Source organism: Sulfitobacter sp. SH22 (assembly GCF_965641905.1).
Lineage (GTDB): Bacteria > Pseudomonadota > Alphaproteobacteria > Rhodobacterales > Rhodobacteraceae > Sulfitobacter.
Map to the genome: position 1 here is coordinate 2,618,873 of NZ_OZ282573.1, position 227,118 is coordinate 2,845,990.

General features: G+C 58.3%; 224 protein-coding genes, 4 tRNA genes and 2 riboswitches (2 of these 230 only partly in view). Of the genes, 96 read left to right on the forward strand and 132 right to left on the reverse strand.

Annotated elements, in window-relative coordinates:
• The 3 genes in view from gshB to rsmI are tightly spaced (at most 58 nt apart) and all read right to left on the reverse strand, a layout consistent with a single transcriptional unit that may run on beyond the window.
• Positions 1–155 carry the beginning of a glutathione synthase gene (gshB, locus tag ACSQ13_RS14860; protein WP_295512467.1) on the reverse strand. 781 nt of this gene lie to the left of the window's left edge, so only the first 155 of its 936 coding nucleotides appear in the window; the start codon lies at positions 153–155; its stop codon lies off the left edge, out of view.
• Between the two features lie 58 nt (positions 156–213).
• Positions 214–570 carry a YraN family protein gene (locus ACSQ13_RS14865; protein ID WP_176248316.1) on the reverse strand — a complete coding sequence of 119 codons (357 nt, stop codon included), beginning with the start codon at positions 568–570 and terminating at the stop codon, positions 214–216.
• A 20-nt stretch (positions 571–590) separates the two neighbouring features.
• On the reverse strand, positions 591–1,454 hold the full coding sequence (gene rsmI / locus ACSQ13_RS14870) for a 16S rRNA (cytidine(1402)-2'-O)-methyltransferase (protein WP_176247972.1): 864 nt from the start codon (positions 1,452–1,454) through the stop codon (positions 591–593).
• Between the two features lie 88 nt (positions 1,455–1,542).
• Between rsmI and ACSQ13_RS14875 the strand changes: the two genes are divergently transcribed.
• From ACSQ13_RS14875 to murJ, 3 genes are all read left to right on the forward strand, one after another.
• Positions 1,543–2,727, forward strand: coding sequence for a penicillin-binding protein activator (locus ACSQ13_RS14875; RefSeq protein WP_295512468.1), 1,185 nt, complete (start codon positions 1,543–1,545; stop codon positions 2,725–2,727).
• Positions 2,728–2,737: 10 nt separating this feature from the next.
• Entirely contained in the window at positions 2,738–5,524 is a 2,787-nt protein-coding gene (locus ACSQ13_RS14880; RefSeq protein WP_435988120.1) for a [protein-PII] uridylyltransferase, read from the forward strand.
• Positions 5,525–5,675: 151 nt separating this feature from the next.
• Positions 5,676–7,268, forward strand: coding sequence for a murein biosynthesis integral membrane protein MurJ (gene murJ / locus ACSQ13_RS14885; RefSeq protein WP_295512469.1), 1,593 nt, complete (start codon positions 5,676–5,678; stop codon positions 7,266–7,268).
• A 68-nt stretch (positions 7,269–7,336) separates the two neighbouring features.
• Here murJ and ACSQ13_RS14890 read toward each other — a convergent pair whose 3' ends face one another.
• Positions 7,337–8,023 (reverse strand): rhomboid family intramembrane serine protease, encoded by a 687-nt coding sequence (locus tag ACSQ13_RS14890; protein WP_176247968.1) that lies wholly within the window; start codon positions 8,021–8,023, stop codon positions 7,337–7,339.
• 76 nt (positions 8,024–8,099) lie between these two features.
• On the opposite strand from ACSQ13_RS14890, the gene trpS reads away from it, so the two are divergent.
• The 5 genes from trpS to ACSQ13_RS14915 all read left to right on the forward strand — a co-directional run bounded on the left by trpS (position 8,100) and on the right by ACSQ13_RS14915 (position 12,208).
• Positions 8,100–9,122 (forward strand): tryptophan--tRNA ligase, encoded by a 1,023-nt coding sequence (gene trpS, locus ACSQ13_RS14895; protein ID WP_176247967.1) that lies wholly within the window; start codon positions 8,100–8,102, stop codon positions 9,120–9,122.
• A 134-nt stretch (positions 9,123–9,256) separates the two neighbouring features.
• The gene (locus ACSQ13_RS14900; protein ID WP_176247966.1) at positions 9,257–9,730 is read left to right on the forward strand and encodes a VOC family protein; all 474 of its coding nucleotides are present in this window, start codon (positions 9,257–9,259) and stop codon (positions 9,728–9,730) included.
• A 63-nt stretch (positions 9,731–9,793) separates the two neighbouring features.
• Positions 9,794–10,900, forward strand: a complete 1,107-nt coding sequence (locus ACSQ13_RS14905) for a class II histone deacetylase (RefSeq protein ID WP_295512473.1) — start codon at positions 9,794–9,796, stop codon at positions 10,898–10,900.
• 10 nt (positions 10,901–10,910) lie between these two features.
• Positions 10,911–11,483 carry a nitroreductase family protein gene (locus tag ACSQ13_RS14910; RefSeq protein ID WP_295512474.1) on the forward strand — a complete coding sequence of 191 codons (573 nt, stop codon included), beginning with the start codon at positions 10,911–10,913 and terminating at the stop codon, positions 11,481–11,483.
• Entirely contained in the window at positions 11,474–12,208 is a 735-nt protein-coding gene (locus ACSQ13_RS14915) for an EI24 domain-containing protein (protein WP_295512476.1), read from the forward strand. The genes ACSQ13_RS14910 and ACSQ13_RS14915 overlap by 10 nt, the downstream gene beginning before the upstream one ends.
• Here the strand turns inward: ACSQ13_RS14915 and ACSQ13_RS14920 are convergent.
• Both ACSQ13_RS14920 and mce read right to left on the reverse strand, forming a co-directional pair.
• Entirely contained in the window at positions 12,141–12,434 is a 294-nt protein-coding gene (locus tag ACSQ13_RS14920) for a DUF1467 family protein (protein WP_176247962.1), read from the reverse strand. The two genes, ACSQ13_RS14915 and ACSQ13_RS14920, sit on opposite strands and share 68 nt — an antisense overlap.
• A gap of 2 nt (positions 12,435–12,436) precedes the next feature.
• The gene (gene mce, locus ACSQ13_RS14925; protein ID WP_176247961.1) at positions 12,437–12,841 is read right to left on the reverse strand and encodes a methylmalonyl-CoA epimerase; all 405 of its coding nucleotides are present in this window, start codon (positions 12,839–12,841) and stop codon (positions 12,437–12,439) included.
• Positions 12,842–12,977: 136 nt separating this feature from the next.
• Here mce and ACSQ13_RS14930 point away from each other — a divergent pair, with 136 nt between their 5' ends.
• The gene (locus ACSQ13_RS14930; RefSeq protein ID WP_176247960.1) at positions 12,978–13,697 is read left to right on the forward strand and encodes a response regulator; all 720 of its coding nucleotides are present in this window, start codon (positions 12,978–12,980) and stop codon (positions 13,695–13,697) included.
• A gap of 11 nt (positions 13,698–13,708) precedes the next feature.
• Here the strand turns inward: ACSQ13_RS14930 and ACSQ13_RS14935 are convergent, their stop codons facing one another.
• The gene (locus ACSQ13_RS14935; RefSeq protein ID WP_176248315.1) at positions 13,709–14,434 is read right to left on the reverse strand and encodes a GNAT family N-acetyltransferase; all 726 of its coding nucleotides are present in this window, start codon (positions 14,432–14,434) and stop codon (positions 13,709–13,711) included.
• 153 nt (positions 14,435–14,587) lie between these two features.
• On the opposite strand from ACSQ13_RS14935, the gene ACSQ13_RS14940 reads away from it, so the two are divergent.
• On the forward strand, positions 14,588–14,764 hold the full coding sequence (locus tag ACSQ13_RS14940) for a hypothetical protein (RefSeq protein WP_295512478.1): 177 nt from the start codon (positions 14,588–14,590) through the stop codon (positions 14,762–14,764).
• 176 nt (positions 14,765–14,940) lie between these two features.
• On the opposite strand, the gene aspS is transcribed toward ACSQ13_RS14940, so the two are convergent.
• The 4 genes from aspS to ACSQ13_RS14960 form a co-directional block, all read right to left on the reverse strand.
• Positions 14,941–16,791: an aspartate--tRNA ligase gene (gene aspS, locus ACSQ13_RS14945; protein WP_295512480.1), complete on the reverse strand. Its 1,851-nt coding sequence runs from the start codon at positions 16,789–16,791 to the stop codon at positions 14,941–14,943.
• A gap of 177 nt (positions 16,792–16,968) precedes the next feature.
• Positions 16,969–18,141 (reverse strand): type III PLP-dependent enzyme, encoded by a 1,173-nt coding sequence (locus ACSQ13_RS14950; RefSeq protein ID WP_295512482.1) that lies wholly within the window; start codon positions 18,139–18,141, stop codon positions 16,969–16,971.
• Between the two features lie 238 nt (positions 18,142–18,379).
• Positions 18,380–19,480, reverse strand: coding sequence for an endonuclease/exonuclease/phosphatase family protein (locus ACSQ13_RS14955; RefSeq protein WP_176247956.1), 1,101 nt, complete (start codon positions 19,478–19,480; stop codon positions 18,380–18,382).
• A 124-nt stretch (positions 19,481–19,604) separates the two neighbouring features.
• Positions 19,605–20,369: a DUF1013 domain-containing protein gene (locus ACSQ13_RS14960; RefSeq protein WP_176247955.1), complete on the reverse strand. Its 765-nt coding sequence runs from the start codon at positions 20,367–20,369 to the stop codon at positions 19,605–19,607.
• A gap of 129 nt (positions 20,370–20,498) precedes the next feature.
• On the opposite strand from ACSQ13_RS14960, the gene ACSQ13_RS14965 reads away from it, so the two are divergent.
• On the forward strand, positions 20,499–21,143 hold the full coding sequence (locus ACSQ13_RS14965; protein ID WP_176247954.1) for a ribonuclease T2 family protein: 645 nt from the start codon (positions 20,499–20,501) through the stop codon (positions 21,141–21,143).
• Positions 21,144–21,274: 131 nt separating this feature from the next.
• Here ACSQ13_RS14965 and ACSQ13_RS14970 read toward each other — a convergent pair whose 3' ends face one another.
• The 5 genes from ACSQ13_RS14970 to ACSQ13_RS14990 form a co-directional block, all read right to left on the reverse strand.
• Positions 21,275–22,249 carry a quinone oxidoreductase family protein gene (locus ACSQ13_RS14970; RefSeq protein ID WP_295512485.1) on the reverse strand — a complete coding sequence of 325 codons (975 nt, stop codon included), beginning with the start codon at positions 22,247–22,249 and terminating at the stop codon, positions 21,275–21,277.
• Between the two features lie 9 nt (positions 22,250–22,258).
• Positions 22,259–23,245, reverse strand: coding sequence for an NAD(P)H-quinone oxidoreductase (locus ACSQ13_RS14975; protein ID WP_176247952.1), 987 nt, complete (start codon positions 23,243–23,245; stop codon positions 22,259–22,261).
• A gap of 91 nt (positions 23,246–23,336) precedes the next feature.
• A complete protein-coding gene (locus tag ACSQ13_RS14980; RefSeq protein ID WP_295512486.1) occupies positions 23,337–23,933 on the reverse strand; it encodes an energy-coupling factor transporter transmembrane component T family protein in 597 nt (198 codons plus the stop codon).
• Positions 23,908–24,633 carry an energy-coupling factor ABC transporter ATP-binding protein gene (locus tag ACSQ13_RS14985; protein ID WP_176247950.1) on the reverse strand — a complete coding sequence of 242 codons (726 nt, stop codon included), beginning with the start codon at positions 24,631–24,633 and terminating at the stop codon, positions 23,908–23,910. Before ACSQ13_RS14985 ends, ACSQ13_RS14980 begins: the two co-directional genes overlap by 26 nt.
• An 85-nt stretch (positions 24,634–24,718) precedes the next feature.
• Entirely contained in the window at positions 24,719–25,417 is a 699-nt protein-coding gene (locus ACSQ13_RS14990; RefSeq protein ID WP_295512488.1) for a COQ9 family protein, read from the reverse strand.
• 115 nt (positions 25,418–25,532) lie between these two features.
• Between ACSQ13_RS14990 and rpsU the strand changes: the two genes are divergently transcribed.
• On the forward strand, positions 25,533–25,739 hold the full coding sequence (gene rpsU / locus ACSQ13_RS14995; protein ID WP_176247948.1) for a 30S ribosomal protein S21: 207 nt from the start codon (positions 25,533–25,535) through the stop codon (positions 25,737–25,739).
• 92 nt (positions 25,740–25,831) lie between these two features.
• Here the strand turns inward: rpsU and ACSQ13_RS15000 are convergent, their stop codons facing one another.
• Together ACSQ13_RS15000 and ACSQ13_RS15005 are read right to left on the reverse strand one after the other, a co-directional pair.
• Positions 25,832–26,560 (reverse strand): STAS/SEC14 domain-containing protein, encoded by a 729-nt coding sequence (locus tag ACSQ13_RS15000; RefSeq protein WP_176247947.1) that lies wholly within the window; start codon positions 26,558–26,560, stop codon positions 25,832–25,834.
• A gap of 81 nt (positions 26,561–26,641) precedes the next feature.
• The gene (locus ACSQ13_RS15005; protein WP_295512491.1) at positions 26,642–27,100 is read right to left on the reverse strand and encodes an Lrp/AsnC family transcriptional regulator; all 459 of its coding nucleotides are present in this window, start codon (positions 27,098–27,100) and stop codon (positions 26,642–26,644) included.
• A gap of 142 nt (positions 27,101–27,242) precedes the next feature.
• Here ACSQ13_RS15005 and ald point away from each other — a divergent pair, with 142 nt between their 5' ends.
• Positions 27,243–28,361 (forward strand): alanine dehydrogenase, encoded by a 1,119-nt coding sequence (ald, locus tag ACSQ13_RS15010; protein ID WP_295512492.1) that lies wholly within the window; start codon positions 27,243–27,245, stop codon positions 28,359–28,361.
• Positions 28,362–28,435: 74 nt separating this feature from the next.
• Here the strand turns inward: ald and mscL are convergent, their stop codons facing one another.
• The 6 genes from mscL to pheS form a co-directional block, all read right to left on the reverse strand.
• Positions 28,436–28,867, reverse strand: coding sequence for a large conductance mechanosensitive channel protein MscL (gene mscL, locus ACSQ13_RS15015; protein ID WP_176247944.1), 432 nt, complete (start codon positions 28,865–28,867; stop codon positions 28,436–28,438).
• Between the two features lie 156 nt (positions 28,868–29,023).
• The gene (locus ACSQ13_RS15020; protein ID WP_176247943.1) at positions 29,024–29,473 is read right to left on the reverse strand and encodes a YtoQ family protein; all 450 of its coding nucleotides are present in this window, start codon (positions 29,471–29,473) and stop codon (positions 29,024–29,026) included.
• A 15-nt stretch (positions 29,474–29,488) separates the two neighbouring features.
• Positions 29,489–31,888: a phenylalanine--tRNA ligase subunit beta gene (gene pheT, locus ACSQ13_RS15025; protein WP_176247942.1), complete on the reverse strand. Its 2,400-nt coding sequence runs from the start codon at positions 31,886–31,888 to the stop codon at positions 29,489–29,491.
• 74 nt (positions 31,889–31,962) lie between these two features.
• A complete protein-coding gene (locus ACSQ13_RS15030) occupies positions 31,963–32,751 on the reverse strand; it encodes an alpha/beta hydrolase family esterase (protein WP_295512495.1) in 789 nt (262 codons plus the stop codon).
• A gap of 49 nt (positions 32,752–32,800) precedes the next feature.
• Positions 32,801–33,367, reverse strand: coding sequence for a hypothetical protein (locus ACSQ13_RS15035; protein ID WP_295512497.1), 567 nt, complete (start codon positions 33,365–33,367; stop codon positions 32,801–32,803).
• Positions 33,364–34,437, reverse strand: coding sequence for a phenylalanine--tRNA ligase subunit alpha (gene pheS, locus ACSQ13_RS15040; RefSeq protein WP_295512498.1), 1,074 nt, complete (start codon positions 34,435–34,437; stop codon positions 33,364–33,366). Before pheS ends, ACSQ13_RS15035 begins: the two co-directional genes overlap by 4 nt.
• A gap of 135 nt (positions 34,438–34,572) precedes the next feature.
• Between pheS and ACSQ13_RS15045 the strand changes: the two genes are divergently transcribed.
• A complete protein-coding gene (locus tag ACSQ13_RS15045) occupies positions 34,573–35,775 on the forward strand; it encodes a YbfB/YjiJ family MFS transporter (protein ID WP_176247939.1) in 1,203 nt (400 codons plus the stop codon).
• 60 nt (positions 35,776–35,835) lie between these two features.
• Here ACSQ13_RS15045 and rplT read toward each other — a convergent pair whose 3' ends face one another.
• From rplT to pyk, 4 genes are all read right to left on the reverse strand, one after another.
• Positions 35,836–36,201, reverse strand: coding sequence for a 50S ribosomal protein L20 (gene rplT / locus ACSQ13_RS15050; protein ID WP_176247938.1), 366 nt, complete (start codon positions 36,199–36,201; stop codon positions 35,836–35,838).
• A gap of 15 nt (positions 36,202–36,216) precedes the next feature.
• A complete protein-coding gene (gene rpmI / locus ACSQ13_RS15055; RefSeq protein ID WP_008228149.1) occupies positions 36,217–36,417 on the reverse strand; it encodes a 50S ribosomal protein L35 in 201 nt (66 codons plus the stop codon).
• Positions 36,418–36,534: 117 nt separating this feature from the next.
• A complete protein-coding gene (locus tag ACSQ13_RS15060) occupies positions 36,535–36,762 on the reverse strand; it encodes a hypothetical protein (protein WP_176247937.1) in 228 nt (75 codons plus the stop codon).
• Between the two features lie 43 nt (positions 36,763–36,805).
• Positions 36,806–38,251, reverse strand: a complete 1,446-nt coding sequence (gene pyk, locus ACSQ13_RS15065) for a pyruvate kinase (RefSeq protein ID WP_295512500.1) — start codon at positions 38,249–38,251, stop codon at positions 36,806–36,808.
• Between the two features lie 191 nt (positions 38,252–38,442).
• Here pyk and ACSQ13_RS15070 point away from each other — a divergent pair, with 191 nt between their 5' ends.
• Together ACSQ13_RS15070 and ACSQ13_RS15075 are read left to right on the forward strand one after the other, a co-directional pair.
• Positions 38,443–39,180 (forward strand): N-formylglutamate amidohydrolase, encoded by a 738-nt coding sequence (locus ACSQ13_RS15070; RefSeq protein ID WP_176247935.1) that lies wholly within the window; start codon positions 38,443–38,445, stop codon positions 39,178–39,180.
• Between the two features lie 20 nt (positions 39,181–39,200).
• Positions 39,201–39,512 (forward strand): DUF1244 domain-containing protein, encoded by a 312-nt coding sequence (locus ACSQ13_RS15075; RefSeq protein WP_176247934.1) that lies wholly within the window; start codon positions 39,201–39,203, stop codon positions 39,510–39,512.
• Positions 39,513–39,630: 118 nt separating this feature from the next.
• On the opposite strand, the gene ACSQ13_RS15080 is transcribed toward ACSQ13_RS15075, so the two are convergent.
• The 5 genes from ACSQ13_RS15080 to ACSQ13_RS15100 all read right to left on the reverse strand — a co-directional run bounded on the left by ACSQ13_RS15080 (position 39,631) and on the right by ACSQ13_RS15100 (position 46,453).
• A complete protein-coding gene (locus tag ACSQ13_RS15080) occupies positions 39,631–41,133 on the reverse strand; it encodes a sugar ABC transporter ATP-binding protein (protein WP_176247933.1) in 1,503 nt (500 codons plus the stop codon).
• Positions 41,130–42,209, reverse strand: coding sequence for a hypothetical protein (locus ACSQ13_RS15085; RefSeq protein WP_435988121.1), 1,080 nt, complete (start codon positions 42,207–42,209; stop codon positions 41,130–41,132). The genes ACSQ13_RS15080 and ACSQ13_RS15085 overlap by 4 nt, the downstream gene beginning before the upstream one ends.
• Positions 42,206–44,335: an ABC transporter permease gene (locus tag ACSQ13_RS15090; protein WP_176247931.1), complete on the reverse strand. Its 2,130-nt coding sequence runs from the start codon at positions 44,333–44,335 to the stop codon at positions 42,206–42,208. Before ACSQ13_RS15090 ends, ACSQ13_RS15085 begins: the two co-directional genes overlap by 4 nt.
• A gap of 104 nt (positions 44,336–44,439) precedes the next feature.
• Entirely contained in the window at positions 44,440–45,459 is a 1,020-nt protein-coding gene (locus tag ACSQ13_RS15095) for a sugar ABC transporter substrate-binding protein (protein ID WP_176247930.1), read from the reverse strand.
• Between the two features lie 52 nt (positions 45,460–45,511).
• Complete coding sequence (locus ACSQ13_RS15100) at positions 45,512–46,453, reverse strand: ABC transporter permease (protein WP_295512506.1); 942 nt, start codon at positions 46,451–46,453, stop codon at positions 45,512–45,514.
• Positions 46,454–46,883: 430 nt separating this feature from the next.
• On the opposite strand from ACSQ13_RS15100, the gene ACSQ13_RS15105 reads away from it, so the two are divergent.
• Positions 46,884–47,816 carry an IS5 family transposase gene (locus ACSQ13_RS15105; RefSeq protein WP_435988122.1) on the forward strand — a complete coding sequence of 311 codons (933 nt, stop codon included), beginning with the start codon at positions 46,884–46,886 and terminating at the stop codon, positions 47,814–47,816.
• A 275-nt stretch (positions 47,817–48,091) separates the two neighbouring features.
• Positions 48,092–48,361: a hypothetical protein gene (locus tag ACSQ13_RS15110; RefSeq protein WP_176251357.1), complete on the forward strand. Its 270-nt coding sequence runs from the start codon at positions 48,092–48,094 to the stop codon at positions 48,359–48,361.
• 450 nt (positions 48,362–48,811) lie between these two features.
• On the opposite strand, the gene ACSQ13_RS15115 is transcribed toward ACSQ13_RS15110, so the two are convergent.
• Both ACSQ13_RS15115 and ACSQ13_RS15120 read right to left on the reverse strand, forming a co-directional pair.
• A complete protein-coding gene (locus tag ACSQ13_RS15115) occupies positions 48,812–49,513 on the reverse strand; it encodes a tyrosine-type recombinase/integrase (protein WP_295510405.1) in 702 nt (233 codons plus the stop codon).
• A 266-nt stretch (positions 49,514–49,779) separates the two neighbouring features.
• On the reverse strand, positions 49,780–50,613 hold the full coding sequence (locus tag ACSQ13_RS15120; protein ID WP_176251355.1) for an FAS1-like dehydratase domain-containing protein: 834 nt from the start codon (positions 50,611–50,613) through the stop codon (positions 49,780–49,782).
• 251 nt (positions 50,614–50,864) lie between these two features.
• On the opposite strand from ACSQ13_RS15120, the gene ACSQ13_RS15125 reads away from it, so the two are divergent.
• Positions 50,865–52,046 (forward strand): zinc-dependent alcohol dehydrogenase family protein, encoded by a 1,182-nt coding sequence (locus tag ACSQ13_RS15125; protein ID WP_176251354.1) that lies wholly within the window; start codon positions 50,865–50,867, stop codon positions 52,044–52,046.
• A 3-nt stretch (positions 52,047–52,049) separates the two neighbouring features.
• Positions 52,050–53,531, forward strand: a complete 1,482-nt coding sequence (locus ACSQ13_RS15130; protein WP_295510410.1) for an aldehyde dehydrogenase — start codon at positions 52,050–52,052, stop codon at positions 53,529–53,531.
• 74 nt (positions 53,532–53,605) lie between these two features.
• On the opposite strand, the gene ACSQ13_RS15135 is transcribed toward ACSQ13_RS15130, so the two are convergent.
• The 3 genes from ACSQ13_RS15135 to ACSQ13_RS15145 form a co-directional block, all read right to left on the reverse strand.
• Positions 53,606–54,907, reverse strand: coding sequence for an MmgE/PrpD family protein (locus ACSQ13_RS15135; protein ID WP_295510412.1), 1,302 nt, complete (start codon positions 54,905–54,907; stop codon positions 53,606–53,608).
• A 1-nt stretch (position 54,908) separates the two neighbouring features.
• Positions 54,909–56,090: an acyl-CoA dehydrogenase family protein gene (locus ACSQ13_RS15140; RefSeq protein ID WP_176251351.1), complete on the reverse strand. Its 1,182-nt coding sequence runs from the start codon at positions 56,088–56,090 to the stop codon at positions 54,909–54,911.
• A 91-nt stretch (positions 56,091–56,181) separates the two neighbouring features.
• Complete coding sequence (locus ACSQ13_RS15145; RefSeq protein ID WP_295510415.1) at positions 56,182–56,985, reverse strand: HpcH/HpaI aldolase/citrate lyase family protein; 804 nt, start codon at positions 56,983–56,985, stop codon at positions 56,182–56,184.
• 232 nt (positions 56,986–57,217) lie between these two features.
• On the opposite strand from ACSQ13_RS15145, the gene ACSQ13_RS15150 reads away from it, so the two are divergent.
• Positions 57,218–58,360, forward strand: a complete 1,143-nt coding sequence (locus ACSQ13_RS15150; RefSeq protein WP_295510418.1) for a CaiB/BaiF CoA transferase family protein — start codon at positions 57,218–57,220, stop codon at positions 58,358–58,360.
• Between the two features lie 20 nt (positions 58,361–58,380).
• On the opposite strand, the gene ACSQ13_RS15155 is transcribed toward ACSQ13_RS15150, so the two are convergent.
• The 4 genes from ACSQ13_RS15155 to dgcN form a co-directional block, all read right to left on the reverse strand.
• Positions 58,381–59,355: a LysR family transcriptional regulator gene (locus ACSQ13_RS15155; RefSeq protein WP_255200266.1), complete on the reverse strand. Its 975-nt coding sequence runs from the start codon at positions 59,353–59,355 to the stop codon at positions 58,381–58,383.
• A gap of 223 nt (positions 59,356–59,578) precedes the next feature.
• Positions 59,579–60,439, reverse strand: a complete 861-nt coding sequence (locus tag ACSQ13_RS15160) for a D-amino-acid transaminase (protein ID WP_176251348.1) — start codon at positions 60,437–60,439, stop codon at positions 59,579–59,581.
• Positions 60,440–60,442: 3 nt separating this feature from the next.
• Positions 60,443–61,408, reverse strand: a complete 966-nt coding sequence (dgcA, locus tag ACSQ13_RS15165) for an N-acetyl-D-Glu racemase DgcA (RefSeq protein ID WP_295510426.1) — start codon at positions 61,406–61,408, stop codon at positions 60,443–60,445.
• 45 nt (positions 61,409–61,453) lie between these two features.
• The gene (dgcN, locus tag ACSQ13_RS15170) at positions 61,454–62,455 is read right to left on the reverse strand and encodes an N-acetyltransferase DgcN (protein ID WP_295510428.1); all 1,002 of its coding nucleotides are present in this window, start codon (positions 62,453–62,455) and stop codon (positions 61,454–61,456) included.
• Positions 62,456–62,703: 248 nt separating this feature from the next.
• Between dgcN and ACSQ13_RS15175 the strand changes: the two genes are divergently transcribed.
• From ACSQ13_RS15175 to ACSQ13_RS15185, 3 genes are all read left to right on the forward strand, one after another.
• Positions 62,704–63,663, forward strand: a complete 960-nt coding sequence (locus ACSQ13_RS15175) for an L-malyl-CoA/beta-methylmalyl-CoA lyase (RefSeq protein WP_176251345.1) — start codon at positions 62,704–62,706, stop codon at positions 63,661–63,663.
• Positions 63,664–63,768: 105 nt separating this feature from the next.
• On the forward strand, positions 63,769–64,368 hold the full coding sequence (locus tag ACSQ13_RS15180; protein ID WP_176251344.1) for a LysE family translocator: 600 nt from the start codon (positions 63,769–63,771) through the stop codon (positions 64,366–64,368).
• 65 nt (positions 64,369–64,433) lie between these two features.
• Positions 64,434–65,396 (forward strand): acetyl-CoA carboxylase carboxyltransferase subunit alpha, encoded by a 963-nt coding sequence (locus ACSQ13_RS15185; protein WP_295510433.1) that lies wholly within the window; start codon positions 64,434–64,436, stop codon positions 65,394–65,396.
• Positions 65,397–65,467: 71 nt separating this feature from the next.
• On the opposite strand, the gene ACSQ13_RS15190 is transcribed toward ACSQ13_RS15185, so the two are convergent.
• Positions 65,468–66,118 carry a GntR family transcriptional regulator gene (locus tag ACSQ13_RS15190; RefSeq protein ID WP_176251342.1) on the reverse strand — a complete coding sequence of 217 codons (651 nt, stop codon included), beginning with the start codon at positions 66,116–66,118 and terminating at the stop codon, positions 65,468–65,470.
• Between the two features lie 162 nt (positions 66,119–66,280).
• Positions 66,281–66,970 (reverse strand): M48 family metallopeptidase, encoded by a 690-nt coding sequence (locus ACSQ13_RS15195; RefSeq protein ID WP_176251341.1) that lies wholly within the window; start codon positions 66,968–66,970, stop codon positions 66,281–66,283.
• 112 nt (positions 66,971–67,082) lie between these two features.
• Between ACSQ13_RS15195 and ACSQ13_RS15200 the strand changes: the two genes are divergently transcribed.
• The 4 genes from ACSQ13_RS15200 (at position 67,083) to ACSQ13_RS15215 (ending at position 69,346) form a co-directional block, all read left to right on the forward strand.
• On the forward strand, positions 67,083–67,409 hold the full coding sequence (locus ACSQ13_RS15200) for a TIGR02300 family protein (RefSeq protein ID WP_176251340.1): 327 nt from the start codon (positions 67,083–67,085) through the stop codon (positions 67,407–67,409).
• 117 nt (positions 67,410–67,526) lie between these two features.
• Positions 67,527–67,602: transfer RNA gene (locus tag ACSQ13_RS15205), tRNA-Ala, on the forward strand.
• An 87-nt stretch (positions 67,603–67,689) separates the two neighbouring features.
• Positions 67,690–68,343: a TetR/AcrR family transcriptional regulator gene (locus tag ACSQ13_RS15210; RefSeq protein ID WP_308791278.1), complete on the forward strand. Its 654-nt coding sequence runs from the start codon at positions 67,690–67,692 to the stop codon at positions 68,341–68,343.
• A 22-nt stretch (positions 68,344–68,365) separates the two neighbouring features.
• A complete protein-coding gene (locus ACSQ13_RS15215) occupies positions 68,366–69,346 on the forward strand; it encodes a zinc-binding dehydrogenase (RefSeq protein ID WP_295510439.1) in 981 nt (326 codons plus the stop codon).
• A gap of 83 nt (positions 69,347–69,429) precedes the next feature.
• Here ACSQ13_RS15215 and pobA read toward each other — a convergent pair whose 3' ends face one another.
• On the reverse strand, positions 69,430–70,599 hold the full coding sequence (gene pobA / locus ACSQ13_RS15220) for a 4-hydroxybenzoate 3-monooxygenase (RefSeq protein ID WP_176251000.1): 1,170 nt from the start codon (positions 70,597–70,599) through the stop codon (positions 69,430–69,432).
• 102 nt (positions 70,600–70,701) lie between these two features.
• Between pobA and ACSQ13_RS15225 the strand changes: the two genes are divergently transcribed.
• From ACSQ13_RS15225 to ACSQ13_RS15270, 10 genes are all read left to right on the forward strand, one after another.
• The gene (locus ACSQ13_RS15225) at positions 70,702–71,550 is read left to right on the forward strand and encodes a helix-turn-helix domain-containing protein (protein ID WP_255200245.1); all 849 of its coding nucleotides are present in this window, start codon (positions 70,702–70,704) and stop codon (positions 71,548–71,550) included.
• A 197-nt stretch (positions 71,551–71,747) separates the two neighbouring features.
• Positions 71,748–72,530 carry an urease accessory protein UreD gene (locus ACSQ13_RS15230; protein ID WP_295510444.1) on the forward strand — a complete coding sequence of 261 codons (783 nt, stop codon included), beginning with the start codon at positions 71,748–71,750 and terminating at the stop codon, positions 72,528–72,530.
• Between the two features lies 1 nt (position 72,531).
• On the forward strand, positions 72,532–72,834 hold the full coding sequence (locus ACSQ13_RS15235) for an urease subunit gamma (RefSeq protein ID WP_008227618.1): 303 nt from the start codon (positions 72,532–72,534) through the stop codon (positions 72,832–72,834).
• 12 nt (positions 72,835–72,846) lie between these two features.
• Positions 72,847–73,032 (forward strand): hypothetical protein, encoded by a 186-nt coding sequence (locus ACSQ13_RS15240; protein ID WP_295510448.1) that lies wholly within the window; start codon positions 72,847–72,849, stop codon positions 73,030–73,032.
• Positions 73,029–73,334, forward strand: a complete 306-nt coding sequence (locus ACSQ13_RS15245; protein WP_176251003.1) for an urease subunit beta — start codon at positions 73,029–73,031, stop codon at positions 73,332–73,334. Before ACSQ13_RS15240 ends, ACSQ13_RS15245 begins: the two co-directional genes overlap by 4 nt.
• A 25-nt stretch (positions 73,335–73,359) precedes the next feature.
• Complete coding sequence (ureC, locus tag ACSQ13_RS15250; protein ID WP_295510451.1) at positions 73,360–75,069, forward strand: urease subunit alpha; 1,710 nt, start codon at positions 73,360–73,362, stop codon at positions 75,067–75,069.
• Positions 75,070–75,077: 8 nt separating this feature from the next.
• A complete protein-coding gene (locus ACSQ13_RS15255) occupies positions 75,078–75,530 on the forward strand; it encodes an urease accessory protein UreE (protein WP_176251005.1) in 453 nt (150 codons plus the stop codon).
• Positions 75,530–76,165 (forward strand): urease accessory protein UreF, encoded by a 636-nt coding sequence (locus tag ACSQ13_RS15260; protein ID WP_176251108.1) that lies wholly within the window; start codon positions 75,530–75,532, stop codon positions 76,163–76,165. Before ACSQ13_RS15255 ends, ACSQ13_RS15260 begins: the two co-directional genes overlap by 1 nt.
• Entirely contained in the window at positions 76,162–76,791 is a 630-nt protein-coding gene (gene ureG / locus ACSQ13_RS15265) for an urease accessory protein UreG (RefSeq protein WP_176251006.1), read from the forward strand. The genes ACSQ13_RS15260 and ureG overlap by 4 nt, the downstream gene beginning before the upstream one ends.
• 133 nt (positions 76,792–76,924) lie before the next feature.
• Positions 76,925–77,542: a CHAP domain-containing protein gene (locus tag ACSQ13_RS15270; RefSeq protein ID WP_176251007.1), complete on the forward strand. Its 618-nt coding sequence runs from the start codon at positions 76,925–76,927 to the stop codon at positions 77,540–77,542.
• On the opposite strand, the gene ACSQ13_RS15275 is transcribed toward ACSQ13_RS15270, so the two are convergent.
• From ACSQ13_RS15275 to ACSQ13_RS15290, 4 genes are all read right to left on the reverse strand, one after another.
• Entirely contained in the window at positions 77,539–80,850 is a 3,312-nt protein-coding gene (locus tag ACSQ13_RS15275; protein WP_295510457.1) for an error-prone DNA polymerase, read from the reverse strand. The genes ACSQ13_RS15270 and ACSQ13_RS15275 overlap by 4 nt on opposite strands.
• Positions 80,851–80,910: 60 nt before the next feature.
• A complete protein-coding gene (locus ACSQ13_RS15280; protein ID WP_295510460.1) occupies positions 80,911–82,455 on the reverse strand; it encodes a Y-family DNA polymerase in 1,545 nt (514 codons plus the stop codon).
• Positions 82,346–83,080: an ImuA family protein gene (locus tag ACSQ13_RS15285; protein WP_176251009.1), complete on the reverse strand. Its 735-nt coding sequence runs from the start codon at positions 83,078–83,080 to the stop codon at positions 82,346–82,348. The genes ACSQ13_RS15280 and ACSQ13_RS15285 overlap by 110 nt, the downstream gene beginning before the upstream one ends.
• Positions 83,081–83,227: 147 nt before the next feature.
• A complete protein-coding gene (locus ACSQ13_RS15290) occupies positions 83,228–83,761 on the reverse strand; it encodes a MarR family winged helix-turn-helix transcriptional regulator (RefSeq protein WP_176251010.1) in 534 nt (177 codons plus the stop codon).
• Positions 83,762–83,946: 185 nt separating this feature from the next.
• On the opposite strand from ACSQ13_RS15290, the gene ACSQ13_RS15295 reads away from it, so the two are divergent.
• The 9 genes from ACSQ13_RS15295 (at position 83,947) to ACSQ13_RS15335 (ending at position 97,292) form a co-directional block, all read left to right on the forward strand.
• Positions 83,947–86,121, forward strand: coding sequence for a DEAD/DEAH box helicase (locus ACSQ13_RS15295; protein ID WP_295510466.1), 2,175 nt, complete (start codon positions 83,947–83,949; stop codon positions 86,119–86,121).
• Positions 86,122–86,424: 303 nt separating this feature from the next.
• On the forward strand, positions 86,425–87,816 hold the full coding sequence (locus ACSQ13_RS15300; protein WP_176251012.1) for an aminotransferase family protein: 1,392 nt from the start codon (positions 86,425–86,427) through the stop codon (positions 87,814–87,816).
• 126 nt (positions 87,817–87,942) lie between these two features.
• The gene (locus ACSQ13_RS15305; RefSeq protein WP_176251013.1) at positions 87,943–88,200 is read left to right on the forward strand and encodes a glycine zipper 2TM domain-containing protein; all 258 of its coding nucleotides are present in this window, start codon (positions 87,943–87,945) and stop codon (positions 88,198–88,200) included.
• 120 nt (positions 88,201–88,320) lie between these two features.
• Positions 88,321–89,784: a PLP-dependent aminotransferase family protein gene (locus ACSQ13_RS15310; RefSeq protein WP_176251014.1), complete on the forward strand. Its 1,464-nt coding sequence runs from the start codon at positions 88,321–88,323 to the stop codon at positions 89,782–89,784.
• A 98-nt stretch (positions 89,785–89,882) separates the two neighbouring features.
• Positions 89,883–91,661, forward strand: coding sequence for a sulfoacetaldehyde acetyltransferase (gene xsc / locus ACSQ13_RS15315; RefSeq protein ID WP_295510470.1), 1,779 nt, complete (start codon positions 89,883–89,885; stop codon positions 91,659–91,661).
• Positions 91,662–91,664: 3 nt separating this feature from the next.
• Positions 91,665–92,747 carry an acetate/propionate family kinase gene (locus ACSQ13_RS15320; protein ID WP_176251016.1) on the forward strand — a complete coding sequence of 361 codons (1,083 nt, stop codon included), beginning with the start codon at positions 91,665–91,667 and terminating at the stop codon, positions 92,745–92,747.
• A gap of 15 nt (positions 92,748–92,762) precedes the next feature.
• Positions 92,763–95,594 carry a molybdopterin oxidoreductase family protein gene (locus ACSQ13_RS15325; RefSeq protein ID WP_295510474.1) on the forward strand — a complete coding sequence of 944 codons (2,832 nt, stop codon included), beginning with the start codon at positions 92,763–92,765 and terminating at the stop codon, positions 95,592–95,594.
• Between the two features lie 79 nt (positions 95,595–95,673).
• Positions 95,674–96,420 carry a 4Fe-4S dicluster domain-containing protein gene (locus ACSQ13_RS15330; RefSeq protein ID WP_295510476.1) on the forward strand — a complete coding sequence of 249 codons (747 nt, stop codon included), beginning with the start codon at positions 95,674–95,676 and terminating at the stop codon, positions 96,418–96,420.
• Complete coding sequence (locus ACSQ13_RS15335; protein ID WP_176251019.1) at positions 96,420–97,292, forward strand: dimethyl sulfoxide reductase anchor subunit family protein; 873 nt, start codon at positions 96,420–96,422, stop codon at positions 97,290–97,292. Before ACSQ13_RS15330 ends, ACSQ13_RS15335 begins: the two co-directional genes overlap by 1 nt.
• A gap of 59 nt (positions 97,293–97,351) precedes the next feature.
• Here ACSQ13_RS15335 and dapA read toward each other — a convergent pair whose 3' ends face one another.
• Positions 97,352–98,227, reverse strand: coding sequence for a 4-hydroxy-tetrahydrodipicolinate synthase (dapA, locus tag ACSQ13_RS15340; protein ID WP_176251020.1), 876 nt, complete (start codon positions 98,225–98,227; stop codon positions 97,352–97,354).
• Between the two features lie 121 nt (positions 98,228–98,348).
• Between dapA and ACSQ13_RS15345 the strand changes: the two genes are divergently transcribed.
• Complete coding sequence (locus ACSQ13_RS15345; RefSeq protein ID WP_295510481.1) at positions 98,349–100,322, forward strand: lytic transglycosylase domain-containing protein; 1,974 nt, start codon at positions 98,349–98,351, stop codon at positions 100,320–100,322.
• Here the strand turns inward: ACSQ13_RS15345 and ACSQ13_RS15350 are convergent.
• Complete coding sequence (locus ACSQ13_RS15350) at positions 100,287–101,186, reverse strand: DMT family transporter (RefSeq protein ID WP_176251022.1); 900 nt, start codon at positions 101,184–101,186, stop codon at positions 100,287–100,289. The genes ACSQ13_RS15345 and ACSQ13_RS15350 overlap by 36 nt on opposite strands.
• Complete coding sequence (gene mnmD, locus ACSQ13_RS15355; RefSeq protein ID WP_295510485.1) at positions 101,183–101,854, reverse strand: tRNA (5-methylaminomethyl-2-thiouridine)(34)-methyltransferase MnmD; 672 nt, start codon at positions 101,852–101,854, stop codon at positions 101,183–101,185. The genes ACSQ13_RS15350 and mnmD overlap by 4 nt, the downstream gene beginning before the upstream one ends.
• Before the next feature lie 61 nt (positions 101,855–101,915).
• Between mnmD and ACSQ13_RS15360 the strand changes: the two genes are divergently transcribed.
• Complete coding sequence (locus tag ACSQ13_RS15360; RefSeq protein WP_295510488.1) at positions 101,916–102,947, forward strand: NAD(P)/FAD-dependent oxidoreductase; 1,032 nt, start codon at positions 101,916–101,918, stop codon at positions 102,945–102,947.
• Here ACSQ13_RS15360 and ACSQ13_RS15365 read toward each other — a convergent pair.
• Positions 102,944–103,726 (reverse strand): acyl dehydratase, encoded by a 783-nt coding sequence (locus tag ACSQ13_RS15365; RefSeq protein WP_176251025.1) that lies wholly within the window; start codon positions 103,724–103,726, stop codon positions 102,944–102,946. The genes ACSQ13_RS15360 and ACSQ13_RS15365 overlap by 4 nt on opposite strands.
• Before the next feature lie 41 nt (positions 103,727–103,767).
• Between ACSQ13_RS15365 and ACSQ13_RS15370 the strand changes: the two genes are divergently transcribed.
• The gene (locus ACSQ13_RS15370) at positions 103,768–104,184 is read left to right on the forward strand and encodes a VOC family protein (RefSeq protein ID WP_176251026.1); all 417 of its coding nucleotides are present in this window, start codon (positions 103,768–103,770) and stop codon (positions 104,182–104,184) included.
• On the opposite strand, the gene ACSQ13_RS15375 is transcribed toward ACSQ13_RS15370, so the two are convergent.
• From ACSQ13_RS15375 to ACSQ13_RS15390, 4 genes are all read right to left on the reverse strand, one after another.
• Complete coding sequence (locus ACSQ13_RS15375; RefSeq protein WP_176251027.1) at positions 104,181–104,723, reverse strand: NADPH-dependent FMN reductase; 543 nt, start codon at positions 104,721–104,723, stop codon at positions 104,181–104,183. The two genes, ACSQ13_RS15370 and ACSQ13_RS15375, sit on opposite strands and share 4 nt — an antisense overlap.
• A 127-nt stretch (positions 104,724–104,850) precedes the next feature.
• Positions 104,851–105,519, reverse strand: coding sequence for an OmpA family protein (locus tag ACSQ13_RS15380; RefSeq protein WP_176251028.1), 669 nt, complete (start codon positions 105,517–105,519; stop codon positions 104,851–104,853).
• A gap of 120 nt (positions 105,520–105,639) precedes the next feature.
• Complete coding sequence (locus ACSQ13_RS15385) at positions 105,640–106,512, reverse strand: methylated-DNA--[protein]-cysteine S-methyltransferase (RefSeq protein WP_176251029.1); 873 nt, start codon at positions 106,510–106,512, stop codon at positions 105,640–105,642.
• A gap of 60 nt (positions 106,513–106,572) precedes the next feature.
• Positions 106,573–107,202, reverse strand: a complete 630-nt coding sequence (locus ACSQ13_RS15390; RefSeq protein WP_295510497.1) for a Hint domain-containing protein — start codon at positions 107,200–107,202, stop codon at positions 106,573–106,575.
• 157 nt (positions 107,203–107,359) lie between these two features.
• Between ACSQ13_RS15390 and nth the strand changes: the two genes are divergently transcribed.
• Genes nth through ACSQ13_RS15405 form a run of 3 tightly spaced genes read left to right on the forward strand, consistent with a single transcriptional unit; the run spans position 107,360 to position 109,587 of the window.
• A complete protein-coding gene (gene nth, locus ACSQ13_RS15395; protein WP_176251031.1) occupies positions 107,360–108,004 on the forward strand; it encodes an endonuclease III in 645 nt (214 codons plus the stop codon).
• Entirely contained in the window at positions 108,001–108,990 is a 990-nt protein-coding gene (locus ACSQ13_RS15400; protein ID WP_176251032.1) for an adenosine kinase, read from the forward strand. The genes nth and ACSQ13_RS15400 overlap by 4 nt, the downstream gene beginning before the upstream one ends.
• A gap of 3 nt (positions 108,991–108,993) precedes the next feature.
• Positions 108,994–109,587, forward strand: a complete 594-nt coding sequence (locus ACSQ13_RS15405; RefSeq protein ID WP_176251033.1) for a GNAT family N-acetyltransferase — start codon at positions 108,994–108,996, stop codon at positions 109,585–109,587.
• A 9-nt stretch (positions 109,588–109,596) separates the two neighbouring features.
• On the opposite strand, the gene purU is transcribed toward ACSQ13_RS15405, so the two are convergent.
• Together purU and ACSQ13_RS15415 are read right to left on the reverse strand one after the other, a co-directional pair.
• Positions 109,597–110,481, reverse strand: a complete 885-nt coding sequence (gene purU, locus ACSQ13_RS15410; protein WP_295510502.1) for a formyltetrahydrofolate deformylase — start codon at positions 110,479–110,481, stop codon at positions 109,597–109,599.
• Between the two features lie 208 nt (positions 110,482–110,689).
• Complete coding sequence (locus ACSQ13_RS15415) at positions 110,690–111,181, reverse strand: RNA pyrophosphohydrolase (protein ID WP_176251035.1); 492 nt, start codon at positions 111,179–111,181, stop codon at positions 110,690–110,692.
• Positions 111,182–111,332: 151 nt separating this feature from the next.
• On the opposite strand from ACSQ13_RS15415, the gene ACSQ13_RS15420 reads away from it, so the two are divergent.
• From ACSQ13_RS15420 to ACSQ13_RS15430, 3 genes are all read left to right on the forward strand, one after another.
• A complete protein-coding gene (locus tag ACSQ13_RS15420) occupies positions 111,333–113,360 on the forward strand; it encodes an NADPH-dependent 2,4-dienoyl-CoA reductase (protein WP_295510506.1) in 2,028 nt (675 codons plus the stop codon).
• Between the two features lie 59 nt (positions 113,361–113,419).
• Complete coding sequence (locus tag ACSQ13_RS15425) at positions 113,420–114,361, forward strand: zinc transporter ZntB (RefSeq protein WP_176251037.1); 942 nt, start codon at positions 113,420–113,422, stop codon at positions 114,359–114,361.
• A 147-nt stretch (positions 114,362–114,508) separates the two neighbouring features.
• Positions 114,509–115,414: a LysR family transcriptional regulator gene (locus ACSQ13_RS15430; RefSeq protein WP_176251038.1), complete on the forward strand. Its 906-nt coding sequence runs from the start codon at positions 114,509–114,511 to the stop codon at positions 115,412–115,414.
• 161 nt (positions 115,415–115,575) lie between these two features.
• On the opposite strand, the gene ACSQ13_RS15435 is transcribed toward ACSQ13_RS15430, so the two are convergent.
• Genes ACSQ13_RS15435 through ACSQ13_RS15450 form a run of 4 tightly spaced genes read right to left on the reverse strand, consistent with a single transcriptional unit; the run spans position 115,576 to position 118,516 of the window.
• Complete coding sequence (locus ACSQ13_RS15435; RefSeq protein WP_176251039.1) at positions 115,576–116,508, reverse strand: OmpA family protein; 933 nt, start codon at positions 116,506–116,508, stop codon at positions 115,576–115,578.
• Positions 116,505–117,074, reverse strand: a complete 570-nt coding sequence (locus ACSQ13_RS15440) for a peroxidase-related enzyme (protein WP_176251040.1) — start codon at positions 117,072–117,074, stop codon at positions 116,505–116,507. Before ACSQ13_RS15440 ends, ACSQ13_RS15435 begins: the two co-directional genes overlap by 4 nt.
• Before the next feature lie 12 nt (positions 117,075–117,086).
• Complete coding sequence (locus tag ACSQ13_RS15445) at positions 117,087–117,800, reverse strand: GNAT family N-acetyltransferase (RefSeq protein ID WP_176251041.1); 714 nt, start codon at positions 117,798–117,800, stop codon at positions 117,087–117,089.
• Positions 117,797–118,516: a competence/damage-inducible protein A gene (locus ACSQ13_RS15450; protein WP_176251042.1), complete on the reverse strand. Its 720-nt coding sequence runs from the start codon at positions 118,514–118,516 to the stop codon at positions 117,797–117,799. The genes ACSQ13_RS15445 and ACSQ13_RS15450 overlap by 4 nt, the downstream gene beginning before the upstream one ends.
• A gap of 48 nt (positions 118,517–118,564) precedes the next feature.
• Between ACSQ13_RS15450 and sfsA the strand changes: the two genes are divergently transcribed.
• Complete coding sequence (gene sfsA, locus ACSQ13_RS15455) at positions 118,565–119,269, forward strand: DNA/RNA nuclease SfsA (RefSeq protein ID WP_295510516.1); 705 nt, start codon at positions 118,565–118,567, stop codon at positions 119,267–119,269.
• 60 nt (positions 119,270–119,329) lie between these two features.
• Positions 119,330–120,145, forward strand: a complete 816-nt coding sequence (gene map / locus ACSQ13_RS15460) for a type I methionyl aminopeptidase (RefSeq protein WP_176251044.1) — start codon at positions 119,330–119,332, stop codon at positions 120,143–120,145.
• Here the strand turns inward: map and pssA are convergent.
• The 4 genes from pssA to ACSQ13_RS15480 all read right to left on the reverse strand — a co-directional run bounded on the left by pssA (position 120,142) and on the right by ACSQ13_RS15480 (position 123,406).
• Positions 120,142–120,903: a CDP-diacylglycerol--serine O-phosphatidyltransferase gene (gene pssA, locus ACSQ13_RS15465; protein WP_176251045.1), complete on the reverse strand. Its 762-nt coding sequence runs from the start codon at positions 120,901–120,903 to the stop codon at positions 120,142–120,144. The genes map and pssA overlap by 4 nt on opposite strands.
• A complete protein-coding gene (locus ACSQ13_RS15470; protein ID WP_176251046.1) occupies positions 120,904–121,569 on the reverse strand; it encodes a phosphatidylserine decarboxylase in 666 nt (221 codons plus the stop codon).
• Positions 121,570–121,649: 80 nt separating this feature from the next.
• A complete protein-coding gene (rsmD, locus tag ACSQ13_RS15475) occupies positions 121,650–122,201 on the reverse strand; it encodes a 16S rRNA (guanine(966)-N(2))-methyltransferase RsmD (RefSeq protein WP_295510521.1) in 552 nt (183 codons plus the stop codon).
• Entirely contained in the window at positions 122,198–123,406 is a 1,209-nt protein-coding gene (locus ACSQ13_RS15480) for an NAD(P)/FAD-dependent oxidoreductase (RefSeq protein WP_295510523.1), read from the reverse strand. The genes rsmD and ACSQ13_RS15480 overlap by 4 nt, the downstream gene beginning before the upstream one ends.
• 95 nt (positions 123,407–123,501) lie before the next feature.
• Here ACSQ13_RS15480 and ACSQ13_RS15485 point away from each other — a divergent pair, with 95 nt between their 5' ends.
• On the forward strand, positions 123,502–123,990 hold the full coding sequence (locus ACSQ13_RS15485; RefSeq protein WP_176251049.1) for a peroxiredoxin: 489 nt from the start codon (positions 123,502–123,504) through the stop codon (positions 123,988–123,990).
• Positions 123,991–124,067: 77 nt separating this feature from the next.
• Here the strand turns inward: ACSQ13_RS15485 and ACSQ13_RS15490 are convergent, their stop codons facing one another.
• Genes ACSQ13_RS15490 through ACSQ13_RS15505 form a run of 4 tightly spaced genes read right to left on the reverse strand, consistent with a single transcriptional unit; the run spans position 124,068 to position 126,824 of the window.
• On the reverse strand, positions 124,068–124,373 hold the full coding sequence (locus ACSQ13_RS15490) for a 4a-hydroxytetrahydrobiopterin dehydratase (RefSeq protein WP_295510526.1): 306 nt from the start codon (positions 124,371–124,373) through the stop codon (positions 124,068–124,070).
• A complete protein-coding gene (locus ACSQ13_RS15495; RefSeq protein ID WP_295510528.1) occupies positions 124,370–125,557 on the reverse strand; it encodes a GNAT family N-acetyltransferase in 1,188 nt (395 codons plus the stop codon). The genes ACSQ13_RS15490 and ACSQ13_RS15495 overlap by 4 nt, the downstream gene beginning before the upstream one ends.
• A 50-nt stretch (positions 125,558–125,607) precedes the next feature.
• Entirely contained in the window at positions 125,608–126,369 is a 762-nt protein-coding gene (locus ACSQ13_RS15500; protein WP_295510531.1) for a glycerophosphodiester phosphodiesterase family protein, read from the reverse strand.
• Positions 126,366–126,824: a RidA family protein gene (locus tag ACSQ13_RS15505; protein ID WP_176251053.1), complete on the reverse strand. Its 459-nt coding sequence runs from the start codon at positions 126,822–126,824 to the stop codon at positions 126,366–126,368. Before ACSQ13_RS15505 ends, ACSQ13_RS15500 begins: the two co-directional genes overlap by 4 nt.
• A gap of 191 nt (positions 126,825–127,015) precedes the next feature.
• Between ACSQ13_RS15505 and ACSQ13_RS15510 the strand changes: the two genes are divergently transcribed.
• Positions 127,016–127,750: an MlaA family lipoprotein gene (locus tag ACSQ13_RS15510; RefSeq protein ID WP_295510534.1), complete on the forward strand. Its 735-nt coding sequence runs from the start codon at positions 127,016–127,018 to the stop codon at positions 127,748–127,750.
• 39 nt (positions 127,751–127,789) lie between these two features.
• On the opposite strand, the gene ACSQ13_RS15515 is transcribed toward ACSQ13_RS15510, so the two are convergent.
• Positions 127,790–130,000: a transglycosylase domain-containing protein gene (locus ACSQ13_RS15515; RefSeq protein ID WP_176251055.1), complete on the reverse strand. Its 2,211-nt coding sequence runs from the start codon at positions 129,998–130,000 to the stop codon at positions 127,790–127,792.
• Between the two features lie 255 nt (positions 130,001–130,255).
• Between ACSQ13_RS15515 and ACSQ13_RS15520 the strand changes: the two genes are divergently transcribed.
• A complete protein-coding gene (locus tag ACSQ13_RS15520; RefSeq protein WP_005851080.1) occupies positions 130,256–130,594 on the forward strand; it encodes a P-II family nitrogen regulator in 339 nt (112 codons plus the stop codon).
• 26 nt (positions 130,595–130,620) lie between these two features.
• On the forward strand, positions 130,621–131,922 hold the full coding sequence (locus ACSQ13_RS15525) for an ammonium transporter (protein WP_176251056.1): 1,302 nt from the start codon (positions 130,621–130,623) through the stop codon (positions 131,920–131,922).
• A 151-nt stretch (positions 131,923–132,073) separates the two neighbouring features.
• On the opposite strand, the gene ACSQ13_RS15530 is transcribed toward ACSQ13_RS15525, so the two are convergent.
• From ACSQ13_RS15530 to smpB, 3 genes are all read right to left on the reverse strand, one after another.
• Positions 132,074–133,258, reverse strand: coding sequence for an aromatic amino acid transaminase (locus ACSQ13_RS15530; protein ID WP_295510546.1), 1,185 nt, complete (start codon positions 133,256–133,258; stop codon positions 132,074–132,076).
• Positions 133,258–134,112, reverse strand: coding sequence for a 3-mercaptopyruvate sulfurtransferase (sseA, locus tag ACSQ13_RS15535; RefSeq protein WP_176251058.1), 855 nt, complete (start codon positions 134,110–134,112; stop codon positions 133,258–133,260). The genes ACSQ13_RS15530 and sseA overlap by 1 nt, the downstream gene beginning before the upstream one ends.
• 133 nt (positions 134,113–134,245) lie before the next feature.
• Complete coding sequence (smpB, locus tag ACSQ13_RS15540; protein WP_176251110.1) at positions 134,246–134,734, reverse strand: SsrA-binding protein SmpB; 489 nt, start codon at positions 134,732–134,734, stop codon at positions 134,246–134,248.
• 169 nt (positions 134,735–134,903) lie between these two features.
• Between smpB and ACSQ13_RS15545 the strand changes: the two genes are divergently transcribed.
• Positions 134,904–135,587: an SGNH/GDSL hydrolase family protein gene (locus ACSQ13_RS15545; RefSeq protein WP_295510548.1), complete on the forward strand. Its 684-nt coding sequence runs from the start codon at positions 134,904–134,906 to the stop codon at positions 135,585–135,587.
• A 178-nt stretch (positions 135,588–135,765) separates the two neighbouring features.
• Here the strand turns inward: ACSQ13_RS15545 and ACSQ13_RS15550 are convergent, their stop codons facing one another.
• On the reverse strand, positions 135,766–136,584 hold the full coding sequence (locus tag ACSQ13_RS15550; RefSeq protein ID WP_176251060.1) for a sulfotransferase family protein: 819 nt from the start codon (positions 136,582–136,584) through the stop codon (positions 135,766–135,768).
• Between the two features lie 156 nt (positions 136,585–136,740).
• Here ACSQ13_RS15550 and ACSQ13_RS15555 point away from each other — a divergent pair, with 156 nt between their 5' ends.
• On the forward strand, positions 136,741–138,318 hold the full coding sequence (locus ACSQ13_RS15555) for a DUF5928 domain-containing protein (RefSeq protein ID WP_176251061.1): 1,578 nt from the start codon (positions 136,741–136,743) through the stop codon (positions 138,316–138,318).
• A 9-nt stretch (positions 138,319–138,327) separates the two neighbouring features.
• The gene (locus ACSQ13_RS15560; RefSeq protein WP_295510551.1) at positions 138,328–138,708 is read left to right on the forward strand and encodes a histidine triad nucleotide-binding protein; all 381 of its coding nucleotides are present in this window, start codon (positions 138,328–138,330) and stop codon (positions 138,706–138,708) included.
• 86 nt (positions 138,709–138,794) lie between these two features.
• Here the strand turns inward: ACSQ13_RS15560 and ACSQ13_RS15565 are convergent, their stop codons facing one another.
• The 5 genes from ACSQ13_RS15565 to ACSQ13_RS15585 form a co-directional block, all read right to left on the reverse strand.
• The gene (locus ACSQ13_RS15565) at positions 138,795–139,418 is read right to left on the reverse strand and encodes a DUF1523 family protein (protein WP_176251063.1); all 624 of its coding nucleotides are present in this window, start codon (positions 139,416–139,418) and stop codon (positions 138,795–138,797) included.
• 14 nt (positions 139,419–139,432) lie between these two features.
• A complete protein-coding gene (locus tag ACSQ13_RS15570; protein ID WP_176251064.1) occupies positions 139,433–139,699 on the reverse strand; it encodes a hypothetical protein in 267 nt (88 codons plus the stop codon).
• Between the two features lie 86 nt (positions 139,700–139,785).
• Positions 139,786–140,871, reverse strand: a complete 1,086-nt coding sequence (locus ACSQ13_RS15575; RefSeq protein ID WP_176251065.1) for a sensor histidine kinase — start codon at positions 140,869–140,871, stop codon at positions 139,786–139,788.
• A gap of 244 nt (positions 140,872–141,115) precedes the next feature.
• Positions 141,116–142,339: an aminopeptidase P family protein gene (locus ACSQ13_RS15580; RefSeq protein WP_295510554.1), complete on the reverse strand. Its 1,224-nt coding sequence runs from the start codon at positions 142,337–142,339 to the stop codon at positions 141,116–141,118.
• A 119-nt stretch (positions 142,340–142,458) separates the two neighbouring features.
• Positions 142,459–143,250: an alpha/beta hydrolase gene (locus ACSQ13_RS15585; RefSeq protein WP_176251067.1), complete on the reverse strand. Its 792-nt coding sequence runs from the start codon at positions 143,248–143,250 to the stop codon at positions 142,459–142,461.
• A gap of 93 nt (positions 143,251–143,343) precedes the next feature.
• Between ACSQ13_RS15585 and ACSQ13_RS15590 the strand changes: the two genes are divergently transcribed.
• A complete protein-coding gene (locus ACSQ13_RS15590; RefSeq protein ID WP_176251068.1) occupies positions 143,344–144,816 on the forward strand; it encodes an NAD-dependent succinate-semialdehyde dehydrogenase in 1,473 nt (490 codons plus the stop codon).
• A 44-nt stretch (positions 144,817–144,860) separates the two neighbouring features.
• Here ACSQ13_RS15590 and ACSQ13_RS15595 read toward each other — a convergent pair whose 3' ends face one another.
• The 7 genes from ACSQ13_RS15595 to ACSQ13_RS15625 form a co-directional block, all read right to left on the reverse strand.
• Positions 144,861–146,081 (reverse strand): PLP-dependent aminotransferase family protein, encoded by a 1,221-nt coding sequence (locus ACSQ13_RS15595; protein ID WP_176251069.1) that lies wholly within the window; start codon positions 146,079–146,081, stop codon positions 144,861–144,863.
• A 152-nt stretch (positions 146,082–146,233) separates the two neighbouring features.
• Entirely contained in the window at positions 146,234–146,704 is a 471-nt protein-coding gene (locus ACSQ13_RS15600) for an Hsp20 family protein (RefSeq protein WP_176251070.1), read from the reverse strand.
• A gap of 167 nt (positions 146,705–146,871) precedes the next feature.
• On the reverse strand, positions 146,872–147,660 hold the full coding sequence (locus ACSQ13_RS15605) for a trypsin-like serine peptidase (protein ID WP_176251111.1): 789 nt from the start codon (positions 147,658–147,660) through the stop codon (positions 146,872–146,874).
• Positions 147,661–147,767: 107 nt separating this feature from the next.
• Entirely contained in the window at positions 147,768–149,117 is a 1,350-nt protein-coding gene (gene glcF / locus ACSQ13_RS15610; protein WP_295510559.1) for a glycolate oxidase subunit GlcF, read from the reverse strand.
• A 46-nt stretch (positions 149,118–149,163) separates the two neighbouring features.
• Positions 149,164–149,529 carry a hypothetical protein gene (locus ACSQ13_RS15615; protein WP_176251072.1) on the reverse strand — a complete coding sequence of 122 codons (366 nt, stop codon included), beginning with the start codon at positions 149,527–149,529 and terminating at the stop codon, positions 149,164–149,166.
• Positions 149,526–150,644 carry an FAD-binding protein gene (locus ACSQ13_RS15620; RefSeq protein ID WP_295510562.1) on the reverse strand — a complete coding sequence of 373 codons (1,119 nt, stop codon included), beginning with the start codon at positions 150,642–150,644 and terminating at the stop codon, positions 149,526–149,528. The genes ACSQ13_RS15615 and ACSQ13_RS15620 overlap by 4 nt, the downstream gene beginning before the upstream one ends.
• A 65-nt stretch (positions 150,645–150,709) precedes the next feature.
• Positions 150,710–152,158: an FAD-linked oxidase C-terminal domain-containing protein gene (locus ACSQ13_RS15625; RefSeq protein ID WP_176251074.1), complete on the reverse strand. Its 1,449-nt coding sequence runs from the start codon at positions 152,156–152,158 to the stop codon at positions 150,710–150,712.
• Positions 152,159–152,239: 81 nt separating this feature from the next.
• Here ACSQ13_RS15625 and ACSQ13_RS15630 point away from each other — a divergent pair, with 81 nt between their 5' ends.
• Positions 152,240–152,932, forward strand: a complete 693-nt coding sequence (locus tag ACSQ13_RS15630; protein ID WP_176251075.1) for a DUF599 domain-containing protein — start codon at positions 152,240–152,242, stop codon at positions 152,930–152,932.
• 42 nt (positions 152,933–152,974) lie between these two features.
• Positions 152,975–153,331 (forward strand): hypothetical protein, encoded by a 357-nt coding sequence (locus tag ACSQ13_RS15635; protein WP_295510567.1) that lies wholly within the window; start codon positions 152,975–152,977, stop codon positions 153,329–153,331.
• A gap of 2 nt (positions 153,332–153,333) precedes the next feature.
• Here ACSQ13_RS15635 and rlmH read toward each other — a convergent pair whose 3' ends face one another.
• From rlmH to ACSQ13_RS15650, 3 genes are all read right to left on the reverse strand, one after another.
• Positions 153,334–153,804 (reverse strand): 23S rRNA (pseudouridine(1915)-N(3))-methyltransferase RlmH, encoded by a 471-nt coding sequence (gene rlmH / locus ACSQ13_RS15640; protein ID WP_176251077.1) that lies wholly within the window; start codon positions 153,802–153,804, stop codon positions 153,334–153,336.
• A 19-nt stretch (positions 153,805–153,823) separates the two neighbouring features.
• Positions 153,824–154,201 carry a ribosome silencing factor gene (gene rsfS, locus ACSQ13_RS15645; RefSeq protein ID WP_176251078.1) on the reverse strand — a complete coding sequence of 126 codons (378 nt, stop codon included), beginning with the start codon at positions 154,199–154,201 and terminating at the stop codon, positions 153,824–153,826.
• A gap of 156 nt (positions 154,202–154,357) precedes the next feature.
• Positions 154,358–154,948: an FAD-binding oxidoreductase gene (locus ACSQ13_RS15650; RefSeq protein ID WP_295510571.1), complete on the reverse strand. Its 591-nt coding sequence runs from the start codon at positions 154,946–154,948 to the stop codon at positions 154,358–154,360.
• A gap of 452 nt (positions 154,949–155,400) precedes the next feature.
• Between ACSQ13_RS15650 and ACSQ13_RS15655 the strand changes: the two genes are divergently transcribed.
• Positions 155,401–155,862, forward strand: coding sequence for a hypothetical protein (locus tag ACSQ13_RS15655; RefSeq protein WP_295510574.1), 462 nt, complete (start codon positions 155,401–155,403; stop codon positions 155,860–155,862).
• An 18-nt stretch (positions 155,863–155,880) separates the two neighbouring features.
• Here ACSQ13_RS15655 and ACSQ13_RS15660 read toward each other — a convergent pair whose 3' ends face one another.
• Positions 155,881–157,182 (reverse strand): mechanosensitive ion channel family protein, encoded by a 1,302-nt coding sequence (locus ACSQ13_RS15660; protein ID WP_435988123.1) that lies wholly within the window; start codon positions 157,180–157,182, stop codon positions 155,881–155,883.
• Positions 157,183–157,361: 179 nt separating this feature from the next.
• Between ACSQ13_RS15660 and ACSQ13_RS15665 the strand changes: the two genes are divergently transcribed.
• The 9 genes from ACSQ13_RS15665 to ACSQ13_RS15705 all read left to right on the forward strand — a co-directional run bounded on the left by ACSQ13_RS15665 (position 157,362) and on the right by ACSQ13_RS15705 (position 165,491).
• Entirely contained in the window at positions 157,362–157,460 is a 99-nt protein-coding gene (locus ACSQ13_RS15665) for a hypothetical protein (RefSeq protein WP_037954076.1), read from the forward strand.
• Between the two features lie 73 nt (positions 157,461–157,533).
• A complete protein-coding gene (gene leuC / locus ACSQ13_RS15670; RefSeq protein WP_176251082.1) occupies positions 157,534–158,940 on the forward strand; it encodes a 3-isopropylmalate dehydratase large subunit in 1,407 nt (468 codons plus the stop codon).
• A gap of 46 nt (positions 158,941–158,986) precedes the next feature.
• Positions 158,987–159,400: a hypothetical protein gene (locus ACSQ13_RS15675; protein WP_295510583.1), complete on the forward strand. Its 414-nt coding sequence runs from the start codon at positions 158,987–158,989 to the stop codon at positions 159,398–159,400.
• Positions 159,397–160,002, forward strand: a complete 606-nt coding sequence (leuD, locus tag ACSQ13_RS15680; protein ID WP_176251084.1) for a 3-isopropylmalate dehydratase small subunit — start codon at positions 159,397–159,399, stop codon at positions 160,000–160,002. The genes ACSQ13_RS15675 and leuD overlap by 4 nt, the downstream gene beginning before the upstream one ends.
• A gap of 293 nt (positions 160,003–160,295) precedes the next feature.
• Positions 160,296–161,138, forward strand: a complete 843-nt coding sequence (locus ACSQ13_RS15685; protein WP_295510587.1) for a hypothetical protein — start codon at positions 160,296–160,298, stop codon at positions 161,136–161,138.
• A 44-nt stretch (positions 161,139–161,182) separates the two neighbouring features.
• Positions 161,183–162,115: an endonuclease/exonuclease/phosphatase family protein gene (locus ACSQ13_RS15690; RefSeq protein ID WP_435988254.1), complete on the forward strand. Its 933-nt coding sequence runs from the start codon at positions 161,183–161,185 to the stop codon at positions 162,113–162,115.
• Between the two features lie 65 nt (positions 162,116–162,180).
• Positions 162,181–163,287: a 3-isopropylmalate dehydrogenase gene (gene leuB / locus ACSQ13_RS15695; protein WP_176251086.1), complete on the forward strand. Its 1,107-nt coding sequence runs from the start codon at positions 162,181–162,183 to the stop codon at positions 163,285–163,287.
• Between the two features lie 65 nt (positions 163,288–163,352).
• Positions 163,353–164,363 carry a DMT family transporter gene (locus ACSQ13_RS15700; RefSeq protein ID WP_176251087.1) on the forward strand — a complete coding sequence of 337 codons (1,011 nt, stop codon included), beginning with the start codon at positions 163,353–163,355 and terminating at the stop codon, positions 164,361–164,363.
• Positions 164,364–164,399: 36 nt separating this feature from the next.
• The gene (locus ACSQ13_RS15705; protein WP_176251088.1) at positions 164,400–165,491 is read left to right on the forward strand and encodes a cupin domain-containing protein; all 1,092 of its coding nucleotides are present in this window, start codon (positions 164,400–164,402) and stop codon (positions 165,489–165,491) included.
• Between the two features lie 10 nt (positions 165,492–165,501).
• On the opposite strand, the gene ACSQ13_RS15710 is transcribed toward ACSQ13_RS15705, so the two are convergent.
• Positions 165,502–166,698, reverse strand: coding sequence for a glycosyltransferase family 61 protein (locus ACSQ13_RS15710; RefSeq protein WP_295510594.1), 1,197 nt, complete (start codon positions 166,696–166,698; stop codon positions 165,502–165,504).
• 207 nt (positions 166,699–166,905) lie between these two features.
• Between ACSQ13_RS15710 and ACSQ13_RS15715 the strand changes: the two genes are divergently transcribed.
• Positions 166,906–167,631 carry an FkbM family methyltransferase gene (locus ACSQ13_RS15715; protein ID WP_176251090.1) on the forward strand — a complete coding sequence of 242 codons (726 nt, stop codon included), beginning with the start codon at positions 166,906–166,908 and terminating at the stop codon, positions 167,629–167,631.
• Positions 167,632–167,658: 27 nt separating this feature from the next.
• Here ACSQ13_RS15715 and ACSQ13_RS15720 read toward each other — a convergent pair whose 3' ends face one another.
• From ACSQ13_RS15720 to ACSQ13_RS15760, 9 genes are all read right to left on the reverse strand, one after another.
• Positions 167,659–168,432, reverse strand: coding sequence for a LamB/YcsF family protein (locus ACSQ13_RS15720; RefSeq protein ID WP_176251091.1), 774 nt, complete (start codon positions 168,430–168,432; stop codon positions 167,659–167,661).
• 1 nt (position 168,433) lies between these two features.
• The gene (locus ACSQ13_RS15725) at positions 168,434–169,462 is read right to left on the reverse strand and encodes a biotin-dependent carboxyltransferase family protein (protein WP_295510598.1); all 1,029 of its coding nucleotides are present in this window, start codon (positions 169,460–169,462) and stop codon (positions 168,434–168,436) included.
• Positions 169,459–170,196: a 5-oxoprolinase subunit B family protein gene (locus ACSQ13_RS15730; protein WP_176251093.1), complete on the reverse strand. Its 738-nt coding sequence runs from the start codon at positions 170,194–170,196 to the stop codon at positions 169,459–169,461. Before ACSQ13_RS15730 ends, ACSQ13_RS15725 begins: the two co-directional genes overlap by 4 nt.
• A complete protein-coding gene (locus tag ACSQ13_RS15735) occupies positions 170,193–171,503 on the reverse strand; it encodes a TRAP transporter large permease (RefSeq protein ID WP_295510606.1) in 1,311 nt (436 codons plus the stop codon). Before ACSQ13_RS15735 ends, ACSQ13_RS15730 begins: the two co-directional genes overlap by 4 nt.
• A gap of 4 nt (positions 171,504–171,507) precedes the next feature.
• Positions 171,508–172,032: a TRAP transporter small permease gene (locus ACSQ13_RS15740; protein ID WP_176251095.1), complete on the reverse strand. Its 525-nt coding sequence runs from the start codon at positions 172,030–172,032 to the stop codon at positions 171,508–171,510.
• A 62-nt stretch (positions 172,033–172,094) separates the two neighbouring features.
• Positions 172,095–173,084, reverse strand: coding sequence for a TRAP transporter substrate-binding protein (locus ACSQ13_RS15745; RefSeq protein WP_176251096.1), 990 nt, complete (start codon positions 173,082–173,084; stop codon positions 172,095–172,097).
• Between the two features lie 30 nt (positions 173,085–173,114).
• A complete protein-coding gene (locus tag ACSQ13_RS15750; protein WP_295510609.1) occupies positions 173,115–174,359 on the reverse strand; it encodes an NAD(P)/FAD-dependent oxidoreductase in 1,245 nt (414 codons plus the stop codon).
• A gap of 156 nt (positions 174,360–174,515) precedes the next feature.
• Complete coding sequence (locus ACSQ13_RS15755) at positions 174,516–175,733, reverse strand: winged helix-turn-helix domain-containing protein (RefSeq protein ID WP_295510610.1); 1,218 nt, start codon at positions 175,731–175,733, stop codon at positions 174,516–174,518.
• Positions 175,733–176,767, reverse strand: a complete 1,035-nt coding sequence (locus ACSQ13_RS15760; RefSeq protein WP_176251099.1) for a LacI family DNA-binding transcriptional regulator — start codon at positions 176,765–176,767, stop codon at positions 175,733–175,735. Before ACSQ13_RS15760 ends, ACSQ13_RS15755 begins: the two co-directional genes overlap by 1 nt.
• Positions 176,768–176,913: 146 nt before the next feature.
• Here ACSQ13_RS15760 and ACSQ13_RS15765 point away from each other — a divergent pair.
• Positions 176,914–176,990: transfer RNA gene (locus ACSQ13_RS15765), tRNA-Arg, on the forward strand.
• 162 nt (positions 176,991–177,152) lie between these two features.
• On the opposite strand, the gene ACSQ13_RS15770 is transcribed toward ACSQ13_RS15765, so the two are convergent.
• Positions 177,153–177,228: transfer RNA gene (locus ACSQ13_RS15770), tRNA-Lys, on the reverse strand.
• A 117-nt stretch (positions 177,229–177,345) separates the two neighbouring features.
• On the opposite strand from ACSQ13_RS15770, the gene dapF reads away from it, so the two are divergent.
• The 3 genes from dapF to ACSQ13_RS15785 all read left to right on the forward strand — a co-directional run bounded on the left by dapF (position 177,346) and on the right by ACSQ13_RS15785 (position 180,313).
• Positions 177,346–178,263, forward strand: a complete 918-nt coding sequence (gene dapF, locus ACSQ13_RS15775; RefSeq protein WP_435988124.1) for a diaminopimelate epimerase — start codon at positions 177,346–177,348, stop codon at positions 178,261–178,263.
• Positions 178,260–179,516: a tRNA (N(6)-L-threonylcarbamoyladenosine(37)-C(2))-methylthiotransferase MtaB gene (gene mtaB / locus ACSQ13_RS15780; RefSeq protein WP_176249799.1), complete on the forward strand. Its 1,257-nt coding sequence runs from the start codon at positions 178,260–178,262 to the stop codon at positions 179,514–179,516. The genes dapF and mtaB overlap by 4 nt, the downstream gene beginning before the upstream one ends.
• Before the next feature lie 188 nt (positions 179,517–179,704).
• Positions 179,705–180,313, forward strand: a complete 609-nt coding sequence (locus ACSQ13_RS15785) for a Crp/Fnr family transcriptional regulator (RefSeq protein ID WP_295510676.1) — start codon at positions 179,705–179,707, stop codon at positions 180,311–180,313.
• Positions 180,314–180,638: 325 nt separating this feature from the next.
• Here the strand turns inward: ACSQ13_RS15785 and ACSQ13_RS15790 are convergent, their stop codons facing one another.
• The 5 genes from ACSQ13_RS15790 to ACSQ13_RS15810 form a co-directional block, all read right to left on the reverse strand.
• Positions 180,639–181,487, reverse strand: a complete 849-nt coding sequence (locus tag ACSQ13_RS15790; RefSeq protein WP_295510615.1) for a cytochrome c1 — start codon at positions 181,485–181,487, stop codon at positions 180,639–180,641.
• A gap of 5 nt (positions 181,488–181,492) precedes the next feature.
• Positions 181,493–182,836, reverse strand: a complete 1,344-nt coding sequence (petB, locus tag ACSQ13_RS15795) for a cytochrome b (RefSeq protein ID WP_176249797.1) — start codon at positions 182,834–182,836, stop codon at positions 181,493–181,495.
• A 12-nt stretch (positions 182,837–182,848) separates the two neighbouring features.
• Positions 182,849–183,409: a ubiquinol-cytochrome c reductase iron-sulfur subunit gene (petA, locus tag ACSQ13_RS15800; RefSeq protein WP_176249796.1), complete on the reverse strand. Its 561-nt coding sequence runs from the start codon at positions 183,407–183,409 to the stop codon at positions 182,849–182,851.
• A gap of 176 nt (positions 183,410–183,585) precedes the next feature.
• Positions 183,586–184,197, reverse strand: coding sequence for a glutathione S-transferase (locus ACSQ13_RS15805; protein WP_295510616.1), 612 nt, complete (start codon positions 184,195–184,197; stop codon positions 183,586–183,588).
• Positions 184,198–184,263: 66 nt separating this feature from the next.
• On the reverse strand, positions 184,264–184,887 hold the full coding sequence (locus ACSQ13_RS15810) for an FMN-binding negative transcriptional regulator (RefSeq protein ID WP_176249807.1): 624 nt from the start codon (positions 184,885–184,887) through the stop codon (positions 184,264–184,266).
• A gap of 66 nt (positions 184,888–184,953) precedes the next feature.
• A riboswitch (FMN riboswitch) is annotated at positions 184,954–185,107 on the forward strand.
• An 82-nt stretch (positions 185,108–185,189) separates the two neighbouring features.
• Between ACSQ13_RS15810 and ACSQ13_RS15815 the strand changes: the two genes are divergently transcribed.
• Positions 185,190–185,624: a 6,7-dimethyl-8-ribityllumazine synthase gene (locus tag ACSQ13_RS15815; protein ID WP_176249794.1), complete on the forward strand. Its 435-nt coding sequence runs from the start codon at positions 185,190–185,192 to the stop codon at positions 185,622–185,624.
• Between the two features lie 19 nt (positions 185,625–185,643).
• Here the strand turns inward: ACSQ13_RS15815 and dxs are convergent, their stop codons facing one another.
• The 5 genes from dxs to ACSQ13_RS15840 all read right to left on the reverse strand — a co-directional run bounded on the left by dxs (position 185,644) and on the right by ACSQ13_RS15840 (position 190,077).
• Positions 185,644–187,572, reverse strand: a complete 1,929-nt coding sequence (dxs, locus tag ACSQ13_RS15820; protein WP_176249793.1) for a 1-deoxy-D-xylulose-5-phosphate synthase — start codon at positions 187,570–187,572, stop codon at positions 185,644–185,646.
• A gap of 16 nt (positions 187,573–187,588) precedes the next feature.
• Positions 187,589–188,494, reverse strand: coding sequence for a polyprenyl synthetase family protein (locus ACSQ13_RS15825; protein WP_176249792.1), 906 nt, complete (start codon positions 188,492–188,494; stop codon positions 187,589–187,591).
• Complete coding sequence (locus tag ACSQ13_RS15830; RefSeq protein ID WP_176249791.1) at positions 188,481–188,723, reverse strand: exodeoxyribonuclease VII small subunit; 243 nt, start codon at positions 188,721–188,723, stop codon at positions 188,481–188,483. The genes ACSQ13_RS15825 and ACSQ13_RS15830 overlap by 14 nt, the downstream gene beginning before the upstream one ends.
• Positions 188,724–188,866: 143 nt before the next feature.
• Complete coding sequence (locus ACSQ13_RS15835) at positions 188,867–189,568, reverse strand: response regulator (protein ID WP_295510620.1); 702 nt, start codon at positions 189,566–189,568, stop codon at positions 188,867–188,869.
• Complete coding sequence (locus ACSQ13_RS15840) at positions 189,565–190,077, reverse strand: MarR family winged helix-turn-helix transcriptional regulator (protein ID WP_176249789.1); 513 nt, start codon at positions 190,075–190,077, stop codon at positions 189,565–189,567. The genes ACSQ13_RS15835 and ACSQ13_RS15840 overlap by 4 nt, the downstream gene beginning before the upstream one ends.
• A 162-nt stretch (positions 190,078–190,239) precedes the next feature.
• Between ACSQ13_RS15840 and ACSQ13_RS15845 the strand changes: the two genes are divergently transcribed.
• Positions 190,240–191,109, forward strand: a complete 870-nt coding sequence (locus ACSQ13_RS15845) for a branched-chain amino acid aminotransferase (RefSeq protein WP_176249788.1) — start codon at positions 190,240–190,242, stop codon at positions 191,107–191,109.
• A gap of 75 nt (positions 191,110–191,184) precedes the next feature.
• On the opposite strand, the gene ACSQ13_RS15850 is transcribed toward ACSQ13_RS15845, so the two are convergent.
• The 3 genes from ACSQ13_RS15850 to aroC all read right to left on the reverse strand — a co-directional run bounded on the left by ACSQ13_RS15850 (position 191,185) and on the right by aroC (position 194,446).
• Positions 191,185–192,132, reverse strand: coding sequence for a cyclase family protein (locus ACSQ13_RS15850; RefSeq protein ID WP_295510625.1), 948 nt, complete (start codon positions 192,130–192,132; stop codon positions 191,185–191,187).
• Positions 192,133–192,262: 130 nt separating this feature from the next.
• Positions 192,263–193,240: a DMT family transporter gene (locus tag ACSQ13_RS15855; RefSeq protein WP_295510628.1), complete on the reverse strand. Its 978-nt coding sequence runs from the start codon at positions 193,238–193,240 to the stop codon at positions 192,263–192,265.
• A gap of 105 nt (positions 193,241–193,345) precedes the next feature.
• Positions 193,346–194,446 (reverse strand): chorismate synthase, encoded by a 1,101-nt coding sequence (gene aroC / locus ACSQ13_RS15860; RefSeq protein WP_176249785.1) that lies wholly within the window; start codon positions 194,444–194,446, stop codon positions 193,346–193,348.
• A 92-nt stretch (positions 194,447–194,538) separates the two neighbouring features.
• Positions 194,539–194,637, forward strand: a riboswitch (TPP riboswitch).
• A gap of 34 nt (positions 194,638–194,671) precedes the next feature.
• On the opposite strand from aroC, the gene thiB reads away from it, so the two are divergent.
• From thiB to ACSQ13_RS15875, 3 genes are read left to right on the forward strand one after another with little or no spacing between them, the layout of a single operon-like run.
• Positions 194,672–195,649 (forward strand): thiamine ABC transporter substrate binding subunit, encoded by a 978-nt coding sequence (gene thiB / locus ACSQ13_RS15865; protein WP_295510631.1) that lies wholly within the window; start codon positions 194,672–194,674, stop codon positions 195,647–195,649.
• Entirely contained in the window at positions 195,625–197,181 is a 1,557-nt protein-coding gene (locus tag ACSQ13_RS15870; protein WP_295510634.1) for a thiamine/thiamine pyrophosphate ABC transporter permease ThiP, read from the forward strand. The genes thiB and ACSQ13_RS15870 overlap by 25 nt, the downstream gene beginning before the upstream one ends.
• Complete coding sequence (locus ACSQ13_RS15875; RefSeq protein WP_295510637.1) at positions 197,168–197,860, forward strand: thiamine ABC transporter ATP-binding protein; 693 nt, start codon at positions 197,168–197,170, stop codon at positions 197,858–197,860. The genes ACSQ13_RS15870 and ACSQ13_RS15875 overlap by 14 nt, the downstream gene beginning before the upstream one ends.
• Positions 197,861–197,876: 16 nt before the next feature.
• On the opposite strand, the gene ACSQ13_RS15880 is transcribed toward ACSQ13_RS15875, so the two are convergent.
• From ACSQ13_RS15880 to ACSQ13_RS15905, 6 genes are all read right to left on the reverse strand, one after another.
• Positions 197,877–198,731 carry an SDR family oxidoreductase gene (locus ACSQ13_RS15880; protein ID WP_295510639.1) on the reverse strand — a complete coding sequence of 285 codons (855 nt, stop codon included), beginning with the start codon at positions 198,729–198,731 and terminating at the stop codon, positions 197,877–197,879.
• A gap of 4 nt (positions 198,732–198,735) precedes the next feature.
• A complete protein-coding gene (locus ACSQ13_RS15885; protein WP_295510641.1) occupies positions 198,736–199,998 on the reverse strand; it encodes a glycosyltransferase family 4 protein in 1,263 nt (420 codons plus the stop codon).
• Between the two features lie 70 nt (positions 199,999–200,068).
• Entirely contained in the window at positions 200,069–200,848 is a 780-nt protein-coding gene (locus ACSQ13_RS15890; protein ID WP_176249779.1) for a carnitinyl-CoA dehydratase, read from the reverse strand.
• Between the two features lie 18 nt (positions 200,849–200,866).
• Complete coding sequence (locus ACSQ13_RS15895; protein WP_295510644.1) at positions 200,867–202,876, reverse strand: acetate--CoA ligase family protein; 2,010 nt, start codon at positions 202,874–202,876, stop codon at positions 200,867–200,869.
• A 287-nt stretch (positions 202,877–203,163) separates the two neighbouring features.
• Complete coding sequence (locus ACSQ13_RS15900) at positions 203,164–204,324, reverse strand: acyl-CoA dehydrogenase family protein (RefSeq protein ID WP_176249777.1); 1,161 nt, start codon at positions 204,322–204,324, stop codon at positions 203,164–203,166.
• A gap of 24 nt (positions 204,325–204,348) precedes the next feature.
• The gene (locus tag ACSQ13_RS15905) at positions 204,349–205,104 is read right to left on the reverse strand and encodes a class II aldolase and adducin N-terminal domain-containing protein (protein ID WP_176249776.1); all 756 of its coding nucleotides are present in this window, start codon (positions 205,102–205,104) and stop codon (positions 204,349–204,351) included.
• Positions 205,105–205,191: 87 nt separating this feature from the next.
• On the opposite strand from ACSQ13_RS15905, the gene ade reads away from it, so the two are divergent.
• The 6 genes from ade to msrA all read left to right on the forward strand — a co-directional run bounded on the left by ade (position 205,192) and on the right by msrA (position 211,016).
• Positions 205,192–206,994, forward strand: coding sequence for an adenine deaminase (ade, locus tag ACSQ13_RS15910; protein ID WP_176249775.1), 1,803 nt, complete (start codon positions 205,192–205,194; stop codon positions 206,992–206,994).
• Positions 206,991–208,454, forward strand: coding sequence for an AMP nucleosidase (locus ACSQ13_RS15915; protein ID WP_176249774.1), 1,464 nt, complete (start codon positions 206,991–206,993; stop codon positions 208,452–208,454). Before ade ends, ACSQ13_RS15915 begins: the two co-directional genes overlap by 4 nt.
• A gap of 127 nt (positions 208,455–208,581) precedes the next feature.
• A complete protein-coding gene (locus ACSQ13_RS15920) occupies positions 208,582–208,872 on the forward strand; it encodes an HU family DNA-binding protein (RefSeq protein WP_176249773.1) in 291 nt (96 codons plus the stop codon).
• A gap of 131 nt (positions 208,873–209,003) precedes the next feature.
• Positions 209,004–209,873: a DMT family transporter gene (locus tag ACSQ13_RS15925; RefSeq protein ID WP_176249772.1), complete on the forward strand. Its 870-nt coding sequence runs from the start codon at positions 209,004–209,006 to the stop codon at positions 209,871–209,873.
• Positions 209,874–210,060: 187 nt separating this feature from the next.
• Positions 210,061–210,510, forward strand: a complete 450-nt coding sequence (msrB, locus tag ACSQ13_RS15930; RefSeq protein ID WP_176249771.1) for a peptide-methionine (R)-S-oxide reductase MsrB — start codon at positions 210,061–210,063, stop codon at positions 210,508–210,510.
• Positions 210,507–211,016 carry a peptide-methionine (S)-S-oxide reductase MsrA gene (msrA, locus tag ACSQ13_RS15935; RefSeq protein ID WP_295510654.1) on the forward strand — a complete coding sequence of 170 codons (510 nt, stop codon included), beginning with the start codon at positions 210,507–210,509 and terminating at the stop codon, positions 211,014–211,016. Before msrB ends, msrA begins: the two co-directional genes overlap by 4 nt.
• A 273-nt stretch (positions 211,017–211,289) precedes the next feature.
• Here the strand turns inward: msrA and ACSQ13_RS15940 are convergent, their stop codons facing one another.
• From ACSQ13_RS15940 to ACSQ13_RS15975, 8 genes are all read right to left on the reverse strand, one after another.
• On the reverse strand, positions 211,290–213,296 hold the full coding sequence (locus ACSQ13_RS15940; RefSeq protein WP_295510656.1) for a hydantoinase/oxoprolinase family protein: 2,007 nt from the start codon (positions 213,294–213,296) through the stop codon (positions 211,290–211,292).
• A 65-nt stretch (positions 213,297–213,361) separates the two neighbouring features.
• On the reverse strand, positions 213,362–214,390 hold the full coding sequence (gene queG / locus ACSQ13_RS15945; RefSeq protein WP_176249768.1) for a tRNA epoxyqueuosine(34) reductase QueG: 1,029 nt from the start codon (positions 214,388–214,390) through the stop codon (positions 213,362–213,364).
• 63 nt (positions 214,391–214,453) lie between these two features.
• Positions 214,454–215,119, reverse strand: a complete 666-nt coding sequence (gene fzlA / locus ACSQ13_RS15950; protein ID WP_176249767.1) for an FtsZ-binding protein FzlA — start codon at positions 215,117–215,119, stop codon at positions 214,454–214,456.
• Between the two features lie 60 nt (positions 215,120–215,179).
• Complete coding sequence (mtgA, locus tag ACSQ13_RS15955) at positions 215,180–215,905, reverse strand: monofunctional biosynthetic peptidoglycan transglycosylase (RefSeq protein WP_295510659.1); 726 nt, start codon at positions 215,903–215,905, stop codon at positions 215,180–215,182.
• Positions 215,906–215,932: 27 nt separating this feature from the next.
• On the reverse strand, positions 215,933–216,646 hold the full coding sequence (locus ACSQ13_RS15960) for an SGNH/GDSL hydrolase family protein (RefSeq protein ID WP_176249765.1): 714 nt from the start codon (positions 216,644–216,646) through the stop codon (positions 215,933–215,935).
• Positions 216,647–216,685: 39 nt separating this feature from the next.
• On the reverse strand, positions 216,686–217,264 hold the full coding sequence (locus tag ACSQ13_RS15965; protein ID WP_295510663.1) for a Hint domain-containing protein: 579 nt from the start codon (positions 217,262–217,264) through the stop codon (positions 216,686–216,688).
• 139 nt (positions 217,265–217,403) lie between these two features.
• Entirely contained in the window at positions 217,404–221,936 is a 4,533-nt protein-coding gene (gltB, locus tag ACSQ13_RS15970) for a glutamate synthase large subunit (RefSeq protein WP_373027885.1), read from the reverse strand.
• A 65-nt stretch (positions 221,937–222,001) separates the two neighbouring features.
• Positions 222,002–223,435 (reverse strand): NAD(P)-dependent oxidoreductase, encoded by a 1,434-nt coding sequence (locus tag ACSQ13_RS15975; RefSeq protein ID WP_176249762.1) that lies wholly within the window; start codon positions 223,433–223,435, stop codon positions 222,002–222,004.
• A gap of 226 nt (positions 223,436–223,661) precedes the next feature.
• On the opposite strand from ACSQ13_RS15975, the gene ACSQ13_RS15980 reads away from it, so the two are divergent.
• Complete coding sequence (locus ACSQ13_RS15980) at positions 223,662–224,465, forward strand: undecaprenyl-diphosphate phosphatase (RefSeq protein ID WP_295512520.1); 804 nt, start codon at positions 223,662–223,664, stop codon at positions 224,463–224,465.
• Between the two features lie 53 nt (positions 224,466–224,518).
• Here the strand turns inward: ACSQ13_RS15980 and ACSQ13_RS15985 are convergent, their stop codons facing one another.
• A complete protein-coding gene (locus tag ACSQ13_RS15985) occupies positions 224,519–225,502 on the reverse strand; it encodes a complex I NDUFA9 subunit family protein (protein WP_295512518.1) in 984 nt (327 codons plus the stop codon).
• A gap of 204 nt (positions 225,503–225,706) precedes the next feature.
• Between ACSQ13_RS15985 and ACSQ13_RS15990 the strand changes: the two genes are divergently transcribed.
• A tRNA-Leu gene (locus ACSQ13_RS15990) sits at positions 225,707–225,792 on the forward strand.
• A 351-nt stretch (positions 225,793–226,143) separates the two neighbouring features.
• Here the strand turns inward: ACSQ13_RS15990 and ACSQ13_RS15995 are convergent.
• On the reverse strand, positions 226,144–227,118 hold the 3' portion of the coding sequence (locus ACSQ13_RS15995; RefSeq protein ID WP_295512516.1) for a saccharopine dehydrogenase family protein. Its footprint extends 267 nt past the window's final position; the window shows 975 of its 1,242 coding nt (coding positions 268–1,242); the start codon falls outside the window, past its right edge; its stop codon occupies positions 226,144–226,146.

Genomic DNA, 227,118 nt, shown 5'->3' on the forward strand with positions numbered 1-227,118 from the left:
CGCGCGGTAATCCGGCCCTCTTGATAGGCCAGATGGTCAGGCGTGTAGTAGAAAAGCGTGTGACCGCGGGCTTGCGCCTCTTCGGCGATGCGAAAGGTGCTGTCGGCGTTGATATTGACGGCCCTGATCGGGTCCATTTGAAAGGCGATTTTCATACCAGATCTCCGTGCTGTTGCTCATTAGATGACGCAGCACGGCGCGGGGTGCAATGGGTCAGTCGTGGCCAAACGCGTTTTCGACGATGCGTAACTGGCCTGTTTCATCAACCAAAGCCACGTCAAAACGCAGGTTGGTAAGGCTGCCATTTGGTTCATTGGCGATGAATTCTTCGGCTGATCCCAAGATCCTGTCGATCTGGCGGCGGGTGATCCGCAAGGCGGCCTGCTCAAAGCTTGTGCTTTTCTTGACCTCGACAAATACCAGATCAGGGCCGTCGCGCATGATCAGGTCGATTTCGCCGCGTTTGCCCCGCCATCTTTCGCGGGCCAGGGTGAACCCGCGGCGGATATAATCCCGGGCCACAGCATTTTCAGCGGCCTGACCGGCGTGATAGCTGACCGAGCCCTGAATTTGCTTTGCCACAGACATGATTACCCGTTCCCTTTGCCCTGCTCCAATGCGGCCTGATACACCTGCCTGCGCGGCAGGTTATGCGCCTGCGCCACCATATCGACGGCATCGCGCATCGACATGGTTTCCAGCGCCGATGCCAGATCAGAGGTTAGGTCACTTTCGCTAACCGACTGTAAACGGCCACGGTCAATCAGCACGACGATCTCGCCCTTGGGGGATTTGTCGGCATAATATTCTTGCAGCTCTGCCAAGGTCCCCCGGCGGATTTCCTCGAATTTCTTCGTCAGCTCGCGGCAGACAGCGGCGGGGCGTTCTTCGCCCAACGCTTTGGCCGCATCGCGCAACATCGCCGCCACACGCTTGGGCGATTCGTAAAAAACCAGCGTGCCTTGGATGTCTTTGAGCTTTTGCAGGGCCGTCAGACGCGCCGATGTCGCATTTGGCAGGAACCCGGCAAAGAAAAATGCGTCTGTCGGCAACCCGCCCAAAGCAAGCGCCGTCAGCACCGCCGATGGCCCCGGTGCGCAGGTCAGCATCAGGCCCGCCTGCGATACCGCACGGGACAATTCGAAACCCGGATCGGCAATCAGCGGCATCCCCGCTTCGGAGGCATAGGCGACCGATCGCCCATCGCGAATGGCCGCCAACAGCTTGTCCTGCACGCCCGCGCCCGAATGGTCATGCAGCGCAAGCACCCTGCGACCGTCCAGCGGCACGCCGTGAATTTCCATTAATCTACGTAAGCTTCGCGTATCTTCGGCCGCCAAAACATCAGCCGAAGCCAAGACGTCAAGCGCACGCAAGGTAATGTCACGGGCGGTTCCAATCGGGACGCCGACAAAGTAAAGCCCCGCAGAGAGCGGTACCTTTTGATAATTCAAGCTGGACCCGCCTTTCGCACCCTCTATGATCGGTGCATCTGTTCATGGGCTATTGCCGCCGACCTGCCACTTATGGAGTGACACTGCTATGTTCGCCGTTTTCGACACCCTTCGCAAGCCACTGCGGCTTTTGATTCTGCCCTTTGTGGCGTTTGCACTGGCCGCCTGCGAGCCGGGATTGATGACCAATACAGGGTCTAGCAAAGGCCCCAAGGTGGATACCAGCAAGCCCATTCCCGTGGCTCTTTTGGTGCCACGCGGCGGTTCTGCCAGTGACAACCTGCTTGCGCAAGAGCTCGAGAACGCGGCCCGTCTGGCGATCCGTGACCTTGCAGGCGTGCAAATCGACCTGCGGGTCTATGGCACAGGCGGCAGTGCTGCCCTGGCCGCCACAGCTGCATCCCAAGCCGTGAACGAAGGCGCGCAGATCATCGTCGGCCCGCTTTATGGCGAGGCTGCAAATGCCGCAGGCAATGCCGTGGCCGCGCAAGGCGTCAATGTGCTGTCCTTCTCGAATAATGCCAGCATTGCCGGCGGCAACGTCTTTGTCATGGGCCAAGGCTTTGACGACACGTCAAGCCGTCTGGTGCGCTATGCAAAAGCCACGGGTAAAGACAAAATTCTGGTCCTGCACAGCAATGATGTTGCAGGCCAGTTGGGCCGCAATGCCATCATGAACGCGATTGCGCAAAATGGTGCGACCTCTGCTGGTGCCGTCGACTATTCCCTGAGCCAGGAATCGGTCATCGCCGCCGTTCCGCGCGTGAAAGCGGCCGTAGAAGCCAATGGTGCCAACGCGATCTTTTTGACAACATCATCGGCCAGCGCCCTGCCCCTGTTTGCGCAACTATTGCCAGAAGCAGGCGTGCTTACCACATCAACGCAATATATCGGCCTGACCCGCTGGGACATTCCAGCCCAGACACTGGCACTGCCCGGCGTTCAAGGCGGCTGGTTTGCGATGCCTGACCCCTCCGCAACCGCCGCGTTCTCGCAACGCTATTCAGCGGCTTATGGCAAGACACCTGGTCCTATTGCCGGCCTTGCGTTTGATGGCATTGCCGCTGTGGGCGCATTGGCGCGATCGGGTAAATCGAATGCACTGTCGACTGCGAATCTGACACAAGGCGCAGGTTTCCGCGGGGCCAACGGTGTGTTCCGTTTAAAAACGGATGGCACAACCGAGCACGGCCTGGCCATCGCAACCGTGCGCAACAACTCCGTTGTGATTATTGATCCCGCCCCCCAAGGTTTCGGCGGCGCTGGTTTCTAAAGGACACTAAGTGGTAAAACCATTAGCTGCACAAGCAGAGACAGGTGAAGCTACAGCGCTTCACCTGATCAGCGCCCCCGAGTTGATCTTTGACGAAGACGCCATCGCCGACGCCCTGACTGTGGCATTCGAAGAAGCATCGGATAGCAGCCAGGTCCGTGCAGCGGCTGTGCGTATTCTTGGGAACGCCCAGAAAGCAGGCCGCGCTGAAATCGCCCGCGCCTTTGCCGCGACACCGTTTGACGCGCGCGCAATGACCTCCGCCTATTGTTTTTTGACAGATCAGCTGGTCCGCAGCACGTTGCAGATTGCGGTGCAGAAATTGCATCCCAAGCCCAACCCGACGTCGGGCGAACGCTTGGCGGTGATCGGCGTCGGCGGGTATGGCAGGGGCGAAATGGCCCCGTTCTCGGACGTTGATCTGCTGTTTTTGATCCCCTACAAAGCGACCGCCTGGACCGAAAGCGTGATCGAATCCATGCTGTATATGCTGTGGGATTTGAAGCTGAAGGTTGGCCATTCCACCCGCACGATCCGTGATTGCGTGCGCCTTGGGGCCGAGGATTTCACCATCCAGACCGCCTTGCTCGAACACCGGTTTATCGCGGGCGACCTTGAACTGACCGCCGAGCTGGACAAGACGCTGAAGACCGATCTTTTTTCCGGTTCGGGCCGTAGTTTCATCGAGGCCAAGCTGGAAGAGCGCGCCCTGCGCCACCGCAAACAGGGTCTGCGCTATCAGGTTGAACCGAACGTCAAGGAAGCCAAGGGGGGCCTACGCGATTTGCAGTCCCTGTTCTGGATTGCCAAGCATATTTACAACGTCGAAAACGCTGCCGATCTGGTGGAGCGCGGCATCTTTCTGGAAGAAGAATTCAAAACCTTCGTCGCCGCCGAGGATTTTCTTTGGGCGGTACGCGGGCACCTGCATTTGTTGTCTGGGCGCGCAACCGAACAGCTGACCTTTGACATGCAGGTCGCCGTCGCCGAGGCGATGGGCTATACGGATACGGGCGGCAGACGCGGTGTCGAAGTGTTCATGCAGGCCTATTTCCGCCACGCCACCCAAGTGGGCGAGCTGACCCGCATCTTCCTGACCAAGCTGGAAAGCATCCACATCAAGGCAGAACCCCTGCTGGAACGCATATTCCGCCGCCGCCCCAAGATGCGCGACGGCTACGAAGTCGTCGTGGGCCGGCTTGCGATTGTCGATGATGCTGCGTTCGTTTCGGACAAGCTGAACCTGTTGCGCATCTTCGAGGAAGCGTTGCGGACCGGCATGTTGATCCACCCGGACGCCATGCGGCTGGTGAAACGCAACCTGAACCTGATCGACGACGACATGCGCAACAATGCCGAAGCGCAGCGCATTTTCCTTGATCTGATGCTCAAACACGGCAACCCCGAACGCGGCCTGCGCCGGATGAACGAACTGGGCGTTCTGTCTGCCTTTATTCCCGAATTCGAAAACATCGTCGCGATGATGCAGTTCAATATGTATCACAGCTACACCGTCGACGAACATACGATCCAGTGCATCACCAACCTTGCCCTCATTGAAAAGGGCGAGCTTGAGGAAGACCTGCCGGTCGCGTCGAATATCCTGAAACGCGGCGTGAACCGCAAAGTCATTTATGTGGCCCTGCTTTTGCACGATATCGCCAAGGGGCGCCCCGAAGACCATTCGATCCTTGGGGCCCAAATGGCCCGCAAGATCGCGCCACGGCTGGGGCTGAACAAGACCGAAGTCGATACTGTCGAATGGCTGGTGCGCTATCACCTGCTGATGTCGGACATGGCCCAGAAACGCGATATTGCCGACCCGCGCACCGTGCGTGACTTCGCCAAAGCGGTACAGACGGTCAAGCGGCTTGATCTGCTGTGTGTGTTGACCGTTTGCGATATTCGCGGCGTCGGGCCGAACACCTGGAACAACTGGAAGGCCGTGCTAATCCGTGGCCTGTACCGCCAAACCAAGAAAGCCCTTGAAACAGGGCTTGAGGATCTGAACCGTGCGAACCGCGGCGACGAGGCGAAAAAGACCTTGCGTGCAGCCCTTGCCGATTGGCCGCGCAAGGATTTGCAGACCGAAACCGCACGCCACTATCCGCCCTATTGGCAAGGGCTGCACATCACGGCCCATGTCGTGTTTGCCCAGTTGCTGCGTGATATCAAGGATGGCGAAATTCGCATCGACCTGCACCCAGACGAGGACCGCGATGCCACCCGTGCGTGTTTTGTCATGGCAGATCACCCCGGTATCTTTGCACGTCTTGCAGGGGCGCTGGCGCTGGTGGGTGCCAATGTGGTCGACGCCCGCAGCTACACGACCAAAGACGGCTATGTGACCGATGCGTTCTGGATACAGGATGCCGAAGGCAACCCCTATGACGCTGCCCGCCTGCCCCGCCTCAGGCAGATGATCTCGAAAACCCTCAAGGGAGAGATCCTGGCCCGCGAGGCCCTGAAATCCCGCGACAAGGTCAAAAAACGCGAAAGGGCATTCAAGGTCCCGACCCACATCACCTTTGATAATGATGGCTCTGAAATCTATACCATCATCGAAGTCGACACCCGCGATCGCCCCGGTTTGCTATACGATCTGGCGCGCAGCCTGGCCGAATCGAACGTCTATATCGCCAATGCAGTCATCGCGACCTATGGCGAACAGGTGGTCGATACCTTCTATGTCAAAGATATGTTCGGGCTGAAATATTACACCGAAAGCAAGCAGCGGACCCTTGAAAAACGTCTCCGCCTTGCGATTGCCGAAGGGGTCGAGCGGGCCGCCGATTAACGCCGGACCACGCGCGCCCGCCTCAGCCAGCAGGCGAAAACAGGGCCGGCGGCTTCCCGTTGCCGGCCATTGCCCGCCGCACATCAACAATTGCGCTATGGCACGCCAAACGGTAGGCCATTTGCATCGCACTCACAGGGCAAGCATTCCAATGAAACCAATCCGCCTGATGTCCGGCTTTTTCACCGTCGGAATATGGACCCTTCTCAGCCGCGTCATGGGGTTCATTCGCGATGTGATGGTTGCTGGATATCTCGGCTCCGGCCCCGCAGCCGAAGCCTTCTTGGTGGCGTTTTCCCTGCCCAACATGTTTCGCCGCTTCTTTGCCGAAGGCGCGTTCAACATGGCCTTTGTGCCGATGTTCTCGAAAAAGCTCGAAAGCGGCGACGGCCCCGAGGAGTTCGCCCAGGATGCCTTTGTCGGTATGGCGTTTATCCTGACCCTGTTCACCCTCATCGGCATCATCGCCATGCCCGGTCTGGTGTTGCTGATGGCGTCGGGGTTCAAAGGGGACGAACGCTTTGATCTGGCCGTTGAATACGGGCGGCTTGCCTTTCCCTATATCCTTTTCATCTCGCTCGCGGCACTGGTATCGGGGGTATTGAATGCCACGGGGCGCTTTATGGCTGCTGCGGCTGCGCCTGTCGTGCTGAACATCATCTTTATCATTGCCGTGCTCGTTGGGGCCGCCCTTGGCCGCGACGGATCAGAGGCGTTGGGCCTCGGCATCGACAAGGCCCTCGGCCTGCATATCGGCAACACACTGGCCCTGTCCGTGCCGATTGCGGGCATTGCGCAACTGGCGCTGGTGTGGTGGGCCGCCAAACGCGCGGGCTTCACCTTGGGCTTCAACCGCAGACCCCGCATGACGCCGGAATTGAAACGCCTGGCCATCATCGCAGCCCCGGCCGCACTGGCGGGCGGTGTGATGCAGATCAACCTGCTGGTCGGTCGTCAGGTGGCCAGCTTTTACGAAGGGGCCGTGGCCTGGCTCAACTACGCCGATCGCTTGTACCAACTGCCGCTTGGCGTGGTGGGCATTGCCATCGGCGTGGTCCTGCTTCCCGATCTGTCGCGCCGCCTCAAGGCCGGGGATGAACAGGGATCGCGCACCCAGATCAGCCGCGCCGCCGAAGTCTCCCTTGCCCTGACAATCCCCTCTGCCGTGGCCTTGATGGTAATCCCCTTCACTCTGGCATCGGTCCTGTTTCAACGTGGTGCCACAACCGTCGACGATGCGGCGGCGATTGCCATTGCGGTGGCGATCTACGGCCTCGGCCTGCCCGCCTTTGTCCTGCAAAAAATCCTGCAACCGCTGTATTATGCCCGCGAAGACACCAAACGCCCGTTCTATTTTGCCGTTGTGGCAATGATCGTGAATGTGGTGCTGGCCGTGGGCCTCAGCCCCTTTATCGGCTGGTTCGCCCCGGCGATCGCGACGACCCTCGCCGGTTGGGCCATGTTCGGGCTGCTGGCCTATGGCGCACGCGGCTTTGGCCTGGCCGCGAAATTCGATGCCCGCTTTCACAAACGCATTTGGCGTATCCTTGCGGCCTCCGCAATCATGGGGGTTGCCTTGTGGATCGGCAATGTCGCGATGCAACCGCTGCTGGGTCAGTCCTGGTGGCGCGGCATCGGGCTTCTGCTGCTAATCCTGATCGCGGCCATCAGCTACTTCGGCTCTGGCCAGATCATCGGAGCCTTCAAACTGGGCGAATTCAAACGCGCATTGAAACGCGGCTGACCTGATTTCCAAATGGTTCAAAATCCCGGGGGGTCAGGGGGGCTGGCCCCCCTGCCTTGCGCATGAAATCAACGATGCCGGACACGGTTGCGCAATTTCAACCATTCACCGGGAGCCAGGACAAAGCACAATCCAAAGCCCACGAAGAACCCGAAAAGGTCCGCCAGCCATTGGGTGCCCGCCTCAAAGAACACGCCCCACAAAAGCTGTATCCCCATCAACACCGCAATCAGCGAAAACGCACGCAATTGCTGCGCGCCCAGCCCTGACAATCTGCGCCACATGACAAAGGAATAGGCCCCAATCAGCCCGTAAACATTCGGATAGGCCCCGACCAGCCAAACCGGATCATTCAGGGCCAGCGCATAGAGAACCGCCCCGATGATCCCCGAGACAAAGAATATCGCCAGAAACGCCAGCTGCCCCAAGGCCTCGGCCACCATTTTGCCAAGGGCCAACAATAGCACCATGGCAAAAAGCGCATGGGTGAACCCCAGATGCACAAATGAATAGCTCACGGCGCGCAATGTCTCCGACACAGGGAAGCGCCAGTTGGCGATCATCCAGTCAAAGATGTCGTTCGAAAATCCGTAATCGCGGATCAATGCCAGTCGCCAGCCGATGGCACCGGGGCCGCCGATAATACCCGCCTCGGCCAGGGACAGCCCTGCCTCGATACCGGCGATGGCCAGAAACACCACTGTAACCACGGCAGGCATCGGGTTTACGGGTGGTTGAAAATCAGGGTCTTCCATAGCGGCTCCTTGACGGGGTTGGTGCGCATGGGTAAGCCCATCGTGCCGTCTTTTCCAGCCTTATCGGAGCGTTGCCATGACCGACACCCAATTCACCCCGCGCGTGTTCTCGGGCATTCAGCCGTCCGGCGGCCTGACCCTTGGCAATTATCTGGGCGCGATGAAGCGTTTCGTCGACATGCAGGATGAAGGGTCATATCAGACCATCTATTGCATGGTGGACCTGCACGCGATCACGGCCAAGCTTCAAGACCCGGCCACCTTGCGCCATAACACACGCGAACTGGCCGCCGGATTTATTGCAGCTGGCGTTGATCCGCAGAAATCCATCCTGATCAATCAATCCCAGGTTCCCGAGCATGCACAGCTTGCGTGGATCTTTAACTGTGTTGCCCGCATGGGCTGGATGGGCCGCATGACCCAGTGGAAAGACAAGGCTGGCAAAAACGCCGAGACCGCTTCCTTGGGCCTGTTTGCCTATCCCGCGCTGATGGCCGCCGACATTCTGATTTACCACGCCACCCATGTGCCCGTGGGCGAAGACCAAAAGCAGCATCTGGAACTGACCCGCGACATCGCGGCCAAGTTCAACCATGACTACGGCGTTGATTTCTTTCCGCTGACCGAACCGGTGATCGAAGGTGCCGCAACCCGCGTGATGTCCTTGCGCGACGGGTCGAAAAAGATGTCGAAGTCCGATCCATCGGATGCCAGCCGGATCAACCTGACCGACGATGCCGACACAATCGCCAAAAAGATCCGCAAGGCCAAGACCGATCCCGACGCCTTGCCCTCCGAGATCGAAGGCCTGAAGGACCGCCCCGAGGCGCGCAATCTGGTGAACATCTATGCCGCGCTCAACGACCAGACCGTTGAACAGGTGCTGGCCGAAGTCGGTGGTCAGCAATTCGGCACCTTCAAGCCGCTGTTGGCCGATCTGGCCGTCGCCAAAATGTCGCCGATCAGCACGCGCATGGCCGAACTGATGGCCGACACAGCCGAGATTGACCGCATCCTTGCAAACGGTGCCACCCAGGCCCGCGAGATCACTGCGCCGATCCTGAGAAAAACCTATGATATTGTCGGGATGGTTGGCTAAGGCAGCACGCCACCCGATCATACCCGCGCCGATGGGGCTGCGCATTTTTGCACAGGCGGCGCGCGCCAGCCGCTCTGGCTTTGCGGGCGCGATGTCGCCATCTTGCAGTCATCGCAAGAAGAAAGGCGCATCTCATGGCTCATGCCTCAGTCGGTCACGTTCACCTCAAGGTCGCGGATCTTGAGCGGGCGATCACGTTTTACCGCGACATTCTCGGGTTCGATCTGAACCAGAAATTCGGCACGCAGGCCGCCTTTCTTGGTGCGGGCGGGTATCACCACCACATCGGTCTGAATACATGGGAAAGCGCCGGCGCGACGCCCCCGCCCGAAGGTCACACCGGGCTGTATCATTCGGCGTTTCTGTACCCCGACCGCCCCGCCTTGGCCGCCGTTCTGAAACGCATTGTTGCTGCGGGCATTCCGCTGGACGGGGCTGCCGATCATGGCGTGAGCGAGGCGATATACCTGCGTGATCCTGACAATAACGGGGTCGAGATATACCGCGACCGCGCCGAGCAGGATTGGCCCCGTGACGCGCATGGCGGGCTCAAGATGGTAAATGCCCCGCTTGATCTGAACGCCCTGCTGGCCGAGGCCCCCGCCTAAGGATCATGGACAATCCCGCCGTGTCGCGTCAGTTTCCAGACAGACAACAAGGGGAATGACAGGATGACCACCGGCTTTTTCATGGATGAACGCTGTTTCTGGCATGCGGGGGGCAACTATGCCTTTACCATGCCCATCGGCGGGCTGGTGCAGCCCTTGGCGTCAGGCGGGTTGCCCGAAAACCCCGAAACCAAGCGGCGGCTGCGCAATTTGATGGAAGTTACCGGCCTGATGGCCGAGTTGGACGTGCGCAGCGCGCAGCAAGCCACACGCGACGATCTGTTGCGTGTTCACCCTGCTGCCTATCTGGACGACTTCAAACGTCTCTCTGACACGGGCGGTGGTGAACTGGGCCTGCGCACCCCCTTTGCTGCTGGCGGGTTCGAGATCGCTGCCCTGTCTGCCGGATTGTCCATCGCCGCTGTCGAAGCGGTTGCATCGGGTGATCTGCAAAACGCCTATGCGCTTTCCCGCCCCCCCGGTCACCACGCCCTGCCTGATTTCCCCAACGGGTTCTGCCTGCTGGCAAACATCGCCATCGCGATCGAAGCCGCCAAGGCCAAGGGGCTGGTAAACCGCGTTGCTGTGCTGGACTGGGATGTGCACCATGGCAACGGCACCGAGGCGATATTCTACGACCGCGACGACGTGCTGACCATTTCCCTGCATCAGGAAGGCAACTATCCGCTGGATACAGGCGCGCTGGCGGATCGGGGCAAGGGTGCGGGCGAAGGGTATAACATCAACCTGCCGCTCCATGCCGGATCGGGGCATACGGCCTATCTGCACGCGCTGGACCGCATCGTGATCCCCGCGCTTGAGGCGTTCCAGCCCGATATGATCATTGTCGCCTGTGGCTTTGACGCCGCAATCGTGGACCCGCTGGCGCGGATGCAGGCCACGGCCAAAACCTTTGCCGCCATGACCCGCAAAATCAAAGCGACTGCGCAAAAACTTTGCGATGGCAAGCTGGTGCTTGTCCACGAAGGCGGCTATTCAGAGGCCTATGTCCCGTTCTGTGGCCACGCCACCATCGCAGCCCTCGCAGACAGTGATATCATCGCGCCAGATCCGCACGCGGAGAACTATCACATCCGCCAGCCCAGCCCCAAATTTGACGCCTTCCTGCGCTGCTCCATTGATGAGATGGCGCAAGAGCTGAACCTGTAAGAGAGACCCAATGCCGACACCAAACCCAGACGCACTGCATTTCCTGCAAACACGCCGGTCCCGGCCTGCCAAGACGCTGACCACCCCCGTGCCGGACCGCGACACGCTGCTGCCCCTGCTTACGGCCGCTGCGCGCACGCCGGATCATGGCAAGCTGGAACCGTGGCGTTTTATCGTGATCGACAAGCCCGCGATGGGTCGTTTGGCGGACATTGCGCAGGCCCGTGGCGAAGCCTTGGGCCTTGACGACGAACAGGTCCAGAAAGGCCGCGGCCAGTTTGATCAGGGCCATCTGGCCGTGGTCGTGGTCGAGGTGCAAAAACCGTCGCCCAAGATCCCCGCGATTGAACAGACCTACTCTGCCGGGGCCGTGTGCCTTGCGCTGACCAATGCCGCCCTTGCTGCGGGTTGGGGGGCAAACTGGCTGAGCGGCTGGGTCAGCCACGACCGCGAATTTATGAAAAAAGGGTTCGGATTGGCCGACAACGAACGGATCGCGGGCATCATCCACATCGGCACTGAAACCTCTGCCCCGCCAGAACGTCCTCGTCCTGACATCGCGGCACTGACCACATGGCTGTGACCGAGATTTTCAAGGCGATCGGCCTTGCCGTTGGACAGCTCAGCGACCCGCGGTTTCGCAAGGTGTTCTTTATGGGCATCGGGCTGGCGCTGGTTCTGCTGATCGGCATTGCGGCGGCCTTTGTCTGGCTTGTTGGCTGGTTGGCGGGTGACGCCACATCGATCCCCTGGGTGGGCGAGGTGACGTGGGTCGACGACCTGTTCAGCTGGGGGGCGGGGCTGTTGCTGATGGTGCTGTCGGTCTTTTTGATGATCCCGGTCGCGTCCGCGATCACGTCGATGTTTCTGGATGACGTGGCCGATGCGGTCGAGGCGGAGCATTACCCCCATCTGCCCGCAGCAAACCGCGTGCCTTTTGGCGATGCGGTGCGCGATACGGTGAATTTCATGGGGGTGCTGATTGGCGTCAACCTGTTGGCACTGATCCTGTACATCCTGTTCGCGCCGCTTGCGCCGCTGATCTTTTGGACGGTGAACGGGTTCTTACTGGGCCGTGAATATTTCACACTGGCAGCGATCAGGCGTGTCGGCAGGGTCGAGGCGAAAAAGCTTAGACGCCGTCACATGGGCACAATCTGGGTCGCAGGGGTGCTGATGGCGATGCCATTGTCGATCCCCCTGCTAAACCTTGTTATTCCGATTTTAGGGGCGGCGACCTTTACCCACCTGTTCCACCAATTGGTGTCAGATCCCCGTGCAGCCAATATTCAATATCCGCCACGGTGACCAACCCCGACAGGATGAACCAGACAGTAAACGCCCAAAGCACGATCGTAATGCCCGTTGTCCACCACGCCTTTGTCTTGAGGTGATGATGCTCTGGTGCGCCGGCATGTGTGCCTTCAACGATCTCTCCCAGATCCCCTTGGGTTTTCACCCGGATAGGCAGCGCGATCAGAAAGGTCATTGACCAGATCACGGCAAACAGAACCAGGGCTGATGTAACGCCCATGATTACACCTGCTCCAGTTCGACCAGCGCACCGTTAAAGTCTTTGGGGTGCAGGAAGATTACCGGTTTGCCGTGGGCCCCTATCTTGGGCTCTCCGTTGCCCAGAACGCGGGCACCGGTGGATTTAAGGTGATCCCGCGCCGCGATGATGTCGTCGACCTCGTAGCAGATATGGTGGATACCACCCGCGGGGTTCTTTTCCAGAAAGCCGTTGATCGGGCTGTCATCGCCCAGCGGATACAGCAGTTCGATCTTTGTGTTCGGCAGTTCGATAAAGATCACCGTCACACCGTGATCGGGTTCATCCTGCGCCGGGCCGACATTGGCACCAAGGGCGTTGCGGTACTGGTTCGCGGCGGCTTCCAAATCTGGCACAGCAATGGCTACGTGGTTAAGACGACCGATCATCATATTTCTCCTGCGTTTCTTAAACTTTGTCAGGTTATGGGCCGGGTTTGACGCAAGAGCAATGCGTCACGTTAACGTCCTATTAGCCAAGCACGCCTAACCATTGAGTCATCGGAATCTTTTGGAGAAGGCTAAAATGGACAAGCTGGGCGTACAGACAGATACCCTTCCAAGCCCCACGGCCGACCGGCCTTTGCTGGGCCTGACGGTTTTGGTGATCGAAGACAGCCGTTACGCCTGCGAGGCGATGCGCCTGTTGTGCCTGCGGTCAGGTGCGCGGATCAGACGGGCCGATTGCATGCGCGCGGCGCGACGGCATTTGCAGGTTTACCGCCCCTCGGTGGTGATTGCCGATCTGGGGCTGCCGGACGGCAACGGCATCGACCTGATACAGGAACTGGCGCGCGCGCAGCCGCGTGTTGACGCCCTGCTGGCGATTTCGGGCGATACCCATCTTGCCGGCGATGCCTTGGCGGCAGGTGCCGACGGGTTTATTGAAAAACCGCTGAACTCGCTCTGCCACTTTCAACAGGCCGTGCTGGCCGCTTTGCCCGCCGACCGACAACCCCAGGGGGTGCGGGTCTTGACCGATGAAACGGTGCAGCCCGATGAAATCGCCTTTCAGGACGACATGGCACATATCGCGGATATTCTGGACGATACCGCAGACACGGTTACGCTGGATTATATCGCACAGTTTCTAGGGGGCGTTGCGCGTGGCGTCTGTGATACCGCGCTGGAAAAAGCCGCGCTGGCACTGGCGCATAAACGCGCATTGGGCCAACCGACAGAAACGGAAAAAGCCGCAATCGCGGGGTTGGTGCAAACCCGGCTGGCGCAACGCATCGCGATTTAGATCAACCGCCCCTAGACCAGCGGGTCGCTGGCCACGCGCACCAGTCTTGTCAGATCGGAAAGGCTCTCTCGCTGCTGGCCTTGGTCGTCAAAATTACTGGGGGCAAGCCACGCTTCAAACGCCTCTTTCAAGCTGGACCATTCGGAATCGATGGCCGCAAACCATGCCGTGTCGCGGTTGCGCCCTTTCACAACCGCTGCCTGACGAAAAACACCCTCGTAGCTGAACCCAAGCCGCTGTGCCGCCCGGCGCGATGGCATGTTCAGCGCATTGCATTTCCATTCATAGCGCCGGTACCCCGCCTCAAACGCCCAAGCCATCATCAGATACATCGCCTCTGTCGCGGCGCGCGTGCGTTGCAATGCGGGGCTGAAAGCAATCGACCCCACCTCGATTGAACCGGCAGCGGGGGCAATGCGCATATAGCTTGCGACGCCTTCCCAATGCCCTGTCTCAAGGTTCTTGATCGCATAGAACAGCGGATCATCGCGGGTTTCCGTTTCGCGCACCCAACGATGGAACTGCGAGGACGAGGAGAATGGCCCGTCATACATATAGTGCCACAGATCGTCCTGCCCTTCGAACGCGCCGAACAGCAATGCCGCATGGGCCTGTGCCGTTAACGGTTCCAATTTGGCATATGTCCCCGACAAGCCGTCGCGCGGGGGCAAGGGGGGCTGGACAAAATCCGGAACAGCAAAGCCAAGGGGCGGTGATGAGGGCGCATTTTCTTTCATAAGCATTACGTTACGACCAACCGGCACCAACGCCAAGCCTGTAAAACGCGTCTGGCGTGTCTAAGACAGCTCTTAGTTTGACCAAACTTTGGACACAAACCCTTGGCAATCTGATCGATATGAAACCCCTCATGCGTCAAAGGATCCCGACATATGCTGGCCAAGCTTAAAGCAGCGCGCCTGATATATCGCGACGAGGCCCGGATCGACTGGGTCATTTTGGCCGCCGATGCTGTGGGCGTGGCGATTGTCGCCTTGGCATTCGCAAACGCACGGATCGCGGATCAGGCACCCGGGGTCGGGATTCAGATTGCCACGGCACTGTTTTAACGCGCCCCGTCCGACCCGGCCCGCCCCCTGACGGGGAACCAGGTTTGATGTCCGGCGTTTTCCTTTCGAAACGTGAAGGGGGAACACAATGACGCCTCAGACAATCGCTTTGAAGACAGCAAAAAGCCCGCCCCCGGATCATCGGTGGCGGGCTTTTTCAATTCCATTCGGGCGGCTTAGTCTTGCGGGATCACCCGCAGGCCAAGTTCCATCAACTGGTCCGGCATCGGATCATTCGGCGCGTTCATCATCAGGTCTTCGGCGCGCTGGTTCATCGGGAACAGGATGACTTCGCGAATGTTCGCCTCTTCGGCCAACAGCATCACGATGCGGTCGATACCGGCGGCACAACCACCGTGGGGCGGGGCACCGTATTGGAAGGCATTAACCATACCGCCGAAACGCTTCTCGACTTCTTCCTTGCCGTATCCCGCGATTTCAAACGCCTTGAACATGATCTCTGGCTTGTGGTTCCGGATCGCACCGGACACCAATTCATAGCCGTTGCAGGCAAGGTCGTACTGATAGCCCAGCACCTCGAGCGGGTCGCCCATCAGCGCGTCCATCCCGCCCTGAGGCATGGAGAACGGGTTGTGTTCAAAGTCGATCTTGCCGGATTCCGCGTCTTTTTCGTAGATCGGGAAATCGACGATCCATGCAAAGGCAAAGCGGTTTTCATCCGTCAGGCCCAGTTCGGAACCGATCACATTGCGGGCACGTCCTGCGACGCCTTCAAACGCCTTGGGCTTGCCACCAAGGAAGAACGCCGCATCGCCGACCGTCAGGCCAAGCTGCTGGCGGATCGCTTCGGTACGCTCTGGTCCGATGTTCTTGGCCAATGGGCCTGCCGCTTCCATGCCGCCTTCGACTTCGCCGGATTTCAACTTTGACTGGGCTTCCTTCACCGGAATACCCAGTTCTTGCGCGACGCTGTCGGCAGTCTTTTCGCGCCAGAAGATATACCCCATGCCGGGCAGGCCTTCTTTTTGCGCAAAGGCGTTCATGCGGTCACAGAACTTGCGCGAGCCACCGGTCGGGGCCGGGATGGCGCGGATTTGCGTGCCTTCCTGCTCCAGCAGCTTGGCGAAGATCGCAAAGCCGGAGCCCGCGAAATGTTCGGAGACAACCTGCATCTTGATCGGGTTGCGCAGGTCGGGCTTGTCCGAACCATACCACAGCGCCGCGTCCTTGTAGGAAATCTGCGGCCATTCCTGATCGACGGCTTTACCGCCACCGAATTCTTCGAAGATACCGGTCAGAACGGGCTGGATCGTGTCGAACACGTCTTGCTGCTCAACAAAGGACATCTCGAGGTCGAGCTGGTAGAAATCCGTGGGCGACCGGTCGGCGCGCGGGTCTTCGTCACGGAAACACGGGGCAATCTGGAAATACTTGTCAAAGCCGGACACCATCAACAGTTGTTTGAACTGCTGCGGTGCCTGGGGCAGCGCGTAGAATTTGCCGGGGTGCAATCGCGATGGCACCAAGAAATCGCGCGCGCCTTCGGGGGAAGATGCGGTGATGATCGGCGTCTGGAATTCTTTGAACTTGCGGTCCCACATGCGGCGGCGGATCGACGACACCACATCAGAGCGCAGGATCATGTTCGCCTGCATCTTTTCGCGACGCAGATCAAGGTAGCGATAGCGCAGGCGCGTTTCTTCGGGGTATTCCTGATCGCCGAACACTTGTAAAGGCAGCTCTTTGGAGGCTCCCAAAACTTCGATATCGCGCACGAAGACTTCGATTTCGCCGGTCGGGATTTTTGCGTTCACCAGATCATCGGCACGGGCTTTGACCTCGCCGTCGATGCGAATGCACCATTCCGAACGGACCTTTTCAACATCGGCAAAAGCTGCTGAATCAGGGTCGCACAGCACTTGGGTCATGCCGTAGTGATCGCGCAAGTCGATGAACAGGATACCGCCGTGATCGCGCACGCGGTGTACCCAACCGGACAGGCGGACCTTGTCGCCTACGTTTGATTTGCTCAGATCGGCGCATGTGTGGCTGCGATATGCGTGCATGACGGGTCCCTTCCTAGGGCTGAATTTGCTCGTCGCAGGTACACCGTTTGGGGCCGGGGAAGTCAAGACTTTCCCGTAAAATAGCGCCATTCTTGGCCGTTTTGGCTGGTTGGAAAAAATTAGACCGCCTGCTCCTCCCAAAGCAGGCGGTCCTTCCCGCGCGACGTTTTCGGTTCTTTACAGAACCAACACATCAAGCGGCGGAAATCCGTTGAACCCAACCGAGCTGTAAGAGCTGGTATAGGCACCACAATTCTTGATCATGATCTTGTCACCATCGCGAAGGTCAAGCGGCAGATCAACTGGGTTCTTCTCATACAGGATATCTGCGGAATCGCAAGACGGGCCTGCCAGAACGCAAGGGCCTGTGGGGCTACCGTCACGCGCAGTCACAAACTCGTAGCGGATCGCCTCGCCTTCGGTTTCGGCCAGACCGGAAAAACGGCCAATGTCCAAATAAACCCAGCGGCGCAGCGCCTCGGTTGATTTGCGCGACACCAGCAGGACTTCGGCGGCGATATGACCAGCCTCAGCCACCATACCGCGCCCCGGTTCTGCCATCACATAGGGGATGTGCCCGAAGCGGTCTTTGACGGCAGCCATAACGGCGGCGGCATAGCCCCGTGGCGCATCAACCGGATCGCCGTGATAGGCGGGGAAACCGCCCCCGATGTTGAGCAATTGCAGGTCGTGACCCGCAGCATTGGCGGCGTGCCACAGGGGGGCCACCTGATCCAGAACAGGGTTCCAGTATTCCGCCTTGCGGGTTTGCGACCCGACATGGAACGACAGACCATAAGGCACAAGACCAAGCGATTTGGCGTAATCTAGCAAGGACGGCAGCAACGTATCTGCGCAGCCGAATTTTCGGGTCAACGGCCAGTCGGCCAGCGAATTTTCAACGATCAGGCGGATATAGACGCGCGCGCCGGGGGCATGGGCGGCAATCTTGTCCAGCTCGGCCTCGCAATCGGCAGCAAAAAGGGTCACGCCGATGGAATGGGCAAATGCAATGTCAACGCCGCGCTTGATGGTGTTGCCGAACGAGATCTTTGCAGGATCAGCCCCCTGGGACAGACACAGTTCGATTTCCTGACGCGATGCCGCATCAAAGCCCGAGCCACGCTCAACCAGCAGACGGATAATTTCCGGCGCAGGGTTTGCTTTGACAGCATAGTGGATATTCGCATCCCCCAGACCCGCGCTCAGCGCATCGTATTGGATGCCGACACGCTCGCGACTGATCACAAGGGTCGGTTTATCAAAGCTGTTGTTCCAGATATAGTCTGCAGCCTCGTCAAAATTGGATTTGGCGGACGTATTAAGGCCGGTGGTTTTCGTGGCGTTCATGGGTCATCTCCAAAGAGCAGGGCGGGGCGGGAGCACCCCAACGTGTCGTTTTAAGAGACGTTACCGTCGCTGCATAAACGCGGGTCAATCAGCAAGAAATCTGACCGGCCAGAGGCGCGTGCGTTGGCGTCTGTGAAGGCGCATTTAGCGTGTTTTGAGATTCGTACAAGAGCCAATTATGACATTGCACAGAATAGTTTATCACGTGGTCTGGCCGTCTCTATCGAAAGGGCGCGCATCAGTCCTTTTCCCAGTCAGTCCCGATCGCTTGTCTTTCATTTTGCAGTTCTTCTTGTACGATTTCCCTGACCTCATCACGCTCTGCGGCGTCACTCGGGCCGGGTGTCGAATTGGCAAGCTTGGTGCGTGTTAGCGCCAAAGTAAACAGGATAGGAAAATGGTCGGACCCGATATGGCGCAAGCGATCCATACGGATCAGGCGGAAATCGGCACTGTGAAAGAGATGATCCAAGGGCCAGCGCAAAAACGGAATGCCGGCATGAAACGTATTGTACAAACCCCGACCAACGCGCGGATCAAGCAGACCGGACAACCGCTGAAATCGCCGGGTCGGCGCAGACCAGGCGACATCATTCAAATCTCCGGTGACGACAACGGGCAGCTCGTCTTGACCTGCCTCGATCCCGGTCAATGCAATTTCGCCATCGCGCCCTTTGGTATCATGGTTTGGCACGGGCGGTTCGGGATGGATGATGTACAACCGCCAGTCGCGGCCTGATCTGGTTTGCACCCGCGTCCGTATTGACGGCACATCCTCGACCAGCAACTCGCGCACTTGCGTCTCTGACAGGGGCAGGTTCGACATCAGCACAATGCCGTAGGAATTGCTTTTGGGTACTTTGACCCAATGGGCGTAATGGTCTTTCAATCCGGCATAAATGGCGTCCATCCACGCCTGGTCTACCTCAAGGGCCGTGGCGATATCCGGCTTTTCGCTGATAATCAGATCAATCAGTTTCTGATAATCACGGTTTGATTGCTTCACATTTGCAGCGATCAAGGTGATGTGGGTGTCAGTATCCCCAAGCTCGGCCAAGTTGGCAGCCATCGATTGCTGCGACCAGACAGGTGTGAATTTCACGATATATCCGACGTGCACCGCCGCAGAGATAACCAATACGGCAATGGCAAATACCCCCGTCTGCGGTGCCGTACCAACAAGCGCCACGGGGATCATGGCTAGGGTCAGGACAAAAAACTGCTGGCGCGGAAAGGCAAGGCCACGAATGGCCCCATGTGCAATCCGGCTAAAAGGCAGCACACTTGCCAGAAACAAAAACGCGACACCGAACCAGAATAAATAGTGTAGCAACGGCATCCGGAATTGATCCTTTTCGATCCGTCAAAACAACAACGGGTGAAGGGCATGACCCCTCCACCCGATGACCAACGATCCGCTGGCCGCTTTGGTTCCGCTTTGGCCTGATGAAAGGCCAAGCAGTTTATTTGTTATCGTCTTCGTCGTCATCATCCGCGCCATTCTCGGGCAGCTTAAAGAAGCTGTCCGCATCGGAATAGTCGCCGCGATCACGATCATCATCATCCGCAGGGTTGCCAGACAATGTGAATGTCTCAAGGCCCTCAATGGCCGATGGCATTCTGGATTCCGTATCCATGCCCAGCGATTGCTCGGTGCTGACCAGACGGCGACGTTCGTCGTCAGTCATCAAGCCCCCTTCAGCGGCTTTCTTGGCTGCGGCTTTCTGAACGGCGGCATCCAGTTCGGACTGCTTGCACAGACCCAAAGCAACCGGATCAATCGGCTGGATGTTAGAGATGTTCCAATGCGTCCGCTCGCGGATCGCCTGAATGGTCGGCTTGGTTGTGCCAACCAGCTTGCTGATCTGACCATCGGACAATTCGGGGTGGAACTTGACCAGCCAATAGATCGACGCGGGCCGGTCCTGACGCTTGGACAATGGCGTATAGCGCGGACCACGGCGTTTCTCTTCGCCTTCGGCAGCGGCGTTGTACTTCAGCGCCAGCTTGTGCAGTGGATTTGCCTGCGCCTTTTCGATCTCTTCTTCGGTCAATTGGTTGTTGGCAATCGGATCAAACCCCTTGACCCCCTGCGCCACATCGCCGTCAGCGATGCCTTGAACTTCCAACTCGTGCATCCCGACGAAATCCGCGATCTGCTTAAAGCTAAGGGTCGTGTTGTCCACCAGCCAAACGGCAGTCGCACGGGCCATAATTGGTTTTGCCATATCGGTCTCTCCTTAAAACACACCTTCCCCGTCGCCTGAAATTGGCTGTCCTGCCGGGGCAGAACGGTTTCCATTGTGGGGGAACTTACAGCTTATATAGTGATCCAAGCTGAATAAGGAAAGACCCCAATGCGTTTGCTGATCCTGTGCCTTGTGACACTTCTTGCGGTTTCCCCCCGCGGGGCCGCCGCCGAAGGCGAAATAGCCGGAGAGTTCGACTATTATGTTCTGTCCCTCAGCTGGTCGCCGAACTGGTGCGCCCTTGAAGGGGATGCGCGCCGCTCGCCCCAATGCGACGCGTCCCAAGACCACGGCTGGATCATGCATGGGCTGTGGCCGCAGTTCCATCGCGGCTACCCATCGTTTTGCCACACCGTTGAACGGCCCCCGTCCCGCGGAATGACCGCTACGATGGCCGATATTATGGGCACCCCGGGCCTCGCATGGCATCAATGGAAAAAGCACGGCAGTTGCACAGGGCTTTCTGCCGCAACCTACTTCGAAACCTCGCGAGAGGCCTATGCCACAGTCCAACGCCCGGCCGTCTTCCGGAAACTTACCAAAGGCATCACACTCCCCGCCTCGGTGGTTGAGGCGGCATTTCTAAAATCAAATCCTGAAATGTCGGCAGACGGCGTCACAGTCACATGCAAAAACGGCTACATTCAAGAGGTCCGCATCTGCCTCTCCAAAACCCTTGCGCCCGTACCGTGCGGGCGTGATGTGATCAAGGACTGCACACTTAACAACGCGCTTTTCGCGCCGATAAAATAGCACGATCGCTCAATGAGCGATGGCCTTCGGCGAGGATATTTAAGAGCCAGAGAAGACAGGGGCGTCCTTCCCCTTCTCTGGCTTTCTAAATATCCCCGCCGGAGGCAGCGACGCGATAGCGGCGCTTTGTCTTAGATCTCGAGGATCGTGCTGCCAGTCGTCTCGCGCGCTTCAAGTGCGACATGGGCCTTGGCGACATCTTGCAACGCAAAACGCTGGCCGATGTTTATTTTCACGTCACCGGACATCACCTTGTCTGCCAAATGCTTGGCCATTGCCTGACAGGTTGCGTGATCGCCAATATGCGTAAAGATCGTAGGGCGCGTGATTTTCAGCGACCCTTTCGCCCCCAGAATGCCAACGCTGAAGGGGGGTACCGGGCCGGATGCGTTTCCGAATGAGATCATCATTCCCAATGGTTTCAGGCTGTCAAGCGACCCTTCGAATGTGTCAGCGCCCACTGCATCCATCACCGCATCAACGCCCACGCCACCTGTCAGTTCAGCCACGCGCGCGACCCAGTCCGTCGTCCGGTAATTGATGCAATGGGCGGCCCCGTGATCCAGGGCCAGTTGGCATTTCTCGTCTGTTCCTGCTGTGCCGATCAGGGTGATCCCTTCGGACTTTGCCCATTGGCAGGCAATCAGGCCGACGCCACCGGCCGCGGCATGAAACAGAACCGTATCGCCCCGCTTGAGCGGCGTGGTGCGGTGGAAAAGATATTCTACCGTCATGCCCTTGAGCATCATTGCGGCACCTTCTTCGAACGATATGCCGTCGGGCAGCGGGCATACTTGAGCTGCGGGCATCACGCGCGCTTCGGTATAGGCACCGGGGGGTTGCGAGGCATAGGCCGCGCGGTCGCCGACCTTGAGGTGGGTCACCCCTTCGCCAACCGCTTCGATGATGCCTGCGGCTTCCATCCCCATCGCATGGGGCAGTTTCATCGGGTACAGGCCGGTGCGCTGGTAGACGTCGATAAAGTTAAGTCCAATGGCCTTATGGGCGATACGGACTTCATTGGGGCCGGGTTCGCCGACCTCGATATCCACAAGCTTGAATTGCTCGGGGCCGCCGTGGGCCTCGATTATTGCTGTTAGTGCCATGACGGTTTCCTATCCATTTACCTTGAGTACAATTTTTCCGATATGGCCACTGGTCTCCATGCGGGCATGGGCATCGCTGGCCTGTTCGAATTCATATTCGCTGTCCATCACGGGTGCGATTTTGCCAGCGTCCAGCAGCGGCCAGACATGTTCACGCAACTGGTCTGCGATCCGGGCTTTGGCCAGATCGCTTTGCGGGCGCAGGGTGCTGCCTGTCATGGTCAACCGGCGGGTCATCAACGTGGCAAAATTCACCTCGACCTTGGGGCCGCTGAGGAAGGCGATTTGCACAAGACGGCCATCTTCGGCCAGCGCTTGCAGGTTGCGCGGGATGTAATCGCCGCCCACCATATCGAGGATCAGGTCAGCGCCGCCTTCGGCTTTCAGCACATCCACAAAATCCGTGTCACGATAGTTGATCGCGGCTTCGGCCCCCAATTTGGCACAGGCTGCGCATTTGCTGTCGGTCCCTGCTGTTGCAAAGACACGTGCGCCAAATTCGCGGGCAAGCTGGATGGCTGTCGTCCCGATGCCCGACGACCCGCCGTGGACCAGAAACCGTTCGCCGGCCTTCAGGCCACCGCGCATGAAAACGTTGGACCAGACCGTAAAGAATGTTTCGGGCAGGCAGGCCGCTTCCTTCATGCCCATTCCGTTGGGCACCGGCAGGCAATGCGCCGCAGGTGTGGCCACATATTCGGCATAGCCGCCACCGGGCAGCAAGGCGCAGACTTTGTCGCCGATGGACATGCCCGAAACGCCTTCGCCGATCGCGAAGATTTCGCCTGACGCCTCGAGGCCCGGCAGATCGCTGGCTGTCGGGGGTGGGGCGTACATGCCGGCGCGTTGCAAGGCGTCGGGGCGGTTCACACCGGCATAGGCAACCTTGATCACGACCTGACCGTGGGCAGGTTGTGGAATCGGGCGTTCAACCGGTTGCAGGACTTCGGGCCCGCCGGGTTTGGTGATTTCAATCGCGCGCATGACGTCTGACATGATGTGGTGCCTCCTCGGGTGTCTGTGTTGCGTTCAACATAGGCCAACCAAAGGGGACGTACAGAGCGAACTGATAAACGTCAGGAGCTTGCTAAAGACCGCCACGGGCGCGCAGGGCCTCGGCCACATGTTCCGCATCATCAAGGGCAAGCACGGCAAAGGGAATAATCGTCCGCCAGCCCAGCCGTTTGGCCGATCTTGCCCGCCATGACTGTGCCAGCATCTGGCCCTTTTCCACCAGCACCGGAATAAAGCGGATGACCAGGGCGATCCCCAGTTCAAGGTTACGGGTCTTGAGGCCGATCTTGCGCAGCGGTGTGGTCAGCCATGTCACCACATCGACCATCTGCGACAGCTTGGTCGTCATTGTCACCAGATTGGCAATTCCAACAGCGCTGACCATGCGCAAAGCGATCACCGCACCGTTTCCAAGGTCATCGGTCGCCACATGCCATATCAGGATCAGCGCCATAAAGGGCCAAAGGATTCGCAGCCGTGCCATGCCTGTCTTGAGAAACGCCCATCCCGGCAGCGCATAGAGTGTCAGTGTCGCCGTGAGCGTCGCGATCTGAAACCAAAGCGCGGTGAAGCTGAACAAGATCAGCGTTGCCGTGCAAAGTGCCGCCAGCTTGGCCCCGGCCGGCCAACCATGGGCGCGGGTTTTAACCGGAGAGGTGAGTGAAATCATCCTGCTCTCCCAACTGCTGCATCCGGGTCATAAAGGCTGGTATCACTGTTTGGCCGGCACCGTCCCGGGCGACGCGCCCTTCGTCGATCCAGATGACGCGGTCGTAGCCAGCCAGATGTTGCGGGTCATGGGTGATGTGCACCAGATGCGCATCAAGCTGTGACAACACGCGGGTCAGGTGCAGCGTTGTCGGAATATCGAGGCCCGCAAAGGGTTCGTCCAGAATGATCAGTTTGGGTCGCATCGCCAAGATTGACATCAGACACACCAGTTGGCGTTGGCCCTGCGACAATTGGTGGATCGCCGCTTTGGCCCAATGGGTCCGGTCAAATTGGGCCAGCATCGCAGTCGTGTTTTGCGCGGCGTCAGTGCCGGATTGGCCAAGCTGGGTCAGGCCAAAGCTGATTTCTTCTTCGACCGTGGGAAAGATGATCTGATGATCGGGGTTTTGAAACAGAATGCCGACGGTGCGCAAAGCGGCCTTGCGGTCTTTTGCGACATCCACGCCTGCAATGCGCACCTGCCCTGCTGCGGGGGAAACCAACCCGGCCAAAACCCGCGCCAGCGAGGTCTTGCCTGATCCGTTTCGACCAACGACACCGATCCGCCGCTCGTTCGCCTGCAAGGTTACATCATGCAACACCGCAACGCCGCCGGGGGCAAAGGACACAGCATTCAGATCAATCAAAGGAATGGACATTATACCCAGACACCAACATTTCAGGTAAGCGGAAAATGCGAACCCGTCGGGGGCTATCAGGTCTGAAAGTCAGTGTGAAGCCAGCCTAGCGCCGCGGGCTGGTCCAACTGCCCGGCAGATTCATTTTGGGCAACCGGTTCGGCGCTTTTACATGGGACAGCAGCCAGTTCGGGCCCGCCATAAGCCTGCTCAATGTCGGGCTGTTGTTCACCTGCGCCTTTAGCTTTTCGATCTGCATCACGTTTTCAATGCGACGGTCGAGGAATTCCCATGTTGCTTGATGGCCGTCGCTGGTGTCGCCCAACCAGAACAACACGCTAGCGGAATAGACCGCACTAAGCGTTGCCCGTTTCGTATACCAGTTTACATCATCTGACGTATCGCCCAAGGCATCCCATATGGCATCGCATGTGCCCCAAACCAGCTTGGCACCATCGGGGGCATGTTGGGGCAAGGCAAACAGGGTCGTCCCACGCCGCACGACTTCCTTGTCCGTCACCACCTCAAGGCGGAACCTGACCATTGCAGCGATCTTGTCGCGGAATTTCATCTCGCTCAGATCTTCGGATTTCATCCGCTCAAGCATCTTGGCATCGCCCTGCTTGTGAAAGGCGACAGCCAGATCAACCGACCCACGGGGGCAAACGGCGCGGGCAATGGTCGAATCAACACCTGTATCCGCGATGGCGGCCTGAAATGTCGCCTCTGACCAACCATCAAAAGGAACATGCATTAATGCGGCTTCCAGCAGTTGATCCTTGGGGTTTTGGGTGGTTTCGGTCATGGCGGGCCTCCTTAGCGGTCAATGGCTTTGCACTAGACAATATAGGTCTTCGTTGCTATATGGCCAGTTCCTGCAAATCCTTGCAACTTCAAACTAGAAAGGTGGTGAAAACCACATGCAGGTTAGTGTTCGCGATAACAACGTCGATCAAGCGCTGCGCGCCCTGAAGAAAAAACTTCAGCGCGAAGGTGTGTTTCGTGAAATGAAGCTTAAGCAGCATTTCGAGAAACCTTCCGTCAAAAAAGCACGCGAGAAAGCCGAAGCGATCCGCCGTTCCCGGAAACTGGCGCGGAAAAAATTGCAGCGCGAAGGTATGATGTAAATCATTCCAAGCGACGCATAAGAATACGAACCCCCGATACCATCAGGTGCCGGGGGTTTTATTTTGTCTGACGGATTTTCTATCTACCGGTTTCAGTCGGCGGTGATCCAGGCCTTGGCCGCCTCAAAGTCGTTCTTGTCGAAATACCGCGCCTCTTTGCCGACCAGACGTTTGACCACCTGAACAACCATCGCCTCCCACTTCGATTCTCCGACGATTGCGGCGCGGTCCAACTGGCCTACGTGGTCGCGCACAAGCTTGAAATGCGACGCCATTGCGCCCAAACCCTGCCAGCCGTCAAAGCGTCTGATGTCCAACAGCAGGCGAAAGCGGTCGTTCTTGCGCACAAACGCGTTCAGATCTTCGGTCTCCGATGCGTAAACATCGGCGTCGATCTTGCCCAACATTTCAAGATGCAGCGCACCGGCACCCAAATCGGTCTGGTGAATCGCCCCAAGTGACTCGAAAAGCCACAGTCGGGCCTCGTCTTCGTGCCATTTTCCGAACACCGACACCGGACAAGGCATCAAAATAGAGAAGGCGCGCACCAGTCGGGTCATCGCTTTGTTGGCTGTCACGATGGCGATTCGCTCGAATCCACGCCAGTTACCGATTCCCAGCTTTGCGTCGTCCCACAACGCCCCCATGGTAAAGTCGGTCAGGTCCGCATTCATGACCACCAACATGCGCAATTTTTCCCCTTTGGCGAGGGCCGCATCAATGGCTGGCATCAGCACATCGGCATAGTCTTTGTCGGTGATGGGTGCTGACATATGCACCTCTAGCAGGCCTTCCTGCGTTCCAGATTTGACGTCGATCATTGTCGATTCTCCTTTAGGATTATACAATCATGTTAAGCCTTTAGAGATTCCACGCATTGACGCAGATCAACACGCCGCCGGTCAGACCGGCAAGGCGGTGGTGTTGCGGACCGTGCGCAAGGCAAAGCTGGATTGCATCTGCCCCACACCTGGCAGACGGGCCAGAAATTGACGGTGTATACGCGCGAAATCTTCGGTGTCTTCGGCGACCACTTTCAACAAATAATCCGCAGAACCAGCCATCAAATGGCACTCAAGCACGGCTGGTATCAGCGACACCGCTTTTTCGAACGAATCGAGGACTTCATCGGCTTGCCCCTGCAACGTGATCTCGACGAAAACTGTGGTCGGAACCCCCATCTTTCGGGCGTTCAGCAGGGCGACATACCCCTGAATATATCCTTCTGTTTCAAGCTGTTGCACGCGCCTGTGGCATGCGGAAGGCGACAAATGCACCTGCTCTGAAAGATCTGAATTCGACATCCGCCCTTTGCGTTGAAGGGCAGTCAGAATGCGGCGGTCAATGTCATCAAGGGCCATCTGCGCAATACTCTCTCGCTATTTGTCTGATTTACCGCGTTTTATTCTAACTTATCATCAAAATGCGACCCATATTCGGTGCCAAATTTCATTTTTTTCGGATTATATTATTTGCAAGAGCCCATAACCTAGGAAATACCCCATGAAAATCGGTTGCCCAAAAGAGATCAAGCCACAGGAATTTCGCGTCGGTATGACGCCGAATGCCGCCTTCGAGGCCGCAAACCACGGCCACGAAGTTATCATTGAAACAGGTGCCGGTGTTGGTGCCGGTTTTGACGATGCCGCCTATATCGACGCAGGTGCCACGATCATCGCCACCGCCGCTGAAGTATTCGAAACCGCCGACATGATCGTTAAGGTCAAGGAACCCCAAGCCGTCGAGCGGAAGATGCTGCGCAAAGGGCAAATCCTGTTCACCTACCTGCACCTTGCCCCCGACCCTGAGCAGACCAAAGACCTGCTGGCTTCCGGTGCGACCTGCATTGCTTATGAAACCGTCACAGACCGCAGTGGTGGCCTGCCCTTGCTGGCCCCGATGTCCGAAGTTGCGGGCCGCTTGGCCCCACAGGTTGGCGCATGGACCCTGCAAAAGGCGAATGGCGGACGCGGCGTATTGATGGGCGGAGTTCCTGGCGTTGGTCCTGCGCGGGTTGTTGTGATTGGCGGCGGCGTTGTTGGTACACATGCCGCGCGGATTGCCGCGGGCATGGGTGCGGATGTTACCGTGCTTGACCGTTCCCTGCCGCGTTTGCGCTATCTGGACGATGTCTTTGGCGGCGTGTTCAAAACGTCTTATGCGTCTGCGGGCAACACAATCGAACTGGCCCGCGAAGCCGACATGATCGTCGGTGCCGTGCTGATCCCGGGTGCAGCTGCCCCGAAACTGATCAGCCGCGCACAACTGTCCGAGCTCAAGCCCGGCGCGGTGCTGGTCGATGTGGCCATTGACCAGGGTGGCTGCTTTGAAACATCCAAAGCCACCACACACCATGACCCGATTTACGACGTCGACGGCATTATGCACTATTGCGTTGCCAACATGCCGGGTGCGGTTGCACGCACGTCAACGATTGCCCTTGGCAATGCGACGATGCCCTTCATGCTGTCGCTGGCCAATAAGGGCTGGAAGAAAGCCTGTTCAGACGATGCGCATCTCAAGGCGGGCCTGAACGTGCATGAGGGCCAGCTGACCTATGCGGCCGTCGGCGAAGCGCTTGGCATGAGCTACATCACGGCCGACGAGGCGATTGCCGGTTAATCCATCGGCACTGGAACGCAAAAGGCCCGCAGGTGACTGCGAGCCTTTTTTGTTTCCGTCCGAAGTTGACGAAATTACTTCTTGGCGAGCGAGTCGCGGATTTGCAGAAGAACGTCCAGCTCGGATGGGCCGGTATCGACTTCTGGCGCGACTTCCTGTGGGCTCTCTGCTGCGGATTTCAGTTTGTTCACGGCCTTAACCAGCATGAACACAACAAATGCGATGATCAGGAAGTTGATGCAGGCAGTGATGAACGCGCCGTAAGCAAAGATCGCTGCACCTGTTTCGCGTGCGGCATCAAGGCCAACGCCAGCCGGCACATCACCGGACAGAGCAACATAGAGGCTGGTAAAGTCAGCGCCGCCCAAGACCAGGCCGATGATTGGGTTGATCAGGTCGCTTACCAGCGAGCTTACGATCGCAGTGAACGCGGCACCGATGATGATACCAACGGCCAGATCCATAACATTGCCCTTGGCAATGAAGTCCTTAAATTCTTGAAGCATAGCGTGTCCCTCGTTGTTTTATTTGCGCCCTTACATTGTGAGCGCTTCATTGCAGCCCGTTAGCACAGGTTGTGCTAATAGCGAGCATAATATTCACCAAACGTGCAAAATCGAGGGTAAAATTGCCCATTCTCCCGTTTCAACCCCTAATAGGGGCTATTCGGGCAGCTTTCCGGTCAAGACATAGCGCAAGATCTGAACAACCTGAGCGGGTTCTTGGGCAACAGCCAGCGCTGCGGCATCCACTTCCTTGAGGGCGTGAGCATGATCGGGGCCATGCAGAATAACCAGCGATTTGCCCAGTGCAGCCGCATAGCCCGCATCAAAAGCGGCGTTCCACTGTTTGTACTGATCCCCGAACCGGACAACGACCACGTCGGCCATTTCGATGCCCTTGCGCGTGCGGATCGCGTTCAGCTGCGCGCCTTTGCGGTCATGCCAAAACTTGTCCGCTTCGGCCCCCATGATGGCAACGCCGCAATCATCACTGGCAGCGTGATCGGTAACAGGCCCGTCAAAGCTGACATCCAGACCGGACGCGCCGTCGATGATCTGTTCGCGCCAATCCGTGTGGATTTCACCGGACAGATATACATTCAACGTCATATCGAATTACTCCCTTTAGCCGCGCAGAACACCGCCTGTGGCTTTGGTGACTTTCTCGATGACCTTGGCCCCGACCGCTTCGATATCGGCATCTTTCAGCGTTTTATCGGTTGGCTGCATCCGCACGGTCAGGCCCAGGGATTTCTTGCCCTCGCCTAACGCGCCGCCGATGAATTCATCGAACACGCGGACATCGTCGATCAACGCCTTATCCGCACCCATCGCCGCGTTCACCAAGGTGATCGCGTCAATGTCGGCATCCACGACGAATGCGAAATCGCGCTCAACCGCCTGCAAGCTGCTGGTTTTCAACGCAGGACGCGTCGCACCGGACTTGCGCGGCAAAGGCACCTCGGCGGGCCAGATGGTAAAGCCCATGGCAGGGCCTTTGACATCCAGTGCGGCCAATACGCGAGGGTGAATTTCACCAAACACACCCAGCACCTTTTTCGGGCCGAGACAGATCTGACCATGACGACCCGGATGCCACCATTCGGCACCGTTGCGGTTGATCTGCACCTTGGCGGGTGCGCCGATGGCAGAAAGCACCGCTTCGATATCGGCTTTGATGTCGAACACATCGACAGGGCGGGACGCGCCATGCACATCCTTCGGACCGGTACGCCCGACCAATACGCCACTGATCTGCATGTGCTGCTCGCCGGGTTCGCCACCGGTGAACACCGGACCGACCTCGAACAGGGCCATGTCAGGGAAACCGCGTGCCTGATTGCGTGCAGCCGCCTGCAACAACGCGGGCAGCAAGGCCGGGCGCATGTGGCTCATGTCATTGCTGATCGGGTTTTCCAGACGGGTTTCATCGGTGCCGCCACCGAACAACGCAGCAGAAGGCTGATCGATAAAGCTATAGGAAACGCATTCATTATACCCCAAGGCGGCACAAGCCCTGCGGGCTGCGGCCTCGCGGCGCTGCATCGGTGACAGAACCGGCTTGGGAATACCCGCCGTCAGACGCGGCAAGGGACGCCCTTCCAGCTTGGTCAGGGATGCAATGCGCGCGACTTCTTCGACCAGATCGGCCTCGCCCTGCACATCGGGGCGCCAGCTGGGCACATGCGCCATATTGCCTTCAAGGCGGAAGCCAAGCGATGTCAATGTCTTGCGCTGGTCGGCTTCGGAAATGGTCATGCCAACAAGCGACTGCACCCGCGCTGCATCCAGCTTATATGCCCGCGAGAAATCAGGCACCTTGCCAGCGACCACAACTTCGGACGCTTCGCCGCCTGCATTATCAAGGATCATCCGCGTGGCATGTTCAATCGCGTAAGGCGTCCATTCAGGGTCGATACCGCGCTCGAAACGATACCGTGCATCCGAATTGATCTTGAGCGCGCGACCGGTATAGGCGGTGCGCACCGGATCGAAATACGCCGCTTCGACAAAGACATTCACGGTATCCATGGAACAGCCGGTCTCGGCTCCGCCCATGACACCCGCGATGCTTTCGACCTTTTCAGCGTCCGAGATCAACGTCATGCCTTCGGTAAATGTGTATTCCTTGTCGTCCAGACCCATCAGGGTCTCGCCGCCTTTGGCACGATGAACGCGCAGCATGTTTCCGGCAACCTTGTCTGCATCAAAGACGTGCAAAGGACGGTTGCGGTCATAGGTAAAGAAGTTGGTCACATCGACGAGGAACGAAATCGGGCGCAACCCGATGGCCCGCAATGCATCTTGCAACCAGACGGGCGACGGGCCGTTTTTCACGCCACGGATCACGCGACCGTAAAACACCGGGCATTGATCCAGCGTGTCTTCGTCGATGGAAACGCTGATCGGGCAAGGGAACATGCCCTCGACCGCAGGCGTGTCGCGTTTTTTCAATGTGCCCAGACCACGGGCCGCCAGATCACGCGCAATACCGCGCACGCCCAACGCATCGGGGCGGTTGGGGGTAATCGCGATCTCGATCACCGGATCGACCTTGGCAGGATCATTTTCGGCAAGCCAGTCGATGAAGCGATCACCGACATTGCCCGATGGCAGCTCGATGATGCCGTCATGCTCTTCGGACAGTTCCAGCTCGCGCTCGGAGGCCATCATGCCAAAGCTTTCGATGCCACGGATTTTGCCGACACCAATCGTCGTGTCGATGCCCGGCACATAGACGCCCGGCTTGGCAACAACCACCGTGATCCCTTCGCGGGCATTGGGGGCACCGCAAATAATCTGCTGAACGCCCTCGTCCGTGTCCACCTGACAGACGCGCAGACGGTCGGCATCCGGGTGCTTCTCGGCTGATTTGACATAGCCTAGGGTGAAATCCGCCAGCTTGGCACCGCGATCTTCAACGCCTTCAACCTCAAGACCCAGATCGGTCAACGCATAGGTGATTTCATCAATCGACGCCGTGGTGTCGAGATGATCCTTTAGCCAAGAGAGTGTGAATTTCATCGGGTCAATCCTCGTGCAAATGCTTGGGCTAGGGCGTAGCGCTTAATCTGCGCGGGTTCAATGCGGTTAGCGCGTCATTCACGCCCCATCAGATCATCCAGCTGGATACCCAGCCAGCGTTTCGGAATAAAATGCCCGCCTGAATGCACATCCAGCGTCACTTTGCGACCGGCAGTGCAATTATCCCAAACGATGTTGGTGGCGGGGGTATTCGCGCGGATCAGCCAATGTTCGGAAATGCGCCCTTGGCCACAGCGAAACGCCTTGCGCCACAGGGCAACGGCATTGGTCGCGTCATGGCCCTGGCCGCGCGGCAGGCTCATCCAGATGTCTTGCAGGCCGTGCACATGGCGCACCTGCTTTGGCGGATTGGGGCAGGTTGTTGCCTGCGGGATCGTACCTGACATGGTCATCAGCCCCGCAACCTTGTCGCCGCGCGCACAGGCATAGCGCCACGCCATCGCCGCCCCGAACGAAAACCCCGAGATGTAAATCTGGCTTTGATCCACCGGATAGCGTTTCGCCACATCGGCCAGCACCGCATCGGCAAAATCAATATCCGCCGGATCGTCCTGCCAGAACCGCCACGCCCTGTTCTGCGCTGAAGGGCCGATCAACATGACCCCACGGGGTTTCGTCTCAACCCCGATACGCGGATGGTTCACCACCGTCTTCCCGCGCCGCAGGAAGGCGTGAAAATGCATCATCACTGGCAGAGGAGTTACCCCGTCCCAGTCATCGGGCAGCAGGATGTTGTACTCGCGGTCGCCGAGTTCGCAAGGGATGTCTCCGCCGCAGGCTGCTTCAACTGTACCTGCTGCGAAAAAATGCAATGCAATGACAAGGAAGTGCAGTTGTTTCATTAATCTAAACCCATCGCCTGAAAAACAAGGCTAACTACTTGATGGCGAGTTACCTAAAGAACAAAGCAATAGCAAAATAGAGAGTTCCTACTAGGCCTGCAAACATCAGGTAAAAAACAATTGCATTCATTACAGCCCCAAATTGCCTCTGAGCAAGAAAACTAACTTCCTCTGCGATTGTATCAGGGCAGTTTACGCCGATTAACTTTGGCTGAAGGAGGTCGATGTCAATCATGTCGATGATCAACAACTCCTTGGGTGCCAATGATGGAACAAGAATAGAAAATGCGCCGTTGCTTAAAGACTTAGCTTGGTGATCTCTCGGTTGCCAAAGCGTGTAACTGGTTGGCTTTGCGGAAAGTATTAACTCAACGTCATAAGCAGCTCTTCTACCGATATTTTGAACATATAGTTTTTCGGTTGATACGCTTATTGGTTCACCGTCTTCACGCACCTTAAAACTGTGGTGACTTAGACTCGTAGAGCCCCAAGTGAGTTTAACACGGGGTCTGAATGCAGCTAATACAGCAGCGGTCAAAAGTGACAGGATCAATGCAGAAAGAAAATCTTGGAAAGGCTCCAAGACTTCCCAAAGCCCTGAAATAATCTCCCTCACCGACTCAAACCGCTATGCAAATTCGGCTGATCCAGGCTGGCAAACCCATAGTGGCGCAGCCAGCGCAGGTCTGAATCAAAGAAGGCGCGCAGATCGGGGATGCCGTATTTCAGCATCGCGATCCGGTCGATCCCCATGCCAAAGGCAAAGCCCTGCCATTCGTTCGGGTCGATCCCGCCCGCTTGCAGTACCTTGGGGTGAACCATGCCGGACCCAAGGACTTCCATCCAACCGTCGCCTTCGCCGATGCGCAACTGGCCGTCGACCCAAGAACACTGGATGTCGACCTCGGCCGATGGTTCGGTGAACGGGAAATGCGAGGCGCGGAAACGGGTTTTGATGCCGTCGACCTCAAAGAACGCGGCAAAGAATTCTTCCAGCGTCCATTTCAGGTTCGCCATCGAGATGTCTTTGTCGATCGCCAGACCTTCGACCTGATGGAACATCGGCGTGTGGGTCTGGTCGTAATCGGCGCGGTACACACCGCCGGGACAAATGATGCGCAGCGGCGCGCCTTGTGCTTCCATCGTGCGGATTTGCACGGGCGAGGTATGGGTGCGCAAGACATGCGGCGGGCGGTCGTCGCCTTCGGCGCGGGCCATGTAAAACGTGTCCATCTCGGCGCGGGCGGGGTGGTGGCCGGGGATGTTCAGCGCGTCAAAGTTATACCAGTCGGTGTCGATACGCGGCCCTTCGGCAACGGAAAACCCAAGCTCGGCAAAGATCGCGGTAACCTCTTCGGTCACCTGGCTGACCGGGTGGATCGTGCCCTGACGGGTCGGGCGGGTCGGCAGGGTAACGTCCAGCCATTCACTGCGCAGGCGTTCATCCAGCGCGGCATCGCCCAACGCGGCCTTCTTGGCGGCAAGCGCCGAATTGATCTCGTCCTTGAGCGCGTTCAGCGCGGGGCCGGCGGTCTGGCGTTCTTCGGGGGTCATCTTGCCCAGCTCGCGCATTTTCAGCGCGACTTCGCCTTTTTTACCCACGGCGGTCAAACGGATGTCTTCCAACGCGGCTTCGTCGGCGGCACCAGCGATCTGGCCCAGATATTTCGCTTTCAGGTCGTCCATATCTGCCTCATGTCTTTTGTTCTGGCTGGTGCTAGCAGAATTATGCCCGAATACAAGTCGCAGCGCCACCCGATGCCGTGCTTGTGCAGCCCGATCCCTGCGCACATAGTGACCCCGACAGGTCGGAGGACACAGATGACGGACACCCCAAACAGCCCCGGCTTGCCCCGACCCGTTGATCGCCCGTGGCTGGCATTGGCCGGTCTGACCCTGGGTGTGATGATCACCAACGGCTTTGCGCGGTTTGCCTACGGTCTGATCCTGCCCGCGATGAAATCCGAATTGGGCTGGACCTATGCGCAGGCCGGATGGCTGAACACGGCCAATGCGTTGGGATATGTTGTGGGGGCGGTGCTGACGCTGCTGTTGATCGGGCGGGTCGCCCCGTCGCGGCTGTTCAGTTTCGGGCTGGTGGCCACCACGCTAAGCCTGCTGGCAACAGGTTACGAGGCGACGATGGGCTGGCAGACGTTCTGGCGTATTGCGGCGGGGGTATTCGGGGCGATGTCCTTTTCCACCGCCAGCGTTTTGACCGCACGGCTGTTTCCGGGTGACGCCAAGCGCAACGCCCTTGCGATTGCGATCCTGTTTGGCACCGGTGGCGGGCTTGGCATCATGCTGGCTGGCGCATCCCTGCCCCTGATGCTCGAGACTTGGGGGCCGTCCTCCTGGCGCTTTGGCTGGTACATCATTGGCATTCTCAGCGTGATTGCAGCACCGCTTGGCTTGTGGTCGGCCCGCGCGTTGCATGTGCCTGCATCGCGCAACACTGCGGCGGGTGGGCTGGCGCTGCGCCGTATCTGGCGCGAATTGGCCGGCTATGCGGGATTTGCCATGGGCTACATCGTGTATCTGACGTTTCTGGGGGCCTGGATGACGGATCAACAGGCCTCGGCTGGTTTGATCGCCGGGGTTTGGATCATCCTGGGCGTGGCCCTTATCCTATCGCCCTTTGTCTGGCGCGGTGTCTTTGCGCGGCATAAATCAGGGCGACCACTGGCGATGATCCTGACGGGTATCGCCATCGGGTCCGCCCTGCCCGTCGTGCTGCCTGCTGGGGGTGCCGTCGTGATCTCGGCCGTTGTCTTTGGGTTGTGCGTGTTCATGGCACCCGGCGCGATCACCAATTTCATTCGCCAGAACCTGCCCCCTGAAAGCTGGGCCGCCACGATGAGCCTGTTCACTGTGGTGTTTGCGGTTGCGCAGACGGTTGGCCCCTTTGCCGCCGGAGCCATCGGGGATGCGACCGGCGATATCGGGTCAGGCCTGCTGGTGGCTGCGGCGATCCTGCTGACCGGTGCATTTCTGGCTGCATTCCAAAAGCCGCTGGACCCTTAAACGCAAAACGCCGCCCTGATATCAGAGCGGCGTTTCGAACTTCTAAGAAGCCTAGGGCGCTTATGCGGCCAGTGCGTCTTGTGCTTGCTTAACAATCGCACCGAACGACGCAGGTTCGTTCACGGCCAGATCGGCCAGAACTTTGCGGTCTACTTCGATGCCTGCAAGGGACAGACCATTGATGAAACGGCTGTATGTCAGCGCTTCGTCATGGCTGCGCACGGCAGCGTTGATCCGCTGGATCCACAATGCGCGGAAGTTGCGCTTGCGATTCTTGCGGTCACGGGTTGCATATTGGTTTGCTTTGTCGACGGCTTGACGCGCGACTTTAAAGGTATTCTTGCGGCGGCCATAGTAACCTTTGGCTGCTTTAATTACCTTTTTGTGACGGGCGTGGGTGACGACACCACCTTTTGTACGGGACATATCGGCTCTCCTATCTTAGCGGTCGTAGGGCATGAAGCCCTTGATGATCTTTGCATCTGGCGCAGACAATGCTGTCGTGCCGCGTGCGTTGCGCAGGAACTTGTTGCTCCGCTTGATCATGCCGTGCTGCTTGCCGGCCTGACTGCCGATGACCTTACCGGTCGCCGATACTTTAAAGCGCTTTTTAGCGCTCGACTTGGTCTTCATCTTGGGCATTTCCGTCTCCTTGACTTGAGTTCGGTAGATGCGCGACTCGGCATGCCACGTGGGCCGGACGCGCGGAACGAAGCTGGCGTATAGGTCGGACAGAAAAATATCGCAAGCGTAAAAGCGCTACCAGAACCTGTAGCGCGCGATCACATGCAAGATGGCATCTGGAATATCCTCCAGCGCATAGCCGCCGGGATGGCTGCGGATCGCGTACACAATCAACCCCCCGGCAATCAGCACGGTCAAGACAGACGCACGCGGTGCGCGGCTGTCGGAAAACGCCGAAACGATGGATGGAACAGACAACGCAGCGAGGGCAAGACCGAGAACCAGAGCAAGATCAGAGTCCATATTCCACACATCCCTAAGAAGAATTCATTTCCGTTAGGTAACGCTACTCCGGATCGGCACTAAAAATCAAACGTTCGTCGCAAGGGGCCACGCGCAAGATATTCGTGCTGCCTTCCACGTTGAACGGCACACCGGCCACGACCACCACCATATCTTCGGGTTCGGCATAGCCTTCCTCGCGGGCGGCACGTGCCGCACTGACCACGGCCATCTTGAACCGCTCCAGCCGTTCGGTCAGAACGCAATTGGTGCCCCAGCTTAGTGTCAGACGCCCTGCGGTCTTGGCCAGCGGGGTCAGCGCGATGATCGGCACCCGTGGCCGTTCGCGGGCAATCAGCAGGGCCGTGGTGCCGCTTTGGGTGAAACAACAGATCGCTTTGATGTTTGTGGTTTCGGCAATTTCCCGTGCGGCGGCAACGATACCATCAGCCACGGTCATCCGGTCAGCGGTACGCGACGCTTCGATGATCTGGGTATAGGTCGGGTCCATCTCGACTTCGGTGGCGACATTGTTCATCGTCCGTACCGCTTCGATCGGATAGGCTCCGGCGGCGGATTCAGCGGACAACATGACCGCATCGGCCCCCTCGTAAATCGCTGTCGCAACATCAGAGACCTCTGCGCGGGTTGGCATCGGGCTTTCGATCATCGATTCCAGCATCTGCGTGGCAACGATCACCGGCTTGGCTGCCGCACGACATTTACGCACCAGCCGTTTCTGGATCGGCGGAACATTCTGGATGGGCAGTTCAACCCCCAGATCGCCACGCGCGACCATAATGCCATCGCTGACCGCAAGGATATCATCGAACCGCGCAACGGCGGACGGTTTTTCGATCTTGGACAACAACGCGGCGCGCCCTTTTGACAGCTCGCGCGCCTCAAGCACATCTTCGGGACGCTGCACAAAGCTGAGCGCCAGCCAGTCGACACCCAAGTCGCAGACAAATTCCAGATCCGCCCGGTCCTTGTCTGACAGCGCGGCAAGCGGCAGCACCACATCAGGCACGTTCACGCCTTTGCGGTTGGAAATCACACCACCGATAACCACCTCGCAATCGGCAAAGTCGGAACCGCAGTCCTTGACCTTGAGACGGATTTTACCGTCATTGACCAAAAGACTTGCGCCGGGCTCCAACGCCTGGAAAATCTCGGGGTGGGGCAGACAAACGCGGCTGGCGTTGCCTTCGGCTTCGTCCAAATCCAAGCGGAAGGAGGCACCTTCGACCAACTGCTCACTGTCGCCCGAAAACACACCAACGCGCAGCTTTGGCCCCTGAAGGTCGGCAAGAATCCCGATTGTCGATCCGGTTTCTTTTTCGATCTGGCGGATGATCTTGTGCTTGATCCGGATTTCGTTATGGCTGCCGTGGCTCATGTTCAGGCGAAACACATCCGCACCCGCCGCATGCAAAGCCGATATCATCTCGTGTGTGTCCGAGGCTGGCCCCAAAGTGGCGACTACTTTTACATTGCGTGTGCGTCTCATCTTGTGCGTCATCCTTCGTCAGATTGGGCCGGTTCTTGGCCGCAGTTTATCCCTGTTATTTCCTGTCTAGCATGGGTGTAGCCCAGAGTGGATAGCAAATGTGTTAGCGATAACATCGAATTTCTGCGTTCTGCCGGATTTTCATTCACATGTCCCTCGCCTACAGATATCTCGCAAGAGGTTTCAGCAATATGACTTATACCCCATTTTCGATTGATGGCGCGGATCGCCCCGGCCGCTGGTTGGTGATCTGCGACCATGCCGCCAATACGGTTCCGGACTGCATTGCGGGCGGGACGCTGGGGCTGGACGGCGCAGACATGGAGCGCCACATCGCCTATGATATCGGGGCGGCAGGTGTGTCACATGCCTTGGCCGAACGGCTGAACGGGCCCGCGATATTCAGCAATTTCTCGCGTCTGGTCATTGACCCCAACCGCGGCGAAGACGACCCGACGCTTTTGATGAAGCTCTATGATGGGACCATCATTCCAGCCAACCGGAACGCTGACCATGGCGAACGCGAACACCGGCTGAACACCTGCTACCGCCCCTATCACGATGCGCTGGCCAAACTGGCCGCACGCCCTGCGACCGTCATCGTTTCAATCCACAGCTTTACCCCGCAACTGCGCGGCAAGCCAAAGCGCCCGTGGGAAATCGGTGTGCTATACGCCCGTGACGCGCGCCTTGCCGTCCCGCTGATGGACCGGCTGCGGCAGGAAGCCGGCCTGACAGTGGGCGACAATGAACCCTATAGCGGCCATTTGCCCGGCGACACGATCGACCGGCACGCGCTTCAACAGGGGCGGCCCAATGTGCTGATTGAACTGCGCAGTGATCTGATTGCCGATGCCAAAGGCCAGCAGGCCTGGGCCGAGCTTTTGGCGCCCATCCTTGAAACCACGCTCGCCCAGACCCAACTTTGATCTCGAACAGGAGAGACACCATGCCCACACAAACCGAGATCGAACTGCAAGCCGCCGCCTTTCGCCGCCTGCAACAACACCTGATGCAAGACCGCACCGATGTGCAGAACATCGACATGATGAACCTCACAGGATTTTGCCGCAACTGCCTGTCGCGCTGGTACCAAGAAGCCGCGAACGAGCGCGGCATCGAGATGGGCAAAGAAGAGGCCCGCGAGCTGTATTACGGCATGACGATGGATGAATGGAAAGCCAACTATCAGACGGATGCCACTCCCGAAAAGCAAGAAGCGTTCAAGGTCGCCTTTGAAGAAAACGTAGGCAAGAAATAAGGTCTTTGCGCTTTGTAAAAGCTGACTGCATTTCAAGGCGGGCATCCGGACGCAGAAGGTATCATGCCTGCTGCGTCCGTTGATCCATCACTTGCCGGGTCACATCGACACGGCGGCCCTAATGGACAGCAGCATACATGATCCGCTCTTCAGTCGCGTCGTCAATCGAGAATTCCTCGACGATGCGGCCTTGGCGGGAAACCAGAATCCGGTCGGAAAGGCTCAGGATTTCCGGCAAATAGGATGAGATCACCACCACGGGCAAACCGGATGTGGCCAGTTCATGGATCAGCTCGTGAATTTCGGCGATTGCGCCAACGTCGACGCCGCGCGTGGGTTCATCCAGAATAATCAACTTGGGTTTTTGAACCAAGGCCTTGGCCAAAACGACCTTTTGCTGGTTCCCGCCCGAAAGCTCGATCACTTTCGATTTGTTGTCGATCGCTTTGACGTTCAGGCGATCCGTCCAGGTTTTGGCAAGCGCAGCCATTTCCGAATAGCTGACCACAGATTTCTGGTTCAGATCAGCCCCGATCAGCCCCGAATAGATGTTTTCGGCAATCGACTTGGTTTCAAAGAAGCCTTCGATCTTGCGGTCTTCGGTAACGTAGACGATCCCGTCAAGGATCGCCTGCCTCGGGACGCGGTAGCGCACGGGCTTGCCATCAAGGCGCACTTCTCCGCCATGGAACAAATTGCGTTTGTTCACGCCTGCGACGATCTTGAATGTTTCGGTTCGTCCGGACCCGATCAACCCAAAGACCCCAGTAACCTGCCCCTCAAAAACCGAAAACGACGTATTCCTGACCATAGAACCCATCGACAGGTTTTGGACCGAAAGCACACGTTTTCCCAAGGGGCGCGTCTGCCTTTTGACCTTGTCCTTGCCATAAAGCTCGTCCGTAAGGTTTCGCCCGACCATGTGCTGAATGATCGTGTCGCGATCGAAATTTGACGCATCATCCGTGATCACATGCATCCCGTCGCGCAGAATCGTAATCCGGTCGGAAATATTCAACGCCTCTTCAAGGGCGTGGCTGATGAAGATGATGGATACGCCATCGTTTTTAAGACGCTCGACCAAATTGAAAAAGTGGTGCTTTTCTTCGGGGGTAAGCGTCGCGGTGGGTTCGTCGAAAATGATAACGCGTGCGTTGTGGCGCACGGCGCGTGCGATTTCGACCATTTGTTTTTGTGCCGCCCCAAGCTGGGACACAAGCGCCGTTGGGTCGACTTCGAAGCTGAGGGATTGCAGGAATTGTTGGGCCGATATGTAAAGCCCGCGCAACCGGTTCAGCAGCTTTTCATTGCCCAGTTCTAGGTTCTGCGCCACGGTCAAAGACGGCACCAGATTGGTTTCCTGAAACACCATCGCGATGCCATTCTCCAGCGCCTCTTGGGGACTGCTGAAAGAGACCGGCTTGCCAAGGTATTGCACCTGCCCTTTGGTTGGCTCGTGTACGCCTGCAATCATTTTTGTCAGCGTCGACTTGCCTGCACCGTTTTCCCCCAAAAGAGAGTGGATTTCACCGGGGCGCAAATCAAAAGAGACATTTCGGATCGCCGGATTTCCGTGGAATTCTTTTGTTACGTCCAACATTTCTACAACAGGGACGGTCATAGCGCTTTTCCTTTTTCCACCAGTTGCATCTCCAGAATCTCGCCGTTCCCGCGGCAGGCCATCCAAAGTGTGTTCCCCGATTGCAATGCGGATGTAATTCCGTGGCGGGACCCGCCTGTTCGGCTGTGAAAGCTGCGCAAAGGAATGAAGGTGCTGCTCAACTCTATGACCAAGCCATATGAACGGGTCGGTGCCCATGGCTTGAGGATCCCCATTTGTTTGAGCGCCCCGCCCTGCATGGGTTCGTTGAAATATCTCCCGCTATAGAAATGCGGTGCGATCCAGAACTCGGGCGCGACTTCTTGCAACATTGCCTTGCGGTAGGCCGGTTCGCGCAAGACGAATTCGATCAGGGGGTTTCGTGGTGCAAAAACACTTAGCCAGAAGGTGCCATTTTCCTGCCGGCAAAGGCGGCCGGGATAGCCTGGGATTTCGTCAAAAATGATCTGCGCGTTTGATCCGTCTGCCGACATTTCAACGATGTGAGATGCCCATGCTTCGCTGTAAACAATTGACCCACTGGCAGTGGTTGCGATCCCGGACGGGTACCGAAGGTTTTTCGCCAAGATGCGCACCTCGCCGGTCTTGGGATTGGCCCGACCGATCATGCCCGATTGGTTTGTCTCCATCAGATCGCGCCGCCATTCGTTGGGCGCATTTGTCTGTGAACCGGTGCAAAATAGAATAACGCCGCTTTGGTCCACCGATATTGCCGTCACATTTGTGATCGGAGTGGCCCACGCGATTTCGGCCCTCTGGTAATCACCGCCAAGCAAAATGAGGCCATCGTCAAGGGTTGCCACAACCAATGTATCATCCAGCGCGGCAAGGGCGGTGATCACCGACGGCAGCTCTGCCTGAACACCCGAGCGTGAAACCAGCGTGGCACCGTCTGACCAAAGAGGCTCCCCTTTCCACTCAACGATATCATCCACCTGAGCGGCCGGGATTCCGGGTTGGAGATTCTCTAGCTGGTTGTTCGGCTTGAGCGCGCCATCCATCGGCGGGACGGTGACCGCAGCGGATCCACGCCCAAGGAGGTTGTCAAAGATACGGGAAATCATAGAGTGTTTCACGCGTTTTCCCCCGATTTCTTGCCCCAATAGCTTGACCATCCGGTCCAGCGATTATTCTGCCCCTCAAGGCGAATACGGCCGATACGGTTGTTGGTGATGCCCCCCAGATACAGCCAGCCTTTGTGCTCGCGCATGGATGTAATCATCGGGTGATTGGCAGCTTTGCGATCCCATAGGGATTCAATGATCTCTCCGTCGTCATCAAAGCGCGCAACGCAACCGATATTGAGGTTGGGGAACAGCCATTGATCAGCGGCCATGCGGCGCGCCATCCGACGTCTGAAATCGGGCATCCGAAGCGCCAGATCCAGCGCGGGCGAACGCATCCCCATGATCGCGACCCAATAGGTGCCGTCAGACGCGCGGTTGATGTTATCGGGATACCCGGGAAGTTTGTCGGCAAGCACCTCAACCGTGCCTTTCTTGGGCCCCTCAAGCCAGTAGCGGTTGATCCGGCAGCCCCAGCTTTCCGCAAACAAGATCGATTTACCGTCATGGGATGTGCAAACCCCGTTGGGAAATACCAAGTTGCGCACGACAGTCCGTGTCTTTTTGGTTTTGGGATCATAGCAAACGATACGACCATTGCCGCGGCTTTCCAAAGCATCGACAGGCCAGTCGTGCATCTCGTAGCGCACCGTCGCCTCAGAGAAATAGATCTTGCCGTCTGGGGCAACATCCAGATCATCCGCAAGACGCAGGCGGCTGTCGTCGATGATGGAAAAGAAAGACCGGTTGGTTTCGTCTGTCACCAAGGTGACCGCTCTGTCTTTCTTTGCGACCATATAAAGCCCCATGCCACCGACGCAGACCAACAGGTTCCCGTCTTTATCAAAGCTCATACCCAAGGGGGCACCGCCGATATGGGCGTAGATTTCGTAGGTCTTGTATTCAGGCGGTGTAAACCGGACGATATCCCCGTGGCGGTTGCCGCAATACAGGTAATCCTCGTCATCAAGGATAACGTCCTCGGGGCTTTCCACGTCTCCCAGACCGATCACGTCGACTTTGGACAAGCGGTCATTCACCTTGAACGGACCCTCATCGGTTGTGCGTGGCTCTGGCATCTCCATCAAAGTGGGCGACACATAGACCGTGTTCAAAAGCTTGTGACGGTTTTTCATCCAGCGCACGTCGACGAACACGGCGAAAAGCAATGCCAGCCCCAGCACCATTGGCCCCGAACCACTGTTAAGGCCAAGACGCAGAACACCGTTGGTTAGCACCAGCACCGTGACCGCCCCCATCATGGCCTTGGTCACCGAACCGCGACCGCCGCCAAGGGAATTGCCCCCAAGTATCGCTGCCGTCAGCACGAGGACCTCGAGACCAAGACCGGTGTCTGTGCCGGCACCGCTCAGGCGGGCGGCGTATAGAATGCCGGCCATACCGACCAACATCCCCGAAACGACATAAGCCAGACAAACGATCCGTTTCACAGGCAGGCCCATATTATAGGCCGACCGGCGTGATCCACCAATCGCCAGAAGACGCCAGCCCGGCCCCGACCGGCTAAAGATGACATGTGCGATGACCGCGACGATCACCAGGATCACAAAGCTGAACGGAAAGATTGAAACGTTGCCCAGCCCCATCAGATCCCAAAGAGGAGACGAGTAAAAAGACATCGACATGTCTTGGGCGTATTCAAGCAGCAAAAGGTCTACGATGGCGCGCACAATGATCAGCGTCACAAGCGTTGTAAGAAATGCCCGCAACCTCAGATAGCCGATCAATACGCCATTCACCAATCCCACCGATCCGCAGATGAGCACAACAAGGCCAGCAGCCAGCCCGACCGGAAGATCCGCAAGGTTGAGAAAGTACAGCATCAAGAAGTTGCCGAGCGCAAAGTTCGACCCGACCGAAAGGTCGATCCCCCCGACCAGTATCACAGTGGTCATCGCCAGAACGACAAGGGCAAGTTCCCCATATTGGCGGGCCAGAATGCCGATATTACTTCCAGTAAAGAAATTGGGCAGCAAAGACCCGACAACCCCGACCACAATAATCATAATTGTGAATGGGATGGCGTTGTCGATCCAGCTCTTCGAGAGCAATTCGCCAAAAACGTGATCGGGAAGCCAGCGGTACCGGGCTTTTTTAATACTGCTTGCCAATGACATAGCGCGTCACTTTCTTATGAAACTTCTGGGAGTTGAGGCGTGTTCGGGTTTGACCGGAAAGCAGCGGCATCCTGTGCCGCTGCTTTGGTCTTTATGCGAGCGGCTTAACGCAGACGCGCGGCGTATTGCTCGGGGTCCCAGCAGGACGCGGATTCGACATTGTCCTTCGACATGACATAGGTAGGCGAGAAGACCTGCGTCTTCATCTTGCCACCGCCACCGTTCTGCATTGCGATCATGATCGCAGTCCAGGCGTCGCGGCCCATGCCCGGTGCGTCGTAGTTCACGACCACATCAAACGTGTCGTCCCGGATCAAATCACATGTGCTGGCGGCACCACCACCCGAGGTGATAACGGAAACCGTATCGGCAAGGCCTGCTTGCTTGACCGCGGCACCCGTGCCGATGGCCTGACCATCCCACATGTCCAGGATCGCGCAGAGATCGGGGTGCTGCTGAAGCACGGTTTCTGTGATCGCACGCGCCTTGGACGCGTCCCAGTCGGCGGCCTGGCTAGATACGATTTCGATGTCATCCCGTTCGCTCAGCACTTCCATAATGCCCTGAACCTGGAAATAGCTTACGCCGCCCGTGATCACGCCTTGCACGATCGATACCTTGTGCGACGTATCGGTTTCGCCGCCGCATTTCTCGATGGCCATATTTGCCAACTGGCGCCCCATCGCAATATAGTCAGGCCCGACAAAGGCATCCGTTTGAACGGCACCCTGCATATTCATCTGAACCACAGCGATGCCTGCACGGTTCGCCTGCACCATCAGTCGCGCCAGCGATTGTGTGTCAGGGTTCTGCGTCACGATCACATCAGGCCCTTCGGCAATCAGTGACGTCATCCCCTGAGCCATCGCATCCGTCGACCAGTTCGGGTCCTGGATGGTAAACTTCATCCCGTAACGCTCGGCTTCCTCCTTGACGACACCGCCCCATGCTTGGGCAAGGTCGAAACCGGCTGAGATGGGCAGATACGCAACCCACTTGCCTTCGAGAGCATCAAGCGCCGGGCCACGGAAAGGATCGTTGGTTTCCTGCGCATACAGAGCGCCTGAAAATCCGATCGCCAATGTGGCCAATTTCATTGAATGTTTAAGAACTTTCCATTCCATAGTATTTTCCTCCTGGTTGGTTTGATTGGGTTAGTGACGTTGCCGCGGGTCTTTAGATGTCGCCCTGTTGACCGGTCTGTTCATCACGCGGGTTGATTATGCTGTCTGAAATAATGGCAAGCAGAAGGATCAAGCTCTTGATCACGTTCTGAATCGTGTACTGGATGTCCATGATGGTCATCCCGTTGACGAGAACGCCGATAAGCAGCGTCCCGACGATCACATTGCGCACGTTGCCGCGCCCCCCCGACAGGCTCACACCGCCAAGGACAACGATCAGGATGACGTCATAGATCATGTTGGAATTCACGATCCGCGTATTCATCGACTGAACGGCGGTTGCGGTGATCAAGCCTGCCAGATAGGCGGCTGTTCCGCTCATCATGTATTGCATCACCATCGTCGGGCGGACCGGAATACCGGTAACGCGGGCAGCGGGCGTGTTGTCGCCAATGTTGTAGGTATTCCATCCGTGCTTTGAAAAGCGCAGGAACAGGAACACGACAAAGGCCAGACAGACCGCCAAGATGATTGGAATTGGAATGCCCCAAAGCTGCCCCTGGCCGATTTGACTGGCCCAGCCAAAGCTGGCGGGCAGATAGACAACATCCGTCCCGGTGATCAGATGCGCCCGGCCGAAACCATAGACAAAGGTCCCCATCGCGAGCGTTGCGAAAATTGCGGGAATTTCGGCATAGGCGACAAGGGTGCCAGATATGCAGCTCATCGCCAGCGCAAATCCATAGCCCATGGCAAGGGCCAGACCCAACGGCGTACCTTCGCCCACAAGCTGGATTGTCCATGCGACCGAAATTGCCATGATCGCAACCATCGACAGATCAATGCCGCGCCCCAGGACAACAATAAGCATTCCCAGCCCGAGAATACCCAATACAGCGACATTCCTGAGCAATGCCAGTATGTTGTTTGCCCCGATGAATCCGTTCAGCGAAACGGAAAAGGTGACAAACAATGTCACCGTGATCAAAAGCACTATTTTTTCTTGGCTAAGATTACCCAACCAACGTTTAATAGACACCGACCATCCCCTCCCGAGATATCCGCAGCACGAAACAATGCGCACTTTGCTTGGGATTACCTTAGGGCGATGAAGACGCCTCGCGACATATCGAAGTTTTTATAAAGGATATAGGAAATGCCTATAGGCCTATTTCCCCATTGTTTTTCTGCATAAATTTGGCATTCACCCTTGGCTTTACATTGGTAAACGCGGGTTTTTCACGGCTCTGACAATTGGGAAAGAATGGCTATGCCAAAATTTGCGGTTTGATCCTGAAATGGCAATGCTTCTGTCATATTTTCAGAAAGCGGTAAGTCAAAGCCACGTATGGGAAATATCGGCTTTGTTGCACAAATCCTCGGATGGGATTCACTGTATGAATCCAGCGTGATAACTGGAAGGCATGAGCAGTTGGACCCCTACCAAATATAAGACCACGAATTGGTCATCCTACAATGACAGCTTGAAGCAACGTGGATCGTTGTCGATCTGGTTTGATCCAGAGATGGTTTGGACGCCGCCGCCAAGCGGCAAGCGCGGTCGGCAGCGACAATTCAGTGACGCCGCCATTCAGACCTGCTTGACGCTGAAAGTCCTGTTTGGCCTGCCGCTTCGACAGACAACTGGGTTCGTCCAGAGCCTGCTGCGACTGGTCGGGCTGGATTGGGCAGCGCCGGATTTCAGCACCTTATGTCGACGTCAGAAAACACTGAACGTGAGCTTGCCGTATCGCGGGTCCAAAGGACCGCTGAACCTGCTCATCGACAGCACCGGTATCAAAGCCGAAGGAGAGGGCGAATGGAATGCCCGTAAGCATGGTGTCTCCAAACGACGCATCTGGCGCAAGATTCATATTGGAATCGATGAGGAAACACTGGAAGTTCGGACGGTCGAGGTCACCAGCAGCAACGTCGGAGACGCTCCCATTCTGCCCGAACTTCTGAACCAAATCCCGCCCGATCAAGACATCGGCAGCGTCACCGCAGATGGAGCGTATGACACGCGTAAATGCCACGAGGCGATTGCCGCCAGAGAGGCCCATACAGTGATCCCGCCAAGCAAGAATGCCAAGCCCTGGAAACCGACGAGCGCTGGAGCTATTGCCCGAAATGACGCGGTCAGTGCGCAGCGATACTTGGGTCGCACTCTGTGGCGACGCTGGAGTGGATACCATCGCCGAAGCCGCGTCGAAACGAAGATGCATTGTATAAAACTACTCGGCCAATCGCTAATGGCCAGGGACTTCGAAAGGCAGGTCGCGGAAATCCAAGTCCGTATCGCCGTCCTCAACCGCTACACCGCTCTTGGCATACCCATCACTGAGCCTGTAAGCTAAGTCCGTCTGGGGGAAGGGGAAAAACGTCCTTCACCCGATTTGTGCAACAAAGCCCCCTCAGAGGCAAAAAATACTTGATCCGCAGGCCTGATCAGGCGACCCTCGCCTCAGAGGGCAGGCAACTTGGGGAATGTCGGTTTACGTCAGTCAGAAGCGCTACAACAAAATGGTTTGACAGCTCGCTGGGAGGTACCAACGCAAACGCAGGCAAATCGCGCAGAGAAGATGTTTGGAGATCTCGGAATTGATAATATAACTGTAAGGGTCGTGCCAGAATGACAAGTAGCCTTAACCTCAGTTTGCTTAGCTGTCTTGTAAGTTGCATTTTCATCCTTGAAAATGCCGATGAGAGTCAGATCGACGATGACTTCTCGGTCAAGCTAATGGAGAATTTGAGCTCTGAGCTACAAGCGTTGGAACCAAATGTTGTATCGGAGATAGTGGACTTAATTTCCCAATTAGCAAATGAGGAAAGCGATGCAATCCGAAAAGAGTTCTTAGAAAATTTCGCTGATTTTTTCGGCCTTGAAGCTGGTCCAGAATAGTTGATTAGACATATTTATGGGAATAGTTCAAAATCCCGATCATGGCCGGTTTTCTTAAAACTCAAAGAGCTTGCTCTAATGGCAAGAGGCCGATGCCGTTTCAGAAATGAATGACCAATTCAATGTCTAATCTGTAAAAACTGCGCATTCCGGGAGTATCCCCCTTCAAATCTAGATAGTTTTGGCACAAAACTTTATATCCAGCGGATTTATTTGCGGCGACTTTTGAATGGAGTGTACGAAATTCTTCGATTGAAGTTCTGTGATCCTCAAAAGAAGTCATGGTATCTCTAAACTTCTTATACCGATCTTTGGCAGGGCCATATGGAAGATTCTGATCATCAATTATGCTTTTGACTTTAGCATTGTCCCTCCGCTTGTCTCCATATGCGAATTCGATGAATTGATTGACTCTAATCTTCACTTGGGTTTTCCAATTTCCAGGCTAAGTTATAAGGGGTGTTGCATTAGCATGTTAGGCCCCTTGCCCATCAATGAAAACCCATCCAATGCATCCCGCAGATCACTTGTCAGAACGTGTGCATAACGGCTGGTCGTCTCAATGTTCGTATGCCCCAGTAGCTTCGACACCAGGCTGATGTTCTGCGTCTTTCGCAGCATTCTGGTTGCGAACGTATGGCGCAGATCGTGAAACCGGAAGTTATCGATCCCGGCATCCAGAAGCGCCTTGCGCCAGACGGTGCCGAACACGCCGCCGCTGGCAACGATCTGGATACGCTCGGCCGAGTGGCCATCGACGCGGGTGAACACGTAGCGTCGGCTTTCCATCACGTTCGACTTGGGCAGGGCAGACAGCAGCGCCGCCAGCTCGCCATTGATCGGGAAGATCATCAGCTCGTCGCCCTTGAGCCTGAACGTGATCTCACGGTTGGGCATGTCGACTTCGCGCCATAGCAGGCCAGTGATCGTGCTGATCCGCGCGCCGGTCATCAGTGCAAAGGCGACCATTGGGTGAAACTCTTGGGGCAGGGCGGCGAATAGTCTGCTCTGCTCGTCTGTGGTCAGCTCGCGCACGCGTTCCCGCGGTTCTTTCGTCTCGGCCGATTTCAGATCGATTTCGGGAACCTCGGTCTTGTAGACCTTGCCCATGTGCCGCAGCGCGCGGCCCAGCATCTGCAGGTGGCGGTTCACGGTGCTGTTGGCGCAGGTGGCGCGATGCTTGGCGGCGTACTGGATGATATCGGCATCGGTTAACTTGGAGATCCGCTCTTATCGTTGCTGAAAACACGAGTGATGCGGTGAACCCGCAAAAACCAATGCCCCAAAGGTATAGCTCTGCGGCTGAAAAACAGGGCGCGAATGCCCGATTACCGGGGGGGTTATTTGCGGCAGTGGAAACACAAGCTTCCCCACGCATTCCGAAGTTTCAACCATAGGTATTTAAAAATTACCTGTGCCTACTCGAAGGTCGCTTCGGCTTTCATCGCGAGATTGCAATCAGGGTCGCACGCGATTGCTTGGGTTTCGCCATCGCCGCGGTTCAAATAGATGTTGAATTTCCGGTCAACAAACAGCGGGCTAACGGCACGATAGCTGAATGTCTTCAACCGCCCTTTGCTTTCTCTTTCGGCAAATCCGGCCAAAAGGGTCGCGGTCAAGGGGCCGTGAAAAACCAAATCGTGGTACCCTTCGACGTCGCGGCAATATTCCCGATCATAGTGGATGCGGTGGCCGTTGAACGTCAGGGCCGAATATCGAAAAAGCATTAAAATAGACGGATCGACCCCCTCGCGGTTTGTAAATTCCATTTTCGGCTTCACAGGGGCGGGCTTTGGCGCGCCGGGAACCGGGTCTTCGCGGTACACAATATCATGTTCTTCGCGGCAAACAGTTTCCCCTGCCCGCACATAGCTGTGTTCCACAGTGACAAAACACAGCGGTCCGGTTTTCCCTTCCTTGGGCAGGACCTTCAATATTTTGGAATGGCGCGTGATGCGGTCTCCGATAAACAGATCGCCGTCAAATTCAAATCGCCCCCCCGCCCACATGCGTCGCGGCAGATCAACAGGTGGCAAAAACCCGCCCTTTCTGGGGTGACCGTCCCGCCCGATCTCATCAAGCGGCACCGCTTTCAAGAAATAGAGCCAACACCAAAGGGGCGGCAGCCTGTCGCCCACTGAAAGCGGTTCGCCCGTCGGCAGAATGGATTGCATAAGCTGCGCAGGTCGCGCGTCCAAGACATCTTCTACGCTTTCGGTGCGCCCGATCCAGTTCTGCAAATCCAATGCCATTTTACTTTGCTTTCTCGCTGAAGACGGGCTCAAAATGAGTCAGGATAAAATAAGGGATTGGCTTCAAGGACAGTAATAAGAAATTCCAATAGCCGTAATTTGAAAGTCGCACTTTTTGTACAGGGCGCAATGCGCAACACTCATAGTCCGTTCGAATCCTCCTTTTTGGCGCGTTTCGGCACAAAGATATAAAATTGACCAACCGAACCCTAAAGATACCGGCGTTGCGTCAGTGATGGAGGATATTAACGATGTCAGATCAAACCACCGCCCCCCGCAAAAGCCTGTCGGCAGTGCTGCACGCGAGCCCTGCGGATCGCCCTTTCGCCAAAACGCGCCCGTTGAAACTGGAAACTTTGGTGCTGGACCCTCCGGGCCAAGGTGAGGTTTTGGTAAAAATCGCCGCTGCCAGTTTGTGTCATTCGGACCTGTCAGTCATCAACGGGGATCGCCCGCGCCCGACACCGATGGCACTTGGTCACGAGGCCGCCGGCATCGTTGAGGCATGTGGGCCGGGCGTCACGTCGGTTGCGCCGGGGGATCATGTCATCATGGTTTTCGTTCCGTCCTGCGGGCATTGCGCCCCCTGCGCCGAGGGGCGGGCCGCGCTTTGCCAACCGGGGGCGGCCGCAAATGCCGAAGGTACATTGTTGGGCGGCGGGATGCGGCTGCATCTTGATGGGCAGGACGTCTATCACCACGTCGGCGTTTCGGCATTCAGCGAATACGCCGTCTTGTCAGAGCGATCCCTCGTTAAGATCGACAACGAACTGCCCTTGGAAATTGCCGCGCTATTTGGCTGCGCCGTGCTGACCGGTGTCGGGGCTGTTGTGAATACCGCCGGGGTAAGGGCAGGTGAAACGGTTGCGGTGGTCGGGCTGGGCGGTGTTGGCCTTTCTGCGGTGCTTGGTGCCGCAGCGGCCGGTGCAGCGCGCGTTATCGCGGTTGATATCGACCCCGAGAAACTGGCCTTTGCAAAAGATCTGGGGGCCACGGATGTGTTCAACTCTCGTGATCCGGACGCCATTCAGAATATCCGCGACCTTACCAATGGCGGCGTTCATACCGCCGTCGAAACTGCCGGTGTCGCGCCCGCATTTGAATTTGCCTATGAGGTCACCCGTCGCGGCGGGCAAACGGTTACGGCTAGCCTCGCGAACCCCGCAGTGAAGCTGCAAATTCAACAGGTCCGCATTGTCGGCGAGGAACGCAGCATTCGCGGAAGTTACCTAGGCGGCGGCGTGCCATCGCGCGACATCCCCAGATATATCGAGCTCTACAAGCGCGGAAAGCTGCCAGTAGACCGGCTCAAGACCTCGAGCGGCCCGTTGGAAGACATCAATGCCGCATTTGACCTACTGGCCGAGGGCAAGACCATCCGCCACGTTATCAATATGATGCCACCAGAAACGCCAGCGGCGAAAGCGGAGTAACCCATGAAAAAGTACCAGCATTTCATCAATGGTGAATTCGTTGACCCGTCGGGCGGCGAATGGATGAATACAGACAACCCCTATACCGGGGAAACCTGGGCGCAGATCCCCCGGGGGAACAAAGCTGACGTCGATCTTGCCGTGACATCCGCCAAGGCCGCGATGACCACCGGACCATTTGCAAAGATGTCGGCGTCGCAACGCGGGAAACTGCTGCGCAAACTGGGGGATCTTCTGGTCGAGCATGGCCCGCGGCTGGCCGAGATTGAAGTGCGCGACAATGGCAAGCTTTTGACCGAAATGGCCGGGCAGCTGAAATATCAGCCGGAGTCGTGGTATTATTATGCTGGCCTGGCGGATAAAATCGAAGGCCGCGTTGTTCCGATCGACAAACCGGACCATTTTGCATTTACCAAATACGAGCCCGTGGGTGTCGTTGCCGCGTTGACCGCTTGGAACTCCCCGCTTTTGTTTGTCGCCTGGAAGGCCGCACCCGCCCTTGCTGCGGGCTGTTCGATCGTGATCAAACCGTCTGAATTCACGTCTGCATCGACGTTGGAATTTGCCGCGCTCACGGTTGAAGCGGGGTTTCCGCCCGGCGTGTTCAACGTGGTGACGGGCCTTGGGCAGGAAACCGGCGCGGCGCTTGTCGATCACCCTGATGTCGCCAAGATCAGTTTCACAGGCTCCGATACAACCGGTGCCCAGATCTATGCCGCAGCGGCAAAGCAAATGAAGCGGGTCTCGCTTGAGTTGGGCGGCAAGTCTCCCAATATCGTATTTGCAGACGCAAATCTGGATGCGGCCGTATCTGGCGTGGTGTCAGGGATATTTGCGGCGACCGGACAAACCTGCATTGCCGGGTCCCGCTTGCTTGTTGAAAACTCAGTCAAAGACCGATTCATTGAAAAACTACTGAATTTGGCGCGGTCGGCGAAGATCGGCGATCCGATGCAAGCCGATACAAATATCGGACCGGTCACGACGCCCCCACAATACCAGAAGATATTGAACTATATCGAGGTCGCCAAGGCAGACGGCGCGACCCTTATTCATGGCGGCAAGCCCGCGCAGGGCCCCGAAATTAAGGGCCGCCAATTCATTGAACCGACAATATTCGCCGACGTGACCAATGACATGCGCATTGCCCAGGAAGAAGTGTTCGGGCCGGTTCTGTCGATCATCGGATTTGATGACGAAGAAGAAGCGATCCGCATCGGCAACGATGTGATCTACGGTCTTGCCGCAGGTGTCTGGACGCAGAACATTGGCCGTGCAATGCGCATGTCGGATGCGCTCAAGGCTGGAACCGTCTGGGTGAACACCTACCGCGCGATCAGCTATATGATGCCTTTTGGCGGCATGAAAAATTCGGGCATCGGTCGCGAGAACGGAATGGAAGCGATCTATGACTACCTCGAAACCAAATCGGTCTGGATCAACACCTCTGAGGAGTATCCGGCCAATCCGTTTGTGATGCGGTAATTGGAATAGGCGGGAAGGTCATCGCGACCGCCCCGCCTTTTTCCCACCAATTATGGGTCGCGACACTTGCGCCGCTAGACCGTCAAGAGCATCCCCAGATCGCGGGCAGAAAAACCATCCAGTTTATCGTGGCATTCCCAGATTTTCTGCCCCTCTTCCCCCAATGCAGCAACCGCCTTGGCCGTCAGCTTTTGGCGCAAAACGTCTTCGGGCAAGGATGCCGCCAGGTCGTATGAAACCTCGACAGTTTCGCCGGATTTGAGCGTCAGAACACCCACCGCCTGAAGATCGGTTACGTTCGCGTCGCCTTCGACGGTGACGCGATTTGCAAATGACTGAAGGAAAGGATCGGCAACCAGCGCATCGGAATACAAGTTGTCGTCGCCGGTGGCATCCCCACGCAGCGCCATCCCAGCAAGCCAGGCATAGCTGAACTTCACCGCCAGCCCTGATGCCGGCGATTTCTGATTGCACACGTTCAGCCAGCGCGGGCTGGTTCTAAGTGCGAATGCCTCGACTTGATCCACATCGACCTTTGCAGCCAAAAGCGCTTCGATCATTGCATGTGTTCCGTGGCAACATGCGTGCAGTTTGTATTTGTTATCCTCAAACAAGAACCGCCCCTGTTCAGGCGTCTCCCAGCGAGCTTCGGGATCGGTTTCGATACTATGGGTCAGGATGAACCCTTGGGGCCCTGACACGCCATCCTGAACCGAGGTGAACCCCATCGAGGCCAGTTGTGCAACTTCAACACCGTTTGATGCCGCGATACCTGCGTTGTAGGGCTTACCCATCGTGCCGAATTGCGACTTCAATCCAGAGGCGCGCGTCGCGCAAAGCCCCAGTGCATGTGTCATTTCGGTCGCCGACAGGTCATAGAGCCGCCCTGCGGCAACGGTCGCCCCGAATGCGCCAGCTGTCGCGGTCTGATGAAACCCGCGGTTATAGTGATCGCTGCCCAACGCCACGCCCAGTCGGATCGCGGCTTCTGCCCCGACAAGGAAAGCTTCGATAACTTCGGTTGCAGATTTCCCCCGCTCTTCGGCGACCGCCAGTGCCGCAGGGAAAATCCCGACGGACAGATGGCCGATATGCGCGAAATGGGTGTCGTCAAAATCCAGCGCATGGCTTGTTGCACCATTCACAAGGGCTGCCATCCGGGCAGGTGCACGATCCCCCCCGAAAGTCGATGCCGACGGAGTTCCGCCTTCGCGTTTTGCCAGCTTGCGCAGTTTGCCCGCCAAGGGTTCGTCTATCCCTTTTCGACCGCAAACAACCCAGTCCAGCAAGGAAAACCGCGCCAAAGCCGCAGCACGTGGAGGTAAGTCGACACTTGGTGTTTGGCCAAGATCAACCAGCTTATCTGTCAATGACATCTTAAACCTTTCTATGGCCATAAGATTTGGGCAATCCGAGAACCTGTTCGGCTATGTAGCATAGGATCAAATTCGTTGAAATCGGTGCGACTTGATAAAGCCGTGCCTCACGGAATTTACGTTCCACATCATATTCTTCGGCGAACCCGAACCCGCCATGGGTCTGCAAACACGCTTCGGCAGCTTCCCAACTCGCATCAGCGGCCAGCATCTTGGCGGTATTCGCCTCGACACCCGGATTCAAACCGGAATCGTACATCGCCGCAGCCCTGTACACGATCGCTTCGGCGGCCATCAGATGTGCCTGCGCCCTGGCAAGCGGAAATTGCACCCCCTGATTTGCCCCGATCGGCGTGCCAAACACGACCCGTTCACGCGCATAGTCAGACCCTTTGGCAATGAACCATTTGGCATCCCCGATACATTCCGACGCAATCAGAATACGTTCCGAATTCATGCCCGAAAGAATATAGCGAAAGCCTTTGCCCTCTTCCCCGACCAAGCTTGATGCCGGAATACGTGCATTATCAAAAAATATCTCGGTTGTGGCGTGGTTGATCATGGTGCGGATCGGGCGGATTTCCATGCCATTGCCGCGAAGCTCGCGCAGATCAATCAAGAACACCGACAGGCCGTCGGTTTTGGATTTCACCTGATCCCGCGGCGTCGTGCGCGCAAGCAAGACCATCAAATCAGAATGCTCGGCGCGGGAAATCCAGATTTTCTGGCCATTCACCACATAGTCGTCGCCGTCGCGGACGGCCGTTGTCCGCAATGACAGCGTGTCGGTCCCGCTTGTCGGCTCGGTGACACCAAAGGCCTGAAGCCGCAAAGACCCGTCCGCAATCCCCGGCAGGTATTTCGCCTTCTGTTCGGGCGTGCCATGCCGCAGAACGGTTCCCATTGTGTACATCTGCGCATGGCATGCAGCAGCATTGCAGCCGTTGCGGTGGATTTCCTCGAGGATCACCGCAGACGTGGTCAGATCAAGGCCAAGCCCGCCATATTCCTCGGGGATCATCGCACTCAGATAGCCTTCGCGAATGAGCGTATCGACAAATTTCTTGGGATAGGCGCGCTTGGCATCAAGATCCCGCCAGTATTCACCCGGAAATTCGGCGCAGACTTTGGCAACGCCCTGGCGAATGTCTTCGTATTTGGCGGTCGGATTGAAACTGTCCATGGAGCGTCCCTTAAATATATGTTCGCGCCACTATTTCAGAATTCCGAAAGGGGCAGAAATACGTTAAGTATCTTGACGCCATAGGATATTCTTATCCCCCCGCACGGCTTATCACTTGCCCTGCTCTTTTGAGCACCGGCGCATCGACCATGGCACCATCCACTTGAACCGCAGCCGCCCCGCCCGAGGCTGCCTCCAACACACGGTGGGCCCAGTCCAATTCCATTTGGGACGGCGCAAAACCGGTTCTTGACGGCTGCACCTGAGCCGGGTGAATCAACAATTTCCCCCCGAACCCCATCGACACACTGTGCTCACTGTCCGACGTTATCACCTCTGCGTCTTTGATATTTGTCGTCACCCCATCAAGAGGTCCGGTTTGACCGGCCAGGCGCGCCGCCAGTACAAGGGTTGCCCGCGCATGAAGAAGACTGTCCCGCATGTGGGCAATGCCCAGATCCGCCGCATAATCAATTGACCCGAAAGCAAGGCGCCGACATGCCCCTGCGATAGCTTTGGCGTTATCCATGCCCAGCGCAGTTTCTATCAATGCGATCACGGGCTTTCCTGTGCGCTCTGACACATCATGGCAGGCGTCAGCCGTTTCAGCCTTGGGCAGGACGACCGCATCAATGGGCAAATCCGCGCAAGCCAGAATATCCGCTTCATACCACGGCGTGCTTTGGGCATTGATCCGGACCAAAACCGGCAGACGCACCGGCGTCTTGCCAAGGGTTTCCACCAAAAGAGCGCGGGCGGTATCCTTGTCATCTGGGCCAACGGCATCTTCCAGATCGAAAATTATCGCATCCGCACCTGACCCTACCGCCTTGGCCAGCCTGTCCATTCTCACTGCCGGAAGGAATAGCGGCAGGGTGATATTTTCAATATTCAAATCATGTTTCCTTGGCTGGTCAATCGGGCGCAAGGCTTTGCGACAATGAAAATTTTGTCCAATTGTTTTTCCATAGCGCCACTATTGCTTCGCGATATCGGTCTGGCAGCGACATCGCATTGTTCGCCCTATAGTCTGATCCAATACCCACTCACGCTTTCCGTTATTTCAGAAACACGTCTGACTTGTGCGAGACATTTACGTACCCAAGACCTAATTATCCGGAGCAAATATGTCAGGTGACCTAAACGGCCTTTTGGTTGTGTCGATCGAGCAGGCCGTTGCCGCACCTTATCTTACCGGCCGTCTGGCCGAAGCCGGGGCGCGCGTCATAAAGATTGAACGCCCAGAAGGTGATTTCGCCCGCGGGTATGACACCCTTGTCCACGGAGAAAGCGCGTATTTTGTCTGGCTGAACCGGGGCAAAGAATCTGTCTGTTTGAATTTGCGGGAAGACGAAGACAAAGCGCTTCTGGAAAACATGATTTCACAAGCAGACGTGTTCGTTCAAAATCTTGCTCCCGGGGCGATTGACCGGCTGGGTTTCTCGCCAGACCGGCTTAGGTCGGTCAACCCAAGGCTCATTACGGTTTCAATATCTGGATACGGGAACGACGGCCCCTACCGCGACCGCAAAGCCTATGATCTGCTGATCCAGGCCGAAAGCGGGCTAAGCGCCATCACCGGCAACGAGGCGGGCCTGACACGGGTTGGCGTTTCGGTCTGTGACATTGCTTGCGGGATGACGGCGCACCAATCGGTTCTTCAGGCATTGATCGGGCGTCACCTCAGCGGAAAGGGCCGCGACATTTCAGTAAGCCTGTTCCACGCGCTGACCGACTGGATGAATGTACCCTATCTTCAATACGCCTATGGCGGCAAATCGCCCGACCTCAGCGGTCTAAGCCACCCGACGATTGCGCCCTACGGGGCCTATGCCGGATCAGACGGAAAAGAAGTGTTGTTTTCCATCCAGAACGAGCGGGAATGGGTGAAATTCTGCGAGACAGTTTTGCAGCGGCCCGAACTTGCGACGGATCCACGGTTTGACAACAATTCCAACAGAACGGCAAACCGGGCTGCTTTGAATGAACAGATCGAAGATGTGTTTGAAAAAATATCCCGCGATGACCTGGCGACGCTGCTGAACGAGAGCGGCATTGCAAACGGCTGCGTCAGCACGATGCAAGACCTCGCCGACCATCCGCAAAATCGCTTTGCCGAGGTCGAGACCCCCTCTGGCACCGTGCGAATGCTTGCCCCCGGTGCCCTGATGGACGGCCAAATTCCGGAATTTGGCCCGGTGCCCGCCTTGGGTGAACACACAGAAAAGGTCAGGGCAGAATTCACAAAGGCGGCGGTCAGACAGGATTGAAACGCAATGCGGTCTTTCGATCAGACGATATCGCCTTCCCAAATGCCACGGCGGACCATCTCTTGGGCGATCTGCAAGGTCAGCGCTTTTACGGTGCGCCCCGCACGGGTCAATACGCGTTCAGGATGGTTCACCAAATGGACAGGGCGCGTCAAGATCGGATCAATAATCGGGGCGCGCACCAATTCCCCCCTACGTTCGAAGTGATGCGTCGCAGCCGGTGCAAAAATCGCATAACCGGACCCTCGCGCGACCAGTTCCATGATCTGGCGCATCGCGTCCATTTCTATGACGACATTCAGAGCGATGCCAATTTGGTCTTCATATTTTTGAATTGTCTTCCTTAGACCGTTCGAAGGCAGGATCATATCAAGCTTGGCAAGGTCCTTGAATTTTACAGGATCGCCGGGCGGCGTATCGAAGGGCCAGGCATCAGGCGCGGAAATGAAATACAGCCGCTCATTAAGCACATGGATCACGTCATATTGCTCTGCGTTTTCCAGATCGTAGATGATACCAAGGTCGACCGTGCCATCCTTCAGCCAGGGTGTGATGTAACCGCTGATGGCCTCAACGACTTTCAAGCGCACCTCGGGAAGCTCCAACCGGACGGTTTCGGCAAGTGCGACCGACATCACCATAGATGCCGACGGCGGCATTCCGAAACTTACGGTGCCACGCACGGTGCCACTTAGGTCTCTCATATCCTGAACACAGCGATCCAAATCCGCGCAGATACGTTTGGCATGTTCGACAAGAACAAAGCCTTCTTCGGTCAACACTGTCCCGCGTGGTGATCTTTCCAAAAGCTTCACCCCGAGCTCCTCCTCCATGCGTTTTACATGCTGCGAAAGAGACGGTTGCGCGACGCCGATATATTGCGATGCGGCTGATAAAGATGGGGAATTTGCGATCGCCAAAAAGTACTTCAGGTGCTTGATGTCCACGGAAATTCTCCTCAAAAAGGGGGATTTCTCTCCCAATCCGTTATGCATAGCAAAATGCTGTCATTATTCACATGCTGAACTCGCTAGGGCGGTATAGGAAATACTTATACCCCTCCCAAGTGAAAGCCTTGGGCAGATGCGGTTCTGAACATTGGCGGGGTGCGTGATCACCCCCTGCCGGTTCTTTTTCCGCCGTCGTGAAAGCGCGGATATCAAGATGGGGAACGCCGCACTGAACGGCGCTCCCGTTGGTTCAGAAAATGCGACGGGCTTAAATGGCTACCTTGCGCATCTCGTCGAGATAAATCTCGCGCAGGCGCGGTGCGACGCGCCCCGGCGTGCCATCCCCCAAGGCCACGCCGTCAATCTCGACCACGGGCATCACAAAGGCGCTGGCGGATGTGGTAAACGCCTCATCCGCCTGCTTTGCCTCGTCGATGGTAAAGTTGCGCTCTTCCACTTCCATCTGCGCCTCTTTGGCGAAACGCAGAACGGCCGCGCGTGTGATGCCGTGCAGAATATCGTGGCTCAGCGCGCGGGTGATGATCTTGTTGCCCTTGACGATATAGGCGTTGTTGCTGGTGCCTTCGGTCACGAAACCGTCCTCGACCATCCACGCATCGTCACACCCGGCCTTCTTGGCCATCATCTTGCCCATCGACGGGTACAGCAATTGCACCGTCTTGATGTCGCGACGACCCCAGCGGATGTCTTCGATACTGATGATCTTGGCACCCTTTTTGGCGGCGGGGCTGTCAGCCATGCCGGGCTTGGATTGCGTGAACAGAATGATCGTCGGTTCGGTCGTCTCAGGGTCAGGAAAAGCAAAATCTCGGTCGCCGTCAGACCCGCGCGTGACCTGCAAATAGATCAACCCCTCGTCGATCTCGTTCAGGCGTACCAGTTCGCGATGCACCTCAAGCAGGTCGTCTTTCGAAATCGGGTTGCGCATCTCCAACTCGTTCAGCGAACGGCTCAGACGGATGGCATGGCCCTCGAAATCAATCAACTTGCCCCCCAGAACCGAGGTTACCTCGTACACCCCGTCTGCCATCAGAAACCCGCGATCAAAGATCGAAATCTTGGCTTCGTTCTCGGGCAGGTATTCGCCGTTCACATAAACAGTCCGCATGTCTTATCCCCAAAGTCTGGCCGTGGGCGGATGCACCCCGGCTGCGTCAAATATCAAAGCGTCCTCGCGGTCTTCGGCCAGAAGCAACGGCCCGTCAAGATCAACCACGCGCGCGCCTTGCGCAACCAGAGTGGCCGGAGCCATCGCCAGAGACGACCCCACCATGCAGCCGACCATCACATCATAGCCCTCGGCCAGCGCCGCATCGCGCAAGGCCAGTGCTTCGGTCAACCCGCCGGTTTTGTCCAACTTGATGTTCACCACGTCATATTTGCCCTTCAACTTAGGCAAGCTGCTGCGGTCATGGCAGCTTTCATCCGCACAAACCGGCACAGGGCGGTCCATTCCGATCAGCGCGTCATCCTCGCCAGCGGGCAAAGGTTGCTCGACCAGCGACACACCCAGCCGCACCAGATGCGGGGCAAGGTCGGCGTAAACCTCTGCCGACCAACCTTCGTTGGCGTCAATGATGATCTGCGCATCAGGGGCCCCTGCACGCACAGCTTCAAGCCGTGGCATGTCGTCGGGTGTGCCCAATTTGATCTTGAGCAGGGGACGATACGCATGCAACGCCGCCTGCGCCTGCATCTTTTCCGGCGTGTCCAGCGACAGCGTATAGGCGGTAATCTCGGGCCCCGGCGCGGCCAAACCCGCCAATTCCCAAACCCGCTTGCCTGCCTGCTTGGCCTCAAGATCCCACAGCGCGCAATCAACTGCGTTGCGCGCAGCACCTGCTGGCAACAAATCATAAAGCGATGCGCGGGTGAAAACCTCCGGCAACGCCTCGATCTCGGCTGTCACACTCTCAAGCGTCTCGTCATAGCGGGCATAGGGCACACATTCGCCCCACCCCATCACACCACCGTCGGAAATCCGCACCGTCAGCACCTTCGCCTCGGTCCGCGACCCGCGCGAAATGGTAAACACCTGCGCCAGCCGAAACACATCGCGGCTTACTTCAATACGCATACCCGCTCCTTCATTTTGCCAAATAAACTCTCCCCGAAGGGCCGGTCAGAGATCTGCCAAAGCGTCTGCCAGTTTTGCAGCCCCAGTGCGGAACGGATCAACAGCGGGCAGACCCATACGGGCCTCGACCTCGGCCAGATAGGCGTCTGCCTCGGCCTCGGACATGTGCTGCGTGTTGATCGAAACACCAACGACCTTGCACGCGGGGTTCGCGAACTTCGCCAATGTCAGCGCCGTATCGCGGACGTCTTCCAGGCTGGGCAACGCATAATCCGGCAAGCCGCGCATGGTTTTGCGCGTTGGCTCGTGACACAGAATCAACGCATCAGGCTGGCCGCCATGGATCAAGGCAAGGGTCACGCCGGAATAGGAAACGTGGAACAGGCTGCCCTGCCCTTCGATGACGTCCCAGTGATCCTCGTCGTTGTCAGGCGTCAGATATTCAATCGACCCCGCCATAAAATCCGCCACGACAGCATCCAAAGGCACACCTTCACCCGTGATCAGAATGCCGGTCTGGCCCGTCGCGCGAAAGCTGCTTTTCATGCCTTTTTCCTGCATCGCGGCATCCAGTGCCAATGCAGTGTACATTTTACCCACGGAACAATCCGTCCCCACGGCCAGCACCCGCTTGCCACTGCGCTTAACACCGCTCGCAATCGGGTATTTTACCGACGGGATACGCACATCATGCAGGCTGCGCCCGTGCTTGACGGCCGCACTGACCAGATCGGCTTCGTCCCGCAACAGGTTGTGCAAACCCGACGCCAGATCATACCCCATTTCGAGCGCGTCTAGCAAAACCGATTTCCATGCTTCACTGATGATCCCGCCGCGGTTGGCCACGCCGATCACAAGTGTTTTTGCACCCGCTTCTTTTGCCTGCGCCAAGGTCATGTCAGCCAGCCCCAGATCGGCCTTGCATCCCTCCATACGGAACTGGGCCACGGCATTATCCGGACGCCAGTCCTTGATGCCTTGGGCGACTTTCACGGCAAGCTGGTCGGGCGCATCGCCCAGAAAAAGAAGATAAGGTGTTTCAATCATTACTGCATGCTCCGGCAAATTGGATTTGCGTCATTTTCGCTGTTTATAAGCACAAGAGGCTTGCAAGTCTGGTTCAATCACTAGCAATTGCGAAAGATTAATGTGCATATTCATATATTATTCGAATATTATCGCGTGCGCCACAAGGTCAAATGCTGCACCTGCGAAATCACACTTGCGACACGCCGTGTAATTTAATACCAACTCAGGCAACCCACTTGTAACATTATTACCCGAGGAACCCTGCCATGAGCTTTCGCATTCAGCCAACGCCCCCTGCACGCCCCAACCGCTGCCAGTTGTTTGGCCCCGGCTCCCGCCCGGCCCTGTTCGAGAAGATGGCCGCCTCGGCTGCGGATGTGATCAACCTTGATCTGGAAGACAGCGTCGCGCCGTCGGACAAAGACACTGCCCGTGCCAATATCATCAACGCAATCAACGATGTGGATTGGGGCGACAAGACATTATCCGTGCGGATTAACGGCCTTGATACGCCTTACTGGTATCGCGATGTGGTTGATTTGCTGGAGCAGGCAAGCGAACGGCTTGACCAGATCATGATCCCGAAAGTCGGGTGCGCTGCGGATGTTTACGCCGTCGATGCGCTGGTCACAGCGATCGAGGCTGCCAAGGGCCGGTCCAAGCGGATTGCCTTTGAGGTTATCATCGAATCGGCCGCAGGCATCGCCCATGTGGAAGAGATCGCAGCGTCGAGCCCGCGCCTTGAAGCGATGAGCCTTGGTGCCGCGGATTTCGCCGCATCAATGGGGATGCAAACCACCGGCATCGGCGGGACGCAGGAAAATTATTACATGCTTCATGACGGGGTAAAGCACTGGTCCGATCCATGGCACTGGGCGCAAGCAGCAATTGTCGCGGCCTGCCGTACCCATGGTATCTTGCCTGTCGATGGACCGTTCGGCGACTTTTCCGACGACGAAGGATGCCGCGCACAGGCGCGCCGGTCAGCCACCCTTGGCATGGTCGGAAAATGGGCGATCCACCCGAAGCAGATTGCCATCTCGAACGAGGTTTTCACGCCCTCCGAGGAAGCCGTTACCGAAGCGCGCGAGATTTTGGCCGCAATGGAAACAGCGAAGGCCAATGGCGAGGGTGCGACCGTGTACAAGGGTCGTCTTGTCGATATCGCCAGCATCAAGCAGGCCGAAGTTATCGTGCGCCAGTCTGAAATGATTTCGGCGCGCTAAACGCACCGACCGGACGTGGGGGGCCAGCCCCCCACCCCCCCGGGATATTTACGAGCCAGAGAACGGGGGCTTGGCGCGGGTCAAGAGTTGGGGCATGAGGGCTGCATGACTTTTGATGCACTCTCGGCGCTTGCGCTATTCACCCTCATCACATCGATTACGCCAGGGCCAAATAACCTGATGCTGATGGCGTCGGGGGCCAATTTTGGGTTTGCACGCACTGTCCCGCATATGATGGGGATCACCTTTGGTTTCATGGCCATGCTGCTTTTGGTAGGGCTTGGGTTGATCCGCGTGTTTGATGCCTTTCCGGTCATCTATACGATCCTCAAGGTATTGAGCGTCATTTACCTTTTATTTCTGGCGTTCAAGATTGCATCGGCCGGGCCTGCACAGCCAGCTGATGCCGGCGGCCGACCGATGAGCTTTCTTCAAGCGGCCGGCTTTCAGTGGGTCAACCCCAAAGCATGGGCTTTCGGGCTGAGTATCATCACGATTTACGTTCCGTTGGCAGGATTCGGACCGCTGTTGGTTGCGGCATGTGTTGTGGCTGTCATGGCATTTCCATCGGTGACCATCTGGACTGTCCTTGGCAAGGAAATGGCGCGTTTTTTGACAAACCCCGGAAGGTTGCGGGTGTTCAACTGGTCCATGGCGGGGCTGCTGGTTGCATCATTATTGCCAGTGCTTTGGCCAAGCAGCTGAACAGGCCGCGTTGCAAAGGCCGGAAATCAACGGCATATAACGAATACCCTAGAACGGAGCATGTGATGACACAGTATCTGGATTTTGAAAAACCGCTTGCCGAGATTGAGGGCAAGGCCGAAGAGTTGCGCGCCCTTGCACGGTCATCGGAAGGCATGGATGTCAGTGCAGAAGCGCAAGCGCTGGACAAAAAAGCCCACCAGATGCTGGATGATTTGTATAAATCCTTGACGCCCTGGCGGAAGTGCCAAGTGGCGCGGCATCCGGACCGTCCGCATTGCAAAGACTATATCGAAGCGCTTTTTACCGATTACACGCCCCTTGCCGGCGACCGTAATTTTGCAGATGATCTGGCCGTGATGGGCGGGCTTGCACGGTTCAATGACGTCCCTGTCGTGGTGATCGGCCATGAAAAGGGCAATGATACCAAGTCACGCATCGAACGGAATTTCGGCATGGCGCGCCCCGAAGGATATCGCAAAGCGGTGCGGTTGATGGATCTGGCAGGCAAGTTCGGCTTGCCCGTGATCACGCTGGTCGACACCCCTGGGGCCTATCCCGGCAAAGGTGCCGAGGAACGCGGCCAATCCGAAGCGATTGCACGCGCCACCGAGAAATGCCTGCAGATCGGGGTACCATTGGTATCGGTGATCATTGGCGAAGGCGGATCGGGCGGGGCGGTTGCCTTTGCGACGGCGAACCGTGTCGCGATGTTGGAGCATTCGGTCTATTCCGTAATTTCCCCCGAAGGCTGCGCGTCGATTTTGTGGAAAGATTCAGAAAAGATGCGCGAAGCGGCAGAGGCGTTGCGTTTGACGGCGCAGGACCTCAAGCAGCTGGGCGTCAATGACCGGATTATTCCCGAACCGCGTGGCGGCGCGCATCGCGACCCTGCCAGCGCCATTCAATCGGTCGGCAAAGCGATTGCAGGCATGTTGAAAGATCTGAACGGCAAGGATGGCAAGGCGCTGATCGCGGACCGGCGGTCCAAGTTCATGGATCTGGGCGCAAAAGGCTTGGCCGCCTAACCCGAGGGTTGGACGTTTTCTTGGTACCCCAACGCACCCCAACGGGCCGGATGTTTTGAAAAACTCCGCCCTTAGGTCGCGAGCATGCGCAAGCCTTGTGTCACGTCCGTTCTGACGGCCAGACGCAGACCCGGTTCGTCGCCAGCACGCAAAGCGGCAATGATCAGTCGGTGGAAATGCGGCGGCTCGGTGCGGCGCAGGCGGCCATACAGGGCGCGCATGGTCGGCCCCATTTGCAGCCATACGGTTTCGGCCATTGCCAGCATCGCCGGGGCCTGCGCCCGCAGATACAGCGTGCGGTGAAATTCCAGATTGGTGCGTATATATCCGACGGCATCACGATGGGCGACGGCCTCTGACACAGCATTGTTGATCGTTTGCAGCCGCTCAATCAGGGCGAAATGCGCGCGCGGCAGCGCCCGGCTGGCCAGTTCAACCTCGATCAGGGCGCGCAGCGCGGCGAGCTCTTCGATGCGTTCATTGCTCAATTCCGGTGTCGAAATCCGCCCCGAGGCCGACATTGTCAGCGCCCCTTCGGCAGCCAGACGGCGCACGGCCTCTCTCGCGGGGGTCATGGATACTTCGTACTCCTTGCCGATCCCGCGCAGGGTCAGGGCGTGTCCCGGCGGCAAATCACCGTGCATGATACGGCTGCGCAGCTGTCGGTACACGCGGTCATGGGCAAGCGGGTTTGCATCTAGGGGGCGAGCGTTCAAGTTCATGTTATTATTGTGATCACAAAGCCGCTTCGCGTCAACTGGTCATGCGGGCACGTGCTTGTTTTGCCTGCGTTTTGGCCCCGATCTGGTGGTGCGCCACGGGTTTACGACAGACCTCAAGGGCATCGAATGGCTACGCCGACATTTCCCCAACATGTACCGCATTTAACTAAAACGGTAGCGGTGTAAGTCGCTACCGTTTGTACGCAGCCAGCCGCGCGCGTCTTTGTAGGGGCCATAGATGCGCTCCACCTCTGCCCAGAAGGCAGGCGAATGGTTCATTTGCGCCAGATGGGCGACCTCGTGGGCGGCGACGTAATCCAGCACCTCGGGTGGGGTCAGGATCAGCCGCCATGAAAACATCAGCCCGCCTTCCGACGTGCACGACCCCCACCGCGACCGCGTATCGCGCAAGGTCAGCTTGGTATAGGGCCGCCCCAAGACGGCAGCATAGTCGTCACACGCCCCTGCCAGCCGGTCACGTGCCAGCTCCTTGAGATGTGCTGCCAGCCGTGCAGGGACACGGTCTTCGCGCCCCGGTACGGCGATTGTATCTGCGCCCAGTTGTACGCGCCGCCCCTGCCCTTGCACCACCCGGACCATGCGCCCCCCCAAGGGGAACTCGGCCCCGATGCCAATGGGCACATCCTGGCCACGTGCGTCCAGATGCTGGCGAATCCATTCCTCCTTTTCGCGGGCGAATGCGATCCCTTCGGCCTCTTTCAGGCGTTTGGGCAGAGTCAGCGTCACGCGACCATCCAGCTGCGAGATGCGCAAAGATATGCGTCTTGCCCGCGCGGAACGGCGCAGAACAAGCGGGATTGGTGGGTTGCCGGGCAGGATCGGATCAGGCATTTAGGGCTTTCGGGCGGATACGGGGTGGCGATTGCCTTTGACAGTCCCTATCTCATATGGCACTTGGCCTGAATCATCTATACGCAACAACACTTTCAAAAAGGGGACTTCGATGCCCAATGAAGAATGGGGAACCAAGCGCCTGTGCCCCACAACGGGCAAGCGGTTCTACGACCTGAACAAAACACCGATCATCAGCCCCTATACCGGCGAAGTGGTCGAGGTGGATAACTCCAAATCCCGGATGATCGCCGCCGATGCCGAAGACGCCGTAACAGCAAAAGCCAATAAGGTTGATGTTGAGGACGATGACGTATTGGTAGATGACGACGACGTAGATGTGGATCTCGACGACGATATTCTGGATGACGACGACGACGATGAAGACACAGTTCCGCTTGACGAAATCGCGGATGTTGCAGCCAACGACGACGACTGATTGAAGATAACGAAGGCGGGAATGGATTTTCCTCTTGATCCCGCCTTCGCTTGCGCCTATTCAGCGGCGCAGCAGCCATCCCGGGTTGCGAACACGACCGGATCATTGATCCACAATGGGGCCTTAGCTCAGCTGGGAGAGCGCCTGCATGGCATGCAGGAGGTCAGCGGTTCGATCCCGCTAGGCTCCACCATTACCTTTGCATCATATCCCGGACACGCTCCGCCATCTTGGCTAACGGCTGGTATGTTCCCCACTAAAATTGTGTCGCGGCAGACTTATGATAATCTTTTCCGCGCCAACACTAGACGACTGGTCCATTACTTCCTATCTGCCCCTCATGGCAGAGCAAAAGAAATCAGACCTCACGCGACAGAAAATCCTGACCTCCGGCCGTGCGCTGATCAGCAAGCACGGCTTTGGCGCGGTCGGGCTGGCGCGAATCCTCAAGGAAAGCGGCGTACCCAAAGGGTCGTTCTATTATTACTTCCCCTCAAAGGAAGCATTCGGCCACGCCCTGCTGACCGACTATGTCGCCGATTACCTTGCGCGGATTGACGCGCTTTGCGCCACCCAAGGGTCCGCCCATGACAAGCTGACCGCCTTTTGGACGGCGTGGCTGACGCAGGCGGGGTCCGAAGGCATTGCCAGTCAATGTCTGGTCGTCAAACTGGGGGCCGAAGTCGCCGACCTGTCCGAAGACATGCGGCAGGTGCTTGATAAGGGCGTCACCGCCTTGGTCAACAGAATCGCCGCGCTGCTGATTCTAGGGGCGAAAGACGGCTCCCTGATCGCCGTCGACGATCCACAGGCAACCGCCCAAATGCTTTATGCAAAATGGCTGGGGGCCGCGATTCTTGCCAAACTGTCGCGAAATGAAATCCCGCTCAGACAGGCGCTGTCAGAGACGAACAAAACCCTTTCAAAATCCTAATTTAAAGAAAAGAGACACCGCTATGAAAGCTGCAATCCACGATACATTCGGCGAACCAATTGAAGTTCTGAAAGCCACTGAAATCGACGCACCAACCCCGGGCGCTGGCGAAGTTTTGGTCAAAATGACCCTGTCGCCGATCCACAACCACGATCTGTGGACGATCCGCGGCACCTATGGCTACAAGCCCGATCTTCCCGGTGCCATCGGCGGGTCCGAAGCGCTTGGCACGATTGAAGCCGTTGGTGCGGGCGTTGATGCCCTAATGATTGGCAAACGCGTCTCAATCGCGGGCGTTCACGGCACTTGGACCGAATATTTCCTAGCCCCTGCCGATGGCGTGCTGCCCCTGCCCGATATGATCTCTGACACGGCGGGTGCGCAGCTGATCGCGATGCCGTTCAGCGCCATTTCCCTGCTGGAAACCCTGAAGGCGAAAAAAGGCGACTGGATCATCCAGACCGCCGCAAACGGCGCTGTTGGCAAGATCATGGTGACGCTGGCCAAAGCGCGTGGCATCAATCTGTTGAACCTCGTGCGCCGCGACGAGGCTGTGCAAGAGTTGACGGATATGGGCATCGAAAACGTCCTGTCCACATCCGGTGCCGATTGGCAGAAAAAGGCGCGTGAAATTGTCGGCGATGCTGGCGCGGTATCAGCCATTGATTCTGTCGGTGGCGATGTATCGGCTGATCTGGTTGATCTGCTGGGCGTTGATGGCGAACTGGTTGTTTTCGGCACTGCCACAGGCGCGCCAATGCCGCTGTCGTCGGGCGCGTTGATCATGAAGCACATCACCGTCAAGGGATTTTGGGGTGCGCGCATCAGCAAGGAGATGGACCCGGCTGAGCGCAAACGCCTGATCACCGAACTGGTCACCTTGGTCGCCAAGGGCGACTTGGCGCTGGAAGACGGCGGGGTCTTTGCGATTGATGACGTGTCTGACGCCATGAAAGCCGCCCTGACACCGGGCCGCGCGGGCAAGGTGATGATCCGCGGCTAACCGTTAAGCTCAGAAAAACGAAAGCCCGGTCTCTGGAAACTTCCAAAGGCCGGGCTTTTTCATTGGTGCCGTGTGTATCCGGCTTAGAATGGCAAGCCGATGTAATTTTCGGCCAGATCGCGCCGCGCTGTTTCGCTTTGCGACAGGTGGCTTAGGGTTGCCTTGCGCATCTGCGCGGCAAAGCTGTCTTCGCCGTCGAACCGGTGCAGCATTGTCGTCATCTGCCAGCTAAAGCGCATTGCTTTCCAGATCCGCGCCAGCGCCCGATCAGCATAGGCATCGACACCGGACATGTCCTTTTTCTTGAGCGCCGCGATCAACGCGTCATGCAGATAATACACATCCGACGCGGCCAGGTTCAGCCCCTTGGCCCCCGTGGGCGGCACGATATGGGCAGAATCGCCGACCAGAAACAGATTGCCCCACCGCAGGGGTTCACTGACAAACGACCGCAGCGGCGCGATGGATTTTTCGATCGACGGACCGGTCACCAAAGCATCGGCGGTTTCCTTTGGCAGGCGCATTTTCAACGCCTCCCAGAAACGGTCATCGCTCCAGTCTTCGACTTTGTCGGTCAGCGGGGCCTGCACATAATACCGCGACAGGTTTTCATTGCGCATGGAGGCGAGCGCAAAACCATGGCGCGAATTGGCATAAATCAGTTCGTGATTGGCAGGCGGCGTGCGCGACAGAACGCCGAGCCACCCGAACGGATAAACCCGTTCGAATTCCTCGCGCTTGTCGGCAGGGATGGTTTGGCGGCTGACCCCGTGAAATCCGTCACATCCCGCGACATAGGCGCAGTCGACACGATGACGCGCGCCATTCAGGCTGTATTCGACAAAGGGCGCGTCGGTTGTAACGTCGCTAATGACCACATCTTCGACATCGTGAATGATCGTGGTGCCCATCGTATCCTGCGCGTCATACAGATCGGCGGTGACTTCGGTCTGGCCATAGACCATTACCTTTTTGCCGGTCAGTTCGTGGAAATTGATCCGCACCATCAGATCATCATCGGTCAGATAGCAGCCTTCGTGCGGCAATCCTTCGCGGTCCATGCGATGACCCACGCCTGCCTCGCGCAACAGATTGACCGTTCCATCCTCAAGCACGCCAGCACGGATGCGCGCCAAAACCCGCTCACGGCTGGTGCGCTCCAGGATCACGGTATCGACGCCGGCCCGGTTTAAAAGCTGCGACAGCAACAGGCCGGATGGCCCCCCGCCAATAATGACGACTTCGGTTTTCATAGTGCTGCCCCTTTGGATGAATTCAAACAGATGTACCCCCAGCCTTGCATTGCGTGAATGGACCAATTGCGCAATCTCTGGTACTTATCGTGCATGACGCAAATGGCCCTTATCCCTGATTATCAACTTTATGGAGAGACCGAGGCCTTTCCTGATGTGGTACATTGCGAACATATCAAAGACCGAGCCCCCGAGCATGGCTGGCACATTGCCCCGCACCGCCATGCCCAATTGGCCCAGGTGTTTTTCATTCAAACAGGCCGCGCAAAGGCCGTGGTTGACGGGCTGGATTTTGATTTATCCGATAACCAGCTCTTCTATGTCCCAGCGCAGGCCGTTCACAGTTTTGCCTTTGCCCCGAACACCCAAGGCATGGTTCAGTCCTTTCCGGTCTCCATTCTCCGCAGCATTCTACCCGCAACCGAAGATGTGGCGCGGGGTCTGTCCTTGCCGTTTGTCGCGACCCCCGATGCGACATTGCTGGCCCTGATGGCCTTGCTCGACCGATCATTGGCAGACGCTCTGCCCTATCGAACCCAGACAGCGGTCGGGCTGGCCCATGCGGTGTTGTCAAAGACAGCCGCGCTTGGCCCCGCCCCCAGTGGTCAGGAAGGGACGAAACGCGATGACAGGCTGGCGCGTCTTGACCAGTTGATTGCCGAACATCAAACCGCAGGCTGGCGCGTGCGGGACTATGCGGCGCAAATGGGCCTCAGCACCGGACACCTAAGCCGCCTGTGCCGCACAACCAACGGCATGTCGGCATCAGCCTATATCGAGGCAAGCACAATCCAGGAAGCCTGCCGCCTGCTGGCCTTTACCCAACTTACGGTGGCCGAAGTGGGTTACAGGTTGGGGTTTGCCGATCCGTCCTACTTCTCCCGACGGTTTCGGGCGCTCCAGGGGCAGACGCCCTCGGCCTATCGTCAGCGGTTTGTCAGCCAACCCTAGGCCGACCGAAACGCGCCTAAAATTTGTGCACGCGTCAAAAAAACAGCCCGATTATTGGCCGACAGGTTCTGTTTGCCATCGCCCCCACTGCGAATCCCGCTAACCATAATCTGGTTTTTAACGCCACCGCGGAGGGGCCCATCAACATCGCATCCCATACCGATCTGGCATCACAGGTACAGACCCAGCCCCGTGCGTTGGGCACGCTGCGCGTGGTCAGCAAAACCTATGGCGCTGCCTCTGTTATTGGCGATCTGTATCAATCGGGATGCCTCAAGGCGCTGTTTCCCCGTGCGAATGCGGCCGGATTGACCGGCGTATTCCTGAACACCTCGGGCGGCATGACGGGGGGCGACCGCCTGTCGATCGACGCCGAGGCCGGTACGGGCAGCCGTCTGACATTGACCTCGCAAGCCGCCGAACGCGTCTATCTGGCCCAACCCGGCGCACCCGCACGGCTGACCACGACCCTTAACGTCGCAAAGGATGCGCGCATTGACTGGCTGCCGCAGGAAACGATCCTGTTCAACGGGTCCGCGCTGCACCGGCGGCTGGAGATTGATCTGGCCCCCGATGCCACGTTCTTTGGGGTGGAACCGCTGGTCTTTGGCCGTGTATCGATGGGCGAGACCCTGACCAAGGGCAGCTTTGCCGACAACATCACCCTTCGCCGCGATGGTGTGCCAATCTTTGCCGATGCCGTGCGCCTGTCAGGCGATATCGCAGCACAGCTATCCGGCCCGGCCACCGCACGCGGCCAGTTCGCCATGGCCAGCGTCATCTATGCCGCCGCCGATGCCGAAGCGGCGCTGAACCCCCTGCGCGCGCTGCTTCCGAATACCGCCGGGGCCAGCCTGATCCGGCCCGGTGTGCTGTATGCGCGCGTTCTTGCCCCCGACAGCTACATCCTGCGCCAGTCCTTGGTGCCGATCATTGCCCGCCTGCAGGGCGCGGCCCCACCCAAAACATGGATGCTTTGACATGCAGCTAACCCCCCGTGAAAAAGACAAACTCCTGATCGCCATGGCAGCCGAGGTCGCCCGCAAGCGCCTGGCCCGTGGCGTGAAACTGAACCACCCCGAAGCCATCGCCCTGATCACCGACACCGTCGTCGAAGGGGCCCGCGATGGCCGCAGTGTCGCCGACATGATGCAGGCCGGTGCCCAGGTCATCACCCGCGACCAATGCATGGAAGGCATCCCCGAGATGATCCACGACGTGCAAGTCGAAGCCACATTTCCCGACGGCACCAAGCTGGTCACCGTCCACAATCCTATCCGCTAGAAAGGCCCCGATATGAAACATCTGATGATCCTGCCCGCGCTGCTTTTGGCCTCTCCTGCCCTTGCCCACCCCGGTCTGCACCTTGCACCCCACGGTGCCGAATGGATGCCGGTTTTCATGGGTCTGGCCGTGATCGGCACCGCTGCCGCCATCGCCATGCGCGCCCGTCTCAAAGCCAAAGCGGCGGCAGGCAAATGATCCCCGGCGAAGTCTTTTGCGCCGAAGGTGACATCACCCTGAACGCAGGCCGCGACGCGATCACGCTGATGGTCGCCAACACCGGCGACCGCCCCGTACAAGTAGGCAGCCACTATCATTTCGCCGAAACCAACCCCGCATTGGATTTCGACCGCGCCGCCGCACATGGCTGCCGTCTGGACATCGCGGCAGGCACCGCCGTGCGTTTTGAGCCCGGCCAGCGCCGCGAGGTTCAACTGATCCCGCTGGCAGGTGATCGCAAGGTTTTCGGTTTCAACGCCGCAGTGATGGGCGCGCTTTAACGCGCAAAGAGGAAAGAGATCGACCATGACCACCAAACTCCCCCGCTCTGAATATGCCGCGATGTATGGGCCGACCACGGGCGACCGTCTGCGTCTGGCCGACACCGATCTGATCATCGAAGTTGAACGCGACCTGACCACCTACGGCGAAGAGGTGAAATTCGGCGGCGGCAAGGTGATCCGCGACGGGATGGGGCAGTCTCAGGTCACGCGCGCAAATGGCGCGGTCGATACCGTGATCACCAACGCGCTGATCGTGGACCATTCCGGCATCTACAAGGCCGACGTCGCCCTGAAAGACGGGCGCATCGCTGGCATCGGCAAGGCGGGCAACCCCGACACGCAGCCTAATGTCGATATCATCATCGGGCCGGGAACCGAGATTATCGCCGGCGAGGGTCGCATCCTGACCGCAGGCGGGTTCGACAGCCACATCCACTTTATCGCGCCCGAGCAGATGGAAGACGCGCTGCATTCCGGCGTGACCACCTGCTTCGGCGGCGGCACCGGCCCTGCCCACGGCACACTGGCCACCACCTGCACCCCCGGCCCCTGGCACATCGGGCGGATGTTGCAGGCCATGGACGGTGTGGTGATGAACATCGGCCTGTCCGGCAAGGGCAACGCCAGCCGACCCGGTGCCTTGATCGAAATGGTAAACGGCGGGGCCTGCTCCCTGAAACTGCACGAGGATTGGGGCACCACCCCTGCCGCGATTGATTGCTGCCTGTCGGTGGCCGATGACATGGACGTGCAGGTGATGATCCACACCGATACGTTGAACGAATCCGGCTTTGTCGAACATACGCTCGCCGCCATGAAAGGCCGCACGATCCACGCCTTTCACACCGAAGGTGCGGGCGGTGGCCACGCGCCGGACATCATCAAGATTTGCGGCGAAGAACACGTCTTGCCGTCGTCCACCAACCCGACGCGCCCCTTCACGGTGAACACTTTGGAAGAGCATCTGGACATGCTCATGGTCTGTCATCACCTTGATAAATCGATCCCCGAAGACGTCGCCTTTGCCGAAAGCCGGATCAGGCGCGAGACGATTGCCGCCGAAGATATCCTGCATGACATCGGCGCGTTTTCGATCATCGCCAGCGACAGTCAGGCGATGGGCCGTGTGGGAGAGGTGTTGATCCGCACATGGCAAACCGCAGACAAGATGCGCAAACAGCGCGGGCGTCTGCCCGAAGAAACCGGCGATAACGACAACTTCCGCGTCAAACGCTACATCGCGAAATACACGATCAACCCTGCGATCGCCCATGGGGTCAGCCGCGAAATCGGGTCCATCGAGGTTGGTAAAAAGGCCGATCTGGTGCTGTGGAACCCCGCCTTCTTTGGCGTGAAACCTGAAATGGTGCTGATGTCGGGCATGATCGTCGTGGCGCAAATGGGCGATCCGAATGCGTCGATCCCCACGCCGCAGCCCGTCTATACCCGCCCCATGTTCGGGGCCTATGGCAGCGCGCTTCAACATTGCGCCGTGACGTTCATCTCCGAGGCCGCGCAATCAAACGGGTTGCGCGATCAGCTGGGCCTTTCCAAGCAGACCATCGCGGTCAAGAACACCCGCAATATCGGGAAATCCGACCTGATCCACAATTCTGCCACCCCCAAGGTCGAGGTGAACCCCGAAACCTACGAGGTACGCGCAGACGGCGAATTGCTGACCTGCGAACCCGCCGAAACCCTGCCCATGGCACAACGCTATTTCATGTTCTGAGGCCCGATATGACCGACCTTACCCCCGCCCACACCATCAAGCGCAGCGGCCATTGGGATGATGCCCATGACTGCTGTGTGCTGACCTATGACGAACGGTTCCTGCGCCGCAAACGCCTGCTGACCGCCCGTAACCAAGGGTTCCTTGTCGATCTGCCGCATACGGAATCGCTGAACCACGGGGATGCGTTCCAACTGGAAGACGGCAAACTGATCGAGGTCATCGCGGCCGAGGAAGCCTTGCTAGAGATCACCGGCGACGATCTGGTGCGGCTGGCGTGGCATATCGGGAACCGTCATTGCCCCTGTCAGGTCGAACCGACACGTCTGCTGATCCAGAACGACCACGTGATCCGCGACATGCTGGGCAAGCTGGGCGCGACCCTGCGCGATGTGTCGGAACCCTTCATTCCCGAAGGCGGTGCCTATGGCCACGGGCGCACCCACAGCCACGCGCATTGATGCAGACACAGGCGCTGATAACGCTGGCCCAATGGCTGTCGCCCAGTTTTCCCATTGGCGCGTTCAGCTATAGCCACGGGCTGGAAATGGCCGTGCATGATGGCACGATCCATGAGGCCACGTCCCTGCAAGCGTGGCTTGGCGGCATTATCACCCACGGCGCTGGCCGGACCGACGCGATCCTGCTTGGCGCTGGCTACCGTGGCGAAGGGGTGAAGGACGTTGATGCGCTGGCGCGTGCCTTGGCACCGTCATCAGAACGGTTGACTGAAACCGCACAACAGGGCGCTGCCTTTGTGCGGGTGGTCAATGACGTCTGGGGGCATGACCTGCCTGACCTGACATTGCCCGTGGCATTCGGTGCGGCCTGTGCGGCGCAAGGATTGCCGTTGCAAGACGCGGCCCAGATGTTCCTTCATGCTTTCGTCAGCGCGCTGGTCTCTGCCGCGATCCGGGCCGTGCCTTTGGGGCAAACCGACGGGCAACGGGTGATCACCGCCCTTGCCCCCCTGTGCCAGCAGACCGTGGAAACCGCGCTGACCCAGACCATTGACGACATCGGCAGCGCCTGTTTTCTGGCCGACATTGCCTCGATGCAACATGAAACGCTTTACTCAAGGATGTTCCAGACATGACCTCACCTCATGGCCCTTTGCGGATCGGAATCGGCGGACCTGTTGGTGCGGGTAAAACCACGCTGACGGCTGCCCTGTGTCGGGCCATGCGTGACCGCTGGTCCATTGGCGTGATCACCAACGACATCTACACCCAGGAAGACGCCGAAGCGTTGATGCGCATGCAGGTGCTGCCCCAGGACAGAATCATCGGGGTCGAAACCGGCGGCTGCCCGCACACCGCAATCCGCGAGGATGCGTCGATCAATCTGGCCGCTGTCGCACGGATGCAGGAGCGACACCCCGATCTGGACTGCATCCTGATCGAATCGGGCGGCGACAACCTGTCGGCCACATTTAGCCCCGAACTGGCCGACATCACTTTATATGTCATCGACGTGGCCGCAGGCGAGGAAATCCCCCGCAAGGGCGGCCCCGCAATCACCAAGTCGGACATCCTGATCATTAATAAAACAGACCTCGCGCCCTATGTCGGGGCGTCGTTGGATGTGATGGACCGTGACGCGAAACGTATGCGCGGCGACCGCCCGTTTGTCTTTGCCGCGATGAAATCAGACAAGGGCGTGGCCGAGGTTCTGGACCTGATCGTGAAAATCGGTGGATTACAAATGGTTCCCGCCGATTAACAATTTGTAACAAAAGCGGCGGATTTTTGCCGTTGGTTAACGGACTGCTTTGATCTTTGTCAAAAATCGACAAAAGTCGCCCGAGCTTTGCGGGGACAGTAAAGCACAGGCTAACAACCATCGGGGACAGTAAATGAGCGTGAAACACGCCTTGGCGACAAAATTCGGCATTCCATTTCTTCTGGTAGGCATGCTTTTCGCTGCTGGCTGCGCGCGCGCACCGGCCGAGCTTCAGACCATTTCCTCGGCTGGGATTAACCCCGATCTTCACGCCATGGCGATTCAGGAAGTACGCGCCTTGCAATCCAAAGGGGCCCGCGTCTGGTGTGTGCCCTTTGCGCGCAACGCCAGTGGCGTGAACATCCGCGGCAATGCGAACACCTGGTGGAACCAGGCGAACGGGCAATACGCCCGCGGCAAGAAACCAGCTGTTGGCGCGGTCATGGCGTTCAAAGGAACACGTCGAAATCCTATGGGCCATGTTGCTGTGGTATCCGAAGTGGTTTCCCCCCGCGAGGTTCTGGTCGACCACGCCAATTGGAAGCGCAACAAGATCTCCCTGCGGATGAGCGTGATCGACGTGTCTGCGGGCAACGATTGGTCCGATGTCCGTTTGGAAAGCCAGTCCGACTCTTACGGCAGCGTTTACCCGATCAATGGCTTCATCTACCCCGAAAACACGTTTCATCCCAAAGCTGACAACGCGCCCAAGCCTGTCTTTGCTTTCATGGGTGCGCCTGCAAAATCCTAATGAAAATCACGTGACTTTGGTATCACCCGCACATCGCGCGGGTGTTGCCTGGGGGCGACCTGTCCGGGGATCGGATGGGTCGGGTGATCGCCGCGCACGGTTGTCTGCGGCACGCGTTCGGCGCTAAGCCGGTCCAGCCGGTCAGTGCGGTTCTCCAGCCGGTCGGCCACCACATGGATCACCCGCCCGTCCGTCTGCATCCGCCCATGCACCACCAGCAGCCGCGCCGACATGATGACGGGGCGGTAATGTTCGAACAGCTTGGGCCAGATCACCAGATTGGCCACACCTGTTTCGTCCTCTAGCGTAATAAAGCACACGCCCTTGGCGCTGCCCGGTTTTTGCCGCACCAGCACCAGCCCGGCCAGCGATACTTTTCGCCCGTGGTTCAGACTTGGCAAATCCCCTGCGGCAATGAACCCCTGCTTGCGCAAACTCCTGCGAAAAAAGCTGATCGGATGCGCCTTAAGCGACAGGCGCAGCGTCTGGTAATCGGCCACCACCTGTTCGGCTTGCGGCATCGCGGGCAAGAGCACGGGCGGTTCCGCCCCTTCATCGCGGGCATCGGCATGGGTGAAAATCGGCAGATCGGGCGCGTCTTTCAACGCCTGCGCCTGCCACAGCGCCTGACGCCGGTCGATCCCCATGTTGCGCATCGCGTCTGCCTCGGCCAGCTTGCGGATCTGGCCACGATCCAGCCGCGCACGGTTTTTCAGGTCGGCCACATCGACATAGGGCCGGTCGCGGGCATCCATGATCCGCGCCGCCGCGTCTTCGCGCATCCCGTCGACCTGCCGCATCCCCAAGCGCAGGGCAAAGCCATCAGCAGACGGTTCCAGCGTGCAGTTCCAGTCGGAATAATCCACATCAACCCCGCGCACCTCGACCCCGTGTTCACGGGCATCGCGCACGATCTGCGCGGGCGCATAGAACCCCATCGGCTGGCTGTTCAGCAGCGCACAGGCAAAGGCCGCCGGATAATGGCACTTCATCCAGCTCGACACATAGACCAGCTTGGCAAAGCTGGCCGCGTGGCTTTCGGGAAAGCCGTATTCACCGAACCCCTTGATCTGGTCAAAACAGCGCTGCGCGAATTCGGGGTCATAGCCACGCTCGGTCATCCGCCCGACCATTTTGGTTTGCAGCGTTTCAATCGTGCCGCGCGACCGGAAGGTTGCCATCGCCTTGCGCAATTCGTTCGCTTCCTTGGGCGAGAATTTCGCAGCATCAATCGCGATCTTCATCGCCTGTTCCTGAAAGATCGGCACCCCCAGCGTCCGCCCCAGAATCTTCAGCAACTCGTCCTGCGGATGCTCAGGCCCCGGTGCCGGATAGCTGACACCTTCCTGCCGTTGGCGGCGGCGCAAAAACGGATGCACCATATCGCCCTGAATGGGGCCGGGGCGCACGATCGCCACCTCGATCACCAGATCATAGAACACACGCGGGCGCAGCTTGGGCAGCATCGCCATCTGCGCCCGGCTTTCCACCTGAAACACCCCCAGACTGTCCCCCGCGCACAGCATGTCATAGGTCGCATCATCATCCGGCGGGACGGTCGCCAGTTCCTTGTCATCGTTGTAATGCGCCCGCATCAGGTCAAAGCATTTGGCAATGCAGGTCAGCATCCCAAGTGCCAGAATATCGACCTTGAAAATCCCAAGCGCGTCGATGTCATCCTTGTCCCATTCGATGAAACTGCGGTCGGGCATGGCCCCGTTGCCGATGGGCACCATTTCGGTCAGGGGGCGTTCGGTCAGGATGAACCCGCCCACATGCTGGCTCAGGTGGCGCGGCATGCCGGTCATTTCCCGCGCCAACATCAATACGCGGCGCAGGTACGGGTCCGACAGGTCCATCCCTGCTTCCTTGACGCGATCATCCCCCACCGATGCCTCGAAACTGCCCCAGACGGTGCTGGCCAGCTTGCTGGTCACATCCTCGGACAGCCCCATCGCCTTGCCCACCTCGCGGATGGCGGAACGGGGGCGGTAATGAATCACCGTCGCACAAAGCCCCGCCCGCGTGCGCCCGTATTTGGCGTACATGTACTGGATCACTTCCTCGCGGCGCTCATGTTCGAAATCAACGTCAATATCGGGCGGCTCGTCGCGCTCCTCGCTTAAGAACCGTTCGAACAGCACGTCATGTTCGGCAGGGTCCACCGCCGTGATGCCAAGACAGAAACAAACGGTGGAATTGGCGGCAGATCCGCGCCCCTGACACAGGATCGGCGGCTGCGCATCCTGGCGGGCAAAGCGCACGATGTCGTTGATGGTCAGGAAATACCGCGCGATCTTCTTGGACCGGATCAGCGCGAATTCCTTTTCGATGATTGCCTTGATCCGGTCGGGCACGCCTTGCGGGTAACGCCCGGCGGCCCCCTCCCAGGTCAGGCGCTCCAACTCCTCCTGGGCGGTGCGTCCCTCTGGCACGATCTCGTGCGGGTATTCATATTTCAGATCATCCAGACTGAAGGTACAGGCATCCGCCAGCCTGCGCGTTGCCGCAACCGCATGGGGCCAGGCGGCGAACAAACGGCACATCTCGGACGGCGGTTTCAGATAGCGTTCGGCATTCGTTTGCAGCAGAAACCCCGCCGTATTGATCGTGCGCCCCTCGCGGATGCAGGTCATGACGTCCTGCAAGGGGCGGCGGCTGGCGGCGTGATACAACACGTCATTGGTGGCCAGTATTCCCAGCCCGTGCGCCTTTGCGATGCGATCCAACTGGTTGATCCGCGCCACATCATCACCACGGTACAGATACGCCGCCCCCACATGCCGCAGCCCCGGCAAGACCCGCAGCAAGCGCGGCAATCCGGCCTCGAACACCTGCAACCCCTCGGGTGGCATCACGATCAGCTCAAGGCCCTCGGCATGATCCGCGACCATCTCAAGCGTCAGATGGGTGGTGCCCTTTTCCTGCCAGCCGCCATCGACATCGGCCATCTTGCCCTTGGACAGCAACGTAGACAGCCGCGCATAGGCATCCCGGTCACGGGGATAGGCCAGCAGATCGGTGCCACACATCAGCACCAACCTTGCACCAATGATGGGCCGTATCTTGGCTTTCGCCGCCTCGGAATACACCCGAACCACACCGGCCAAGGTATTGCGGTCCGCAATCCCCATCGCGTCATAGCCCAGCAGATTGGCAGTCGCCGTCAGATCAACCGCATCCGACGCGGCGCGCAGGAACGAGAAACAACTGGCCACCCCCAGCTCCACATAGGGGCTGGGCGGATGCCATTGAAACGGGTCTTCAGCCTCGATCGTGCGGCGTGGCAGGGCGTCATTCTGCGGCATCGCCTTGTCCCTTTATGGGAGAGCGGGAGGGATGTGGCCGCAGGTGCAGGTCTGCGGTCCTCATGCGAAAACACCGTGCAGAAACCACAGCGGGTCGCCGCCACGCCCGTCGCCCAACACACCCTGCCGGTAAATCCAGAACCGCCGCCCGTCCTGTACCTCGACCTTGTAATAATCGCGCAGCCGCGTGCCGGGCTTGTCGCGCCACCATTCCGGCGCGATCCTTTCCGGCCCCTCGAACCGCGCCATGTGATAGGCCACGCGCCGCCATTGAAACCGCGCGGGCGGGCCTTCGGGCACGGCATAAAGCACGGTGACTTCCTCGGCCGGGTCCAGCAGACGCAAGGGGCGTTCCCGGGTCATCTCGGGGGCCACCGCAGCGCTATGGGCAATCGCGGGCACGCGGGTTTCGACCCGTTCGGGCAGATGGCTTTGCACCCATGCGGACCATGTGATTTTCTCGGGGCCCAACCGCGCCGTCAGCCGGTCCAATAAAGCCACCACATCGCGCCCCGCATCGCGGCTGCCGTCCAGATGGTCCTGATGCAACGACAGCGGTTCAACCCGCAGCGCCTCGAGCGTCAGCAGATCGAACCCGAAACCGGGGTCGATGCCATCCAGCTTGCCGGTCAGCAGCCGCAGCAGATGCGCCGGATCGCGCGTCGCTACGGCGGTTCTTACATCGCGGCTGCGCCATTCGCCGTCGACGCGGTAGATCGTCAGCCGCAACACCCGTGCGCCCTGTTCCCCCTTGGCCAGATCGGCACATAACGCATCGGCCAGCGCGGGCAGTTGCGGTACCGGATCAATCACCGGCTCGGGCAGGCGCACGCGGGCCAGCCAGACCTGCGCATCCGGCGGCGCGTTCAGCGGATCGGCGGCGCGGCCCGTGGCGCGGTCCAGCAACACCAGCGGATTGCGATCTTCGGCCAGCCCCGAAAACCGCCGCATCAGCGCCACGCGCGGTACATCCGCCAGCGCGCCGATGGTTTTCAACCCCAGACGCGTCAGCAGCCGCAGCATGTCATCGCTTAACCGCAACGCCGCCACAGGCAACGGGGCAAGCTGCGCCATCATCGTATCCTTGTCACACACCACAGACGCAGGCCCATGGCGCGCCAGCATTTGCGCGGCCCCGCGCGTGGGGGCCATGGCCAGCCGTACGCTGAGCCCCTGCATCTTGAAACGTGTGGCCATGTCGCGCAGCATCGCGGCTTCGCCCCCGAACAGATGCGCGGCCCCTGTGACATCCATGACGATGCCATCCTGACCATCGCGTACCGTCCACGGGCACCAGCGCCGCGCCCAATGGGCCAACCGTTCCAGCAGCTTGTAATCGCCCGCCGCATCCGCCCGTTCCACATGCAAGTCGGGATAGATCGCCTGCACATCGACCACACGTGCGCCCCCCGCGATGCCCAGCGCGCGCGCCGTTGCGTTCATCGCGTGAATGACAGGACCATGGGCCCCTTCGCGCACCAGCACCACGGGCACATCATCCGCCGGTGGCGTGCGATGCTGGGTGATGATCCGCCGCCAGCGTTCCATCGCCAGGTCCGGGAAATAGACCGAGACGATCCGCGGGTCGCCCTGCTGCCCTGTCATAGCTTGCCATCCAGACACCGGGCGCGCGGCCACGGGCGCGGAACAAATCCGCCTCCCATATCGGCATGCCGGGGGCTTGGGCATTGTACCGGTTGCCGCCCGAAGGCCGCGACCGCAGCCGCCAGCGTTCGCGCGCCGCACTGAGCGCGCCGTGATCGCCGGACCGGATCAACCACAAAGGCACCCCCGAACTTTCCGCCCGTAGCGCCAGCCGTTTGGTGGCGGTGAAACTCAGCACCTCGGGCGCGCCGTGAATTTCGCCCACCACCGCAGACAGGCCCGCGCAACTCGCCCCTTCCTCCATCGCCCACAGAACATCGCGGGGATGGCTGACCTCGACCCGCAGGATGTTGCCGTTGAAGCCAAAGTGCCGCAACGCAGCCCCGTAAAGCCGCCCGTTTTCGCGCCGCGACATGCGGTCTTGAATCCACATAACCGGGTCCTTGCTGTCGGGCAGACACGCCAGCACAAACCCCGTCGCCGCCGCATCGAAGGGCGCGTCGGGCAGCGCGTCGCGCAGGATGGCACCGCCCATAGGTGGGGCCATATGCCGGTCCGGTACGTCCTTCGTCAGGCGCTTGCCAGACAGGGAAATCACTGGGGTAAATTGGGAATCGGGTTTCATGCATCCCTCCATATGTTCACTTTTTGTTCTACATGAAAAGGGCAGGTTTGACGAGGCTGATTTCAACCCTGCCGGTCAATTTCAGCTAAGCCCAAGCAATCCTTTTATATTCTGAACTTCGTAGGCCAAAAGGTGGCGGCAGCACTATCACAGATGTGAAGGCCAACGCGTCTCCTTGAAAAAGATATCACGCCTTTGGGCAAAAGCGGCTAGGGCAAGCAAATCATTCAGCTGGTCCACTTCGGCAACGGACAAAGGCGCAAGCACGCTTTCATTCCGGTGCAAAACCTCTTGCAGGATGCGTTCGTTCACCATGTGGCCCTTGGGCGTTACACTGATTATCGTCGCACGGGCATCTTGGACATCAGGTTCAGATTTAATCAGCGCTTTGCCAATCAGCACCTTTATCAGACGGCTGAGCTGGCTTTTATCCATCACCAGCAATTCGGCCATATCCCCCGCCCGCATCGAATCATGGGCATGCGCCACAGCCAAAAGCCACCATTCATTCAGGCCGAGGTCGAACATCCGTTCCATCCAATGTTGACCTGCACATGTGTTGATTGCTGTCAGGCGGGCAATGCGAAAAGTCACGACATCCACAACCGACGACACCTCCGGGTGCTTGGTCAACCGGGGTATAATGAAGCCTGCATCGCGATGATCATCGCTTAATGCCATCTTTCCGCCTTTGGATGGCAGATACCACAAAAGCGGCCTCCGGTCCGGAATTCACAGGTTTTGACAAAGTCATGTACATTCGGGACGCAAACGATTAGGGACGGGCGCAACACTCGGCTGGCGTGCGCGCCACTGCCGTGCCGCGCGCATTTAAGCCGCCCTTTTTAATCAGTCAGGACTTACCGTTGATCCAAACCATCGCAGACGCGCTTGCCAAACAAGGCTATGAAACGCTCACACCCGTACAACAGGCGGTCACAGATCCGGCCCTTGCCGACGCTGACCTCTTGGTATCCGCACAAACCGGATCAGGCAAGACCGTTGGCTTTGGTCTGGCGATCGCGCCAACCTTGCTCGGCGGCTCCGAGAAATTCGGCCATGCCGGTGCCCCCCTTGCGCTGATCATTGCCCCCACCCGGGAACTGGCCATGCAGGTCAGCCGCGAATTGACCTGGCTTTATGGCCCGGCCGGCGCTGTCGTCACCACCTGTGTGGGCGGCATGGACACGCGCACCGAACGGCGCGCACTGGACCGCGGCGCGCATGTTGTTGTCGCAACACCGGGCCGCTTGTGCGACCACATCAAGCGCAACAACATCAACCTGTCGGACATCCGCGCCGTGGTGCTGGACGAAGCCGACGAAATGCTGGACCTCGGATTCCGGGACGAGCTTGAATTCATCCTTTCGGAAGCCCCCGAAGAACGCCGCACGTTGCTGTTCTCTGCGACAGTTCCTGCCGCGATTGCCAAGCTGGCGAAATCCTATCAGCGCAACGCACAGCGCGTCGAAACCATCGGCGAGGCCAAGCAGCACACCGATATCGAATACCGCGCCCTGACCGTGCACCCGCGCGACACGGAAAACGCAATCATCAACGTGCTGCGTTTCTACGAGGCGAAAAACGCCATCGTATTCTGCAACACCCGCGCCGCTGTGGCGCGCCTGACCACACGCTTTACCAACCGTGGTTTTTCGGTCGTGGCGCTGTCGGGCGAGCTGTCGCAATCCGAACGTACCAACGCGCTGCAAGCGTTGCGTGACGGCCGCGCCCGCGTCTGTATCGCGACGGATGTTGCGGCACGCGGTATCGATTTGCCCAACCTCGAACTGGTGATCCACGCCGATCTGCCGTCGAACTCCGACACGCTGCTGCACCGCTCCGGCCGCACGGGCCGCGCGGGGCGCAAAGGTGTGTCCGCCCTGATCGTGCCTGCAAAACTGCGCAGCAAAGCCAACCGCCTGATCGGTGGTGCCAAGCTGAAAGTCGAATGGGCCAACCCGCCCTCGGCCGAAGAGGTCAACGCCGAAGATGAAAAGCGTTTGCTGGCTGATTCCGCATGGTCCGATCCGATCCCTGAAGATGCGGTGGGTTTCGTCGCCAATCTGGTGAAACAGTTCAGCGCCGAACAACTGGCGACAGCTTTTGTGAACCTCTACCGTGCGCGTCAATCCGCACCGGAACAGCTGGCCGAACCCGGGACACCTGCCGATGAAAAGCCGCGTGGCGATTTTGGCCCGTCTGTGTGGTTCTCGATCTCTGTCGGGCGCAACCAGGACGCAGAACCACGCACCATCCTGCCGATGATCTGCCGCATGGGCGATCTGACCAAGGATGACGTGGGCGCGATCCGTGTGCAGCCCAGCCATACCTTTGTCGAAATCCTGGCCACCTCCGAGGCCAAGTTCGTCAATGCGCTTGGCCCCGATATGAAAGTCGAAGACGGTGCAATCGTCACCAAGCTGGACAAGGCACCTGACCTGTCGCGTGGTCCCAAGCCCGGCGGCCGCGGCCCCAAGCCTGATCGTGGCCCCAAGCCCGACCGCGGCCCCCGCCCCGAACGTGCGCCGCGCCCGGCCTATGACCCCGATGCCCCAAGAGCACCGTACAAACCCCGCGCCGAAACCGCAGAAGCGCCTGTCGCCTACAGCGAAAAACCGCGCGGCCCAAAGCCACAGGGCGACAAGCCACGCGGTGACAAACCCAAGTTCGAAAAACCCCGCGCCCCCAAAGGTGAACGGCCGCCAAAGTCTCACAAGACAGAACGCACCCCGATGAAAGCCGGCGCAGCGCCCAAGCCAAAGTCGAACCCGAAACCAGACGCCTTTGAAAAGCCCGCAGCCAAGCCAAAGGCCAAAGCGGTCTGGAAGAAAGAGAAATCCGACGCGCCACGCGGTGATGCAAAGCCAGCGGCAGACAAGCCGTTCAATGCGCGCGCAGCTGATCCGTCCAAGCGTTTCGTGCCCCCGAACAAGCTGGGTCAGGCTGGCGGCAAACCAAAGGGCGGCAAGCCTGCTGGCAGACCAAAAGGCGGCGAAGGTGCACCCAAACGTGCAAAAAGCAGCTTCCGCCCCAAATAAGCGATATCAAAGCACGCGGTTCACGCCGCGTGCTTTGCACATCCAGCCTTCAGCAACACACGACAGCAACAGACAACGCCCGAAAAGCCGCCCGGAATTTTCAAAAATTCCGGCCCGTTTTCTTTGAAAGAAAACGCCATCAAGCCGCTGATGTTTTCTAAACCGTCGCGGCTCCCTGTCATTTGGACCTAAAGATAGGTGCCGACTGGCCCTACTGTACCCTTCCCATTTGCGCTGATGTCATATCAAACTAGGCTGTATAATCACGCCTATACCCATCCTCATATTCGAAAGGTCAGCCCCATGGACGGCACATTCAACGAGAACGACATCTCCCGTGTGGTCGAGGCCGACCGCGCCCATATCTGGCACCACCTGAGCCAGCATAAACCCTACGAGACAACCGACCCCCGCATCATCGTCGAAGGCAAGGGCATGCGGGTCTGGGATCAAAAGGGCAAAGAGCATCTGGATGCCGTGTCCGGTGGCGTCTGGACCGTCAACGTCGGCTATGGCCGCGAAAGCATCGCCAATGCCGTGCGCGACCAGTTGATCAAGCTGAACTATTTCGCAGGCTCTGCCGGGTCGATCCCGGGGTCGATCTTTGCTGAAAAGCTGATCGAAAAAATGCCGGGGATGAGCCGGGTGTACTATTGCAACTCTGGCTCCGAGGCGAACGAGAAGGGCTTCAAGATGGTCCGCCAGATCGCTCACAAGCGCTATGGCGGCAAAAAGCACAAAATCCTGTACCGTGATCGCGATTATCACGGCACGACCATCGCCTGCCTGTCCGCTGGCGGTCAGGATGAACGCAATGCGCAATACGGCCCTTTCACCGACGGGTTCGTGCGCGTGCCCCATTGCCTCGAGTATCGCAAATTCGAACAGGACGGTGCGCCCGATGAAAATTACGGCGTTTGGGCGGCAGACCAGATCGAAAAGATCATCCTTGCCGAAGGCCCCGATACCGTTGGCGGGCTGTGCCTTGAACCCGTGACCGCAGGCGGCGGCGTGATTACGCCCCCCGATGGCTATTGGGAGCGCGTGCAGGAAATCTGCCGCAAGTATGACATCCTGCTGCACATCGACGAAGTCGTCTGCGGCGTGGGGCGCACCGGCGAATGGTTCGGCTATCAGCATTACGGCATCAAGCCCGACATGGTGACGATGGCCAAAGGTGTTGCCTCGGGCTATGCCGCCATCGCCTGCCTTGTGACCACCGAAGAGGTGTTCAACATGTTCAAGGACGATGCCAGCGATCCGATGAACTACTTCCGCGATATTTCGACCTTTGGCGGCTGTACTGCCGGCCCAACGGCGGGCATCGAAAACATGGCGATCATCGAGCGTGAAAACCTGCTGCAGAACACCACGAACATGGGCCACTATATGCTTGAGCAGCTCGAAGAGCTGTCGGACAAATATTCGGTCATCGGTCAGGTGCGCGGCAAAGGTTTGTTCCTTGGGGCAGAACTGGTTCAGGACCGCAGCACACGCGAGCCGGTCGTTGAAAAGATGGTGCAGGCCGTGGTGGCCGATTGCATGGCCCAAGGGGTCATTATCGGTGCCACCAACCGTTCCTTGCCGGGCAAGAACAATACGCTGTGCTTCAGCCCTGCCCTGATCGCCATGAAAGACGATATCGATGAAATCATCGCAGCGGTCGATGGCGCGATGGGACGTGTGTTCGGGTAACGCAGGGAGGCAATCAAACGCCGCCCCCGACAATCCACATGGCTATTTGTTGCCGACCGCTGAAATTAGGCTGGAACTTTATTCGACACGCTGCGTTTATCCAGTGAACGTAAACCGGAGAATACCATGAAAAAGTTTTTGATGATCCTGCCACTGCTTGGCGCAGTTGCAGCCTGTGACACACAAAACCAGTCCGCCTTGACTGGTGCAGCCGCGGGAGCCGCTTTGGGTGCCGTCGTTTCCAACGACAGTGACCGCACAAAAGGTGCCGTTCTTGGCGGCCTGGCTGGTGCAGCTGCCGGTGCCTACATCGGTCGCGGCGCGAACGGTCAGTGCGTTTACCAGAACTCTGCTGGCCAGCGCTACACGGCTGCTTGCCCATAAGCGCTGCTGCTTAGAGCACAGACAAACAATCAGGCCTCGGCATTTGCCGGGGCCTTTTTTGTGGGGCTGACGGATAATGCCAGATTGCACCGCAGCTAAGTCCAGCCTAGGCTCGATGCCATGGCGCTTCCTGTTGAAACATTTTTTTTGCACCCCGACGCACAGGGCACACTGCAACAGCAGATCCAGCAGATGATTGCCCAAGGCATCTTGACCGGACGCTTTGGCACAGGCGAGAAATTACCCTCCACGCGGAAACTGGCAGCGCATCTGGGGATCAGCCGGATCACGGTGACCATCGCCTATACCGAGCTGTTGGCGAATGACTACCTGACCTCCAGGGGGCGATCCGGCTATTATGTTTCGGAAAACGCGCCCGCCCCGCCGCAATTTACCCCCGCTGAAAACACCCCCGATGCCGTCGATTGGACACGCGCCATCGGGCAGCGGTTTAGCGGCGGCGTGACCCCGATCAAACCACAGGACTGGGCCAGCTATCGGTATCCGTTCATCTACGGGCAGGCGGACCCGACATTATTCGATCATGCCAACTGGCGGCTTTGTGCGCTTCAGGCCTTGGGGCAGCGCGACTTTACGGCGTTGACGACAGATTACTATGATCAGGACGATCCCAAGCTGATTGAATTCATCGCACGCCATTCCCTGCCACGGCGGGGGATATCGGCCCGACCCGAACAGATATTGATCACGCTGGGGGCGCAGAATGCTTTGTGGCTTACCGCGCAGGTTCTGCTGACCCAACGCCGCCGCGCCGCACTTGAGGACCCCTGCTATCCCGCACTTCGGGATATCTTGACCCAATCGCGCTGCCACATGTCGCCCGTGCAGGTGGATCAAGAAGGGCTGATACCCGATGCCATTCCCGACGATACCGATGTGATATTTACCACCCCCAGCCACCAATGCCCCACGACCGCGACCATGCCCATGGCACGGCGTCGGGCTTTGCTGGACCGCGCCCGCGCTTTGGATGCGCTGATCGTCGAGGATGATTACGAGTTCGAGATGTCGTTCCTGAAATCCCCCTCACCCTCGCTCAAATCGCTCGATCAGGACGGGCGCGTGATCTATGTCGGCAGCTTTTCGAAATCGCTGTTTCCCGGTCTGCGCCTTGGCTATCTGGTCGGCTCCGAACCGTTCATCCGCGAGGCGCGCGCCCTGCGTGCATCCGTCTTGCGGCATCCGCCGGGGCATATCCAGCGCACGGCTGCCTATTTCCTGTCGCTGGGTCACTACGACGCGCTGGTCCGCCGGATGAGCAACGCTCTGCATAAACGCCGCACGGTGATGGAGGACGCGATCAAGGCAAACGGGCTGCAAATCGCAGGGCGCGGTGCCTATGGCGGGTCGTCTTTCTGGATGCGCGCGCCGGATCACATCCGCACCGATGATCTGGCCATGCGGTTGCGGGCAAAATCCGTGCTGATCGAACCCGGTGCGCCATTTTTCAACGGAGACGCGCCACCGCAAAATTATTACCGACTTGCCTATTCGTCGATCCCGGCCGCGCAAATTGCTGCCGGTATTGCCCATGTGGCCCAGGCAATCGGTGGCCGTGGCTAAACTGGCCTTATCCAGCCGCTGCTGCTGGCCCTAACCCGTATGCGCTCCACCGCCTACTGTGCCTGTAAATCAAAATCACCTCCAAGGATGCCCCCGACATGAAGATGACCACCGAAGAAGCCTTTGTGAAAACCCTTCAGATGCACGGCATCGACAACGCGTTCGGGATTATCGGGTCGGCGATGATGCCGATCTCTGACATTTTCCCTGACGCGGGCATCACATTCTGGGATTGCGCCCACGAAGGCAGCGCCGGCATGATGGCAGACGGTTTCACCCGCGCGACCGGCAAGATGTCGATGATGATCGCGCAGAACGGTCCCGGCATCACCAACTTTGTCACGGCTGTGAAAACCGCCTATTGGAACCACACGCCCTGCCTGTTGGTCACACCCCAAGCCGCGAACAAGACCATCGGCCAAGGCGGCTTCCAAGAGATGGAGCAGATGAACCTGTTCGCCGATTGCGTCGCCTATCAGGAAGAAGTCCGCGACCCGTCGCGCATCGCCGAAACCCTGAACCGTGTCATCATGCAGGCCAAACGCGCCTCGGCCCCCGCGCAGATCAACGTGCCGCGCGATTTCTGGACCCAAGTGATCGACATCGACCTGCCCGAAATCGTGGCGTTCGAGCGTCCCTCGGGCGGTGAAGTGGCCATCACCAAGGCGGCAGAGTTGCTGTCGAATGCCAAGTTTCCGGTGATCCTGAACGGTGCCGGCGTGGTGCTGGCGCAAGGCGGGATCGAGGCAAGCAAGGTGCTGGCCGAACGCCTGTCGGCACCCGTGTGTGTCGGCTATCAGCACAACGACGCCTTCCCCGGCGGGCATCCGCTGTTTGCGGGGCCGTTGGGCTATAACGGGTCAAAGGCGGGGATGGAGCTGATTGCGAAAGCCGATGTCGTTCTGGCCCTTGGCACGCGGTTGAACCCGTTTTCGACCCTGCCCGGCTATGGCATTGACTACTGGCCCAAGGACGCCAAGATCATTCAGGTCGATATCAACCCCGACCGCATCGGCCTGACCAAAAAGGTGACCGTTGGCATCGTCGGTGACGCCACCAAAGTTGCCACCGCGCTGCTGGCCAATCTGTCGGAATCCGCTGGCGATGAGGGGCGCGAGGACCGCAAAGCCACCATAGGTGCCACCAAGTCGAAATGGGCGCAACAACTGTCCGGCATGGACCACGAAGACGACGATCCAGGCACAACCTGGAACGAACGCGCGCGCGCGGACAAACCCGACTGGATGAGCCCCCGCATGGCGTGGCGTGCGATCCAATCCGCGCTGCCTGCCAATGCGATCATATCGTCCGACATCGGCAACAACTGCGCCATCGGCAACGCCTATCCATCGTTTGACGAGGGCCGCAAATATCTGGCCCCCGGTCTGTTCGGCCCCTGTGGCTATGGCCTGCCCGCCATTGTCGGGGCCAAGATCGGTTGCCGTGATGTCCCTGTTGTGGGGTTTGCCGGCGATGGTGCCTTTGGCATTTCGGTCAATGAACTGACGGCGATTGGCCGCGGCGAATGGCCCGCCGTGACCCAGGTCGTGTTCCGCAACTACCAATGGGGTGCTGAAAAGCGCAATTCGACCCTGTGGTTCGATGACAACTTTGTCGGGACCGAGCTGGACGAACAGGTGTCCTATGCTGGCATCGCGCAGTCGTGCGGTTTGCAGGGCGTCGTGGCGCGGACAATGGACGAACTGACCGCCGCGCTGAACAAGGCCATCGACGACCAGATGAACCACGGCAAAACCACCCTGATCGAGGCGATGATCAATCAGGAACTGGGCGAACCCTTCCGCCGTGACGCGATGAAGAAACCCGTATCGGTCGCGGGCATCAGCAAAGACGACATGCGCGCCCAGACGGTCTAGGGCATGGCGGGCACCCATATCCTTGTGATCAATGCAGGGTCGTCTTCGATCAAGACGGCCTTGTTTGACGGTGATCTGGCCGAAGTCCTTCGGATCGAGGCGACAGGCATTGGCGGTATCGGTGCGGTCAAGACGGGCGCGGCCTCAGAACCTGCCGATCTGCCCGATAATGCCGCAGCGTTGGCCGCCATCTTTGACGCGCTGTCACGGCAGGGCATTACCCTGACCTCACTACGCGCTGTGGCGCACCGCGTTGTGCATGGCGGCACCGCGCTAACCGCCCCGCACCGCATCACACCCGCCATTCGCCAAGCCATCGTCGATTGCATCCCGCTTGCCCCGTTGCATAACCCGCATCATCTGGCAGCGATTGACGCGGTTTCAGCGCTTGCCCCCGACCTGCCGCAATGCGCCAGTTTCGACACGGCGTTTCACGCCACGATTCCCGACCTCGCCCGCCGCTATGCCCTGCCGGACCGCCCCGATCTTGCCGGGCTGCAACGCTACGGGTTTCACGGCACCAGCTACGCCGCCCTTGTGCGCAACCTGCCCCAGCAAAGCGGCACCCTGCCCAAACGCTTGCTGGCGTTTCACCTTGGCAACGGCGCGTCTGCCTGTGCGATCCTTGACGGCCAAAGCGTGGCCACCACGATGGGCTATTCGCCGCTATCGGGCCTGACCATGGGCACACGGGTAGGAGAGATCGACGCAGGTGCCGTGCTGCGCCTTGTCCGCCAACTCGGGCTGGATCAGACTGAAACCCTGCTGAACCATCACTCCGGTCTTCTGGGGCTATCCGGCATCAGTTCAGACATGCGGACACTTGAAAACAGCGACACCCCCAAGGCCCGCTTTGCCATCGACCATTTCTGCTATTGGGCCGCCCGTCAGGCGGGGTCGTTGATCGCGGCCATGGGCGGGCTGGATGCTGTGGCCTTTACGGGCGGCATTGGCGAAAACTCTGCCCTGATCAGGACTGCTGTTCTTGACAAGCTGTCATGGATGGGAAAGTTTCCCAGCTATACCGTTGCTGCGCAGGAAGAAATTCAGATCGCCGGCGAAGCCAACGCCCTGCTGACCACCTGAGAAAAGAGAGCAAGGATGACGCATAAGCAACCCGTTCTTGACCTTAGCCCGCCCGTATCCGACGAGATCCGAAAAACCACCTGCTATATGTGCGCCTGCCGCTGCGGCATTAATGTCCATATGAAGGCCAACGGCGACGGCGACATGAAGGTCGCCTATATCGAAGGCAACCGCGACCATCCCATCAACAAAGGCGTCCTATGCGCCAAGGGCAGCGCCGGCATCATGCAGCACAATGCCCCCGCGCGGCTGCGCAAGCCGCTCAAACGTGTGGGCGAACGCGGGTCAGGCGAATTCGAGGAAATCGAGTGGGACGAGGCATTGCAAATCGCGACCGATTGGCTGGCCCCCATTCGTGCCGAAACCCCTGAAAAGCTGGCGTTCTTCACGGGCCGCGATCAATCGCAAAGCTTCACATCCTACTGGGCGCAAAACTTTGGCACGCCGAATTACGCGGCGCATGGCGGGTTCTGTTCGGTCAACATGGCGGCGGCAGGCATCTATACGATGGGCGGCGCGTTCTGGGAATTCGGCCAACCCGACTGGGACCACACCAAACTTTTCATGCTGTTCGGCGTGGCCGAGGATCACGACAGCAACCCTATCAAGATGGGCATCGGCAAGATCAAGGCACGCGGCGCGCGGGTCATTGGCGTCAACCCGATCCGCACCGGCTATAACGCCGTGGCGGATGATTGGGTCGGCATCACACCGGGCACCGACGGGCTGTTCATTCTGTCGATGATCCACTGCCTGATGAAGGCCGGGCGCATAGACCTTGATTACCTCGCACGGTTCACCGATGCGCCGGTGCTGGTAAACGGCGACCCTGCATCGCCCGACTTTGGCCTGTTCCTGCGCGATGCAAACGGCAAGCAACAGGTGATCTGCCGCAAGACCGGCACGTTGACCGTCTTTGACCAACCCGGCGTGCGGCCTGATCTATCCGCCACCCATGTTGTCGGCGACATCACCCACCGCCCAGTCTTTCACCACATGGCCGAAAAATATCTGACCGAAGATTACACCCCCGAAGCTGTCGCCGACCGCTGCGGTATCCCTGCGAAACGCATCCGCGCCATCGCCGCAGAAATTGCCCGTGTCGCCTTTGACGAAGCGTTCGAGCTGGACCACGAATGGACCGACTTCCGGGGCGACGTTCACAAGACCATGACCGGCCGGCCGGTGTCATTCCACGCCATGCGCGGGATTTCCGCCCATGCCAACGGGTTCCAGACCTGCCGCGCGCTGCATACACTCCAGATCATCCTTGGCACGGTCGAGGTGCCCGGCGGCTTTCGCTTCAAACCGCCCTATCCCAAACCCGCAACCGCGCACCCCAAACCCCATTGCGGCGTGACGCCCGGCAAACCGCTGGACGGCCCGCATCTAGGGTTCGTCCAAGGCCCCGCCGATCTGGCGCTGAAACCCGACGGAAGCCCCGCCCGCATCGACAAGGCCTTCACCTGGGAAAACCCGATGAGCGCCCATGGCCTGATGCATATGGTGATCTCGAACGCCCATGCGGGGGATCCCTACAAAATCGACACGCTGTTCCTGTATATGGCGAATATGTCGTGGAATTCGTCGATGAACACCGGCGGCGTGATGCAGATGCTGACCGACAAGGACGCAAGCGGCGATTACGTAATCCCGCATGTCATCTACTCGGATGCCTATAGCTCGGAAATGGTCGCCTTTGCCGATCTGATCCTGCCCGACACAACCTATCTGGAACGCCACGATTGCATCAGCCTGCTGGACCGCCCGATTTCCGAGGCCGGTGCCGCCGCCGACGCGATCCGCTGGCCCGTGGTGGAACCCGACCGCGATGTGCGCGGGTTTCAATCGGTACTCTGCGATCTGGGCGCGCGGCTTGGCCTGCCCGGTTTTGTCGATGACACAGGTGGCCAGAAATACGCTGACTACGCCGACTATATCGTGAACCACGAACGCCGCCCCGGCATCGGCCCGCTGGCGGGGTTTCGCGGCGCGGATGGCACCGATACCGGACACGGTGCGCCAAACCCCGATCAACTCGACCGCTATATCAAGAACGGCGGCTTCTTCACCCATCACATCCCGGATGGCGCGCAATATTACAAACCCTGGAACACCGCCTATCAGGATTGGGCGGTGCAAACCGGCCTGTTCGACGCCCCGCAACCCTATCTGTTTTCGCTCTATGCCGAACCGCTACGCCGCTTCCAGCTCGCAGCCGAAGGGCACGGCGACCGCCAGCCCCCCGACCACCTGCGCGCACGCATCAAACACACCATGTCACCCCTGCCGATCTGGTATGAAACCGACCAACAGGGCAACGATGGCTTTACCATCACCGCGCTGACCCAACGCCCCATGGCAATGTACCACAGCTGGGGCAGCCAGAACGCGTGGCTGCGCCAACTCCACGGCCACAACCCGCTTTATGTCCCCACCAAACTGATGCGCGAACACGGCCTGTCCGATGGGGACTGGGCGCGCGTCACCTCCCCCCACGGCGAAATCACCGTGCCGGTCCTCGAAATGGCGGCGCTGAACGACAACACCGTCTGGACATGGAACGCCATCGGCAAACGCAAAGGGGCCTGGGCGCTCGGTGATACCGCCCCCGAAGCCACCAAAGGGTTCCTTCTCAACCACCTGATCCATGAACTGCTCCCGCCCAAAGGGGACGGGCTGCGCTGGTCCAACTCCGATCCAATCACCGGCCAGGCGGCCTGGTTCGACCTCAAAGTCAAAATCGAAAAAGCCCCCGCCCAGTCAGAATCCAAACCCGCCACCCCGAAACAAAAATCGCCGGTCCCGGCCGCCGCCCGAAACCTCGCCTGGAAAACCACCGACTAACCCTCGGTTCTCTGGCTCGAAAATATCCCGGGGGTATGGGGGCTGGCCCCCACTCCGACACCAGCAAAGCAAACCACACATGACCGAATTGCCACTACAGACCCGGAAAAAACTCGGCCTCGTGATCGACCTGGATACCTGCGTCGGCTGCCACGCCTGCGTGATCTCGTGCAAAGGCTGGAACACCGAAAATTACGGCGTACCGCTGTCCGATCAGGATGCCTACGGCGCAGCTCCTTCTGGCACGTTTCTCAACCGGGTGCACAGCTACGAGGTCCAGCCCGACACCGGACCCGCGCAACTGGTGCACTTCCCGAAATCCTGCCTCCATTGCGAGGACGCGCCCTGCGTCACCGTCTGCCCCACCGGTGCCAGTTACAAGCGCGTCGAGGACGGCATCGTGCTGGTCAACGAATCCGACTGCATCGGGTGCAGCCTGTGTGCATGGGCCTGCCCCTACGGCGCCCGAGAGCTGGACCAGGCCGCAGGCGTGATGAAAAAATGCACCCTTTGCGTCGATCGCATCTATAACGACAACCTGCCCCAAGAAGACCGCATTCCCGCCTGTGTGCGCACCTGCCCTTCGGGCGCGCGGCATTTCGGCGATCTGGGTGATCCTGACAGTGACGTCAGCCAGTTGGTCGCAGACCGAGGCGGTGTTGATCTGATGCCGGAAATGGGTACAAAGCCGGTGAACAAATACCTGCCCCCCCGCCCCAAAGACCAGATGCCCGACATCGACGTGCTTGCCCCGTTTTTGACCCCCGTCGCCACCGAGGCCAAAGGGTTCCTGGGCTGGCTTGACCGCACCTTGGATAAAATCTGATGCATCCTGCCCCGTCCGTCATCTTTTTCAGCGTGTTTTCCGGCTTGGGCTTTGGCCTGCTGTTCTGGCTGGGCTTGGGATGGCCCTCCTCCACGGGCGTCGTCGCCTTTGTGTTTTTTGCAATCGCCTATCTGCTGGCTGTGGGCGGGCTGATCGCCTCGACCTTCCATCTGGGCCAACCCAAGCGCGCGCTCAAGGCCTTCAGCCAGTGGAAGACAAGCTGGCTGAGCCGCGAGGCGATCTGTGCGGTGGCGGCGTTGATCCTGATGGCGGTCTATGGGGCGGGGGCAGTATTCTATAATCAACACTGGCGCGTGATTGGCGTGTTGGGTGGGCTGCTGTCGCTCGGCACCGTTTTCACCACATCGATGATCTATGCCCAGATCAAGGCGGTGCCGCGTTGGCACATGCCGCTGACACCGCTCAACTTCCTATCCCTCTCGGTCGCGGGCGGCGCATTGCTGGCGGGGCAGGTCACATGGGCGCTATGGTTGATCGCGATCGCGGGCGGCATCCAGCTGGCCACATGGGTCATCGGTGACACCCGTTTTGCGGCCTCCGGCACCACCCTCGCCAGTGCCACGCAGCTTGGTGGCATTGGTCAGGTCCGCGCGTTCGAACCGCCGCACACCGGCACCAACTTTTTGTTGCGCGAATTCGTTTATGTGATCGGGCGCAAACATGCCTTCAAGCTGCGGGTGATCGCCCTGCTGCTGATGTGCGTGGTGCCAGTCATTCTGTTGCTGGTCCCGTTTTCGCATATGGCTGGCGGGCTGGCCGTCCTTGCGCATGTGGCAGGTGTTCTGACAGCACGCTGGCTGTTCTTTGCCCAAGCCGAACATGTGGTCGGCCTGTATTACGGCAAACGTTAAAATGGCGGCGCAAGGTGGGGTTTCACCTTACGCCGCCATCACTTCAAACTAGGCAGGTCTTAGGCCAGCAGCCCGGCGTGACGCAGGCCTGCGTTCACCAATGCCTTGGTGTCTTCTGTCAGAGGTATAAGCGGCAAACGCACCTCCGCAGAACATAAACCCAATTGGGACATCGCGTATTTCACGCCAACCAAACCCGGCTCGGTAAAGATCGCCTTGTGCAGCGGCATCAGCTTGTCCTGAATGGCCAGTGCAGCCGCGTAATCACCGGCAAGGCAATGCGCCTGCATCTGGCTTAGCAGTTTGGGCGCGACATTCGCAGTCACCGAAATACAGCCGACACCGCCTTGGGCGTTAAACCCGTGCGCTGTGGCATCCTCGCCCGAAAGCTGGATGAAGTCCGGCCCGCACAGCATCCGCTGGTCACAGACCCGCGCCAGATCACCAGTGGCATCCTTGACACCGATGATGCGCGGCAACTTGGCCAGCTCCGCCATCGTCTCGGGGGTCATATCCACAACCGAACGGCCGGGGATGTTGTAGATGATGATGGGCAAACCGCAGGCGTCATGGATCGCGGTGAAATGCGCGATCAGACCCGCTTGGGTCGGCTTGTTATAATAGGGTGTGACAACCAGCACCGCATCGGCACCGACAGATTCCGCGTGCTTGGCCAGCCGGATGCTTTCAACCGTGTTGTTGGACCCCGCCCCTGCAACAACAGGGATGCGTCCGGCAGCGGCCTTGACGACCTCGGCCACAACGGTTTCGTGCTCGGCATGGGTCAATGTGGGCGATTCACCGGTGGTGCCAACCGGGACCAGCCCGTTCGACCCTTCGGCAATATGCCACTCAACCAGTTTCTTGAGCGTGTCCAAATCCAGCGCGCCGTTCGTGAACGGCGTGACGAGTGCAGGCAGAGAACCTTGTAACATATGCACGCTCCTTTTCTTGCGTTGCTGGGCTGGGCGCCCGATTGCTGACTGGCGGCAACGTGAGTTGAAACCCAAGCGCCTTACAGTATGTTGCAAGGCTGTAGCCTTTGATCACTAGGAAATGCAAGAGATGACACGCGCCGCACTGACGCTGATACTGCTATTCGGCCTTGCATTTCCGGCGCTGGCAGAACGCCCGCGCCCGCTGGGATGGGCGATGGACGCCGTGCGGACGGGCAGTTGGGACAATGCTGCACGGATCGCACAACGCGATGGTGCGGTGGCTGTCGACATCATCGAATGGCACCGCCTGCGGTCCGGTTTGGGCACCTATACTGATGTCACGGCATTTCTAAAACGGCGACCCGACTGGCCCGGAGAAGACTATCTGCGCATGAAATCCGAAAATGCCGTGATTGCCCAGGGTGATGCGGCCGTGTTGGAGTTCTTTCAGGGCAGGCCCCCGCAAACGCCGGTGGGGGTGCTTGCCTATGCCACCGCATTGAAGAACGCCGATCGTATCGGAGAGGCCGAGGCACGGCTGGTTCTTGCCTGGCGCACCATGCCGATGGACGCGGTTTCGCAGGCCCTGTTCGTGGCAGATCACGACCGTTTGCTAAAGCCGCATCATGCCGCGCGTCTGGACGAGATGTTATGGCAGGGCGCGCAGGCCGAAGCGCGGCAAATGTTCGATCTGGTCAGCGACGCCGACAAGGCGCTGGCCGAAGCACGGATCGCCCTGCAAAACCGCAGGGGCGATGTGAACGAGCTGATCAATGCCCTGCCCGCCAGCAAGGGTGGTGATGCGGGTTTGCAGAAAGACCGCTTTGAATGGCGCATCCGCAAAGGCTTCGAAGACAGCGCCAAGGATTTGCTGCTGTCCCAATCCGTCAGCGCCGCTGCCCTTGGCCAGCCCGCCGCATGGGCAAACCGCCGCCGTGCGCTGGCCCGCGACGAAATGCGCAACGGTGATCCGAAACGCGCCTATCAAATGGCCTCGCAGCATTTCCTTGAGGAAGGCTCGCATTTTGCCGATCTCGAATGGCTGTCCGGCTATATCGCCTTGCGGTTCCTCAAGGACCCAAAGCGCGCGTTGACCCATTTCAAGGCCCATGACGGTGCTGTTGAATCCCCCATCAGTCAGGGGCGTGCGGGCTATTGGCAGGGCCGTGCCTTGCAGGCCATGGGGGATGCCGAAGGCGCTGCCAAGGCCTATGCCCAAGGTGCGAAATTCCAGTCATCATTCTATGGATTGCTGGCCGCCGAACGCGGCGGGCTGGCCTTTGATGAAACTTTGGCGGGCGAAACACCGAAACAGGATTGGCGCGGTTCCGCACTGGCCCAAGCGCCGCTGTTTCAGGCCGGAATGTTGCTTCAGGCCTCAGGAGAGCTGAGCATGGCAGAGCGGTTCTGGACCCATCTGGCGGAACAACTGCTGGCCGATGATGCGGCCCTGTTGGGTCAGGCCGCGATTGACATTGGCCAGCCCCATCTGGCGGTGATGATCGGCAAACGCGTGGCACAGCGCGGCATCACCATCGCCGCGCCCTATTACCCGCTGCATTCCGCGATCAAGCTGGACCTGAACATGGCCCCCGAAATGGTGCTGGCGATTGCGCGGCGCGAAAGCGAATTTGATCCGGTGGTGCAAAGCCATGTGGGCGCGCGCGGATTGATGCAGTTGATGCCCGGCACCGCCGACGATGTGGCGCGTGATCTGGGAATCAGCGCGCTGCACACAACCGATCGGTTGACTGCCGACCCCGATTACAATGCGCGGCTGGGGTCGGAATATCTGTCGCAGATGGCAAAACGGTTCAATGGCAATGTCGTGATGGTGTCTGCCGCTTATAACGCCGGCCCCACGCGGCCACCGCGCTGGATGGATGATTATGGCGACCCGCGCGAAGGCGACATTGATATCGTCGACTGGATCGAGATGATCCCGTTTCGCGAAACCCAGAACTATGTGATGCGCGTCACCGAAAGCCTGCCGGTCTATCGGGCACGGCTAGGAAAAGATCCCCTGCCGCGCCCCTTTACCGAAGAACTGACCGGATCAACGTTGCTGCCGTTCACGCCAAAAGGTGAATAGGCCAGCGGCGACAATCAGCATGGCACCGATGGCGACATTGGTGCGCACGTCTTCGCCAAAAATGCTGATGCCGATGATGCTGGCAAAAACCAGTTGCAGATAGGCAAAGGGCTGGACCGCACTGGCCGCCGCGACCTCGTAACAGCGGATCAACAGCCAATGGCCCGTGACCCCCGTGATGCACAGGAGTCCCATGTATATCCAGTCGCTCGGGATCATCGGTTCCCAGAACCAGATCCCTGCTGCTGTCATCGCGACCGACCCCGTGACCCCCGTCCAGAAAAAGCTGGTTGCGGTCTTGTCCTTGCGACCGACATAGCGGGTCAGCAAACCGTAAACCGCGAACATGGCCGCCGCGACCAACGGGATGACTGCGGCAGGGTCAAAGACGTTCATCCCCGGTTGCAGAATGATCAACACGCCGATGAACCCCACACCGATCGCCAACCAACGCCGCCACCCCACGCTTTCGCCCAAAATGGGGCCGGACAATGCCGCCACCAACAGCGGATAGCAGGTAAAGACCGCGTGGCTTTCCACCAAGCCAAGGATCGTAAAGGCGGCAATCATCACGCAAATCTCGGCTGCCAGCAGAAGGCCGCGAATGGTTTGCAAAACCGGTTGGCTGGTCTTGGCAGCCGCCCGCAGACCGCCGGCGTTCCGCTTGGCAATCGCGATGACAAAGGCGGCAAAGAACCAATAGCGGATCATCACGACCATCAGCACGTTATATTCCGACGCAAGATGCCGCGACAGCCCGTCCTGGACCGCGAAGACAAAGGTCGTCAGCACCATCAATGTAATGCCCAGCGGAATGTTGTTTGACTGTGCCGCGGCGGCGGCTTTGTTGGTGGCGCGGCTCATGTGCGGACCGCCTGCGTCATGTGGCGTTTGCGACCGTACCCTTGGGTGCGTTGCACCGCAAAACCCGCCGTCTCGAGCGCGCGCCTGACCGCACCTGCCGCCGTATAGGTCGCCGCTGTGCCAAAGGGCCCGGTGTGCCGGAAGACCGCGTTCAACAGATCAGGCTCCCATAGCTCGGGGTTTTTGGCCGGCGAAAAACCATCAAGAAACCACGCATCGGCCAACCCCTTCCAACGTGGCACGGTCAGTCGCGCGTCACCGATGATTACCTCGACCTCCAAACCGGGGAATGACATTTTGCCGCCCTTAGGGGTCCATGCATCCAGCAATGCATCGCGTTTGCCATTAAAACCGGGAAAGGTTTCATGCGCCTTTGCCATATCATCGCGCGACATCGGATAGGCCTCGAACGACGTGAAACTCAGCGTGCCCTTGATGCCTGAGCGCGCCCAGGCATCCCAAACAACCAGCAAATTCAGCCCCGTGCCGAACCCCAGTTCGCCAATGCGGAACCCGTCGCGGAACCGGCGGGGCAGATCGTTGCCTTGCAAAAACACATGGCCGGTTTCTGCGACGCCATCCTCAAGGCTGAAATATGGATCGTCAAACATAGAGGACACCGGCACGCCGCTGTCTTTCCATTCAATATCAGCTGTCTGGTTCTCCATGACGCGGCCTTGTGCTATCTGAAATTTTGAAAACACTGCGCAAAAAGGGCAAGGATTAGCAATGGTCGAAATCACAATACGGGGCGCGGGGATTTTTGGCTTGTCGGTGGCCTGGGCCTGCGTCAGGCGCGGTGCTGCGGTTCAGGTGATCGACCCTTTTGGCCCGGCATCAGGCAGCAGCGGCGGGATCGTCGGCGCGCTGGCCCCGCATGTGCCCGAAAAATGGAGCGCCAAGAAAGCGTTTCAGCTCGATAGCCTGTTGATGGCCGAAAGGTTCTGGCACGAGGTCGAAGCAATCGGCGGCGCGAAATCCGGCTATGCCCGAAAAGGCCGATTGCAGCCGATCCTGAATGATCGCGGCGTCGAACTGGCGCACCGCCGCGCAGAGACCGCGCAAGAATTGTGGCAAGAAAACGCCGTTTGGCAGGTGCTTCAGGCCAAAGATGCCGACTGGGCACCGGCAAGCCCGACGGGATGGTTGATCTACGACAGCCTCAGCGCGTTGATCCACCCGCGCCAGGCCTGCACTGCGCTGGTCATGGCGTTGCAGGCCAAAGGCGTCACGATCCAAGCGGAAGCGCCCGATCAGGGTCAGGTCTTGTGGGCGACAGGCGTGGCGGGATTGACCGACATGTCAGCCCGATACGACCGCGTGGTCGGGGCGGGGGAAAAGGGGCAAGCCGCGTTGCTGGCCCATGACGCGCGCGGATTGCCGCAACTTTTTGCCGATGGTGTGCACATCATCCCGCATAGCGATGGCACCGTCGCCGTCGGATCAACAACCGAGCGGTATTTTGACAACGCCGACCAGACCGACACGCAGCTGGATGATGTCATCGCCAAGGCCCGTTCCGCCGTTCCTGCGTTGGCATCGGCGCAGGTGATCGACCGCTGGGCCGGACTGCGCCCCCGCAGCCACAGCCGCGCGCCGATGTTGGGGGCTTGGCCCGACAGGCCCGGTCATTTCATCGCCAACGGCGGCTTCAAGATCGGGTTCGGCATGGCCCCCAAAATATCCGAGGTGATGGCAGACCTGCTGCTGGACGGATCCGATGCGGTTCCCGACGGGTTTCGCGTCACAGACAACCTTTAGGCGGTTGCCACCATACATTGCCGCCCGTCCGGCCCCTGCACCCACAGATCGCGGCCGTTTCGGCACAGCGTGGCGGTTTCGTGATCCATCAGCGGCGATGTCGCGCGAAAGCTGAATTCCGCAAGCGGCCCCAGCTCCGTTTGCGCTTTGAGCATCAGCAATTGCGCCAATAGCGGGCCATGGACGACCAACCCGTCATACCCTTCGACGTCGCGGGCATAGTCCAGATCATAATGGATGCGATGGCCATTGAACGTCAGCGCCGAATACCGAAACAGCAAGGTCGAGGTAAAGCTGACACGATCCATCGTTTCGGCATCTTTGCGCGCCACGGGCGGGACAGGTTTTGGCGCGACGGGATCTGCATCCTCGCGGTACACCAGATCCTGCCATTCCGTCACGCACAGCGCATCGTCTTGCCAAATCTCGTGGCGCAATGTGACAAACCCCAACGGCCCGCTGCGGCCATCCTTGCGCTGGTGGCGTTCGCATACCGTGCGCTTTTCAGCCGGCGTGCCTGCGGTAATGGGACCGTGAAAATTCAACCGTCCGCCGGCCCACATCCGCCGGGGCAACCCCATGTCAGGGATCAGACCGCCAACCTTGGGGTGGCCATCGCGCCCCAACGCCTTTGGGGGTTCAGGGTCCCAGAAATAAAGCTGATGAAAGAACGGCGGAAGCGGATCGCCCGCACAAAGGGTTGCGTCGTGCCCCAATGCGACTTGAAATGCCGAGGCGCGGGCACTGTCCATCACATCCTGTTTACGTTGTTCTGTCATAGGCGCAGTATCCGCTTTGAAGGGTCACATAAGGAATCGTCATGCAACATTCGGAAATTCAATGCCGCGTAAGAGAATTGGATCACCTTGTTCTGACGGTTGCAAGCATACCTGAAACCGTGCGATTCTACACCCAAGTCCTAGGGATGCGCGGCCAGCAATTTCAGGTGGCCGATGGCAGCAAACGCTGGGCGCTCCGGTTCGGGCAATCCAAAATCAACCTGCATCAAAAAGGGCGTGAATTCGACCCCAAAGCCGCGCAACCTACCGCAGGGTCCGCCGATCTTTGTTTTCTGACCGATGCCCCGATTGCAGACTGGATCAGACATCTGACAATTCACGGGGTCCAGATCGAAGACGGCCCCGTGCCCCGATCAGGGGCCACAGGGCCGATCACATCGCTTTATATCCGCGACCCCGACCGCAACCTGATCGAGGTAAGCGTGCCAACCGTCTAGCGGTTTATCTCGGCGCGCAGCGCTTCCATCAACTGGGTCAGTTCTTTCACGTAGATCTCTCCGGTGAGATGCCCGTTTTCATCAAATGCGTTGGAACTGTTGGCCAGATGAATTTCGGGACCCTGCAAAATGCGCGGGCGGAACGGCACCATGAAGCTGCGCAAAATCAACTGGGCGCGTTCACCACCTGCACGGCCTGCGGCGGCAGACATCACAGCCAAGGGCTTGCCGCTCCAGGGTGTGCCTTCAACCCGGCTGATCCAGTCCAGCGCGTTTTTCAAAACACCTGACGGGCCTTTGTTATATTCGACTGTCGAAATCAGCACCGCATCAGCCGCCGCAATCTGGTCTGCCACGGTTTGCACAGCAGCTGGAACCCCTGTCGCCTCTTCTTCGTCGGCATCATACAGCGGAAACCGGATATCGGCTTCGGTATAGGTGCAATCGCCAAAAAGCCGGGCGGCCTCGGACAGCAGCATCGAATTTGTCGATCCTTTGCGCAGCGATCCGGAAATACCAATAAGGTTCAGCTTGGCCATGGGTGACGATCCTTTGAATGAATATGCTGTAACGTGAACTGTGGCGAACCACGCAAAAAGCAAGAGGGCAAAAAGCAAGAGGCCCCGGCGGGTTACCGGAGCCTCTGTTCGCTAAACCTGTCAGATATTAGGCCGCGTTGGGAAGGATAACGATTTCGACACGACGGTTCTGCGCCTTGCCAGCAGCATTCAGGTTGCTTGCAATCGGCTGGCTTTCACCGCGACCGACCGAACGGATACGCCCGCCCGGAACACCATTGCCGATCAAAACGCTCGCGACCGCGCGTGCGCGACCTTCGGACAATTGCTGGTTATACGCTGCATCGCCGTCACTGTCTGTGTGGCCGATGATCTGCAAAGTGGAATTGCTATAGATATTCACGTTGCGCGCCAATGCTGCCAGATCGTTCTGCATACCCGCCTGCACAGTGGTGCTGTCTGTTGCGAACAGGATATCCTGTGGCAAGGTCACAATCAGACGGTCACCGGTGTTGGTGATGATCACGTCACTGTCCAGCTGCCGGCGCAGATCTGCCTCTTGCTTGTCCAGCGAATAGCCGATGCCAGCGCCGATAGCGCCGCCAGCCAATGCACCCACCAAAGCGCCATCGGCACGGTTACCGTCACCTTTGGACAGGGCACCGATAACGGCACCCGCGCCCGCGCCGATCAGTGCGCTGTTGCGTGTGTTTGCGTTTGGATCATTGGGGTTGCCACCGATCGGACCGGGTTCACAGGCGCTTAGGGCCAGAACACTGGTCAGGGCGACGGCGATTGTGGTTTTCGAAAAAGTCATAATATCTTTCTGCCTTAGTTGGGGCCCCGTTCGGGCGAGGCATGTAGCACTCAACTCCCTACACGACCTCAGGTTCCCGATAAACTGGCGCGATACTGCCGATCGGCACCAACCCGCTTATCAGCCGGCATCTGCCCGCGCGGATTCATAGGCCAGCATAGCCCGTTTGACGGGGATGCCCCAGTGATACCCCCCCAAGCCGCCGGATTTGCGCAGGGCGCGGTGACAGGGGATCAACCAACTGATCGGGTTGCGCCCGACAGCCGTTCCCACCGCGCGCACCGCCTTGGGTGTGCCGATGGTTTGCGCGATCTCGGAATAGGTTGTGACATTGCCGGACGGGATGCTCAGCAATGCCTCCCACACCTTTATCTGGAAGGGGGCACCAATCAGATAAATCGGGGCCTTGCCGCTGCGACCATCCTGCGCGCCAAAGGCCGTCTGGACCCAGTCGTGCAAAAGGCCGGGGTTTTCGATGAAACTGGCACCCGGCCAGCGGCGGCACAGATCTGCCATCGCTTCGGCTTCGCCCATCTCGGCCGAGAAAGCGAGGCCGCATATCCCGCGGTCCGTTCCCATGACCAGGGCTGGGCCAAAGGGGCTGTCAAACCACCCCCACGAGATCACCAACCCCTCCCCCTTGCGGGCGAATTCGCCGGGGCTCATGGCCTCCCAACGCAGGAAAAGATCATGTAGCCGCCCTGACCCCGACAGACCCAGTTCATGGGCAGCCCCAAGGGTGGTAAACCGGTCGCGCAGCAGGTCTTTGGCGTGGTCCAGCATCAGGTATTGCTGATAGCGCTTGGGCGACACCCCCACCCACCGCGAGAAAATCCGCTGGAAGTGCGGCGCGCTCATCCCCATTTCGCCGGCGATCTGATCCAGCGCCAAGGGGTCGGCGGCGCGATCGATCAAATCAATCGCGCGGCGCATCACACCATAGTGATAGCCATCTTCTGGGTCGTGAATCGGGGGGGTGCAATCATGTGTCATGCTCCCAAACTAGGGTCTGCACAGGCGTCTAGCGACCCGAAACTTGCGGCAAACGCATCCTCAGGCGGCCAGCAAATGCAAAAGCGATTCTTCGGGGCTCAGCAAATCACGCAGAAAACGCGCCTCTTGATTGGTGAGACACATGCGCGGGGTTGTGGTTTCCGCGTCAAATATCCTGCTCGCGCGGCGGACTGCGGGGGGCACATCCAGCATCCACGCCATATTTTGCCCTGTCGTCTCTGCCCAGATACCGCAGGTCATGATCAGCTCGTGTCGTTCTGTGATAATGTGATGATAGCTTAACGCCGGTGCGCCAAGTTCAACACGGGGCCCGCGACGCCGTGACATTGCCCCGATTTCCGCCATTGCTTCGGTATGGCCGAAATGCAGCGCCACGCGCGGGGATGCGACAAGCACGCTGTGATGCGGCGACAGGCGCAAAGGCTCTGCCAAGCCATCGGGTGCTGCGCTGTCGCGGGGCCGAAGATGCAAGGGCGCAGGCAGCGGAAGACCATCCGGCCCGATGCCCCGCGACCGTTTGATCGCCAGTATGCGTTGGGCACCGTGATCGCGGGTAATGACGTAATCCCCCGATTCGATCCATTCTACCGGTAATTCACCATCCAGTGTCATGATCATCGCCCCCGGCCCAAAGCCGGAGACCTTTGAAAACATCAATTCAACCGACATCACGCTTTCCTTTCTTAGGGTCAAAGGCCCGTTTCACACGCCCAATCTAGGGCCTGAGAAAGCAATCTAGCGAACAGAATGTGCAAAAGTGGTAAATGGCGCAGCTTGCCTGCAGCCAGTCTTGCCCTGATTGCAAATTCATCCCATACCAAGGGTCATGGCCAAGCCCCTTGATTATCATACCATCCGCGAGATCTTTACCCGCTTTCAGGCAGCCGATGCCGAACCCAAAGGCGAGCTGGATCACACCAATGTCTATACTTTGCTGGTTGCAGTCGCGCTGAGCGCGCAGGCCACAGACGCGGGTGTGAACAAGGCGACGAAATCCCTGTTCGAAGTGATAGAGACGCCCCAGCAGATGCTGGACCTCGGGTTGGAAGGTCTGATCGAACATATCAAATCCATCGGATTGTTCCGCCAGAAAGCCAAGAACGTCATCAAGATGAGCCAGATTCTGGTTGATGAGTATGACGGCATTGTGCCCAACAGCCGCGCCGCGCTGCAATCCCTGCCCGGTGTCGGGCGCAAGACGGCCAATGTCGTGCTGAACATGTGGTGGCATTATCCCGCACAAGCGGTCGATACGCATATCTTTCGCGTCGGCAACCGCACACGTATCGCGCCCGGTAAAACTGTCGATGCCGTTGAACGCGCCATCGAAGACAATATCCCCGTTGATTTCCAACAACACGCCCATCACTGGATGATCCTGCACGGCCGTTATCATTGCAAAGCGCGCAAGCCGCAGTGCAGAACCTGCATCATCCGTGATCTCTGCCCCTATGAGGACAAAACCGAATGACCCAATATGAAGTGGTTGGTATCGGCAACGCCGTTGTCGATGTAATCTCGCATGCCGATGACGCGTTTCTTGCCGACATGAACATCGAAAAAGGCATCATGCAATTGATCGAGCGTGACCGCGCCGAAGACCTGTATGGCGCGATGAACGACCGCCTGCAAACCCCCGGTGGGTCGGTTGCCAACACGATTGCCGGCATCGGTGCACTTGGCCTGCCGACCGCATTTATCGGGCGTGTGAATGACGACCATCTGGGCCAGTTCTATGCGCAATCCATGATCGACGGCGGCACGGATTTCGTGAATGCCCCCGCTGCGGGTGGTGATCTGCCGACCTCGCGGTCGATGATCTTTGTATCGCCAGATGGTGAACGGTCGATGAACACCTATCTGGGCATCTCGACCGATCTGGGGCCTGCGGATGTACCGGATGCTGTCGCGTCCTCGGCCAAGATCATGTTCCTCGAAGGATATCTGTTCGACAAGGATCAGGGCAAACAGGCTTTTCTTGAGGCGTCGCGTCTGACCCGCGCTGCGGGCGGCAAGGCCGGCATCGCGATTTCCGATCCTTTCTGCGTTGACCGTCACCGCGACGATTTCCTGCGCATGATCGCCGACGAACTGGATTACGTCATCGGCAACGAGGCCGAAATCAGATCCCTGTTTGAAACCGACGATGTCGAAGAAGCGCTGACCAAGACTGCTGCGATGTGTAACATAGTTGTGTGCACGCGGTCGGGCGATGGCGTCACGCTGATCCGCGATGGCGAACGTGTCGATGTGCCGGTGACCAAAATCACCCCCGTTGATGCGACAGGTGCCGGGGATCAGTTCGCTGCGGGTTTCCTGTATGGCATGGCCACAGGTCGCGATCTGGAAACCTGCGGCAAGATGGGCCACATCTGCGCAGCCGAGGTTATCAGCCACGTTGGCCCGCGTCCCCTGGTCGACATCATGACCCTGTTCAAAGAACAAGGGTTGGTCTGATCAATGCTGGGTGATGGTTATCATGATGTGCCCGATGGCAAACTGGCGATGGTCGTCACCCATCTGCAAATGCACGCGGCAGCCCCCACACGTGCGGTGTCCCTGCCCCAAGGTATAACCCTGCGGCAGGTCACCCCGACGCTTGACTGGTACCGCGACATTTTCAAACGCGTCGGTGCGCAAGACTGGCTGTGGTTCGGGCGGCTCGTGATGTCGGACGCCGAATTGAACGCGATCCTCACCGATCCCGATATGGCATTTTACACGCTCTCCAAGGACGGTCAGGACGAAGCCCTGCTTGAACTGGATTTCCGCCAGCCCGGCGAATGCGAGCTGGCCTATTTCGGGCTGACCTCGAAACTGATCGGCGCGGGGGCGGGGCGTTATCTGATGAACCACGCGATTGCGACCGCCTGGGCCAAGCCCATCACCCGCTTTCATGTCCACACCTGCACGATCGACAGCCCGCAGGCCGTGGCATTCTATATTCGCAGCGGGTTCACGCCCTATCGCCGTCAGATCGAAGTTGCCGACGATCCGCGGCTGACGGGCATGTTGGGGCGCGATGCCGGCCCGCATGTGCCGATCATCGGCTAAAGCGGGCGCTTAGCCCATCCGTTCGGATGCATATGATCCGGGCGATGCCGGGAACACGACTGTCTTGTTGCCGTTCAAAAACACGCGGCGGTGAATATGCGCGTGAATGGCGCGGGCCAGAACCTGGCTTTCGACATCGCGGCCCAGTGACACGTAATCATTGGCGGATTGCGCATGGGTGACAACCACGATGTCCTGTTCGATGATCGGGCCTTCATCCAGATCGGCGGTCACATAATGCGACGTTGCCCCGATCAGTTTCACCCCGCGCTGGAACGCCTGCTTATAGGGATTCGCCCCCTTGAAGCTGGGCAGGAACGAATGGTGGATGTTGATGATCCGCCCCGACATCTTTTGGCACATCTCGTCTGACAAGATCTGCATATAGCGGGCCAGCACGATCAGATCGGCCCCTGCCTCCTCGACCACCGCCATAATCCGCGCTTCGGCCTCGGCCTTGTTTTCGGCGGTGACCTTGATGCAGTGGAACGGGATATCGTTGTTCACGACGACCTTTTGATACTCCATATGGTTCGACACCACGGCGACGATGTCGATGGGCAGCGCGCCAATGCGCCAGCGGTACAGCAAATCGTTCAGGCAATGGCCAAAACGCGAGACCATGATCACGACCTTCATCTTTTCGGTCTGGTCGTGAAAGTCATACGTCATGTCAAACGGGCTGGCCGTGGCCGCAAACCCTTCGGCCAATTTGCCCAGATCGACGGCATCATCGCTTTCAAAGCTGACCCGCATAAAGAAGTTGCCGGTTTCCTTGTCGTCGAACTGGGCACTGTCGGTGATGTTGCAGGCGTTGTCGGCAAGGTAATTCGCAATCGCGGCGACGACCCCGCGGGTCGACGGACAGGTAACGGTCAGTGCAAAGTTTTTCATGGTCGAGGTCCTGTCACAAAAGGCGATCGGCATCAGGCACCGACAAGGCTGTGTTTGCCCATGCCGGGGGCACCGTCAATATGCCCACGGGCAAATGCACGGCCAAAGACACCTCACACAGGGGATGTATCGCGCCAATGGTTTCCGATCATGCACAATGGTCGAAATCCGCTACGAAACGGGCAGTCTGGAAAAACCAAAAGGGGGCTTAAGCCGCCCCGATATAGGGCCGGAATGCCGCGACGACGGCTTCGTACACCTCGCGTTTGAACGGCACGATGTTGGCGACCAGATCGTCAACGGGCAACCAGCGCCATTCCGAGAACTCCTGATGATCCGTCTTCAGGTCGATCTCGTCATCAGCGCCGTGAAACCGCAACAGAAACCATTTCTGCTCCTGACCGCGATACCGCCCCTTCCAGATGTTCGGCACCAGATCATGGGGCAGATCATAGGGCAGCCAGCCTTCGGTCTGGGTCACGACAGACACGGAACTCGGCCGAACACCGGTTTCTTCCTCAAGCTCGCGCAGGGCGGCGACCTCGGCGTGTTCGCCTTTTTCAACGCCGCCTTGGGGCATCTGCCACGCGTCCTGATCGCGGTCGCGGCGCTGCCCGACAAAGACATGGCCATCCGCATTGATCAGCATCACACCCACGCAAGGACGGTAGGGCAGTTTGGCGATTTCTTCGGGGGTCATGGGGCGGGCCTTTGGGTTGCATCGGTTCAGCGCGGACCTAGCACAAAAGCCGCCCCCATGTATATTGGCTTACGCAGCGTTGTGCGTGACAGACGCCAACGCTTAAGATGAAGTCAGCCACACCGTCCCCATCCTTCGAAAGGTTCGCCCAATGTCCGACTATCCTCACCTGCTGGCCCCGCTTGATCTGGGCTTTACCACGTTGAAAAACCGCGTGCTGATGGGGTCGATGCATACGGGGCTTGAGGAAACCCAGGACTGGAACCGTGTCGCCGAATTTTACGCCACCCGCGCGCGGGGCGATGTGGGGTTGATGGTCACCGGCGGCATCGGGCCGAACCCCGAAGGGTCAGTCGCCCACGGTGCCGCGATGATGACCTCGCAAAAGGATGTCGACAACCACAGCATCGTCACCCAACGGGTACACGAGGCCGGCGGCAAGATCGCGATGCAGATTCTGCACGCGGGCCGCTATGCGTTCAGCCCCAATTGCGTGGCACCATCGGCGATCAAATCCCCGATTTCGATGTTCGCCCCAAAAGAGCTGGACGCCGAAGGTATCGAAAAGCAAATCAGCGATATCGCCGCCTGTGCCCTGCGCGCCAAACAGGCGGGATATGACGGTGTCGAAATCATGGGCTCCGAAGGATACTTCCTGAACCAGTTTCTGGTCACCCACACCAACAAGCGCACCGATGAATGGGGCGGCAGCTATGAGAACCGGATGAAGCTGCCGGTCGAAGTCGTCCGCCGTGTCCGCGAGGCCGTTGGCCCCGATTTCATCCTGATCTACCGTTTGTCGATGATCGACCTGATCCCCAACGGATCAACCTTTGACGAGGTCGCACAACTGGCCCGCGCAGTCGAGGCAGCGGGTGCCACCATCATTAACACAGGCATCGGCTGGCACGAGGCGCGCATTCCCACGATTGCGACGTCGGTGCCGCGCGCTGCATTTGCGTGGGTCACAAAGAAACTGATGGGTCAGGTGGGCATTCCGCTGATCACCTCGAACCGGATCAACACCCCCCAAGTCGCCGAAGACGTGCTGGCCGAAGGCTGCGCCGACATGGTGTCGATGGCACGCCCCATGCTGGCCGATGCGGATTTCGTCGCCAAAGCGGCGGCAGGCAAGGCCGACCAGATCGCGCCCTGCATCGCCTGTAATCAGGCCTGTCTGGATCACACCTTTGGGGGCAAGATATCAAGCTGTCTGGTCAACCCGCGCGCGTGCTACGAGACAGAGCTGAAGGTAGAGCCATCGCAGAACGTCAAGACCATCGCGGTTGTCGGTGCCGGCCCTGCGGGTCTGTCGGCAGCCATCACAGCGGCAGAGCGTGGCCACAAGGTCACCATCTTTGACCGCGCGGCCGAGATCGGCGGGCAGTTGAACCTTGCCAAGCAGGTTGCGGGCAAGGAAGAATTCTGGGGTCTGGTCGATTGGTACCGCGCCATGGTCAAGGAACGCGGCGTGATGGTCAAACTGAACACCGAAGTATCCGCCAATGATCTTGGGGGTTTCGACGAGGTGATTATCGCCACCGGCGTTGTGCCGCGCGACCCGCAGATACCGGGGCAGAATGCAGGCAATGTGGTCAGCTATATCGACATCCTGAACGGCAAGGTGACGGCGGGCAAGAAAGTCGCCGTGATCGGCGCAGGCGGCATCGGGTTCGATGTGTCTGAACATCTGGTTCATGACGGCGACAGCACCACCACCAACCTGCCCGAATGGATGAAAGAATGGGGCGTCACCGACCCAGCCGACCATCGCAGCGGTCTGGCCCCCGAAGGCCCGCAACCCCACGCACCCGCGCGCGAGGTCACGATGCTGCAACGCAAGGCCACCAAAGTCGGCAAGGGCTTGGGCAAGACCACGGGCTGGATTCACCGTGCATCGCTGACCATGAAGAACGTCCAGATGATCGGTGGCGTGAATTACGAAAAGATCGACGCAGACGGGCTGCACATCAGCTTTGGCGAAGCCCGCGAGAAACCACAGCTGATCGAGGCGGACACCATCGTGCTATGTGCAGGCCAACTGTCGGACCGGTCCCTCGCCGACGCGCTTGAGGTCAAAGGCATCCCTTGCCACGTCATCGGTGGTGCCGATGTCGCCGCTGAACTGGACGCGAAACGCGCGATTGACCAAGGCACGCGGCTGGCCGCCGCACTGTGATATTGCCCCTTTGCCTGTAGGATGCGAAACTCCGCCCTGAGCAGTTAAGGGCGGACCGCATGCCGATTTGTGTTTTTGATATTTTTGCCGATGGCACCACGTCCGTTCCGACCGAGACCAACCTGACGGGGCCGGGTGTGTACCGCTGGTGGCATTTCGATCTGACCGACGAGATGCTTGAACCTTGGGTGCGCGAACATCTGCATGAAATCCCCGCCGGATCGCTGATCCAGAAACAAACGCGCCCGCGCTGTGACCGGTTTGACGGCGGTTTGATCCTGAACCTGCGCGGCATCAATATGAACGCAGGTCAGGACGCCGATGAAATGGTGTCTGTGCGGATGTTTGTTGAAACAGGTCTGCTGATCACCGTGCGCCGCAAAAAGGTCTTTGCCATCGACGCGATCCGCCAATTGGCCGAAGCACAAAACGCCCCGCCCAGCCCGGCCAAGTTTCTTGAGGATCTGGTGCGGCGGTTGACCCTGCGGGTTCAGGAACATGTGGCAAGCATCGACGAACAGGCGGAGTTCTTTGAGATCGATCTGGAAGACAAAGAAACGCCGATGCCGCATGAATTGCCCGAAATCCGGCGCAGCGTGATCCGGTTGCGGCGCTATCTTGATCCGCAACGTGCGGCCCTGAGCAAGCTTGCCGCCCTTGATATACCGCTGATCCCCCAAGCCAGCCAGTTGGAGCTGCACGAACAAGCCAACAGCGCGCTGATCGCGGTGGAGGAATTGGACGAGCTGCGCGAGCGCCTTGTGTCGGTGCAGGAAGAACATGATGCCAATGTCGCCCAGCGTCAGGCGCGGCACGGCTATGTGCTGTCTGTGGCCGCAGCCATCTTCCTGCCGCTGGGTTTTCTGACCGGGCTGTTCGGCGTGAACGTTGGCGGGATGCCCGGCACCGGTCACCCGTGGGCCTTTGCCGCCCTGTGCCTGTCGATGACGGCCCTGGCTGTGCTGATGTTTGCGTTGCTCAGATGGGTGCGCTGGATCTAAAGCCCCCCGTTGGCGGGCATTGTTTCAATGTTTCCCTGCCGCGAACGATCCATGCAATGACCTTGCTACTGTCCCACCTCTGCCGTGATCCTGCCCGATTTGGGCACCATACCATTCCCAACGCAGATGATTGAAAAGGGGACGGCAATGGACCGCCTGACAGAAATGGAAGCATTCGCCACAGTTGTGGATCAGGGTGGTTTTACGGATGCCGCCAAAAAGATGGGCATCTCGAAGTCCGCCGTATCAAAACACGTCTCCTCGCTTGAGGCACGGCTTGGTGCGCGATTGCTGAACCGGACGACCCGCCGGGTCAGCCCCACAGAAATCGGCCTTGCCTATTACGACCGGGCCCGCCGCGTATTGAACGATGCAGGCGAAGCAGATGCGCTGGTCACGTCGATGCAATCGGCCCCCTCCGGCCTGCTGCGTATTTCGGTCGCAACGGATTTCGGGGTGAACCACCTGTCGCCTGCCCTCTCCGGTTTTCTGGAAGAATTCCCCGACATCACCGTCAACATGGTGCTGAACAACCGCTATGTTGAACTGATCAGCGAAGGCTTTGATATGGCTGTCCGCATCGGAGAGCTGGAAGACAGCACCCTGCGGGCCCGCAAGCTGACCGAAACCACCAAACGCATGATCGCCAGCCCCGGCTATTTCGAGAAATACGGCCGCCCTGAAAAGATCGACGATCTGAACGATCACAAGCTGCTGCATTATTCTAACCAATCCAGTGGTAACATGTGGAAGCTGACATCCCCCTCGGGCGAGAAGCGTCAGGTGCGCACCGCTGGCTGGCTTTCGGTCAATGACGGTCAATCCTTGCTGAACGCGGCTATTTCCGGTCTTGGCATCGCCTATCTCCCCAGCTTTTTATATGCCGACGCGATGGAAAAAGGCTTGGTCGAAGACGCCATCCCTGATTTGCCGCTGGAAACCCAAGGCATCTATGCCGTGTACCCGCCCGGCCGGTTCACCCAGCCCAAAGTACGCGCCTTTATTGATTTTCTGGTCCATGCCTTTGCCGACAAAGGCCCAACAGACTGGTAACCCCGAACACCACATCCCCTCGGTGCACTTGATCTGATTTCATCAGATCGCCCTCGCTCGCTGAAAGGCCAGCGGGGGATTTTTTGCTGTGGAATTTCAGGCAAGGATCGCAATCCGGCGTCTATAGGGCGAATGGCAAAATCTTTGTTGTCAGGATGGGATCAGCCGGGCGTTGTTAACAATACCACCTCGACCCTGCGATTGGCCTCGCGGCCTTCCGGCGTCAGGTTGGATGCAACAGGGGCAAGATAGCCCATGCCTTCGGCATCCATCTGCGCAGCGGGAACATCAAAATTCTGGATCAGCCTGTCGCGTACAGCAACTGCACGACTGCGCGACAAGGCGATATTCGCGTCAAGCCCACCGACACTATCGGTATGCCCTACAAGCGCCACGCGCGCCGTTGGCTGGTCTTTCAGAAACGCCGCAAGCTGCCCCAGCGCAGCGTCGCCCGCTGCACCCAAAGTCGCCGTGCCGGATTTGAAATCAAGCCCCGACAAAACCGCATGTCCCTGACCAAGCAACGCATCGACCAGACCGTTGCCGCCTGCAGCAATCACAGGCCCTGTGGCATCGGCAACCGGAACATCGGCTTCGCCTTCCGAAATGGCCTGAATAATCTGGACATAGGCCGACGAAGACGCCGTGCTGGCAAGCACCGTCACAACAGAGGTCGGGGCCGATAGCGGACCCTGCACAGCGGTGACAAACTGATAGGACCGGATGTTGACGTACATGTTCGGACCCGGCAGCGTCTCGGTCGCAAAGCGAAAGTCGAAACCACCACAGGCCGCAGCGCTACATTCAAGCACCACGTCGTACCCTGCCGCCTCAAGCTGCGACCGAAGCGGGCGCAGCACTTGCAGCGGCGTCAGGCCCGCGGCCTCCAGCCTCCAGGCCTGTCGGGCGACGGACCCCTCAACCGTTACCGTATCAAGGGTTCCGTCCTGAAACGTGCTGATGGGTGCGGCATAGCTGTCGGGACTGGTGTTCCGTTCAACCGTCAGGCGCGCGATTTGCGGCAGCGATAGCTCTATCGCGCCGGCTTGGGTCGCCAAGACCAGCCACAGCAAACCAGCGCAACGTATCATCATCTGAATTGCGCGTGATAGCCCTCGTTGGGCTTCATGTTGGTCGCACTTGCCACGCGGTTGGTCATGTTGAAAAACGCCGCAACCGACGCGATGTCAAAGATATCACGGTCCGTGAAACCCACATCGCGCAGGGCCTGCCGGTCGGCCTCGGTGGTTTTGGCGCTGGCCACTGTCAGGTTTTCGGAAAATTCCAGCATCGCGGTTTGACGTGCATCCAGATCGGCCACGCGCCAGTTCATCACCATCTGTTCGCCCAGGATCGGATTGCCAGACAGTTGCCGCACCGCAGCCCCGTGCGCGGTCAGGCAATAGTAGCATTTATTCACCGACGACACGACGACCGCGATCATCTCGCGCTCAAGCTTGGACAGGTTCGACGCACCCAGCATCAGATCGTTGTACATCGCGGTAAAGCTGTTCAGCTTGTCGATATCAAACGCATAAGTCTGCAAGACATTCGGGATCATCCCCAGCTTTTCCTGGCAGACATCAAAGTATTTCTGTGTCGCTTCGGGCAGCGGATCGACCATTGGCAGGTCAAGGGCGGTTGGGGCGTCTTTGGCCATCTTGTGGCTCCTTCAATCAGGGGATTGGCGGTAATGATAGTCGCCCACATGGGCAAAGCCTAGCCCTTGATACAGCCGGTTTGCAGGCGCATTTTCCTTTGTGCAAAGAACCGCCAGATGGGTCGCCCCACGGGCCTGCGCCCACAGTGCCGCGCGGCGCATCATCCATTTTGCGACGCCCATGCCGCGCTGGTGTTCCAGCACCTCGACGGCATGAACCATGCACACCCCGTCGTGGATCGCGGCAAAAGCCACACCGCCGGGCTTTTCCTTCCAGCGCGACAAGATTGCTGTCTTTTGCGCGGCGCGGCGCATCACGTCGATGCGGGCCGGACCGATGCCGCCTTTGGCCCAAATCTCGAGCATGATCGCCAGCGGTTCCCATATCTCGAAGGCGGTCACCGGCGGGATCGGCACATCGGTCAGCTTTTCAACGGGCAGGACATACATATTGACGGGATCGATGATCTCATAGCCGCGCGCTGCCAGTTCGGCGTCCAGCGCTTCATCGCCTTGCCGGATCATGAAAAGCGGCGTTTGCCCCAATGCGCGCATGGCGGCTTCGGCAACTCCGATATCGGCATCATCGGCCACACGCGTCGCGGCCGAAGCACGCTTGCCCCCGCCTTGACCATCGCGCAAGGTCCAGCCGTTTTCTGTCCAACGTCTTGCGGCGGGCCATGTCTGGTCAACACCTTCGTACAGCTGTGGAATATCAGGCGTCATGGAAAAGCGGCCTCCAGAGTTTTCACGGCGGCGTCGATCTCGGCCTGAATACTGCCACGGATCACGATATGCGCACCGTATTTGCCGTCTTTTTGAAACGGATACGACCCGATCGACAGGGCTGGATAATCCTTGGCGATCTGCCCCAATGGCCCCGCGATATCGCCTTCGCCCCGATCAATCCGTAGGGTTGCGCTGATCAGGGGGGCACCGCCAGTCAGGGTGGGCAGAACCGACGCGACCATCGCCTCGAACACAGATGGAACGCCCGCCATCACATGCACGTTCTCAAGCTTGAAACCGGGTGCTGATGAAACGGGGTTGTCGATCAAAGTCGCATCATCGGGGATGCGGGCCATGCGCAACCGCGCCTCGTTCAGGTCGGTCCCTGACCGGGCGTAATGGGCTGCCAGAATTGCGCGGGCATCGTCGCGCACGTCGATATGTTTGCCAAAGGCCGCCGCGATGCAATCAGCCGTAATGTCGTCATGCGTCGGACCGATGCCGCCGCTGGTAAACACGTTATCATAGGCTTTCGACATGGCCTGAACGGCTGCAATAATCGTGCCGTGTTCATCGCCGATCACGCGGACCTCTTTCAGGTCGATCCCCACACTGGTCAATTGCCCTGCAAGATGGTGCATGTTGCTGTCGCGTGTGCGCCCGGACAGGATTTCATCGCCGATGACGATCATAGCTGCGGTGGGGTTTGGCATTGGCCTGTCTCCTTGAGGGGGCTGTGATAGAGGTATAGGTCACACCCTATGCGCTTTCAAACTGAACTTGTCCCCGCCTGCCTGATCCGCCGCTACAAACGGTTTCTGGCCGATTGCACGCTTGACGATGGCCGCGAGGTCACGGCCCATTGCGCGAACCCCGGATCAATGATGGGGCTGGCCGAACCCGGCATGCGGATATGGCTGGAACCCAACGACGATCCCAAACGCAAGCTGAGCTATGGCTGGCGGCTGGTTGACCATGAAAACGGGCATTTCACCGGCGTTGATACCGCGCTGCCCAACCGCGCGGTCAAAGCGGCCTTGATGGCGGGGCTGGTGCCGGCGCTGGCGCAATACGGCACCGTCAGACCAGAGGTGAAATACGGTGAAAATTCGCGGATCGATTTCCTTTTAACGCAGGCCGGTTTGCCCGACGCCTATGTGGAGGTGAAATCAGCGACCCTTTCGCGCACCCCCGGCTTGGTGGAATTCCCCGATAGCGTCACCGCCCGCGGTGCCAAGCATCTGAACGAGTTGGCCCGGATGGCCGAATTGGGGCACCGCGCCGTTTTGCTGTATTTGGTACAGCGCACGGATTGCACTGCGTTTTCCGTGGCCGCCGATATTGACCCGACCTATGCCGCCGCTTTTACGGCTGCCCGCGCCGCTGGGCTGGAAACATTGATCATTAGCACCCATATATCCCCCGAACAGGTCACTTTAGGCACTGAGTTACCCCTAAAGGGTTGACCTACACTGGCCCTTGGACCATCCCGAACGAAACAGTTTAGACCTACGGAGATACCGGTGATGAATGAACACCGAGGACGCCAGACAAAAGACGGCATTCGCATTTACGACCCATCGGATTTTGCAGGTATGCATGCCGCCGGCAAACTTGCCGCGCAGATTCTTGATGATATCGCCGCGCATGTTTTCGTTGGTCAAACCACAGGGGCCATCGACGGCCTGATCACCCAGATGGTCGAGGACGCAGGTGCCAAATCTGCCACGATCGGCTATAAGGGCTATCAGCATGCCAGCTGTATTTCGATCAACCACGTTGTCTGCCACGGCATCCCCGGTGACAAAAAGCTGAAAGACGGCGACATCCTGAACATCGACGTTACGGTGATTGTGGATGGCTGGTTTGGCGATACGTCCCGGATGTATGTCGCAGGCAAACTGGCCCGCAAGGCCGAGCGTTTGATCGAAGTCACTCATGACGCATTGATGCGCGGCATCGAAGTCGTCAAGCCCGGCAACACCTTCGGCGACATCGGCCACGCGATCCAAAGCTTTGTCGAAAGCCACCGGATGAGCGTTGTGACCGATTTCTGCGGGCATGGTCTGGGCCGCGTGTTCCACGCCCCGCCAAACGTACTGCACTATGGCCGCCCTGGCACCGGGGCCGTTCTGGAACCGGGCATGTTCTTTACCATCGAACCGATGGTGAATCTGGGCCGCGCCGAAACCAAGGTGCTGGCAGATGACTGGACGGCGGTCACCCGCGACAAATCGCTATCGGCGCAGTTTGAACATTCCATCGGTGTGACCGAAACGGGTTTCGAGATTTTCACCCTGTCGCCCGCCGGAAAATTCCATCCGACCTATTCGCAAGATTAAGCTTTGCGTTTGGCCAGCTTGAGTTCAATCACGGCCCACAAGACGCTGCCCGCATAGGCAAAGCAGCAGATCACAAGTGTGGTCCAGGGAAAGCTGACCAAACAGGCGATAAAGCCGGTAAAGAAGATCAGGAAATAGGTCACGTTGCTGCGCGAAAAGCTGACCGATTTGAACGACCATGTCGGGATGCGGCTGATCATGACCCAACCGACCAGCACGATGTACAGGCACGCCAGTAGATCCGGCATCGCGGCACCGGGGCCGAACGCATAGGGCAGATAGATCGGAAGCATCACCAGCATTGCGCCCGCCGGCGATGGCACGCCAGTAAAATACCCGCCATCGTCCAACGTGGTTTTGGTACGCGAATCGACGTTGAACCGTGCCAGACGCATCACGCAGCAGATTGCGAACACCAAAACGGCAAGCCAACCCGCACGGTAGGAATCCTGCAGGCCCCAGAAATACACCACCAAGGGGGGAGCCACGCCAAAGTTGACGAAATCCGCGAGGCTGTCCAGCTCGGCGCCGATTTTGCTGTCGCTGCCCAGATAGCGTGCGGCGCGCCCGTCCATGCCATCCAGAATACTGGCCAGCGTGATCAGAAACACCGCCAATGCGAATTTACCCTCGGCCCCGAAACGGATCGCTGAAATGCCTGCGCAAATCGCCGCAATGGTCAGCATGTTTGGCAACAACTGAAGCAATGAAAACTCAGCTTTCGCTTTTTCTGTGGGCGCGGGGGTTTGTTCAGTCATTTACGACAGCTCTGCCAAGACGGTTTCGCCAGCCACCATTGTCTGGCCAATGCTGACCTTGGGTTCGACACCTTCGGGCAGATACACATCCACACGCGACCCAAAGCGGATCAAACCGAAACGCTGACCTGCCTGCGTATGTGCGCCGGGCGTGGTAAAGCAAACAATGCGCCGCGCAACGAGGCCCGCAATCTGCACCACAGCAATGTCGCGGCCATCGGCCATCTTGATCCGCAGGCTGTTGCGTTCGTTATCCTTGCTTGCCTTGTCCAGCGACGCATTAAAGAACTTGCCGGCGCGATAGGCGATGTCAGTGATCTCGCCTGCGACCGGCGCGCGGTTCACGTGACAGTTAAACACGTTCATGAACACGCTGACGCGGGTCAGCGGCGTGTCGGCCATGCCCAGCTCTGCCGGGGGAACGGCAGGTTCGATCAACGAAATAATACCATCGGCGGGGCTAATCACCAGATTGTCGCCCTTGGGTGTCACACGTTCAGGATCGCGGAAAAAGTAATAGCACCAGACGGTCGCCCCAACGCCGATCCAGCCCAGAAAATCGGCCAGCAGGAACAGGACCAAGGTGATCGCGGCAAAGATCGCGACAAACTTGCGCCCCTCGGGGTGCATTGGTTTGATGAACGTACTGGTCATACTTAGGCTCATGGGGGCATCTTTCCATTGGAATAATTGACTAGCTCATAGGCGCAAGCGGGGAAAATGCAAAGCCTGAACAGGTTTTTCGGTTAGGTCACGGTCAAAAGGGTAATCCAGGTATCGCCATATTTTCTTTTGTCGATCCGCGTGAACCCGTCGGGCGGGTCCATCGCGGCACTTTCCTCCCAAACGATCATCGCGTCTTTGGCAAGCCAGCCACCGGCCAGCGCTTTGACCAATGCGACCTGCCCCATCCCTTTGCCATAGGGCGGATCAAGAAACACCAGATCAAAGGGCGCTGCAATCCAATCGCCAAGCGTGGTGGCATCCGACCGCGTCAACGTCGTTTCGCCTTCGGCCCGCAGTTTCTTGATGTTCTCGGTGATCAACTTTTGCGCCACACGCCCGTTTTCAACGAACACCACTTCGCGCGCGCCCCGCGACAGGGCCTCAAGCCCCAATGCGCCCGTGCCAGCAAACAGGTCCAGAACCCGTGCGTTGTTAATGACGTTAAACGATGCCAGCATCGAAAACAGGCTTTCGCGCACACGGTCGGATGTCGGGCGCAGATGCGCGTCGTCGTCGCCGCGGCCGACCTCGGCCAGCCTTGTGCCCCGCGATTTGCCTGCGATGATCCTCATGCTTTCAGCAATGCTTTCAAATCGGTATCGGGGTTCTCGATCAGCTCCGGTGCGGGGGATTTTCCGGCCTCGATCAGACGCCGCCCGATCATGAACCCGCGCGGATCATTCATGGCATCCACGGCCAGCAGTTCGCTGCCCTTGTAATACCAGAACGCGACAGAATCTGCGTCCGTGCGGCGGGTGATGACCCGGTCATATCCGGTATTCAGACCCGCAATTTGCAGTTTCACATCATATTGATCCGACCAGAACCACGGTTTTGCCACGTAATCCTTGTCAGCCCCCATGATGTTTTCCGCAACACATTCCGCCTGATCAATGGCGTTCGGCACCGATTCAAGCCGGATACGGCCACCGCGATACGGGAATGACGCGCAATCGCCCGCAGCCCAGACATGCGGTGCCGATGTGCGACCGTGGCTGTCGGTCTTGATGCCATTGTCGATCTCGATCCCTGCGGCTTGGGCAAGGTCGATACCGGGGGCAATGCCGACACCGACGATCACGAAATCAACGGGCAGTTCCGACCCGTCCGACAGGTGCGCGGCGGTGACATGTGTGTCGCCGATCAGACGCTCAAGACCTACGCCTTCGCGGATATCCACGCCGTGGGACCGATGCAGATCACGGAAAAAATCAGAGGTTTGCGGGGCCGCGACACGCTGCAAGATACGGTCGCCCATTTCAACCAGGGTCACGTTCAACCCCAGCTTGGCCGCGACCGAAGCGGCCTCCAGCCCGATATATCCCCCGCCGACGATCAACACGCGCGCCGCTTTGGTGAACCGCGGTGCCATGGCATCCACATCGGTCAGATCACGTACCACATGCACGCCGTCCAATGCACCGCCAATGCTGGCAGGCAGGCGGCGCGGGACCGATCCGGTGGTCAGCACCAGATCATCATAGGCCATATCGGCACCATTTACCCGAATGGTCTGGGCGGCCGTGTCGATGCTGTCGACATGGGTGCCAAGCCTCAGATCAATGTCATATTCGCCATAGAAACTTTCGGGGCGCAGAAACAAACGCTCTAGCGTCATGTCGCCCAGCAGGTAGGCCTTGGACAGGGGCGGGCGTTGATAGGGGGGCACGTTTTCGGCACCGATCAGGGTCACTTTACCGTCAAAGCCGGAATTGCGCAGCTTGGCCACACAAGAGGACCCGGCCTGCCCCGCCCCGATCACAACAACATGTCCCATCCTATGCCCCTAACTTGAAAAAACCGGTTTCCTGCCCGCGCCCGAAGCCTATATCTAAGCAAGAGACAAACGCAATGACACGAAAGGTCACATATATGACGATTTCTCAAGGTGATATGCTGCCGGATGCCACACTGATGCAAATGGGCGCTGACGGCCCCGCGCCTGTCCAGATGGCCGACAAACTGAAAGGCCGCAAAGTTGTGGTATTTGCGGTTCCCGGCGCTTTCACACCGACCTGCCATTCGGCGCATGTGCCCAGCTTTATCCGCACCAAAGACCAGTTTGACGCCAAAGGCGTGGACGAGATCATTTGCGTATCCGTCAACGACCCCTTTGTCATGCAGGCATGGGGCGACGCGACAGGTGCTTCTGCTGCGGGCATCACAATGCTGGCCGATGGCAATAGCGCCTTTACCAAAGCGATCGGCATGGATTTCACCGCCGAACCTGTTGGCCTGATGGCGCGGTCCAAACGCTATGCGATGCTGGTGGATGACGGCAAGGTTGCGCTGTTCCAGGCCGAGGAAAGCCCCGGCATGTGCGAACTGTCCGGCGGCGAGGCGCTTTTGGACAACATGTGATCTGTACCACCCGTTAAAATGCAAAACGCCGCCCCGTAACGGGCGGCGTTTTTGTTTCCTGCGGGGTGCCGGCGCTATTAGCTGGCAGGGCCCATCAACCCGTCCATCTTGCGGGCCAGCTTGGCATCCAGCGCGCTTAGGCCATCCACATCATGGGTCGTCAGCGTGACGACCACCCTGCCATACACGTTTTCCCACTCGGGGTGGTGGTTCCATTTTTCAGCCCAGATCGCGGCGCGGGTCATCCAGCCGAATGCGTCGGCAAAGTCGTTGAACTTGAATGTCTTGACGATTGCATCCCGCCCGTCGACCATTTCCCAGCCTGTTGCAAACAACGGGGCAAGGACGGTTTTGCGGGTCTCTTCGCTTAATTTTTCGCTCATTGTTGTTCCTCGATATTGGGGCGTTTAAAGGGGCCGTATTCTGTCAGTATCTCGATCTCTTCGTCCACGGCGGCGCGTTCCTGACGCAGGTAATCGCCCACTGCGCGGGCAAACCCCTGATCGCGCATCCAGTGCAGTGACCAAGTTGCGGTGGGCAAATAGCCGCGCGCCAGTTTGTGTTCGCCTTGCGCACCGGCCTCTACGGTTGCCAATTTCATGTCGATCGCGATGTCGATTGCGAGGTAATAGCACAATTCGAAATGTAGGAACGGGTGGTGCTCGCGACACCCCCAGTACCGACCATATAACGCATCAGCCCCGATAAAGTTCAGCGCACCCGCGACCCATCGCCCGTCGCGCCGCGCCAACACCAAGGCCATATCATCGCGCAAGGTTTCCTGGGCAATGTCGAAAAACTGGCGAGTCAGATACGGGGTGCCCCATTTGCGCGCACCGGTGTCTTGGTAGAATTCCCAGAACGCATCCCAATGTTCAGGTTCGATCTGGTCACCGGTGAAGGTTTCAATCGTTCCGCCAAAGTCTTGCGCTTGCTGGCGTTCTTTGCGGATGTTCTTGCGCTTGCGTGAACTGAGCGTGGCAAGGAAGCCGTCAAAATCATCATATCCGTGATTTTGCCAGTGAAACTGCTGGCTCTTGCGTGCCATCAGCCCCAACTCCTCTGCCGCCATGGCCTCTGCCTCGGTGCAGAATGTGATGTGCAGCGATGATAACCCGTTGGTGTCGGTCAATTGCACAGCGCCCTGGATCAACGCGGCCACGCCTGCATCCTCGAACCCCGGACGGGTCAGAAAACGGCGGCCCGTGGCTGGGGTATGCGGCACCGCAATTTGCAGTTTCGGATAATACCGGCCACCCGCACGTTCCAGCGCATGAGCCCAGCTGTGATCAAAGATATATTCGCCCTGACTGTGGGATTTGGCATACATGGGTGCCACGCCAACCATCTGGCCGCCAATGGACGCGGTCAGGTATTGCGGCTGCCAGCCCGTACCGGGGCCGACGCTGCCGCTGTCCTCCATCGCGGACAGAAAGCGGTAGGTGGTGAACGGGTCATCGGGCCGTGCGCCATCCGTGGCTTCTGGGCAGGCACAGGCATCCCATTCGGCCTGACCGATATCGGAGATCTTGGGGAATATTCTGATTTCGACTTCTTGTGCGCTCATTCGGGTATCCCGGTTGCCATGGGTCTAATCTGTGGCCAAAGCGCCGGGGTTCAAGCGGGGCGCACCGCGTCGTAGCCCTCGAATGTGATATTATCGGCGTATTGCCGCGCTGTCGTTTCGATTTCAGTGCTTCGGACTGTCCAGCAGCATACCATCGCGCCGGTCTTTCGCAGGTCGGCCACGCGGGGGCGTGACAGGTCGTCGACCTCGTGACTGATAAAGGACGCGCCAGACCGGCCGTAATCAGGTATCTCGCGCAGGTGGTCGCAGGTGGCCTTGGACAGCGGCCAGTCGGCATAGCGATAGGCACTGGTCACGATCCCACGCGTCAGATCGGGCGCAAGCAGCGCCATGCGCGCGACCGAATGGGGGTTGAACGACATGACCGCCACATCACCGGCATAGTCGTGCAGCGCGCGGGCTGTTGCGACTTCCAGCGGGCCGATGGCATCGCCCATTGCGCCGTCCTGATCCTTGATCTCGACCAGCAGCGGGACGCGCCCGTCGATCAATGACAGGATTTGCGGCAGGGTCTGAATGGTGTCTGTGCCACCTTTCAGCTTGATCTGCGCCAGCGCCTCTGCGGTGCGTTGCTGGATGGGGCCGGATTCAGCCGTCAGCCGGTCGAGGGCGTAGTCATGAAACACCATCGCCTGACCGTCCGAGCTAAGCTGGACATCCAGTTCAATCGCATAGCCACGTTCCACCGCGGCACTGAACGCGGCCGGGCTGTTTTCAGGCCGGCCCGCGTTCAGATCATGAAAGCCCCGGTGGGCAAACGGGGCTTTTACAAGCGCAGCTGGAAAGGTCATTTGATCTCGAAGATGCCTTCGATTTCGACGGCAACACCCAAAGGCAAGGATGCCGCAGACACCGCAGAGCGCGCGTGCCGCCCCGCATCACCCAATGCTTCGACCAAAAAGTCGGACGCGCCGTTGATCACTTTGGGCTGATCGGTGAAATCAGCGGTAGAGTTCACAAAACCGGTCAGCTTTACCACACGCACAAGGCGTTCAATATCCCCACCACAGGCAGCTTTGACTTGGGCCAACAGGCTGATCGCGCAGGTTTTCGCGGCGGCGGCACCGGCGGCCACATCCATTGTATCACCCAGTTTGCCAAGGATCAGACCGTCAGGACCGTTCGAAATCTGGCCGGAAATATAAACGATATTCCCCGTTTTGACGAAAGGAACATAGTTGGCCGCTGGTGCGGGCGCGTCTGGCAATGTGACGCCAAGTTCGCTGAGACGGTTGGAAATGCTCATGGGGTTCTTCCTTTGAGGTCAGATGTATTTGCGGCCTACGTTAACGCCCTGCCAGCCAAACTGAAAGGGGGCAAAAAAGTCATAAAACAAAAGCTTTCGAAGGCTGGATACCGCCCCTCAAAGATATGTTGCTAATCGCATGTGCTGTCCGCATAAGGTGCAGAATTCTTATCGGCACAAAGGGGGCTGCTATGGTTAATTTTTCTACGGCACCCAAGGTTTTGCGGAACTTTACGGTGTGCGTTTTGGTTGCTGGCCTTGCCGCGTGTGGCAGTGCCGCGCGTGTGCAGCCGACAGGCATCAATGACCCGCACGAGCAAAGCAACCGCAAGGTGCATGCCCTGAACAAGCAAGTCGCGGGTTCCGGCAAGGGCGGCGGCTTGGCCAAGGCTGTGCCCAGCGAATTCCAGACGGTTATTCACAACGTTGCCGAAAACATGGCGATGCCGCAGGTCGCTGTGAATTCGTTCCTTCAGGGTGACGTCACAGGTTTCGGACTGGCGACATCGCGGTTTGCAATCAACACGGTCCTTGGTTTTGCAGGCGTGGTTGACGCGGCCAGCGCATTCAAAGTGCCAGAGCACGACACCGATTTCGGCGAAACGCTGTATGTTTGGGGCGTCGGCGAAGGCCCGTATTACGAATTGCCGATCATCGGCCCCTCGACACGTCGGGATGTGGCAGGTCGCATCGTTGATCTGTTTACCAACCCGCTGTCCTACACGCTGGAAAGCCCCGAGAAATATGTGGGCACCGTGACCGGCCTTGCCGATCGCGTGTTCACAAAAAGCCGTCGCAGCGACGCGATCGCTGACGCGGTGGATGGCAGCACCGACAGCTATGCGCAGGCCCGCCTGAACTATCTGCAAAACCGCCGTTTTGAACTGTCACAGCCCACGGGCACAATGCGCCCTGACGCGGACTAAGCCAGCAGGCGCGGCTTGATCCGCCGCGCGTCTGCGGGGTTAGCGATCACCGGCTTTTGAATTGCCACCGCCACCACCTGACGCACCACCGCCAAAGATGTCACGCAACACCTGATCAATCAGACTGATCGGATTTTGCGGCTGTGACACCGGGGCAGGTCTGTTGTCTTGGGCCTGCGATACGTCAGCTACGGAAGGTGCCGGCATGATCATCGGCAAAGGTCGGACAGGCAATCCTTCGTGGACCCGCTCCATGACCTCTTTCCAGATCTCGGTCGGCAGGCCGCCACCCGAGACACCTGTTAGCGGCGTGTTATCGTCATAGCCCATCCAGATGCCCGCCACATAATCGGCAGAGAACCCGATGAACCACGCATCACGGTTGGCTTGGGTTGTGCCGGTTTTGCCCGCCAGTTCACGCCCGCCAAACTGCGCCCGCTTGCCAGTGCCCTCGGACACGACCTTTTCCATCATATAGACCAGCTGAAGCGCCGCATCTTCCTGGATCACCCGTTCACCGATGCCGCCGCCCGTGCCCATCAAGGGTTCGCTATCGCCCTGTAGCTTTAGATCAATCAGGCCATAAGGTTTCACCGAAGACCCCCCGTTCAGAATACCCGCATAGGCACCTGTCATCTCGAGCAGGGTACTCTCAGACGCACCAAGCGCCAGCGCGGGGCCTGCGGCCAGATCGCTTTTGATGCCGAATTGCGTTGCCACCTGACTGACCAGATCACGCCCGACGCTTTCGGACACTTTGACCGCAGGAATGTTCAACGATTCCTTAAGCGCGGTGGTCAGGGTCACATTGCCTTTAAAGCTGCTGGTATAGTTTTTGGGGCACCATTCGCCCGATCCCGGAATGTTCAGGCAATAAGGCGCGTCGTTGATCAGGTCATTCGGGGAATACCCCAGATCCAGCGCGGCGGCGTAAATGAACGGTTTAAAGGACGACCCCGTCTGGCGCATCGCCTGCGTGGCGCGGTTAAAGGCACCGGCAACCTTGGTTTTGCGCCCCCCCACCATGGCCCGCACGGCACCATCGGCAGACATTACCACAACAGCGGCCTGCGCCTTGGACCCGGCGCGCACCTTGTTGTCAAAGACCCAGTTCAACCCATCCTCGGCAGCACGTTGAATGCGCTGATCCAGGGTTGTTTTGATAATGACGTCTTCGGTGGTGTTACGGGTAAAAAATTCAGGGCCCGATGACATCACCCAGTCGGCAAAATATCCGCCCGCCTCGGCCTCGGCCGCTTCGGACAGTTCGGCGGGATGCGCGATCGCGTCATCCGCTTCGGCTTTGGTCAGGTAACCCTGACCCTGCATCAGGCGCACCACCGTGGCAGCGCGGTTTTGCGACCGGTCAAGATTGTTGGTCGGCGACAATGTGGTGGGGGCTGTCAGCAAACCGGCCAGCATCGCCCCTTCGGCAGGGCGCAAGGCGGATGCGGGTTTACCGAAAAACCGTTGTGCCGCGGCTTCGGCACCGAAGGCACCGCCGCCCATATAGGCACGGTTCAGGTAGATCGACAGAATATCATTCTTTGAATACTTCGCCTCCATCGCCATGGAGAACACTGCCTCCTTGGCCTTGCGCTTGAGCGATGAACGCCGGCATTCGGCTTCGTATTCTTTTTCGGTCTGGCCCGATGCCGTATCAAAGGGTTCGCCCAGACACAGCAGCTTGGCGACCTGTTGGGTGATCGTCGACCCGCCATGCCCCGAAAGCGGGCCACGGCCTTCGCTCAGGTTGATGCGCACGGCGGATGCGATACCGCGTGGCGATACACCAAAGTGGCTGTAGAACCGTTTGTCTTCGGTCGCGATGACCGCATTCTTTAGATGTGGCGACACGCTGGTGGCCGTTACAACGCCGCCGAACTGGTCACCCCGCCAGGCAAACACAGCACCGTTGCGGTCCAACATGGTGACTGATCCGCGCGCGCGTCCGTCCAACAGCGCCTCGAGAGGCGGCAAGGTTGTATAGAAATAGCCAACGGCACAGGCCAGAAGCAGCAGGGCGACAATTGCCACCCGCGAAACGATCTTCCAGATAAGACCGAAAATCCAACGGATAATCGCGCTGAAAAACCCCATGATACCGCCGCGCCGTACCGGGGCCTTGCGCGCTGGCTTGCGCCTTGCAGGTGCCTTTTTCGCAGGGGCTTTTTTGGCCGAAGCCGTCGCTTTGCCGCCATATCGCTTGTCAGCGACCAAAGGGCGCTTCCGCTTGGGTGAATCACTCATTCAGCTGCTCGCTCGACCGTTCTTTTTTTGCACTCTACCCTGCCTCGAGCTGATTGTTTAGCTTAGAGCGCTGTGGCGGCCATCAATTTTGTGTCTATTTTTTAATCGTTTTATTTTATTTGCCCACTTTTTAATCACAAACAGGGTTCCACGGCCCCGGCGCAGGCCCTTTGGGCTTCCTTATCCGGTCAGTCTCGCTCTTTTCTTCTCAGGTATCACGCAGGAAGAACCTGCATTCTAGAAGAGGGACTTTAGGTGAAACTCATCATAGCAACAATTAAGCCTTTCAAACTTGAAGAGGTCCGCGAAGCGCTGACCGAAGCAGGTGTGCGCGGGCTGATGGTAACAGAGATCAAGGGTTTCGGTGCCCAGTCTGGCCACACTGAAATCTATCGCGGCGCTGAATATGTCGTGAACTTTGTACCCAAGGTGAAACTTGAACTGGTCGTCGCCGATGCGCTGGCAGACCAGATGGTCGAAACCATTACCCGCACCGCCCACACCGGCAAAATCGGTGATGGCAAAATCTTTGTGCTCGACGTCGAGCAGGCCGTGCGTGTGCGCACCGGTGAAACCGGCGAAGACGCCATCTGACCCTTAATGCTTGAGGAAATGACGACATGAAATCACGAATTCTTCTTCCCCTGGCCGCTACAGCCGCGCTGTTGCCGACGCTGGGCTTTGCACAGGACGCCGAGTTTGCAAGCGCGTCCGAGACTGCATTCATCTTTAACACGCTGCTGTTCCTGATCGGGGGCTTCCTGGTCTTCTGGATGGCCGCCGGTTTTGCCATGCTCGAAGCGGGGCTTGTCCGCTCCAAGAACGTGACAACACAGCTGACCAAGAACATCGCCTTGTTCGCGCTGGCCGCGATCATGTACTGGCTGGTTGGCTATAACATCATGTATCCGGGCGATGCCTGGATCATTCAGGGTGTGTTCGGCACAATCGGCACCAAAGACATCAAAACCACGATCGACGCTGGCGGCTACTCCAATGCCTCCGACTTCTTCTTCCAGTTGATGTTCTGCGCTACCACAGCTTCCATCGTTTCGGGCACCTTGGCCGAGCGTATCAAACTGTGGCCCTTCCTGATCTTCACCGTCATCCTGACCGGCTTTATCTATCCGATCGAAGCAAGCTGGCAGTGGGGCGCAGGCTGGTTGTCTGACGCAGGTTTCTCTGACTTCGCCGGCTCAACTTTGGTACATGCGGCTGGTGGTTTTGCTGCCCTTGCAGGTGCCCTGATCCTTGGACCACGTATCGGCAAATACAAAGACGGCCGTGTTGTGCCAATGCAGGGTTCGAACCTGCCGCTTGCCACCTTGGGTACGTTTATCCTGTGGTTGGGTTGGTTCGGCTTTAACGGTGGTTCGCAGCTTGCAATGGGGTCGATGATCGATGCCGACGCTGTGGCCCAGATTTTCGCCAACACCAACATGGCCGCTGCCGGTGGTGCTGTTGCAGCGATGATCCTGACGCAGATCCTGTACAAGAAGATCGACCTTACCATGCTGCTGAACGGTGCGCTGGCAGGTCTGGTGTCCATCACTGCGGGTCCGCTTGACCCGACGTTGTTTGGTGCGCTTTGGATTGGTGCTGTTGGCGGTGTGATCGTAGTCTTCGCGGTTCCATTCCTGGACAAGCTGAAGATCGACGATGTTGTCGGTGCGATCCCTGTTCACCTGCTTGCCGGTTTCTGGGGCACCTTGGTGGTTCCGGTTTACACCGAAGGCACATCCTTTGTGACACAGATCATCGGCTTTGCCTCCATCGGTGCATTCGTCTTTATCGTGTCGACGGTTGTCTGGCTGATCTTGAAAGCCACCATGGGCATCCGCGTCACCGAAGAGGCCGAGATCATGGGCCTCGATGTATCGGAACTGGGTATGGAAGCGTATCCCGAGTTCTCGAAGAGCTAAAACCAAACGCCTTCGGGCACGCAAGAACCCGGGCGTCCGCGCCCGGGTTTTTTGTTTGTCCGGTGGATGGTTGGGCAAAAAAATAGCGCCGTGCTGGGAGACAGCGCGGCGCTATTGAGTATTTAAGAAAGGGTGAAGCGGTAAGAGTCGCTTAGATCCCTACGTCGATGATTGCCTTGGCGAGGATCGGGACGGTTTTTGCATTCAGGCCCGCGATGTTCATGCGGCTGTCGCCCACCATATAGATCCCGTGATCGGCGCGCAGTTTTTCAACCATTTCCGGGGTCGTACCGAGGCGCGAGAACATGCCGCGATGTTCGGCAAGGAAGCCGAAACGGTCTGATCCGGCAAGCCGCTGCAATTCACCGGCCAGTTGGCTGCGCAAGCCGAGCATGGTGTTGCGGATGTCTTCGAGTTCGGCCATCCAATCGGCGCGCAGGGCGTCGTCATTCAGGATCATGGTCACGATCCGCGCACCGTGGTCGGGCGGGAAGCTGAAGTTCTGGCGGTTGAGGAAGGCCAGGGTGCCCTGGTTCAGTTTCTGCGCCGATGCATCGGAGGAGACCGCCATCAATATGCCGGTGCGTTCGCGGTAGATGCCGAAGTTTTTGGAACAGCTGGCGGCGATCAGGCATTCCGGCACCGATGCGGCGACCTTGCGGGTTGCTGCGGCATCCACCTCAAGGCCATCGCCGAACCCTTGGTATGCGATGTCGATCATTGGCGTGGCACCGGTGTCGTGCAAAACCTTGATCACCTCGTCCCACTGGGCGGCATTCAGGTTTGCGCCGGTGGGGTTGTGACAGCAACCGTGCAGGAGGATCACGTCGCCCTTATGTGCCGTCTTGAGGTCCGCCAGCATGCCGTCGAAATCAACGCCGCGGGTTTCATCATCGAAATAGCGGTAGGGCACCACAGCCATGCCAAGGTATTTCAGGATCGACAGGTGGTTCGGCCAGGTCGGATCGGACACAAAGACCCGCGCATCGGGCCGTGCCATCTGGATCATTTCGAAGGCCTGACGGATGGCACCCGTGCCACCGGGGGTCGCGGCGGCAGCCACATTGGCGCGCGGCACGGCATCGCCAAGCACCATTTTAACCATCGCATCGCCAAAGGCCGGATCACCGGCAAGGCCGGTATAGCTTTTGCTGTCCTGGTTTTCCCAGATCCGGTGTTCGGCGGATTTGACCGCCCGCATGACCGGGGTCAGCCCTGATGCGTCCTTGTAGACGCCCACGCCAAGGTCGATCTTGGTGTCGCGGGGGTCGTCCTTGTACATTTGCATCAAGGTGAGGATTTTATCGGCGGGCTGCGCCTGCAGGTTTTCGAACATTATGCGTCTCCGGTCGCAACGGGCACTGTGGGGAACATCCCCCATTCGGCCCAAGATCCATCGTAAAGGGACCAGTTTTTATGGCCCATCAGTTCCAGTGCAAGGGCCAGAACCGCCGCTGTAATGCCCGAGCCGCAGCTGGTGATCACGGGGCGGGACAGATCAACGCCAGCGGCCTCGAAGGCGGCTTTCATCTGGTCCACGGATTTCATCGTTTTGTCTGCATTCAGCAGATCAGTATAGGGCAGGTTGCGCGAGCCGGGGATATGCCCGGGGCGCAGGCCTTCGCGGGGTTCCGGTTCATCACCGCGAAACCGGCCTGCGGAGCGGGCATCGACAATCTGCGGGTCTTTCAGCTTGGACGCCTGGGCCACCTGAGTGACATCGCGGACCAGATGGTTTTGGAAACGGACCGTCATGTGGCGATCGCGGGGGATCGGCGGCATGTCTTCGGTCTTGCGGCCTTCGGCGACCCATTTGGGCAGACCGCCATCCAGCACCGCGACGTTATCCTGCCCCATCAGTTTGAACAGCCACCACACACGCGCCGCCGACATCAGGCCAGCGCCATCATAGACCACGACCTGATGGCCGTCACCGATGCCCATGGCACGCATGCGCGACATGAATTTTTCAGCCGGAGGGACCATGTGCGGCAAATCCGACCGCGCATCCGAAATCTCGTCGATGTCAAAGAACCGCGCGCCGGGGATGTGGGCTGCGTCGTATTCCGCTTTGGGGTCACGGCACATGTCTGGCAGGTACCAAGAGGCATCCACAAGGCGCAGGTCGGGATCTTTGAGGTGTTGTGCCAGCCAGTCGGTTGAAACAAGCGTTTTCGGATCGTCGGACATGGGTCAGCCCCCTTTGAGAACAGGTTTTGTTATGCCTAACCCTGCAGGCGGGGGCAGGCAAGGGTTTGGCCGACCTATAGCGCTGCGAAAGGGCAGATCAGATGCTGTCTTGAGCGCCCGCCGGACCCAGCGGTCAGCCGTGGTCTTTCAACAGACGCTGCTTTTGACGCGACCAGTCGCGCTTGGCCTCTGTCTCGCGTTTGTCATGCAGCTTTTTGCCTTTGGCGATGCCGATCTTGATCTTGGCCATCCCACGGTGGTTGAAATACATCACCATCGGCACAAGCGTCATACCCTTGCGCTGCGTTTCATTCCACAGGTTCGACAGTTGCTTTTTCGACACCAGCAGTTTCCGGCGGCGGCGTTCTTCGTGGGTGAACGTCTTGGCCTGGCTGTAAGGCGCGATATAGGAATTCACCAACCACAATTCGCCGTCTTCGACAGTGGCATAGCTTTCCGCGATGTTGGCCCCGCCGTTGCGCAGCGATTTGACCTCGGACCCCTCGAGGATGATGCCGCATTCAACATCGTCGTCGATCGCGTAATCAAACCGCGCGCGGCGGTTTTCAGCGATGACCTTGTAATTGGGGTCGGACTTGGATGATGATTTTACCTGTGACATGTGCTTGATGTAGGCTGCGCTGGCCCCGCGTGCAAGATCAGCCGCACATCGTTTGGGATTGTCCACCACATCATCAGCGCTGTTTCCAATCCGAGAACTCAATTCCATAAAGTTGACAGGGTTTACCAATATTCAACTATTCAACGGGAAATAACGAAGGAGATATTTGATGCGCCGTTTCTGCACCCTGCTCAGCGTTGCCGTCGCAATGGTATTGTGTTCAGCTACGATGACCCAGGCAAAGGACCCGCTGCGCATTCTCGTGTTAGGCGATTCGTTCATGACGTCTCATGCGCAATCCGATCAGGCCGTACCGAATGTTCTGGCCAAGACATTGGGGGCCCAGGTGAAAAGCCGTGCAATCACGGGTGCGCGGTATCGCTATATGCTGCCCTTCTCGGGTGCGCTCGGGATGAACATATCAAAGCAATATCGCGACGGCCCCTGGGACTGGGTGGTGATCAATGGCGGCGGCAACGACATGTGGCTGGGCTGCGGCTGTATCCGGTGTGAACGCCGGATGAACAAATTGATCAGCCCGGACGGCACACGGGGTGAAATCCCGGCACTTGTGTCGAAAGCCCGCCGTGCGGGGGCGAAAGTTGCCTATGTCGGGTATCTGCGCAGCCCCGGCATGTGGTCTCCGATCGAGCATTGCAAAGGCGAAGGCGACGCCCTTGAGGCACGGATCGCGATGATGGCGCAGCGCGACGAAGGCGTCACCTTTATATCCCTGGCTGACATGGTGCCGACGGGCGACAGCTCGTTTCACGCGGCCGACATGATACACCCGTCTGCCAAGGGCAGCCGTGCCGCAGCCGCGCGTATTGCCCAAGTGCTTCAGACAAACTGAAGGCTGGGCTTTAGGCGGCGGGTAAAATGCAAAAATACGGCCGCCGATCCCGCGATAGGCCCTATCAGCGATAGAGCGGTTTGCGCCAAGGCAACCGCCCCAGATCCCTGTTCGCCCTGGGCAAACCGGAAAACGATGACCACTTTATGAATGGCGGCACGGTTAAGGATTATCGGGATCAGTCGCCTAGTTTGGCGTGAACCTCGTCAAGGTCGATTTCACCGATTGGCATCTTGTTGGCGGGATTATCAAAGTCGTATTTGAACAGCTCGAAATCACGCTTGTAAATTTCGCGCATCAAATGCATCGACAAGTCGTCAAAGTAATCCTCGACCGGATGGGCACGTTTCGGGCCATGGCCTTCGGATTCATTGAACCGCGGGATATCGGCCAAGGTTACCTGATGCGGTGTTTTGATCGCATCCAGTACTTCTTGCATGCCATTGTTAAAACTTTCGGTCCACACGATCTTGTCGTAGCTGCCACCGTTCACGATAAACGTGCTGACATGGCCCGCCTGACCTGACCAGTGAATGTCGGGGTCCATCGGCCTGCGCCAGCGGATGGTATCGCGCGCGAACAGCAAAAAACGGCGGAAGCTGGCGATCTGGTCGAACTCTTGCTTGCCATCGGCACCGCCGACCTCGATCCCGTATTTCTGAACCAACAGCGGCACAAGGTTCCCCCGATAGCGCTTGCCATTGCGCTGAATGCCGCAAATCTTGTCAAAGAACGAACTCAGGATCCGCGTGTAGGGGTTGCGCACACAGGTAAACGCATATGATCCGTGGCTTTGTACATTTCTGGCGATAGGCTCCTGCGAGTCCTCAAGCGCCCATTTGTGCATGCCAGACTTGGCATCGTGAATGTCGCCATCGAAAAATTCGCCATGATCCGAATAAAACATGATCTGCCCGATGGTCGAGCATGCGCATTTGGGTACCACACGGTACACAACGCTTTCACTTTCCGTCATCCACGTCCCTGGAAAACCCATATTCTGCTCGGCGTCCTTATTTTTTTACCATTTTTACCATAGTTTATGGCAACAGTTTGGCCTCTGGCCGAAAAAAGCAAATATTCGCGGTTTATTCAATCACTGATCGCCATTATCTACAGATCAGAAACAATACAAAGAGCAACCCCGTCACTCATGGCCAGAATCGCCTATATCCTGCTTTGTCACAAGGACCCTTCTGCAATTATCAAGCAGGCGGAGCGGTTGACGTCGTCTGGTGACTATATGGCGATCCATTTTGACGCCTCTGCCAAACCGGCAGAATTCGCCCAGATTACAGCCGCGCTTTCGGCCAACCCGAATGTCGCCTTTGCGCGCAAACGCATTCGCTGCGGCTGGGGCGAATGGTCTTTGGTGCAGGCCACGTTGAACGCCGTCGAAAGCGCCGTTGACGCATTTCCGCGCGCCACGCATTTCTACATGCTGTCGGGTGACTGCATGGCAATCAAATCGGCGGAATATACGCATAACTACCTTGACGATAACGACGTCGATTTCATCGAAAGCTTTGACTATTTTGAAAGCGACTGGATCAAGACAGGCTGGAAAGAAGAGCGGCTGATCTATCGCCACTGGTTCAACGAACGCACCCAGAAAAAACGCTTTTACTGGATGTACAATCTGCAAGAACGTCTGGGTCTGACCCGTGAAATTCCGGCAGATTTGCAAGTCCAGATCGGCAGCCAGTGGTGGTGTTTGCGGCGTCAAACCGTCGAGATGGTGCTGGAGTTCACCAAACGGCGCAAAGATGTCATGCGGTTTTTCCGCACCACCTGGATCCCGGACGAGACGTTTTTTCAGACAATCGTTCGGCACCTGATTCCCGAAAGTGAAATCCGGGCCCGCACGCTGACCTTCTTGATGTTTACCGATTATGGTATGCCGCTGACGTTTTACAACGATCACTATGATTTGCTCCTGGCACAGGATTACCTTTTCGCACGCAAAATCAGCAGCGAGGCAATGGACCTCAAGCGCCGGCTTGGCCTGCTGTACACGGCACAAGGCGTCGAATTCCAAATCAGCAACGAAGGGCGCAGCCTGTTCAACTTCCTCAGTGGGCGCGGCCGTATCGGACGGCGCTTTGCCACGCGGTTCTGGGAAACAGAAAGCACGTTGGGCCGCGAACGCGAATTGCTCATCGTTATCTGCAAAAAATGGCACGTGGCCAAACGTGTGCTGGAACGCATCCGCCAAACGACGAACCTGCCATCGATCGAATATCTCTTTAACGAGGAAAGCACCCCGCTCCCCGATCTTGGCGGCATTCAGAACACGCTGGGAAAACGCACACGGCACCGGCGGGCCTTGATGCGGATGCTTTTCGACTATTACGAAACCGACCGGCTGATCGTGTGTATGGACCCGGGCAATATTGATCTGCTCAACGACTTTGCCTCCGACCGGTCCGTGACACGTATCCTTGAAATCGAATGCCAGTTCTCGGATGATTATCTGGCAGGCCACGCGATGCGCGTTGGCCTCGCAGGGGAACGCACCTCCGAAGAAACGCTCGACCGGCTACTGCCCACAATCCGCAACGACATGACGTTTGAATCCGATCGCATCCGCGACGCGCAATTCGAACATTATACGCGCATGCGCGAAAATGCATCGACAGAAGAGAACGCGAGCGTCTTGGCCGCATTCCTTCAAATTCCGCAAGACAAGGCGCTTGAGATTGCCAAGACACATTATCTCTTTTCAGACTAAGGACACTCCATGGCCTACGCCTATGACGATCAAAACGTCTTTGCCAAAATCCTACGTGGCGAAATCCCCAACGACACGGTCTTTGACTCCGATCACGCGCTTGCGTTTCGTGACATCCAACCGCAGGCTCCCACCCATGTGCTGGTGATCCCCAAAGGCCCCTATGTCAGCTTCGACCATTTCGCCGCCGAAGCATCGGATGCCGAAATCGTCGGCTACATCCGCGCCATTTCCGAAGTCTGCAAATCCGAAGGGGTAACGCTCGAGGCGGGCGAAGGCTTTCGGATGATCTCAAACGCCGGCGCACATGGCGTGCAAGAGGTCCCGCATCTGCATGTCCACATCCTGGGCGGCCGCCCGATGGGTCGCATGGTAGCACGCGCAGACTAATCCCCCGCTTCTCTGGCTCAAAATATCCCGGGGGGGCCCGCAGGGCGGGGGCTGGCCCCCTCCTGCCTTGCCAAAACGCGCAGCGGTTACTTTTTCCAGCTGGCGATCCAGCGTGAAAAACGTCCCTGCCGTTCCGCAAAATCATCCTCAATACGCTCCAGCGTCGGGTCGATCCGCTGTTCCCTGAACCTGCGCCACCGCACCCAGATCGCATAGACGAAGGCCGCGAACAGCGTCAGGATGATGATATTCAAAAACGGTATGCCCTTTGACACATCCGGTCCGGCGACAAGCCGCACTGAAATCGCATTCGGAAAGATCGACATGAACTCGTTGCGCCAGCCGTAATGCTTGAGCGCAACATATTGCGGCGCGCCCGAACCAGACTTCAGATCCGATGCCTCTGCCTGCAAATTAGTCGTGTCAAACTTGAAATAGGGTGGCCATCCCCAGCCGGTATCTTCGTTGCGATACACCATCACATCGCCTTTGGCGCGGCGGGTCTGGATGAAAAACACATCGCGGTTGCCCAAGGTATTGTTGTTACCGACGTCAGCATTCGACCAAAAGATCGAATTTTCGCCAAAATCAATCCGCTTTTCATAGGTGTCGGTGATCCGCACAATATCGACCTGCGGCAGCGTATAGTGAAAGAACGCGGCGACGATCGTCCAGATTGTGATCCAGAACGCCCATTTGATAATCCCCATAGTGCCGACTTTCCCTAACTGAAGTTGGTGAGGTAGATAATTAGCACGACCAGCACCACTGGAACAATATAGACACCCCAGATCAGTTTACGACGGATCGAGCTGTCATATCTCTTGAGCCCTCGTTGCACGAAACTGTCCATATCCACAAGGCGCGGGCCGCTCCGCCATTTCTGACGTAATTTGCCACGGCGGATACGGCGGGAATACATCGACAATCCAATAAAGATCACGGTCAACACAACAAAGCCGACCACAATCAGTTGAAGTAACGCAAGCATAGGTGAACGCCTCTCTGTCGTGATCCGGTTACGGGCCCAATCTTGACGCCCGCGGCACGAGGATCAAGCCCTAGACACAACCTATGTCAGTCTTTGACGGGCCACACGACGGTAATCTCGCAGCCAGTGTCGCGCTCCGGCGTCAACAATTCGCCGCCCAACTGCTGTGCAGCCGCCAGCAAGATACGCATCCCAAGGCCGGTGCCGGGTGTTTGCACCGCGGGGATACCGGGGCCGTCGTCAATGCAGCTCAGGTGATAGAACCCACCGGTATGTTTGCCCGTCACATTGAACGTACCGCGTGTGCGGCCCGCATAGGCATATTTCGCGGCGTTGGTCATTGCCTCGTTCACGAACATCCCGACTGACGACGCAGACCGCGACGAAAGCCTGCATTGCCCGATCTGCGCATTGACGGTCACGCCATCGGGCATTTGTTCCTGTGTTGACCTTACGACCTTTGACAGGAACGCAGACACATCAACAAAAGCAGAACTATCTGTCAGATACAGCGCTTCGTGCAGGCGGCTGATCGTTGCCAGACGCCCCTGCACCGCATCCAATGCAGCGCGGGCTTGGGGTGATTGTTCGGTTCTGATCTGCAACCTGATCAGCGATTCAAGCGACTGGAGCGAATTCTTGACCCGGTGATCGACCTCTTTGCGCAGGATTTCAGCATCGGCCAGCGCCTTGCGCAGCTCGATCTGCCGCATGGCTTGTCGCGCCAATACCTGAAGCGCATTGCGCTGGAAGTCATTCAGCTCACGCGGTCGCTGATCCAACACGCACAGCGTCCCGAGCGGCAGCTTTCTGCTGTCCTCAAGAAGTGCACCTGCGTAAAACCGGATTGAATCCTCGCCCGTGACAAATTCATTATCGACGGTGCGGGGGTCAGCCGACGTATCGCCAATTTCCAGATAATCATCGCCTGCAATGGCATGGGCGCACATGCTGCTTTCGATTTTGCTGCCCGGTATCTCAAGCCCGACCTTTGCCTTGAACCATTGGCGATCCGTATCAACCAAGGAAATCAAGGCAATCGGAACGTTGCAAATCTCGGCGGCCAGCCGAGTGATTTCGTCAAAGCCATCATCGGGGGCGGTATCAAGGATGTTATAGTCCCGCAGCAACGCAAGCCGCATTTCCTCTTGTTCGATCAAGGTCGCTTTCATGGGAACTACTCAAACTCTAGTGTTATCAAAATGACTGAATGTCTGAGCAGCAAGCGTTTAGTGCAATCGCGTCAGGGTGAACGAACTGACGTTAAAAAATAAAGAAATGTTATCGCGCGTCAAGCACCTTGGCGGGTGGCGGGGAAACGCACAGAAACCCCATGGACAGCGTAATTCCAGCCCTGAAACCGGCCCAAGCGGCATTGGCTGATCGCCAGCGCCGCTTGGGTTCCGGGTGCAGATATCAGCCTATGACGTTCGTTTCCGGCCCGTAGGGGAAGCCGGTAATGTTGTCGTTGCCATCGTCGGTGATCACCAAGATGTCATGTTCGCGGTATCCGCCTGCGCCGGGTTGATTGGCCCCGACAGTCAGCATCGGCTCCATCGAGATGACCATGCCCGGTTCCAGCACGGTGTCGATGTCTTCGCGCAGTTCAAGCCCTGCCTCGCGACCATAGTAATGCGACAGCACCCCAAACGAATGACCGTAGCCAAAGGTGCGGTATTGCAGCAGATCGCGTTCCTCGAAGAAATCATTGATCTTATGGGTGATGTCGGCGCAGCTTGACCCCGGTTTCAGCAGGCTCATCCCGTATTCATGGGCGGCGACGTTGGCCTCCCAAATCTTCAGGCTGGCGGCATCGACTTCGCCTGCAAACATCGTGCGTTCCAGCGCGGTGTAATAGGCCGAGATCATCGGGAAGGTGTTCAGCGACAGGATATCGCCGCGCTCCAACTGGCGTGCGGTCACGGGGTTATGCGCGCCGTCGGTGTTCAGCCCCGACTGGAACCAGACCCAAGTGTCGCGGTATTCGGCATCGGGGAAGCGTTTGGCGATCTCAAGCTCCATCGCGTCACGGCCGGCCATGGCGATGTCGATTTCGCGCGCACCGACCTTGACCGCATCACGAATGGCATAGCCGCCCACATCGGCCACCTGTGCCGCCTGACGGATCAGGGCGATTTCCGCCTCTGACTTGTGCATCCGCTGGCGCATCGTGGTCTCGAACAGGTCAACCATGACGACTGGCGCAAGGAAATCCTCAAGCTTGTCGCGCTGCATCAGGGTCAGATGGTCACCCTCGTAGCCGATCACGCCCCCCTTGCCCGTGACAGAGGCAACAGCACGCCAGTAGTTATCGCGCTGCCAGTCGGTGTAGGTGATGTTATCGGCAAAGCTGCGCCGCCACGGCTGGCCCGCGTCGATACCTGCCGAAATGGTCACACAATCGGTGTCTGTGACGACCAGACCGTAAGGCCTGCCAAAGGCGCAATACAGAAAGCCCGAATAATAGGCGATATTGTGCATCGACGTGAAGATAGCAGCCGTGACACCCGCGCTTTCCATCCGCTCGCGCAGCTCTTCCAGACGCGCCTCGTATTCCGCAGCATCAAAGGGCAACGGGGATTTCTCTCCGTTGTGAAAACGATACATGTCGGGGCGCAAAACTTTAGATGTGTTGGTCATTACAGACCCTCCCTTGCAGAAAGGTCCCGGCGTTCAGGACGCAAGGGCCCATATTCAGGACGACGCCATCGTCCCAGCCCAAGCATCCTTTCGCCTATTTTCGCAAACCGATCAAGGGGTCACTTAATGCCCAGCAACGCTTTCATCATGTCGCTATCGGGGTCTTCCAGAAGGTCGATGATGTCAAAATGATGCCGCCCTTCGACCGCTGTCATCTTGGCCCCCCAAACCCGAGAAAGCTGCTCTGCCTGTTCGATAAAGGCGGGGCGTTCATCGGCACCGACCCAGATTGTGACATTCACCCCATGCGGGGGGGTCATGTTCACGGGGCTTTCGGCAGCGGCTTCGGCCTCGTCCAGCTGCAAAATCTCGTTCATCGAGGTTTGCAAAAGCGGCGTCAGATCGGCAACAGGCGAGATCGAAACAATGTTGGCGATCCGTTCGCGCACATCCCCCGGCAAGATCAACGGATCGGTCATGCGTGCAACCAACTGCCCTCCGGCAGAGTGGCCCACCAGTGAAATCCCGCCCTGGGTCCGCTTGGCAACATCTGCCAGCCCTTTGGCAACCTGGGTTGTGATCTGGCTGATCCGCACATTGGGGCACAGGTCATAGCCGATCATTGCAACCGCATATCCGCGGGACAAAGCCCCGGCCGCCAGATGCGACCAGTCAGAGGGCGCAAAGGCCTTCCAATATCCGCCATGCACAAAGACGACCGTGCCGCGTGATACCCCTTCGGGTTCGAAAAAATCATAAACTTCGCGGTCGGTCGGGCCATAGGAAATGTTCTTTTGCGCCCGAAATCCCAACTTTTTGCGGAACGCTGCTGCCGCCTTTTGCCAGCGGGGCGGATAATCTTCTGCACCCTCGATATAAGCGGCATTGGCATAGGCATCATCTAACTGCATTTGGGTCTCCCTTAACGCTCCATAACAAACTGGAACTAGACAATCATAGCGAATGTTGCTTTGGGTTCCACAAACAAAAGCGGAGAGATCAAAATGACTGACGCAAAGACAGACCTGAAATCCATGCTAAAAGACCCCAGCCTGCTGGAAACCCGTGCCTATATTGGCGGCAAATGGGTGGATGGTGACGATGGAACCTTTGATGTGACCAACCCTGCGCGCGGGGATGTGATTGCCAAAGTTGCCAACCTAAGCCGCGCCCAAGTCGCAGGCGCGATCGCCCAGGCTGAGAAAGCCCAGAAAGAATGGGCATCCTGGACCGGCAAGGAACGCGCAGGCGTGATGCGCAAGTGGTTCGATCTGATGATGGAAAACCAGGACGATCTGGGTGCCATTCTGACCGCCGAACAAGGCAAACCACTGGCCGAAGCCAAGGGCGAGATCGCCTATGGCGCGTCGTTTATCGAATTCATGGGCGAACAGGCCAAACGCGTGTACGGTGAAACCATCCCCGGCCACCAGCGCGACAAGCGTATCACCGTGATCAAGCAGCCCATCGGCGTTGCGGCATCAATCACACCGTGGAACTTCCCCAACGCGATGATCACCCGCAAGGCCGCACCTGCACTGGCCGCTGGCTGTGCATTCGTTGCGCGCCCTGCTGCCGAAACGCCGCTGTCAGCCATCGTCATGGGTGTGTTGGCCGAACGTGCGGGCATCCCTGCGGGCGTGTTCAACGTGGTGCCGTCGTCGTCCTCCTCTGCCATCGGCAAGGAATTCTGCGAGAACCCCGCCGTGCGCAAGCTGACCTTCACGGGATCGACCGAAGTCGGCCGTATCCTGATGAAGCAAGCTGCCGATCAGGTTATGAAATGCTCGATGGAACTGGGCGGCAACGCCCCGTTCATCGTGTTTGACGACGCCGATCTGGATGCCGCCGTCGAAGGTGCAATCCTGTGTAAATTCCGCAACAACGGTCAGACCTGCGTGTGCGCCAACCGGATTTATGTGCAGGCCGGTGTCTATGACGCTTTCGCCAAAAAGCTGAAGACAGCGGTTGAAAAGCTCAAGGTCGGTGACGGCTTTGAAGAAGGCGTGACCCTTGGGCCGCTGATCAACCCCGCCGCTGGCGAGAAAGTCAAAGAGCATATCGAGGATGCGAAATCCAAAGGTGCCCAGGTGATTCTGGGCGAAGGTGGCGATATGAACGGCAACTTCCTGCCGCCCACAATCATGACCGGGGTCACCCAGGACATGATGGTCGCGACCGAAGAAACCTTTGGCCCGCTGGCACCGCTGTTCAAGTTCGACACCGTCGATGATGTGATCGCCATGGCCAACGACACGATCTTTGGTCTGGCGTCCTACTTCTATGCCAAAGACCTGAGCCGCGTTTACAAGGTCGCAGAGGCGCTGGAATACGGCATCGTGGGCGTGAACACCGGCATCATCTCGACCGAGGTCGCACCGTTCGGCGGCGTCAAGCAATCCGGTCTGGGCCGCGAAGGCAGCCACCACGGGATCGAGGATTACCTCGAGATGAAATACATCTGCATGTCGGTCTGATCGGCATATGCGGGCGGCGGGATGATCCTGCCGCCCGTTTTCGTTCAGGCGTCCAGCGCTTTGGTGATCAGATTGCCCAACCGCTTGATGCCTTCGGCAATCTTGGCCTCGTCCGAGGTTGCATAGCTGAGCCGCAGCGTGTTGCGCCCTGACCCGTCGGCAAAGAACGCATGACCGGGCACAAAGGCGACCCGTTCTGTTTTCAGCGATTCGGCCAGCAAATCGGCCCCGTCCAGTGTGTCTGGCAATGTCACCCAGATGAACATCCCGCCTTCGGGTTTGGTCCAACTAACGGCCTCCGGCATGTGCTCTTCCAATGCCTTCAGCATCACATCACGCCGCGCACTATAGGCGCTGCGGATTGTGGCAACATGGCTGTCGAAATGCTGTTCGGCCACCTGAGTAATCGCGATCTGATTCAGCGTCGCGCTGTGCAAATCCGCCGCCTGTTTCATCAACACAAGCTGGCTGATCACCGGCATCGCGGCACAGACCCAACCGACCCGCAAACCGGGCGACAAGGTCTTGGAAAAGCTGCCGCAATAGATCGTGCGACACGCCTCAAGATCACCGCCCTTGCGCGCGGCCTCAAGCGCCAGAATCGGCGGGATCGCCTCGCCATCGAAACGCAACGCCTGATAGGCGGCATCTTCGATCACCGCGATCTCCATCTCGTCGGCCAGATCGATGACGCGCTCGCGGGCGGCACGGCTGACGGTGGCACCAGTGGGGTTGGCGAAATCAACCGACAGATAGGCGAATTTGGCCTTGCCGCCCGCCGCCTCAGCCTCTGCCGCGTAATCGGCACCGGAGCGGTTGCTCAGCGGGTCCAGCTTGTCATAGCGCGGCTCGTAGGCGTTGAACGCCCCCAAGGCACCCAGATAGGTCGGCCAGCCGACCAAGGCGGTGTCACCGGGCGACAAAAACAGCTTGCCCAGATAATCCAGCGCTTGCTGTGAACCCGATGTGATCAGGATGTTGTCCGGCGTTGCGGGAATGCCGATTTCCTGCATCTGTTTGGCAATCCAGACGCGCAGCGGTTTATGGCCTTCGCTGGTGGAATATTGCAAGCCTTGCGCGGCCATCGGGCCGGTCAATGCCTCGGCAAATGCGTCTTGGAACGCTTGCTTTGGAAACAGGTCAGGGTCGGGAATACCGCCCGCAAAGGATATGATATCGGGTTGATCCAGCAGCTTTAACAGCTCGCGGATTTCAGACGCTTTCATGCGTGTCGCGCGAGTGGCGAAGATTTCTTGCAAGGACATAGGACACCCCTCCCCGGATGGTTTTGAGCACATTGCTGCGGGGACAAATTCAAGTCAATATATATGACCTAAAAGGGATGACAGAAATGCAGCACAAACCCAAAAGACCCGAGGCAATGCCCCGGGCCAAATTCGTCTCGCTTGCGTGATGCTTAGTTCACCGACTTCGCATCAACCACGTCTTTTTCGATAGAACGGGGGCTCCCTGAAATCTGGATCTGGCGTGGCTTCAGTGCTTCGGGCACCTGACGTTCCAGATCGATATTCAGCATGCCATCAACATGGGTCGCACCGGTCACTTGGACGTGGTCGGCCAGATGGAAGCGGCGCTCGAAAGCACGGGTCGCGATGCCACGGTGCAGGTACTGCCGCTCTGTTGCGTCATCCGCCTTGCGGGCAGAGACGATCAGCGACTTCTCACGCACTTCGACATTTAGGTCGGCCTCGGAAAAACCGGCGACAGCAATCGAGATACGATAGGAATCGTCGTCGAATTTTTCAATGTTGTAAGGGGGGTAGCTGTTTTGTGCGACATCATTGGTCGCGACGCGATCCATCAGATTGGCGATTTGGTCAAAGCCGACTGTGGAACGATAAAGCGGTGCAAAATCAAAATTACGCATAGGTGTTCATCCTCGTTTGAGCGATTTACATATCCGGACCTTCCGTTGCGGACAGGCCCCAGTTTCAGTCCCAAAACCCTATCTAGGCATCTTGGTGAAACTGATGTGGGGATGGATAAATGCGGTTTCAAGGGGCTGATCGCAGCGCGATCAAAGCGAAATTCGGCCTAGGGTTTTACGAATTTTGCACCGGTTGTGCGGCGGCGGTCTGATGCCGTCACTGTTTTTTGCGCGATGCCGGGCTTGTGATAAACACCTTTGCCCGCGACCAGCTCGGCTTGCAGCAACGCAAGGGGCGTCCCCAATGCCGTGCCCAATGATACCTGCTGGCCGTCAACTTGGGCCTTGGCCGAAACCACCGAAACGATTTGTGGAACGCCGTTTTCAAAAGTGAATATCGGCGCGCCACTTGATCCGAAATCGACGGAACATGTGGTCACCAGAACACCTTCCTGACGCGCCAGAACGCTGCAAACTTCTTGCAGGGACGGGGCCTCGGAACGGTCTTTGGCATAGCTGACCACGCCTAACTTGTCGCCCCGGCGCGGACGGGCGGCGGTCTCGAACGGGACGATTGTGGTGTTCTGGATCGCGCGATCCAGTTCAAGCAGGGCCAGATCGTTGCGCACCCGTTCGGAGGACACGACCCCGTCATAAACATAATCCGGATGCACCACGGCGCGGCGGATATTGCGGTAGGCCCCGGCACGACCATTGCGCCACCCCGCAAGGAACTCGACCTCGCTATGGTCAATACGTTGCTTTGTGTCGCGATCAAACAGGCAATGGGCCGCTGTCAGAACAAGACGCGGCGCGATCAGCGCACCGGTACAAAACCCCGTTCCCCCGATATCAAGCCTGCCGACGGCCTCCCAATCACGCGCATCCACACCGCTATCCAGCCGGCGCAAATGGCCGTCTTGCGACAATGCCGCCGTTGCAACGGTCAAGGACATCAATGAAAGGGCAACCCAACGTCGCACGGCAAGGCTCCCTACCTTTGGAATTCGCTCTGAGTGGATCTATGAAGTAATCGAAAGATAAGGCAGAATTAGGGCGATATTTACCGTAGCTTGGGAATTTCACCTTTCGGGTCATATTCCCGTGCCAGCGCAGGCGGTTTGGGGCCACCGCTGGCCCAATCCAGCAGTTCGACCGTGTGAACGACAGGGATACCTGCGGCAGACCCGATCTGCATCATGCAGCCGATATTCCCTGCGGCAATCACATCCGGGTTCTTGGCCTGCAACGTCTTGATTTTACGATCTTTCAACTGCTTCGATATCTCTGGCTGCATCAAGTTATACGTCCCTGCCGACCCACAACATAAATGCGAATCTACCGGTTCGACGACGGTAAAACCGGCCTGCTTCAGCAAATCCTTGGGAAAGGTTTTGATCTGCTGGCCGTGTTGCAACGAACAGGCCGCATGATAGGCAACAACCATCCCCTGATGTGCGGGTTCAGTTGGCGCAACGGTGCCGGTGACATCGGCTGTGTTCAGATCAATCAGAACCTCTGACACATCACGCGCGATCGCTGAAACCCGCGCGGCATCTGCGGCCAAAGGATCATTGCGGAACATATGCCCGTAGTCTTTCACAGTGGTGCCGCAGCCCGACGTGTTGATGACAATCGCATCCAGCCCCTGCCCGTCAATCTCGGCGCACCACGCCTTGATATTCTTGGCCGCTGTTGCATGGCTCTCATTGGTTTTGCCCATGTGATGGGTCAACGCGCCACAGCACCCCGCCCCTTCGGCCACCACAACTTCGCAACCCAGCCGTGTCAGCAGACGGATCGTGGCATCGTTGATGTCGGTGTTCAGCGCCTTTTGCGCACACCCCGTCATCAGCGCCACCCGCTTTTTGCGCGCCCCTTGGGCGGCAAAGCTTTGCGGATCGTCATTGCGACTGACAGGCGGAATGGTTTTCGGAGCCATCTCGAGCATGGCGCGCAGCCGCGCATCCGGCATCAACCGTGCAAAGGGCCGCCCGATCTTGGCCCCCAACAGGGCCAACCGAAACCGTGTCGGATAGGGCAATATCCGCGCCACTATCCAACGCAAGGCACGGTCGCTGAAAGGCCGTTTATACCGCTGCTCGATATAGTCACGGGCATGGTCCACCAGATGCATGTAATGCACACCCGACGGGCAAGTCGTCATACAGGCAAGGCACGACAAACACCGGTCGATATGTTTTACTGTTTTGGCATCCGGATCACGGTCGTTCTCCAGCATGTCCTTGATCAGGTAAATCCGCCCCCGAGGGCTGTCCAGCTCGTCCCCCAACACCTGATAGGTCGGGCATGTGGCCGTGCAAAACCCGCAATGCACACAGGCGCGCAATATCTCGTTGCTGCGTTTGATCGCAGGGTTTTTCATCTGCTCTGGGGTGAATGTGGTTTGCATGGATACTCCGGCGATTAAAGGTCATGGACCATAGGCATCTGAAAGGTCAGGCGGCGACAAGGCTGGCCCAGGCCAGCCCGAACCAGGGAATTGTGGTACCGATGGCCCCCAAAACAGCAGTCCAACGCCGTGTTGAAGGGCCGGGATGGGCGCGGCGCAGGGCTTGGGTGCCAAAGGCCAGCACGCCGATCCAGCCCAGCCAGATCAGCAAAAGGCTGACCCCCGCCATCAGCATGTCGTCGCCCCAGCTTTTTGTCAGCCCATAGCGGATTGCAAGGGCGCAGGCGGCGCAGACAAAAGTGAAGACTGCCAGAAACCATGTGCCGCTTTTCGACGGCGGTCTTTTCGTCAGCGCGCGAAAGATCAGCGGCCCCACGACAAAGACAAGGAAAAAGAGGGCAATCAACGTCACGCTGCGTGCTCCATCAGGCCGGCGTTGAAAATGCCCCTTGGATCAAACTGTGCCCGCAACCCTGATGTCAGTCGCGCCAACCCGGCAGGTTCGGGGTGGAACATACCCAAGCGGGCTTTGGTTTCCACATCGGCCCGAACAAGCGTCGCATGGCCATCAAACGGCCCCAACGCGGCGCGCAGATCATGGCCAGCGTTCGCCAGCAGCCAGATCAACCCGCCAGCCCAGTCATAGAACCACGCCTGCGCACCTGATCGTGCAGCAAGCGCAGGCCCGTCAGACGGTTTGCAGGATACGCGCCACACATCGCCGGGCTTTCCCTGAAACGCCGCCACATCGCGGGTTTGGGCCCATAGTCTGTCAGAATCTGCTGCTCCCTGAACATCAATCTCGGCACCTGTTGCCGACAACAGCGTGCGCAGCTTGTCCATTCGGTAGGTGACCGACGTCTCGAACCCTTCAATCCGCAACATCGTATTCTGCGCGGCAGGATCATGGGCCGCACCTGTTACTTCAAACGGACTCCCAAGCGCGTTTGCCATTGCCGCAACGCCGCGCACATCATCCAACCCATGCAAGACTAACGTGGCTTGGGTTTCAGGTCTGGGCAGCACCTTAAGCGACACCTCGCTGAGCACCCCAAGTGTGCCAAAAGACCCCGCCATCAGCTTGACCAGATCATAGCCGGTCACGTTTTTCATCACCCGCCCGCCGTTTTTGACGACAGTGCCGCGCCCGTCAACATACCGGACACCCAACAGAAAATCGCGCGCGGCCCCGACCGAAATGCGGCGTGGTCCGCTTACATTTGCAGCCATCACACCACCAATCGTCGGTGTGCCCTTGCTCCCCAGCAAGGCCCGGTGATCCATCGGCTCGAAGGCCAAACGCTGGTTTTCCTTGGCCAGCGCTGCCTCGATCTCGGCCACGGGCGTGCCTGCCTCGGCAACGACGGTCATCGCACCGGGCTCGTACAAGGAAATCCCGCTTAGCCCCGCAACCGACAGGACCGTCCCGCCCGCAGGAACACCGCGTGTGCCGCCACCCTGAACGGCCACCGGCCCACCAGCGCCTTTTACCGCATCCACAAGCGCTTGTTCTGAAGTGATGTCCATTCTTCTCTGGCTCCTAAATATCCAATTCCGACCCTGCGCCAAAACCACAGCGGCCAGCGTTCAGCCTATTCCGCGGCAAGCTGTACCGCGCGGCGGCTTTCCGAGGCGTCCAATGGAAATACCTTGGCCGGGTTCAACAGCCATGCAGGGTCGAACACATCCTTCACGGCCATCTGGGCATTCAGATCGGCCGCCGCATATTGCACATGCATCAGATCGCGCTTTTCAATGCCAACGCCATGTTCGCCCGTCAAACAGCCGCCCACTTCGACGCACAGCTTCAACACCTCGGCCCCGAATTCCTCGCACAGCTCCAGATCACCGGGCTTGTTCGCGTCGAACAGGATCAGCGGATGCATGTTGCCGTCACCTGCGTGAAACACATTCCCGACCTTCAGCCCGTAATGGTCGCTCATCTCGCCGATACGTTTCAGCACATGCGGCAAGGACGACACGGGGATCGTTCCATCCAGACACATATAATCGTTGATCTGACCCATCGCCCCAAAGGCAGACTTGCGGCCCAGCCAGATTTTGGCACTTTCTTCGGCGGATTTGGACTGGCGCAGCTCGACCGGGTTATGCCGGCGCGCGATCTCGGAAATCAGCTCAAGCTGGTGATCAATCTCGGCATCCGATCCCTCGACCTCGACGATCAGCAAGGCTTCGCACATCGGATACCCGGCTTTGGCAAAGGCCTCGGTCGCCTCGATACAAGGGCGGTCCATGAATTCGATCGCAACCGGCAGCACGCCCGCCTTGATGATGTCGGACACACAGGTGCCCGCGACTTCGTTGTCGTCAAAGCCGATCAGAACGGGCCGCGCGCCTTCGGGCTTGTGCAGGATGCGCAAGGTGGCTTCGGTCACAACGCCAAGCTGCCCTTCGGACCCGCAGATCAGCCCCAACAGATCAAGCCCCCCCGCATCCAGATACGCGCCGCCGACGTCGATGATTTCACCATCCATCAACACCATTTTCACGCCCATCAGATTGTTCGTGGTCACGCCGTATTTCAGACAATGCGCCCCGCCCGAATTCATCGCGATATTGCCCGCAATGGCGCAGGCAAGCTGGCTGGACGGATCAGGTGCATAAAAGAAACCGTGTTCCTCGACCGCGCCGGTCACGCTCAGGTTTGTGCGGCCGGTCTGCACGCGGATGATGCGGTTTTCGTAATCGGTTTCGATCACGTCATTCATGCGCGCCACACCCAGAATAACACAATCGGCTGTCGGCAGCGCCCCGCCAGCAAGCGATGTCCCCGACCCGCGCGGCACGACGGGCACACCTTCTTCGTGGCAGATGCGCAGCACATCGGACACTTCCTGGGTCGATGACGGCAGCACAGCAACCATTGGTGGGCATTTATAGGCGGTCAGCGCGTCGCATTCGTAAGCGCGGGTTTCGCGCTCATCAAAGATCACGGCATCAAAGGGCAAGACCCCCTGCAACCGCTCAACAACCCGCGCTTTGCGGGCCATGATTGCCGGGTTGGGAATTGGCATTTCCATCGAGCACCTCCAATTTGGTAAAATAATATGACCAATTTATGCCATTGGCAAGCTGGAACCGTAAGGCGTATGCATCATTGCATGACTTGGATGGATCGCATCACCCTTTTTGGGCCCCTAGATAGCGCAGCGCTGGCGTGCATTTTCGCCGTTTGGGTCGTCATTGGCTGGATGATTGAAAACGCAGGCTCCAAACGCCCTTCCATGTCACAGCTCATGGCGGCACATCGGCGCGAATGGATGGTTCAGCTGATCACCCGTCAACCACGGATCTTTGATGCCCATATTCTGGGCACGCTCCGCCAAAGCACCGCATTTTTCGCCTCAACCAGCGTCATCGCTTTGGGGGGTACATTGGCGCTGCTTGGCAATTCCGAACAGATGGCAACGGTCGTCGAAGATTTATCTCTGACCGACCTTCCCACAATCGTGTGGGAGATCAAGATGCTGCTGCCGCTGTTCTTTTTGACCAACGCATTCCTGAAATTTGTCTGGTCAAACCGGCTGTTCGGCTATTGCTCTGTTCTGATGGCGGCTGTGCCAAACGACACGCAAGACCCGCGCGCGCCGAAACTGGCGTCGAAAGCCGCCGAGATCAACATCACCGCAGCGCGGAGCTTCAACCGCGGGCTGCGGTCGCTTTATTTTGCGCTGGCAAGTCTGGCTTGGCTGGTCGGGCCCATTCCCTTGGCAATTGCCGCGATTGTTACTCTTATTATCATCTGGCGGCGTGAATTCACCTCGGAGTCTCGGCGCATCCTCTTGGAAAGCTGATGTCGACGCCCTATGTCTGAGGCTAATAGTATTGGTGGAATTATGTTTAAGACTGCAATTACCCTCGCAATGATCTTAACTGCGCAGGCAGCCGCCGCAGACAACCCCGTGATTCAAAACGTCCACGCCAACCAGTCCGGCGGGCTTTGGACATTTGACGTTACCATCAGCCACGGCGACGATGGGTGGGGCCATTTCGCCGATGCTTGGCGGATTCTTGATAGTTCGGGCAAACAGATCGCCGTTCGCGAACTGATCCACCCGCATGTTGACGAACAGCCCCTCACACGGTCGCTTTCGGGCATAGCGATTCCCGCAGGCACAGCCGAAGTGGGCGTTCAGGCCCGTGACACCGTTGATGGTTGGGCAAAAGACATCAAAAAAGTGAAGCTCAAGTAAGCTTAGATCCGATGGTACGGGCCACCGGATAGGATCGAGGCCGCGCGGTACAATTGTTCGGTCAGCATCACGCGCACCAGCATATGCGGCCAGACCATTTTGCCAAATGACACTGCGTGATCCGCGTCTTTGCGCAGGTCTTTGGCGATGCCATCCGCGCCGCCAATGACAAATGCCACGTCGCCGCGGCCCTGATCGCGCCACCCGCCAAGCCGGTTCGCAAAATCGGGTGACGATTCGACCCCTCCGCGTTCATCCAGAACGCAGATCAGGGACCCGTCAGGAATAGCGCGGCGCAGCAAAGCCGCTTCCGCGGCCATCCCGCCGTTTTTCTTGTCTTCGACTTCGAGGATTTGTGCAGGCCCAAGGCCCAATGCGCGACCCGTTCGATCAAACCGTTTCAGGTAGTCGTCGATCAGGTCTTTTTCTGGTCCGGCGCGCAAACGCCCGACCACACAGATATGAACGCGCATACCAAAAAGCCTTGCGGGCTTAGTGTGGCATTACGGCTGGCGGTTCAGGTGTGTCTGTAGGCATCCACATCTTTTCCAGCTGATAGAATTCGCGCACTTCGGGGCGGAATACGTGAACAATCACGTCACCCGTATCGATCAAGACCCAGTCGCCTGTGTCTTTACCTTCGACGCGCGGCGTGCGGCCGTACTCGTCCTTGACCATCTGTGCCAGCTTTTCGGCAATCGACGTCACCTGACGCGAGGACCGGCCGGAACAAACAACCATATAGTCGCCGATAGCCGTCTTGCCGCGCAGATCAATCTGCACGATTTCTTCGGCTTTATCGTCGTCCAACTGGGATAGAATGGAAGCAAGCAAAGCATCGCTTGATGTTACATTTGCATCGACAGTCATCATAGCTGCCTGCGGCTGCGCAGTGGGAGCTGCGTTTGAGAGAGTAGACAGGACATTGTCCTCCTTTAGGCGCGCCGACAGTCCCCCGGCGCTGGGGATACCTTACGATATGCTCCCATGGGTCAAATTTCAATGACAAGCAAGGTGATCAGGCGCTTACCAGCCGTCTTCTGTGACAATGCTGCCTTGTTTCGCGCCAAGTTCTTTCAAGGCGTCACGCATTGCAACCACAAAACCGCCGGGCCCGCACAGGTAAAATTTCTGGTTAAAACCCTTTATTTCCGCCTCCAGAAAGGACTTATCGATCTGACCATTGTGCAATCCAGCGACTTCTTCATCCGTTACGATGAAAGTTGTCTTTAGGCCCTGCATTGCCTCCCATTGGCCGCGCAGGATGATGTCTTTTTCGGTTTTATTCGAAAATATCAGATGTGATCCCTCCATCCGGCCATCAAGGGCGCGCTTTTTTAGAATCGGGATGAATGGCGTGATGCCGGCACCGGCGGCCAGAAAAACACCCGGCCCCTGATCTTGGATCGCGCCAAAAGGACCGTCGATGGTCACTTCGGCACCCGGTTCCAGCAGGGACATCTGCTCTGTCACGCCATCATGGTCGGGGTATGTTTTGATCACGAATTCCAGATCGGAATCGGACGGCATCGACGTAAAGGTAAAGGGGCGGCCTTTGTCCTTCCAGCCGTCTTTCTGAACGGCAATCTCCGCGGCCTGTCCGGGCTCGAACGCCATCCCGTCGGGCCGGCTGAACACCTAGTGGTTGGTGTCGTGGGTCACTGCGGACTTTGACTTGAGGATACTTCTATCGGACATTTTGTTCTCCTTTGCGGGGAAAACGCATCGCGACAGGGCCGGGTTCCAACCACCCGCTGGTTCAGCTGCCCGCGTATCTGACAAACAGGTCGCGCCAGCCCTGATCCATAAGGGCGAAATTATTTTGAGTATCATTCTTGACACTTGCACCAACATTCTACGTAACGTCGCAAATCGCGACTTACTTACGTACTATAAAAAGCTTGCTTCGAATACCCGACGAAAAATCCCTATGAGATCAATGCAGATGGACGATATAACGTCATTTTTTTATAACGTCATTCTTTCTCTTCATTACGTCGCCTGTGACATAAAGTTAATTGGTTGCCGTGTAGTTTCCCGTCAAAAACCTTAAATTATTAGGAAAAAATATGACTATAGTAGAGCTTAATGTGGTTCTTCCAGCGCTTCTAGGGGGAGTAACAGGTTCAATACTTGGAATATCAGCTCAAATACTTAGTTTCAGGCATCGAAAATCGGTAGATCGCAAGAAATATGGACAGATGCGATTATTTTTAGCTAAGCATGTAAACCGCTCGATCGCCAGCCTTAAAGAACTAGATGAGAAATCAGATCGGTTCAAAATAAGAGGTCGACTTTCGATGTGCGCATTCGGGGACATTATTCAACCAACCGAATTAATAAAAGTCGTCGCTAGTGCAGGCGTGTTCGATACCTCTTCATTCACAATTGCATTTCACATTAGGAATAGCGATTTAATAATAAATGAACTCTTAAAAGAATTCGATACTTATGATAGTGACCCTCGCTTCATAATCCATGAGGCCATAACAAATATGCAGCATTTACTTAGGTCACTAGAGAGCAAATAGCAGTATAAACTCGTTGCGTTACCCTTCAAGCATCCTGACCTCGCGTTGCGGGAACGGGATCGAGATGTTGTTTTCCTTGAACGTGTCCCAAAGCGCCAGATAGACATTACCGCGAATGTTGGTCAGTCCGGCTGTCGGGTCCTTGATCCAGAACCGCAGGATATAATCCACGCTGCTGTCGCCAAATCCGACGATATGGCACACCGGCGCATTATTGGCCAACACGCGGTTGACGCCTTTGGCCGCTTCGATCGCCAGTTTGCGCACCAAATGAGGATCATCCCCATAAGCCGTGCCAAAATAGATATCGAGACGCACAAAATCGTTGGAATGCGACCAGTTCACCACCTGTCCGGTAATCAGGTCTTCGTTCGGGATCAGGTATTCCTTGCCATCCCGTGTCACAACCGACGCGTAACGCGCGCCCAAAGTCTGAATCCAACCAAAGGTTTCGCCAAGGCTGATCACATCGCCCGGTTTGATCGACTTGTCGATCAGGATGATGATCCCTGAAACAAGGTTCGACACGACCTTTTGCAGACCAAAACCAAGGCCCACACCAATCGCACCGGACAGCACCGCAAGCCCGGTCAGGTCAATGCCAACCGCCTTGACCCCCAGAAAGAACGCAATGCCGTAGAATGTCAGCTGGATCCCTTTGACTGCCAGCACCTGCATCGACGGGCTGATGTCTTCGTTCTTGCGAATGGTCGCGGCGGTCGTCTGGCTGACAATTCGCGCAATCGAGAAGAACAAACCAATCACCACAAGCGCAGTAATCACCGTAAGAAGGGACAACCTGAAATCTCCGACATGCAGCGCCAGCGAATCCAGAAATGCCGACACATCTTCGACAACGTTCAGGAAATATAGCGTCGCGTAAATCCACAGGCCCCATGTCACCAAGCGGCGCATCGGGCGGTTGCGGACCAGCCGCGCGGCAAAGGCAATACAGACCCAGACCAGCACCAATGTCGCGAAAATGCCGATCAGGTAAGACCGCGACGGCCATGTGATGTTCTGCATCACAAGATAGATCATGCCCGCAATGACGGCGAACCAGATCAGGCCAAGCCGCCGCTTGATCTGGACGACCATGCGCAACTGCCACTTGGACCAGCCCTCGTGGCTGCGGACCCATGATTGAATCCAGTTTCCCGACAGGTGGTGCAACGCCCAAGAGGCAAGGGCCACAACGATCAGAATTAGGATCTGGTATTGACGCCAGCCCGGATGGATCAGGCTTTCCGCTAGGCTCATGCCGCCCGCGATCAGCGCCTGAACGCTTTCGATAAAACTAACGTAAGGATCAGGGGTCATGGGTGGGCATCTCGCGGACAGGTATTTGAAACTTGGTCCAATGGTGGGACAATCAGCCTGATTGAGCAAGCAGTGATCCGCCCGCCCCATGGCCGGCTCGCCAATATGCCCGCATTTGCCCGCGATGTTCCTTGTCAGAATCCTTGCTTGCAGGGCCGAAAGGGTCTAATCAGCGCGATATGACACATGTTTCAGACGACTTGTTCAACATTTGCGACCGCGCCCGCTTGCGCGAACGCTTTTTCGGGGCGACCCACACCGTGCTGGCGCGACTATAACGCCTGCCTGCCTGCGCCCCTGCGCGCACCATCTGAACACCCCAACCACACTTAATATACGGGAGAGGACCACATGTCCCCCAAAACGCTCTATGATAAAATCTGGGATGCCCATGTCGCGCATGAAGCTGACGATGGCACCTGCCTGTTGTACATCGACCGCCATCTGGTGCACGAAGTAACCAGCCCGCAGGCCTTTGAAGGTTTGCGCATGACCGGCCGCACCGTGCGTCGCCCGGATCAGACAATCGCGGTACCCGATCACAACGTGCCCACCACGCTGGACCGCGCCAATGCGGCCACAATGACCGAAGACAGCCGCGTTCAGGTGGCTGCCCTGGATACCAACGCCAAGGAATTCGGCCTGCACTATTACCCTGTGTCCGACGTGCGTCAGGGCATCGTGCACATCGTCGGCCCCGAGCAGGGCTGGACCCTGCCCGGCATGACCGTTGTTTGCGGCGACAGCCACACAGCGACACATGGTGCGTTCGGGTCATTGGCCCACGGTATCGGCACATCCGAGGTTGAACATGTTCTGGCCACGCAAACGCTGATCCAGAAGAAATCGAAAAACATGAAGGTCGAGATCACCGGCAAGCTGCCGGCAGGTGTGACCGCCAAAGACATCACCATGACCGTAATTGGTGAAACCGGCACAGCCGGCGGCACCGGCTATGTCATCGAATATTGCGGCGAAGCAATCCGCGACCTGTCGATGGAAGGCCGCATGACTGTCTGCAACATGGCCATTGAAGGCGGCGCACGCGCTGGCCTGATCGCGCCGGATGAAAAGACATACGAATACTGCATGGGTCGCCCGCACGCCCCCAAAGGCGCACAATGGGAAGCCGCCCTTGCATGGTGGAAGACACTGTATTCCGATGACGACGCGCATTGGGACAAGGTGATCACCATCAAGGCCGAAGACATCGCGCCAGCGGTCACCTGGGGCACATCGCCCGAAGACGTGCTGCCGATCACAGCCAAAGTACCTGCTGCCTCCGACTTCAAGGGTGGCAAGGTTGATGCGGCGAAACGGTCCATCGAATATATGGGCCTGACCGAAGGCATGGCGCTGACCGACATCGAAATCGACACCGTGTTTATCGGGTCTTGCACCAACGGCCGGATCGAGGATTTGCGCGCAGCTGCCGCGATCCTGAAGGGCAAGAAGATCAAGGAAGGCATGCGTGCCATGATCGTTCCGGGCTCCGGCCTTGTACGCGCACAGGCCGAGGAAGAAGGCCTTGCCGACATCTTTAAGGAGGCCGGTTTTGAATGGCGTCTGGCCGGATGTTCCATGTGTCTGGCGATGAACCCGGACCAGTTGGCACCGGGCGAACGCTGCGCTGCAACGTCGAACCGCAACTTTGAGGGCCGTCAGGGCCGGGGCGGACGCACCCACCTGATGTCGCCCGCAATGGCTGCGGCTGCGGCGATTACCGGCAGACTGACCGATGTACGCGAGATGATGTAAGGCATTGGCAAGGGGTTCGCCCCTTGCCAGCCACAAAGGACATAGCATGCACAGACGCAGTTTTCTCTCCATGATCGGCGCGGCCAGCCTGACGCCACTGTTGCCAGCCATCGGTGCATCTGCACCGGCGGCGGCAATGGCGGGCAGCTATAACCGTTACCAGTATGGGCTGGCGGTATTCCACGCCCGCACCACACGCATTGGAGTGAACACTGCCGATCTGATGGCCAAGCTTCGGGTCAATCCGGCGCAGGCGCATGCGATGATGGGGGAAATGTCAGCCTCCGGCATCTTGACCCGCGGCGTTTCCGGCGCAGTCAGCGTGTCCTCAAATCGCATCACATCCAAACCTTATGTGCGCAAAGCGCTTCGTCAGATTATTGACGGCGTGTGTGACGCACCCGATGAACAGACCGCAGAAACACAGCCTGACGGTTCACAAACTGGAGTTCAGTCATGAACAAGTTTACCACCCTCAGCGGCATCGCCGCCCCCCTGCCCCTGATCAATATCGACACCGATATGATCATTCCAAAGCAGTTCCTGAAAACCATCAAACGGTCCGGCCTTGGCGTGAACCTGTTTGACGAAATGCGCTATGATGACGACCGCAACGAAATCCCCGATTTCGTGTTGAACAAGCCCCAGTACCGCGATGCACAGATTCTTGTTGCAGGCGATAACTTTGGCTGCGGGTCGTCGCGCGAACACGCGCCTTGGGCGATTGCCGATTTCGGGATCACCTGCGTGATCGCGCCCAGCTATGCCGATATTTTCTATAACAACTGCTTCAAGAACGGCATCCTGCCGATTGCCCTGCCGCAAGAGCAGGTCGATGTCTTGATGAAAGACGCTGAAAAAGGGGCCAACGCCCGTATCGAAGTTGATCTGGAAGCACAGACAATCACCAGCTCTGACGGCGAGGTTTTCAGCTTCGAGGTCGACAGCTTTAAAAAGCACTGCCTGATGAACGGTCTGGACGACATTGGTTTGACCATGGAAAAAGCCGCATCCATCGACAGCTTCGAAGCCAGCGCATCGCAAGCACGCCCTTGGGTCTAAGCTCGATTCTACCTGTGGTTATCCATTTTTGACAATGTAGTGGGCCCCTCCCAGTGGCCCACTACATCTTGTGTTTTGCCTTATTTTTACCCAACTAATGATGCAAGAACGCACCACCCTCTTCTTCAAAATGCCAGATATATTAAGTCATATTAACGAACAGACTTGAGAACTAAGGCGAAAGAAGGCACAAATTGGGCAAGAATGAGGCAGGCCTTTGGAACCGAAGGCAACAAGTTGGAACAAGCACGCGGCATCGTATCGCGGCTGGCCAGTCTTGGAAGGGTAGTTTAGTGATTGCACGTATATCAGGCGCGGGAGCGCGTGGCATCCTTGTGGCGTTGTTAGTCGCCACACCAGCCTTGATGCTGCCGGATATCATAACCGATTCCAGCCAGATCACCATGTTGGTGGCGCTGCTGGCCTATTTCCTCACCTTCGTCGAATATAACTCCAATTACCCCAGCATAGTGGAGTTCCGCGACGCGCCGCCGTTTAACCGGCTTCGTTTTGCATCCCTGTTTGCAACCGTGATTGTGCTCACGCTGATTTTGCAGGACAAAGCACACCCCTCGGTAACCTCAAGCGCATTGACCTCCATCGGGACAATCATTGGCAACGCGATGGACTTTCCGTTTTCGCCAGTGCGCATGATCGTGCTGATGCTGCCGGAAAATTCAAGCTATGAACTGGTCAACTCGGTTCGGGTGTCGGCAGGAATGGCTTATCTGATCTCGCTCATGTCGATGGCCGCGTTCCTTGTGCTGGTACGGATCATGAACTGGCCGGCCCGCAAGGGCGCGTTTAACGTCTGGGTGAACCTGCCCTTGTTTGATCCGACCGCCGGTGGCGATGTTATCCACCGTCTGCATCGCGATGCGCGGATCAATATCGTGCTGGGTTTCCTGCTGCCCTTCCTGATCCCTGCAGTAGTCAAGGCAGCCGCCGATCTGATAGACCCGATTACATTGCAGAACCCGCAAACCCAGATTTGGACAGTCGCCGCATGGGCCTTTCTTCCTGCCAGTATCATTATGCGCGGCATTGCCATGGGCAAGATCGCGGACATGATCGAGCAAAAGCGCCGCCGCGCCTATGCTGCGGAGGCAGACGAAAAAGGAATGCAGCTCGCCTGATTGCAGGGCTGCTGGTCCTGCCCGCAGCCTTACCGGCCGAGCCGATCCGCATCGCCACCTACAACACCGAACTTTCCCGAGACGGCCCCGGCCTGTTGCTGCGTGATATACTGAAAGGCGATGATCCGCAGATCACCGCCGTCGTGCAGACGATTATCGAGTCGTCCCCCGATGTGTTGATCGTTCAGGGGTTTGACTATGATCTGCAAGGGACAGCGCTGGCTGCATTTGCCGAGCTGATTGCCCGCGATGGTCCCGATTATGCCACCCGGTTCGCACTGCCCCCGAATGCGGGGCTGAAAACAAACTTGGATATGGATGGCGACGGCAAGACCGGCGGGCCGCGCGATGCGCAGGGCTTTGGCCGGTTTTTCGGCGATGGTGCCATGGCGATCCTGTCGCGCTACCCTGTCGTGAAAAATCAGGTTCAGGATTATTCCGCCCTTTTGTGGCGCGATCTGCCCGCAGCATCTTTGCCCGTGACAAAATCAGGCCCCTTTCCATCGGATGCCGCGCAGGACATCCAACGTCTGTCTTCCCATGGGCACTGGGTTGTGCCCGTTGAAACGCCCACGCTTGGGGCTGTCACACTGATGACATCCCACGCCACGCCGCCGGTCTTTGATGGCCCCGAAGACCGCAACGGCCTGCGAAATCTTGATGAGATCGTGTTTTGGGATCACTTCCTTGCTGGTGCCTTCGCCGCGCCACCGGTTGAAAAATTCGTGCTGCTTGGGGATATGAACAATGACCCCGACAAGGGCGAAGGATTGAAACCGGCGATCCGAAGATTGCTGGACCACCCCCGCCTTCGCGATCCCCTGAAAGGTCAGCCGACCGCAACATTCGACGGGCTTGGCGATATGCGCGTCGATTATGTGCTGCCCTCAACCGACTGGCGCGTCGTGGCATCAGGCATGGTCCGGACCCCCGCAGCCAGCCGCCACAGCCTGATCTGGGTCGATCTCGACCGTTAGCCGTTCTTGACGCCCCAAGCTGCCCGCGCTACGCCGCTTGCAACATATTTTTCAGGAGTTTTCCAATGGCCAACCCAACATTGCTTATCCTCGCCGGTGACGGCATCGGCCCCGAGGTCATGGACCAAGTTGTCCGTATCATTGACTGGTATGGCGAAAAACGTGATCTGGCGTTTGATGTCGAACATGATCTGGTCGGCGGTGCCGCCTATGACAAGCACGGCACCCCCCTGCATGACGACACGATGGCCAAGGCACTGGCGGCAGATGCCGTATTGCTGGGTGCCGTGGGCGGGCCAAAATACGATGTGCTGGATTTCAGCGTAAAGCCCGAACGCGGCTTGCTGCGTCTGCGCAAGGAAATGGACCTGTTTTCCAACCTGCGTCCAGCGCAGTGCTTTGACGCCCTGGCGGATTTCTCGTCGCTGAAAAAAGACATCGTCGCAGGTCTGGACATCATGATCGTGCGCGAACTGACGTCGGGCGTCTATTTCGGCGAACCACGCGGTATTTTCGAAGAAGGCAACGAGCGGGTCGGCATCAACACCCAGCGCTACACCGAATCCGAGATTGACCGCGTCGCGCGGTCGGCGTTCGAACTGGCCCGCCGCCGTGGTAACAAGGTCTGTTCGATGGAAAAAGCCAACGTGATGGAATCGGGCATCCTGTGGCGTGAAGTCGTGCAAAAAGTACATGACGAAGATTACCCGGATGTCGAACTGACCCACATGTACGCCGATAACGGCGCGATGCAGCTGGTCCGCGCGCCCAAGCAGTTTGACGTGATTGTCACCGACAACCTGTTCGGCGACATCCTGTCTGACTGTGCCGCGATGCTGACCGGTAGCCTTGGCATGTTGCCATCCGCGTCTTTGGGTGCCCCCAATGCCGATGGTCGCCCCAAGGCGCTGTACGAACCCGTACACGGCTCTGCCCCCGATATCGCGGGCCAGGGCAAGGCGAACCCGATCGCGTGCATCCTGAGCTTTGCAATGGCGCTGCGCTATTCCTTTGATCAGGGCGACGAGGCGACACGCCTTGAGCAAGCCGTTGAAAAGGTGCTGGCCGATGGTGCACGCACAGCCGATCTGATGGGACCAGAGGACGGCACGCCGATCTCGACCACACAAATGGGCGATGCGATTCTGGCCGCACTCGACGCCAGCCTCTAAACCTTGACCGCCCCGACCTGAAAACGGGTCGGGGTGGCACCGCCCCCAAAGACCAGGCAGACGGTATGAACCAGACAAACAACGTTGCTGAACCGTCTGTCGCACTTGGGTCCACCTTGCGCGGGATGGTGACTGGACTGGTTGCCTTTGGCGTCTATGCGACCCATGACGCCGCGATCAAACAGCTTGGGGAAAAATATTCTCCGGTGCAGATCGTTTTCTTTGTCGTCCTGCTCAGCTTTCCTGTCGTGACGCTGATGCTGATCAGTGACAAGACCGCCGCGAATTTGCGGCCGAGATCGCCGTTTCTGGCACTGGTGCGCACGGTTGCGGTTGTGGTCGGCGGCTTCAGCGCCTTCTACGCTTTTTCCGTCCTGCCCCTGGCCGAAACCTATGCGATCCTGTTTGCCGCCCCGATCCTGATCACGATCCTGTCCGTTCCCATTCTGGGCGAAGTCGTGCGCGCGCACCGTTGGGTGGCCGTGGTGGTCGGCATGTTGGGCGTGCTGGTCGTGCTGCGCCCCGGCACGGCTGATCTGGGGCTTGGCCATCTGGCCGCGTTCATCTCTGCCTTTGGCACCGCACTCACCGCCGTCGTGATGCGCAAGATCGGCGGCCAGGAACGCCGCGAGGTGTTGTTGCTTTATCCGCTGATGGCGAATTTTGTGGTGATGCTGTGCCTTCTGCCCTTCGTCTATGTCCCCATGCCGATTGAGGATTTGGGGCTGGTGCTGGCCGTATCTGTGCTGGCGGTCCTTGCGATGACCCTGATGATCCGCGCCTATACCCTTGCCGATGCTGCGCTGGTGGCCCCGATGCAATACAGCCAGATCATCTGGGCAGCGCTGTTCGGCTGGCTGTTCTTTGACGAAACAACCGACCTGATGACATTTCTGGGCGCGGGCATCATCATTACCAGCGGCATCTACATCGTCGTGCGTGAAACCGGCGGTGCCGTATCGCTGAACAAACCGGTGCTGCGCGCGCTAAGCCGCCGGCCCGAAATGGGCGGCCTGCCCCGTATCAGTGTGGCAAGCCCCGAGACACAACAGACCGTTGAGGATGCCAGCGATTAGTGCCAGTGTCGCCGAAAACCACAGCGGAAGCCTGACATGACACACCCGATCCAAGCCGAAGTTTTGCTGCCCACAAAAGAGCTGCGCGATGACCTGCCGTTCTTTACCAAAACGCTTGGCCTGCGGTTGGACAGTATCTTTCCCGCCGATGACCCGTCTGTGGCCAGCTTCTCCGGTCACGGCCTGCGCATCCGGATCGAAAAAGGCGCAGATGTGCCGCCCGGTAAAATCCGCATCCTGACCGATGATCCCGACAGCTTTGCCGGTGGTGCCCGCGCGCTGGTGGCCCCAAACGGTACGCAGATTGAAATCGCCCCGCTGTCGCCAACGGTTGACCAACCACAAACACAGCATGAATTCGCCGTGCGCCGCCTGCGCGACGAGGCCCCTTGGGTCATTGGCCGCGCAGGAATGCATTATCGCGATCTGATCCCTTCGCGGCTTGGCGGGTCGATCATCGCCAGCCATATCCGCATCCCAGATGGCGGCCCCGTGCCGGACATGGTGCATTACCACACGGTCGGGTTTCAGCTGATCTTTTGCTACCGCGGTTGGGTCGATGTCCTGTACGAGGATCAAGGCGACATGATCCGCCTGCATGCAGGCGATTGCGTGACCCAGCCCCCCGGCATCCGGCACCGCGTGGTCGAAGCATCGCCCAACATCGAAGTGATCGAAATCGGTGTGCCTGCCGAACATGTGACCACCATCGACCACGAGATGACGCTGCCCAACGGCACAGGCGACCCCATGCGCGAATGGGACGGCCAGCGTTTTGTGCATCACCTGAAAGACGGCGCAGTTTGGCAGCCGTTCCGCATCCCCGGCTTTACCGCGCGCGACACAGGCATCAGCGACGGCACCAAAGGCGTGGCAGGTATTCAGGTCGTGCGCGTTGACGGGCAAACCCCGCCGCCCAGCAAACACGACGCCGACATCCATTTCACCTTTGTCATGGAAGGGTCGATGACCCTCACCGCCGAAGGCCAAGACCCCCGCGATTTGCAACCCGGTGACGCCTTTGTCATCCCGCCGGGGATGGTCGCGCAATACACCGACTGCTCGCCCGACCTTGAACTGCTCGAGGCCGGATTGCGCGGTGATTTCAACACAACTGTACTGGATTAAGCGGCCCGCCCTAGCGCCAGAAGACCTGCGGGCTTTCGCCATTCGCCAAAAGCGGCACATCCGCCAGCGATTGCCCGTCGCCGCGCACTTGGTGCATGTCACAGCCCATCGACGCCCCAAAGCGTTTCAGGTCGGCCTCGAGCGCTGTTTTGTCCAGCGCCTGCCATGGTCCTGCATCGTCAATCATGCCGTGTTTCAACAGCACCTGCGCCATCGCGGCAAAATCCACCTCGGCCGACATCATCAGGGCGGCACGGCGCACACCAGCCGGTGCCCAGTAGGACAGGCAGTGATCCAGCGGAATACCGGTGCCTGCCTGAAACCAGCGTGTCTGATCCAGCATATACCGGTATTCGATTGATTTACGCCGCTTGATGATCGCCACATTGGTATCAGCCCCGCAGACATAGTTCACCAGATGAAAGGGCGATCCGTCGGGCCCGATGATATGGCGCGCCGATCTGTAGTGCCGCACCTGATCGGCAAGGCTGTGGTTTTGCGGATGAAAGACCAGATAGCCCTCGGCCTCCAGCAATCCTTCCAGCGCGGTTTCCCCAAGAATGCTGCGCCGCTTTTCGATAAATTCCGACCGCGAGATATAGATTTTGTCATGTCCTGTCGGCGCAAGATCATCCCGGACATGCCCGCGAAGATACGCACGGTATTCCGGCGACGACATCATATCGGTTTTGATACCGCTGCCCTGGGGCGGGATAATCAACTTATCCACCTGATAGAACTGATCCACAATTTTCCAGTTGAACCGCGTATCGAAAATGGAAAACAGATCGTCAAAGCTGCTTTCCACCATGTCTTGATAGGTGGTGTAGGCCGGAAAAAACAACACGCCCTCGATCTTTTCGTCGATATGATCCAAGGCCCAGACACGGGCCATCGTCTCGCTAAAGAAATGACCGAACTGCGGGTTGTACACCCCGCCAAACAGCCAAGTCCCCGCGAGATGCGTGATCCGGTTGGGTCGGGGAAACCCGGCCTCGACCGTGGCGGGCTGCCCTTCGGAATGCCAGCAAATCGCTTGCGGCACTTCGGCTTGCTGCGCGTCGTACACGCTTGCCTTGATCCGCCACCCTTCGGTTCTGGGACGATGAACAAGCACGGCACCGTCAACGGAGATGATCCCATCGACCAACGGCACGCCCGGATCAATTGCAAAGCCAGCAGCCCCAGCCGTCGAAGATATATTCATGGTGTTAACATCCTGCCTTGGCCGCTGTTCAGCGCCACATTAGCAGTTGATACGCGCTTCAAACAGGGCTGCGTGGCAATTCAAGGCGCTGCTGAAAGCCACAGGTTTCACATCTGACCAGATCAAGCTTGCGAACATGGGCCCGCCCACTGCAATATGCGCCCAAGATAGTGGGAAACCCAAATAAAACACCACAGGGACGAATTGATGGCAGGCACAAAAAAAGCAACAGCAGCACCCGATGTGCGCGCGACCCTTCATAACGTTGAAATTCTGGGCGGCAGACATCTCAAGCGGCGCATCCTTGAAACCATGATCGACGGATCCTTTGAAAAGCCCGAGATCGACGCAGGTCTGGGCTGCATCAAACCGGGCGACCGGGTGATCGAGATGGGCGCAGGGTCTGGCACCGTGGGCGCGATCCTGACCAAGAACATCCCCGATGTGCAAATCATGTCGTTCGAGGCAAACCCGAACCTGTTGCCCGCCATCAACGAATTATACGCCCATAACGGTCTGACCGACCGCAACACGGTTCAGAACAAAGCCGTTGTCGCGGGCAAGGACGCGCCCAAGACGATTGATTTCTTTGTGCGCAAGAATTTCCTTGGCTCGCGGGTTTTCGCTGAAAACAACGAACCCGATGTCGAAGAGGTCAAAGTCAAAACCATCCAGTACGAAAAACTGCGCAAGGATTTTCGCCACAATGTCCTGATGATGGATATCGAAGGGGCCGAACTGGATTTCCTGCGCGGGGCCGATCTATCCGATGTGGATCTGGTGATTATCGAACTGCACCGCAAAGTGTACCACCGCCCCGGCATGCAGGAATGCAAACGCGCCTTTGCGGACCAAGGGTTCATTCTGGACGAAGCCCATTCAAAGCGCAGTGTGTTCACCTATAAAAAGCAAAACCGGATCGACGCGGAATAGGCACCGATCCGGCGGCAGACGCTTGGGCTAGGCCCCCACCCGACCTTCAAAACATTTCAACGCGATGCCGGCCTTTTGCAGTGCCGATTTGACCGAACGCGCGATATCAACCGCTTCGGGGGTGTCGCCGTGCAGGCAGATCGTGTCGATGGCAGCGGGGATGTGTTTGCCGCTTTCGGTGATGATTGCGCCCGCCTGAACCATTTTTACCATCCGGTCACCGGCAAGGGCCGCATCATGGATCACGGCACCGGGCTTTGACCGGTCCACCAGCGTGGCGTTGTCGTTATAGGCGCGATCGGCAAAGATCTCTCCGGCCCATTTACAGCCCAGTGACTGCGCGGCGTCCTGTTGCGCCGTTGCAGACAACACCATGATGATCAGATCGGGGGCAACGCTCAGCGCCGCCTCATAGAGATCACGGGCAAGGGTTTCATCCTCGGACGCCATATTGGCCAGCGCGCCGTGCAGTTTCAGGTGGCGCACCTGCGCCCCGATACTGCGCGCCATGCCAACGCTTGCGGCGACCTGATAGCGGACCTGATTTTGCAAAGTGCCACGCGGCACCGACATGCGGTTGCGGCCAAAGCCTGCGATGTCCATGAATCCCGGATGCGCGCCAATGCCGACGCCGTTTTCATGCGCCATCTTCATCGTGGCCGCCATCACATCAGCGTCGCCCGCATGGCCGCCACAGGCAATATTGGCCGAGCTGATGATTTTCAGCAAAGCCGCGTCATCGCCCATTGTCCACGGGCCAAAGCTTTCGCCCATATCGGCGTTCAGATCGACGGTGGTCATGTCATGTGTCCTTTTCAAACGGGTTGTCCGTGGCCGAGGTCATCCCCCCGACCAGTTGGTAGGAAAGCAGGTTCTTGATGGTTGCAGGGTCACGGATCAGCGCGGTCAACTGCCCCGGCAACGCCTTGATGTCGCGGCGGTGCTGGGTTTCTAGCAAGATGGCCTGTTCAAGCGTGACGAATTCGAACGTGATCTTGGTGCCTGCCGGTGCTTGCGCCACGCGCGGCAGATCGCGGGGGATCACGGTGCCGATGCGGGGATAACCGCCCGTGGTTTGCGATTCACCCATCAGCACAAAAGGCGCGCCATCGCCGGTGATCTGGATATCGCCCGGCACGATGACTTCGGACAGGATGGTCAGCCCGCCTTCGGCATGAAAGCCTGCGCCGTCGTGATCCATGCGCACGCCCATGCGGTTGGCACGCGGGTCGCGGGCGAATTGCGTCGCGGTAAAGCGGTCGCGTTCCTCGGCCGTGAAACGGTCGGTTTGCATGCTGGCGACAACACGCACGACGCCGCCATCAAAGCGCGTGTCGCGCGGCAGTTGCATGCCCGTGCCACGGCCCTTGTCAGCGCCAACCGGCAAGCGTTCGCCGGATTTGAGCGCTGCCCCCAGACCGGCGCTTAGATGGCTGGCACGCGCGCCCAACAAGGGCTCTGTCGTGATGCCGCCGCCGATGTGCAGATAGCCGTAGGTGCCGGTTGTCGCCCCGCCAATGGTCAGCCTGGCCCCGGCGGGCAGCAGGTGGCTGGCGTTCCAGACGATGGCTTCGCCGTCGATATTGGCGGCCATGCTGGCCCCGGTGAGGGCAATGCGAATATCGGCGTCAGCGGTAAAGGTGCCACCGGTGCCTGTCATCTCGATCGCGGCCAGATCGGGGGACTGGCCCAGCAATGCCGCGCCTTCGTAAAGCGCCACCAGATCGGCAGCACCGCCCTTGGTCAGCCCTTGGGCCAACCAGCCCGCGCGGCCACGGTCCTGAATCGTCAACGCCGGGCCGGCCTGCACAATGGTAAGGGTTGTGGTCATGACAGCACCTCGGTCTCTGCACCGCCCGCACCGGATGTGTCGGTGGCCACGATCGTGTCAAACGCACTGCGCGAAACGGATGGAAAACACAGCTCGTCCCCCGGAGACAGCGAAAACGGGCTATCGCTGTGCGGCCGGAATGTCTTGAACGCGGTCTGGCCGATGTGCCGCCATCCGGTGGGTGAGGCGTTGGTAAAGATGATCAACTGGCGGATCGCAACGATCAAGGCCCCCGCTGGCACCGATTTCGTCAACGCCTGCTGGCGCGGGATATCCCAGTTCTCCGGCAGCTCGCCCATATAGGGCTGTCCGGGGGCAAAACCGATGGTCAGCACGCGCACCCGCGCCTGTGAAAGCTGCGAAATCGCGGCATCGGGATCAAGCCCGGCCAGTCCGGCGGCTTCCTCAAGCTGGGGGGCCAGATCGGTGCCATACACCGTCGGGATGTGCCACAGCGTGCGGCCCGAAGGCAAAGGGGCTGTGTACCAGTCTTGGGTGTCCAGAAGATCATGCAGCCGTGTTAGCATCGCGTCCAATGGCTGGGTCACCAGATCGACCTGCAAAAAGGTCGACACCAGCGATGTGCTTGTCTCGGACACTTCGGGCCAATCCGCAGCGTCGATGGCGGCGCGAAACGACAAGGCGGCGCGATTTGCGGGCTCTGACATGGTGTCGGCAAAGCTGATCAGAATACCGTTAAGGCCGACAGTCTGTATCTTGGGGAACTGGTTCATGACGGGCCTTGTCTGATATTGTCTGGCAACCATGTGGCAATATCAGGGAAAAAGATCAACACGAACACCATCACCACCATAATCGCGAACATCGGCAATGCAGCCTTGGTGATATAGCCCATTTCGTGATCGGTCATGCCTTGTAGCACGAACAGGTTGAACCCGATGGGCGGGGTGATTTGTGCCATCTCGACGACAACCACGACGAAGATGCCGAACCAGATCAGGTCGATCCCTGCATCGCGCACCATGGGTTCGACCACGGCCATTGTCAGCACAACCGACGAAATCCCGTCCAGAAACATGCCCAGCACGATATAGAACACCAGCAGAGCCATCAGCAGTTCGAACCGCGACAGTTCCCAGGATGCGATGCCGTCGGCCAAGGCGCGCGGCAAGCCGGTAAACCCCATCGACAGCTTCAGAAACGCGGCCCCCGCGAGGATCAGCGCGATCATCGCCGAGGTACGCATCGCGCCCATCAGGCTTTGCTGGAAACTTTCCCAATTCAGCGACCCTTGCAAAAGCGCCAGCATCAGCGCGCCGATCACACCAATCGCGGCGGCTTCGGTCGCGGTGGCGAAACCCAGATACATCGACCCGATCACAACCGAGATCAGCGCAAATACCGGCAGCAAGAACCGCGAATTGCGCAGCTTGTCGGCGAAACTCATGTCGCGTTCAACCGTGGGGTTCCAGTCTTTGGAGGTGAGCGAGACAAACGCCACATAGGCCATGAACATCACCGCCAGAAACAGGCCGGGCAACACGCCCGCAAAGAACAGTTTGGTGATGCTTTCGTTGACGGTCACGCCATAGACGATCAGCGCCAGCGATGGCGGAATCATCAGGCCAAGGGTGGCGGCACCGGCCAGCGTGCCGATGATCATCTTTTCAGGGTAATTCCGCGCCCGCAGTTCGGGGATCGACATCTTGCCCACGGTGGTCAGTGTCGCGGCAGAAGATCCGGACACAGCCGCAAAGACGGTGCAGCCGACGATATTGGTATGGACCAGCCCGCCCGGCAGTTTGGCCAGCCAGGGCGACAGGCCTTTGAACATGTCCTCCGACAGGCGGGTTCTGAACAATATCTCGCCCATCCAGATGAAAAGCGGCAGGGCGGTCAGGGTCCATGAACTGGAACTGGCCCAGATCGTCGTGACCATCGCGTCGCCGACGGGGCGGGTGGTGAACAGCTCCATCCCGACCCAGGCAACCCCCATCAGGGCAAGGCCGACCCAGACGCCGGTGCCAAGCAGGAAGAAAAGAACGACGAGAAAGAGGACGATTGCGTAAAGTTCAGTCATCGCATCATTCCCCAAAACTTTGATCGACAAGATCGCGGGTCAGGCGGTGTTCGCCTTTTACGATCAGGTTCAGCAGATTGTCGGTCAGGGCAATGGCAAGGATCGCCCCCCCGATCACCATCACCGATTGCGGAATCCACAAGGCAGTGGCGTCTTGGGCCTGACTGACCTCGTTGAATTTCCACGACCAGTAGACGAACCAATAGGCGTAATAGGTGAAATACCACGCAATCGCCGCAGCCAGTCCGAAACACCAGATATCCAGCAGCCGTTTGGGGCCGTCAGGCAACGCGTTCAGCAAGATCGACACACGGATATGCGACCCGCGGTTCAGCGCATTGGCAAAGGCCAGAAAACTGGCACCGGCCATGGCATAGCCAGCATAGCTTGCGGCACCGGGGAAAACTTCGCCGGTCCAGCGGGCAACCATTTGCACCACGATCAGCAACAGGATCGCGACCAGACAGATGGCAGCCAAAGCCCCGGAACCGAGGTAGAGGGCATCAAGCGATTTGCGCAGGGTTTTCATGTGGAAATCTCCGTTCGGCAAAATAGAAAGGCGGCCCGTTTGAAGGGGCCGCCGGGGGATGCTTATTGCATCGATTTGTAGCCTTCGACGATGGCCTTGCCGTCGTCACCGGCCGATTCCAGCCATTCGGATGTCATGGTGTCCCCCACGGCGCGCAGGCCGGTCATCAGCTCTTCGCTTGCGGGTTCAACCTTCATGCCGCCATCGCGCAGACCGTCATAGGTGAACTGCGTATAGTCTTTGGAGGCTTGCAAACCGCGAGCTTCAGCTTCGGTTGCGCAGGTGGTGATGATGCCCTTGTTGGCGTCGGACACATTGGACCAGACATCGTTGTTCACCATGACATAGTTACGCGGCAGCCAGGCGTCGACTTCGTAGAAGTTGGTCAGGCTTTCCCAGACCTTCTGGTCATAGCCGGTCGCACCGCTTGAGATCATCGATTCCGCAACGCCCGTGGCAAATGCCTGGCTAAGTTCGGCAGCTTCGATTGTGACGGGCAACATGCCTGTCAGTTCGGCCAAACGGCTGGTGGCGTTGTTGTACGAACGGAATTTGACGCCCTTCATGTCTTCGACGCTGTTCACGTCTTTCTTGAAGTACAGACCCTGGGGCGGCCATGGCACGTTATACAGCAGTGTCAGGTTCTGTTCGGCCAGCAGCTCTTCGATCTTGGGCTTGGCGGCTTTCCACAGCTTGTCGGAATCGTCGAAAGACGGCGCAAGAAACGGGATCGAATCAAAGCCGAACAGCGCATTTTCGTTCTGGTGACCGGACAGCAGGCGTTCGCCCAATTGCACCTGACCCGTCTGGATGGCACGCTTGATGTCCGCGCCCGCGATCAGCGACCCGCCGGGATGAACGGTAATCTCGATCTCTCCGGCCGTGCCGTCGGTCACGCATTTGGCAAAGGTCATGCCGTTTTCGGAATGGAAGTTCGACGCGGAATAGGCCATCGGCATATCCCATTTTTCGGCGGCCAGTGCGGGCAGCGCGCTTGTCATGGCAATCGCAGCAGTCGCGACGCCTGTCATCAGTTTGTTGGTCAGTTTCATGTCTCTCTCCTTGTTGGTGGTTTTGATGGTTCAAACATTGCCGAACCGTTGTGGGTGATAGGGTTTCATGTCGGTATTGCCGGGTTGATCCATGATCATGCCTGCAATCAGACGGCCGGTTTTCGGCCCGCCGGTCAGCCCGATATGGTGGTGACCAAAGGCGGTATAGAACCGGCTGGTGCCAACCTGCCCGATCAGGGGCAGGCTGTCGGTGGGGGCGGGCCTGTGCCCCAGCCATTCGATTTCATTGGCGGCTTTCAGGTTCGGAAACGCCGCTTTCGCCTGACGGCGCAGCAATGCAAGCGGTGCTTTCGAGGGGTCAGCCTCCAGCCCGCCGAACTCGAGGATACCCGCGCAACGTACACCCTGCGCCATCGGGGTGGCCACGAACTTGCCGCTTGCGATCATGATGGGGCGGCTTGGTCCGCCGGTCGCGTCCTCGAATATCACGTGATAGCCGCGTTCGGATTCAAGCGGCACGTTCAGCCCCAGCTTGGCCATCAGCGGCTTTGACCACACCCCTGTCGCCAGCACGATATCATCGCAGGCGACGGTCCCTTGGGTGGTTTGCACGGCGGTCACAGTGCCACCTGTCAGGTCGAAATCCTTGACCTCGGCTTGCATCACCTTGCCGCCCGCCTGTTCAAAGGCATGTGCCAAAGCGGCGACATAGCCCCCCGGATCGCGGATGAAGCCGTGATCCTTGAGCGTGGCCAAACAGTTGATTTCAGACCCTAATGCGGGCTCATAGTCGCGCACCCCCGCGCCTTCGATCAACTGGGGGGAAAATCCGGCCTGCGCGCGCAGCGCCCATGTATAGGCTTCGGCGTCAAAGTCGGCGCGCTGGCGATAGGCAAAGACATAGTCGCTGTCGGTCACCCAATCGGACAGGCCCAAATCGGCGGTCAGGCTTTTATGTTGCTCAACGCTGTCGCTGACAATCGGTGCAAGGGCCGCCGAAATGCGCCGCGTGTCGGCATCATTGGCATAGCCCATGTATTTCACCAACCACGGCAGCAGGCTCGGCAGATAGGAAAGGCGCAGGTACAGCGGCACATCACGGTCCAGCAGCATGAACGGTGCCTTGCGCAGCAACCCCGGGCCGGTAACCGGTGCAACCCCCGATGCCGCCAACACGCCAGCATTGCCATGCGACGTGCCTGTACCAGGACTGGCGCGGTCAATAATCGTGACCTGCGCACCGGCACGCCGGAGCCATATCGCCGTGGAAACGCCGACAATGCCCGCACCGATGACAACGACATGCCGCGTCATATGCAAAGCCTCGCCCGTCGGGATGTGAGTTTACGCATGGTCATGATTCCTTTGCGATCAATCTGGCAGAGAAATGCAATACGTCAACAAAATGTTTACAAATTGCCATCGTTAGAAAACTGCGCGCGCAATCTGCCAAAAGTTTTCGCAATCTGACTATGGATTGGGTGTTCGCAGCCATCCATCGTCAAAGCTGACCTGAGAGACCCCTGCCAGCTTGGTCAACCGCGTCAGCTCCGCCTCGAAGGCAGATTGTTTGCCCTTGCCCCACCGCGTGCCCGGCTCTGGCCAAAGCGCACGCACCACCAAAGTATCACGGTCGCGAAACGCCTTCATGTCCACGCGGGCAATAATGCTGTCGCCTTGCAGGATCGGGAAAACATAATAGCCATAGGTGCGCTTGGCCTCGGGGACGAACATCTCCACCCTGTAGTTAAAACCAAACAATCGTTCCGCCCTTTTGCGGTCGCGCAAGACCGGATCAAAGGGGCTGAGAACGCGCAACCGTGGTGACGGTTCGATCTGCAGCGCGGGATCATTTGCGATGTCAGGACGGGCGAAGGCACCACGGGTCTCGCCATTGGCGCAGGTCACCATGATCGGCTGCAAGCGTCCATCTGCCAGTTCACGGGCCACCCAGTCTTTGGCCTCGGCGGGGCCAATGTGATCCCAGAACGCGGCCAGTTCGGTGTGGGTGGCAAAGCCCAGCCGTTCCAACGCGCCGTTGCAGCACCAGTCGATCGTCGCTGTTTCATCCGGCGCGGCAGTCGGGTCACTCAAATGTGCCTCAAGCACCCTTTCGGTCAGGTCATAGCGTTTCTGGAACCCGTCGCGCCCGACCACATGCAATGCCCCGGTGCGCCAAAGATATTCCAACGCGGTTTTGGAAGGATGCCAATCCCACCAGCCACTGTTGGACCGCTTTTCATCCTTGCCCACATCGGCAGAACAGACAGGGCCCTGTTCACGGATCTGGTCCAAAAGCTTATCGAACTGTGATTCAAAGTCGTGCTTGTGCCAGTTGCGATAGCGCTTGCGCAGGGTTTCAGCATCACGCTGGCGGCGCATTTCCCAATAGGGATAATACGCCATCGGGATCACGGCAGCATCATGGGTCCAATGTTCAAAAAGCGCACCATCGTTTTCATAAAGCCGCTTGAGCCCCTCGGGGCGGTATCGGGGCTTGCGGGAAAACAGGATCAGATCATGGGCCCGCGCAACCGTGTTGATGCTGTCCAGCTGGACAAAGCCCAAGCCCTGAATGACCTGCAACAGCGCGTCGCCTTTTGCCTCACCCTGCGGTGCATCACTTAGCAAATGACGGTGCAGGAACAGACGCCGAGCGTCTTGATTGCTCAGCGTGAGGGTGTTCATCAGCTACGCTTGCGACGCAATGTATCCCCCAATGACAGGGTTGGCGTCATCGTGACATGGGTTTGCAAATCGGGGTCGGGTTCGTCCAGCGTATCATTCAGAATGATCTTTGCCGCAGCACGGCCGATTTCGGCGCGACACGCATCCATCGTGGCCAACTGCCGTGGCAGGCCTTGCAACAGCTCAACGTTATTGAAACCCGCCAGCCCGATCTGGCCCGGAATATCAATGCCCTGATCGATAAGATACAACAGGCCTCCGGCACCGATCATGTCATTTGAATAATACAGAAAATCCAGATCGGGCGACCTTTCCAGCATCTCTTGGGTCATCTCGCGGCCTTTGGCGAGGGCCGATCCACCGGAATAAAACGCACGGTCCTCTATCTCGATACCGGCCTTGGCCAAGCCTTCGGTGAACCCTTCGAACCGTTTGCGGGCGCGGTGGTCCAGCGGCATCTTGGTACCCATGAACCCGATATGCTCGTACCCCTCTTTCAGGATCGCCTTGGCCATTTCCTGACCGGCACGGCGGTGCGATATCCCCACGACAGCATCAATCGGGCGACCGTCGACATCCATGATCTCGACCACGGGAATGCCTGCGTTCTTCAGCATGGCACGGGTGGCATCCGAATGTTCCAGCCCCGCGATGATCACACCCGACGGCCGCCAGGACAGCATTTCGTACAAAACCCGCTCTTCCTTCTCGGGCATGTAATCGGTGACACCAACCACAGGCTGAAGCGGCGTATCCTCAAGCACCTGATTGATGCCGTTCAGAACCTCGGGGAAAACCATATTCGACAGGGACGGGATAATGACGGCAACAAGGTTCACCCGTTGCGACGCCAGCGATCCTGCGATCTGGTTGGGCACATAGCCCAACTCCTTGGCGGCGGCCAGAACCCGAAGGCGCGTCGCCTCAGACACATCGCCACGTTTGCGCAGCACGCGGCTGACCGTCATTTCAGACACACCACAGGCGTCAGATACATCACGAAGCGTTAACGGGCGTTTTGGGGTCTGTGACAAAGGCAATATCCTGCTGTTCAACCAGTGCCTCACGCTAACGTAGATTATGAGCGAGGCGCAAGGCGTCACAAGGTCGGATGCCGAAACCGGCATTCAGATTTTTGCGGGTGACGCCCCCTCGCCAGCTTGCTAAAGCTGTCCGTGGCGGTCCCGTGGCTCAACTGGATAGAGCAGCCCCCTCCTAAGGGGCAGGTTGCTGGTTCGAACCCAGCCGGGATCACCATCTAAAACATGACAGGCAGATGGAAAACGCAAAACCCCGCGCAAGGCGTCGGGGTGCAGTTGTGGTTAGAAATCAACGCTTCGCAGGCGGTTGGTTTGGCGGTCTGCGATGCGTTGGAAAAACCAGTGTAATTTTCATTTTTATCTAAGCCGTTGATAAAAATGGTGAGCCCGTCCGGGTTCGAACCGGAGACCTACTGATTAAAAGTCAGTTGCTCTACCAACTGAGCTACAGGCCCACTAGGCGGCTTACTAGAAAGGTGGGGCGGTGGGGTCAAGCCCTTAACGTACGAAATATTCCGCACATGCTGGATAAGTTTCATTCGCCGCGTTATATGCGCCAAATGTACAGCGATATGACCAACGGTTTGCCCTTTATGAAAATGCATGGGCTGGGAAACGACTTTGTCGTGCTGGACGCACGCGAATCTGTCGTGCCGGCCGCACGCGAATCTGTCGTGCCGGCCGCACGCGAATCTGTCGTGCCGGCCGCACGCGAATCTGTCGTGCCGGCCGCGCGAGGGGATTTGTTTCAGGTGACCCCCGCTTTGGCCCAGGCGGTCGGGCATCGCCATTTTGGCGTGGGGTTTGACCAACTGGCCGTGATCAGCAACGGGACAGGCGATGCGCATCTGACGTTCTATAACTCTGACGGGTCCCTGTCGGCAGCTTGTGGAAATGCGACCCGCTGCATTGCGCGGTTCCTGATGGACGAAACCGGCAAGTCATCGCTGCACCTGACCACCGATCGCGGTGATCTGGCGGCGCTGGACATGGGCAACGGGCTGACATCGGTCAATATGGGCCAGCCGCAGCTTGAGTGGCAGGACATCCCCCTGGCCCACGCAATGGATACATTGGAATTGCCCATCGACGGCGCACCTACAGCCACCGGAATGGGTAATCCGCATTGCACGTTTTTTGTCGAAGACGTGGCCGCTGTCGATCTGGAACAGTTCGGCCCCGGCATTGAACATCACCCGCTATACCCCGAACGTACCAATGTTCAGGTTGCACAGGTCATTGGCACCGATCACATCCGTATGCGCGTCTGGGAACGTGGTGTGGGCGTCACCCTTGCCTCCGGGTCGTCCAGTTGCGCCACGGCCGTTGCAGCGGCCCGTAGGGGCCTGACAGGGCGCAAGGTGCGCATCGACCTTGACGGGGGTACGTTGCACATCGACTGGCGCGAGGATGGCGTCTGGATGACCGGACCGACCGCGCATGTTTTCAGCGGCGTGCTGACCCCTGAATTTCTGGATAGCGTAAAATGACCGCGCCGATCTTTTCAAACCACGGCTGCCGCCTGAATGCCTATGAGACCGAGGCGATGAAAGATCTTGCCCAACAGGCAGGGCTGCAAAACGCCGTGATCGTGAACACCTGCGCCGTCACCGCCGAAGCGGTGCGCAAGGCGCGCCAGGACATCCGCAAACTGCGCAAGGCCAATCCGAATGCACGGTTGATCGTGACCGGATGCGCCGCGCAGACCGAACCCGACACATTTGCCAAGATGGCCGAGGTCGACGCCGTCATCGGCAATACCGAAAAAATGGTCGGGGCGACGTGGCAAGGGCTGGCCGCCGATTTCATTGGCGAATCCGAGGCCGTGCAGGTCGATGACATTATGTCGGTCACGGAAACGGCCGGTCACCTGATTGACGGGTTTGGCACGCGCAGCCGGGCCTATGTTCAGGTCCAGAACGGCTGCGACCATCGCTGTACGTTCTGCATCATCCCCTTTGGGCGCGGTAATTCACGGTCTGTGCCAGCCGGTGTGGTGGTGGACCAGATCAAGCGGCTGGTCGACAAGGGCTTTAACGAGGTCGTGCTGACCGGCGTTGACCTGACCAGTTGGGGCGCTGATCTGCCGTCAGAACCAAAACTGGGGGATCTGGTCATGCGCATTTTGCGATTGGTCCCTGATTTGCCACGTTTGCGGATCAGCTCCATTGATTCGATCGAGGTGGACGAAAACCTGATGCAGGCCATCGCCACCGAGCCGCGTTTGATGCCGCATCTGCATCTCAGCCTCCAACACGGGGATGACATGATCCTTAAGCGGATGAAGCGGCGGCATCTGCGCGACGACGCGATCCGCTTTGCCGAAGACGCGCGCAAACTGCGGCCCGACATGACCTTTGGGGCGGATATTATCGCGGGTTTCCCGACCGAAACCGATGCGATGTTCGAAAATTCCCTAAAGCTGGTGGATGAATGCGACCTGACGTGGCTGCATGTCTTTCCCTATTCGGCCCGACAAGGGACGCCTGCGGCACGTATGCCCGCCGTCAATGGTGCCGTGATCAAGGTGCGCGCAGCACAGTTGCGGGATGCCGGAGACCGTCAGGTCGCCAAGCATCTGAACGCGCAAAAGGGCCGGGTTCATCGGATATTGCTGGAAAGCCCGACAATGGGGCGCACGGAACAGTTTACCGAAACCCGTTTTGCCGCGCCCCAGACCGAAGGCAGCATCGTCGAGGCAGAAATTCTGGGCCATTCCGGGTCGCATTTGCTGGTCCGCTAACCGTTTACATTGGTTGGCGGCTTTCACCCCGCGATTGCCTTTCTGCTTGAGTTTCTAGATGGTTACCGAAACTCGGACCTTTTGCAGGAATTGGAACACCACGATTGCCCCATGCCACCTCAAAAGACCTGGCGACATTGATCGAGAACGGCTTTCTGTCCAACGCCTCAGAGGCGCTGAAGGAACTGATGATCGAATTGGCCTCCGAGCAAGCATTGACCAAAGGGGAAATCCTCTTTGCGCAGGACGACCCGGGTGAAACGCTCTTTGCCATCGGCAGCGGATCGTTAGAATTCAGCGTGTTGTCATCGGACGGGCGCAGGTTGATCCTGGATGTCATGCACGAAGGTGCCATTTTCGGCGAAATCGCCTTGTTTGATCCCGGCCCAAGGACGGCCACGGTTACGGCCACCGAAAACGCGACCGTCTGGGGGATCAAGAACAGGGATGTCCTGGCGGCGCTGAACAAGCGGCCCGAACTGGGCGTTGATATGATCCAGCTTGCCGGGCGGCGTATGCGGTGGATGGGGCAACAATTGCGGGATCAGGTGTTTTTGCCACTGCCCGCGCGGCTGGCGCAAAAGATACTGTATCTTTCGTCAAATGGCGGGACGCAAACGCACACGATCAAGCTCTCACAGGCAGAACTGGCGGAATTTGTAGGGGCCACGCGTGAATCCGTATCGAAAACGCTGGCAGTGTGGAAACGCAATGGTGTGATCGATCTGGGGCGCGGGTCTTTGCGCATTCTCGAGCAAGAAAATCTCAGAAAAATGGCGTATTCTGAACTAATCTGACTCATATGTGACCAAGATCACAGACCCTTGAGCGCCACTTAACTACTTCTAAATACATTGAAGACATCGGGCCGACGACAACAGTCATTCTTCTAGTCAGGATGATGTCTGTCCGTTTTAGAGGCATAGAGGGACAGAGTCGGTCGAGGTAGTTACCCACCTTAGCCATTGGCATTCAATTAATCTGGATGCTTGCTCTTCTCTCTCTTTAACCACCAAATTGTTTGTATTCTTCATGGAGTCTCCCACTTCGTACAAACAAAAAAGCCTTCTGGATCATTACAATCCAGAAGGCTTTATTTGTTGGTAAGCAAAGACTGAGAAATCAGTCTTCCTTGTGTTTAATCGGAGCCCAGAGACGCTTGTTTGTGAGGTACAACAGGACCGACAGAAGCGTCAGAAAGATCACGCCTGCGAAACCTGCCTGTTTGCGTGCCATCATCTTTGGCTCGGCTGTCCACATCAGGAAGGCCGCAACATCCATTGCCTCGTGGTGCAGATCGGCTTCGTGACCGTCCGAATACTCGACATCATCGCCATAAAGCGGCTGCGACATCGAAATCCAGCTGCCCTCGACCATGGAATGGCCATGCTCGTCTTTGCACGAATCAGGGATACCGCCATTTGGGAACGCTTTGTTATAGGACCCCGGGAAATCCTCGGGCGCGCATTCTGGCGCTTCTTCGTAACCAACCATCAGGGACGCGATGTATTCCGGTCCGCCGATGCCTTTGACGAACTGGTTGATCCCCAAACCGTAAGGGCCGTGGAAACCAGCGCGCTTCTTGGCCATCAGGCTAAGGTCGGGCGCGTTCTCAAGTGCTGAAGCGGGGAAGTGGTCAACCGGAGTTGCCGGACGGAAATCGTCAAGCTCGCCGTCGAATACTTCGTAGCGTTCCGAATAGGCCCGTACCTGGTCTTCTGGCAACTGTGGGCCGCCATCATCACCCAAGGTGCGCAACGGCACGAATTTCAGACCGTGGCACGCCGCACAGACTTCGGTGTAGACATGAAGACCACGCTGAAGCTGGTTGGTGTCGTAGGCCCCAAACGGGCCTTCGAAAGAGAAGTCGAAGTCTTCGACATGCGCTGCACCACCCGCCGCATAAGCGGCAGACCCAGTAAGGCCCAGGGCGACAACAGCCGATATGAGAATTTTCTTGATCATTGTCATGGTCCTTACTCTGCTGGGTTGACCAGCGTCTTGGTGCCGCCAGTTTTCGCGTCATAGTGCGACGAAAAATCGGCTTCGATGGTGTCGGGCTGCGCCAATGGTTTCTCGATCACGCCAAGCAGCGGCATGATGATCAGGAAGTAGCCGAACCAATAGGCAGAAGCGATCAACGAAAAGCTTGCGTAGGGTTCTTCGGCAGGCATGGCACCCAGCCACATCAGCGCAAAGAAGTCGACGACCAGCAGGGCAAACCACCACTTGAACATCGGACGATACCGGCCCGAGCGAACGCTTGATGTGTCCAGCCAAGGTACCAATGCCATCACGATAATCGCACCGAACATTGCCAACACACCAAAGAACTTGGCGTCGATGATACCGCCGGTCACGAAGGACGCGATCTGAACAACCCAGACTTCGGCAGTAAAGGCGCGCAAGATTGCGTAGAACGGCAGGAAGTACCATTCAGGAACGATATGCGCAGGTGTCGAAAGCGGGTTCGCTTCGATGTAGTTGTCGGGGTGACCAAGGTAGTTTGGCATAAAGCCGACGATGGCAAAGAAGATAACCAGGATCACGGCCAGCGCGAACAGGTCTTTCATCACGAAGTAGGGCCAGAAGGGCAGTGTGTCTTTCTCTGCTTCTTCTTTCGAACCACGACGGACTTCAACACCGGTTGGGTTGTTGTTGCCTGTGGTGTGGAACGCCCAGATATGAACGATGACCAGACCCGCGATGACAAACGGGAACAGATAGTGAAGGCTGAAGAAACGGTTCAGCGTTGCGTTATCAACCGCTGGACCACCCAAAAGCAGGGTTTGGATCGCTTCGCCGACGAAGGGCACAGCGCCGAACAGGCCGGTGATAACAGTCGCACCCCAGAAGGACATCTGACCCCATGGAAGCACGTAGCCCATGAACGCAGTACCCATCATCAACAGATAGATCAGCATGCCGATGATCCACGTCACTTCGCGTGGTGCCTTGTATGAACCGTAGTACAGGCCGCGGAAAATGTGGGCATATACAGCAATAAAGAACAGCGAAGCGCCGTTTGCGTGCATGTAGCGCAGCATATAGCCGCCGTTCACGTCACGCATGATGTGTTCAACCGAGGCAAACGCCCGATCGACATGCGGTGTGTAGTGCATCGCCAGAACGATACCGGTAATGATTTGCAGCGCCAGACAGAATGTCAGAACGATGCCCCAGATCCACATCCAGTTCAGGTTCTTGGGTGTCGGGATCATCAATGTGTTATACAGCAGCCCAACAATCGGCAGGCGGCGGTCTAGCCACTTTTCGCCGTTTGATTTTGGCTCGTAATGGTCGTGAGGAATTCCAGCCATTCTAGTTCTCCCTTAACCCAGTTTAATCGTGGTTTCGTCCACGAATTCTGCAATTGGCACCGGCAGGTTGCGTGGTGCTGGCCCTTTGCGGATACGACCCGCGGTGTCATAGTGCGATCCGTGGCACGGGCAGAACCAGCCGCCAAACTCACCGGCGTCGCCCAAAGGCACACAGCCAAGGTGCGTACATACGCCCATCATGACCAGCCAGTCTTCCTTGCCAACCATTGCGCGGTTTTCATCGGTTGCGGGTGCATCCGCTGCGATGTTCGCGTTTTCTGCGCCCTGATCTGGCAGGTCGGACATTTCGACCGCACGACCTTTGGCGATTTCGTCTTCGGTGCGGCGGCGGATAAAGACAGGCTTGCCCAACCACTTGACCGTCAACTGTGTGCCCGGCTCAACCTCGGAAACATCAACGCGAATGGAAGACAAGGCCTTCACATCAGCGGATGGGTTCATTTGATTGACCAAAGGCCAAACAGCCGCGCCAACGGCGACCGCACCTGTACCTGCCGTGGCGTAGTAGAGGAAATCCCTCCGGGTGCCTGCGTGATCTTCTGCTTGGGACACGGGTTAACTCCAAATCGAGGGCCAAAAAGGCCATTAATCCAAGGGGTGGCGAAAACACGCCACCCGCAGTTCTATTGTTTACTAGCCTTATGGACTGCGCACGTCCAGATGCCTTTGACGTGCAAACAGTCGCAGGTAGGGGTTCAATGGTATTTAAACCCAGAAATTTTGTTAATTTATGCAGCCGGCGGGACAGTTGCCTGCATTGAAGGGCGCGAATCAAAAGTTTTCGCCCAGTTCGCCAGCGCATCATTCCCTGTGCGCCAGTTTCGCGCATCGTGTCGGAAATCCAGATAGCCAAGCGCACAAGCCACCGCAATCTGACCCATATCCAGCGGGCCGGACAACTGACTGACCCAGCGGGTGTTCAAGGCCGCAACCGCGCGTTCGATCTTGCCCCACTGGCCTTCGATCCATTCCGGCATCTGTTTGTCTACGGGGCGCATCCGCAGTTCGTAAACCATCGACAACGCGGCATCCAGAATGCCATCCGCGGTCGCCTCAAGCGTCAGGGTATCCCAGCGGCGCGCGCCTGTCGGGTACAGTTTGTTACCTGCCCGATCATCCAGATAGGCGCAGATCACACGGCTGTCATACAGCGTCGGCCCCTCGTTGCGTTCAAGCGCCGGCACTTTGGTCAGCGGGTTTTTCGACAACAATGCCGCATCCGGTGCCAAAGGTGTGGTCGCCATCGTTTCGAGGGTCACATCGTCGATCTGACCGGTTTCGTGCAGCAAAACCATCACTTTGCGAACATAGGGCGAGGTCGGGGAATAATAGAGCTTCATCGTTGTCTCCTCCAAGAGTTGCGCCGACTATCACGGGCAAAGCCATCTGGCGCAATCTCTTGTTTGTCAGCCTCCGATCGCGTCACGCATCATTTCGGCGATGAGAACCGTTTCGGACCCAAATCCATGCGCTGCAACTCCCTCCGCTGCCGCAAGACGCACCTCATCGGTTTTGTTCTGGGACAGTTTCCAGGTGCCATCCACGCCGGTGATCGTCATGCGGCACGGCACAATCATCCGCATCAGCTTGGCCATCGTCTCGTCTTGCATCTTGCCGGTCGTCCAGGGCTTCTTGGGCAGCAGCCTGCCCTCGTAAGCTGCCGACTGACGGTCCAGCAGGTCCAGCAGTTCATCTGCGGGCCGCAATTCCAGAACCCCGGTCAAATGCACCGCGACGTAATTCCAGGTCGGCACTTGATCATCGACCCCGTACCAGTCGGGCGAGATATATGTATCGCCCCCGACAACGGCCAACTTTACCTTGACCGGTTCGGCCAGCGCCCGCGCGATCGGATTTGACCGCACCAGATGCAGGTCAGCGATATCACCCGCATCGTTCAGCAGAAACGGCACATGTGACATCAGCGGACCCGCCTCCGCATTGGCGACAAGCACGCCGAACCCCCGCTCGCGGGCAAAGGCGATGTTTTTGGCGGTGTCGGCATCATGGTAAATCGGGTTGGGGTGCATCGTAGCGAGCCTTTCCATCTAAATCACTTTTGGTATTGCAGACCCGCCCCCACCTTGGCAACTTGTGCATATTCTCAGGGCGGGGTGCAATTCCCCACCGGCGGTATGTGGCCTTGCGCCACCAGCCCGCGAGCGCGACTGCCCCGAAAGGTGCGGTTGGTCAGCAGATCTGGTGAGATGCCAGAGCCGACGGTCATAGTCCGGATGAAAGAGAATGCGTTTGTGCGGACCCAAACCGGGGCCGTTCGCAACCGTGATCGCCTTGGGTGACTTGTGTCGCTGACGAAATAAAGGAGATCACTATGACACACACCCGCTACGCCTTTATCAAAGCCCGTTGGCATGCCGATATCGTTGATCGTGCCTATGACGGGTTTTCCGAAACCATCCCGGCTGCCCAGATCGACGTGGTCGATGTGCCCGGCGCGTTCGAGATGCCCTTGATGGCGCAAACGCTTGCAAAATCAGGGAAATACGATGCCATCATCTGCGCGGCATTTGTCGTGGATGGCGGCATCTATCGTCACGATTTTGTCGCTTCAGCCGTTGTCGATGGCCTGATGCGTGTGGGGCTGGACACCGGCGTGCCGGTTCTGTCCGTATCCCTGACACCGCATCACTATCAGGAAACCGACCACCACAACGCCATCTATCGCGCGCATTTCGTGGAAAAGGGCCGCGAGGCCGCTTCTGCAGCGCTAGGCGTTGTTGCCGCCCGTCAGTTGCTGGACGCCTAAAACTGCGCGGGCCTGTGCGTCAGGCCCGCTGCGCCGCAATGCTGGCAATACCCAGAACGTCCAGCACCTTGGCTTCGATCTGTTCGGCGTTCATGCCAGCAATCGCATACATATCGGCAGGGCTCGCCTGATCGATAAAGATGTCCGGCAAGACCATCGACCGATATTTCAGCCCTTCGTCAAACACGCCCTCATCCGACAAAAGCTGCGCCACGTGACTGCCGAAGCCGCCGACAGCACCTTCTTCAATGGTGATCAGCGCCTCGTGTTCTGCCGCCAGCGTCAGAATCATGTCGCGGTCCAATGGCTTGGCAAATCGTGCATCTGCGATCGTCGGTGTGATGCCCTTGGCGCGCAACGCTTCGGCGGCCTTTTCGACTTCTGCCAGACGGGTCCCGAAGGACAGCAGCGCCACGCGCTTGCCCTGCGCGATGATCCGGCCCTTGCCGATCTCAAGCGGCACACCGCGTTCTGGCATGTCAACGCCATTGCCCTCGCCGCGCGGAAACCGGAACGCAATCGGCCCGTCATCATGGGCGGCAGCCGTGGCAACCATATGGACCAGCTCTGCCTCGTCAGCGGCGGCCATCACGACCATCCCCGGCAAGTTCGCCAGAAACGCCACATCAAATGCACCGGCATGGGTCGCGCCATCGGCCCCGACCAACCCGGCACGGTCAATCGCGAAACGCACCGGCAACCGCTGGATCGCAACGTCATGAACAACCTGATCATACCCGCGCTGCAAGAACGTCGAATACATTGTGCAAAACGGCTTCATCCCGCCCGCAGCTAGGGCGGCTGAAAACGTCACGCCATGCTGTTCGGCAATACCCACATCAAAGCACCGGCTGGGGTAGCGTTCTGCAAACAGGTTCAGCCCGGTGCCATCGGGCATGGCTGCCGTGACCGCGCAAATCTTGTCGTCCTTCGCGGCCTCGGCGATCAAACTATCCGCAAAGACCCGCGTATAGCTCGGCGCATTCGACGGTGCTTTCTTCTGCTCGCCGGTCAGAACATTGAACCTGGCCGTGGCATGCCCTTTGTCGCGGGCGGCCTCGGCCGGGCCGTAGCCCTTGCCCTTTTTGGTAATCACATGGATCAGCGTCGGCCCTGTCGCCCGTGCCTTGACCGTGCGCAATACCGGCAACAACTGGTTCAGATCATGCCCGTCGATGGGCCCCAAATAGGAAAAGCCCAACTGCTCGAACAATGTCCCGCCAACGGTCATGCCTTTCAGCATATCCTTGGCGCGCTTTGCCCCCTCGCGGAACGGGCCGGGCAAAAGACTGACCGCGCCCTTGGCGGCCGCTTTGAAGTCCTGAAACGGCTCTTCGGCATATAGACGGCTAAGATAGGCAGACATCGCACCCACAGGCGGGGCAATCGACATCTCGTTGTCGTTCAAGATCACGAACATCCGCTTTTTCAAGTGGCCCGCGTTGTTCATCGCCTCATAGGCCATGCCGGCAGACATGGACCCGTCGCCAATCACCGCAATCGCATCGCCAAGGCCTTCGGGGACAACACCGCCCAGATCACGCGCCACGGCAAAACCCAAAGCGGCAGAAATCGAGGTCGAGCTATGCGCCGCGCCAAACGGGTCATAGGGGGATTCGCTGCGCTTGGTGAAACCGCTCAACCCGTCCTTCATCCGCAAGGTACGGATGCGATCGCGCCGCTCGGTCAAAATCTTATGCGGGTAACACTGGTGCCCCACATCCCAAACCAGCTTGTCTCGCGGCGTGTCAAACACCGCATGCAAGGCAACCGTCAGCTCGACAACACCCAGCCCGGCACCCAAATGGCCACCGGTTTCCGAAACCGCCGAAATTGTCTCCGCACGGACTTCATCCGCGAGCTTGACCAACTCGGCATCAGAAAACTGCTTGAGGTCTGCAGGGCGCGCCACACGGTCCAGCAATGGTGTCTTGGGTCTATCGGTCATCTGGCCCTCCGCCGGATCAGCTTTTGCGCGCAATAACGAAGCGTGCCGCTTCTCGCAAGGTTTCTGCGTCGTCGCCGTAAGGTGCCAAGGCATCACAAGCCGATTGCACCAGCTCGCGCGCCCGCGTTTTGGCCGGGCCTAGCCCCAGCAATGATACGAATGTCGCCTTGCCCGCACCCGCATCCTTGCCGACAGCTTTGCCCACGGTCGCCGCGTCACCCTCAACATCCAAGATGTCGTCAGCAATCTGAAAAGCAAGCCCAAGATCACGGGCATATCGCGCCAGCGGGCCGGCATCATCGCCCGCCATAACCGGCCCGGCGGTTGCAGCCCACTCAATCAGCGCGCCGGTCTTGCCCGCTTGCAAATCGGTGATCTGCCCAAGGCTCAACGGCTGACTGGCCGTCTCGGCGGCGATATCCATCGCTTGCCCGCCGACCATCCCGCGCACCCCAGACGCCCGCGCCAACCCTGCGATCAACGCGACACGCGCACCATCCGTGCACCCGGCACTTGCAACCAGTTCAAACGCCAATGCCTGCAAGGCATCCCCGGCCAGAACGGCCGTCGCTTCGTCCCACTTCAGATGAACCGTGGGCTGGCCCCGTCGCAAGGCGTCATCATCCATACAGGGCATATCGTCATGCACCAGCGAATAGGCATGCAGCGCCTCGATTGCACCGGCGCAAGGTGCGGCCTGCGCATCCAAAATACCGTGCAGCCGCGCGCTCTCGATCACAAAAAACGCGCGCAGCCCTTTGCCACCGGTAACAGCATAGCGCATCGCCTCGGCGATGGTGCCATCCACACCGGCAAGCCCGTGCAAAATCTGCCCCGCAGCCAGATCCGCCGCATGGCGCAACGTCACATCAAATGGCCGCGCCGCCAGGTCTTGCTCTGAGTGGATGTCAAACCCCGTCAACAGCCGTCACCCCTGCCGGATTTCCATCCCCGTCCAAGGTGATCTGCGCGACTTTCTCTTCCGCTTCCTTCAGCTTGGTTTCGCACCGCTTCTTCAGCGCGGCACCACGTTCGTACAACGCAATGCTCTCATCCAGCGCCACATCGCCGCGCTCCAGCTGGCCCAATACCTTTTCAAGCTCGGCCATCGCCGCTTCAAAGCTCATTTCTTCTACCGCAGTTTCCGTCATCTCTGCCAAACCCCATCAACCAATTCTGCCACAACCATAGCCCGACAAGCCCGCGCCTTCCAGACATTGCCCGCAACTTCTCTGGCTCAAAAATATCCCACGGGGGTTTGGGGGTGTGAAACCCCCAATCAACTGCCGTTTATCTAGTCAGGTGCCAGCATATAACCTGCGCCCCGAACGGTCTGCAGGTATCGCGGCTGCTTGGGATTATCTTCGATCTTGCGACGCAAGCGCGTAATCTGGACATCCACGGCGCGTTCCTGCGCCTGCCCGCGATCACGGCCCAGTTCCTCGACCAGCTTTGACCGGCTTAGCGCCACGCCGGGCTGCGCGGCGAAAATCCGCATCAGCTGGATTTCAGTCGCCGTCAACCGGACCAAATCATCCCCCTGCCACAGCTCGCCCCGCTCGATATCATAGCGGATCGGTCCCATCGACAGAACCTTTGGCGCAGTGTCTGAAACACTCGTATCCGGCATACGTCGCAAAATCGCATTGATGCGCAGCAGCAATTCTTTTGGCTCGAACGGCTTTGCCAGATAATCATCGGCACCCGCCTCAAGCCCCTCGATCCGGTTATCCGTCTCGCCTTTTGCCGTCAGCAACAAAATCGGGGTTGTCATCTTTTCGCGCAGGCTGCGTGTCAGGCTCAGCCCGTCTTCGCCCGGCATCATCACATCCAGCACGATCAAATCGAAATCCAACCCTGCCAGAATGCGCCGTGCATGCGCGGCATCACGGGCAGAGGTCACCAAAAACCCGTGCCGCATCAAAAACTTCTGTAACAATGTCCGTATGCGTTCGTCGTCATCAACGATCAACAGATGCGCATCCATTTCGCTCAACCGCCATTTTCCTTAAGGCGCATATAGCTGTGGCGCATTTCGGGGTCCATCATCGTCTCCAAAACGGTCCGAAAACCGGCAACGGCTTCCGGGCCCGCTTCGCGAAAGGCACTGCGCATCCGCACGCGCTGCGCATCCGACAATGTTTGCTCAAGCGCGCGGCCTGCTTCGGTCAAATGCAAGTGACGCTCCCGCTTGTCTGATTTCCCCACCTGGCTTTGGACAAGACCATCAGCGATCAAAGTGCGCAACACACGATTTAGGGACTGCTTTGTAACACCCAGCAACCCCAGCAAGTTATTCACGGTTGTGCCCGGTGCCCGATTGATAAAGTGGATGGCGCGGTGATGCGCGCGACCATAGGCCATATCCACCAAAATCCGGTCCGGGTCAGCGGTAAAACCCCGATAGGCAAAGAACATGGCCTCGATGGCTTGGCGCAACTGTTCATCTGTCAAAAACAACAGGTTTTCGCCGGAATGAGAAGATGTGCCGCGTCCGTCTGCCATTGGTCTCTCCTGCAGGTTCGGGCCCAAGTTTACGTCAGCGTTGTTGACTTTCCAAGTGTCAAAGGCTAACGAATCCCAGGTTTTGCGTAAGAAAATGTCCGATGCGGGCGTAATTCACGCAACATTCATAAATTCTGATGACGCATCAAGGAAGGATACACCATGGATGGCGCATATGATGATCGCGACGGCAAAATCTGGATGGACGGTAAAATGGTCGATTGGCGTGATGCCAATGTCCATATTCTGACCCACGCCATGCACTATGCCTCGTCTGTGTTCGAAGGCGAACGGTGCTATAACGGCAAAATCTTCAAAGGCCGCGAGCACTCCGAACGCCTGCGCAAATCGGCCCAGTATCTGGATTTCGAAATCCCTTACACTGTGGATGAAATCGAAGCGGCCAAATATGAAATGCTTCAGGCCAACGGCTGGACGGACGCCTATGTGCGCGCTGTTGCATGGCGCGGTGCCGGCCCCGACATGGGCGTTTCTGCGGCACGCAACCCTGTGCGTCTGGCGATTGCCGGTTGGGAATGGGGCAACTATTATGGCGACGCCAAGATGAAGGGCGCAAAGCTCGACATCTCCAAATGGAAGCGCCCCTCGCCCGAGACGATCCCCGTCCATGCCAAGGCTGCAGGTCTGTACATGATCTGCACCACATCCAAGCACGCGGCCGAGGCCAAAGGCTGCTCTGACGCCTTGTTCATGGACTACCGCGGCTATGTCGCCGAAGCGACCGGCGCGAATATCTTTTTCGTCAAAGACGGCGAAGTCCACACGCCTTTGGCCGATTGCTTCCTGAATGGCCTGACACGTCAGACCGTGATCGGGATGCTCAAGGAAAAGGGCCTGACCGTCCACGAGCGCCGCATCATGCCCGAAGAACTGGAAGGCTTCGAGCAGTGCTGGCTGACCGGTACCGCCGCCGAAGTCACGCCCGTTGGGCAGATCGCCGATTACACCTTCGAGGTCGGCGCGCTGACCCGTGAGATTTCGGAAGACTACGAAAAGCTGGTGCGGTCCTGATCAACCAACTTTACCCCAAGAAACGCAAAAAACGGCACGGGTACCCCCCGCGCCGTTTTTCGTTTCAGCTAGATTTTAGTACAGCGCGACGGGGTTGATCATCGCCTGTACCGTGCCTTTGATCAGCGGCTGACCCAGAACGAACATGAATTCCTTGACGCCATCACGCACCAATGGCCCGGTGTTCATGGTCTCTAGAATATAGATGCCGTTGTCTTTCAGCAGCGTCACGTGGCCATAAAAAACCTTATCGCCTTCTTTGGCCGGGATCGCCTCCAACCCCCATGTGTCCGCGCCAACGGCCATCGGGTTCATCGACGCCATGTAAACCGCACCCTCATTGTTCAGGCCCGGCTCGGTTGACCCCCATGCTGCCGGGTCGCTTTCCAACATGCCATCGGTCCAGCCGGTGTGGAACAGAACGATATCGCCTTCGTTCACGGTGACGTCTTGCGCCTCCATCGCGGCCTTGATCTCGGCCTCGCCGAAATGTTCACCGGCGGCCAACGTGTCTTTGCCGAAATGCTTGGCCATATCGATGATAACGGCACGGGCAACCAAGGGCGGCACTGCATGTGTGCCCAGCTTGGTCAGGCCGCCGATTGCGGAAATCTCTTTCTCGTCCAGACAGTTGTAGTATTGGCCGTTTTCGCCCAGATGGCCCAACCCGTCCAATTGCGACCCGATGCCGATCCAGGTCTGGATGATATCGTCGTTATAGTTCCCCTCGTAACCGAACCCCGACAGTTTTTGACCGCCCTGCTGGTTCGGCTGCACGATTTGCAAGCTTAAGGAGCGTGGCGGAAAGGCCGGCGTGTCAGGGCCGATGACGATGCCAAGCGGCATGGACTTGCCCTGCTTGATCAACGTCGCCGCCGCCAAAGTCCGCTCGGCGCTGACCAGATTGGCTGATCCGATCTGATCCTCGGCACCCCATTTCGAAGGCGCGCAATCTTGGGCAAAAACGCTGGTGGCAGCAAAACTCAATACAAGACTGGCAATAATAATTGGTCTAAAAGTCATTATCTTTTTCCTCCCAGAAAATAGATGCGGACCATTCTTGATGGATGATTCCGCACGTCTAGGGGGCTAAGATACCACAATTTCCATCATCACGGGCACTTCCCCGGCAAATGACGCTGCGTCTGACGGTCTAGCTGGGCGTGCCCATTGGTGTGCTGCTGGCCTTGGCTTTGGACCGGTCCAGCCCCAATTGGCGTTCACGCCAGATGATCAGCGCACCGCCGGTGATCACCAAGCCGGCACCGATCAGAATGGCAGGCGTCGGGACTTCGCTAAAGATCACCCAGCCGATAATGGTCGCGAAAATCATGGATGCGTAGTCAAACGGTGCCAACATCGACACCGGGCCGAACCTGAATGATGATGTCATCATGATCTGGGCGACACCGCCCACCAACCCTGCGCAAATCAACAATATGCTGATCTCAAGGCCAGGGTTCACCCATGTCAACGGGGCCCAATTCAACAGCAGACCCAAAGGCCAGGTCAGAAAGGAAAGCACCGTCGCTGTCAGGGAAAAGAAGAACACGATGGCAGCTGTGCTGTCGGTCTGAACCAGACGGCGCACATGGATTTGCACCAACCCCCGCATGATCGACGCCCCCAAGACCATAAGCGCGCCCATCGTTGCCATCTGCGAAACGGTGTCACCGCCGAATGTGAAGCGGGGATACAGGACGATCAAAACCCCGATCAGGCCGACGCCGACCGCAGACAAACGAAACAACCGCACCCGTTCTTTTAGAAAAATCGCGGCAAAAATCACGGTAAACAAAGGCGTGGCATAGCCGATTGCCGTGACTTCGGGCAAAGGCAGCAGGCTAAGGCCGCCAAAGGTCAACCCCATCGCCGTTGTACCAAATACACCCCGCCAGACATGGCCCATGAGGTTCGACGGCTCTAACCCGTGGCGCAAATCGCCGCGCTGCCAAAGCCACAAAATAATGATCGGAAAGGCAAAAAACGACCGGAAGAAAACAGCCTGCGCTGCCGGAACCGTCTCGGTCGCGATTTTGATAACTGCAGACATCGCCGTGAATAGAAAGATCGCCCCCAGCTTGAGGGCGATGGCCCGTCCAGGGCGGTGTTCGATCATTGCAGCTGCCATTCCGGATGCTTGCGCCCCAGTAGATCAAAGCGCAAGACCCTGCGTCACCTGCGACGGAATTTTCCAAAAATTCCGACCCGGAAAATTTGAAATTTTCCGCTTACCTCAGCCGATGTGACCCTGATTTTCGCCAACCTGCCCGCGATGCAGCAGCATGTGGTCCAGCAGAACGCAGGCCATCATCGCCTCGCCAACGGGCACCGCGCGGATGCCGACGCAAGGGTCGTGACGCCCTTTGGTGATGATCTCGGTATCTTCGCCCGACTTTGTGATCGTCTTGCGGGTGGTCAGGATGCTTGATGTCGGTTTGACCGCAAAACGCACGACAATATCCTGCCCTGTGCTGATCCCGCCCAAGATACCGCCCGAATGGTTTGACGAATAGACGGGGCCATCTGGGCCCATGCTGATCTCGTCCGCGTTCAATTCTCCGGTCAGCATTGCCGCTGACATGCCTTCGCCGATTTCGACGCCTTTGACGGCATTGATGCTCATCATCGCGGCAGCCAGATCGGTGTCCAGCTTGCCATAGACCGGCGCGCCAAGGCCAGCGGGCACGCCACGTGCAGTCACTTCGATGATCGCGCCGACGGATGATCCGGACTTGCGCAGACCGTCCAGATATTCCGCCCAAACGTTAGCGGCTTTTGCGTCAGGCACCCAGAACGGGTTCTGTTCGATCTGGCCCCAGTCGAACGCATCGCGGTCGATTTTATGCGGACCCATCTGCACCATATATCCGGTGATCTGCACATTCGGGGCAATCGCCTTGATCGCCTCGCGGGCCAAGCCGCCAGCCGCCACGCGGCTTGCCGTTTCCCGCGCCGAAGACCGCCCGCCACCGCGATAATCGCGGATGCCGTATTTCTGGTAATAGGTGATATCGGCGTGACCGGGGCGGAACTTGTCTTTGATGTCGCCGTAATCCTTCGACCGCTGGTCGGTGTTTTCGATCATCAACTGGATCGGTGTTCCCGTGCTTACCCCTTCGAACACGCCCGACAGAATGCGCACCTCGTCGGCTTCGCGCCGTTGGGTAGTGTATTTGTTCTGGCCGGGTTTGCGCTTGTCCAGCCACTGCTGGATCATGGCTTCGTCGATCGGCACGCCGGGGGGGCAGCCGTCGACTGTCGCACCCAAGGCTGGCCCGTGGCTTTCGCCCCAGGTGGTCACGCGGAAAAGATGGCCAAAGCTGTTGATCGACATATCGGGTGCTCCTTTGGCCGTGATCCATAGCGGGGCTGCCCACGTGCCTCAAGGGATTTCGCCTTGCAAGCGGTTGGCAACCGTTCTACCGATGGGGCACCTCGGGGGGCCATTGGCTGAGATGTGCATTGCACGGACCCGTTGAACCTGAACCGGTTAACACCGGCGGAGGGAAGGTCTGGACATCACTCCAACGCTTTCTGACGCCGCATTTTGGAGGATGCCATGAAGTATCTTACACTTGCTGCCACCACGTTCCTTGCAACCTCGGCCTATGCCGACACGCCTGAACTGGTGGTCTATACCTATGACAGTTTCGTTTCCGATTGGGGCCCCGGCCCGGTGATCGAAAAGGCGTTTGAGCAAACCTGCGCTTGTGATCTGAGGTTCGTCGGCATGGGCGACGGTGCCGCATTGCTCGCACGGCTCAAGCTTGAGGGCGCGCGGTCGGACGCCGATGTGGTGCTGGGCCTTGATACCAGCCTGATCGCCGCGGCCAAGGAAACCGGCTTGTTTGCGCAGACCGCTGTCACCGCCGACTACGACCTGCCGATCGCTTGGAACGACGACAGCTTTGTGGCCTACGACTGGGGCTATTTCGCCTTTGTACATGGCACAGACCTGACACCGCCCGCGAATTTCAAAGCCCTGGCAGACAGCGACCTGAAAATCGTGATCCAGGATCCGCGGTCCTCCACCCCCGGTCTGGGTTTGCTGATGTGGGTCAAGGCCGCTTACGGCGATGAAGCCCCCGCAATCTGGGAAGGGCTGGCCGACAATGTTGTGACCGTGACCAAAGGCTGGTCCGAAGCATACGGTCTATTCCTTGAGGGCGAGGCGGACATGGTGCTGAGCTATACCACATCGCCCGCCTATCACCTGATCGCCGAGGAGGACGCGACCAAAACCGCCGCAGCCTTTGACGAAGGCCACTACATGCAGATCGAAGTGGTTGGTAAACTGGCGGGCAGCGACCAACCCGATCTGGCCGATGCGTTCATGCAGTTCATGGTGGCAGACGCGGCACAAACGGCGTTGCCGACCACCAACTGGATGTACCCTGCGGTGATGCCGGCAGAGGGTCTGCCAAAAGGGTTCGAGACCCTGATCACCCCGGGAAAGGCGCTGCTGATCCCGAACGAGGACGTTCCCGCCCTTCGTGAAGAGGCGCTGGCTGAATGGCTCTCCGCGCTTTCGCAATAAGCACAAAAACAGGGATCGGCGCGGCCGCTTTGGTGGTCGGGCTGATCCTTGCTGCAATTTGCGCTGTGCTGACGCGCGCCGAATTTGGCAGCGGCCTTGGTCCGGCTGACTGGTCTGCGATCCGCTTTACCGTTTTTCAGGCCGCGATATCGGCTGCCCTGTCCAGTTTGCTTGCCATACCAATTGCCCGCGCCCTGGCCCGCAGACGGTTTCCGGGGCGCGGTCTGTTGGTGACCTTACTTGGCGCACCGTTCATTCTGCCCGTGATCGTGGCCGTTCTGGGTCTGCTGACGGTTTTCGGCCGCGCAGGGTGGTTGAACATGGCGCTGTCTGACCTGAACCTGCCAACGCTTTCAATTTACGGGCTGCACGGGGTGGTGCTGGCGCATGTGTTCTTTAACCTGCCGCTTGCCACACGGCTGATGTTGCAGGCGTGGCAGACAATTCCCGCCGAACGGTTTCGTTTGGCCGCCCAGCTTGACCTGACACCTCGTGCCGTCTTCCAAAGCATCGAATGGCCGATGCTGCGCCAGATCGTGCCGGGCACGGCGGCGTTGATCTTTGTGATCTGTTTGACCAGCTTTGCCGTGGCATTAACCCTTGGCGGCGGGCCGCGCGCCACAACCATTGAACTGGCAATCTATCAGGCATTCCGTTTCGATTTCGACCTAAGCCGCGCCGCGATCCTGTCTTTGGTGCAGCTTGCGCTGGCGGGCAGTGCCGCCTTGCTGGCGCTGTGGATCATCCCAAGCGTCAGCATGGGCGGCGGCCAGGACCGCCCGCGCCAGCGTTGGGATGCGCGGGGCGGCGTGCAGCGCATCATCGACATCTTGGCGATCGGCATCGGTGCATTGTTCCTGCTGTTACCCTTGGGGGCAATCGTCACACGCGGGCTTGCGGGTATTCTGCTGACACCGGCAAGCGTCTGGCAGGCGGCAGGTACCTCTGTTGGGGTTGCCATGGTCAGTATCGCCGTTTTGCTGGTGCTTGCCCTACCAATGGCAGGCTGGATCGCCACCGCAAAACGCGGCAGCGTCGAGGCGGTTGGCCTGTTCGGTGTTGCCGCCTCCCCCCTGATGATCGGCACGGGGTGGTTTATCCTGATCAATCCTTTCGCTGATCCTATCGCGCTGGCCTTGCCTGTGACGGCATTGGTGAATGCCCTGATGGCGCTGCCCTTTGCCCTGCGTATTCTGGTACCGCCCCTGCGCGACACGGTGCAGGTTTACGGGCGCTTGTCCCAGGCACTGTCCCTGACCGGCTGGCCGTTCTGGCGTTGGGTGGCCTTGCCGCGATTGCGCCCGCAGATCGGCTTTGCGATGGGGCTGACGGGGGCGTTGTCCATGGGGGATCTGGGGGTGATCGCGCTGTTTGCGGACCAAGACCGCACAACGCTGCCCTTGCAGATGTATCGCCTGATGGGCAGCTATCAAATGGAGGCCGCAGCCGGTGCCGCGCTGATCCTTTTGGCGCTGTCATTGGGCATATTCTGGATATTCGACAAGGCGGGGCGCATGAATGCTGAAGCTTGAACAAGCGGTAATCACCCAAGACGACTTTTCGCTGCGGGCCGATCTGTCGATTGAACCGCACAAGAAATATGCCGTGATCGGCCCGTCGGGGGCTGGCAAATCAACCCTGCTTGGCGCGCTCTGCGGGTTTGTGCCGCTGGCCCACGGCCGTTTGATCTGGGACGGGCGCGATATCACCGATGCCGCCCCCGGTGCGCGGCCCATGACGATGCTGTTCCAAGACAACAACCTGTTTCCGCATCTCAGCGTCATGCAAAACGTCGGGCTTGGCCTGCGCAGCGACATGCGGCTGACAGCCGATGACATGGCCAAGGTCGAAAGCGCGCTGTCCCGTGTCAGTCTGGCGGATATGGCCGATCGCAAACCAGGGTCGCTGTCGGGCGGGCAACAAAGCCGTGCCGCCCTTGCGCGGGTTTTGGTTCAGGCGCGGCCATTCGTCTTGCTGGATGAACCCTTTGCCGCCCTTGGGCCCGCCCTGCGCAACGAAATGCTGGATCTGGTGCAACAGCTTGTCACAGAAACGGGTGCCGCCCTGATCATGGTCACCCACGACCCCAAGGATGTGGCCCGTATCGCGGACGAGGTTATCTTTGTCGCCAACGGCATCGCCCACGCCCCCGAACCCGCCAAAGAGCTGATGGATAATCCGCCGCCTGAACTGCGTGAATATCTGGGCTGATCAGCGCCCCTCAAGATCAGCTTTCCAAGGCAAGCATCGCCTTTAGCCCCGCACGATAGGTCGGGTATGTTGGTGACCAGCCCAAGGTGTTCTTGATCAGGTCATTCCGGACCTTTTTGCTTTCTGCATAAAAGCTGCGCGCCATCGGGGTCATATCCGCATCATCAATCGCGATGGCGGGCGGGACGGGCACGCCCAACAATTCGGCGGCATGGGCGATAACATCTTGGGGCGGGGCCGGGTCATCGTCGCATAGATTATAGATCGCGCCGGGGACCGGGCTGTGCAGGGACAGATCCAACGCCAATGCGATGTCATCGACATGGATGCGCGAAAACACCTGACCGTCCTTGATAATACGCCGCGCAGTGCCCGCACGCACCTTGGCAAAGGGACCGCGACCGGGGCCGTAGATGCCCGCCAGCCGGAAGATATGCAGCGGCAGATCGGGAATGCCCTGCCAGCGGGCCTCAGCTTCGACACGCGCCTGGCCCCGTTTGGTTGACGGGGTCAGCGGGGTGTTTTCATCAACCCAGCCGCCGCCATGATCGCCATAAACGCCAGTGGTTGACAGATAACCAAGCCAGCGCAAATCGGGCGCGGCGCGGGCGATGTCATCATAGGTTGCGTTCAAAACCGGATCACCGTCCGGGCCCGGCCCGGCAGACACCAAGATATTCGGAAACGACGCCAACAGCGCACCCAGATCAGCGCCGGGCCAGACAAAAGGCTCTACCCCCGTGGCAGCGATTTCATCCATTTTATCGGCGCTGCGCGTTGTCCCGACGATGCGCCACCCTTGGGGCAGCAACCGTTTTGCCAACGCCTGCGCACTGTACCCGTGGCCAATCGATAACAGCGTCTTGTCCATCGGCTTAGTCCTCTTTCAACGGCAGCTTGATCCGTTTATCTGCGGCCACAAGATCGTTGATCTGGGCGATATGTTCGGGCAGGCATTTGGTCAGGAAATCATAGGTCTGCACCACATGCTTGCGCGCGGCAGGCCCAAGGTGGGCATATTTCGCGGGTGCGGCCAATACGTCGATCACCTGATCCGCCAAGGCTGCGGGATTAAAGAAATCGCACAGCAAACCGGTTTCCCCATGTGTGATCGCCTCGCGCACAGGGGCCACATCAGAGGCCACGATCGTCGCCTCCATCGCCATGGATTCAAGCAAGGACCACGACAACACAAAGGGCATCGTCAAATACAGATGGCAGCGGCTGATCTGGACGATCTTCTGGTAATCCTCATAGGGCAGCTTGCCCAGGAAATGCACCCGGCTCCAATCGACATCCTTGCCGACCTCGGCCTCCATCTCGGCGCGCAGACCGCCAGGGTGCTTGCTTTTGCCGCCATAAGACGTGTCATTGCCGCCCAATATCAGAACCCGCGCATTGGGGCGTTCCTTGAGGATTTTGGGCAAGGACCGCATGAACACATGGAACCCGCGCGTGCGTTCCAGATTGCGGGCAATATAGGTCACGATCTCGTCTTCGCGGGTCAAATCGCGATCCAACCGGCCCAGCTTCAGCCGCACTTTTGGGTTCGGTTTTAGCTGATCCGTGCGAATACCGTCGTGACAGACATAGAGCTTGTCATGAAAGCTTTCCGGAAACCGGTCGCGCTGCCAGAATGTCGGGCTAAGCCCGATGTCGACGGTTTCGATATTCGCCAGCGGAACCGCATTGCGGACGCGCAGCAAAAATGCCGTGTCTTCGGTCACCGGGTCTTCGGGATCAAACCCGACCGGGCCCCCACTATCGCTATAGAAATATTCAAAGAAACCGATAATCGGCACATCCGGCCAAACGTCTTTAAAGAACGTCAATTCACCCCAACCGACATGGCCAATCACGATATCGGGCTTGAACCCTTCGGTCTTTTCGATCCGGCGCGCCGCACGGGCAGCCCCCAAACCGTTGCCGGCAGATTCCTCCCAGTTTTTGGAGAGACCATAGGCATCTTTGGCAGGCTTGTGATGGGTCTTGTAGATCCGCGTTTCGACGCCTTTGAAACTGGGCGGCTTTTGCCGCTGCGTCAGAAAGTAAATCTGATGTTCGCCGGTATCGGCCAACCATTGCACCAACTCGCGGTACTGGCCGGGCATATTTTGGTGAACAAACATGATTTTCATAGGTTTCGCCCGAATGTGACTGATGCCGGATCAAATAGCCCAAGCCCGCCGCGCATTGCAAACATTGCCGTTATTTACCCTTCCAAACCGGGTCGCGTTTCTCGGCAAAGGCGCGGGCACCTTCCAACTGATCCTCGGATGCATAAAGAATATCAACCGTTTCGAGCTGCCGCCCCGTGATCCGGTTCATCGCATCCTGAAATTTGGAATCCTCGGCATCGCGCACGATTTCCTTGATCGCCGCATAGACCAAGGGCGGTCCCGACGCCAAAAGCCGCGCCAGTTCCCAGGCGCGATCCATCAGCTGATCCGCAGGCAGGATTTCGTTGACCAAGCCCCAGCCCTTCGCCTCGTTCGCGTCAAACCAGCGGCCGGTCAACAACAGCTCCATCGCGATGTGATAGGGAATACGCTTTGGCAGCTTCACACTGGCGGCATCGGCGACCGTACCGGACCGGATTTCAGGCAGCGCAAAGGTCGCGTGATCGGCCGCCAGTATCATATCCGCGCTCAATGCCAGCTCAAGCCCGCCACCGCAGGCGATGCCGTTCACCGCCGCAATCACCGGCTTGTTCATACCGCGCAATTCCTGCAACCCGCCAAAGCCGCCCACGCCATAGTCACCATCCACCGCATCGCCATCAGCGGCCGCTTTCAAATCCCATCCGGGGCAGAAAAACTTGGTACCTCCACCAGTGATAATCGCAACGCGCAGGTCTGGATTATCGCGAAAATCGCGGAATACATCGCCCATTAATTTGGACGTTTCCAGATCAATAGCATTGGCCTTGGGGCGGTCCAGCGTCACCAGCAATACGCTTCCGTCAACTTCGGTTTTCACGACACTCATAAGATTTTCCTTCTGGGTTCAGCGGATCAAGGCATCGACGGCAATGGCGTTGTCCGTGCCACAGATCAACGGGTTAACCTCAACCTCGCTGATCACATCCTGATGCGCAATCACATAGGCCTGGACCGCCAAAACCGCTTGCGTGATTGCACCCAGATCGGCAGCCGGCTTGCCCCGATACCCGTTCAGCAAAGGCGCAATGCGCAAACGCTGCACTGCGCGGGCCACCTGTGGCGACGTGACTGGCAACAACAATGAAACGGTGTCTTGCCAAAGCTCGGTCAACACTCCACCCGCCCCGATGGTTAACAAAAACCCGTGCGCCGGATCACGCGTAACCCCGATCAACAGCTCCGCCACCGGATCTGCAATCATCTCTTCCACCAAAAAGCTGTCGGCCTGCATAGACATTGCACGGCCTTCAACGGCATCTGGCGCAAGGCCCACAATCACCGCACCGGCCTCTGACTTATGGGCCAACCCCTGACCCTTTAGCACCACCAGACCGCCAATTTCGGCAGCAACCGCCGCCGCCTCGGCTGGCGTTTTTGCCGCGCGCCCCTTTGGGACCATCAGACCAAATTTACCAAGCATCTCTTTCGCCACCGCCTCGGGTATCAAATCTCCGTTGCGGTCGGTGCCGGGCTGCAAGGGCGGCACTGGGTCGGGTTGCGCATCAAACGCTGCCGCCTCCGCCGCAGTAATCGCTTCGGTCAGGCCGCAGATCGGGGCAACGCCACCTTGAATGAGACGCGCCATCACATCATCCGGCATCAATTCAGGCAATGTCGCAACAACGGCAACCGGTTTCCCAGATCGCGCGCGCAGGTTCAGCGCCGCTTGCGTGGCACATTCCCAATCGCTGGCATCGGTATGGGGGTAATCGACAATCAACAACGTCAGGCCGATATGATCAGCGGCCATTGGCAACCACGCCGCCGTCATCTTTTCAACGTCGCGCCAGACATAGGTGTTGTAATCCAACGGGTTCGAAAGGGCGACCATCGGCCCAAGCGCATCACGCAACGCAGTTTTCTGCGCACCCGTCAGGTCGGGGAACGAAACGGCACGCCCGTAGGCGGTATCGGCCGCCAGACTTGCCTCTCCTCCGGAACAACTGACCGACGACAACAATGGCGCTTCAAGCGGGCCATTCACATGAAGAAGCTTCAACGTCTCAAGAAAGCTCGGCAAATCGCGCAGCCTTGCTATTCCCAACCGGTCCAGCAACGCGGCAGCCCCGGCATCCCCCCCGGCCAAAGATGCCGTATGCGAAACAGTTGCACGCTGCGCCTGATCCGATAGACCAACCTTGAGCGCGATCAACGGAATGCCTTTTCCCGCAGCCGCGACGGCCAGCTTGTGCCACGCAAGCGTGTCCGAAAACCCCTCGATATGCAGACCGATGGCGGTGACCCTGGGATCATCCAACAAGGCCAAAGCAATGTCAGCTTGCTTGGTTTGGGCCATATTTCCACATGTCACCATATAGGCAATCGGCAACCCACGCCGCTGCATGGTCAGATTGATCGCGATGTTTGACGATTGCGTCAGGATCGCAACGCCGCGGTCGACAGAGCGGCATCCGTGCTGGTCCGGCCACAACAACGCGCCGTCCAAGGCATTGATGAAACCATAGCAGTTGGGCCCCAAGACCGGCATCGATCCTGCCGCCGATACCAGACGGGCCTGCAACGCCTTTGCTGTATCGTCTTCCGCTTCCGCCTCGGAAAACCCGGATGCGAAACAAACAGCGCCGCCCGCTCCCATGGCTGACAGCTCGGCCACCACCTCAACCGTGGCCTTCCGGTTCACACCAATAAACGCGGCATCGGGCACTTCAGGCAGTTCGGCGAGTGATCCAAAGGCCGGGACAGCTTCGATGCTCACCGCTTTTGGGTGCACAATATAAAGCGCGCCTTGAAAGCCCATCCTTTTTGATTGCCTAATCACTTGCGCGCCCCACGCGCCGCCGCCAATCAAGACAATTGATTTAGGTCGCAGCAATCTGTTAAGGTCACGCTTCATACGCGACCACCATGCAAAAAGATTCTATGCCTTCGGCGAGGATATTTATAAGCCAGAGAAGACGGGTCCACCCCCAACCGTACACAGCAGGCAGGGGGCTTCTCCGGCTGCGGTCATCGGCGTCCCCGCCTGTACCGCCTGCATAGGATAGACCTCTCATCCTGAACAAAAGCTTAAAGCCTTCATTTTTGCCCTCATTCTCTGGCTCAAAAATATCCCGGGGGGATGCGCGCAAGCGCAGGGGGGTTGGCCCCCCTGCCCGGCCGATGCCAAATGGCAGCGGAACGTCAGGCCCCCAGCGCACGCAACATCTCGCGGCTGATGATGTGGCGCTGGATTTCGCTGGTGCCGTCCCATATCCGCTCAACCCGCGCATCCCGCCAGAAGCGTTCAATCGGGTAATCATCCATCAGCCCCATGCCGCCGTGCAACTGAAGTGTCGCGTCCGTCACACGGGCCAGCATCTCTGAGGCATAAAGTTTGGCGCTCGCGATCTCGCGGTTTGCGGGCAGGCCTTTGTCCAGACGGTCTGCTGCCGCCAACGTCAGCAAATCAGCCGCGTCGATTTCGGTGATCATATCGGCGAGCTGGAAGCTCACCCCCTGAAACTTGCCGATCTTCTGACCGAACTGTTCGCGTGTTGCGGCATAATCCATCGCATAGTCGAAGACCCGCCGTGCCCGGCCCACCGACATGGTCGCAACCGTAATGCGGGTAGCATAGAGCCATGTGTTCATAACGTCGAAGCCGCTATCGACTTCGCCCAAGACCTGCGCATCCGGCAGGCGACAATCGTCGAACTCGAGGATCATGTTTTTATAGCCCCGATGGCTGACCGATTTGTACCCGTCGCGGATCGTAAAGCCCGGCGTGCCGCGGTCGACCAGAAAGGCGGTAATCCGCTTTTTAGGGCCTTTGGGCGTCATATCTTCGCCCGTCGCGATGAAGACGATGATGAAATCGGCGTGATCCGCGCCCGAAATGAAATGTTTGGTTCCGTTCACCACCCAATCACCGCCATCGCGCCGCGCCATGCATTTCATCCCCCGCACATCCGATCCCGCACCCGGTTCGGTCATTGCAAGCGCGTCCATGCGTTCGCCGCGCACTGCGGGCATCAGATAGCGGTCGATCTGTTCGCCTTCGCAGGCCATCAGGATATTCTGCGGCCGCCCGAAAAAGTGGTTCAGCGCCATTGATCCGCGCCCCAGCTCGCGCTCCACCAATGCAAATTCCAGATGGTTCAGCCCCGCGCAGCCGACGCTTTCGGGAAAGTTGCAGGCGTAGAAGCCCAGCTCGATCGTCTTGCGCTTGATCTCTTCTGCGATCTCTTGCGGGACTTCGCCGGTTTGTTCCACCAATGTCTCGTGGGGGTAGATCTCTTTCTCGACAAAGCTTCGGACGGTGTCGGCGATCATCAGGTTTTCTTCGGTCAGGCCGTAATTCATTGCTGGGCTCCCGAGATACCAAGGTTAATGCGCATAGTTTGATCCTTCTTCGTCCAGGATAGCCTTGAGTTCGGCCAGATGGCGCGCGTCTTGTTCGGGATAGTTTTCCAGCTCTTGCGCGGTTTTTTCTGCGATGTCGTCAGGGATGCGCCGCAGGGGCATGCCGGTTTGCAGGGCACGAATATACGTTTCGGCGGCCCGTTCGAAATAGAACAGGCGGTTAAAGGTATCCGCCACGGTATCACCGATCACCAGCACGCCGTGGCTGCCCATGACCATGACCTTTTGTTTGGGGTCGGTCAGCAGGGTGCCGCAGCGCGCGCCTTCGTCTTCGAATGCCAGCCCGCCGTAATCTTCGTCGATCACGACGCGGTTGAAGAAGGTGCAGCAGTTCTGGTCAATCGGCGGCAGGCGGCTGTCTTGCAGACTGGCCAGCACCGTCGCGTGGATCGAATGCACATGCATCACGCAGCGCGCGTGGGCGCAGGCTCGGTGAACGCCGCCATGCAAGCCCCAAGCAGTCGGGTCGGGTGCATCGGGGCCGTTCAGCGTGTCGGGGTTGTTGGCGTCCACCTCGATCAGGTCGCTGGCTTTGATCCTGCTGAAATGCACCTGATTGGGGTTCATCAGGAACTTGGTGCCATCGTCATTCACGGCAAGGCTAAAGTGGTTCGCCACCCCTTCGTGCATGTTCAGCCGCGCTGTCCAGCGAAACGCGGCGGCCATATCGACCCGTTCCTGCCAGTGGTCCATGTTCTGACGGATTTGCGTCACGGTCATTTGGGTCTCCCTGTTTTGCGCGGGTGATCGGCTTTCCTTGCGTCGCATCACCTTGAACCTCGTGCAATCTTCGTGTCAACGTCAGGCATGACACATACTCCCTTCCCTTCATGGCCCGATGTGGCTGCTTCGTTAGTATCGGTCGCGGCGGGGCGCGCGGCGGCGGATATGATTATCACCGGCGGTGTTTGGGTAAACGTGCATACCCGCGAGCTGTTGCCCGACCATGATATCGCCATTGTCGCGGGACGCATTGCATTTGTTGGCCCTGATGCCAGCCATTGCAAAGGCGACGATACGCAGGTGATCGACGCCAAGGGGCGGTACATGATCCCGGGTCTGTGTGACGGGCACATGCATATTGAAAGCGGCATGCTGACGCCTGCCGAATTTGCCCGCGCCGTGATCCCTCATGGCACCACATCCATGTTCACCGACCCCCACGAGATCGCCAATGTGCTGGGTCTCGAAGGTGTGCGGATGATGCATGACGAAGCGCTTTTGCAGCCGATCAACATCTTCACCCAGATGCCATCCTGCGCGCCTTCGGCACCGGGGATGGAGACGACAGGGTTCGAGATCACCGCCGAAGATGTCGCCGAGGCGATGCAATGGCCCGGCATCATCGGTTTGGGCGAGATGATGAACTTTCCCGGTGTGACCAATGGCGACCCCAAGATGCTGGCCGAGATCGCTGCCACCCAACGTGCAGGCAAGACCGTGGGCGGGCATTATGCGTCGCCTGATCTGGGTCCAGCCTTTGCCGCCTATGTGGCCGGTGGGCCAGCGGACGATCACGAAGGCACCTGCGAGGCGGACGCGATTGCGCGGATGCGTCAAGGGATGCGGTCGATGATCCGGCTGGGGTCGGCGTGGTATGACGTTGAAACCCAGATCACCGCGATCACCGAAAAGGGGCTGGATTCGCGCAATATGATCCTGTGCACCGACGATTGCCATTCCGGCACCTTGGTCAACGACGGGCATATGAACCGCGTCGTGCGTCACGCGATTGACTGCGGCTGCGACCCGCTGGTCGCCTTGCAGATGGCGACGATCAACACCGCCACCCATTTCGGGCTGGAACGCGAGATCGGGTCGCTGACGCCGGGGCGGCGGGCCGATGTGATCCTGACCTCTGACTTGAAAACCCTCCCGATCGAGACTGTGATCGCACGCGGGCAGATCGTGGCGCAGGCGGGCGAATGTGTTGTGGATTGCCCCCATTATGACTGGCCCGAAAAAGCCCGCCAAACGGTGCATATGGGCAAAACGCTGAAAGCGGCTGACTTTCAGATCGACGCCCCCAAGGGCGCGAATGCCGTCACCGCAAACGTGATCGGCGTGGTTGAAAATCAGGCCCCCACCCGCGCGCTGAAGTTCGAGCTGCCCGTGACAGACGGGCGCGTTCAGGCCACGGGCGAAGTTTGCCAGATTGCACTGGTGGAACGGCATCGCGCAACGGGAACAGTGGTAAACGCCTTTGTCTCGGGCTTTGGCTACGAGGGGCCGATGGCGATGGCGTCCACAGTGGCCCATGACAGCCACCACATGATTGTTGTCGGGACCGATGCCGATCACATGGCGATGGCCGCGAACCGGTTGGGCGAGGTCGGCGGCGGCATCACGATCTTTAAAGACGGCAAAGAACTGGCATTGGTCGAACTGCCCATCGCAGGCCTGATGTCCGACAGCCCCGCATCCGAGGTCGCCAAGAAAACCGAAGCCATGATGCAAGCCATGCGCGACTGCGGTTGCACGTTGAACAACGCCTATATGCAACATTCCCTGCTGGCCTTGGTCGTGATCCCCGAATTGCGCATCTCGGACCTTGGCCTTGTCGATGTCCGCAGTTTTGAATTTATCCCTTTGTTCGAGCCAACATCATGAACCGCATTCTAAGCCCAGACAGCCCGCCTGCCGAAAAGTTCACCGATGCGACAAAAGCGGTCGAACATCTGATCATGCTGTACCGCCAAGCGACCGGCTTTTTGACCGAGCATTTTCAAAAATCCATGGATGATGCCCCGCCGGCCACGCGGATCAGGGCGTTTTACCCTGAAATCCGCTTCACGACCTCTAGCTATGCGCAGGTCGATTCCCGCCTTTCCTTTGGCCATGTATCAACCCCCGGCACCTATGCCGCGACGATCACACGGCCCGACCTGTTCAGAAACTATCTGATCCAGCAAATCGACCTGCTGATCGAAAACCACCGCCAGCCTGTTGTTATTGATGTGTCCGACACGCCGATTCCGGTGCATTTTGCCGTGTCGGGGGATGCCGCTATTACGATCCCTCATGATGGTGCGGCAGACTTCACCCTTCGGGATGTGTTCGATGTGCCTGATCTCAGCACCACCAACGACGATATTGTAAATGGCACCTATTCGCCTGCAAATGGTGTGGGTGCCCTGGCCCCCTTTACCGCGCAACGGGTTGATTATTCACTGGCACGACTGGCGCATTATACCGCAACCGATCCCGACCATTTCCAGTGTCATGTGCTGTTCACCAACTACCAGTTCTATGTGACCGAGTTCGAAGAATACGCCCGTGCCATGCTGCGCGACCCGGACAGCGGCTATACTTCGTTTGTGTCCACCGGCAATGCCGAGATCACGGATGGCGACGCGCCTTTGCCCGATACCGGCAAAACGCCGCAAATGCCGACCTATCACCTGAAGCGTGCAAACGGGTCGGGGATCACGCTGGTAAACATCGGTGTCGGTCCGTCGAATGCCAAAACCGCGACCGATCACATCGCCGTACTGCGCCCGCATGCGTGGCTGATGGTCGGCCATTGTGCGGGCCTGCGCAACACCCAACAGCTGGGCGATTTCGTGCTGGCCCACGCCTATCTGCGCGAAGATCACGTGCTGGATGATGACCTGCCGGTCTGGGTGCCGATCCCTGCGCTGGCCGAAATCCAGATCGCGCTGGAAGACGCCGTTGAACAGGTCACCCAGCTTGAGGGGTACGAGCTGAAACGCATCATGCGCACGGGCACGGTTGCGACCATCGACAACAGGAACTGGGAATTGCGCGATCAGTCGGGGCCGGTGCAGCGATTGTCGCAATCTCGCGCCGTTGCGCTGGACATGGAAAGTGCCACAATCGCGGCCAATGGTTACCGGTTCAGAGTACCCTATGGCACGCTTTTATGCGTGTCAGACAAGCCGCTGCACGGCGAATTAAAGCTGCCCGGCATGGCGTCAGGCTTTTACAAAACCCAAGTTGCACGCCATTTGATGATCGGAATTCGCGCCATGGAATTGCTGCGCGACATGCCGCTGGAGCGGCTTCACAGCAGAAAACTGCGATCTTTCGACGAAACGGCCTTCCTTTAAAGGGGAAAAAACCAAAAAAGCGCATGTTTTCGCTGTTTTCGGACACCTATTCGTTGTGTTCTCACACAACATACCGTTACATTCTGCCAGTGAGGCCCTAATTCGGGCGGACGAAGGAGAAAAAAAGATGGCTACAAAACCAATGACAAAAACCCAGCTCGTCGCAGCTTTGGCCGATGAAATGGGCACAGACAAAAAAGCAGCAGGTTCTGCACTGGATGCAGTATGTGCTTTGATCACCAAAGAAGTATCCGGCGGCGGTGCTGTCACTCTTCCTGGTATCGGCAAAATCTATTGCCGCGAACGTCCAGAGCGTATGGTTCGCAACCCAGCGACTGGCGAACAGTTCAAGAAAGAAGCGGACAAGGTCGTTAAGATGACCATCGCGAAAGCGTTGAAAGACAGCGTTAACGAATAAGTCTGGCAACAGGTTTATCAAAAGGGTCGCCATAGGGGCGGCCCTTTTTCGTTTCAGGGCAGGGGCAGCCCCTTGCGCATCATACCCATCTGCGAAAAGGTCAAAGCGACCAAGGTTTCGGAAAGGCCCCCATGGATATTCGCGCTGTTTTTGTGGGGCTGGCTTTTGCCTTTATGTGGTCTTCCGCCTTTACCTCGGCCCGTATTATCGTGGCAGACGCATCGCCCCTGATGGCACTGTCCGCGCGCTATCTGATCTCGGGGCTGCTGGGTGTCGGGATCGCATTGGCGCTAGGGCAAACATGGCGACTGACCCCGGCGCAATGGCGCGCAACGATCATCTTTGGCATTTTGCAAAATGCCGTTTATCTGGGGCTGAACTTTGTTGCGATGCAAACTGTACAGGCGTCGCTGGCTGCGATCATTGCCTCGACGATGCCGCTTTTGGTCGGCTTGGCGACCTGGCTGTTCCTGGGGGAAAAGCTCAAGCCGCTGGGGATTGCGGGCCTAGTTGCCGGTGTGGTCGGCGTGTCGATCATCATGGGCGCACGGATCAGCGGTGGCGTTGATATGATGGGGCTTTTGCTGTGCGGTATCGGGGCGCTTGCGCTGACGGCGGCGACACTTCTGGTGCGCGGGGCCACATCTGGCGGGAACTTTATGATGGTCGTCGGATTGCAGATGCTTGTCGGCTGCATCACCCTGACCATCGCAACCTTGCTGTTCGAAACACCCCGCCTTTCGCCAAGCTGGCCGCTGCTGGCCGCATTTACCTATACCTGTGTGGTGCCGGGCCTGTTGGCAACGGTGGTCTGGTTCTGGCTGGTGAACCGCATAGGGGCGACACGGGCTGCGACCTTCCACTTTCTAAATCCGTTCTTTGGGGTCGCGATTGCATGGTTGCTGCTGAGCGAACCATTGGGGGTTCAGGACATCATCGGGGTGGTGGTGATTGGCTTTGGTATTTTGGCGGTGCAAATTTCACGGCAGCGCGCGGCCTGAGGGCCAGACGTCTTCCTTGAAAGAAATCGGCCGGGAGTTCTCGTAGAATTCCATGGCCGCCTGACCGTCAGCCCCAGACCGTCAACGTTGGAAAGCGCCTTCACGGAAAGGTGCGCAATCGTGACAAAACCTTTGAAAATTTCCTGCCAGCCCCATCTAATGTATCAAGACTGCAAAGGAGACATCCATGCCCACTTACCAGAAATCACCCGAAGCCATCGCGGCCCTGTCGCCAGAAGAATACCGCGTCACCCAGCAAAGCGGGACAGAACGCCCCGGCACCGGCAAGCTGCTTAGCAACAAAGAGCCGGGCATCTACGTTGATATCGTCTCAGGCGAGCCTCTGTTCGCCTCAGCTGACAAATACGATTCAGGCTGTGGCTGGCCCAGCTTTACCAAGGCGATCGAACCCGCCTATGTGAACGAACTGCGCGACGCGACCCTAGGCATGATCCGCACCGAAGTGCGCAGCACCCATGGCGACAGCCATCTCGGGCACGTCTTTCCCGATGGCCCGCCTGACCGTGGCGGCCTGCGCTATTGCATCAATTCGGCCTCGCTTCGTTTCGTCCACCGTGACGATATGGAAGCTGAAGGCTATGGCGAATACATCAACCAAGTGGAGGACGTCGCATGACGCAACAACGCGCAGTACTGGCGGGCGGATGCTTTTGGGGTATGCAGGATTTGATCCGGAAACGTAACGGGGTCATTGCGACCCGCGTCGGGTATTCCGGTGGCGATGTGCCCAATGCAACCTATCGCGATCACGGCACCCATGCCGAAGCGATCAAGGTCATTTTTAACGACGAGGTTCTAAGCTATCGGGATCTGCTGGAACTGTTCTTCCAGATCCATGACCCATCCACCCCGAACCGTCAGGGCAATGATCGCGGCCTCAGCTACCGGTCTGCGATCTATTACGAGGATGATGACCAAAAGGCCGTCGCCCTGGATACGATTGCTGACGTAGACGCCTCCGGCATCTGGCCCGGAAAAGTCGTGACCGAAGTCGAGCCCGTGAGCGATTTCTGGGAGGCCGAGCCCGAGCATCAGGATTATCTGGAGCGGAGTCCCAATGGCTATACCTGCCATTTCCCCCGCCCGGATTGGGTTTTGCCGAAACGTGCCGCTGCCGAATAATGTGAAAACCACAGAAGGCGGGGAATATTGCCCCCGCCTTCTGGGTCTTGGTGCCGCCTCGAAGTGCGGCACCATTTTCACTCGCTAACTCTTTAGGGTCCAAACGCCTGCTTTTCCGCAGAAGGTATCGGAACCAAACTGATTATCAGCGCAACGGTTTTGGAAACCACAACACTGCCATTTACTACTGCACACAGGAATAGAAAAAAATATGGCTATTCGATGTAGATCGCAGAAACAATCTAGGTGCACTATTCATGTCCGGCGTGTCTATCAGCCATCCGCAACCCGAGGGCGCCCTGTTGCTTCGACAGTGATCACCGCCTCGATAAAGACTTCGCGGCTCTCGACACCGGCAGTGCGAATGTCCCGCTCGACGTTCACTTGAATATCTGCTGCCCCTGCCGCCTGCGCGTCCGCCACGGCTTTCTCGCGCAAGACCCCCTCAAGCTGTGCCAACGCGCTGGCCTGATCGGTGAAATCCTGTGGCCCGCTTTCCAGATGCACACGAAACCTGCCCTCGCTGGGTGATGTGACTGTCCCGCTTTCGCGCATCGTCACGCGGCCCACCACTGCGCCAATGGCATTTGCCACACCCGCATGTTCCGGCAGGATCATCTTGGCCCCAAGGGCGATACCGACAGCAGGGTAATAGGCCGGTGCCGAGGCCCCCAACCCGATCACCGGCACATTCAGCGCCGCCTCTATCCGCAAAAGGCCCCGGTGCCCCTTGAGCCCCCTTTGCAGCAGAACATGACGCGCCAGAACCTCGGGCGGGGCGTCAAACGCAGGGTCTTCTTCTGCAAATGCGGTCTCCAGCAAGGCCAACGCAGTTTGGTGGGTCAATTGATCGACAATCATCTGTGCCATCACATCAGGGTCAGGGGCAAGCATCTCACCCGCCCCCGTGCGCCGCCGCCCGAATAGGCGCAAGGCCTTGCGCGCGGCCTCCGCATCCCACGCATCAACACGGCCCAAAGCATGGCTGGCATCAGACGGCGTGACGCCCGCAATCTGTACCAAGCCGCGTTCAACAAGCCGTTTCAGCGCCCCGGTTTCGATCCGTGACCGCAGGATATCACCCAACGGGTGTACGCCCTCGCCAATCCGCTCAAGCAGGGTAACCTCTCTCGGGCCGATGCCTTCGTGCGTTTGACCTGCAACCGCCCGCACAAATCTTGCATCGAATTCACCCGGGGTCGCCGTGCGCAATTGCGCGTCCAACGCGTCATGCACAACGTCGGACGCATCGACCGCCACCAGCGAAACAGGCAACAACCGCCTTGGCCCCAGGGTGATACCGCCTTGCAATCCTTCGGTCAGGAAATGAACCTCACTATCACCACCCAAACCGGTTGTGCGCATCGCCACCGCCTCGACCATGGTGCGATAGGGCCCGACCTGTGCGCCCGCAGGATCAATGGCAGGCCGCCCGCCGCGCAGCAGCGCCACATCGGTCGTCGTCCCGCCAATGTCACTGACCAGCGCATGATCCGCACCGGTCATCCAACGTGCCCCGACAATTGACGCCGCAGGGCCGCTCAGGATCGTCTCGATCGGGCGTTCACGGGCTTGGGCCGATGAAATCAACGCACCATCGCCGCGCACCACCATCAGGGGGGCCGTTACCCCAATCTCGATCAGCACGTTTTCGGCGCGACCGATCAAACGGTCGATCATCCCGATCAGACGGGCGTTCAAAACAGCCGTCAGCGCACGTTTTGGCCCGTTCAGCTTGGCCGACAATTGATGTGACGATGACACGGGCCTGTTGGTGAACTGCCCGACAAGCTCCGCAACACGCAGCTCGTGTGCGGGATTGCGCGTGGCGAACTGGCTGGCGACAGCAAAACCGCTCACGTCATCCTTGTGGCTCTCAAGAAACGCAACCAAAGCGGCTTCGTCCAGCGGCATCACCTCGCCACCTGCGTGATTATGCCCGCCCGACACCACCAGATAGGGGTCACCCTTCAGGGCATCGGCCAACCCGTGGGCCTGCAAGTCCCGCTCCTTGAAACCGACATAGATCAGCGCGACCCTGCCACCCTGCCCTTCGACTAACGCATTGGTCGCCAATGTCGTGGACAAGGATGCAAGCGACACATCAGCCGCCTTTACATGCGCCTTTTCCAGCACCGCGCGCACCGCGTTGCCAACACCGATCGCAAGGTCATTGCGGGTCGTCAGCGCCTTGGCCGACGCGATCACGTCCTTTTCGTCACGGATCAATACCGCATCGGTATAGGTTCCGCCGGTATCAACACCCAAAAGCAACGCCATCGTCTTCTCCTTGAACTACTGGGACGGGTTTAGACATAACGCCATGCGCGTCCAGCCTGTTTGCGTCATTTCGCAGCCAAGCGGGCAACAGCCCAACGCGCGGCATCGGCTACTGTGGCATCAGGGTCATCCACATGGGCTTGTGCCGCGGGTGCAAGCGCGGCCATGCCCGAATTGCCGATGGCATACAGAACATTGCGAATGAACCGGTCACGCCCGATCCGCTTGACCGGAGATCCTGAAAACCTCAGCCTGAATGCGGCATCATCCAGCGTTGCCAGCTCTGCCAGATCAGGTGCTCCGACCCCACCGTGATAGCGCATGTCGCTGGCCGCGACGGCAAATTTGTTCCACGGGCACGCCGCAAGGCAATCATCACAACCGTAGATCCGGTTGCCCAGCTTGCTGCGCAGTTCCAGATCAACAGGGCCTTTATGCTCGATCGTCAGATAGGAAATGCACCGCCGCGCGTCCAACCGGTAAGGTGCCGGAAAAGCATCAGTCGGGCAGGCCTCCAAACAAGACCGGCACGACCCGCAATGATCACCCTCGGCCCCGTCGACGGGCAACTCAAGCGTCGTGAAAACCGCGCCCAGAAAGGCCCAGTTCCCCCAGTCACGGCTGACCAGATTGGTGTGCTTGCCCTGCCATCCCAACCCGGCCGCTTGGCCCAACGCCTTTTCCGGCACCGGGGCGGTATCCACGAACACCTTTACCTCGCAGGGCTCCTGCTCGATCAACCACCGCGCCAACCGCTTGAGCCGCTTTTTGACGATGTCATGATAATCGCGCCCGTGGGCATAGACGGACACCGCAGCTTTCTGCGGCTGCCCCAATATCGCTGTCGGATCATGTTCGGGGGCATAGCTTTCTGCCAGCATGATCACCGACCGCGCCTCGGGCCACAAAGCCGCCGGATCGCCGCGCCACGCCATGCGCTCCGCCATCCAGGACATCTGACCGTGATACCCCGCCTCTACAAAAGCAGCCAGACGCGCCGGCACCTGCCGAACATCCGAAGGCCGGCACACCCGGCACGCCACAAACCCCTCTTCCAAGGCCCGGGCAACCAAACGATCCTTTAAACCGTCCATGTCTTCTCTGGCTCAGAAATATCCTCGGGGGTTTGGGGGCAGACAGCCCCCAACGCTTTCAGACTAGAAATCAAGGTCATTGTAATGCTTTGGCGGCGGAAACCCCGGTACCTGATCGGCCAACAAAGACCTGAACGCAGGGCGGGATTTGATCTTGGCGTACCAGTCTTTGACCACATCCGACCGGTTCCAATCCACATCCGAGATATAATCAAGCGACGACAGATGCGCAGCAGCCGCAAAATCGGCCAGTGTCATCACATCACCCGCCAGCCAGCGCCGATGGTCCAACAACCACGCCATGTAATCAATGTGGTATTTGATCGCCTTGGCACCGTCCTTGACGTTGCGGCTGTCGGGAAACCCTTGGCCCATGACCTTTTTGTTCACCCGTTCGTACAGCAGCTTTGATGTAACTTCGGAGTGGAATTTGTCATCGAACCAACTGACCAGACGGCGTACTTCAAGACGCTGGACGGGGTCGCTTGGCATCAGCGACGGCTCCGGGCGGGTTTCCTCGATATACTCGCAAATCGCGGCACTTTCCGACATGATAATGCCATCCAGTTGCAAAACCGGTACTTTGCCGGCGGGGTTCTTGCGCATGAAATCGGGGTCTTGTTCCCAATACCGCTCGTCTACCCGCTCGACCTCGATCTTCTTTTCAGCAAGGCTCAGCCGGACCTTTCGGCAGAAAGGGGATAGCGGTACGTGAAAAAGGCGGGCCATGGTAAGGTTCCAAAACTAAGGATAAGCTTCTTCCACTCATGCCTGTGTTGAGTTGTATATTCAACTCTCGAAACAGGCGGCACGCCCATCGTTGCTGATTGTCGCCGCTCCGTCGCGGATTTGCGCGCTGCGTTTTCTGACATAATCGCTGGGCTTTGAAGCCGAACGCGTCTTGGGCGAGGGCAAGATCGCAGCAAGCCGCGCGGCCTGGGTCGCCGACAGTTTTGCAGGGATGACCCCGAAGTAATGTTGGGCCGCCGCGTCAACGCCGAACACGCCTTCGCCAAACTCGGCCACGTTCAGATAGACCTCGACGATCCGGCGCTTGGTCCAGACGGCTTCGACGACCGGGGTGATGGCGGCCTCCAGGACTTTGCGGATCCATGTGCGGCCATGCCACAGATATACGTTCTTTACCGTCTGCTGGCTTAGCGTCGATGCGCCCCGGTTTGACCCTTCGGCAATCGCCTTCTTGATCGCGGCCAGATCAAAGCCCCAGTGGTTGCAGAAATTCGCATCCTCCGCAGCCACCACGGACCGCGCCATAACGGGGGCGATATCCTCGAGCGGAACCCATTGGTGGTCGACACCACCCAGCCTGCGGCTTTCGCTGAACATGTACGGGGTTGTAGGGGGGTTAAACACGGCAAACAGCAATACCAGCGCGAAAACGATGCCGATGCCGACCAGTGCCACCTTCAGGGCCGCCCGGATGATCCGCGACTTAAGTCCCTTGCGGGGCTTCGGGGCTGTTTTGGTCTTTTTGGATGATGCTCGTTTCGCCATGGAGAACAGCTATACTGCCCCTGCGGCTCATTGTGAACGGGGGTCGCGTTCGGAAATCGCTTTTGCCAGATAGCTGCCGATCAAGGCCGACCCCTTGGGAGACGGATGCGTGTTGTCGCTGGCAAACTGGGTCGGGTCAGCGGGGTCGATCACCATCTCTGAATCCAGAAAAGTCACCCCCGGCGTGCGTGCGGCAAACCGTGCAATGCGCCGTTCAAGCAAAACCAGATCGTCGCGGCATCCTTCGAACGATCCTTTGCCGTTTCCCTTGTAATACCCCATCCAGATAACCTGCGCGCCACTGTCGCGCAGCCCGGCGAGAAATGCGGGAATGGTGCCTGATGTCGTGTCCGGGCCGATCAGTTCATCCACAACCGGGCGGCAGGCTGCGCATTTGCAATCGTCAAACCCCAGGTCATTTGCCCCGCCATCCACAACGACCCAGTTCCAACTGCCGCCGGGATATTGCCGCTGGATGTCGAAACCGATTGCAGAAAACAGGGCAGACCCGTTGTCAAATTTTGCGCCGGGGATGGCCTTGTTCGTCACCTGCCGGCCCAGGGTCTTGGCGATAACATCGGGGATGGCCTGATCGCTCCGGCCGTTCCAGGCCATGACGGAATCGCCAATAACAAGAATATCACCGCCACCTTTCGGGGCCGTATCCGTACAAGCCGCAACGGCTAATCCAAAAAGCAGAACAAGAACGATCCGCGCGCGCGATGTGATGAAACTGGTCATCCGTACAACATAGGACGCGGCGCGCCTTGGTAAAGTCGCTTAAACCGCGACAACGCGGGCTTCGGCCCAATCTACGGTCGGGCGGGCAAATTTACCGCTTGGTGCGGCATTGCTGCGTGGTCGCATGGCATCAATATAGTCACCATTTTCATGGGGCATATCGCTTTCGACCAGCGCCTCTTGGGCAAGAATGACCTGATGTGCGTCAAAGCCAAGGCTCAGATATTCTATTTGATCGCATTCCTGACGTGTGACGGTTGTCCCGTTCACCAACGACCGTGCTTCGATCAATACCTCGTCCTGACCGAAATACAGTTCAGCCTGCCAGCCGTTCAGCAGCACACGGTGCAAGGGGGCCAGCAACAAGGGTTCTGAATTTCCGATGCCGCCAACCGAAATACGGACCGGTGCATCGGCACCCGTGCCGCGCATCTTTTGACGGCTTAGGCTGCGCAAGGGTTGCAGATCGCCATCCGCGGTCTCGATCAGATCACCCAATTTGAGCGTTTCGATCGCGCGCGGGCCCCTGACCGTTTCAATCAGTGTTCCACGAGTCAAACCTGAAGCAAAAGCAACGGGTTCAGCGTCTAGAAATGTATCATGAAAGAACTCGGACATGGGATCACCTCGGTATTTGGTTGAACCGAGAATGCAGGTCGATCGTGTCCTATTTAAGGACATTTGAGGGTCAATTGGGGCAATTACGTGCCGGGCGTGATCAATGATAACGCCCGGCATTGGGTCAAAAGCTACTCTGCTACTCAGCAGGCATCGCTTTCTTTTCGTGGCTCAGCGGTGCCGGAATGTGGATCAGCATCTCTTTTGGGCAAATCTGAAGGAAGTTGGCCTTTTCAGTTTCCCAATGTTGCAAGATGTCAGCGGCCTTGCGGCTGCCTGTCTCGGCCAGATGCCGTTCGATCAGACCTTTCAGCTGGTTTTCCCAGTGATCGACCGTGACCGGGCAGGTCACAAGCGTTTCCATGTTCAGCACGGAATCAGCGCGGCCTTCGGGGTCATAGAGATAGGCCATGCCCCCTGTCATACCCGCACCAAAGTTGGCACCGATGCTGCCCAAAATCACCGCCACACCGCCGGTCATATATTCACAACCGTTGCTGCCGCAGCCTTCGATCACAACATGCGCGCCAGAGTTACGCACGGCAAACCGTTCGCCTGCGCGGCCCGCTGCAAACAGGAAGCCTTTGGTCGCACCATACAGAACGGTGTTGCCGATAATGGTGTTCTCGGCTGCAATGATCGTGCTGGCCATGGATGGGCGCACCACGATCGTGCCCCCCGACAGACCCTTGCCGACATAATCGTTGGCATCGCCGGACACTTCCAGTTTCAAACCCGGCGCGGCAAAGGCACCAAGGCTTTGACCGGCAGAGCCTGTCAGCTTGACCGTGAGGTGGTCGGGCTGCAACTGGTTGTTCATGCCAAAGCGGCTGATGATATGGCTGGAGGTGCGTGTGCCAACAGTACGGTGCGTGTTCTGCACCGCATAGCTAAGCTGCATCTTCTCGCCATCCTCAAGGAACCGCGCGGCATCGCGCACGATTTCAGCGTCCAGCGTATCCAGCACGGCATTGCGTGGCTTGCTGCGGTCATAAACGATCTCGGACGCGCCATCGACCGTGATCAATAGCGGGTTAAGGTCCAGATCATCCAAGTGGGCAGAACCACGGCTGACCTGCGCCAGCAGATCGGCACGGCCAATCACATCATCCAGACTGCGCGCACCGATGGACGCAAGCAATTCACGTACTTCGGTAGCGTAGAAGGTGATCAGGTTGACGACCTTGTCGGCATTGCCGGTGAACTTGCCGCGCAGTGCTTCGTCTTGGGTACACACGCCCACGGGGCAGGTGTTCGACTGGCACTGACGCACCATAATACAGCCCATCGCGATCAGCGCAGCGGTGCCGATGCCGTATTCTTCGGCACCCATCATCGCGGCCATGACAATGTCACGACCTGTGCGCAAACCACCATCGGTGCGCAGGGTCACGCGGTCACGCAGGTTGTTCATCGACAACACTTGATGTGCCTCGGTCAGACCCATTTCCCATGGCAGACCCGCATATTTGATCGATGTCGCAGGCGACGCGCCGGTGCCACCGTTGTGACCCGAGATCAGGATGATATCCGCCTTGGCCTTGGCCACACCCGCCGCAATCGTCCCAACGCCGGACGATGCCACCAGTTTCACGGTCACCTTGCAGCGCGGGTTGATCTGCTTGAGGTCATAGATCAGCTGCGCAAGGTCTTCGATCGAATAGATGTCGTGGTGCGGTGGCGGGGAAATCAGCGTCACACCCTTGGTCGAATGGCGCAGACGGGCAATCAGGTCGGTGACCTTCATACCGGGCAGCTGGCCACCCTCGCCGGGCTTGGCACCTTGGGCGACTTTGATTTCCAGTTCTTCGCACTGGTTCAGGTATTCGGCGGTCACACCAAAACGGCCCGACGCAACCTGCTTGATCTTGGCAGACGGGTTGTCGCCGTTGGATTCGGGCACAAAATGTGCCGGATCTTCGCCGCCCTCGCCGGAATCCGACTTGGCACCGATGCGGTTCATCGCGACGTTCAGGGTCTTGTGAGCCTCTGGTGACAGCGCACCAAGCGACATGCCGGGGGTCACGAAACGCTTGCGGATCGCGGTGATGCTTTCGACTTCTTCAATCGGGATCGGAGCGCCAAGCGGCTTGATATCCAGCAGATCGCGTAGATGGATCGGCGGATTGCTTTGCATCTTGGCACTGTACTGCTTCCACATCTGATAGGAGGCTTTGTTACACGCCATCTGCAACATGTGCATCGACGATGCTTCCCATGCGTGGGTCTCGCCCGAGGTGCGCGCCTTGTAGAAACCACCGATCGGCATGACGACAGCGTCGCCCTTCCAACCACGATCATGTACGGCTTCGGCCTTGCGCTGGATACCGTTGGTACCGATGCCACTGATGCGGCTGGTCATACCGGGGAAGTATTCGGCACACATGGCGCGTGACAGGCCCACCGCTTCAAAGTTCAGGCCCCCGCGATAGGACGAGATGACGCTGATGCCCATCTTGGCCATGATTTTCAGCAAACCCTGGTCGATTGCCTCGCGGTAGCGCGACATCGCCTGGGTCAGGTTCACGTCCAGCAGGCCGCGATCAATACGGTCGGCCAGCGAGTCTTCGGCAAGATAGGCGTTTACCACGGTCGCACCGCAACCGATCAACACGGCAAAGTAATGCGGATCAACACATTCAGCGGAACGGACGTTCAGCGATGTGAATGTCCGCAGACCTTTGCGGGTCAGTTGGCTGTGCACGGCAGAAGTCGCCAGGATCATCGGCATCGCAACACGGCCCTCGCCGCTGAACTGGTCGGTCAGCACGATGTGCCCCGCGCCGGAACGAACGGCGTCTTCGGCCTCTTCGCGGATGCGGCGCAGACCATCGTTCAGGTTGCTGCCACCGGGTTCAAAGGTACAATCGATGGTCACGGAATCCGCGTTGAATTCACCCATCAGCTGATCGAACTGCGCGTTGGCCAGGAACGGGCTGTCGAGCACCAGAATTTCGGTCTGGGCACTGGATTCGTCCAACACGTTTTTCAGATTACCAAAGCGTGTTTTCAGGCTCATCACGCGGAATTCGCGCAAGCTGTCGATCGGCGGGTTTGTCACCTGGCTAAAGTTCTGGCGGAAGAAGTGGCTGAGCGGGCGGTACTGGTTCGACAGAACTGCCGATGGTGTATCGTCGCCCATCGACGCCAACGGTTCTTTACCGTCCTCGGCCATCGGGGCGAGGATCTGCTCAAGGTCTTCAATGGTATAACCGGCAGCCACCTGACGGCGGCGCAGTTCGTCACCGGCAAACAACGGCTTTTCCTCGATGCCGCTCAGGGCTTCGTCCAGTTCGTTGATCTTGCCGACCCATTCGCCAAACGGACGGGATGCCGCCAGTTTGTCTTTGATCTCGGTATCGCCGAACATCTTGCCTTCTTCGATGTCCACAGCCAGCAACTGACCGGGGCCAAGCGCGCCTTTGTGGATTACGTTTGCTTCGTCCTGGGGGACCATGCCCGCCTCGGAACCGGCGATCAGCATACCGTCAGCGGTGACGACATAGCGCATCGGGCGCAGACCGTTACGGTCAAGGCCTGCGCAAACCCAGCGGCCATCGGTCATGGCAAGGGCGGCAGGGCCATCCCAGGGTTCCATCACAGAGTTGCAATAGGAATACATGTCGCGCCACGCTTCGGGCAGTTCAACCGCCTGCTTGGACCATGATTCAGGCACCAGCATGGTTTTCGCCATCGGGGCGTTGCGACCTGCGCGTACCAGAACCTCGAACACCGCATCCAGCGCAGCAGAGTCAGACGACCCCGCCGCGACGATTGGTTTGATGTCTTCGGCCATGTCACCGAATGTGCCCGACGCCATGCGGATTTCGTGCGACTTCATCCAGTTCAGGTTGCCCTTGAGGGTGTTGATCTCGCCGTTGTGGGCCAACATGCGGAAGGGCTGCGCCAGCCACCACTGCGGGAAGGTGTTGGTGGAATAACGCTGGTGATAGATCGCAAAGGCGGATTCAAAGCGGTCATCCAGCAGATCGGGATAGAAGTTGGCCACATCCTGGGCCAGCATCATGCCTTTGTAGATGATCGACCGGCAGGACATCGACGCGATATAAAGGGTCGGTACCTGCGCGGCGAGCGCGGCTTTCTCGATGCGGCGACGGATCACATAAAGTTCGCGCTCGAATGTTTCTTCGTCCACGCCTTTGGCATTGGAGATCAGGATTTGTTCGATCTCGGGGCGGGTCGCGTTGGCCTTTTCACCCAGCACAGAGATATCGACCGGCACGTGGCGCCAGCCATAAATGTAATACCCCATGCGCAGCACTTCGGTTTCGACGATGGTCCGGCAGGTTTCTTGCGCGGCAAAGTTGGTGCGCGGCAAGAACACCTGACCAACGGCAATCAATTCACCTTCGCGCGGGCTGTGGCCGGTGCGGCGGACCTGATCGTAAAAGAAGTTGACCGGAATCTGCACGTGGATACCCGCGCCATCGCCGGTCTTGCCATCCGCATCAACAGCACCGCGGTGCCAGATCGCTTTCAGCGCTTTGATGCCCGACAAAACCACATCGCGGCTGCACGAGCCGTCGATGTTCACAACAAGGCCAACACCACAGGAAGAATGCTCTTCTTCCTCGGAATACAGACCGTTTGCCGCCATATGCGCGCGCTTTGCTTCTTCGCGGGCTACCCAGGCTTCATCATACTTGGTCATTTGCTATCTCCTAATTCGGGCGCGCCTTGGGCGCGAAAATACATTTGTTACAGGCGTGGGGCCGGTTATTCGGCTGCGATGGCCGTTTTCGTGCCCAGCTTCTCAAGGATGGCTTGCGCACAATCGCGGCCGTCCTTGATTGCCCAAACCACCAGTGACGCACCGCGCACGATGTCACCCACGGCATAGACGTCATCAAGATCGGTGGCACCCGTGACGTAATCGGCCTTGATCGTGCCCCAGCGGTTCACGGGCAGTTCAGGTGTGCGCCACAATGTTGGCAGGTCTTCTGGCTCAAAGCCCAAGGCCATAATCACCAGATCGGCTTCTTCGACGTAATCAGCGCCTTCGATCACTTCGGGGGCCTGACGACCTGTGGCATCGGGCGCGCCAAGACGCATCTTTTGCACCATGACACCTGTCACCGGATCACCGACAAACCCCTTGGGGGCAGACAACCATTCGAACACAACGCCTTCTTCCTCGGCGTTTTGCACTTCGCGCTGGCTGCCGGGCATGTTGGCACGGTCGCGGCGGTACAGACATTTCACAGATGTCGCACCCTGACGGATCGAGGTACGAACGCAGTCCATCGCGGTATCGCCACCACCGATGACAACGACCTTTTTGCCATGGGCGTTCAAACGACCGGATTCAAATTCCTCGACAGTGTCGCCAAAGCTTTTGCGGTTGCTGACGGTCAGGAAATCAATCGCGCGCTCAAGGCCGACACCCCCTACACCGGGGGCCTGAATTTCGCGGGTTTTGTAAACGCCGGTCGCGATGATCACTGCGTCATGCTTGGCACGGATATCGGCAAAGCTGATGTCGACGCCGACATTACAGTTCAGTTCAAACTTTACGCCACCTTCGGCAAGCTGGTCATTGCGGCGCATCACCACATCTTTTTCCAGTTTGAAGCCGGGGATGCCGTAGGTCAGCAAACCGCCTGCGCGATCATAGCGGTCATAGATGGTGACTTGCACACCCTGGCGGCGCAGCACGTCGGCGGCGGCCAGACCACCGGGGCCAGCACCGATGATGCCAACGGATTCAGTACGCTCGGTGTGCGGCTTGATCGCCTGCACCCAGCCGTTTTCCCACGCGGTGTCAGTGATGTATTTTTCGACCGACCCGATGGTCACAGTGCCGTGGCCGGACTGTTCAATCACGCAGTTACCTTCGCACAGGCGATCCTGCGGGCAGATACGGCCACAAATCTCGGGGAAGGTATTGGTGGCTTGCGACACTTCATACGCTTCTTTCAGACGGCCTTCGGCTGTCAGACGCAGCCAGTCGGGGATGTTGTTGTGCAACGGGCAATGGGTCTGACAATACGGCACACCACATTGGCTGCACCGGCTGGCCTGCTCTTTGGCTTTCTCATCCGCGTATTCCGCGTAAATCTCGTGAAAGTCTTCGCGGCGCAGATTCGGCATCCGCTTTTCGGGCATATCCCGTGAAACCGTTGTAAACTTAAGCATTGGCTGCTTTGCCATAATCGAAAACTCCGCCTGAAAAACTTTGTTAGCCTCCCTTACACAAATGCGAAATGATAATAAAGGCAGCAGTGCTGACCTATATGTAAATTTTTTTCGCCCAGCTTTGAGAGTGAGGCGATTTTCTGCGTATTTTAGGTCCGATGCGGACTTAATATAGTTCTTTGCTTTCTTTTGAGCGGGTTTATACGTCGGCCTCAGCATAAGCATCGCAGGCAATCAGACCATGACACTGTTTCAACTATTACTCGTGGCCATCATTCAGGGCCTTACCGAATTCTTGCCTGTGTCATCCTCTGGACATCTAATACTACTGCCATTCGTCACTGGCGGCCCCGATCAAGGGCTGGCGATAGACGTTGCGGTTCATGTGGGTACCTTGCTTGCCGTGATCTTGTATTTCCGATCCCAAGTTGTCGAGGCGACGATCGGCTTGGGCCGCTTGGCACGAGGCAAGGTCGACACTCGTGGCGCGCGCACTGCGCTTTTGCTCATCATCGCGACGATCCCCGTCTTGGTCGCAGGACTGCTGTTTAAAGCAATGGGCATCGACGAAATGCTGCGGTCCGTCGCCGTGATTGGCTGGACCATGCTGATATTCGGGCTTGTGCTGTATTGGGCAGATAAAACTGGCGGGAACGAGATGTCCGCCGGCGACTGGCGCATGAAAGACGCGGTGTGGATGGGTCTGGCACAGGCAGTCGCGCTGATCCCCGGCACCTCGCGGTCAGGCATCACCATCACTGCGGCCCGCAAGCTGGGGTATGACCGCACCGGGGCTGCGACCCTGTCGATGCTGATGTCGATCCCCACAATCCTTGCCTCGGGTGCGTTGCTATCGCTGGATGTGATCGGAGAGGCCGACTGGCAATTGGCGAAAGACGCCTCCATCGCTGCGGCCTTTGCCTTTGTCGCGGCGATGCTGGCGCTTGTTTTGATGATGCGCCTGCTGCGCAGTGTCAGCTTTACGCCTTACGTAATCTACCGGGTGATATTGGGCATCGCGCTGCTGGCTTACGCTTATTCATAAACGCAAAAGGCCCCGCCGGTATGGCAGGGCCTTTGTAAAAGTCTATCAGGTGATCAGCTGCGCAAGTCTTTGGCAGACGCCATAATGTCGTCGTACTGCCCGGACGGGCGGAACCGCCACAGATAATCCGGCAAGACCGATGACATCGACACAGGCGAAATCCTCAACGCGTCAAAACCCTTTGCATCCGGTGCAACCACATTGTCAGTGCCAAGGTTCTTGACCTGATCACGGGTGACCATAAAATTCCTGACCAGCCCAAGCGTAACCGCCTGCAAAATATCAAAGGCACCCGCCAGGATCTTGGCCACGAACATAGGCAAGCCAATCACCAAACGACGACGATGCACTACTGCCAGCATCCGCTGCATCAATGCGCGGAAGCTTTCCACGTCAGGGCCGCCCAGCTCGTAGATGCCGGCTGGCGCATCACCGAGAACGGCCATTTCAGCCGCCTTTGCCACGTCATCCACATACACCGGCTGGAACAAGGTATCTGCGCCAACAACAGGCACCACCGGGCTGAGACGTGTCATGCCTGCAAAGCGGTTAAAGAATTCATCCTCCGGGCCGAACACAATCGACGGACGCAGGATAACGGCATCCGGCATATGCTTGAGAACAGCCGCCTCGCCCATTGCCTTGGTCTGTGCATATTCGCTGGCAGAATCAATATCCGCCCCGATAGCCGAGATTTGAACCATCCGGCTGATGCCTTCGTCTGCGGCGATCCGTGCAATCCGCTCCGCCCCGCCAGCCTGAATTTCCTCGAACGTACTCTTGCCGGTTTCCGCCAGAATGCCGACGCAGTTCACAACAGCATCTGCCCCTTGCATCGCCGCACGCACCGATGCGTCATCGCGGATATTGCAGAAAACAGGCTCAACCTGACCAACAGCACCATAGGGGCGCACAAAAATCGCCTCGTTCGGGCGGCGTACTGCCACGCGAACCCGCCATCCTGCTTTGGCCATGCGGCGCACAATATAACGCCCGACAAACCCCGAGCCGCCATAGATCGTCACCAGCTTTGACATGATGATGCTCCTGTTCAGAAAAACTGAGCGATAGATACCGTTTTGACCGTTTGGGAACAAGCCGCAAATCAGCCCAGTTTGCCCCAACCCTTCGCGGCACATCACCCGCAAGGGTCAATGAAGCAAACAAGATGCAAGAATGTCAGCGAATCCAATTGACACCCCCGCCCCGCATGATTAGAGCAGCCCTCACAACCCCCCTGTGCCCAGGTGGCGGAATGGTAGACGCGCTAGCTTCAGGTGCTAGTACTGGCAACGGTGTGGAGGTTCGAGTCCTCTTCTGGGCACCATTTAAACAGAGTAAGTTCTTTGATTGAAAAGAATTTATGACTGGGGGAAATTTTTAGACCCCGTTATCCTCTCAGCGCTGCTTGTATTCATCGCCCCATAAATATCGGCAGATGCATTTAGAGATATGTTGATTCATATCCATGGGTCTAGATTTCCACCGCTATCGGAAAAATCCAGTTCGCAAACCTTGGCATACACACACGCGTAATAGTTCTTGGTGTCGGCCGTAGATTTCTCATCACGGGTCGCTGGCGACGGTCCGGTTGCACCAGACCGCCGAGCGCGATGTTACCCGCAATGTTTGTTGTCATTAAGCAAACGGGCCCAAACCGTGACAGTGACGCCTGAGCCTAAGCGAGATGCCATTCCCGGTCCCCTTTGGCGTCTTTCACCCGTGTCGGAAGACCAATGTCATCAAGCAAGGTGAACAGCGGCTTGGGGTCCAGCTCTTCGACGTTCAGCATCACACCCTTGTCGTAGGTGCCATCCGCGATCAACATCGCGACCGCCACCGGAGGCACGCCCGCAGTGTAGGAAATGCCCTGGCTGCCGACCTCGTTAAAGGCGTCCTTGTGATCGGCGACGTTATAGACGAACACCTCGACCTCCTTGCCATCCTTGGTGCCTTTTACCAGATCACCGATGCAGGTCTTGCCGGTGTAGTTCGGCGCAAGGCTGGACGGGTCAGGCAACACGGCCTTGACCAGTTTCAGCGGCACGACCTCAAGCCCTTCGGCTGTGACGACAGGCTGCTCGGACAACAGCCCGAGGTTTTGCAACACGGTAAAGACGTTGATGTAGTGGTCGCCAAAGCCCATCCAGAACCGGACATCGGCCTGCGGATAGTTGGCCGCCAGCGAATGAACCTCGTCATGGCCGGACATATAAGCCTTTTGCTTGCCGACGACGGGCAGATCCCATTCGCGGCCGACCTCGAACATCTTGTTCTCCTGCCACGCCCCGTTCTGCCAGCTGTAGACCGTGCCGGTAAATTCGCGAAAGTTGATCTCGGGATCGAAGTTGGTTGAAAAATAATTGCCGTGGTTGCCCGCATTGATGTCAACGATGTCGATCGACGTGACCTCGTCCATGAATTCATCCACCGCGAAACGCGCAAAGGCATTCACCATGCCGGGATCAAAACCGGCACCCAAAATCGCCGTCACGCCAGCCTTTGCGCAATCGTCGCGACGCTTCCATTCGTAATTTCCGTACCATGGGGGCGTTTCGCAAATCTTGGCGGGGTCTTCGTGAATGGCGGTGTCAATATAGGCGGCACCGGTCTGGATGCAGCCCTCGAGCACGGTCATGTTGACGAAAGGCGA

Coding starts and splice junctions, on each gene's coding strand:
- dapA (WP_176251020.1), bottom strand. CDS start 98,227: ATGTTACAAGGTTCTCTGCCTGCACTCGTCACGCCGTTCACGAACGGC.
- mtaB (WP_176249799.1), top strand. CDS start 178,260: ATGACCGCGCCGATCTTTTCAAACCACGGCTGCCGCCTGAATGCCTAT.
- ACSQ13_RS15210 (WP_308791278.1), top strand. CDS start 67,690: ATGATAATCTTTTCCGCGCCAACACTAGACGACTGGTCCATTACTTCC.
- ACSQ13_RS15425 (WP_176251037.1), top strand. CDS start 113,420: ATGCCGATTTGTGTTTTTGATATTTTTGCCGATGGCACCACGTCCGTT.
- ACSQ13_RS15530 (WP_295510546.1), bottom strand. CDS start 133,258: ATGTTCGAAAACCTGCAGGCGCAGCCCGCCGATAAAATCCTCACCTTG.
- ACSQ13_RS15870 (WP_295510634.1), top strand. CDS start 195,625: ATGGCTCTCCGCGCTTTCGCAATAAGCACAAAAACAGGGATCGGCGCG.
- ACSQ13_RS15575 (WP_176251065.1), bottom strand. CDS start 140,871: ATGAAAGCGACCTTGATCGAACAAGAGGAAATGCGGCTTGCGTTGCTG.
- ACSQ13_RS15190 (WP_176251342.1), bottom strand. CDS start 66,118: ATGAACTTGAACGCTCGCCCCCTAGATGCAAACCCGCTTGCCCATGAC.
- ACSQ13_RS15490 (WP_295510526.1), bottom strand. CDS start 124,373: ATGAGCGAAAAATTAAGCGAAGAGACCCGCAAAACCGTCCTTGCCCCG.
- ACSQ13_RS15840 (WP_176249789.1), bottom strand. CDS start 190,077: ATGGCAGACGGACGCGGCACATCTTCTCATTCCGGCGAAAACCTGTTG.
- ACSQ13_RS15185 (WP_295510433.1), top strand. CDS start 64,434: ATGACACAGTATCTGGATTTTGAAAAACCGCTTGCCGAGATTGAGGGC.
- ACSQ13_RS15620 (WP_295510562.1), bottom strand. CDS start 150,644: ATGGACATCACTTCAGAACAAGCGCTTGTGGATGCGGTAAAAGGCGCT.
- ACSQ13_RS15415 (WP_176251035.1), bottom strand. CDS start 111,181: ATGACCCCCGAAGAAATCGCCAAACTGCCCTACCGTCCTTGCGTGGGT.
- ACSQ13_RS15665 (WP_037954076.1), top strand. CDS start 157,362: ATGACACATGTTTCAGACGACTTGTTCAACATTTGCGACCGCGCCCGC.
- ade (WP_176249775.1), top strand. CDS start 205,192: ATGACACATACTCCCTTCCCTTCATGGCCCGATGTGGCTGCTTCGTTA.
- ACSQ13_RS15290 (WP_176251010.1), bottom strand. CDS start 83,761: ATGGCATTAAGCGATGATCATCGCGATGCAGGCTTCATTATACCCCGG.
- ACSQ13_RS15375 (WP_176251027.1), bottom strand. CDS start 104,723: ATGGCCAAGCTGAACCTTATTGGTATTTCCGGATCGCTGCGCAAAGGA.
- ACSQ13_RS15195 (WP_176251341.1), bottom strand. CDS start 66,970: ATGCCTGATCCGATCCTGCCCGGCAACCCACCAATCCCGCTTGTTCTG.
- ACSQ13_RS15335 (WP_176251019.1), top strand. CDS start 96,420: ATGCATCCTGCCCCGTCCGTCATCTTTTTCAGCGTGTTTTCCGGCTTG.
- xsc (WP_295510470.1), top strand. CDS start 89,883: ATGAAGATGACCACCGAAGAAGCCTTTGTGAAAACCCTTCAGATGCAC.
- ACSQ13_RS15480 (WP_295510523.1), bottom strand. CDS start 123,406: ATGGGACATGTTGTTGTGATCGGGGCGGGGCAGGCCGGGTCCTCTTGT.
- map (WP_176251044.1), top strand. CDS start 119,330: ATGAATGAACACCGAGGACGCCAGACAAAAGACGGCATTCGCATTTAC.
- ACSQ13_RS15160 (WP_176251348.1), bottom strand. CDS start 60,439: ATGCGGACTGTTTATGTGAACGGCGAATACCTGCCCGAGAACGAAGCC.
- ACSQ13_RS15635 (WP_295510567.1), top strand. CDS start 152,975: ATGTTTAAGACTGCAATTACCCTCGCAATGATCTTAACTGCGCAGGCA.
- ACSQ13_RS14930 (WP_176247960.1), top strand. CDS start 12,978: ATGGACAAGCTGGGCGTACAGACAGATACCCTTCCAAGCCCCACGGCC.
- ACSQ13_RS15305 (WP_176251013.1), top strand. CDS start 87,943: ATGAAAAAGTTTTTGATGATCCTGCCACTGCTTGGCGCAGTTGCAGCC.
- ACSQ13_RS15510 (WP_295510534.1), top strand. CDS start 127,016: ATGGTTAATTTTTCTACGGCACCCAAGGTTTTGCGGAACTTTACGGTG.
- ACSQ13_RS15785 (WP_295510676.1), top strand. CDS start 179,705: ATGATCGAATTGGCCTCCGAGCAAGCATTGACCAAAGGGGAAATCCTC.
- ACSQ13_RS14890 (WP_176247968.1), bottom strand. CDS start 8,023: ATGGAAGACCCTGATTTTCAACCACCCGTAAACCCGATGCCTGCCGTG.
- ACSQ13_RS15745 (WP_176251096.1), bottom strand. CDS start 173,084: ATGAAACTGACCAACAAACTGATGACAGGCGTCGCGACTGCTGCGATT.
- ACSQ13_RS15735 (WP_295510606.1), bottom strand. CDS start 171,503: ATGACTGAACTTTACGCAATCGTCCTCTTTCTCGTCGTTCTTTTCTTC.
- ald (WP_295512492.1), top strand. CDS start 27,243: ATGAAAATCGGTTGCCCAAAAGAGATCAAGCCACAGGAATTTCGCGTC.
- ACSQ13_RS15450 (WP_176251042.1), bottom strand. CDS start 118,516: ATGCCAAACCCCACCGCAGCTATGATCGTCATCGGCGATGAAATCCTG.
- fzlA (WP_176249767.1), bottom strand. CDS start 215,119: ATGGCCCGCCTTTTTCACGTACCGCTATCCCCTTTCTGCCGAAAGGTC.
- ACSQ13_RS15330 (WP_295510476.1), top strand. CDS start 95,674: ATGACCGAATTGCCACTACAGACCCGGAAAAAACTCGGCCTCGTGATC.
- ACSQ13_RS14975 (WP_176247952.1), bottom strand. CDS start 23,245: ATGTCAGACGTCATGCGCGCGATTGAAATCACCAAACCCGGCGGGCCC.
- ACSQ13_RS15075 (WP_176247934.1), top strand. CDS start 39,201: ATGCCCACACAAACCGAGATCGAACTGCAAGCCGCCGCCTTTCGCCGC.
- ACSQ13_RS14960 (WP_176247955.1), bottom strand. CDS start 20,369: ATGGCAAAACCAATTATGGCCCGTGCGACTGCCGTTTGGCTGGTGGAC.
- ACSQ13_RS15495 (WP_295510528.1), bottom strand. CDS start 125,557: ATGAGCGCACAAGAAGTCGAAATCAGAATATTCCCCAAGATCTCCGAT.
- ACSQ13_RS15750 (WP_295510609.1), bottom strand. CDS start 174,359: ATGACGCGGCATGTCGTTGTCATCGGTGCGGGCATTGTCGGCGTTTCC.
- ACSQ13_RS15345 (WP_295510481.1), top strand. CDS start 98,349: ATGCAAGAGATGACACGCGCCGCACTGACGCTGATACTGCTATTCGGC.
- ACSQ13_RS15030 (WP_295512495.1), bottom strand. CDS start 32,751: ATGAAACAACTGCACTTCCTTGTCATTGCATTGCATTTTTTCGCAGCA.
- ACSQ13_RS14900 (WP_176247966.1), top strand. CDS start 9,257: ATGGCTCATGCCTCAGTCGGTCACGTTCACCTCAAGGTCGCGGATCTT.
- ACSQ13_RS15420 (WP_295510506.1), top strand. CDS start 111,333: ATGTCCGACTATCCTCACCTGCTGGCCCCGCTTGATCTGGGCTTTACC.
- ACSQ13_RS15570 (WP_176251064.1), bottom strand. CDS start 139,699: ATGCTTGCGTTACTTCAACTGATTGTGGTCGGCTTTGTTGTGTTGACC.
- ACSQ13_RS15850 (WP_295510625.1), bottom strand. CDS start 192,132: ATGACTTTTAGACCAATTATTATTGCCAGTCTTGTATTGAGTTTTGCT.
- ACSQ13_RS15200 (WP_176251340.1), top strand. CDS start 67,083: ATGCCCAATGAAGAATGGGGAACCAAGCGCCTGTGCCCCACAACGGGC.
- ACSQ13_RS15365 (WP_176251025.1), bottom strand. CDS start 103,726: ATGACAGAACAACGTAAACAGGATGTGATGGACAGTGCCCGCGCCTCG.
- dgcA (WP_295510426.1), bottom strand. CDS start 61,408: ATGCGTATTGAAGTAAGCCGCGATGTGTTTCGGCTGGCGCAGGTGTTT.
- ACSQ13_RS15525 (WP_176251056.1), top strand. CDS start 130,621: ATGAAATCACGAATTCTTCTTCCCCTGGCCGCTACAGCCGCGCTGTTG.
- ACSQ13_RS15755 (WP_295510610.1), bottom strand. CDS start 175,733: ATGAACACCCTCACGCTGAGCAATCAAGACGCTCGGCGTCTGTTCCTG.
- ACSQ13_RS15095 (WP_176247930.1), bottom strand. CDS start 45,459: ATGGAATGGAAAGTTCTTAAACATTCAATGAAATTGGCCACATTGGCG.
- ACSQ13_RS15360 (WP_295510488.1), top strand. CDS start 101,916: ATGGTCGAAATCACAATACGGGGCGCGGGGATTTTTGGCTTGTCGGTG.
- ACSQ13_RS15380 (WP_176251028.1), bottom strand. CDS start 105,519: ATGACTTTTTCGAAAACCACAATCGCCGTCGCCCTGACCAGTGTTCTG.
- sfsA (WP_295510516.1), top strand. CDS start 118,565: ATGCGCTTTCAAACTGAACTTGTCCCCGCCTGCCTGATCCGCCGCTAC.
- pyk (WP_295512500.1), bottom strand. CDS start 38,251: ATGAGACGCACACGCAATGTAAAAGTAGTCGCCACTTTGGGGCCAGCC.
- ACSQ13_RS15715 (WP_176251090.1), top strand. CDS start 166,906: ATGGCAGGCACAAAAAAAGCAACAGCAGCACCCGATGTGCGCGCGACC.
- aroC (WP_176249785.1), bottom strand. CDS start 194,446: ATGTCGATCAACAGCTTTGGCCATCTTTTCCGCGTGACCACCTGGGGC.
- ACSQ13_RS15125 (WP_176251354.1), top strand. CDS start 50,865: ATGTCAGATCAAACCACCGCCCCCCGCAAAAGCCTGTCGGCAGTGCTG.
- purU (WP_295510502.1), bottom strand. CDS start 110,481: ATGAAAAACTTTGCACTGACCGTTACCTGTCCGTCGACCCGCGGGGTC.
- smpB (WP_176251110.1), bottom strand. CDS start 134,734: ATGTCACAGGTAAAATCATCATCCAAGTCCGACCCCAATTACAAGGTC.
- ACSQ13_RS15675 (WP_295510583.1), top strand. CDS start 158,987: ATGCACAGACGCAGTTTTCTCTCCATGATCGGCGCGGCCAGCCTGACG.
- ACSQ13_RS15650 (WP_295510571.1), bottom strand. CDS start 154,948: ATGGCGTTCGAGCCCGGACAGGCCGCGGAGATTGCCGTTCAGAAAGAC.
- ACSQ13_RS15655 (WP_295510574.1), top strand. CDS start 155,401: ATGACTATAGTAGAGCTTAATGTGGTTCTTCCAGCGCTTCTAGGGGGA.
- ACSQ13_RS15485 (WP_176251049.1), top strand. CDS start 123,502: ATGACGATTTCTCAAGGTGATATGCTGCCGGATGCCACACTGATGCAA.
- ACSQ13_RS15980 (WP_295512520.1), top strand. CDS start 223,662: ATGACACTGTTTCAACTATTACTCGTGGCCATCATTCAGGGCCTTACC.
- ACSQ13_RS14965 (WP_176247954.1), top strand. CDS start 20,499: ATGCGTTTGCTGATCCTGTGCCTTGTGACACTTCTTGCGGTTTCCCCC.
- ACSQ13_RS15565 (WP_176251063.1), bottom strand. CDS start 139,418: ATGGGGATTATCAAATGGGCGTTCTGGATCACAATCTGGACGATCGTC.
- ACSQ13_RS15630 (WP_176251075.1), top strand. CDS start 152,240: ATGACTTGGATGGATCGCATCACCCTTTTTGGGCCCCTAGATAGCGCA.
- ACSQ13_RS15445 (WP_176251041.1), bottom strand. CDS start 117,800: ATGACGCCTGATATTCCACAGCTGTACGAAGGTGTTGACCAGACATGG.
- ACSQ13_RS15240 (WP_295510448.1), top strand. CDS start 72,847: ATGAAACATCTGATGATCCTGCCCGCGCTGCTTTTGGCCTCTCCTGCC.
- pheT (WP_176247942.1), bottom strand. CDS start 31,888: ATGAAATTCACACTCTCTTGGCTAAAGGATCATCTCGACACCACGGCG.
- ACSQ13_RS15005 (WP_295512491.1), bottom strand. CDS start 27,100: ATGGCCCTTGATGACATTGACCGCCGCATTCTGACTGCCCTTCAACGC.
- ACSQ13_RS15965 (WP_295510663.1), bottom strand. CDS start 217,264: ATGTCCGAGTTCTTTCATGATACATTTCTAGACGCTGAACCCGTTGCT.
- ACSQ13_RS14910 (WP_295512474.1), top strand. CDS start 10,911: ATGCCGACACCAAACCCAGACGCACTGCATTTCCTGCAAACACGCCGG.
- ACSQ13_RS15590 (WP_176251068.1), top strand. CDS start 143,344: ATGACTGACGCAAAGACAGACCTGAAATCCATGCTAAAAGACCCCAGC.
- ACSQ13_RS15925 (WP_176249772.1), top strand. CDS start 209,004: ATGGATATTCGCGCTGTTTTTGTGGGGCTGGCTTTTGCCTTTATGTGG.
- ACSQ13_RS15000 (WP_176247947.1), bottom strand. CDS start 26,560: ATGATCGACGTCAAATCTGGAACGCAGGAAGGCCTGCTAGAGGTGCAT.
- ACSQ13_RS15585 (WP_176251067.1), bottom strand. CDS start 143,250: ATGCAGTTAGATGATGCCTATGCCAATGCCGCTTATATCGAGGGTGCA.
- ACSQ13_RS15815 (WP_176249794.1), top strand. CDS start 185,190: ATGACACACACCCGCTACGCCTTTATCAAAGCCCGTTGGCATGCCGAT.
- ACSQ13_RS15720 (WP_176251091.1), bottom strand. CDS start 168,432: ATGACCACCGTCGATCTGAACGCCGATATGGGCGAAAGCTTTGGCCCG.
- rlmH (WP_176251077.1), bottom strand. CDS start 153,804: ATGCGCGTTCATATCTGTGTGGTCGGGCGTTTGCGCGCCGGACCAGAA.
- leuC (WP_176251082.1), top strand. CDS start 157,534: ATGTCCCCCAAAACGCTCTATGATAAAATCTGGGATGCCCATGTCGCG.
- ACSQ13_RS15700 (WP_176251087.1), top strand. CDS start 163,353: ATGAACCAGACAAACAACGTTGCTGAACCGTCTGTCGCACTTGGGTCC.
- ACSQ13_RS15710 (WP_295510594.1), bottom strand. CDS start 166,698: ATGAATATATCTTCGACGGCTGGGGCTGCTGGCTTTGCAATTGATCCG.
- aspS (WP_295512480.1), bottom strand. CDS start 16,791: ATGCACGCATATCGCAGCCACACATGCGCCGATCTGAGCAAATCAAAC.
- ACSQ13_RS15300 (WP_176251012.1), top strand. CDS start 86,425: ATGGACGGCACATTCAACGAGAACGACATCTCCCGTGTGGTCGAGGCC.
- murJ (WP_295512469.1), top strand. CDS start 5,676: ATGAAACCAATCCGCCTGATGTCCGGCTTTTTCACCGTCGGAATATGG.
- ACSQ13_RS15175 (WP_176251345.1), top strand. CDS start 62,704: ATGAGCTTTCGCATTCAGCCAACGCCCCCTGCACGCCCCAACCGCTGC.
- trpS (WP_176247967.1), top strand. CDS start 8,100: ATGACCGACACCCAATTCACCCCGCGCGTGTTCTCGGGCATTCAGCCG.
- ACSQ13_RS14985 (WP_176247950.1), bottom strand. CDS start 24,633: ATGTCCATTCCTTTGATTGATCTGAATGCTGTGTCCTTTGCCCCCGGC.
- thiB (WP_295510631.1), top strand. CDS start 194,672: ATGAAGTATCTTACACTTGCTGCCACCACGTTCCTTGCAACCTCGGCC.
- ACSQ13_RS15830 (WP_176249791.1), bottom strand. CDS start 188,723: ATGACGGAAACTGCGGTAGAAGAAATGAGCTTTGAAGCGGCGATGGCC.
- ACSQ13_RS14935 (WP_176248315.1), bottom strand. CDS start 14,434: ATGAAAGAAAATGCGCCCTCATCACCGCCCCTTGGCTTTGCTGTTCCG.
- ACSQ13_RS15920 (WP_176249773.1), top strand. CDS start 208,582: ATGGCTACAAAACCAATGACAAAAACCCAGCTCGTCGCAGCTTTGGCC.
- ACSQ13_RS15260 (WP_176251108.1), top strand. CDS start 75,530: ATGCAGACACAGGCGCTGATAACGCTGGCCCAATGGCTGTCGCCCAGT.
- ACSQ13_RS14990 (WP_295512488.1), bottom strand. CDS start 25,417: ATGACCGAAACCACCCAAAACCCCAAGGATCAACTGCTGGAAGCCGCA.
- msrB (WP_176249771.1), top strand. CDS start 210,061: ATGCCCACTTACCAGAAATCACCCGAAGCCATCGCGGCCCTGTCGCCA.
- ACSQ13_RS15370 (WP_176251026.1), top strand. CDS start 103,768: ATGCAACATTCGGAAATTCAATGCCGCGTAAGAGAATTGGATCACCTT.
- ACSQ13_RS15895 (WP_295510644.1), bottom strand. CDS start 202,876: ATGAAGCGTGACCTTAACAGATTGCTGCGACCTAAATCAATTGTCTTG.
- ACSQ13_RS15060 (WP_176247937.1), bottom strand. CDS start 36,762: ATGGACTCTGATCTTGCTCTGGTTCTCGGTCTTGCCCTCGCTGCGTTG.
- ACSQ13_RS15550 (WP_176251060.1), bottom strand. CDS start 136,584: ATGGGTTTTCCAGGGACGTGGATGACGGAAAGTGAAAGCGTTGTGTAC.
- gltB (WP_373027885.1), bottom strand. CDS start 221,936: ATGACCAAGTATGATGAAGCCTGGGTAGCCCGCGAAGAAGCAAAGCGC.
- leuD (WP_176251084.1), top strand. CDS start 159,397: ATGAACAAGTTTACCACCCTCAGCGGCATCGCCGCCCCCCTGCCCCTG.
- ACSQ13_RS15435 (WP_176251039.1), bottom strand. CDS start 116,508: ATGATGATACGTTGCGCTGGTTTGCTGTGGCTGGTCTTGGCGACCCAA.
- ACSQ13_RS15960 (WP_176249765.1), bottom strand. CDS start 216,646: ATGACCAGTTTCATCACATCGCGCGCGCGGATCGTTCTTGTTCTGCTT.
- leuB (WP_176251086.1), top strand. CDS start 162,181: ATGGCCAACCCAACATTGCTTATCCTCGCCGGTGACGGCATCGGCCCC.
- queG (WP_176249768.1), bottom strand. CDS start 214,390: ATGGACGGTTTAAAGGATCGTTTGGTTGCCCGGGCCTTGGAAGAGGGG.
- mce (WP_176247961.1), bottom strand. CDS start 12,841: ATGATCGGTCGTCTTAACCACGTAGCCATTGCTGTGCCAGATTTGGAA.
- ACSQ13_RS15180 (WP_176251344.1), top strand. CDS start 63,769: ATGACTTTTGATGCACTCTCGGCGCTTGCGCTATTCACCCTCATCACA.
- ACSQ13_RS15805 (WP_295510616.1), bottom strand. CDS start 184,197: ATGAAGCTCTATTATTCCCCGACCTCGCCCTATGTTCGCAAAGTGATG.
- ACSQ13_RS15660 (WP_435988123.1), bottom strand. CDS start 157,182: ATGACCCCTGATCCTTACGTTAGTTTTATCGAAAGCGTTCAGGCGCTG.
- ACSQ13_RS15470 (WP_176251046.1), bottom strand. CDS start 121,569: ATGAGCCTAAGTATGACCAGTACGTTCATCAAACCAATGCACCCCGAG.
- ACSQ13_RS15560 (WP_295510551.1), top strand. CDS start 138,328: ATGGCCTACGCCTATGACGATCAAAACGTCTTTGCCAAAATCCTACGT.
- ACSQ13_RS15500 (WP_295510531.1), bottom strand. CDS start 126,369: ATGACCTTTCCAGCTGCGCTTGTAAAAGCCCCGTTTGCCCACCGGGGC.
- dapF (WP_435988124.1), top strand. CDS start 177,346: ATGACCAACGGTTTGCCCTTTATGAAAATGCATGGGCTGGGAAACGAC.
- ACSQ13_RS15790 (WP_295510615.1), bottom strand. CDS start 181,487: ATGACAATGATCAAGAAAATTCTCATATCGGCTGTTGTCGCCCTGGGC.
- dgcN (WP_295510428.1), bottom strand. CDS start 62,455: ATGATTGAAACACCTTATCTTCTTTTTCTGGGCGATGCGCCCGACCAG.
- ACSQ13_RS15320 (WP_176251016.1), top strand. CDS start 91,665: ATGGCGGGCACCCATATCCTTGTGATCAATGCAGGGTCGTCTTCGATC.
- ACSQ13_RS15310 (WP_176251014.1), top strand. CDS start 88,321: ATGGCGCTTCCTGTTGAAACATTTTTTTTGCACCCCGACGCACAGGGC.
- ACSQ13_RS15130 (WP_295510410.1), top strand. CDS start 52,050: ATGAAAAAGTACCAGCATTTCATCAATGGTGAATTCGTTGACCCGTCG.
- ACSQ13_RS15855 (WP_295510628.1), bottom strand. CDS start 193,240: ATGGCAGCTGCAATGATCGAACACCGCCCTGGACGGGCCATCGCCCTC.
- ACSQ13_RS15975 (WP_176249762.1), bottom strand. CDS start 223,435: ATGGCAAAGCAGCCAATGCTTAAGTTTACAACGGTTTCACGGGATATG.
- ACSQ13_RS14980 (WP_295512486.1), bottom strand. CDS start 23,933: ATGATTTCACTCACCTCTCCGGTTAAAACCCGCGCCCATGGTTGGCCG.
- ACSQ13_RS15505 (WP_176251053.1), bottom strand. CDS start 126,824: ATGAGCATTTCCAACCGTCTCAGCGAACTTGGCGTCACATTGCCAGAC.
- ACSQ13_RS15350 (WP_176251022.1), bottom strand. CDS start 101,186: ATGAGCCGCGCCACCAACAAAGCCGCCGCCGCGGCACAGTCAAACAAC.
- ACSQ13_RS15215 (WP_295510439.1), top strand. CDS start 68,366: ATGAAAGCTGCAATCCACGATACATTCGGCGAACCAATTGAAGTTCTG.
- rpsU (WP_176247948.1), top strand. CDS start 25,533: ATGCAGGTTAGTGTTCGCGATAACAACGTCGATCAAGCGCTGCGCGCC.
- ACSQ13_RS15905 (WP_176249776.1), bottom strand. CDS start 205,104: ATGACCGTGACGCAAATCCGTCAGAACATGGACCACTGGCAGGAACGG.
- ACSQ13_RS15020 (WP_176247943.1), bottom strand. CDS start 29,473: ATGACGTTGAATGTATATCTGTCCGGTGAAATCCACACGGATTGGCGC.
- ACSQ13_RS15940 (WP_295510656.1), bottom strand. CDS start 213,296: ATGGCGTTGCTTTTGGGTGTTGATACCGGCGGAACCTATACCGATGCG.
- ACSQ13_RS15810 (WP_176249807.1), bottom strand. CDS start 184,887: ATGCACCCCAACCCGATTTACCATGATGCCGACACCGCCAAAAACATC.
- ACSQ13_RS14955 (WP_176247956.1), bottom strand. CDS start 19,480: ATGCCGTTGCTACACTATTTATTCTGGTTCGGTGTCGCGTTTTTGTTT.
- ACSQ13_RS14950 (WP_295512482.1), bottom strand. CDS start 18,141: ATGAACGCCACGAAAACCACCGGCCTTAATACGTCCGCCAAATCCAAT.
- ACSQ13_RS15385 (WP_176251029.1), bottom strand. CDS start 106,512: ATGACACATGATTGCACCCCCCCGATTCACGACCCAGAAGATGGCTAT.
- mnmD (WP_295510485.1), bottom strand. CDS start 101,854: ATGGAGAACCAGACAGCTGATATTGAATGGAAAGACAGCGGCGTGCCG.
- ACSQ13_RS15515 (WP_176251055.1), bottom strand. CDS start 130,000: ATGAGTGATTCACCCAAGCGGAAGCGCCCTTTGGTCGCTGACAAGCGA.
- ACSQ13_RS14875 (WP_295512468.1), top strand. CDS start 1,543: ATGTTCGCCGTTTTCGACACCCTTCGCAAGCCACTGCGGCTTTTGATT.
- ACSQ13_RS15235 (WP_008227618.1), top strand. CDS start 72,532: ATGCAGCTAACCCCCCGTGAAAAAGACAAACTCCTGATCGCCATGGCA.
- ureC (WP_295510451.1), top strand. CDS start 73,360: ATGACCACCAAACTCCCCCGCTCTGAATATGCCGCGATGTATGGGCCG.
- ACSQ13_RS15090 (WP_176247931.1), bottom strand. CDS start 44,335: ATGTCATTGGCAAGCAGTATTAAAAAAGCCCGGTACCGCTGGCTTCCC.
- ACSQ13_RS15875 (WP_295510637.1), top strand. CDS start 197,168: ATGCTGAAGCTTGAACAAGCGGTAATCACCCAAGACGACTTTTCGCTG.
- ACSQ13_RS14940 (WP_295512478.1), top strand. CDS start 14,588: ATGCTGGCCAAGCTTAAAGCAGCGCGCCTGATATATCGCGACGAGGCC.
- ACSQ13_RS15400 (WP_176251032.1), top strand. CDS start 108,001: ATGACCCAATATGAAGTGGTTGGTATCGGCAACGCCGTTGTCGATGTA.
- ACSQ13_RS14920 (WP_176247962.1), bottom strand. CDS start 12,434: ATGGGCGTTACATCAGCCCTGGTTCTGTTTGCCGTGATCTGGTCAATG.
- ACSQ13_RS15225 (WP_255200245.1), top strand. CDS start 70,702: ATGGCCCTTATCCCTGATTATCAACTTTATGGAGAGACCGAGGCCTTT.
- ACSQ13_RS15275 (WP_295510457.1), bottom strand. CDS start 80,850: ATGCCGCAGAATGACGCCCTGCCACGCCGCACGATCGAGGCTGAAGAC.
- nth (WP_176251031.1), top strand. CDS start 107,360: ATGGCCAAGCCCCTTGATTATCATACCATCCGCGAGATCTTTACCCGC.
- ACSQ13_RS15900 (WP_176249777.1), bottom strand. CDS start 204,324: ATGAATTACGGCCTGACCGAAGAAAACCTGATGATCGCCGACACCGTC.
- ACSQ13_RS15070 (WP_176247935.1), top strand. CDS start 38,443: ATGACTTATACCCCATTTTCGATTGATGGCGCGGATCGCCCCGGCCGC.
- ACSQ13_RS15845 (WP_176249788.1), top strand. CDS start 190,240: ATGGATGGCGCATATGATGATCGCGACGGCAAAATCTGGATGGACGGT.
- ACSQ13_RS15890 (WP_176249779.1), bottom strand. CDS start 200,848: ATGAGTGTCGTGAAAACCGAAGTTGACGGAAGCGTATTGCTGGTGACG.
- ACSQ13_RS15080 (WP_176247933.1), bottom strand. CDS start 41,133: ATGACCGTCCCTGTTGTAGAAATGTTGGACGTAACAAAAGAATTCCAC.
- ACSQ13_RS15110 (WP_176251357.1), top strand. CDS start 48,092: ATGACAAGTAGCCTTAACCTCAGTTTGCTTAGCTGTCTTGTAAGTTGC.
- ACSQ13_RS15245 (WP_176251003.1), top strand. CDS start 73,029: ATGATCCCCGGCGAAGTCTTTTGCGCCGAAGGTGACATCACCCTGAAC.
- ACSQ13_RS15600 (WP_176251070.1), bottom strand. CDS start 146,704: ATGCGTAATTTTGATTTTGCACCGCTTTATCGTTCCACAGTCGGCTTT.
- ACSQ13_RS15430 (WP_176251038.1), top strand. CDS start 114,509: ATGGACCGCCTGACAGAAATGGAAGCATTCGCCACAGTTGTGGATCAG.
- ACSQ13_RS15605 (WP_176251111.1), bottom strand. CDS start 147,660: ATGTCCTTGACCGTTGCAACGGCGGCATTGTCGCAAGACGGCCATTTG.
- mtgA (WP_295510659.1), bottom strand. CDS start 215,905: ATGGCGAAACGAGCATCATCCAAAAAGACCAAAACAGCCCCGAAGCCC.
- ACSQ13_RS15595 (WP_176251069.1), bottom strand. CDS start 146,081: ATGTCCTTGCAAGAAATCTTCGCCACTCGCGCGACACGCATGAAAGCG.
- ACSQ13_RS15135 (WP_295510412.1), bottom strand. CDS start 54,907: ATGTCATTGACAGATAAGCTGGTTGATCTTGGCCAAACACCAAGTGTC.
- ACSQ13_RS15625 (WP_176251074.1), bottom strand. CDS start 152,158: ATGGAAATGCCAATTCCCAACCCGGCAATCATGGCCCGCAAAGCGCGG.
- ACSQ13_RS15555 (WP_176251061.1), top strand. CDS start 136,741: ATGGCCAGAATCGCCTATATCCTGCTTTGTCACAAGGACCCTTCTGCA.
- ACSQ13_RS15885 (WP_295510641.1), bottom strand. CDS start 199,998: ATGAAAATCATGTTTGTTCACCAAAATATGCCCGGCCAGTACCGCGAG.
- ureG (WP_176251006.1), top strand. CDS start 76,162: ATGACCTCACCTCATGGCCCTTTGCGGATCGGAATCGGCGGACCTGTT.
- rsmD (WP_295510521.1), bottom strand. CDS start 122,201: ATGAGGATCATCGCAGGCAAATCGCGGGGCACAAGGCTGGCCGAGGTC.
- rplT (WP_176247938.1), bottom strand. CDS start 36,201: ATGTCCCGTACAAAAGGTGGTGTCGTCACCCACGCCCGTCACAAAAAG.
- ACSQ13_RS15880 (WP_295510639.1), bottom strand. CDS start 198,731: ATGGACAAGACGCTGTTATCGATTGGCCACGGGTACAGTGCGCAGGCG.
- rsfS (WP_176251078.1), bottom strand. CDS start 154,201: ATGACTGTCGATGCAAATGTAACATCAAGCGATGCTTTGCTTGCTTCC.
- petB (WP_176249797.1), bottom strand. CDS start 182,836: ATGGCTGGAATTCCTCACGACCATTACGAGCCAAAATCAAACGGCGAA.
- ACSQ13_RS15740 (WP_176251095.1), bottom strand. CDS start 172,032: ATGAAAACCCTGCGCAAATCGCTTGATGCCCTCTACCTCGGTTCCGGG.
- ACSQ13_RS15730 (WP_176251093.1), bottom strand. CDS start 170,196: ATGAACCAGTTCCCCAAGATACAGACTGTCGGCCTTAACGGTATTCTG.
- ACSQ13_RS14970 (WP_295512485.1), bottom strand. CDS start 22,249: ATGGCACTAACAGCAATAATCGAGGCCCACGGCGGCCCCGAGCAATTC.
- ACSQ13_RS15120 (WP_176251355.1), bottom strand. CDS start 50,613: ATGGCATTGGATTTGCAGAACTGGATCGGGCGCACCGAAAGCGTAGAA.
- ACSQ13_RS15405 (WP_176251033.1), top strand. CDS start 108,994: ATGCTGGGTGATGGTTATCATGATGTGCCCGATGGCAAACTGGCGATG.
- ACSQ13_RS15325 (WP_295510474.1), top strand. CDS start 92,763: ATGACGCATAAGCAACCCGTTCTTGACCTTAGCCCGCCCGTATCCGAC.
- ACSQ13_RS15440 (WP_176251040.1), bottom strand. CDS start 117,074: ATGGCCAAAGACGCCCCAACCGCCCTTGACCTGCCAATGGTCGATCCG.
- msrA (WP_295510654.1), top strand. CDS start 210,507: ATGACGCAACAACGCGCAGTACTGGCGGGCGGATGCTTTTGGGGTATG.
- rpmI (WP_008228149.1), bottom strand. CDS start 36,417: ATGCCCAAGATGAAGACCAAGTCGAGCGCTAAAAAGCGCTTTAAAGTA.
- ACSQ13_RS15915 (WP_176249774.1), top strand. CDS start 206,991: ATGAACCGCATTCTAAGCCCAGACAGCCCGCCTGCCGAAAAGTTCACC.
- ACSQ13_RS15270 (WP_176251007.1), top strand. CDS start 76,925: ATGAGCGTGAAACACGCCTTGGCGACAAAATTCGGCATTCCATTTCTT.
- ACSQ13_RS15140 (WP_176251351.1), bottom strand. CDS start 56,090: ATGGACAGTTTCAATCCGACCGCCAAATACGAAGACATTCGCCAGGGC.
- ACSQ13_RS15390 (WP_295510497.1), bottom strand. CDS start 107,202: ATGTCGGTTGAATTGATGTTTTCAAAGGTCTCCGGCTTTGGGCCGGGG.
- ACSQ13_RS14905 (WP_295512473.1), top strand. CDS start 9,794: ATGACCACCGGCTTTTTCATGGATGAACGCTGTTTCTGGCATGCGGGG.
- ACSQ13_RS15255 (WP_176251005.1), top strand. CDS start 75,078: ATGACCGACCTTACCCCCGCCCACACCATCAAGCGCAGCGGCCATTGG.
- dxs (WP_176249793.1), bottom strand. CDS start 187,572: ATGACCGATAGACCCAAGACACCATTGCTGGACCGTGTGGCGCGCCCT.
- pssA (WP_176251045.1), bottom strand. CDS start 120,903: ATGACTGAACAAACCCCCGCGCCCACAGAAAAAGCGAAAGCTGAGTTT.
- ACSQ13_RS15285 (WP_176251009.1), bottom strand. CDS start 83,080: ATGAAACCCGATTCCCAATTTACCCCAGTGATTTCCCTGTCTGGCAAG.
- ACSQ13_RS15725 (WP_295510598.1), bottom strand. CDS start 169,462: ATGACCACAACCCTTACCATTGTGCAGGCCGGCCCGGCGTTGACGATT.
- sseA (WP_176251058.1), bottom strand. CDS start 134,112: ATGTCCGACGATCCGAAAACGCTTGTTTCAACCGACTGGCTGGCACAA.
- ACSQ13_RS15155 (WP_255200266.1), bottom strand. CDS start 59,355: ATGCATAACGGATTGGGAGAGAAATCCCCCTTTTTGAGGAGAATTTCC.
- pheS (WP_295512498.1), bottom strand. CDS start 34,437: ATGGACGACCTGAAAGCGAAATATCTGGGCCAGATCGCTGGTGCCGCC.
- ACSQ13_RS15280 (WP_295510460.1), bottom strand. CDS start 82,455: ATGACAGGGCAGCAGGGCGACCCGCGGATCGTCTCGGTCTATTTCCCG.
- ACSQ13_RS15580 (WP_295510554.1), bottom strand. CDS start 142,339: ATGACCAACACATCTAAAGTTTTGCGCCCCGACATGTATCGTTTTCAC.
- ACSQ13_RS15045 (WP_176247939.1), top strand. CDS start 34,573: ATGACGGACACCCCAAACAGCCCCGGCTTGCCCCGACCCGTTGATCGC.
- pobA (WP_176251000.1), bottom strand. CDS start 70,599: ATGAAAACCGAAGTCGTCATTATTGGCGGGGGGCCATCCGGCCTGTTG.
- ACSQ13_RS15705 (WP_176251088.1), top strand. CDS start 164,400: ATGACACACCCGATCCAAGCCGAAGTTTTGCTGCCCACAAAAGAGCTG.
- ACSQ13_RS15150 (WP_295510418.1), top strand. CDS start 57,218: ATGTCAGGTGACCTAAACGGCCTTTTGGTTGTGTCGATCGAGCAGGCC.
- ACSQ13_RS15105 (WP_435988122.1), top strand. CDS start 46,884: ATGAGCAGTTGGACCCCTACCAAATATAAGACCACGAATTGGTCATCC.
- glcF (WP_295510559.1), bottom strand. CDS start 149,117: ATGCAAACCACATTCACCCCAGAGCAGATGAAAAACCCTGCGATCAAA.
- ACSQ13_RS15985 (WP_295512518.1), bottom strand. CDS start 225,502: ATGTCAAAGCTGGTGACGATCTATGGCGGCTCGGGGTTTGTCGGGCGT.
- ACSQ13_RS14915 (WP_295512476.1), top strand. CDS start 11,474: ATGGCTGTGACCGAGATTTTCAAGGCGATCGGCCTTGCCGTTGGACAG.
- ACSQ13_RS15545 (WP_295510548.1), top strand. CDS start 134,904: ATGCGCCGTTTCTGCACCCTGCTCAGCGTTGCCGTCGCAATGGTATTG.
- mscL (WP_176247944.1), bottom strand. CDS start 28,867: ATGCTTCAAGAATTTAAGGACTTCATTGCCAAGGGCAATGTTATGGAT.